Source organism: Streptomyces sp. NPDC058646, from assembly GCF_042716875.1.
Taxonomy (GTDB): domain Bacteria; phylum Actinomycetota; class Actinomycetes; order Streptomycetales; family Streptomycetaceae; genus Streptomyces.
Genome location: NZ_JBHXRK010000007.1, coordinates 1 through 225605, shown reverse-complemented (window position 1 = coordinate 225605; position 225605 = coordinate 1). Strand labels below are relative to the sequence as shown.

The window sequence follows — 225605 nt, the reverse complement described above, 5'->3', positions numbered from 1 at the left end:
GTCGTTGGGGTGCGGCTCGGGCACGTTCGGGATGCGGGCGGTGGCGTTCGGCGGGGCATCGTTGAGGGTGACCGTCAGCCCCTTGCCGGACAGCTCCTCGGTGCCCGCGGCGGCGCGCAGGGCCGCCATCTCGGCGTCCTCGGCCCTGGTCCGTCCGTCGTCGCGCTCGGCGAGGGCGTCCACCCGGCTGCGGACCGCTCCGGTGGTCTCCTCCAGCTCGGCGTTGCTGTGGCTGCGCTCCTCGATGAGGTCGGACAGCCGGAGGAGTGACGCGTCCGTGCGGATGTTCGTACCCTTGGAGGTGTTGAAACTGGTGACGAAGATGAGCCCGGCCAGGGCGAAGACGGCGGCCGTCAGCAGCCGGACCGGTCTGGCACGGCGACGGGGACCCGCGGAGGAGTCGTCGGAATCGCTCAACGTACCCTTCTCCTTCAACGCCACAGGTCCACTACGCTAACGGACGCCCGGGGCAGGCAAGGTCCCCAGCGCATCGACAGGAGAGCCCCTCGTGCCGAAGTCACGTATCCGCAAGAAGGACGACTACACGCCGCCGCCGGCGAGGCAGGCGCAGGCCATCAGGCTGACGAACCGCAGCTGGGTCGCCCCGGTCATGCTGGCGTTCTTCCTGATCGGACTCGCCTGGATCGTCGTCTTCTACGTGACCGATACCCAGCTGCCCGTCGAGGCGCTGGGCAATTGGAACATCGTGGTCGGTTTCGGCTTCATCGCGGCGGGATTCGGCGTGTCCACGCAGTGGAAGTAGCACCAACCGGTCTCTGACGGAAGCTCTCCCCATGAGTTATCCACAGCGTCATCCACACCTGAGGAAAAGACAGAAGATCTGTGGATAACTCTGTGGAGAGTTGACGCCGGTGTGATCAGGTGAGCGCCGTGAGTTCGGCCGTGCGGGCCAGGATCACCGCGCCCACCAGCAGGAACACCGCCACACAGGTCCCCCACTGGATGAGCGCGCGGTTCCTGCCGGTGGCGGGCCGGAGCATGCCCAGCCCGACCAGGGCGCCGGTGACCAGACCGCCGACATGGGCCTGCCAGGAGACGTTCAGCGACCCGCCGAGGGGCACGAAGGTCAGCACCAGCATCAGGCCGACCATGATGATGACCGGGCGCATCTCGTACCGCAGGCGGCGGACCAGGACGACGGTGGCGCCGAGCAGCCCGAAGACGGCGCCCGACGCTCCGAGCGTCGGGGTGTTCGGCGCCGTCAGCAGATAGACGAGGGCGCTTCCGCCCAGGCCCGACAGCAGGTAGACGGCGAGGTAGCGGGCCCGGCCCAGCGCTGCCTCCAGCGGGCCGCCGATGACCCACAGGCCGATCATGTTGCCGATGATGTGCCACCACTCGACGTGCAGGAACACCGAGCTCAGCAGCCGGTGGTACTCGCCGGTGGAGATCCCTTCGACGGGACCGCCGAGGAACTCGCGGTAGCGGCCGAGCAGCTCCAGCCGGATCACCACGGCCGGGGCGACCAGCCCCACGAAGAACACCGCGGCATTGATCCCGATCAGCACCTTGGTGACGAGCTGGGGATCCGCGGCCACCGTCCCGCCCGCGAGGGTGCGCGGCGCGCCGGCGGCGGGCCGGTGCCCCGTACCCGAGCCCTCGCGGACGCACTCGGGGCACTGGAAGCCGACCGAGGCGCTGATCATGCAGTCGGTGCAGATCGGGCGCTCGCAGCGGGTGCAGCTGATGCCCGTGTCGCGGTCCGGGTGGCGGTAGCAGCCCGGCAGACGGTCGGTGTCCATCGGTCCCCTCGGTCAGCTGCGGGGCAGGGGGTGCCCCCCGCCGGTCCGGTATGTATCGAGGACGGACGGGCCGGGCGGAAGGTTCCCGGCCTGATCCGGACCGGTCAGCGCTTCTCGACGACGACGGACTGGATGATCACGTCGTCCAGGGGACGCTCGGTGCGCGGGTTGGTGGGGGCGCCGGCGATGGCGTCCACGACCGCCCGGCCGGCCTTGTCGGTGACCTCGCCGAAGATGGTGTGCTTGCGCGTGAGCCAGGCGGTGGGGGCGACGGTGATGAAGAACTGCGAGCCGTTGGTGCCCGGGCCCGCGTTCGCCATGGCCAGCAGGTAGGGCTTGGTGAAGGCCAGGTCGGGGTGGAACTCGTCGGCGAACTGGTAGCCCGGGCCGCCGGTCCCGTTGCCGAGCGGGTCGCCGCCCTGGATCATGAAGCCGCTGATGACGCGGTGGAAGACGGTGCCGTCGTAGAGCGGGTCCGTGGTCTTCTGGCCGTCGGTGGGGCGGGTCCACTCGCGGGCACCCGTGGCCAGCTCCACGAAGTTCCGGACGGTCTTGGGAGCGAAGTTCGGGAACAGCTCGATCTCGATGTCGCCGCGGTTCGTCTTCAGGGTGGCGTAGAGCTTCTCGGCCACGGATCTGCCTTCCCTCGTCATCACTGTCGGTCAGATCCTCGCACGGAGCGCAGCGGAGCACAGAAAATCGCCCACTCGCATGCCCTGTCACGCATGCCCGGGGGCAACAGGGCAGGCATGATCCGACAAAGGGTGGAAAGGTGAATCTGTGTCCGCCACCGAGGAGGAGGATCCCGTGACCGGCAAGGACAGCGTGCGCCTGGCAGCCGAGAGCGCCAAGGAGAGTGTGAGGCACGCGGCGGAAGTGGTGGCGCCCTACGCAGAGTCCGCCAAGGATGCCGCGGTGCATTACGCGCATGAGGCGAATGAGCGGCTGGCGCCCAAGATGTCGTACGCGGCCGGCGAGGCCGCACGGCAGGCCCGAACGACCTACGAGTGCCACCTGCATCCACGGATCAAGGCGGCGCGCGCCCACGTGCCGCCCCACGTGGACCGGGCGGCGACCAAGGCGGTGCGGCAGACCCGCATCGCGGCCCGGCAGGCGGCCGACTACACCCAGCCGCGGATCGAGAGTGCGATCGCGGCGGCCCAGCCGGTGGCCGAGGAGGCCGCTTCCCGGTCGACGGCTGCGGTGCTGGCGCTGCGCGGCCAGGTGTCGCCCAAGGAGATCCAGCGGCTGGTGCGCCGCCACGAGCGGCGGGCCCGTACGGGGCGCCTGCTCAAGGGCGTGGCGCTGGTCGGCCTGCTCGCGGGCGGCGCCTTCGCGGCGTGGAAGTGGTGGGACCAGCAGTCGAACCCCGACTGGCTCGTCGAGCCCCCGGCAGCCACCGAGCTGTCGGGGCGCGACGCCGAGCCGGCGAGCTTCGACGACGAGCTGGCGGCGAAGGAGCGCGAGGTGGGCTCCGGTACCGCGGAGGACAAGCAGCTCTGAGGACGGGCAGCCCCCGCGCTCGTGGCCGAAGGGGCCCGGATCCGGCAAAAGGATCCGGGCCCCTTCGGCCTGCCGCCCCCGAGACGCGCGAGGCCCCGCTACGGGAGGGTGAGCACCATGCCGGGGCGGATGAGGTCCGGGTCGGGGCCGACGACGCCCTTGTTCATGGCGTAGAGCTCGCGCCAGCGGGCCTCGTTGCCCAGCTCGCGGCGGGCGATCGCGGAGAGCGAGTCACCGGGCCTGACGGTGTACGTGCGCTTCTCGGCGGCGGGCGCCGGCTTGACCGGGCTGGCGGGCACGGCCTTGTGCGCCGCCGAGGCGGGCGTCGGCGTGTGCGGGGCCCCTGGCCGGGTGGCGGCCGCGGCGGGCTTCGGCGGCATCCCGGCCCGCCCGGGCGTGGCGGGCACGGCCTTGTGCGCGGCGGACGAAGGGGTCGGCATGGCCGGCGCGGCCTTCGGCGCGGGCTTGGGCGGTGCGGCGGCCGCCATCCGCTCGGCGGCGGCCCGGGTGGCCGAGGCCGCGTCGGCCGCCGGGCTCGCGGGCCTCGCCGCCGCGGACGCCTGCTGCTGCACCTGCTCCTGCGTCTTCTCGGCGGCCTCGTGCTGCTTCTTCTTGTCGGACTTCAGGAAGTCGAAGAGTCCCATGTCTGTACGCCTCCGGCGTGGTTCGCCCCCTCGGCGCGATGCCTTCCCCCACTCTCGGCCACCGGGCCCCGCCCGGCCCAGTGACTGGGCCGTCCGGGGGACGGACCCGGTCGGCCCCGGAGGACAAAAAGACCCCCTGACTGCGTTTCCGCAGGTCAGAGGGTCTTTGATTGTGGAGCCTAGGAGATTCGAACTCCTGACATCTGCCTTGCAAAGGCAGCGCTCTACCAACTGAGCTAAGGCCCCGTGAAACGGGCGTGACCGTGCCCCGGACGGGGAGCGGCCGTTCCGCAGAACAGAGTACCGGGTGTACCCCCTCATCCCGCAAAATGATAGGGACTCCCGCCCCGCGACCACTCTCCGTAAGATGCTCGCGAGGTTCGCACCAGCGAAGGGGAGTAGGACGCGTGGACGCAGTTCAGCAAGAGGCTACGGCCAGAGCCAGAGAGCTTCAGCGCAGTTGGTACGGGGAGCCCCTCGGAGCCCTCTTCCGCCGGCTCATAGATGATCTCGGTCTGAACCAGGCCCGCCTCGCTGCCGTCCTCGGACTGTCGGCGCCCATGCTGTCCCAGCTGATGAGCGGCCAGCGCGCCAAGATCGGCAATCCTGCCGTCGTCCAGCGCGTCCAGGCCCTCCAGGACCTCGCAGGCCAGGTGGCCGACGGGAGCGTCAGCGCGGCGGAGGCCACCGACCGGATGGACGAGATCAAGAAGACCCAGGGGGGCTCCGTCCTCAGCAGCAGCGGGCAGACCGCCACCGGCTCGGGCGCCCCCACCGTCAAGCGCGTCGTACGGGAGATCCAGTCGCTTCTGCGCTCGGTCTCCGCGGCCGGCGACATCATCGACGCGGCGGACTCCCTCGCCCCCAGCCATCCGGAACTGGCAGAGTTCCTCCGGGTGTACGGGGCGGGCCGCACCGCCGACGCGGTCGCCCACTACGAGGCCCACCAGAACTGACACGCACGGCAGCGGACGACGGGTGACGGGGGACGGGCACAGCGATGGGTGAGGTCTTCGCCGGTCGGTACGAGCTGATCGATCCGATCGGGCGCGGTGGCGCGGGCGCCGTCTGGCGCGCCTGGGACCACCGGCGCCGCCGTTACGTGGCCGCCAAGGTCCTCCTGCAGAGCGACGCCCACACGCTCCTGCGCTTCGTGCGGGAGCAGGCCCTGCGCATCGACCACCCGCACGTGCTGGCCCCGGCCAGCTGGGCGGCGGACGACGACAAGGTCCTCTTCACCATGGACCTGGTCGGCGGAGGTTCCCTGGGCCACGTGATCGGGGACTACGGGCCGCTGCCGCCCCGTTTCGTGTGCGCGCTGCTCGACCAGCTCCTGTCGGGGCTGGCGGCGGTCCACGCGGAGGGCGTGGTCCACCGCGACATCAAACCGGCCAACATCCTGATGGAGGCCACCGGAACCGCACGGCCGCACCTGCGGCTGTCCGACTTCGGCATCTCGATGCGCAAGGGCGAACCGCGCCTGACCGAGACCGACTACGTCGTCGGTACGCCGGGTTATTTCGCCCCGGAACAACTCATGGGCGCCGAACCGGACTTCCCCGCGGACCTCTTCGCCGTCGGACTGGTCGCCCTGTACCTCCTGCAGGGCCGCAAGCCCGATTCCCGGGCCCTGGTGGAGCACTTCCTCGCGCACGGCACCCCCGGCCCGCCGGAGCGCGTCCCCGCGCCCCTGTGGGACGTCCTCGCCGGTCTCCTGCAGCCGGACCCGCAGAGCCGCTTCCGTACGGCCACGGGGGCCCGCAAGGCCCTCGCCGGGGCCGTGGAGCTGCTGCCGCCGCCCGGACCGGACGAGGACCCGGTGGAGGTGTTCGACCAACTCGGCCCGCTCCCCGCCGGATTCGGCCCCCAGGGGCCCCGGAGCACGGCCGCGGTGACCCCGGGGGCCCCCACGGCCGCCGGCGCGGCGCCGGGCACCCACACGGCCGCCGGTGCCGTGCCCGGCGCCCCCACGGCCTCGCCCCTGTCGGCGGAGGCCACCCGTACCGATCCCCGCGGTACCGCCCCGGCGGCGGCCGGCGCCTTCGGTGCCGCCGTGCACCCGGCGGCACCGGCCCCGTTCCCCGCCCCCGCGCCCTCCTACGGGCCCTCGGAGACCGGCAGTTTCCACCTGCCGCCGCCGGTGGCGCCCGCCCCGCTTGCGGAGCCCGTCACCGCGGTGAGCCCGGCGGCCCGCGCGGGCGTCGCACCGCCGCCGGCGAAGGTGACCGCCGGGATCCTCGCGCTGGCGCTGCTCTGCTTCGCCGTGGGCACCTGGGCCCTCACCCGGCTGTAGCGCCGCGGCCGCGCCGCGCGAGCAGCGTCCAGCCGCCCAGGGCGAGCAGCAGCAGCGTCCCGGCGGAGAACCCCGCCGCGGCCACGGCCCGCATCACGGACTGCTCGTCGGCGGCCTCGGCCGCCTCCGGCGCCGTCAGGCCCCGCTTCGCGGCGTCCCGGTCCCCGGCCGCGACGCCGAACCCCCCGGCGGCCGGACTCTCCTTGTACGCGGGCGCCCCGGCGGGGGTGCCGGCGACGTCCAGCCGCAGGGTCAGCGGCACGGGGACCGCGTCCTCGGTGAAGTCGGCGACCTTCCCGCCCATCGTCACCGCGACGTAGTACCAGCCCGCGATCCCCGCACGCTGGACGTCCGTGTCCCTGGAGAAACGGTTCTCGTAGGCGACGGGCGCGGTCTCCTCCAGGGTGACCGCGGCCTGCTTGCCGTCGTAGGAGACGTCCTTGTACGAGACCAGCCCGCGGTAGGGGCTGTACAGGGACACGGTGAGCCCGTTGGAGGCGGAGCCGTACTGCTTGGTCAGCTTGGCGGCGGCCAGTTCGGCGCTCAGGCCCAGCTGCTGGCCCCAGTCGAGCGGGACCCGGTAGAAGCGGGTCTGCCCGGGCCGCATCTCGTCGCGCCACACCCCGGAGCCCAGCGCGCGGGCGTCGTTGAAGCCCGTGCCGCCGGTACGGGGCACCGCCTCGGTCCCGGGCAGGTCCGGCGCCCCCGAGGGCCAGGTGCTGGGCGCGGCGGTCGGGGCGCCCGCGCCGCGGCCGGGCTCCCGCTGGACCTTGAGCTCCAGCGGCCAGGGGCTCTGGTCGGAGCCCTTCGCCGCGGTACGGGTCACCTTCGCGTAGTAGACGCCGGCGGGCGCGCAGTCGTCGTCCTCCGAGCCCCGGCGGACGCCCACGGCGCTGACGGGCACCGGGTCGTAGCCGAAGTTCGCGCGGCCGGTGCTCTCCGGGCAGGAGCGGCCGGCGGTGGTCATGACCTCCACCTCGATGCCGTCGCTGCCGGTCACCTTCGCGCCCGCAGCGGGCCGGACCACGGCGGACACGTAGACGTTGGACTCGTCCTTCGCCAGCACGAGCCGGTACACGCGCTCCCCGGGGGCGAGCGTGTCCGCGTAGACGCCACCGGACTTGATCTCCGGGGCGTCCGCCGTGGAGGGCTTGCCCTCGACCGGCTCGGCGCCGTCCGCGGCCCGGTACGCCGGGGCCGGCTGCGGGGCCGCCCCGTCCGCGTGCGCCGCCCCCTGCGGACCGCCTGCCACACCCAGGGCCGCCGCCCCCACCACGGCTCCGGCCCGCAGCCGCGTCCGTACCCGACCCATCACGCCCACCCCGACTTTGCTAACGCAAGCCAAATCTTTGCATAACGTAATTTTTCGTCACAGAACAGCACAAAGCCCCGGCCGCAGCGGCAGCCGGGGCTTCATGGGATCAGCCTTCGGTCTCACACACCGGAACCAGAGGGCACGGAGTCAGTTGCCTCCGTCCACAGGTCCTGCTCGGCGCGGTCCGCCTGGATCTGGCGGTACACGAGGAGCCCGCCGATGGCGGCCAGTGCGACCAGGAGCAGCTTCTTCACCGCGCGACCTCGTCTTTCGTTGACGTAGGGGACTTCTGGCGCCCAACAATACACACCGGCCGATACCGATCGGTTACCTGGTGAGCCCTCAACTGGCCCGACGACAAAGACCCCCAGGCCTGGGGCCTGGGGGTCTTCGACACTGTGGGGCTAACAGGATTTGAACCTGTGGCCTCATCCTTATCAGGGATGCGCTCTAACCAACTGAGCTATAGCCCCATCCGCGCTGCGCGCTGACTCCTGAAGGTTAGCGCACACACCCGGCAGGGCCAAAATCCGTTCCGCGGGGACGTCCCCGCAGGTCAGTCAGCGGGTCATTCGTCCTCGGCCAGCGTGAGCTCCACGCCGCCCACGAAGCCTGCCGACAGGTTGTAGATGAACGCGCCCAGCGTCGCCAGCGCCGTCGCCAGCACCACGTCGATCACCGCGATCACCGAGGTGAAGATCAGTACGCGGGGCAGCGACAGGAACGACTGGAGGTCGAACCCGTTGCTCTCGTTCGATCCGGTCGCCTCGCTGATCGTGCCGCCGACGGTCGAGAAGACGCTCATCGCGTCCATGACCATCCACAGCACCGCGGCCGCCACGACGGTGCAGATGCCCAGCGCGATCGACAGCAGGAAGCTGACCTTCATCACCGACCACGGGTCGGCCTTGGCCACCCGCAGCCGCGCCTTGCGCGTCCTGGGCGCCGTACGGGCCCCCGTGCGCGGCTTGCGCTGCGCGGCGGCCGCGGAGCCGCCGCGCGGCGCCCCCGGGCCGGAGGGGGCCGCGTAGGCCTGCGGCGGCTGGTACGGCTGCGCCGGCCCGTCCTGGCCGGCTCCGGCGGCCGCCTGCGACTTCGGCCCTCGGGTGTCCGTCACGGTTCCCCCCTGGGAGTCCGCGGCGGGGCCACGGGCACCATTCGCTCCAGTCTTGGCCGGTCCGGCGCCCGTGGCTCCACTCACGACTTACTCCTCGTGCTCCCCAGCCGAAGGCTGCGTGCCCTCGGCGGCCTCGGCGGCCGGTGCATCGGCCGCTTCGGTCCCGGTCTCTGTCTCGATCTCATCGACCTCGTCAGCTTCCTGACCGGCCTCTGCATTGCGAGCGATGCCCACCACGGCATCGCGCTTGCCCAGGTTGATCAGCTGGACGCCCATGGTGTCACGGCCGGTCTCCCTCACTTCGTTGACGCGCGTACGAATCACACCACCGCTGAGCGTGATGGCAAGGATTTCGTCCGTTTCGTCCACCACGAGTGCCCCGACGAGGGACCCGCGGTCCTCCACGATCTTGGCAGCCTTGATGCCCAGACCGCCACGGCCCTGGACGCGGTACTCGTCGACCGGCGTCCGCTTGGCGTAGCCGCCGTCGGTCGCGGTGAAGACGAACGTACCGGGCCGGACCACGCTCATGGAGAGCAGTTCGTCACCCCCGCGGAAACTCATGCCCTTCACGCCCGAGGTCGCCCGGCCCATCGGGCGCAGCGCGTCGTCGGTCGCCGTGAAGCGGATCGACTGCGCCTTCCTGCTGATCAGCAGGAGGTCGTCCTCGGCGGACACCAGCTCGGCACCGATCAGCTCGTCGTCGCTGCCGTCCTCGGTCTCCCGGAGGTTGATCGCGATGACACCGCCCGAACGGGGCGAGTCGTAGTCCTTGAGCGCCGTCTTCTTCACCAGGCCGCCCTTGGTGGCCAGGATCAGGTAGGGCGCGGCCTCGTAGTCGCGGACGGCGAGGATCTGCGCGATCTTCTCGTCCGGCTGGAAGGCCAGCAGGTTCGCCACGTGCTGCCCGCGGGCGTCGCGGCCGGCGTCCGGCAGCTCGTACGCCTTCGAACGGTAGACCCGGCCCTTGTTCGTGAAGAACAGCAGCCAGTGGTGCGTGGTGGACACGAAGAAGTGGTCGACCAGGTCGTCCTGCTTCAGCTTCGTGCCGCGCACGCCCTTGCCGCCGCGCTTCTGCGAGCGGTAGTCCTCGGTCTTGGTCCGCTTGACGTAGCCGCCGTGCGTGATGGTGACGACGATGTCCTCTTCGGCGATCAGGTCCTCCATGGACATGTCGCCGTCGAAGGGCACCAGCTTGGAACGCCGGTCGTCGCCGAACTTCTCGACGATCGCGGCCAGTTCCTCGCTGACGATCGAGCGCTGGCGCTCCTCGGAGGCCAGGATCGCGTTGTACTCGTTGATCTTGGCCTGGAGCTCGTCGTGCTCGGCGACGATCTTCTGCCGCTCCAGGGCGGCGAGGCGCCGCAGCTGCATCTCGAGGATGGCGTTCGCCTGGATCTCGTCGATCTCCAGGAGGCCCATCAGGCCCTCGCGCGCGATCTCGACCGTGTTGCTGCGCCGGATGAGCGCGATGACCTCGTCGATCGCGTCCAGAGCCTTGAGCAGGCCGCGCAGGATGTGGGCCCGCTCCTCCGCCTTGCGCAGGCGGAAGCGCGTACGCCGGACGATGACCTCGATCTGGTGCGTCACCCAGTGGCGGATGAAGGCGTCGATCGACAGCGTGCGCGGCACCCCGTCGACGAGCGCCAGCATGTTCGCGCCGAAGTTCGTCTGCAGGTCGGTGTGCTTGTAGAGGTTGTTCAGCACGACCTTGGCGACCGCGTCGCGCTTCAGGACGATCACCAGGCGCTGGCCGGTCCGCGAGGAGGTCTCGTCGCGGACGTCGGCGATGCCGCCGACCTTCCCGTCCTTGACCAGGTCCGCGATCTTCTGCGCGAGGTTGTCGGGGTTGGTCTGGTACGGGAGTTCCGTGACCACCAGGCACTGGCGGTTCTGGATCTCCTCGACCTCCACCACCGCGCGCATCGTGATGGAGCCGCGTCCCGTCCGGTACGCCTCCTCGATGCCCTTGCGGCCGACGACCAGGGCGCCCGACGGGAAGTCAGGGCCCTTGATCCGCTCCAGGAGCGCGTCGAGCAGCTCCTCGTGCGTGGCCTCCGGGTGCTCCAGCGCCCACTGCGCGCCCGCCGCGACCTCGCGGAGGTTGTGCGGCGGGATGTTGGTGGCCATCCCGACCGCGATGCCGGCGCTGCCGTTGACCAGCAGGTTCGGGAAGCGGGCCGGCAGGACCGTGGGCTCCTGGTTGCGGCCGTCGTAGTTGTCCGTGAAGTCGACGGTCTCCTCGTCGATGTCCCGGAGCATCTCCATGGCCAGCGGCATCAGCTTGCACTCGGTGTAGCGCATCGCGGCCGCCGGGTCGTTGCCCGGAGAGCCGAAGTTGCCGTTGCTGTCCACCAGCGGCATCCGCATCGACCACGGCTGGGCCAGGCGGACCAGGGCGTCGTAGATCGAGGAGTCGCCGTGCGGGTGGTAGGTGCCCATGACGTCACCGACGACGCGGGCGCACTTGTAGAAGCCCTTCTCGGGCCGGTAGCCGCCGTCGTACATCGCGTACAGCACGCGCCGGTGGACCGGCTTGAGGCCGTCCCGTACGTCCGGCAGGGCGCGGGACACGATGACGGACATCGCGTAGTCGAGGTAGGAGCGCTGCATCTCCGTCTCGAGCCCGACGGGCTCGATGCGCAGCACGGGCTGCTCCTCCTCAGGGTTCTCTGCGTTCTTGGCGGGCTGGGTGGTTTCGTCGGCCATCGCTGGTCAGAAGTCCTTTCAGGCGGTCAGCAGGGACCGACTCAGATGTCGAGGAAGCGAACGTCCTTGGCGTTGCGCTGGATGAAGGAGCGCCGTGCTTCGACGTCCTCACCCATCAGCACCGAGAACAGGTCGTCGGCCTGCGCCGCGTCGTCCAGGGTGACCTGTCCGAGGACGCGGTGGTCCACGTCCATCGTGGTGACGCGCAGTTCCTCGGCGTTCATCTCGCCCAGACCCTTGAAGCGCTGGATCGAGTCTTCCCTGATCCGCTTGCCGTTCTGCTTGCCGAGCTCCACCAGGGCGTCGCGCTCGCGGTCGGAGTACGCGTACTCGAAGTCGTCCCGGCCCCACTTGATCTTGTAGAGCGGGGGACGCGACAGGTACACGTGCCCGGCCTCGACCAGCGGCCGCATGAAGCGGAACAGGAAGGTCAGCAGCAGGGTGTTGATGTGCTGGCCGTCGACGTCGGCGTCCGCCATCAGGATGATCTTGTGGTAGCGGAGCTTGGCGATGTCGAAGTCCTCGTGCACACCCGTGCCGAAGGCGCTGATCAGCGCCTGGACCTCGGTGTTCTGGAGGATCTTGTCGATGCGCGCCTTCTCGACGTTCAGGATCTTGCCGCGGATCGGCAGGATGGCCTGGTACATCGGGTTGCGGCCGGACTTGGCGGAACCGCCGGCCGAGTCGCCCTCGACGATGAAGATCTCGCACTTCGTCGGGTCGTTCGACTGGCAGTCGCTCAGCTTGCCCGGCAGCGAGGCGCTCTCCAGCAGACCCTTGCGACGGGTCAGGTCACGGGCCTTGCGGGCCGCGACGCGGGCGGTGGCCGCCTGGATCGACTTGCGGACGATGTCCGCGGCCTCGTTCGGGTTCCGGTCGAACCAGTCGTTGAGGTGCTCGTGGACGACCTTCTGCACGAAGGTCTTCGCCTCCGTGTTGCCCAGCTTGGTCTTCGTCTGGCCCTCGAACTGCGGCTCGCCCAGCTTCACCGAGATGATCGCCGTCAGACCCTCGCGGATGTCCTCACCCGCGAGGTTGTCGTCCTTCTCGCGCAGCAGCTTCTTCTCGCGCGCGTAGCGGTTGACCAGACCGGTCAGCGCCGCGCGGAAGCCCTCTTCGTGCGTACCGCCCTCGTGCGTGTGGATCGTGTTCGCGAAGGAGTAGACACCCTCCGTGTACTGCGAGTTCCACTGCATCGCGATCTCGACCGAGAGCATCCGCTCCTTGTCCTCGGACTCGACGTCGATGACCGTCGGGTGGATCAGCTCGCCCTTGCGGGAGTTGAGGTACTTCACGAAGTCGACGATGCCGCCCTCGTAGTAGTACTTCACCGTCCGCGCCGTGGGCTCCGCCGTGTCCGCGTCCGGGTCGTCCGCGCCGACCGTCGCCTTCGCCGAATCGCGCTCGTCGGTCAGCGACAGGGTCAGGCCCTTGTTCAGGAAGGCCATCTCCTGGAAGCGCCGCGAGAGCGTCTCGAAGGAGTACTCGGTCGTCTCGAAGATGTCGCCGTCGGCCCAGAACGTGACCGTGGTGCCGGTGGCGTCGGTCTCCTCGTTCTTCGCCAGCGCCGCCGTGGGGGCGCCGAGCTTGTAGTCCTGGGTCCAGCGGTAGCCGTCACGCCGGACCTCGACCGCGACCTTCGTCGACAGGGCGTTCACGACGGAGACACCCACACCGTGCAGACCGCCGGAGACCGCGTAGCCGCCGCCGCCGAACTTGCCGCCCGCGTGCAGGACCGTCAGCACGACCTCGACGGCCGGCTTGCCCTCGGACGGCACGATGTCGACGGGGATGCCGCGGCCGTTGTCGACCACGCGCACCCCGCCGTCGGCGAGGATCGTCACGTCGATGGTGTCCGCGTGCCCGGCCAGCGCCTCGTCGACCGAGTTGTCGACCACCTCGTAGACGAGGTGGTGCAGACCGCGCTCACCCGTCGACCCGATGTACATGCCTGGCCGCTTGCGGACCGCGTCCAGGCCCTCCAGGACCTGGATGTTGCTGCCGGTGTACGAGGACTGGTTCGCCCCCCCGGCCTCGCCGTCGACTGTGGACTCGTTCTTCTCGTTGGGGTTGCCGGAATCGGCCACGAAGCGCCCTTTCTGGCACAGCACAGGCCGAACTCCGGGCCAGCAGGCATGCAAGCAGGAGCGGCTGCGTCGATCTGCGTTGTCAGCTTTTGTCAGCGGTACTGAAACTGGGATCCCGCAAGCGGGCGGGATTCGCTTCAGTCTACCGGTACCGCCGACATGAATGGGGGTTTGCCGGTACCTGAGTCCGCATGTGCCGCCCTGAACCTCCTCTCTCCGACTCCCCATATCCGGGAAGGGGCTCAAAGAGGCTCACACGGGCACCCAGCGCTTCGGGCTGTCAACCTCCCGCTACCGTGAGGGACGCCACCCGTGCTCGCTGTTCCGAGGGCTCCGGCAGCAGGTCCGCGCGGGCGGCCGCTCAGCCGTACGTGTCCCCCGGGCCCGTGCTGCCCGGCGCCCGCAAGGGCCCGTACCGCTTGGGCTTGCCGCCCGGTCCCTGCACCTTGATCAGCCGCACCGTCCCCTGGCCGAGATCCGCGTTCAGCCGGGCGACCAGCTGCGGAGCCAGCAGCTTCAGCTGGGCGGCCCACGCCGAGGAATCGCACCGGACGACCAGTTCACGGTCCTCGTAGCGCTCCGGTTCACAGTGCGCCGCGATCTCCGGCCCGACGATCTCCGGCCAGCGCTCCATCACGCCCGCCACCGCCATCGGCATCTCCCAGCCGCGCTCCGTGCGCAGCCGGTCCAGGGCGGCCATGAGCGGCATGGGGTCGCGGCCGTCCGCACGCGCTCCCGAGCGCAGCCCCGGCTGCTGCCGCTTCCGGCCGGCCGCCGCGTTGCCGCGGGCCCGCGCCTGCTCGCGCGCCGCCGCGAGGGCCTGGCGCGCGAGGTCCACGCCGGAGGCCTCCGGGGCCTTGCGGGGCTCACGGGCGTCCTGCGGACCTTGCGGCCCCTGCGGCCCCTGGGAGCCGGGGGCATCCTTGCGCCGATCGTTCACAGCCGGGTCACCTCACCACCGGACACCCCGAACCGCGCCCCCGCCAGCACCCCGGGGACGTCGTCGTCCACCGCCGCCGTCACCAGCACCTGCTCGCCCGGCGCCACCAGCTCCGCCAGCCGCTCCCGGCGCCGCGCGTCCAGTTCCGCGAACACGTCGTCCAGGATCAGCACCGGCTCGCTGCCCTCCGAGCGCAGCAGCTCGTACGAGGCCAGCCGCAGGGCCAGCGCGTACGACCAGGATTCGCCGTGGCTCGCGTACCCCTTGGCCGGCAGCTCGCCCAGCCGCAGCAGCACGTCGTCGCGGTGCGGGCCGACCAGGGTCACGCCCCGCTCGATCTCCTGCTTGCGCACCTCCGACAGGGCCCCCAGCACCACCCCGTACAGCGCCTCGCGGGTCCGTGCCTCCCCGCTGTCCACCGGCTCTCCCGCGGAGGAGCGGTACGCGAGGCCCAGGGGGCCGCCGCCGGGCGCGAGCTGCTCGTACGCCTTGTCCGCCAGCGGCAGCAGGGTCGCGATCAGGTCGAGGCGCTGCGCCAGCAGCTCCGCGCCCGCGCGCGCGAGGTGCTGGTCCCACACGTCCAGGGTGGAGAGGTCCATGGAGCGGCCGCCGTGCCGGCGGGCCATCGCCGCGGACTTCAGCAGGGTGTTGCGCTGCTTGAGCACCCGCTCGTAGTCGGAGCGGACCGCCGCCATCCGGGGCGAGCGCGCCGTGACCAGTTCGTCCAGGAACCGGCGCCGTTCCCCCGGGTCGCCCTTGACCAGGGCCAGGTCCTCCGGTGCGAACAGGACCGTGCGGACGATGCCCAGCACGTCCCGCGGCCGGACCTGCGAGGAACGGTTGATCCGGGCCCGGTTCGCCCGCCCCGGATTGAGCTCCAGCTCCACCAGCTGCTGGCGCTCGCCCTGGGTCACGGCGGCGCGGACGATCGCCCGGTCCGCGCCCATCCGTACGAGCGGGGCGTCCGAGGAGACCCGGTGGCTGCCCAGCGTCGCCAGGTAGCCGATCGCCTCGACGAGATTGGTCTTGCCCTGCCCGTTGGGGCCCACGAAAGCCGTGACGCCCGGGTCGAGGGGAACCTCGGCCCGGGCGTACGAGCGGAAGTCGGCCAGCGAGAGATGCGAAACGTGCATGCGGCGCCGACCTCCCCCGGCTTCCTTCTCACTTCTGTACTGCTGTCGGTGGTGCTGCGGCTGCTGCCGTGTGCCTTCCGGCTGCAGCCGGTGCCCCGCTAGGCCTTTTCGACCGCGTGGCCGCCGAACTGGTTGCGCAGCGCGGCGATCATCTTCATCTGCGGGGAGTCGTCCTGGCGCGACGCGAACCGCGCGAACAGCGAGGCGGTGATCGCGGGCAGCGGCACGGCGTTGTCGATCGCCGCCTCCACCGTCCAGCGGCCCTCGCCGGAGTCCTGCGCGAAGCCGCGCAGCTGCTCCAGGTGCTCGTCCTCGTCGAGGGCGTTCACGGCCAGGTCCAGCAGCCAGGAACGGATGACCGTCCCCTCCTGCCAGGACCGGAAGACCTCGCGGACGTCGGTGACCGAGTCCACCTTCTCCAAGAGCTCCCAGCCCTCGGCGTAGGCCTGCATCATGGCGTACTCGATGCCGTTGTGGACCATCTTGGCGAAGTGGCCCGCCCCGACCTTGCCGGCGTGTACGGCGCCGAACGCGCCCTCGGGCTTGAGGGCGTCGAAGACCGGCTGGACGCGCGCCACGTCCTGCGTGCTGCCGCCGTACATGAGGGCGTAGCCGTTCTCCAGGCCCCAGACACCGCCGGAGACACCGCAGTCGACGAAGCCGATGCCCTTGGCCGCCAGTTCCCCGGCGTGCTTCTCGTCGTCGGTCCAGCGCGAGTTGCCGCCGTCGACGACGATGTCGCCGGGCGAGAGCAGCTCGGCGAGCTCGTCGACGGTGGACTGGGTCGCCGCCCCGGCGGGGACCATCACCCACACGACGCGGGGGGCCTCCAGGCTGTCCACAAGTTCCTGCAGGCTGTGGACATCGGCGAGGTCCGGGTTGCGGTCGTATCCGATGACGGTGTGGCCTGCGCGGCGGATGCGCTCGCGCATGTTGCCGCCCATCTTGCCGAGACCGACGAGACCAAGCTCCATCAGGTGGTTCCTTAAGCGTTGTGGCCGTCTTTGCCGGGGATCCCGAGCTTCCCGGGGACACCCCAGGCCCCGAGCCTACGCCCGGCCGCGCGGCACGGCCTTACGGGGCACGGAATGCCGAGCCCTCTTTTGCCCGCACGTGGTCAGGCCCGGTCCCGCAGCTGCGAAACCGGGCCTGACCTGCGAAGTATCAACCGGAGAGGCGTACCGGCATGATCAGGTACTTGTACGCCTCGTCCGCTTCCGCGTCCACCGCCGGGCGGCCGCTGAGCAGCGCCGGCTTGGTGGAGGTGGTGAAGCTGAGCTGTGCGGCGGGCGAGTCGATCGCGCTGAGGCCGTCCAGCAGGAAGGTCGGGTTGAAGGCGATCGAGATGTCGTCGCCCTCCAGCTGCGCGTCCACACGCTCCACAGCCTGTGCATCGTCGCTGGAACCGGCTTCCAGGATCAGCACGCCCTGCTCGAAGCTCAGCCGGACCGGGGTGTTCCGTTCGGCGACGAGGGCCACGCGCTTGACGGCCTCGACGAACGGGGCGGTCTCGATCACGGCGACGGAGTTGAACTCGGTCGGGAAGAGCGTGCGGTACTTCGGCAGGTCGCCCTCGAGCAGGCGGGTGGTGGTACGGCGGCCCGCGCCCTCGAAACCGATGAGGCCCTCGCCCTGGCCGGAGCCGGAGAGCGCCAGGGTGACGGTGTCACCGCTGGTCAGGGACTTCGCGGTGTCCAGCAGGGTCTTCGCGGGCACCAGGGCCACTGCGGAGGCCTCCGGGTCCTCCGGCTTCCACAGGAACTCGCGGACCGCGAAGCGGTAGCGGTCGGTGGAGGCCAGGGTGACGCGGTCGCCCTCGATCTCGATGCGGACACCGGTCAGCACGGGCAGCGTGTCGTCGCGTCCGGCGGCGATGGCGACCTGGGCGGCGGCGGAGGCGAAGACCTCACCGGGCACGGTGCCGGTCGCGGTCGGCATCTGCGGCAGCGCCGGGTACTCCTCCACAGGCAGGGTGTGGAGTGTGAACCGCGAGGAGCCGCAGACGACGGTCGCCCGTACACCGTCTGTGGAAATCTCCACCGGACGGTTGGGGAGCGCGCGGCAGATGTCGGCGAGCAGCCGACCGGAGACGAGGACCGTGCCGTCCTCCTCCACGTCGGCCTCGACGGAGACCCGGGCCGAGACCTCGTAGTCGAAGCCGGAGAGGCTCAGCTTGCCCTCTTCGGCCTTGAGCAGCAGGCCCGCGAGAACGGGCACCGGCGGCCGGGCCGGGAGGCTACGGGCAGCCCAGGCCACCGCCTCCGCGAGTACGTCGCGCTCCACCCGGATCTTCACCGGAACCGCCTCCTGCTGTTGCTCGCTCGTCTGCCGGCCTTCGTCGTCGGCTCGTCGGTGCCTCGACCGGTGCCGGGGACCAGTCTGACGTACGGCGCCGACAGTCGGTGCGGCTGGCGGTCAAGTCGGGAGCGAGGCGTTGCCGAGGGCGCCCACCGAGTTGTGCACAGGACCCGCTTGAAAACCGAATCCGGCCTAACTCTCTATGGGGGTAGTAGTAGGGCCTGTGGATACAGTGGAAAACTTTGTTTGCGCAGGTCAACCCGCGTTTTTTATCCACCGGCCCTGTGGGTGGCACCGGTGGACAACCCGGTGTCCCTGTGGAGAAAGAAAAGTTCTGCACAGGCTGTCCCCAGGTGACCCCTGGTACTCCACAGGTGCGTCCCCAGCTTTTCCCCCGTACTCCACAGCCCAAACGTCTACATCCGTGTGACCGCTTTCACTCGGGGCGGTGAGAGGGGGCTTCCGGTTGCCGAACAGTGGACAACGGTGTGGAGAACCCGTCGGATCCTGTGCACAGGATGCGGCAACCTGTGGGTCGGCGGTGGATAAAGAGGCGGAGGGGGCTGTGGACGAAATAGTTGTCCACAGCCTGTGGACAGAGGTTGCGCACAATTCCACAGGGGTCTGACCTGGTCTGATGGATCCTCACCCGCCATGCCTGTGGACAGATTGTGGGTGACGGATCCCGTCCCCAGGGTGTGGACGGAAGAAAGTCCCCGAATCTGTGGATGAGTTGCTCCCGAGGGGGCGTATTCGAACAGGTCAGGGGCGCGCACACGAAGAAGGGCGCCCCCGTTGTGGTCCGGGAGCGCCCTCTGGAAGTGGTGTGCGGAGGCCCTTGTGCGCCGCTGGAGCGGCTCCACGGGAGCCACCAGCGTCCGGCTCAGGCGTTCTTGATGCGGTTGGTGAGCTCCGTGACCTGGTTGTAGATGGAGCGGCGCTCGGCCATCAGGGCGCGGATCTTGCGGTCCGCGTGCATCACGGTGGTGTGGTCACGGCCGCCGAACTGGGCGCCGATCTTGGGCAGGGAGAGGTCGGTGAGCTCCCGGCACAGGTACATGGCGATCTGCCGGGCGGTGACCAGCACCCGGCTGCGGGAGGAGCCGCACAGGTCGTCCACGGTGAGCCCGAAGTAGTCCGCGGTGGCCGCCATGATGTCGGAGGCGGTGATCTCGGGTGCGCTGTCCTCGCCGCCCGGGATCAGGTTCTTGAGGACGTCCTCGGTGAGCCCCAGGTCCACCGGCTGCCGGTTCAGGCTCGCGAAGGCGGTGACGCGGATCAGCGCCCCCTCCAGCTCCCGGATGTTGCGCGAGATCCGGGAGGCGATGAACTCCAGTACCTCCGGCGGGGCGTTGAGTTGCTCCTGCACCGCCTTCTTGCGCAGGATCGCGATACGGGTCTCCAGCTCGGGCGGCTGGACGTCGGTGATCAGGCCCCACTCGAAGCGGTTGCGGAGCCGGTCCTCGAGGGTGACCAGCTGCTTGGGCGGCCGGTCGGACGAGAGCACGATCTGCTTGTTGGCGTTGTGGAGCGTGTTGAAGGTGTGGAAGAACTCCTCCTGCGTCGACTCCTTGCTCGCGAGGAACTGGATGTCGTCGACGAGCAGGATGTCCATCTCGCGGTAGCGCTTGCGGAACGCGTCGCCCTTGCCGTCGCGGATGGAGTTGATGAACTCGTTGGTGAACTCCTCGGAGCTCACGTACCGCACGCGGGTGCCCGGGTAGAGGCTCCGTGCGTAGTGCCCGATGGCGTGCAGCAGGTGCGTCTTGCCGAGGCCCGACTCCCCGTAGATGAACAGGGGGTTGTACGCCTTCGCGGGCGCTTCGGCGACGGCCACCGCGGCCGCGTGCGCGAAGCGGTTGGAGGCACCGATGACGAAGGTGTCGAAGAGGTACTTGGGGTTCAGCCGCGCGGTCGGCTCCAGCGGGCCCGACGTGGAGCCGCCGGACGGGGCGGGGGCCGGGGAGGGCCGGCCGGGAGCCGGCCGGGACGCGGGCTGCTCGTACTGGTGGGACTGCTGCTCGTACGGGGACTGCTCGTACTTCTGCTGCTCGTACTTCTGCTGTTCGTAGGAGTTCTGCTCGTAGCCGGAGGGCTCGGACTGCTGGAGGTAGCCCGGCTGCGGGGAGGCGTACGGGTCGCGCTCGGGGAATCCGCCGAGGCGGGGCTGCTGCCAGCCGTAGTCGTCCTGCTGCCCGCCGCGGGGCCAGGCGCCGGGCTCGGGGCGCGGCTGCTGGTAGTCCGGGTAGGCGGGGCGGGCGTTGGGGAGCTGGTCGTCCGAGGGGCCGCCGGGGCGCTGGCCGCCGTAGGGCTCGTACCCGCCGCCCGGCTGCTGGGCGGACGGCGCCGGGGGCGCGGGCTCGCCGGCCGAGTCGTCCACCGTGATGGCGATCCGGATCGGGCGGCCGCACTCGCGGCTGAGGGCGTCGCTGATCAGCGGGGCCAGGCGGCCCTCGAGGACGCGCTTGCCCCATTCGTTGGGGACGGCGAGCAGCGCGGTGTCCGCGACGAGGGCCAGGGGCTGACAGCGTTCGACCCACTGCTTGTCCTTGGGCTCGATGCCCGGCTGTCCCTCCCCGAGGAGCTTCTCGAGCACCCTTGGCCACACTGCGGCAAGATCGGCAGGTACGTCAGCCACAGAGCACGCTCTCTCACAGGGGGTCCCACGAATGTGTGGTTCTTTGGGACGGTCGGGACAAAAAATCCAGGGTCGGACAACGGTAGTCAGCGCGACGGGTACGGTTCAAGTCGTTGTCCACAGCCTGTGCACAGTGTGGGGCCCCGCCTGCTCGGTTTGACCGGATGGCTCAACCGCGCGTACCGTAACGAGGTCGAGTTGTCGATGGCTGCTGCCGCCTGCCTACCGATGGGCGAAGATCACTGGTTGTGATCATTTAGCGGTGCCACTCGGGCGAACACGCGAGTTTCCTCGTGGGCGCACGGTGACAGCCAGGCGATGTCCCGCCACAACGATTCATTCTCTGGAGCCCCCGAGTGAGCAAGCGCACCTTCCAGCCGAACAACCGCCGTCGTGCCAAGACCCACGGCTTCCGTCTCCGGATGCGTACCCGTGCCGGTCGCGCGATCCTCGCGAACCGTCGTGGCAAGGGCCGCGCCGCCCTTTCCGCGTAACCACACGCAGGTCGTGACGTCGTGCTGTCTCCCGAAAATCGGCTGAGGCGGCGCGAGGACTTCGCGAGCGCGGTACGCCGAGGTCGTCGGGCTGGTCGCCCGCTCCTCGTCGTCCACCTACGTACCAGCGGTGCAACGGACCCGCACGAGTCGGGGGAGACAGTTCCCTCGACGCGTGCGGGTTTCGTCGTCAGCAAAGCTGTCGGCGTCGCCGTCGTTCGTAACCGGGTGAAGCGCCGTCTGCGCCATCTGGTCCGGGATCGGCTGGCCACGCTGCCCCCCGGTAGCCTGGTGGTGGTACGTGCGTTGCCCGGAGCGGGTGATGCCGGCCCCGACGAACTGGCCCGGGACCTGGATGCCGCGCTGGTGCGGCTCCTGGGAGGCGTGGCTCGATGAAGTACCCGCTGCTCGCATTGATCAAGCTGTACCAGTGGACGATCAGTCCGCTGCTCGGGCCGGTGTGCCGTTACTACCCCTCGTGCTCGCACTACGGGTACACGGCCATCGACCGGCATGGTGCGGTGAAGGGGACGTTCCTGACCGCCTGGCGGATCCTGCGGTGCAATCCGTGGTCCCCGGGTGGCGTGGACCACGTCCCACCCCGTAAACGCCCGCGTTGGCACGAGCAGCTGCGCAGTGCGTTGCGTCGATCTCGCAATGCTCAAGGAGCCTGATTAGTGGACACGATTGCCAGTCTGTTCAGCTTTATCACCACACCCGTTTCGTGGATCATCGTCCAGTTCCACAAGCTGTACGGAGCGGTCTTCGGTGCGGACAGTGGGTGGGCCTGGGGCCTGTCCATCGTGTCCCTGGTGGTCTTGATCCGTATCTGCCTGATCCCGCTCTTCGTGAAGCAGATCAAGGCGACGCGTGGCATGCAGGCGCTCCAGCCGAAGATGAAGGCGATCCAGGAGCGCTACAAGAACGACAAGCAGCGCCAGTCCGAAGAGATGATGAAGCTGTACAAGGAGACGGGTACCAACCCGCTCTCCTCGTGCCTTCCGATCCTGGCGCAGTCCCCGTTCTTCTTCGCGCTCTACCACGTGCTGTCGAGCATCGCCGACGGCAAGGAGATCGGCGCGCTCACCCCGCAGCTGGTCGACAGTGCCCGTGAGGCCCACATCTTCGGTGCGCCGATCGCCGCCAAGTTCATGGACGACCCGGCCAAGGTCGAGGCGCTGGGCGCCTCGCTGATGGACGTCCGCATCGTGACGGCGATCATGATCGTCCTGATGTCGCTGTCGCAGTTCTACACCCAGCGTCAGCTGATGCAGAAGAACGTCGACCTCTCGGTCAAGACGCCGTTCATGCAGCAGCAGAAGATGCTGATGTACATCTTCCCCGTGATCTTCGCGGTCATGGGCATCAACTTCCCCGTCGGTGTCCTCGTCTACTGGCTGACCACGAACGTGTGGACCATGGGCCAGCAGATGTACGTGATCAGCCAGAACCCGACGCCGGGCAGCCTGGCCCAGGACCAGTACCTCACCCGTCTGCTGAAGTCGATCAGCTCGCACGGCGACGTCAGGGGCCGGGCCAGGAAGAGGGTCGTCGCGGCGATCGTGGCCAAGGGCCCGGACCGCAACGACAACGAGCGCAAGTTCATCACGGCACTGACGAAGCAGGGCCTGGCCGCGCAGGCGGACGGCTCCGTGACCAAGAGTTCCGAGGCGACGGCCGATGCTGATGCGGCGAGCGGCGGTGCCGCGAAGCGGCAGCAGCCCAAGCGGCAGCCGAAGTCGAAGCGCCAGACGCCCAGCAAGCCCTCTCCCAAGAAGTAAGAAGGAGCCCCTCCCGTGACGGAAGGCACCACCACCGCCGCCGCTGAGGGTGGCGACACCCTGACCCGCCTCGAGCAGGAGGGCGAGATCGCGGCCGACTACCTCGAGGGTCTGCTGGACATCGCCGACCTGGACGGCGACATCGACATGGACGTCGAGGCCGACCGGGCCGCGGTCTCCATCGTCAGCGACTCCGTCGGCCGCGACCTGCAGAAGCTCGTGGGCCGCGACGGAGAGGTCCTGGAGGCCCTGCAGGAGCTGACCCGCCTCGCGGTGCACCGGGAAACCGGGGACCGCAGCCGGCTGATGCTGGACATCGCCGGGTTCCGGGCGAAGAAGCGTGAGGAACTGGCGGCGCTGGGCGCCCAGGCCGCGGCGGACGTGAAGGCGTCCGGCGAGGCGCTGAAGCTGGCCCCGATGACCCCGTTCGAGCGGAAGGTCGTCCACGACGCCGTCGCGGCCGCCGGCCTGCGGAGCGAGTCCGAAGGCGAGGAGCCGCAACGCTTCGTCGTTGTGCTCCCGGCCTGACCGGTAGCGAGCGTGTCCGGCCCCGTCTGTGTCGCAGGCGGGGCCGATGTTTGTCAGCCTGGCCAGTGAACAAAGTGGCATTTCAACGACGGTTTTACACAACCTTGCGTACGGAAGGACGGTCCCCGTGACGGAGGCAGCGGAGCTTCCCCCGGCGCCTGAAGAGGCGCGCGCGGTGTTCGGTGAGTTTTTCCCGGAAGCTGTGCGGTATGCGGAGCTGCTGGCGGATGCGGGGGTCAAGCGGGGCCTGATCGGGCCGCGTGAGGTGCCGCGCCTGTGGGAGCGGCACCTGCTGAACTGTGCGGTCCTGTCGGAGGTGGTGCCGCAGGGCGTCACCGTCTGCGACGTGGGCTCGGGCGCCGGCCTGCCCGGCATCCCGCTCGCCCTGGTGCGGCGCGACCTCAAGATCACCCTGCTCGAGCCGCTGCTGAGGCGGACCACCTTCCTCCAGGAGGCGGTGGAGCTGCTCGGACTGGACCATGTCACGGTCGTGCGCGGGCGGGCCGAAGAAGTCCTCGGCAAGGTGCAGCCCGTCCATGTGGTGACGGCGCGCGCGGTCGCTCCGCTGGACCGGCTGGCCGGCTGGGGCGTTCCCCTGCTGCGTCCCTACGGCGAGATGCTGGCGCTGAAGGGCGACACTGCCGAGGAAGAGCTGGTGGCGGCGAAGGTCGCGCTGGCCAAGCTCGGTGTGGTGAAGACCTCGGTGCTTCATGTGGGCGAGGGCGTGGTGGACCCGATGTCGACCGTGGTGCGGGTGGAGGTCGGGGAGAGCCCCGGCGGAGTGAGGTTCGCGGCCAAGCGAGCCAAGGCGGCCCGGGTGAGCCGGACGCGTCGGCGCCGCTGACCGTCCGTTCCAGGGGGCGCGGCCGATATTTCGCGTGCGTTGGGCCCTATAGGTATGGATTTCGGAGTGTCGTAGTGGCCCGAAGACTCCGTCCGGGCATCGTGTTTCACGTGAAACGTCGCTCTCTGCTGCACGGAATCATCAGTCGCGGTCGTGCGGCTACGTCCTCCCGTCATCGTAAGGACGCCGGGGGGACAGAGTTGTCCACATCGGTGGATTCATCCACAGGAGTACGGGCCCCGCTGGTTCGCGACCCCGGTGACATGGGAGGCTCTGTTCATCGCGAGCCTGATGTCGAGGAGAGTGACACCGTGCGGTCTGACGCCAACCTCGCGGGGCCGATGGCCGACCCGGTCCCCGGTCCCCGCTCTGAATCGGCGGGTGAGGATGTTTCACGTGAAACATCGCCTCCGCCCCTTGTGGACAACGACACGCCCATCGGCCGAGCTGCCCAGCAGGCCGTGGAGGCGATGGGGCGGTCCGGTGAGGCTCTGCCGAGGCCGGCGCAGACCCGGATCATCGTGGTCGCCAACCAGAAGGGCGGCGTGGGCAAGACCACGACGACCGTGAACCTGGCGGCTTCGCTGGCCCTGCACGGTGCACGGGTCCTCGTGGTCGACCTCGACCCCCAGGGCAACGCGTCCACGGCACTGGGCATCGACCACCATGCGGACGTTCCGTCGATCTACGACGTCCTCGTGGACAGCCGTCCGCTGCTGGAGGTCGTCCAGCCGGTGGTGGACGTGGAAGGTCTCTTCTGTGCCCCGGCCACCATCGACCTGGCGGGCGCGGAGATCGAGCTGGTGTCCCTGGTGGCCCGGGAGAGCCGGCTCCAGCGGGCGATCCAGGCGTACGAGCAGCCGCTCGACTACATCCTGATCGACTGCCCGCCCTCGCTGGGCCTGCTGACGGTGAACGCGCTGGTGGCCGGCGCGGAGGTGCTCATCCCGATCCAGTGCGAGTACTACGCGCTGGAGGGACTGGGGCAGCTGCTGCGCAACGTCGATCTGGTGCGGGCCCACCTGAACCCGACGTTGCATGTGTCGACGATCCTGCTGACGATGTACGACGGCAGGACCCGGCTGGCCTCGCAGGTGGCGGAGGAGGTGCGCAGCCACTTCGGCAAGGAGGTGCTGCGTACGAGCATCCCCAGGTCGGTGCGCATTTCCGAGGCGCCGAGCTACGGACAGACGGTGCTCACATACGACCCGGGTTCCAGCGGTTCCCTCTCCTACCTGGAGGCGGCGCGCGAGATGGCGTACCGCGGGGTCGGCATCCAGTACGACGCCCAGCACGCCCATCTGGGCGCGGGCATGAACAGCACGCAGAGTGTGGCGGAGGGGAACCAGTGAGCGAGCGACGCAGAGGTCTGGGGCGGGGGCTCGCTGCGCTGATCCCCGCGGCTCCGCAGGAGAAGACACCCCCGGTGCTGTCCGGCGGGTCCACGTCCCCGTCGGCGGTGCCGGTGCTGACTTCGGAGCGCGGGGTCGCGGCGGCGAAGCTCGCGGCCCTGGCGCAGGCCGATGTTTCACGTGAAACATCGGCCGGGACCGGAGCGGTGACGGTGCCGGCGCCGACAGCCGATCCTGAGGCCCAGGGCGTGGCGGGGGCCACGTTCGCGGAGCTGCCGATGGACGTGATCACGCCGAACCCGCGCCAGCCGCGCGAGGTGTTCGACGAGGACGCGCTGGCGGAGCTGGTGACCTCCATCCAGGAGGTGGGTCTCCTCCAGCCGGTGGTCGTCCGGCAGGCGGCTCCCGGCCGCTATGAGCTGATCATGGGTGAACGGCGGTGGCGTGCGTGCCGGGAGGCCGGACTGGAGCGCATTCCGGCGATCATCCGGGCGACGGACGACGAGAAGTTGTTGCTGGACGCCCTGCTGGAGAACCTGCACCGGGCCCAGCTGAACCCGCTGGAGGAGGCTGCGGCCTACGACCAGCTGCTCCAGGACTTCAATTGCACGCACGATCAGCTGGCGGACCGGATCGGACGTTCGCGACCGCAGGTCTCGAACACGCTGCGTCTGCTGAAGCTGTCGCCGTCGGTGCAGCGCAGGGTGGCCGCGGGGGTGCTGTCCGCAGGGCATGCGCGTGCGCTGCTGTCCGTGGAGGACTCCGAGGAGCAGGACCGGCTCGCGCACCGCATCGTGGCTGAGGGGCTGTCGGTGCGCGCGGTCGAGGAGATCGTGACGCTGATGGCCTCGGAGCCTTCCAGCACGGTCAAGCCGAAGGGGCCGCGGGCGGGCGCCCGGGTGGCTCCGGCGCTCAGTGAGCTGGCGACGCGGTTGTCGGACCGGTTCGAGACGCGGGTGAAGGTCGACCTGGGCCAGAAGAAGGGCAAGATCACCGTCGAGTTCGCCTCGATGGAGGATCTGGAGCGGATCCTGGGCACACTGGCGCCGGGTGAGGGCCGGGTGCTGGAGCAGGGGCTCTCCGAGGAGTGATGCGGGGCCGCTGAGGTCTCGGGCGGATCGTACCGGTGTGAACCGGGGCGGTCCGCCCTTTGCTTTGTCGGGGTTTCGGGGGATCTGCTGTTGTGGAGCTGTTCCGTCGAAGAAAGACGGGTCTGTGGATACGATGCGTTCATGGGTCGTCGGCTGGTACCGCTCACGCTGGACAACCTCCAGGACCTGCCCCGGCGTTGCCGGTCCTGTGTGTTCTGGGAGCTGGATCCCGTCAGTGGCGAGGCCGCTGTGAAGGCGGACAACGCGGACCGGGAGAAGGAAGCGTGGATCTCCGCGGTCCTGCTGGAGTGGGGGTCCTGCGGCCGCGTCGTCTATGTGGACGAGGTCGCGGTGGGCTTCGTGCTGTACGCGCCCCCGGCCTATGTGCCGCGGTCCACGGCGTTCCCGACCAGTCCCGTCTCCCCTGATGCGGTGCAGTTGATCACCGCCTGGATCGCGCCGGGCTACCAGGGACAGGGCCTGGGACGGGTCGTGGTCCAGACGGTGGCCAAGGACCTGCTGCGGCGGGGCTTCCGTGCGATCGAGGCGTTCGGGGACGCCCGGTGGGAAGGGCCGGCCTGCCTCCTGCCGGCCGACCACCTGCTGGCGGTGGGATTCAAGACGGTGCGGCCGCACCCGCTGCACCCGCGGCTGAGGCTGGAGTTGCGGTCGACGCTGTCGTGGAAGGAAGACGTGGAGATGGCACTGGACCGGCTGCTGGGCGCGGCGCGGAAGGAGCCGGCGCTGCGTCCTCTCTGAGCCGGACACGCGAGACGGGGCCGTCCCTGGGGAGGGGCGGCCCCGTCTCACACGGGCTGCGCTGTGGGGGAAGCGCGGAGCGTCAGGCGGTCTTGACCTCGACGAAGTCCGAGAGGTCGCGGAGGATGGCGGCCTTCGGCTTGGCTCCGACGATGGTCTTGGCGACCTCGCCGCCCTGGTAGACGTTCAGCGTCGGGATGGACATGACGCCGTACTTGGCAGCTGTGGCCGGGTTCTCGTCGATGTTGAGCTTGACGATCTCGATCTGGTCGCCGTACTCGGCGGCGATCGCCTCGAGGGACGGAGCGATCTGGCGGCACGGTCCGCACCAGGCGGCCCAGAAGTCCACCAGTACGGGCTTGTCGCTCTTGAGGACCTCGGCGTCGAAGTCTGCGTCGGTCACGTTCTTGAGGGTGCCGGCCACAGCGGCCTCCTTCTTTTCCTGCAGGGGTGTGGGGTGGGGGGTGGAGTGGGGTCAGACGGTCGCGTGGGCGTGCGCGGAGTCCGCGAGGGCGGCCAGGAAGCGCTCGGCGTCGAGAGCGGCCGAGCAGCCCGTGCCCGCAGCGGTGATCGCCTGACGGTACGTGTGGTCCACGACGTCGCCCGCGCCGAACACGCCGGTGAGGTTGGTCCGGGTGGAGGGGGCGTCGACCTTGAGGTAGCCCTCGTCGTCGAGTTCCAGCTGGTCCTTGAACAGCTCGGTGCGCGGGTCGTGGCCGACGGCGATGAAGAGGCCGGTCACGGGCAGCGCGGACGTCTCACCGGTCTTGGTGTCGCGCAGGGTGAGGCCCGAGAGCTTCTGCTCCCCGTGGATCTCGGCGACCTCGCTGTCCCAGGAGAACTTGATCTTGGGGTCGGCGAAGGCGCGGTCCTGCATGGCCTTCGAGGCGCGGAGGCTGTCGCGGCGGTGGACGATGGTGACCGTCTTGGCGAACCGGGAGAGGAAGGTGGCCTCTTCGATCGCGGTGTCGCCGCCACCGACGACTGCGATGTCCTGGTCCTTGAAGAAGAACCCGTCGCAGGTGGCGCACCAGGAGACGCCGCGACCGGACAGCGCGTCCTCGTTGGGGAGGCCGAGCTTGCGGTGCTGGGAGCCCGTGGTGACGATGACGGCCTTGGCGCGGTGCACGGTGCCGGCGGTGTCGGTGACGGTCTTGATGTCACCGGTGAGGTCGACGGACACGATGTCGTCCGGGACCAGCTCGGCGCCGAAACGCTCGGCCTGGGCGCGCATGTTGTCCATGAGGTCCGGACCCATGATGCCGTCCCGGAAACCGGGGAAGTTCTCGACCTCGGTGGTGTTCATCAGCGCGCCACCAGCGGTGACGGCACCTTCGAAGACCAGAGGCTGGAGCGAAGCGCGTGCGGTGTACAGGGCGGCGGTGTAACCGGCCGGCCCGGAGCCGATGATGATCACGTTTCGGACGTCGCTCACGGGTTTCTTCCTCGTCTCTGCGGACTGCCTGTTTGCCTACCGGGGGGCCGGTGCGGACTCTCACCCCACCCAACGGATCCTAAGCCGCTCGCATTCCCAGTCCGTCCGAGTACGGACCGCAACGTGTCAGCTTCGGGGGTAAGTGCTCTTCAGCAACAGCCGTCCGGGGGTGGCCGGGGCGCCGCCTTCGCAGCTGGAGTCGACGAGGTAGGCGTCCACCCGGGCGGGGTCCCCGGGGTGCGGCAGGACCAGCAGAAGGACGCTCCGGCCCTCGTAGGTGCCGCGTCCGGTGGCGATCGGGGCTTCGGCCCGTCCGGTGCCGTCCAGGACACAGGCCGGGACGGTGGACGCGCCGCGGTCGCCGGGGGCCAGGTCGGTGCCCGGCGGGGTGTTCTCCACGCCGTAGGTGTTGTTCTGCTCACCGGGGACGGTCTTGGAGCCCTGCCCGGCGGCCAGGAGCTGCCGGACGCTGTTCTGGAGACCCTGCGGGGTGTAGGAGCCGTCGGCGGCGTGGGGCTGGGCCGCCGAGGTTTCGTTGCGGGCGGCGCTCTGGTGGGCGGGCTGACCGGCGAAGTCGCCGAACAGGAAGATGCCCAGGGCGCAGGCCGCGGCCCCGGTCAGTCCCGCGAGCACGGCGATGCGGCGGCGGGCGCGGCGCCGCCCGGGGCCGGATCGGCCGGACGGGTGACCGGCGGGCCCGCGTGCTCCGGGCCGGGTGGGGGCCCCGGGAGATGTTTCACGTGAAACGGCGGGGTCGGTGGCGCCGGGCAGGGACTCCGGTGCCGGTGGCCGGCCCTGCTGGGGGGAGACCCGGGGGGTGGTGGCGTCGAGGAGCGCCTCGGCGGCGAGAGCCGCATCGATGCGACCCGCGACGTCGGCCGGCATCCGGGACGGCCCGGGCAGGGTGCCCAGCAGGCCGCGGATCTCTTCCAGGGAGGCGCGGACATCGGCGCAGAGGGCACAGTCGCCGAGGTGGCGGCGGACTTCGGCCGCCCGGGACGGGGAGAGCAGTCCTTCGGTCAGGTCGGAGATCTCGGAGACGTCCGGGTGCCGGATCGTGCCGGCCGTGCCGGGCACGCCGTTCGGGGGAGTCACGATCGTCCACCTCCGCCCTTCACAGCGTCTGGGTCTGGATGTCTGGGTTCTGCCGCTGGTGGGACGGCTGTCCCCGGCGTCCGGTTCCCTCCCCGCTCCACGGCGGTGTTATCCGCGGCATTCGAGCGCAGATGAGTGAGCAGCGGGACGAGTTTTGCCCTGCCCCGGGCGCACCGGCTCTTCACGGTGCCCGCGGGCACCTCGAGCATGCGGGCGGCCTCGGCGACGGGGTACCCCTGCATGTCGACGAGGACCAAGGCGGCCCTCTGCTCGGGCGGGAGCGTGCTGAGTGCGGCCAGGAGCTGGCGGTGGAGGTCCTGGCGCTCCGCGGGGGCCTCCGCGGACTCGTGGGGCTCGAGGAGGCGCTCCAGGCGCTCCATGTCGTCGAGGGGGGACGTCCGGCGGGAGGCGGCCTTGCGGGCGCGGTCGAGGCAGGCGTTGACGGTGATGCGGTGCAGCCAGGTCGTCACGGCGGACTCGCCGCGGAAGGTGTGCGCGGCCCGGTAGGCGGAGACCAGTGCGTCCTGGACCGCGTCGGCGGCCTCCTCACGGTCCCCGAGGGTACGCAGGGCCACCGCCCACAGCCGGTCGCGGTGACGGCGTACGAGCTCGCCGAAGGCGTCGGGGTCACCGGCGGCATGCAGGGACAGCAGGTCCGCGTCGCTGGCGTCGCCGGTCGCTGCGTCGTGCATCACACCTTCCCTCCCGCAGGGAGATTACGGCTTGAGCGGGGGAAACACGAGGGCCCGCCGTGCCGGTGGCGCAGCGGACCCCGGGGCCGGACGGTCAGGAGTTCTGACCGAGGACCTTGATGCCGTTGATGCCGCCGCGGTACTTCCCGTCGTCGGCGACGGGAAGCTCGGTGATGTGGACGAGGACGTACCGGGTGCGGACGGGGGCTTCCAGCGTGGCCTGCAGCTTCTTCTTCGCGATGTCCAGCTTGACGAGCTGCTGGGAGAAGTCGCGGAGCGAGTCCGGGGCGGAGGCCTCCGGCGCGGCGGCGAGGACCTGGAGCTTCTGACCGGCGGCGTACAGGTCCAGTTCGACCCCCGTCACGTCCTGGACGCTGCCGAGGTCGACGACGATGCCGCTGCCGTCCTTGCGGCCGTCGAGGTTCCCGAAGTTCGGGTACCCCTTGTAGTGAGGGGTGACCCAGCCCGTGTCGGCACTTCCGTCGATGGCCTTGTCCGCGTCCTCGGGCTTGATCTGGTCTCCGCCTATGGCCAGGACCGTGGCGTCCTTCAGAGGCAGCACCTTGCCCGGCTCCTTCTTCGCGGGGGCGTCGTCCGCCGGGGGCTGCTCCGGGCCGGTGTCGCTGTTGCTGCCGTGCTTCACACGGTCCAGGAGACTGTCGGCCAGCTGCCAGCTGCCCAGTCCCAGGGCGGCGATCAGCAGGGCGGCGACCCCCCACTTGAGGGCCCTGCCGGTACGGCTCTGCAGCGGGGCCGGCGGGGCGACCGCGAGGTTCTGGGTCTGCACGCCGGGGACCGCGGGACGGCCGTAGCTGCCCTGCTGGTAGGTGGTGTGCTGGTATTCCGGCGGGGCGGTGAACGCGGGCTCCGGCGGCCGGATGCGTGGCATCGCGGCGACGGCCTTGGCCAGCTCCTCCGTGGTCGTGCAGGCGGGCTCCTGCCGGGAGGCGGTGGCCCCGTCGTTGGCGAGGGCGCGCATGGCGAGTTCGCCGAGCCCTCGGTGGACACCCGCGCGGACCTGGTCAGGGGCGATCAGGCCCACGCCCTTGGGCAGTCCGGTCAGACCGTAGGCGTCGTTCTCGTACGGCCAGCGCTGGGTGAGGGCGGCGTAGAGGAGGGCGCCGATGGCTTCGGTGTCGGCGCGCTGCGGGGTTTCGCTGGTGATGCCGCGCAGGGCGGCGTTCACGGCCAGACCGCGAATGCGGTACTGGCCCGAGGAGGTGCGCAGTATCGCGCTGGGGGTCAGGCGCAGGTGGGCGAGACCTTCGCGGTGGGCGGCGGCCATGGCCTGGGAGATCTGGCTGACGAGCTGGTAGGCCTCGTGGGCCTCCAGCGGGCCCGCGGCGAGGAGCGCGGTGAGTTCGGTGGCGTCGGGCAGCCATTCGTGGACGACGTAGACGAGGTCGTTCTCCTCCACGGCGTCGAGGACCTGGACGAACCGGGGGTCGCCGAGAAGAGCGGAGGAGCGGGCAGCGGCCAGGACGGACCGGGCCCGCGGGTGGTCGGCGGGGAGCAGGTGGACACCGACGGCCCGGCGCAGCTTCTCGTCCATCGCGCGCCAGCTGCTGAATCCGTCCACGCGGGTGACGCACTCTTCCAGCCGGTAGCGTCTGGCGAGCTTGTGGCCGCTGTGGAGTTCGGGGGCGGCCGTGGGGGCCGTCGTCGTGCGTTCGCCGTCCTTCTCGGGCATGGGTCCGTCCGAGGCTTGTCCGTTCTGGGTGTCCACCCCGTCGGCCGTGGCCTTGGCCGTCTGTGCGGCCAGCGGCTCGTCGCCGCTGTTGTCGGCCACGTCGACGGCAGCCGTGCTACGTTCCGCCACCGTCGTTCCTGCCTCCCCATCCGTTACGCGCTGTCGGCCAGTCTGCGAAGCCAAGCCAATTGTGCCCACAGTCCGGCCCTGTGCACGACACACGATGGGGGTCCGGGCGGTGACCGGTCGTGCGCATCAGCGCCCCAGACGTCCGCGGACCATGCCGACCATCGCGTTGAGTTCTTCGATGCGCATCCGCTTGGCTGCGACGAGGAAGACGGCCGCCAGGGCGATGCCACCGGCCACGAGCGCCGTGGCGGAACCGAGGACTCCGCTGCCGAGCCACTGGGTGACCGCGTACGCGGCGGCGCCGGCCACGGCCGCGGCGGGAACGCAGGCGCCGGTGAGGCGGGCGTACGTGCGCATCACGTGGGCGCCGTCGAGGTCGCCCAGGCGGGTCTTGAGGCGGCGCCAGGCCACACCGACGCCGACGGCGTAGCCGAGACCGTAGGCGGCGGCCATGCCGACCACGGCCCAGCGCGCCGGGAGGACGAAGAAGGAGGCCACGGAGACCGCGGCGTTGACGGCGGCCACGATGACGGTGTTGTAGAAGGGGGTCCGGGTGTCCTCGTACGCGTAGAAGCCGCGCAGGACGACGTACTGGACGGAGTACGGGATCAGCCCGAGCCCGAAGGCCATCAGGATGTAGCCGATGTTCTGCGCGCCCGACCCCGAACCGGCGTAGAGCAGCGTGGCCATGGGGACACCGAGGGCGAGGAACGCGAAGGCGCAGGGCACGATCGCGACGGCCGAGGTGCGCAGCCCGTAGGAGATGTCGTCGCGTACGGCGGCGGCGTCCCCGTCGTGGGCGGAGCGCGAGATGCGGGGCAGGACGGCCGTCATGACGGACACGGTGATGATGGCCTGGGGCATCTGCCACAGCAGCAGCGCGTAGTTGTAGGCAGTGATACCGGTGCCGGAGTGGCCCTGCTTCTCCGCGACGGAACCGGCCCAGGTGGCGAGCTGGGTGACGACGACGAGGCCGATCTGGTTGGCGAGGACGAAGAAGAACGTCCACTTCGCCAGGCGGGCAGCCTTGCCCAGCCCGTGGCCCTTCCAGTCGAAGCGCAGACGCGGACGGAACCCGGCGTCGCGCAGGTACGGCAGCATCGCGAGGGCCTGGACGGTGAGACCCAGCAGCGTGCCCAGGCCCAGCAGCCGGACGCCGTCGGAGGTGACGGTGGCGGCGTTGACGCCGGAGGTGGTGAAGCCGCCGAAGGCCCAGATGAAGGCGCCGAAGGTGGCGATGACGACGATGTTGTTGAGGACCGGGGTCCACATCATCGCGCCGAAGCGGCCACGGGCGTTGAGGATCTGACCGAGTACCACGTGGACGCCCATGAAGAACATGGTCGGCAGGCAGTAGCGGGCGAAGGCGACCGCGACGTCCATCTGCTGGGGGTCGGAGGCGATCTTCGGCGACATCATCGTGATGAACACGGGTGCGGCGAGGACGCAGATGGTGGTGATCGCGGCCAGCAGGACCACGACGAGGGTCAGCAGCCGGTTGGCGTAGGCCTCTCCCCCGTCGCTGTCGTTCTTCATCGCCCGGACCAGCTGCGGGATGAAGACGGCGTTGAGGGCGCCGCCACCGACCAGCACGTAAATCATCGTGGGCAGGGTGTTGGCGATCTGGTACGTGTCGTTGAAGGTGCCGACGCCGATGGCACCGGCGATGACCAGGGTCCGCAGGAAACCGGTGATGCGGGAGACGATCGTGCCGGCCGCCATGAGGGCGCTGGACTTCAGGAGGCTGGCGGCGCGTCCGGCGGGCTTGCTCGGGGCCGGAGCGGCGACCGGGACCTCCTCGGCGGCAGTGCGCGGTGCCGCCTGCTGGTCCCGGTAGAGGTGGGCGAAGGCGTCCGGCTGGGGCGGCTCGTCCGCCGCCCTGGTGACGAGGGAGTCCACGCCGACGAACTCGGTGGTCGCCGCGTGGTCGCCGTAGGGGAGGTGGCGCGAGGGGCCGTCCGGTTCGGGCGGCGGGGTCTGGGCCCAGACCCGGGGGTCGGGCGAGTACGAGGGCGCCGTCGGCGCTGCGTAGAGCGGGCCGGGCTCCATGTAGGTGCCCGGCGGCGGCGGCGGGTGCGCGGCGCGGTCGTAGAGGACCTCGGCGACGGGGTCCTGGGCGGACAGGTCCTGCGACCGGTACGGATCGTAGTCGTAGGCATCCTGGACATACGGGTCACGTTCCGGCGCGGGCGCGGGAACCTGCCCGGGCACCGGGGCGCCCGGGGCAGTTCCCTGGGAGGGCGCGGGCCCGCCAGTGCCCTGCGCCCGGTCACCGTCGTACGGCGCGTTCATCGAAACCCCACCTCATCGTCCCCAGGCCGACCGGCCACGGCGTCGCTCAACGGTCCACTGTCTCACCCGTGCCGGACCCGTCGGCGCTTTGCGGTCCGGTGTCCGCGGACTCGTCACTCTGCTGCGTGCTCTCCTCGGCGGCGGCGCGAGCTGCGACGCGCTTGCGGCTTGCGTACATCTTGACGCCTGCCAGGACGAGGAGCAGCACACCGCCGGCGATCACGAGCATGACGGTGGGGGTGACCTCGGTGGCCTCGACGGTGAACGTGCGCTCCTTGCCGTAGGCGACGCCGTCCTTGGTGAAGAGCTGCGCGGTGACCTGGACGGGGCCGCTCGCGGTGGCGTTGGCGGTGAACTTGATGGTCTGGCTGTGCCCGCCCTGGACGGTGACCTCCTGCTCGGCCTCGCCGCTCTTGCCGAACATCAGGCGGGTGGGGTTGGCGGACTTCACCCGCAGCACCAGGTTGTGGACGTCCTGGACGAGGCTGTTCTGGACACTGACCGGGATGGTCGCGCTGTGTCCGGACAGGGTGGCGTCGGACTTGGGGATGACCTTGACCTTCTCGGTGAGTCCGATCAGGTAGTCCTGCACCTCGTCCCGGTAGAGCCCGGCTTCGTCGGGACGCCCGCGCCAGGAGGTGGACATCTCCCGGTTGGTGCTGTTGCCGAACGGGATCTCGACCCGGTCGGGGGCGGCCAGGATCACCTTGAAGTGGTCGAGGGTGTTCTGGGTGGTGCGGATCTTCTCGAAGGCCGACACCGGCAGCTCCTGCTTGCGCAGGGCCTCGGGGTACTGCCCGGCGCCCGGCACCTGGGTGGCCGCGCCGGGGTCGGGCTTCGCGGCCGCGGCGGCCTCGAGGTCTCCGGGCTGCGTCCAGCGGCCCGGCTGCAGGGCCCGTATGGCGGCGGCCATGCTGTGGGCCTGGCTGAGGGAGGGCGTCCGCTGCGGCGCCACGACGAAGCTGCGCTGCTCGTCGGTCTTCTGCAGGTTGAGCGCCAGGCTGTGGGCGAGGAACCGCTGTACGGCGAGGACCGCGTTCCCGGCGTTGAGCATGTCCCCTTCGAAGGCGGTGGAGAGCTCGGCGTCCGCGACGACGGCGGTGGTGCCCGCGCCGATCGGGCGGGCGGCCGACGGGGTGTAACCGAGCGCCCCGGTCTCCGTGAGGCTGTCACTGCGGGTGAGGACGTTGTGGGCGCCGGCCGAGGTGGCGACGTTCACGATCGACGGATCGATGGCACCGTCCACGGGCCAGGAGAAGTCGGTGGACGCCGGTACGTGCAGGACCGTCTCGACGGCCTGCTTGGCCTTGTCGGTGGCGGGCCGCAGCTGGCCCAGGGTGCCCGAGACGTCCTTGCCGTGGTGGGCGAGCGAGGCGAGGTCGGGGTCGGCGAAGGGCAGCGCGACGACCTTCTTGCCCTGGACCGCCCCCTCGAGTGAGCTCAGCCACTGTTCGGCGAGGGCCTTGTTCTTGCCCTGGACCGTCTTCCCGTCGGGTGTGCGGACCCGGTACCCCTTCGTCATGGCGTCGACGGTGAAGAGCAGGTCGGGGTCGATGACCCAAGTGATAGGCAGCTCCTTGCCGAGCGCGACCATCTGGCCCAGACGGCCCTCCGGCCTCAGCTCCTCGGCGAGGGAGTCGTCGAGGAAGACCGGGGTCTGCAGCTCGTCGGAGCCGGTCTCCGCGGTCACACGGGTGCGGGAGATCAGCGGCCACACGTAGGTGAGCTGGGACTTCTTGGCTGCGGCGTCCGGCTGCCAGGGCAGGAAGGTCCTCTTGATCCCGAGGACCTGCTCCGACGGGCGGCTGTCGGTCACCCCGGACACGGAGACGCCGAGCTGATAGACGCCGTCCTTGTCCAGCTCCAGCTTGTTCACCGGGACGGTGAGCGTGAAGTCCTGGCTCACCTTCGAAGGCAGCGAGGCGATCTTCACGGCATGGGCCGAGTCGATCTCGCTCGGGTCGGTGCCGGCACGGAAACCGTTGCGTTCCGCCGCCTCGTCGATGGAGGCGCGGTCCGCCAGAGCGGGCCCCACCCGCAGGCCCACGTGGGCGTCGGTGATCGTCTCCCGGCTGTTGTTGACCACCGTGCCGGAGATGGTGAGGGTGTCGCCCTTCACCGGCGCCGCGGGGGCCATGGAGTCCAGCTGGACGTCCACGGCGCCGGCCGCCTCGGCGGCCTGGGCCCTGGGGGCCGGTGAGTAGACCAGGGCGGCGAGCACCGGCGTCCCGGCGAGCAGGACCACCGCCCGCCGCAGCCATCGGCGTCGGACAGGGACGGGCGCCGCCCCCTGGTTCTCTGCCGCCTCGGCCACGCGCTAGCCCGTCCCTCGAAGTGTCGGTGGTCTCCGTCTGTGCGTCCACGCATGGTAACGAGACCCGCCGGGCGCGAGTGCCGCGCCTTGCTCCACATGATCGGCTGCTCACCGGCTCCGGGGTCTGCCGGGGTCGCCGGAAACAGGGGCGCCCCCGCCGGGCCGGGCACGTACCCTTTTCAGTTGTGCCGAACGCCAACGAAGACCACCCCAGTGCCCTGAGTCAGGTGCAGCGCCGCGCAGTGAGTGAACTGCTGACGGTCGCGCCTGTCGCCGACGAGCTCGGCCGCCGATTCCAGGAGGCGGGCTTCCGCCTCGCCCTGGTCGGCGGGTCCGTCCGCGACGCGCTGCTCGGGCGCCTCGGCAACGACCTCGACTTCACGACCGATGCCCGCCCCGAGGACGTCCTGAAGATCGTCCGGCCGTGGGCCGACTCGGTGTGGGACGTCGGCATCGCCTTCGGCACCGTCGGCGCGCAGAAGAGCGCCCGTGTCGCGGGCGCCCACCGCAGCTTCCAGATCGAGGTGACCACGTACCGGTCGGAGGCGTACGACCGCACCTCGCGCAAGCCGGAGGTCTCCTACGGCGACTCGATCGAGGAAGACCTCGTCCGCCGTGACTTCACGGTCAACGCCATGGCGCTGGCCCTGCCGGAGCAGGAGTTCATCGACCCGCACGGCGGTCTGGACGACCTTGCCGCGGGCGTGCTGCGTACCCCGGGGACCCCGGAGGACTCGTTCTCCGACGATCCGCTGCGCATGCTGCGGGCGGCGCGGTTCGCGGCGCAGCTGGACTTCGAGGTCTCCCCCGAGGTCGTGGCCGCCATGAAGGCGATGTCCGACCGGATCGAGATCGTCTCGGCGGAGCGGGTGCAGGGTGAGCTGAACAAGCTGCTCCTCTCGCCCGGCCCGCGCAAGGGCCTCGGCCTGCTCGTCGACAGCGGACTGGCCGACCGGGTGCTGCCCGAGCTGCCCGCCCTGCGGCTGGAGAGTGACGAGCACCACCGGCACAAGGACGTCTACGACCACTCGCTGATCGTCCTGGAGCAGGCGATCGCGCTGGAGGAGGACGGCCCGGACCTGGTGCTGCGGCTCGCCGCCCTGCTGCACGACATCGGCAAGCCCCGCACCCGCCGGTTCGAGAGCGACGGACGGGTCTCCTTCCACCACCACGAAGTGGTGGGCGCGAAGATGACCAAGAAACGCATGACCGCGCTGAAGTACTCCAACGACATGGTCAAGGACGTGTCCCGGCTCGTGGAGCTGCACCTGCGCTTCCACGGCTACGGAGACGGGGAGTGGACCGATTCCGCGGTGCGGCGCTATGTCCGCGACGCCGGCCCGCTGCTGGAGCGCCTGCACAAGCTGACCCGCTCGGACTGCACCACGCGCAACAAGCGCAAGGCCAACGCCCTCTCCAGGACCTACGACGGGCTGGAGGAACGGATTGCGCAGCTGCAGGAGCAGGAGGAGCTGGACTCGATCCGGCCGGACCTGGACGGAAACGAGATCATGCGGGTCCTGGACGTCGGTCCCGGCCCGGTGATCGGCAAGGCGTACGCCTTCCTCCTGGACCTGCGGCTGGAGAACGGCCCGATGGACCACGATGCGGCGGTCGTCGCCCTCAAGGAGTGGTGGGCCGCACAGGCCTGACGCGCAGCGGTCCGCGTCGATGTTTCACGTGAAACATCGACGCGGTGGCGTCGGCCCGGCGATGTTTCACGTGAAACGTTGCCCGTGCCGGCTCAGCAGCGCAGCCGTCGCGGCATAGAGGGTGGCCACGCACAGGACGAGGGTCACGGATTGACCGTCGGCGGGGAGCATGAGCGAGGCCACCGCGGCCGCGCCGACGAACGCCACGTTGAAGAGCACGTCGTAGACGGAGAAGACCCGGCCGCGGAAATCGTCGTCCACCCGCGACTGCACGACGGTGTCGGTGGAGATCTTGGCGCCCTGGGTGGCCAGACCGAGGACGAATGTGGCGGCCAGCATGGGCCCGGGCGCGAAGAACAGCCCGAGTGCCGGCACCAGGACGGCGGCGCCGGCCGCGCAGAGAGTGATGGCGCCGAGGGTGCCGAGCCGGCCCACCAGCCAGGGTGTGATGACTGCGGCCGCGAAGAATCCCGCCCCTGAGACGCCGACCGCGAGGCCCAGCAGGCCCAGCCCGTCGGCCTCGTTGTCCGACCAGGCGTAGCGGCAGAGCATGAGAAGCATGACGAACAGGGCCCCGTAGCAGAACCTCATCATGGTCATGGCGGTGAGCGCCCGGGCGGCCTCGCGCCGTTCGGCCAGGTGCCGCAAGCCCTCGGCCATGCCCCGGACGGTGAGCATGATGCCCTCGGCCACCGAGGGGTGGACCCGGCCCACCGGGTGGTCCGGCCCGAGGAGGTCGATGGCCAGGCGCAGGGAGGCGAGAGCCCCGCACAGGTAGAGCCCGGCGCCCAGCAGGATCACGACGGCATCGGAGTCGGAAGCCAGCAGCCGGACGAGGAAGGCCAGCCCCCCGCCGGCGACGGCGGCCAGGGTGCCGGCGGTGGGGGACAGCGCGTTGGCGGTGACCAGCTGTCCGGGGCGGACGACATGGGGCAGCGAGGCGGCGAGCCCGGCGAGGACGAAGCGGTTGACGGCGGTCACCGACAGGGCGGAGGCGTAGAACAGCCAGTCCGGGACGTCCGCGACGATCAGCATGCCGGTGACGCAGGCGAGGAGGGCACGGAGCAGATTGCCGTAGAGGAAGACCTGGCGGCGGCGCCAGCGGTCGAGCAGCACCCCGGCGAAGGGGCCGACCGCAGAGTAGGGCAGCAGCAGTACGGCCATGGCCGAGGCGATGGCCGCGGGTGAGGTCTGTTTCTCGGGGGAGAACACGACGTAGGTGGCGAGCGCGACCTGGTAGACCCCGTCCGCGGCCTGGGAGAGCAGCCGTACGGCGAGCAGGTTGCGGAAGTCCCTGAGGCGCAGGAGTACGCGCAGATCACGTACGACAGGCATGAGGGCAAGGGTCACATACGCGGAGGGTCCCCGGGCAATATGCCCGGGGACCCTCCGCGGAAGAACAGCCGAAGTCCAGGGGGCGTTACGGCCCCCGGGATCCGACCAGCGTTCGACTAGCGCTCGACCTCGCCCTTGATGAACTTCTCGACGTTAACCAGGGCCTCGTCGTCGAAGTACTGCACCGGCGGGGACTTCATGAAGTAGCTGGACGCCGACAGGATCGGGCCGCCGATCCCGCGGTCCTTGGCGATCTTCGCAGCGCGCAGGGCGTCGATGATGACACCGGCGGAGTTCGGGGAGTCCCACACCTCGAGCTTGTACTCGAGGTTCAGCGGGACGTCGCCGAAGGCACGGCCCTCAAGGCGGACGTAGGCCCACTTGCGGTCGTCGAGCCACGCGACGTAGTCGGACGGGCCGATGTGGACGTTCTTCTCGCCGAGCTCGCGGTCGGGGATCTGCGAGGTGACGGCCTGCGTCTTGGAGATCTTCTTCGACTCGAGGCGGTCACGCTCGAGCATGTTCTTGAAGTCCATGTTGCCGCCGACGTTGAGCTGCATGGTGCGCTCAAGACGGACACCGCGGTCTTCGAACAGCTTCGCCATCACGCGGTGCGTGATGGTGGCGCCGACCTGCGACTTGATGTCGTCGCCGACGATCGGGACACCGGCCTCGGTGAACTTGTCGGCCCACTCCTTGGTGCCGGCGATGAAGACCGGGAGGGCGTTGACGAAGGCGACCTTGGCGTCGATGGCGCACTGGGCGTAGAACTTCGCCGCGTCCTCGGAGCCGACGGGCAGGTAGCAGATCAGGACGTCGACCTGACGGTCCTTGAGGACCTGCACCACGTCGACGGGAGCCTCGGCGGACTCCTCGATCGTCAGACGGTAGTACTTGCCCAGGCCGTCCAGGGTGTGGCCGCGCTGGACGGTCACGCCGGTGTTCGGGACGTCGCAGATCTTGATGGTGTTGTTCTCGCTGGCGCCGATGGCGTCCGAAAGGTCGAGGCCGACCTTCTTCGCGTCGACGTCGAACGCGGCGACGAACTCGATGTCACGCACGTGGTAGTCGCCGAACTGGACGTGCATCAGACCGGGGACCTTGGCCGCCGGGTCGGCGTCCTTGTAGTACTCGACGCCCTGCACCAGCGAGGCGGCGCAGTTGCCCACGCCTACGATGGCTACGCGAACCGAACCCATTCCGGTTGCTCCCTGTTTGTTCTCGGACGAGGCATGCAAGATGCAGGCCTCACTTTGCAGTTTCGTCGGGCGGACCGGATCGTCTCCGATCCCGTCCCGCCCGCTCACTCTCGATGAGCTCGTTCAGCCAGCGCACTTCGCGCTCTACGGACTCCATGCCGTGCCGCTGCAGCTCGAGCGTGTAGTCGTCGAGGCGCTCCCGCGTACGGGCGAGTGAGGCGCGCATCTTCTCCAGACGCTCCTCGAGCCGGCTACGGCGGCCCTCCAGAACCCGCATGCGCACGTCTCTTTCGGTCTGGCCGAAGAAGGCGAAGCGGGCGGCGAAGGACTCGTCCTCCCAGGTGTCGGGGCCCGTGTGGGAGAGGAGCTCTTCGAAGTGCTCCTTACCCGCGGCCGTCAACCGGTAGACGATCTTTGCGCGCCGCCCTGCGAGTGAAGCGGCGAGGGCGTCTTCCGGAGCGCTGCCCGGTTCCTCGATCAGCCAGCCGTTGGCGACCAGCGTCTTGAGGCAGGGATAGAGCGTTCCGTAGCTGAAGGCCCTGAACACCCCCAGCGAGGTGTTGAGCCGCTTGCGCAGCTCATAGCCGTGCATGGGGGATTCGCGGAGCAGGCCGAGGACGGCGAATTCGAGGATGCCTGAGCGCCTGCTCACCCGCCTGCCTCCTCCGAGCCTGAGTCTTTATACCGAGCTGATGTATCGACTCGATACATCCAGACGATAGAACGGGCTGCCTTCAACAACAAGGGGCGGGGTGGTGACCGGCGTCACATCACCAATTCGCACGAGGCAAGTTGCCTGATTTGGGGTGAACTTCGGCACTGTTCGGGTTTTGAGCGTGCGTAGTCTGTGTCGCCAGGACACCGGGGGAACCGGAACTCACCTGCCGCTTCCAGGCCACTCGCCTGCCCGAGGAGTAGTCGTTCGATGAGCGAGCACCGCCGCAAACCGCCGCAGCCCCAAGGTGGCGGACGTGCTTCGGCCCGCCGGGCCGCCCAGCAGCGCCCCGGCAGGGGCGCCGGCCCCGGACGTGACGTCCCCACGGCGTCACCCGCCGGGCCCTACGCAGACCAGCCTGCCCCGGGCAGTCGCGCGGACGCCCGGCGAGCCGCACAGCGAGGTTCCGCAGGCCGCGGACGCGGCGCGGCCGGGAAGGGCCGTGGCACCGGCCCGGGCGGTCGCCCGGACAGCCGGTTCATCAACTACCCGCGGTCCGACAGGGACGGCTGGAAGCGCTTCGTCCCGTCCTGGAAGTTCGTCTCGGGCACGGCCCTGGGCTTCTTCGCGGTCGTCATCGCGGGTGCGGGCATCGGCATCGCCATGGTCAACAAACCCAACCCGAACCTGGCGGCGCAGGCCCAGAACAACGTCTTCTACTGGGAGGACGGCAGCCAGATGGTCGCGACGGGCGGTTCGATGAACCGCCAGATCGTGCCCATCGACAAGATCCCCCGGTCGATGAGGGACGCGGTGATCGCCGCGGAGAACGAGTCCTTCGAGACGGACAAGGGCGTCGACCCCATGGGCATCGCCCGGGCCGTGTGGAACATGGCCAAGGGCGGCTCCACCCAGGGCGGCTCGACGATCACGCAGCAATACGTGAAGAACAATTACCTCGGCTCCGAGCAGACGCTCAAGCGCAAGGTCACCGAGCTCTTCATCTCGATCAACCTGGGCATCTCCGAGGAGAAGGACACGGTCCTCGCGGGCTACCTCAACACCGCGTACTTCGGCCGGGACGCCTACGGGATCCAGGCGGCGGCCCGCGCCTACTTCGGCAAGGACTGCCAGGACCTCAACCCGTCCGAGAGCGCCTTCCTCGCCGCGGTCCTCAAGGGCCCCAACCTCTACAACCCGGACGGCGGCATCGGTGCCGCGGCCACCCCCGCCGCCAACGAGGACCGGGCCAGGAAGCGCTGGGCCTGGGTCCTGGACCGCGAGGTCGAGGTCGGCCGGATGGACAAGGCCGAGCGGGCCACGTACACGGAGTTCCCCGCGCGCGTCGAGTCCGAGCAGGCCCGTGCCATGTCCGGCCAGATCGGCTACATGGTCGAGACGGCCAAGCAGTACGTGATGAAGACCAAGAACATCACCGTCGAGCAGATGGCCCTGGGCGGCTACCGGATCAAGACCACCTTCCAGAAGCCGAAGGTGGACGCCCTGGTCAAGGCCGTCGAAGACACCCGCAACAACTTCCTCGACGAGAAGAAGCGCCCCGACCTCGACACCTTCGTGCAATTCGGCGCCGCCTCCGTCGACGTGAAGACCGGTGCGATCGTCGCCCTGTACGGCGGTCCCGGCATGGACAAGAAGTACTTCAGCAACAACGCCAACACCAGCGGTGTCCCGGTCGGCTCGACCTGGAAGCCGTACGTGCTGGCGGCGGCGATGCAGTACGGGACCCAGAACACGAACGGTGAGGGTCTCGCGGTCGACAGCAAGTACATGGCCGACGACCTCACCGTGATCAAGAACCGCGCGGGCAAGCCGCTGCTGGACAATTCGGGCAAGCCGTTCAAGCAGAAGAACGAGAGCTCCACCCCCTTCGGCTACGTGACCCTCAACGAGGCGATGGAGAAGTCCATCAACGTGCCGTTCGCCCAGCTCGTCTTCGACGTCGGCCACAGCAAGGTCCGCGACGTGGCCAAATCCACCGGCATCCTCAAGGAGTCGATGGGCGTGGGCGACGACGCCTCGTTCGCCCTGGGCACCTCGACCCCCAGCGCCATCCGGATGGCCGACTCGTACGCCACCTTCGCCGCCTCCGGCACGCACCGCGAGCCGTACTCCGTGATCAGCGTCGAGAAGGACGGCGAGCTGCTGTCCGGCTTCGAGCCCCCGAAGGACCAGCGGGCCATGGACAGCGCCGTGGCGGACAACGTGACCAAGGTCCTGGAGAACGTCATCCAGAACGGCACGGGCAAGAAGGCCAAGGCGTTGGGCCGGCCCGCCGCGGGCAAGACCGGCACCACCGACGAGAACAAGTCGGCGTGGTTCGTCGGCTACACCCCGGAACTGTCGACCTCCGTCGCGCTCTTCCGGACCGACCCCAACTCGGCGGACAAGAAGCTGATGTCCATGAACGGCGTGGGCGGTACCGACTCCATCCACGGTGGTGACATCCCTGCCGTGATCTGGACCGAGTACATGCGCGAGGCGCTCAAGGGCACCCCGGTCAAGCCCTTCCCGGAGGCCGAGCCCCTGGGCGTCATCGCGGACTCCGTGGGCGCGCCCTCGCCGACCCCGTCGGCGGTCCCGTCCCCGTCCGCCTCCCCGTCGCCGTCCCCGTCGAGCTCCCCGCCGACCGTCTCCCCCAGCCCCTCCAAGGGCGGGAAGCCCTCCTGCAAGCCGTGGCAGCTGTACTGCGACCCGGAGACCACGTCCGGCACCACGTCCGGGAACACGTCCGGGAACACCGGCGGTACCAACAACGGGGGGTCCGACAACGGCGGGGTCGCGGCCGGTACCGACGGCGGACCCAGCGGATCGCCCTCCCCGTCCAGCTCGGGCAGACCGGGCCGCCCGGGGGGCAGCACCGGATGGCCCACCGGGATCCCGGACGACTGACCGGCCCGTCCAGCGAGCTGAGGAAGCCCGTCGCACCTCGTGCGACGGGCTTCCCCCGTGCCGGGGCCGGTACGGCAGGATGAGCGCATGACCAAGGTGCACGAGGACCGCCCCGTACTGCCCACCCAGCAGGACGAGGTCGCCGCAGCGGGCAGTGAACTCATCGGCGGCCCCCTGGGCCGCTACGCCCGGCTCGGCAGCCACTGGCTGGGCCCGGTCCGCGTCGTGGTCCTCGTCGCCCTCGGCATGTTCGTACTCGGCATGGTGCAGAAGCTGCCCTGTTACGACTGGGCGTGGTTCCGGGGTGCGGGCTCGCAGTACACCCACGCCTGCTACTCCGACATCCCGCACCTGTACGCCGTACGCGGCTTCGCCGACAATCTGACGCCCTACTTCGACCGGCTCCCCGGTGACATGGAGTACCTGGAGTATCCGGTGCTCACCGGCCTGTTCATGGAGGTCGCTTCCTGGGTGACCCCGAGCACCGGGTCCATCCAGCACCGCGAGCAGATGTACTGGATGGTCAACGCGGGCATGCTGATGATCTGCGCCGCGGTCATCGCCGTGTGCGTCGCCCGCACCCACCGCCGCCGGCCCTGGGACGCCCTGCTCTTCGCCCTCGCGCCGGCCTTCGCACTCACCGCGACGATCAACTGGGACCTGCTGGCCATCGCCCTGACCGCGGCCGGGATGCTCATGTGGTCCCGCGGCAGGCCGCTGCTGTTCGGTGTCCTCATCGGCCTGGCCACCGCGGCCAAGCTCTATCCCGTCCTGCTGCTCGGCGCCCTGTTCGTGCTGTGCTGGCGGGCCGGGAAGTGGCGCGCCTTCGGGGCCGCGACCCTCGGCACGGCCGGTGCCTGGCTCCTGGTGAACCTGCCCGTCATGATCGGCGCCTGGGAGGGCTGGACGAAGTTCTACACCTTCAGCCAGGAGCGGCCCATCGACTTCGGGTCGGTGTGGCTGCTGATCTCCCAGCGCTCCGGCAACCCCCTCGACGGTGCCAACACCTACGCCACCGGGCTGACGCTCCTGCTGTGCGGAGCCATCGGGCTGCTGGCGCTGACCGCGCCCCGCAGGCCCCGGTTCGCGCAGCTGGCCTTCCTGGTCGTCGCCGTGTTCATCCTGGCGAACAAGGTCTACTCGCCGCAGTACGTGCTGTGGCTCATCCCGCTCGCCGCGCTGGCCCGCCCGCGCTGGCGCGACTTCCTGATCTGGCAGGCGGGCGAGGTCGTGTACTTTCTCGGGATCTGGTTCTACCTCGCCTACACGACCAGCGGGGACAAGCACCAGGGGCTGCCGGTGGAGGGCTACCAGCTGGCGATCGCCGCCCACCTGCTGTGCACGCTCTACCTGTGCGCGGTCATCGTCCGGGACGTCCTGCTGCCCGAACGGGACGTCGTACGCCGGGACGGCTCGGACGACCCCTCCGGCGGGGTCCTGGACGGGGCCGAGGACGTGTTCGTGCTGTCGGACGCGGCGAGGGCGCCGCGTACCGCGGCGCCCTCGGAGGGACAGCTGGTCGACTGGGGCACGGGATCCAGGGACTGACCGTGCCACGCCCGGGCGGCCGGGCCGTGCGGCCCGGTCCGGCTCAGGCGTCGAGCACCCGGTCGAACTGCGTGGTCGTGTGGCGCAGGTGCGCCACCAGCTCGTCGCCCACCTTCGGCTCGGTCGCGTCCGAAGGGACGAACAGGATCGACACCTGCATGTGCGGCGGCTCGGCGAACCAGCGCTGCTTGCCCGCCCAGACGAAGGGCGACAGGTTCCGGTTGACCGTGGCCAGGCCCGCGCGGGCGACACCCTTGGCCCGCGGCATCACACCGTGGAGGGCCTTGGGAGCCTCCAGGCCCACCCCGTGGGAGGTGCCGCCGGCCACCACGACCAGCCAGCCGTCGGAGGCGGCCTTCTGCTGGCGGTAGCCGAACCGGTCGCCCTTGGCGACGCGCGTGACGTCCAGGACCGCACCGCGGTACTGGGTCGCCTCGTGGTCGCCGAGCCACAGGCGGGTACCGATGCGGGCCCGGAACCGGGTCTGCGGGAACTGCTGCTGAAGCCGCGCCAGCTCCTCGGCCCGCAGGTGGCTGACGAACATGGTGTGCAGCGGCAGCCGGGCTGCGCGCAGCCGGTCCATCCAGCCGATGACCTCCTCGACGGCGTCCGAGCCGTCCGGGCGGTCCAGGGGCAGGTGCAGGGCGAAGCCCTCCAGCCGGACGTCCTCGATCGCCGTGTGCAGCTGGCCGAGGTCCTGCTCGGAGATGCCGTGGCGGCGCATCGAGCTCATGCACTCGATGACAACCCGGGCGCCGACCAGGCCGCGCACCCCGTCCAGCGACGCCACCGAGCGGATGACCCGGTCGGGGAGCGGAACCGGCTCCTCGCCCCGCCGGAACGGGGTGAGGACGAGCAGGTCGCCGCCGAACCAGTCCTTGATGCTGGCGGCCTCGTAGGTCGTTCCCACGGCCAGGATGTCGGCGCCCATACGGGTCACCTCCTCGCACAGCCGCTCGTGGCCGAAGCCGTAGCCGTTGCCCTTGCAGACCGGGATCAGCCCGGGGAACTGGTCCTGGATCTGCTTCTGGTGCGCACGCCAGCGCGCGGTGTCGACGTAGAGCGTGAGCGCCATGCCCGTCCGGAACCTCTCCTGAAGAGCTGCGTGGTGCAGCGGTGTGTGGGTGGGTGGGTGAGGGGTGGGGTCAGCGCCGGGACATGTAGATGTCGAGCGCCTTGTGCAGCACCTTGTTCAGTGGGAAGTCCCACTCGCCGACGTACTCCACGGCCTCGCCGCCCGTGCCGACCTTGAACTGGATCAGGCCGAACAGGTGATCGTTCTCGTCCAGGGTGTCAGAGATGCCGCGCAGGTCGTAGACGCTGGCCCCGAGGGCGTAGGAGTCGCGCAGCATGCGCCACTGCATCGCGTTGGAGGGCCGCACCTCGCGCTTGTGGTTGGCGGAGGCCCCGTACGAGTACCAGACGTGCTGGCCGACGGTGAGCATCGTGGCGGCGGCCAGCGGCTCCCCCTCGTGCTTCGCGATGTAGAGGCGCATCCGGTTGGGGTCCTCGGAGTTGAGGGCCGTCCACTGGCGCTGGAAGTAGCTGAGCGGGCGCGGGCGGAACTTGTCGCGCTCGGCCGTGATCTCGTAGAGGTGCTGCCAGGTGGGCAGGTCCTCGTAGCCGCCCTGGACGACCTCGACGCCGGCCTTCTCGGCCTTCTTGATGTTGCGGCGCCACAGCTGGTTGAAGCCCTTGAGGACGTCGTCCAGCGAGCGGTTGGCCAGCGGCACCTGGAAGACGTAACGGGGCTGGACGTCACCGAAGCCGGCTCCGCCGTCCTCGGCCTGCTGCCAGCCCATGCGGCGCAGCTTGTCGGAGACCTCGAACGCGCGGGGCTCGATGACCGAGGCCTCCACGTCGCGCAGCCGCTTGACGTCCGGGTCCTGGATCCCGGCCTTGATGGCGGTGGAGTTCCAGCGGCGGATGACGACGGGCGGGCCCATCTTCACCGTGAAGGCGCCCTGCTGCTTGAGGTGCGCCAGCATCGGCTGGAGCCATTCCTCCAGATTCGGGGCGTACCAGTTGATGACCGGGCCCTCGGGAAGGTAGGCGAGGTACCGCTTGACCTTGGGCAGTTGCCGGTACAACACGAGGGCGGCGCCGACGAGTTCGCCGGAGCCGTCGAACCAACCGAGGTTCTCCGACCGCCACTCGTTCTTGACGTCGGCCCACGCCGGGACCTGGCAGTGGCTCGCCGAGGGCAGGCTCTGGAGGTATCCCAGATGCTGCTCTCGGCTGATGGTCCTCAGGGACAGGCTCATGCGGGGCGTCTCCTCCGGCGGCTTCGCTGGCTATGGCGCGAAGCCTACTGCGACAGGGGCGCCACCCATCTGGGGGACAGGCCGGAGGCCGGGCCGACGTGCGGCCGGCGCCCCGTCGCGGAGGTGCCCGGTCAGCCCAGCCAGCCGCCGAAGAGGCCGCCGTGCGCCATGCCCAGCAAGAAACCGAAGGCAGAGGCGCCAAGGCCGATGATCAGCGCGAAGCGCTCGCGTGTCGTGACGGATATGAACTGTCCGTAGGCCCCGGTCAGGATCCCGATCAGCCCGGCCCACGAGCTCAGCAGGTGCAGGTGGTGCCAGAACGCCGTGATGAACGCCACGGCACCGAGGACGACGGTGATCGCCAGCAGCGTGTCCTGCAGGGGGTGGGACTTGCCGTCCGTCGCGAAGAGGGAGATGGAGGACTGCGGTCGCATTGCCTGTGCCATCGGAAGGCACCTCCTGGCTGAAGCAGAGCGGTGCAGCGGGGCCGCCTCCGGAGGGGCCGGGGGCATAGCACCGAGCACACCCGATGGATACAGATTGTGGCCTCCTCCCGTCGGATTTCAACCGGAAGGAGTCGGCGGGGTAGTCTGTACGGTCTGCGCGGTGTCTGTTCTCAGACGCCGTGCGTACGCATCACGACCCTCCTGCCACGGAACGACCGTGGCCGCTGAGTCCAAAGGAGGTGGGTTCCACATGCGTCACTACGAAGTGATGGTCATCCTCGACCCCGATCTCGAGGAGCGCGCTGTCTCCCCGCTGATCGAGAACTTCCTCTCCGTCGTCCGTGAGGGCAACGGAAAGGTCGAGAAGGTCGACACCTGGGGCCGTCGTCGTCTCGCTTACGAGATCAAGAAGAAGCCCGAGGGCATCTACTCGGTCATCGACCTCCAGGCCGAGCCTGCGGTCGTCAAGGAGCTTGACCGACAGATGAACCTGAACGAGTCGGTTCTCCGGACCAAGGTCCTTCGCCCCGAGACCCACTGAACTTCGGTTCAGCGGTAATCGGGACCGAGTAGCACAGCAGCCCAGCAGCAATCCCCGCCGAGAGGTTCATCCATGGCAGGCGAGACCGTCATCACGGTCGTCGGCAATCTCGTCGACGACCCCGAGCTGCGCTTCACCCCCTCGGGTGCGGCGGTCGCGAAGTTCCGTGTCGCGTCCACTCCCCGCATCTTCGACAAGCAGACCAATGAGTGGAAGGACGGCGAAGGCCTGTTCCTGACCTGCTCGGTCTGGCGTCAGGCGGCGGAGAACGTCGCCGAGTCCCTTCAGCGGGGCATGCGCGTCATCGTGCAGGGCCGGCTGAAGCAGCGGTCGTACGAGGACCGTGAGGGTGTCAAGCGCACGGTCTACGAGCTGGACGTCGAGGAAGTCGGCCCCAGCCTGAAGAGCGCCACGGCCAAGGTCACCAAGACCAGCGGTCGCGGTGGCCAGGGTGGATACGGCGGCGGCGGTCAGCAGCAGGGCGGCGGCGGCAACTGGGGCGGAGCCCCCAGCGGCGGTGCCCCTCAGGGCGGCGGAGCTCCCTCCGACGACCCGTGGGCGTCCAGCGCGCCGGCCGGTGGCCAGCAGCAGGGCGGCAACGGGGGCGGCTGGGGCGGAAGCTCCGGCGGCTCCGGTGGTGGCTACTCGGACGAGCCGCCCTTCTAGGGCAGCTCGCATCCCCACTTCTTGATCACACAGGAGAGACACAATGGCGAAGCCGCCTGTGCGCAAGCCTAAGAAGAAGGTCTGCGCGTTCTGCAAGGACAAGACCGCGTACGTGGACTACAAGGACACGAACATGCTGCGGAAGTTCATTTCCGACCGCGGCAAGATCCGTGCCCGCCGCGTTACCGGCAACTGCACGCAGCACCAGCGTGACGTCGCCACGGCCGTCAAGAACAGCCGTGAGATGGCGCTGCTGCCCTACACGTCCACCGCGCGATAAGGAAAGGGTGACCGACTAATGAAGATCATCCTGACCCACGAGGTTTCTGGCCTCGGTGCCGCCGGCGAGGTCGTCGACGTCAAGGACGGTTACGCTCGCAACTACCTGGTCCCGCGTGGTTTCGCGATCCGCTGGACCAAGGGTGGCGAGAAGGACGTGGCGCAGATCCGCCGCGCCCGCAAGATCCACGAGATCGCGACCATCGAGCAGGCCAACGAGGTCAAGGCCAAGCTCGAGGGCGTGAAGGTTCGTCTGGCCACCCGCGCGGGTGACGCCGGTCGTCTCTTCGGTTCCGTGACCCCGGCCGACATCGCCACGGCGATCGAGTCCTCGGGCGGCCCGAAGGTCGACAAGCGCCGCGTCGAGCTCGGCTCCCCGATCAAGACCCTCGGTTCGTACCAGGTCTCCGTGCGTCTGCACGCCGACGTGGCCGCGAACGTGGGCATCGAGGTCGTCGCCGCCTAAGGGCTGCCTTCGAAGGGCCGCACCCCGCTGGGGTGCGGCCCTTCGTCGTTGCCGGACGCGGCCGGTGTTTCACGTGAAACACCGGCCGCGCCCCTGCATGTTTCACGTGAAACATCCAGGGAGCGCAGGGCGTCAGCGCGTCGCTCCGGCGACCAGCCACCGGCCCGAGCGGGCCCGCAGCTGGAGGGTGACCATACGGACCAGCATCATCAGCGTCATGGCCCACCAGAGGGTCGTCAGGCCGCCTCCCAGAGCCGGTACGAGCAGCGCGGCCGGGACGAAGACGGCGAGCGTCAGCAGCATGGCCCAGGCCAGGTACCGGCCGTCGCCCGCCCCCATCAGGACCCCGTCGAGCACGAAGACGATGCCGGAGACGGGCTGGGAGAGGGCCACCACGAGCAAGGCGGGCAAGAGGGCGTCCTCCACCGCCGGATCGCTGGTGAACAGGGGGATGAACACGGGACGGGCCAGTACGACCAGCAGGCCGAGCACGATGCCCGAGATGATGCCCCACTGCACCATGCGGCGGCAGACGGCCTTCGCCCCGTCGGTGTCACCCGCACCCAGATAGCGGCCGATGATCGCCTGACCGGCGATCGCGATCGCGTCCAGGGCGAAGGCGAGCAGGCTCCACAGGGAGAGCAGGATCTGGTGCGCGGCGATGTCCGCGTCGCCGAGCCTGGCGGCCACGGCGGTGGCGATCATCAGGACGGCGCGGAGGGAGAGCGTGCGGACCAGCAGCGGTGCGCCGGCCTGGGCGCAGGCCCGGATCCCCGCCGCATCGGGGCGCAGGGAGGCGCCGTGCCGCCTGGCACCCCGTACGACGACGACGAGGTAGGCCAAGGCCATGGCGTACTGGGCGATGACCGTGCCCCAGGCGGAACCCGCGATGCCGAGATCCGCTCCGTAGACCAGGGCGGCGTTGAGGGCCGCATTGAGGGCGAAGCCGCCGACGGCGACGTACAGCGGGGTGCGGGTGTCCTGGAGACCCCTGATGACGCCGGTGGCGGCCAGGACCATCAGCATCGCCGGGATGCCGAAGGAGGAGATCCGCAGGTAGGTGATCGCGTAGGGGGCGACGGTGTCGGAGGCGCCGAAGAGGGAGACCAGCCAGGGAGCCGCGGGCAGGACCACGGCGATGACGGCTGTACCGAGCAGCAGGGCGAGCCATATGCCGTCCATGCCCTGCCTGATCGCCGCCTGGAGGTCGCCGGCTCCGACCCGTCGTGAGACGGCCGCAGTGGTCGCGTAGGCGAGGAAGACGAAGACGCTCACAGCGGTGGTGAGCAGAGCGGCGGCGATGCCCAGGCCGGCCAGCTGAGGTGTGCCGAGGTGCCCCACGATGGCGCTGTCGGCCATCACGAAGAGGGGTTCGGCGACGAGAGCGCCGAAGGCGGGAACGGCGAGTGCGAAGATCTCCCGGTCGTGCCGTCTCGGCGCAGCCTTCGGTGCTGGGGGGGCCTGTGTCATGTGCTCAATCTAATCTTCCACAGGTAATAGACACAAGGGCCTTTGGATCCTTACCAAGGCGCTGACTTGGACGTTCTTTCCCACCCGTTGGGGGCGATCTTGAGACAGTGGCCAAGATTTTTCTCCCTCACTGGCGACGGGCGTTGAAACCGCAGCTCAGGAGGGGTGTGAGGGGCGGCCGGGTGATTTTGTCCACAGCGCCGTCCCCCGGTCCGTACACAGCTTCCGGCGAGTTACCCACAGCATTGGCGCCGTCGTCCACATCTCATCCACACAGCCTGTGGATAACAAGATTGGCTGACGCCGCTCGCGGCCCTACCGTGGTGCGTTGCCCGACTCGTCGACAGCCGATTCGGGTGCCCCAAATGTCAGAGCCGTGTCGTACGAAGAGTCGCACGGCGAGGTCCGCGCAGCGGACGGGAGGAGGCGGCCCGGTGAGCATGCCCGAGCCCATGGACGACCCCTGGGCCGACAGCGGTCCAGGTGACCGTCTGCCCGCCCGTACGCGCCGCAACAGCGAAGGCCGCGGCCGCGGGGACGAACAGCACGACCGCGGCCGCGAGGGCGGCTCCTGGGACGGTGGTGGCGGCGGCTTCGAGCGCGTGCCCCCACAGGACCTCGATGCCGAGCAGTCGGTGCTCGGCGGCATGCTGCTCTCGAAGGACGCTATCGCCGACGTGGTCGAGGTCCTCAAGGGGCACGACTTCTACCGGCCGTCGCACGAGACGATCTACCAGGCCATCCTCGACCTGTACGCCAAGGGCGAGCCGGCCGACCCCATCACCGTCGGCGCCGAACTGACCCGGCGCGGTGAGATCAGCAAGGTCGGCGGGGCCTCGTACCTGCACACGCTCGTGCAGTCCGTCCCGACGGCCGCGAACGCCGAGTACTACGCGGAGATCGTCCACGAGAGGGCCGTCCTGCGCCGCCTGGTCGCCGCGGGCACGAAGATCACGCAGATGGGCTACGCGGCGGACGGCGACGTCGATGAGATCGTCAACAGCGCCCAGGCCGAGATCTACGCCGTCACCGAGCAGCGGACCTCCGAGGACTACCTGCCGCTCGGCGACATCATGGAGGGCGCCCTCGACGAGATCGAGGCGATCGGCTCGCGCAGCGGCCAGATGTCCGGTGTCCCCACCGGCTTCACGGACCTCGACTCGTTGACCAACGGCCTGCATCCGGGCCAGATGATCGTCATCGCCGCCCGTCCCGCCATGGGCAAGTCCACGCTCGCGCTGGACTTCGCCCGGGCCTGTTCCATCAAGAGCAACCTGCCGAGCGTGATCTTCTCCCTCGAAATGGGACGCAATGAGATCGCGATGCGCCTGCTCTCGGCGGAGGCCCGGGTGGCGCTGCACCACATGCGGTCCGGCACGATGACGGACGACGACTGGACCCGGCTCGCCCGCCGGATGCCCGACGTGTCGGCCGCCCCGCTCTACATCGACGACTCCCCGAACCTGTCGATGATGGAGATCCGCGCCAAGTGCCGCCGGCTCAAGCAGCGCAACGACCTCTCGCTCGTCGTCATCGACTACCTCCAGCTCATGCAGTCGGGTGGCTCACGCCGTCCCGAGAGCCGGCAGCAGGAGGTTTCGGACATGTCCCGAAACCTCAAGCTGCTCGCCAAGGAGCTCGAGGTCCCCGTGATCGCGCTCTCCCAGCTGAACCGTGGTCCCGAGCAGCGCACCGACAAGAAGCCGATGGTCTCCGACCTGCGTGAATCGGGCTCGATCGAGCAGGACGCCGACATGGTGATCCTGCTGCACCGCGAGGACGCCTACGAGAAGGAGTCCCCCCGCGCTGGCGAGGCGGACCTGATCGTGGCCAAGCACCGAAACGGCCCGACGGCCACGATCACCGTGGCCTTCCAGGGCCACTACTCGCGGTTCGTGGACATGGCCAACACGTAGCATCCGATCATGGATGCGCTCTCTGAAGACCTGGAACTGCTCCCCGCCACCCGACGTGCGCTGAGGCACCGGATCGCGGTCGCCCAGAGCGAAGGTCGTGCGCCGTCGGTGGTGGCGGCCGTCGTGCGGGGCGGGGAGCTGGTCTGGGAAGGCTCCCGGACCTCCGTCGCCGGGCACGGTCCGGACGGGGACGTGCAGTACCGCATCGGCTCGATCAGCAAGACCTTCACCGCCGTTCTGGTGATGCGGCTGCGTGACGAGGGGCTGATCGAGCTCGCGGATCCGCTGGAGAAGCACCTGCCCGGGACCTCCGCCGGCCGGGTGACGATCGCCCAGCTGCTGTCCCACACCGGCGGCCTGGCGGCCGAGACCCCTGGCGCCTGGTGGGAGCGGACCCCCGGCGAACTGCGGCCCGGCCTCGCTGACGTCCTGGGTGAGCAGCCCTTCCGGCACGCCCCGGGAAGCAGGCACCACTACTCCAACCCGGGGTACACACTGCTGGGTTCGCTCGTCGAGCAGGTACGCGGCAAGCCGTGGGAAGAGGTGCTGCGTTCCGAGGTGCTGGAGCCCCTGGGCCTGGACCGGACGAGCGGACAGCCGCAGGCGCCGCACGCGGGCGGCTGGGCGGTGCACCCCTGGGCGGACGTGATGATGCCCGAGCCCCTGGAGGACCTCGGGCTGATGGCTCCCGCCGGCCAGCTGTGGTCCACGGCCCGCGACCTGGGGCGCTTCGCGGACTTCCTGCTGCGCGGCGACGAGCGGGTGCTGAGCGCGCGGACCGTACGGGAGATGCGTACGTCGTCCTCACCGCCGGAACCGGGTCTCGCCGAACTGGGCTACGGGCTGGGCATGCAGCTGATGGCCCACGGCGGCCGCAGGCTCGCCGGGCACAGCGGTTCACTGCCGGGCTTCGTCGCAGGGCTGTGGGTGAGCGAGTCCGACGACGTGGCGGCCGTGGTGCTGGCCAACTGCACCTCCGGCCTGCCGCCCACGGGGGTGGCTGCGGACCTGGTGGCCCTCGTGGCGGATGCGGAGCCGAGGTTCCCGGAGCCGTGGCGGCCGTTCCGCGAGGCGGACCCGGTGGCGCTGGAGCTGTGCGGCCCTTGGTACTGGGGTACATCGGCCCATGTGGTGCGGCTGAGCGCGGACGGGACGCTGGAGCTGGGGCCGGTGGGCGGCGCCGGACGTACCGCACGCTTCCGGGTGGAGGCGGACGGCAGTTGGACCGGCCTGTCGGGCTACTACGCGGGGGAGACCCTGCGCGCGGTACGCCGCTCGGACGGCACCGTGAGCCACCTGGATCTGGCCTCGTTCGTCTTCACTCGGGAGCCGTACGATGCCCAGGCCCCGGTGCCCGGCGGGGTCGACCCGCAGGGCTGGCGCGGCATCGGCTGAACCCCGTTGCCGCACGCTCAGGCGACGAGTTCGCGCTCCAGCGGGGTGCGGAAACGCGGGGTGACGCGGGCGTTGCCCACCCAGTCGGCCAGCCGGGCGGCCTCGGCGGAGACGGCCTGCTCGGCGGCGCGTCCGGGGCTTCCCAGCAGTCGCCAGACGATCTCTCCGTCGGGACGCTGGGCCCAGCCGCCGACGATCTCCCCGTTCCACCACACGGTGGGGCCGATGTTGCCGGCGTAGTCGAACAGGGCGGGCCGATGGGCGGGATCGAGGTGGAAGCCGCGGTCGGACCAGCCCATGCCGCTGGGGTCAAGGCCGGGCAGCAGCGCGGCCCAGGGTTCCGGAGCCGGTTCGGACCCGGTGTCGCCGGGGCTGACCAGGGCGGTGCTGCCGTCCTCGAGGCGGACCTCGTCGGGACCCACAGCGGCAAGGGCCTTGCGGGCGTCGGTGAGGCTCCAGCCGGTCCACCACTTCAGGTCCGTCTCGGTGGCCGGCCCGTAGGCCTGGAGCCAGCGCCGGGCGATCTCCGCGCGGGCTTCGGCGGCGGGAAGGACGGGCCAGGATGTGGTGTGGACCCAGTGGAACTGGCTGGACGTCCATGATCCGCGTGGACGGTCCCGGCGGATGCGCCCGTCGGCCGCGAGGAGGCGGATGACGCGAGTGGCGACACCGGTCTCCGTCTCGTACTTCTTGCCCCGGCCGATGGTGATCTTCTGGCGCAGGGCGGGCACGGCTGACGACAACTGGCTGCCGGTGCACGGGCCGTGTGCGTCCAGGGCGTCGAGAGCGGCGACCTCGGCCCCGGCCAGCCAGTCGGCGTCGAGACCCTGGCCGTCCTCGTCGAGGTGCTTGAGCAGGGTGCGGCGTTCCTTGGCTGCGATGCCCCGTGCGGTGGAGGAGTCGACGTAGGGGGCGAGTTCGGCGGAGACCGCGAAGAGCGTGTTGCGCATGCTGAGCAGCCGGACGAGGCTGACGTCCTCGTAGAGCGCCTGCTCGATCGCGGCCGGCCCGCCCCCGGAGAGCCGGGCGCGGGCGGAGAGGAAGACGGTCGCGGCGTCGGTGGCGTGCAGGGCGACGACGGACTCGGCTGCCTCACCGACCGTGGCGGCGCGGGCCGAGGCAGCCAGGCGGTGCCGCCTGCCGAGCCGGTTGCGGCGCTCGGCGGTGGTGATCAGGGGAAGGCTGGGGCTCATTTTCCGATCGTAGGCCGGGCCACCCCTACCGTGGCCCGGCCCGCACACACGGTGGATCAGAGGTGCAGCTTGAAACCGACGTGGGAGGCGGTGAAGCCGAGCCGCTCGTAGAAGCGGTGGGCGTCGGTCCGGGTCCCGTCCGAGGTGAGCTGGACGAGCTGGCAGTTCTCCAGCCGGGACTGTTCGATCGCCCATTCGATGAACCGGGTGCCGAGTCCGTTGCCGCGCTCGTCGGCGTGGACGCGCACCCCTTCGATGATGGAACGTGTGGAGCCCTTGCGGGAGAGCCCCGGGACGATCGTGAGCTGGAGGGTGCCCACGACCCGATCCGCCCGTACGGCGACGACCAGGTGCTGGTTCGGGTCGTCGGCCAGGCGCTTGAAGGCGGCGCGGTACGGGGTCAGGTCGTCGGGAGACTCCCGGGCAGCACCCAGCGGATCGTCGGCCAGCATGGCGACGACGGCGGGCAGATCCTCGGCGGTGGCGGGCCGGATGGCCACTTCAGCGGTGTCGTTCACGGAGGGGGGTTCGCCTTTCTCAGCCCGCGGCCACGGTGAGCGGGGCCCACCGCCGGGTCCAGTCTCCGGGCAGGTCCGGGATGTCGCGGGTCATGACGGAATTGAAGGCCACGGAGCCGAGGCCCCGGTCCTTGAGCCAGGTGATGAGCTCTTCGTGGCGGACGTCGACATCGGTGCGCAGCGGCCGGTCGGTGCCGACGGCGAGGGCGGTGACGAGTGCCTGGGCACCGGCGGTGTCGCGGGCGATCAGCGGGCCGACGACATGGGTCTCCATGTTCGGCCAGAGGGCGGCATAGCCGGTGAGATCGCCCTCGGCGTCCTCGGTGACGAGCAGCCGGTCCGAGAAGGCAGGGAGTCGCGTGAGCATGTGGGTCCGATCGGTACCGAACACCTCGGTGTCGAGGCGGACGATCCGCGGGAGGTCCTCGGCGGTGGCCGGCCGGACGGTGCCGGAGACGGTGCCGGAGGCAGCGGGACCGGGGCGGAAGTTTCCCTTGAGCATCTCGGCGCCACCGGCGGTGGTGAAACCGAGCTGCTCGTAGAGGGGGCGCCCGTAAGGGGTGGCGTGCAGGGTGAGCGGAATGCCCTTGAGGACGTGGTCGCAGATGTGGGTCATCAGGTGGCGGCCCAGGCCCTGACGGGCGTAGCGCCCGGCCACGAGGACCATCCCGATGGCGGCGAGTTCCGGTCCGGCGGGCGTCAGGCCGTACTGGGTGACGACACAGGCTGCGGCGAGTCCCTGTCCGTCAGGGGCATCGACGCCGTAGCCGCTCCCCCCGGACAGGAGCAGGCCCCATTTGTGTTCCTCGCGGTGCCAACCGCGGTCCTCCGCGAGGTCGGCGCACCGGCGGAGGTCTTCCGTGGTCAGTCGACGGATGGGCAGCGCAGTGAGATGTGGTGGTGTCACCGGATCAGACTGGATCACGAACTGGAGGGCGTCCAGGGGATTTGGGGGGTGGATGTTTCACGTGAAACCAACCGCGGCGGGACCGAGGCGGGCAGCTGTTTCACGTGAAACCGGCGGATGTTTCACGTGAAACATGCCGTGCTTCGGCAGACTGACGGACTAGCCTCGACGCTTATGACCCGCCTGCACCTCTTCGACCTCGACGGGACGCTGATGTACGGCTCAGCGGCGCCGGTCGAGATCTCCCGCCAGCTCGGCCTGAGCGCGGAGATCGCCGAACTGGAACGAGCCTTCAGTGCTCGGGAGATCGGACCGCACCAGTTCTCGGTGGCCGCGCACGCGCTGTGGGCGGAGCTGACACCGGCACACGTCAGGGCGGCGTTCGACGGATCCCCGTGGCTGACGGGAATCCGCGAGGTCTGGCAGGAGATCAGGGAGCGCGGGGAGTACTGCGCGGTGATCTCGTTGTCGCCGTCGTTCTTCGTGGAGCTGCTGCTCGAGTGGGGCGCCCACGCCGCGCACGGCTCGGTCTTCCCCGCAGTCCCGTTCACCCGCCCCGTGGAGGAGGCGGGGATCCTCACCCCCGCGGCCAAGGTCACGGTGGCCGATCGGCTGTGCGCGCGGTACGGGGTGAGCCGCAGCGACTGCGTCGCCTACGGGGATTCGGCGACGGACGTGGTGCTCTTCGAAGCGGTCCCGGTCTCTGTGGCGGTCAACGCCCGGCCCGTTCTGACGGAGCGCGCCACGCATGTCTACCAGGGTCGGGATCTGCGCGAGGCCTACCAGCTCGCGGGGGTGGCACGCCCGAGAATTGGGGCATCTTAAGAGGAAAGTGGGCTCGAAACGCCGATTTCCCGCGTTTCGCCACAGAGCCCTGGACCGGCTGGCACGCTGTGAAGCCCGGAACCACGGATTCTGAGGCCGTGGCGCGTGCAGACCGACCGAGATGCTCGAAGCGAGGCACCGCATGGACGCTCCCCCCAACAGATCGGCCAGACGGGGAACGGCCCGGATACCCGCCGAGGGCGGTGTGGCCGAGCCCTCCCCGGACGCCGTGCTCATCCGCCGGACCCTCGCGGAGATCGCACCCGTCGCCGACAAGGTGACCTCGTACTTCTACGCCCTGGTGTTCATGCGACACCCGGAGCTGCGGGGCTTGTTCCCCGCCGCGATGGACGCGCAGCGCGACCGGCTGCTGAAGGCGCTTCTGACCGCGGCCGACCACATCGACGATCCGGCCGTACTCACCCCCTACCTGCGCCGGCTGGGCACCGGTCACCGGAAGTACGGCACCCAGCCGGGTCATTATCCGGCGGTGGGCGAGGCCCTGATCGGCGCGCTGGCGCGATACGCGGAGGGCACCTGGGGTCCGGAGGCGGAGGCCGCCTGGGTACGGGCGTACACCGCGATCTCACAGATCATGATCGACGCCGCGGCCGAGGACGAGGTGAAGGCCCCGGCGTGGTGGCACGCGGAGGTGGTCTCCCACGATCTGCGCACGCCCGACATCGCCGTTCTGACGGTCCGTCCCGACCAGCCCTACGCCTTCCTGGCGGGTCAGTACACGACCCTGGAGACGCCGTGGTGGCCCCGGGTGTGGCGGCACTACTCCTTCGCATCGGCGCCCCGAGCCGACGGTCTGCTGTCCTTCCACGTCAAGGCCGTCCCCGCAGGATGGGTCTCCAATGCGCTGGTGCGCCACGCCCGGCCGGGGGACGTGCTGCGCCTCGGACCGCCGGCCGGCTCGATGGTGGTGGACCACACCACGGACAACGGGATGCTGTGCCTGGGGGGCGGCACCGGCATCGCCCCGATCAAGGCACTGATCGAGGACGTGGCGGAGCACGGGGAGCGGCGGCCGGTGGAGGTGTTCTTCGGGGCACGCCGGGACGACGACCTCTACGACAAGGACACGCTGCTGGGGCTCCAGCGCTCGCACCCGTGGCTGTCGGTGCGTCCGGTGGTCGGTGACTGGCTGTCCGGGCAGCTGCCCCAGGCCGTCGGGGAGCACGGCCCGTGGAGTACGTACGACGCCTTCATCTCGGGCCCGGCTGCGATGATCCGCAGCGGAGTGGACGAACTCAAGCGGATCGGGATCCCCGGTGACCGCATCCGGTACGACGCCGTGGAAGAGCTGGCGGGCGTCGCGGGCTGAGACCGCCGGTCCCCCGCCGGTCCCAGTCGCGTCTGGTCGTCGCAGGTACGCGGCGCTCGGGCGGTCAGCCCAGATCGGAGGCGTGCATGGCGCGCACGCCCTCGATGTTGCCGTCGAGGTAGTGCCGCAGGGACAGCGGGACGAGGTGCACGGCGGCGATTCCGACCCGGCTGAAGGGCACGCGGACGATCTCGTACTCGCCCTCGGGGTGGTCGATCTCGGGGCCGTGCCGTTGGCTGGGGTCCATCGATTCGAGGTGACAGACGAAGAAGTGCTGCACCTTCACGCCGGTCACTCCCCCGTCGGCGATGTGCTCGACGGTGTCGACGAAGCAGGGCACCACATCGGTGATCTTCGCGCCGAGTTCTTCGTGGACCTCCCGGTGGAGGGCGTCGACGACGGTGGCGTCCGAGGACTCCACTCCGCCTCCGGGGGTGAGCCAGTAGGGATCGACGCCGGGCTTGGTGCGTTTGATGAGGATCAGGTCGTCACCGTCGAGCAGGATCGCGCGGGCGGTGCGTTTGACCACGGGACGTTCGGTCATGGGAGAAGAGTGGCCCACGGCTCCCCTTCTGAAACGCGCCACGGCCTGGAAAGAGTGGGGCTCACCAGTGCGCGGCGGCTCGCAGCAGCCGGTCGTGGGCCCGGGCGAGGTGCGCGAGAGCGAGGCTGCCGGTCCGGACCACGAGGAACCACGTGCGCAACGGGGGGACCGGGGGCTCCAGTAGGGCGACGATCCGGCCGCTGTCGAGGGCGGACCTGCACAGGTAGCGGGGCAGCACGGCGATTCCGGCGCCGGCCCGGACGCATTCCAGTACGGCCCTCAGGTCGGGTACGACCACGGTGGCGGCGGCGGGCCTGGTGTCGGGCCGGGTGTCGAACACCGCGGCCCAGTACCGGATGACGAGCGGCAGGGTCTCGTGGACCTCGACGAGCGGGATGCCGTCGAGGGCGGACGGCCCCTTGTCCCGCAGTCGGTCCGGGTCGACGAGGGCGGCCCAGTACGGGGCGGCGACCAGCACGTGCTCCTCGTCGCAGAGGGTGGCGGCGGTGAAGAGCCCGCCGCGGGGGCGGGCGGTGGTGACCACGAGGTCGTAGTGGCCCGAGGCCAGCCCGTCGAGGGCCTCCTCGGCGCCGGCCTGCAGGGAGGTCCGCAGGGTGTGCCCCTCCCCGACGAGGGGCGCGAGCGCGGGGAGGACGCGCAGGCAGAGGAACTCGGGGGGCCCGGCGACGCGCAGGGTGCGTAACGCACCGGCGTTCTCCCGTTCGGCTTCGGTGATCCGCAGCAGCGCGTCCAGGTGCGGGGCGGCCTTGTGGGCGAGCTCGTCGCCGACTGCGGTGGGCGTGACGCCGCGGGCCCGGCGGTGGAAGAGGGGGCGTCCCAGCTGACGTTCGAGGGTGCGGATCTGGGACGTGACGGCGGGCTGGGAGAGCCCGAGGAGCGTGGCCGCCCGGGTGAACGAGCCGGCCCGGTGCACGGCGACGAAGGTGCGCAGCAGAGCCAGGTCCATAGCGGCACCTCTCGGTGGGGGCCTTCAACTATAAATATGCCGATAGGCCCCTGTCTTTACCGTGATTGGACTCTGACACAGGGTCAACTAGCCTTGTGGACGTGGTTCTTCGCGCGCGGAACCCGGGGCGGTCCGAGCCATGAGGGGGGAGGTTCGGACCGCCCTTCCGTGGTCCCGTCAGCCCTTGCCACCTGCGGAGTCGAGGGCCCTCAGGACGTCGGAGACGAGGTCCTCGGTGTCCTCGGCACCTGCGGAGAACCGGATGAATCCCTCCGCCACGGCGTCGCCGCCCCATCGTCCGCGCCGCTCCGCGGTGGACCGGACGCCACCGAAACTCGTGGCGTCCTCGACGAGGCGGAGGGCGGCCATGAACCGTTCCGCGTGCGCACGGTCGGCGAGGGTGAAGGAGACCACCGATCCGAAGCCCCGCATCTGACGGGCCGCCGTCTTGTGGGACGGGTCCGCCGGCAGGCCGGGGTAGCGCAGGCCGGTCACGTCCGTGCGGTCGGCGAGGGCTTCTGCGACGGCCAGGGCGTTGGTCCACTGGCGCTGGGCACGGAGCTGGATGGTCGCCAGCGAACGGTGGGCGAGCCAAACCTCCATCGGGCCGGGGATCGCCCCGACGACCTTGCGCCACTGCCGGACCCTGGCGGCGAGCTCTGGGCTACGGCAGACGACGTATCCCAGCAGCAGGTCGCCGTGGCCCGTCAGGCCCTTGGTGCCGCTGGCGACGGAGAAGTCCGCGCCGAGTTCCAGGGGCCGCTGCCCGAGCGGGGTGGCGAGGGTGTTGTCCACGGCGACCAGCGTCCCGCCCGCGCGTGCGGCCTCCACGAGGCGGCGTACGTCGCACACGTCGAGCCCCGGGTTGGAGGGCGTTTCGATCCACAGCAGCCGGGCGCCTCCGAGGACCGCGAGCTGGGCGTCGTCGCCGGTCGGAGCGGTGCGCACCCGGATCCCGTAGGCCTCCAGCTGCTCGCGCACCAGCGGCAGTGCCTGGTACCCGTCGTCGGGCAGGACGACGGTGTCACCGGTGCGCGCCTGGGAGAGGAGGACGGCAGAGACGGCGGCCATGCCGGAGGCGAAGACGATCGTCTGCACCTCCTGGCCGGGGGCCTCCAGTTCGCCGATGGCCCGCTCCAGCAGGGTCCAGGTGGGGTTGGTGTCGCGGCCGTAGGTGTACGGGCCTTCGACGTCGCCGGGGAGGTGGAAGTGGGCGGCGAAGACCGGCCCGGGCAGGGGCGGCTCGTTCTTGACGGGTTCGGGCAGCCCGGCGCGTACGGCCCGGGTGCCGTCGCCGAGCGGCTCCGCCTCGGCCGCCGGGCCGGTGGCTGCGTTGTCCAAGTCGTTCACGCGGTGTGCTCCTTCATGGCCTCGCGTACGGCGTCCAGCAGGCCGGGACTTGCGGCCTCGACCAGTTCCAGGCACTCCTCGAACCCGTCGAGCGACCCGTAGTAGGGATCCGGTACGTCGGCCGACGCGTGGTCGGCGGCAGGGTCGTAGGACCGCAGCAGGCGGACCTTGGCGGCGTCTTCAGGGGTGGGTGCGAGCGCCCGCAGGTCCCGCAGGTGCCCGGCGTCGAGTGCTATGACGAGGTCGAGGCGGGCGAACCAGGAGGGCCGGAACTGCCGGGCCCGGTGGTCCTGGGCGTAGCCGGCGCCCTCCAGTACGGAGACGGTGCGCGGGTCGGCTCCGTCCCCCTCGTGCCAGCCACCGGTGCCGGCGCTGTCCACCTCGACCTGGCCGTCCAGCCCGGCTTCGGAGACGTGGGCGCGGAAGACGGACTCGGCCATCGGCGAGCGGCATATGTTGCCGGTGCAGACGAAGCACACGCGGTACATGGGCGACCCGTTCAGTTCTTGTCGGGCAGGGCCAGGTTCACGGCCCAGGAGACGAGAGAGATGATCAAACCGCCGAGGACCGCGGTCCAGAAGCCGTCGACGTGGAAGCTGAGGTCGAACTGCTCGGCCAGCCAGGAAGTCAGGAGCAGCATCAGGGCGTTCACGACGAGGGTGAACAGGCCGAGCGTGAGGACGAAGAGCGGCAGCGAGAGCAGCTTCACCACGGGCTTGACGAGGAAGTTGACCAGGCCGAAGACCAGTGCGACCAGAATCAGGGTGAGCGTACGGCTGCCGAGGCTGCTGCCGTCGTCGAGGGTGATGCCGGAGAGCAGCCAGATGGCAACGGCGAGGGCCGCGGCGTTGGCGAACGTCTTGACTACGAAATTCGTCATGTGTCTGATCGTGGCAGAGAAGATCCCGGTGGGACATCAGCAGATCAGCGGATGCCGCACCACGACCGAGCACAAGGGGCACAACGACGATGAAGGCCTTCCGGCTGGACGAACTCGAAGCGGAGCGGGTCGCCAACGACGGCGCGTATCTGCAGTTCGTCCGCGAGCGGAACATGTCAGTCGGGCTGTACGCGCTCGACGCCGGACAGACCGATCCGCAGCAGCCGCACCGTCAGGACGAGGTCTACTTCGTCGTGAGCGGGCGGGCTGCGATCACGGTCGGGGAGGAGACCACGACGGTGGCACGCGGCAGCGTGGTCTACGTCCCGGCCGGGGTTCCGCACAAGTTCCACCACATCGCCGAGGACTTGAGGGTCATGGTGGTCTTCTCCCCGCCGGAGGGGTGAGGGGCGCCGCCTGCTGAGGGTCTTTCCCCTGATCCCCCTAAGGGTCGGATCAGGGGACTCCGGGGGCTCGCGGCGCCCCGTTCGATGCGGTGGGCTCCTAGCATCGGGAGCAGGAAGTCACTGACGAGGAAGAGGTTGAGGACATGGACGGCATCCGACAGGTTTTCGCGGGCATGCCCTGGTGGGTCAAGTGGGTCGCCGTCCCGCTGCTGGCGCTGTTCGTCTTCGGCGGTGTGATCACCAGCATCCTCGGCGCCCTCGTCTCGCTCGTGTTCAAGCTGCTCCTCTTCGTCGGCCTCGTCGGTGGTCTGATCTTCGTCGTCAAGAAGTTCAGCGGCAGCTCCTCGAAGGCCTCGTCCCGCGAGTGGTAGGACGCCCGCACCCCGGAGCCGGCGGCGATTGAGCCAGGTGAGGGAACGTGGCACCCGAAACGGCCTATACCCCGGGAACCGGCAGATAGAGTGGCAATCTGTGCCGGTCCCCTGGGCACCGGATGTCGGTGAGACCGCACTGACCTGCGGTCATGTAAGAGCAACAGCCGAGCACGACCCCCAGGAGCCGCGGCATACGCGGGGGCGGCCCCCGCAGGGCGGGCCACTCCGAGGCCTGCCGCCACGCCTGGGGGTGAGCTTTGTCTCCGGTTCACAACGCCGGTGTGCCGACACTGATCGGTTCGGTGCAGCGGGCGCTGAGGCTGCTCGAAGCGGTCGGCTCCCACAGCGAGGGAGCCCCGGCGAAACAACTGGCGCGCGAAGCCGGGCTCCCGCTCCCCACCGCCTACCACCTGCTGCGCACGCTGACGCACGAGGGATATCTGCGCCGGGAGAGCGGTGTCTTCGTACTGGGCGACGCGGCCGGGCGCCTCGCCGGTGCGGGACTCCAGCAGAAACGTCGCAGCATGATCCTCGACTCCCTCGCGCACTTCCGCGACGCGGTCGGGGCCCCCGTCTACTTCGCGGTCTACCGCGAGGGTGAGATCGAGGTCGTGGGCGTCTCGGACACCCCCGGCAGCCCGGCCTGCCAGGAGTGGGCCGACTTCCGTCAGACCGGCCATGCGCACGCCATCGGACAGTGCCTGCTCGGCCAGCTCGACGAGGAGACCCGGAAGGACCACTACGACCGCTACCCCGTCCAGGCAGTCACCCCGTACACCGTTGCGGACCTGCGGTCCCTGGAGGAGCGGATCGGCTCCCTCGGCCGGATGCAGCCGGTTACGGAGCGTCAGGAGTACTCCTTGGGGACGGTCTGCGCCGCCATCCCGATCACCGCCGGCGATACCGCCGCAACTATGGCGATTTCTCTCCCCTTGCACCAAGAGAACAGATTGCACTCCGTAGTGGAGCGACTGCGGAGTGAAGTAGGCGCGCTGTTGAGTACCCTTTCGTTCTCTATCAGTATCTGAAAACTCACTCCTTGTGATCTCCGAGCGCTTCCACCACTCTTGTCAAGAAGGCTTCGGGGACCATTCCTGGCCACTTCCACTACAGCGGGGTAGGCAATGCGCGAGTCGGTACAGGCAGAGGTCATGATGAGCTTCCTCGTTTCCGAGGAGCTCTCGTTCCGGATTCCGGTGGAACTCCGGTACGACGCCCGTGATCCCTACGCGGTGCGCCTGACCTTCCACCTCCCCGGAGATGCCCCCGTGACGTGGGCGTTCGGGCGGGAACTCCTCCTCGACGGCATCAACAAGCCGTGCGGGGACGGGGACGTGCACATCGCCCCCACGCACCCGGAGGAGCTGTCCGACATCCACATCCGGCTCCAGGTCGGTGGTGACCGGGCCTTGTTCCGGGCGGGTGCGGCTCCGCTCGTCGCGTTCCTCGACCGCACCGACCGAATCGTTCCGCTCGGACAGGAGCGCACCCTGGGTGACTTCGAGGAGAACCTCGACGAGGCGCTCGGCAAGATCCTCGCGGAGTCCCGTCAGAACGAGCAGAACGCCGGCTGAGCGGTACCGGTCGAAGGGGACCCGTCCCCGACCCGCACCGCCTCCTTCAGCGCTTGCGCCGCCGGCCCCGGCCCCGGCTGCCCCGCCCCGCCCCCGACGCCGGGGCGGCGCCCGGCGCGCCGGGCCGGTCGGCGGAGACCACCAGCGCGGCGAGCGCCGTGGTCACGGGGACCGATGCGACGAGTCCGATCGAGCCCACGAGCGTCCGTACGATCTCCTCCGCGACCAGCTCGCTGTTGGCGACCGAACCCATGCTGCTGTTCGCGATCGAGAACAGCAGGAGGAGGGGCAGGGCGGCTCCCGCGTAGGCGAGGACCAGGGTGTTGACCACCGATGCGATGTGGTCCCGGCCGATGCGGATGGCAGCGCGGTACAGGGCTCGTGGACCCATCGACGGGTCGGCGTGGTGAAGTTCCCAGACCGCCGAGGTCTGGGTCACCGTCACGTCGTCGAGTACGCCCAGCGATCCGATGATCACACCTGCGAGCAGCAAACCACTCATGTCGATGTTCGGGTAGAGACCGTGGATCAATCCCGTGTTGTCGTCGGTGTTGCCGCTGAGGAACGCCCAGTCGATGAACAGCGAACCGAGCAGGCCGATCAGCAGCAGTGAGACGAGCGTGCCGAGAACGGCCACCGAGGTTCTGGCGGTCAGTCCGTGGCACATGTACAGCGCGATCAGCATGATCGCGCTGGCCCCCACGACCGCCACGACCAGCGGGTTCGACCCCTGCAGGATGGCAGGGAGGATGAAGAGGGTCAGCACTCCGAAACTGATGACGAGCGCGATGAGCGCGAACAGCCCGCGCAGCCGCCCGACGAGGACGACGGAGACGGCGAAGATGGCCGCCAGCAAGGTCATCGGGAGTTTGCGGTTCACGTCGATCACGGAGTACTGGAGATCGCGGGGTGCATCCGGCGCGAAGGCGACCACCACCTCCTGGCCGTCCTCCAACTGCCGTGGTGCGCCCGGCTGGACGATTTCGACGAAGGTGCGGCCCTTGTCCGGACCCGAGCCGACCTCGACGGTGGCCTTCTTGCACTCGGTCGTCTGCGCGGCCTGGGCCTCCCGGCCCGGGGAGGCGGACGTGTCTCCGGCGGGGGGTGCCTGCGCGGCGTTCACCGACTTGCAGTCGACCTCCTCGAGCGAGACGACCTTTCCCTGCTGGGTCTGGCGGTCGAAGCCGACGCCGGAGCGCTCGTGGGCGGGGGCGCCGCCCGGCCAGAGCACCACCATGCCGATGAAGACGGCGGTGGCGAAGGGGATCAGTACGGCCGCGATGACCTTGCGCAGGTGCTTCGAGACGGGCGCCGCCGGGCCGTGGCTGTGGCCGTGCGAAGGGCCGCCAGCGTGTCCGTGACCGGAGTGCGCGTGGTTCGTGTAGCCAGTGGGTTCGTTGGGCTCGGTGGGGGGCTGCGGCGAGGACGTCACTGGCAGATCATCGCAAGAGATGAGGGGGCCCACTGTTCAGCACGCCACAGATGACGCTAGCGTGGGGGCACCTTTGCACAACGCGGGAGCTCGGAGCACCGGGCTGAGAGGGCGCTGATCACCGTACGCGATCACAGATGCGTACGGGAAGAGGCTGCGTCGACCGCCGAACCTGTTACCGGGTAATGCCGGCGTAGGGAGATCAGGTCTCATGACCATTCAGGACGCACGCACGCCTGCCGTCAGCCAGGACACCGACGGTCGGACCGAGCGCCAGCCGGGCTGGCACAAGGGATACCTGGCGGGCTCCCGCCCCGACCTCCGGGTGCCGGTCCGTCAGGTCCACCTCACCAACGGCAAGGACGTGACGCTCTACGACACGTCCGGGCCGTACACCGACCCGCAGATCGAGACGGACGTGCGCCGGGGCCTCGCTCCGCTGCGCGAAAACTGGATCATCGCCCGGGGCGACACCGAGGAGTACGCGGGCCGCCCCGGGCGCCCCGAGGACGACGGCATCAAGCACACCTCGCCGCGCGGGGGGCTCAAGAACCTCGACGCTGTCTTCCCGGGCCGCCCCCGGCAGCCCCGCCGGGGCCGTGGAGGCACCGCTGTCACGCAGCTCGCGTACGCCCGCCGGGGCGAGATCACCCCGGAGATGGAGTACGTCGCGATCCGCGAGAACGTCTCCCCCGAGATCGTCCGCGAGGAGATCGCCGCAGGCCGGGCGGTACTTCCGGCGAACGTGAACCACCCGGAGATCGAGCCGATGATCATCGGTAAGCGTTTCCTGGTGAAGGTCAACGCCAACATCGGGAACTCCGCGGTCACCTCCTCCATCGAGGAGGAGGTCGACAAGATGACCTGGGCCACCAAGTGGGGCGCCGACACGGTCATGGACCTCTCGACGGGCCGCAACATCCACACCACCCGCGAGTGGGTGCTGCGCAACTCTCCCGTCCCGATCGGCACCGTGCCGCTTTACCAGGCGCTGGAGAAGGTCGACGGCCGTGCCGAGGACCTGACCTGGGAGATCTACAAGGACACGGTCATCGAGCAGGCCGAGCAGGGCGTCGACTACATGACGGTCCACGCCGGCGTGCTGCTGCCCTACGTGCCCCTGACCGCCCGCCGCAAGACCGGCATCGTCTCGCGCGGTGGTTCGATCATGGCCGCGTGGTGCCTGGCGCACCACAAGGAGAACTTCCTCTACACGAACTTCGAGGAGCTCTGCGACATCCTCGCGACGTACGACGTCACGTACTCGCTGGGCGACGGCCTGCGCCCCGGCTCCATCGCGGACGCCAACGACGCGGCACAGTTCGCGGAGCTGAAGACGCTGGGCGAGCTGAACACCATCGCCAAGCGGCACAACGTCCAGACGATGATCGAGGGCCCGGGTCACGTCCCGATGCACAAGATCAAGGAGAACATCGACCTTCAGCAGGAGATCTGCGAGGAGGCGCCGTTCTACACCCTGGGCCCGCTGACCACGGACGTCGCGCCCGCGTACGACCACATCACCTCGGGCATCGGCGCTGCGATGATCGCCTGGTGGGGCACCGCGATGCTCTGCTACGTGACGCCCAAGGAGCACCTGGGCCTGCCCAACCGCGATGATGTGAAGACCGGCGTCATCACGTACAAGATCGCCGCGCACGCCGCCGACCTGGCCAAGGGGCACCCCGGAGCCCAGGAATGGGACGACGCCCTGTCGGACGCCCGGTTCGAGTTCCGCTGGGAGGACCAGTTCAACCTGGCTCTCGACCCGGACACGGCCCGTGAGTTCCACGACGAGACGCTGCCCGCGGAGCCGGCCAAGACCGCGCACTTCTGCTCCATGTGCGGTCCGAAGTTCTGCTCGATGAAGATCTCGCAGGACATCCGCCGCGAGCACGGCGGTGACCTCAAGGCCGAGGAGATCCAGGCGGGCATGGCGGAGAAGTCCGCCGAGTTCGCGGCCTCCGGTAGCCGGGTCTACCTGCCGCTGGCCGACTGACACCGGCCACGGATGCTGTCCTGGGGGCTGGAGGGGGCTCCCAGGCCAGCGTTCCGGGCTGTGCGCGTGCCTGCGCCGGTCCGTCGCCGGCCCTGGGGCCGGCCCCCGTCAGGGGCCGGGAGCGGCCGCTGACGGGCCATGTACTGGAGTGAACTCCAAGATCTACAGCCGGCCCCATCATCATGCGATACCGCATACTCGGCGGGACCGGCATCGAGGTGAGTGCGCACTGCCTCGGGACGATGATGTTCGGAGCCATGGGCAACCCGGACCACGAGGAGTGCGCGCGGATCATCCACGCCGCTCTCGATCAGGGCATCAACTTCGTGGACACCGCCGACATCTACTCCCGTGGGGAGTCCGAGGAGATCGTCGGGAAGGCCCTCAAGGGGCGGCGGGACGGGGTCGTCCTCGCCACCAAGGTGCACTTCCACATGGGCGAGGGGGAGCCGGGCCAGGGCCGCAACCGCAGCGGGAACTCGCGGCGGTGGATCACCCGGGCCGTCGAAGAGAGCCTGCGGAGGCTCGGCACCGAATGGATCGACCTCTACCAGGTGCACCGGCCGGACCACGCCACGGACATCGAGGAGACGCTCTCCGCCCTCGGTGATCTGGTGCGGTCGGGCAAGATCCGGGTCTTCGGCTGTTCGACCTTCCCTGCCGAAGAGATCGTCGAGGCGCACCACGTGTCCGAGCGGCGGGCGCTGCCCCGCTTCCGCACCGAACAGCCCCCGTACTCGATCCTCGCGCGAGGGATCGAGACCGACGTGCTGCCCGTGGCCCAGTGGTACGGCATGGGGGTGATGACCTGGAGCCCCCTCGCGTCCGGGTTCCTCAGCGGCACGTACCGCCTCGGCGGGCCCGTGGACATGACCCGGGGCCGGGCGGCGCTGACGCCTGCCCGCTTCGACCCCTCGATCCCGGGCAACGTGGCGAAGCTCGAAGCCGTGGAGCAGCTCGTCGAGCTGGCCGACTCCCTCGGCTGCACCCTGCCGGAGCTGGCCGTCGCCTTTCCGGTGGCGCACCCCGCCGTCACCTCGGTGATCATCGGGCCGCGGACCATGCACCAGCTGGAATCGCTGATCAAGGGTGCCGGACTGGTCCTGGACGACGCGACCCTCGACCGGATCGACCAGATCGTCGCGCCGGGACGCAATCTCTACCATCCGGACGGGGTCTGGCAGCCGCCCGCTCTCGCCGATGCTGCACGGCGGCGGCGGCCGCTGGCGGACCGTGCGGCCCGCTAGAGGCGGGTCGGCGGCCTGGGAGCCGGTGTTTCACGTGAAACCGCGGAGCGTGTTTCACGTGAAACAACCTCGGCTGCGCGCTGCGTGGTAGCGGGGAAGGCCGGCTCCCGGGACACGGCCCTCACTCGGGTTCGCGATCAGGACCGCCGAAGTCCGGGCTCGTGAAGTCCGGCGGGGAGTAGCCGGGCCGGTGCCCCTGCGAAGAGGTCCCCGGACTGGTGAAGTCGGGTCGTGAGTACCCCAGGTCGGGGATGCGCCCGGCCCCCGGCGTACGCGGTGTCGGATACCCCGGGCCGGCGCTCGGGTCGGCCAGGGCCTCCCTCAGGAACGGCATGATGCCCCGTTCGAGCAGGGCGTGCCGCCAGGCCTCCCGGGCACGGGCGACCTCGTCGGGTACCGCCTCCGTCTCGTCGGCCGCCACCTCGGTCGAGCTGTTGCGTATGGCCGTCACCAGCAGCCCGATCGCTGCGAAGAGCAGGGAGGCCGCGGTGAGTGCACCGAACAGCCAACCGGTCGTCAGCATGGTCTCGGCGAAAGCGGGTTCGGGCTCCACCATCTTCAGGAGGTAGCCCACCAGCAGGAAGATCAGCATGGCGGTCCCCGCCAGGACCGGCGCGAGGACCGCGACGACGGCGCTGACACCCGCTCCGCCGTCCTGCTCGCCGTCCTCGTGTCCCGCCGTCCCCGGCGTGGACAGGATCTCGTCGCGCCGCTCTTCGCGGATCTTCACGTAGTGGTCGTACTCGGCGGCGGCCGCGGCCGTCACCAGCGCACTGGCCCCCAGGGCCATCGTGCGCAGTTGTTCGGCGTTCAGCCGTTCGCCGAGGGTGGCGAGCTCGGGCCGTTCGGGTGCGGTGCGCAGCGCCTCGTCGAGGAGCCGATCGAACTCGGGCCGGTCTTCGGTCAGCAGGTGCGGAGCGCTGGTCATGTGCATCCCCCGATGCTCCGTACAAGCCGGTATGCCCGCGTAGACCCGGGCGCCGGCACAAACGGAGGAGAGCCTGCTACGGATAGAGCGATGGTAGAGCGCACACGCCGCAGGGTGACAGGGGCTTTCAGGAAATAGCCCCGCGTGAGAACGGTGAGTAATCCTCAGTCGTTCAGCGGAAGTTGCACCACCAGTAGTTTGCCCGCCATCGTCACACCGCCGTCCATGGCGATGGCGAGCCCCTCCGCGTACACGTGGGGGCCGTCCACCACCTCCGGGCCGCGGGTCTCCTCGCCGTCCTCGGCACCCACTTCGCCGAGCAGGTAGGGGATGGGGCTGTGCCCGTGGACGACGCGGCTGCCGCCGTAGGTGCCGAGCAGTTCGCGCACGGCCTGCGGGCCGGTGCCCTCGTCGCGGAAGGCGAACCGCTTCGTGAACTTGCGGAAGAGGTCCCAGGTGATGTCGGCGTCGTTGCGGTTGAGCAGCTCGTGGATGGTGTCGTTGACGTCCTCGATGGAATCGCCGTAATCGAGGTACGCCGTCGTGTCGGAGTGCAGCAGCAGGTGGTCCTCTTCCAGGACGGCCGCGTCCAGGCGGGACATCCACTGGAGGTGTACGTCCTGGAGGCGCTCCATGTCGGTGCGCTGCCCGCCGTTGAGGAGCCATGCGGCCTGGAAGGTCGCGGTACCGGCGCCGGAGGCCACCGGGGTGTCGCCGAACCGTTTGGCGCCGATCAGCAGCAGCTCGTGGTTGCCCATGAGGGCCTTGCAGTAGCCGCCGGCGGCGGCGGCTTCGGCGGACAGCCGCATGACGAGGTCGATGACGCCGATCCCGTCGGGGCCGCGGTCGGTGAAGTCGCCGAGGAACCAGAGCCGGGCATTGCCGGCGGACCAGCGCCGGTCGGCGTCGATCAGGCCCTGCGCGTGCAGTTCGGCGACCAGCTCGTCGAGGTAGCCGTGGACGTCGCCGACGACGTAGAGCGGGCCGGGGCCGCCCGTCTCCGCCTCCTGGGGGACGTAGTGGACCTGGACGGTGTCCCCGGGGCCGCCGAGTGCGCCGCGGCCGATGACGGGCAGGTCGCGCTGGGTCGGGGTGTAGCCCTCGGGGTCGCTGTCCTCGGGGTCCTGGCTCGCCGCACGCACCGGTTCCGTGACGGGCTGCTGCGCCGGGGGCGCGGTCGCCTCCGGCGCGTAGCGGGGCTGCGGGGGTACGGGTCGCGCGCCCTCGTCGTAGTACGCCGGGTACTCGCCGTACACGGGCGCCTCGCCGGGAAGCCCGGTGGATACGGCGTACGGGGCGGGTCCGCTGACCGGAACCCGGAAGTCCCGCAGCGTCTCCGTCCGCATCGCGGGTCCCTGACCGGCCCCCTGAGTCATCGACCCCTCCACCACCGTCGCGCTGCCGTACACCTGCGGACCCTCCTGACCTCCGAAGCGGAGGGTCCGTGATGTCGTGCGCCCATCATAGGAATGCGGTTCGCGCTCTGTGACGCACCAGGGGTGGTGAATCCTTTGCGGAGCCGATCCTTCCTGCTGTTTTCTCCCGATATCGGTGTTGCAGAAATCTTGAGTGGGACCTTTGGTCGGGCTGGTGGGCGGTGTGGTGGTCAGTCCTTGGCCGGCGAGCGGGGCGGGCTGACGGTCGTACGGGGCTGCCTGCGCTGTGAGGAGGTGCGGATGATCAGCTCGGTCGGGACGACCTGTTCGACGGGGCGGCCGGTGTCCACTCCCTCGATGGCATCGATCAGCAGCTGGACGACGGCGGTGCCGATGCGGCGGGGCTTGAGCGAAAGGGTGGTGATGGGCGGTTCGGTGTTGGCGTAGACGGTGGACTCGCTGCAGCAGACGAGCAGCAGGTCCTCGGGGACGCGCAGGCCATAGCGTCGCGCGGCGGCGAGCAGGTCGGTGCCGTTGGGGTCGAAGAGGCCGTAGACGGCGTCCGGACGGTCGGGGCGGGCGAGCAGCCGGTCGGCCGCGACGGCGCCCGCGCACGGGTCGTGGGCGGGGTAGGACTCGTAGACGGGGTCCTGGCCGACCCGCTCGCACCAGTTCAGGTACGCGGTGGTGGAGAGGCGGGTGTAGGTGTCGGTGGTGGTGCCGGTCAGCAGCCCGATCCTGCGGGCGCCGGCGGCGGCGAGGTGGTCGAGCAGGCCCAGTACGGCGGCTTCGTGGTCGTTGTCCACCCAGGCGGTGACCGGCAGGGAGCCTGCCGGGCGGCCGTCCGAGACCACGGGCAGGCCCTGACGGACCAGTTCCGTGACGACGGGATCGTGGTCGGAGGGGTCGATGACGACGGTGCCGTCGAGGGCGACGTTGGACCACACGTCGTGTCGGGAGGTGGCGGGGAGGATGACGAGGGCGTAGCCGCGGGCGAGGGCGGCGGAGGTGGCGGCCCTGGCCATCTCGGCGAAGTAGGCGAATTCGGTGAAGGTGAAAGGTTCATCCCCGTACGTCGTCACGGTCAGGCCGATGAGACCCGACTTGCCGGTACGGAGGGTGCGGGCCGCGGCGGACGGGCGGTAGCCCAGCCGGTCGGCGACCTCGCGGACGTGGCGGCGGGTGGCGTCAGGCAGCCGCCCCTTGCCATTGAGCGCGTCGGAGACGGTTGTGATGGAGACGCCTGCCGCGGCGGCGACGTCCCTGATGCCTGCCCGGCCCTGTCGGCCGGCTGCCCGCCGGGTGGTGTCGGTCCGGCTCACCTGATGTTTCCCTGCTGCTGTCATGGCGAGCCGATAGTAGGGCTCGGTGGGGTGGGTGGTCCGGGTGCATATGCACGCGTTGACAGGCAGGTTTCTGCATGGTTCGCCACCCCCAATGACCTTGGAAATGAAGGTATTTGATCTCCCGAGGTGATGGTGGCCCTTGTCGGCGGGTACGAGCATGCCAAAACGGTGAGGTCTCGGAGTGGTCTCAACTCACCTGCACGAGGGATGCGCGCCACGGCGCAGGCCACCGGCGCGCGCATATATGCGCGCGCTCCCCCGCATTCCAGGCGCCCCCATTCTCGGGAGGCCGGAATCCTCATAAGGTGAGCAGTATTGAGTCGACGGCGACGTCGTACGGGACGGTCGAGGAGGACCTGCGGTGAGCGAGAAGAGCCCGAAGCTGCGCGCCGAGCTGGACGGCATTCCGACATACAAGCCCGGCAAGCCCGCTGCCGCGGGCGGACCCGTTGCCTACAAGCTGTCCTCGAACGAGAACCCGTACCCGCCGCTGACCGGGGTGCTGGAGACGGCAGTCGCGGCGGCCGGCAACTTCAACCGGTACCCGGACATGGCCTGCACCGGCCTGGTGAACGAGCTGGCCGAGCGGTTCGGGGTGCCCGTCGAGCACATCGCCACCGGCACCGGCTCGGTGGGCGTGGCCCAGTCGCTGATCCAGTCGACGGCCGGCCCGGGCGACGAGGTCATCTACGCCTGGCGCTCCTTCGAGGCGTACCCGATCATCACGCAGATCTCGGGTGCGACCGCCGTGCAGGTCCCGCTGACGGAGGGGGACGTGCACGACCTGGACGCGATGGCCGAGGCCATCACCGAGCGGACCCGGCTGATCTTCGTCTGCAACCCCAACAACCCCACGGGCACCGCCGTCCGCCGCGCCGAGCTGGAGCGGTTCCTGGACCGGGTGCCGTCCGACATCCTGGTGGTGCTGGACGAGGCGTACCGCGAGTTCGTGCGTGACGCGGACGTGCCGGACGGCATCGAGCTGTACCGCGGCCGGCCGAACGTGGCCGTGCTGCGCACGTTCTCCAAGGCGTACGGGCTGGCCGGCCTGCGGGTCGGCTTCGCGGTGGCGCACGAGCCGGTGGCCGCGGCGCTGCGCAAGACAGCGGTGCCGTTCGGCGTCAGTCAGCTCGCCCAGGACGCGGCGGTCGCCTCGCTGCGCGCCGAGGACGAGCTGATGGGGCGGGTCGGTGCGCTGGTGTGCGAGCGCAACCGTGTCCACGAGACGCTGCTCGCGCAGGGGTGGACGGTCCCGGACACGCAGGCGAACTTCGTGTGGATGCGGCTGGGGGAGCGGACGGCCGACTTCGCGGCGGCCTGCGAGAAGGCCGGTGTGGTGGTCCGGCCCTTCGCGGGTGAGGGCCTGCGGGTCACGATCGGTGAGTCCGAGGCGAACGACTTGTTCCTGCACACGGCCGAGGCGTTCTTCAAGGAGCTGTAGGGCGGTCTGCCAGGTCCGTGGGCTCAGGCCAGTTCCACGCGGATCGGGTCGCCGTCGCGGACGGTGGACAGCAGGCGGGGGTCGCCGTCGAACGAGCCGAGCACGTTGCACGGGCTCGCCAGGCGGCTCTCGCCCCCACGCGAGAGGGGCGTCGGGCCGTACGGGAGTGCGAGGGCGTCGCCCTCGGTCCAGAAGACGACCGTGCCGGGCTCGACGACCTGCCGGGCGTCGTGTTCGAGGGCCACGGAGACGCCGGTGTCGAAGTAGACCTCGTCACCCCAGGTGTTGGCCGAGGCGGAGATCGGCAGGGCCTCGGCCAGCGCCTTGCTGGTCGGGGTCTCGCCGAGGGTCGCGGTGAGCTGACCCGCAGGCCAGGAGATTCGTATCTGCATGGGTCACATTCAACAATTTGTTGAATGTGTTGGCTAGGGGGACCCCGCCTGAGAGGGCTGGAAGCTGATACGACATAATGCTTGTGAATGTGAACGCGTTCACAAGCGTGTCCTGCTTGCCCCGTTATGAGCGGGACACACCAGACATGCTGCCGCTGTCACCACGGCGACCCGAAGGAGACGAGGACGTGGACCTAGCTTTGGCGCCGGAGACGCTGGCGCGATGGCAGTTCGGTATAACCACCGTCTATCACTTCCTGTTCGTCCCGCTGACGATCTCCCTCGCCGCTCTCACGGCCGGGCTGCAGACCGCATGGGTGCGTACCGAGAAGGAGAAGTACCTCAGGGCCACGAAGTTCTGGGGAAAGCTTTTCTTGATCAATATCGCGATGGGTGTCGTCACGGGCATCGTCCAGGAGTTCCAGTTCGGCATGAACTGGTCCGACTACTCGCGATTCGTCGGGGACGTCTTCGGGGCCCCTCTGGCCTTCGAGGCGCTGATCGCCTTCTTCTTCGAGTCGACCTTCATCGGCCTCTGGATCTTCGGCTGGGACAAGCTGCCCAAGAAGATCCACCTGGCCTGCATCTGGATGGTGTCCGTCGGCACCGTCCTGTCGGCCTACTTCATCCTCGCGGCCAACTCCTGGATGCAGCACCCGGTCGGCTACCGCATCAACGAGGAGCGCGGCCGGGCCGAGCTCACCGACTTCTGGCTCGTGCTGACCCAGAACACGGCGCTCACCCAGTTCTTCCACACGATCACGGCGGCCTTCCTCGTCGGAGGCGCCTTCATGGTCGGCATCGCCGCCTTCCACCTGGCGCGCAAAAAGCACGTCCCGGTCATGAGGACCTCGCTCCGGCTCGGTCTGATCGTCATGGTCATCGCCGGTCTGGGTACGGCCGTCAGCGGTGACCTGCTCGGCAAGGTGATGTACAAGCAGCAGCCCATGAAGATGGCCGCGGCCGAGGCGCTGTGGGACGGCGAGGCGCCGGCTCCCTTCTCGGTCTTCGCGTACGGCGATGTCGACAAGGGCCACAACAAGGTCGCGATCGAGATCCCCGGTCTGCTGTCCTTCCTGGCCAACGACGACTTCACCTCCTTCGTGCCGGGCATCAACGACGTCAACGCGGCCCAGCAGGAGAAGTACGGTCCCGGCGACTACCGGCCCAACATCGCCGTCGCCTACTGGGGCTTCCGCTGGATGATCGGCTTCGGTATGGCCTCACTGGGCGTCGGAGCGGTGGGGCTGTGGCTGACCCGCAGGAAGTTCCTGCTGCCGCCCGGTCTGCGGACCGGGGAGGACGAGGTCCCGCACCTGGTCCTCTTCCGGAGCGAGCTCGGCCCCAAGCTCACCAAGTGGTACTGGATGCTCGCGCTCTGGACCATGGGCTTCCCGCTGATCGCCAGCTCCTGGGGCTGGATCTTCACCGAGATGGGACGTCAGCCGTGGGTGGTCTACGGCGTCCTGCGGACCCGTGACGCCGTCTCGCCCCACGTCTCCCAGGGTGAGGTCCTCACGTCGATGATCGGCTTCACGCTGCTCTACGCCGTACTGGCGGTCATCGAGGTCAAGCTGCTCGTGAAGTACGTCAAGGGCGGCCCGCCCGAGCTCACCGAGGCCGACCTCAACCCGCCCACCAAGATCGGCGGGGACGACAAGAACTCCGACCGGCCGATGGCCTTCTCGTACTGAGGCTGGGGGACCACACCATGCAACTCCACGACGTCTGGTTCGTGCTCATCGCCGTCCTGTGGATCGGCTACTTCTTCCTGGAGGGCTTCGACTTCGGAGTCGGCGTACTGACCAAGCTGCTCGCCCGCGACCGCAAGGAGAAGCGGGTCCTGATCAACACGATCGGGCCCGTGTGGGACGGCAACGAGGTCTGGCTGCTTTCGGCCGGCGGCGCCACCTTCGCCGCTTTCCCCGACTGGTACGCCACCCTCTTCTCCGGCTTCTACCTTCCCCTGCTGCTCATCCTGATCTGCCTGATCATCCGAGGCGTGGCCTTCGAATACCGGCACAAGCGTCCCGAGGACCGCTGGCAGACCAACTGGGAACACGCGATCTTCTGGACCTCGCTGATCCCCGCCTTCCTGTGGGGTGTGGCCTTCGCCAACATCGTGCGCGGCGTGAAGATCGATCAGGACATGGAGTACGTCGGCAACCTGCTCGACCTGCTCAACGTCTACTCGATCCTCGGGGGCCTGGTCACCCTCACCCTGTTCACCTTCCACGGTGCGGTCTTCGCCTCGCTCAAGACCGTCGGGGACATCCGGGACCGGGCGCGCACCCTGGCCACCCGGCTGGGTGCGGTCGCCGCCGTGCTCGCACTCGCCTTCCTGATCTGGACCCAGGTCTCGCGCGGCGACGGCAAGAGCCTGATGGCGATGGCCGTCGCCGCGGTGGCCCTGGTCGCCGCCCTCGGCTTCAATCTGGCGGGCCGTGAGGGCTGGTCCTTCGCACTGTCCGGGGTCACCATCGCGGCGGCCGTCGCGATGCTCTTCCTGACGCTCTTCCCGAACGTCATGCCCTCCTCGCTCGACGAGGCCTGGAACCTCACGGTCACCAACGCCTCGTCCAGCCCGTACACCCTGAAGATCATGACCTGGTGCGCAGGGGTGGCCACGCCGCTCGTCCTGCTCTACCAGGGGTGGACGTACTGGGTGTTCCGCAAGCGGATCGGTACGCAGCACATCGTCGACGTGCACTGAGTTCGTCCGATCACTGACCTGCCGGCCCGGCCCCGCCCTTTCCCTGGGGGATGTTTCACGTGAAACCGATCGATCCGCGTCTGCTCCGGTACGCCCGCTCCACCCGCCTCTTCCTGGGGGCGGTGGTGGCCCTGGGTCTGGCCGGGGCCGGCCTGGTCGTCGGTCAGGCGATGCTGATCGCCGAGATCGTGGTCGGCGCCTTCGAGGAAGGCCTGGACGGCGGAGCGCTCCGGGCGCCGCTGCTGCTGCTCGCGGCGGTGGCGCTGGGGCGCGGGCTGATCGCCTGGCTGACGGAGCTCGCCGCCCACCGGGCGGGTGCGGCCGTCAAGTCGGAGCTACGGGGCAGGCTGCTGGAGCGGGCGGCGGACCTGGGGCCGGGCTGGCTGACCGGACAGCGGACCGGCTCCCTCGTGGCGCTGGCCACCCGGGGCGTCGACGCCCTCGACGACTACTTCTCCCGTTATCTGCCCCAGCTGGGTCTCGCGGTGGTCGTTCCGGTGGCGGTACTCGCCCGGATCGTCACCGAGGACTGGGTGTCGGCGGCCATCATCGTGGTGACGCTGCCGCTGATCCCGCTGTTCATGGTCCTCATCGGGATGGCCACCCAGTCCCGGATGGACCGTCAGTGGCGGCTGCTGTCCCGCCTGTCGGGACACTTCCTGGACGTGGTGGCCGGGCTTCCCACGCTGAAGGTGTTCGGGCGGGCCACGGCGCAAGCCGAAGCGATCCGCAAGATCACCGATGATTACCGGCGCGCGACGATGCGCACCCTGCGCATCGCCTTCCTCTCGTCCTTCGCGCTGGAACTGCTGGCGACCCTGTCGGTGGCGCTGGTGGCCGTGACCATCGGCATGCGGCTGGTCCACGGGGAGCTGGACCTCTACACCGGCCTGGTCATCCTGATCCTGGCGCCGGAGGCCTACCTGCCGCTGCGACAGGTAGGGGCGCAGTACCACGCGGCCGCGGAGGGGCTGTCGGCCGCGGAGGAGATCTTCGCGGTCCTGGAGACCCCGGTCGCCGGTGCAGCCGGTGGGAAGGTGCTGCCGGACGGCACCCCGCTGCGGATCGAGGTCGACGGGGTCGCCGTCCGCTACGAGGGGCGGGGCGAGGACTCCCCCGGGCCTGTCTCCCTGACGGTGGAGCCCGGGGAATGCGTGGCCCTCACCGGCCCGAGCGGGGCGGGCAAGTCCACCCTGCTCCAGGTGCTGCTGGGATTCGTGACCCCCACCGCGGGGCACGTCCGGGTCGGTGGCGTGGACCTGTCCGATCTGGCACCGGCGCAGTGGCACGAACGGATCGCGTGGGTGCCGCAGCGGCCGCACCTGTTCGCGGGGACGATCGCCGAGAACGTACGGCTGGCCAGGGCGACGGCCTCCGACGCCGATCTGGAGGCGGCCCTGAAGGATGCCGGGGCCTGGGAGTTCGTGACCGCCCTGCCATGCGGAGCGCAGACCCCGCTGGGCGAAGGAGGCGTGGGACTGTCCGCCGGACAGCGGCAGCGGCTGGCCCTGGCGCGCGCCTTCCTGGCGGACCGGCCGGTGCTCCTGCTGGACGAACCGACGGCGGCGCTGGACGGGGAGACCGAGGCGGGGATCGTGGACGCGGTCCGGCGGCTGGCCGTGGGGCGGACCGTGGTGCTCGTGGTGCACCGGCCGGCGCTCCTCGCCGTCGCGGACCGCGTGGTGACCATGACGGCGGGCGGCTGTGCAGGACCGGCCCCCGATGCGGCTCGTGGGGCCGGGTCCGCAAGCACGGCAGGAACCGGCGTCGGGACGGCCGAGCCGTCCGGGGGCGAGGCTGCCAAGGATCCCGGCGAGTGGATCCTCGGAGCCGCGCCCGAGCGGACCCGGGCCGCCCGGGCAACGGAGGCGGGCGGGGCCGATCCGCTGCGCCGGGTGCGGGCCGTGGCCAAGGCATGGCAGGGGCGCTTCCGGCTCGGACTGTTCCTCGGGGCGCTGGCCGTCGGGTGCGGCGTCGGGCTGATGGCCGTGTCCGGCTGGCTCATCTCACGGGCCTCCGAACAGCCGCCCGTGCTGTACCTGATGGTGGCCGTCACCGCGACCCGCGCTTTCGGGATGGGCCGGGCGGTCTTCCGCTACGCCGAGCGGCTGGTCTCGCACGACGCGGTGCTGAGGATGCTCGCGGACCTGCGGGTATCGGTCTACCGGCGGCTGGAGCGCATCGCGCCCGCCGGGCTGCGGGAGCACCGCCGTGGGGACCTGCTGGCCCGGCTGGTGGCCGATGCCGACGCCCTGCAGGACTACTGGCTGCGCTGGCTGCTGCCGCTCGGCACGGCCGTGCTCGTCGGGACCGGATCCGTCGCCTTCACCACGTGGCTGCTGCCCGAGGCGGGAGCCGTCCTTGCCGTCGGGCTGCTGGCCGCCGGAATCGGGGTGCCGCTCGTCAGCGGGGCGTGTGCCCGCCGTGCGGAGCGCAGGCTCGCGCCCGCGCGGGGCGAGTTGGCCACCCGGGTGGCCGATCTGCTCACGGGTACCCCGGAGCTGACCGTCGCCGGTGCCCTGGACGACAGGAAGAACCGGGCGCGCCGGAGCGACGCCGTGCTGACGGCCGTCGCCGCGCGGGGCGCGGCGGCCAACGGGCTGGGAAGCGGGCTCTCCGCTCTGGTCTGCGGGCTCACCGTCGTGGCCGCCGCGGCCGTCGCCGCGAGCGCCGTCCACGAGGGGCGGCTGGCCGGGGTGGCGATGGCTGTCGCGGTGCTGACCCCTCTCGCGGCCTTCGAGGCGGTCAACGGGCTGCCGCTCGCCGTGCAGTACCGACAGCGGGTGCGGCGCAGTGCCGAGCGGGTCTACGAGGTCGTCGACGCGCCGGTCCCGGTCGCCGAACCCGAGCAGGCGAACCGGCTGCCCGCCGAGGCCTTCCCACTGACGCTGACGGGGCTCACGGCCCGGCATCCGGGTCAGGAGCGGGACGCGCTGCACGGCCTGGACCTCACCCTGGAGACCGGCCGCCGCATCGCCGTCGTCGGCCCCTCCGGCTCGGGCAAGACCACGCTGGCCCAGGTCCTGCTGCGCTTCCTGGACCCGCGCGAAGGCTCGTACACCCTGGACGGGACGGATGCACGCCTGCTGGACGGTGACGACGTACGGACCGTCGTCGGCCTCTGTGCCCAGGACGCGCACCTCTTCGACAGCTCGGTCCGGGAGAACCTGCGGCTGGCCCGGACCGGGGCGAGCGAGGAGGAACTGCGGGGCGCCCTGGCAGCGGCCCGGCTGCTGGAGTGGGCCGACGGGCTGCCGGACGGGCTGGACACCTTGGTCGGTGAGCACGGTGAGCGGATCTCCGGCGGCCAGCGCCAGCGCCTGGCCCTGGCCCGGGCGCTGCTCGCCGACTTCCCGGTACTGGTCCTGGACGAGCCGGCCGAGCACCTGGACCTGGCCACGGCCGACGCCCTGACGGCGGATCTGCTGGCGGCCACCGAGGGGCGTACCACCGTGCTGATCACGCACCGGCTGGCAGGCCTGGAGGCCGTCGACGAGGTACTCGTACTGGACCGTGGGGCGGTCGTGCAGCGAGGGGCGTACGCCGACCTGGCGGCGGCGGACGGGCCGCTGCGGCGGCTGCTGGAACGGGAGAGGGCCGTGGACCGGAGCATGGCCGGGACTCGTCAGGCCGACTTTCCTCGCTAAAGGGGACTAACTAGGCTCAAGGGCATGTCAGAGCAGGAGTCGCCGCAACCGTCGGATCCATCACCCGGAACGCCGGACCCCCTGGAGGCCGCCACGGAGGCCACTCGGAGTCTTCAGGGCCTGTCCACCGAACTCACGGCCCGGGTGCCGCAACTGCTGGAGGCCATGAGGTCGGTCGGTACCGGCCTGGAACTGCACTCCACGCTGGACCGCATCTGCGAGACCGCGGCCGAGCTCGCGGACGCCCGCTACGCGGCGATCGGTGTCGTGGACACCGAGGGCCGCGGGCTCTCGGACTTCGTCACCCACGGGATCAGTTCGGAACTCGCCCGGAGGATCGGCCACCGCCCGGACGGGAAGCGGGGGCTGCTGGGCGCTCTGATCTCGCATTCCGACACGGTGCGGCTCGCCGATCTGACGAAGGACCCGCGGTCGGCCGGCTTTCCGGAGCACCACCCGCCGATGCGGACCTTCCTCGGCGTTCCGATCAGGGTTCAGGGGGAGATCTTCGGCAACCTCTACCTCGCCGAGAAGAACGGCGGCGCGGAATTCAACGACTACGACGTCCACATGGTCAGGGTGCTGGCCACCGAAGCGGGCATCGCCATCGGCAACGCCCGGCTCTACGAGGCCGCCACCCAGCGCGAACGCTGGATCGACGGCTCCGTGGCCGTCACCACCGCCCTGCTGTCGGGCGGGGACGCGGACGACGCCCTCGTCGTGGTCGCCGAGCAGGCCCGGCGCCTGGCGGACTCCTCCGCGGGGATCGTGCTGCTGCCGGCCGAGGAGGGCGGGATGGAGATCGTCGCCGTCTCCGCCGCGAATCCGGCCACCTCCCTGGGTGTGGTGATCCCGGCCGAGAGCCCGGTGGTGGACAGCCTGCTGCGGGGCGAGCCGGTCTTCGCGGACGACGTCGCGTCCGATCCACGCTTGGTCACGGAACTCACCAGCCAGTACGGGCCCTGCATGATGCTGCCGCTGCACAGTGGCGGGCGGGTTCTGGGCGCCCTGGTGACCCCCCGGGCCCGGGGCGAGCGCCCCTTCAGCGAGGCCGAACGGACCCTGGCCACGCAGTTCGCCTCCCAGGCGGCGCTCGCGCTGATGATGGCCGAGGCCCAGCGCGACCGTGAGCGGCTGGCTGTGTTCGAGGACCGCGACCGGATCGCCCGCGACCTCCACGACCTGGTCATCCAGCGGCTGTTCGCCACCGGGATGATGCTGGAGGGAGCCCAGCGCCGGTCCGTCGTCCCCGAGGTCCGGGACGGCGTCGGCAAGGCCGTGGACGAGCTGGACGTGACCATCCAGGAGATCCGCACCGCGATCTTCGCCCTCCAGCAGGGCCCCGCGGAAGCCCCCTCGGGGCTCCGGACCCGGGTGTTGCGTGAGATCAACATGGCCGCCGTACCGCTCGGCTTCAAGCCCGCTCACCGCTTCCTGGGCCCGATCGACGCGGTCGTGGGGGAGCTGGTCGGCAAGAACCTGATCGCGGCGCTCCGTGAGGCCCTGTCGAATGCCTTCCGGCACGCGGAGGCCTCACGGATCGAGGTCGTGCTGGACTCCACCATCACGCTGGCCGACGGACGGCCGGGTGTGCGGCTCGCAGTGGCCGACGACGGTGTGGGCATCCCCGAGGGCGGACGGCGCAGCGGGCTGCGGAACCTACGGCGACGGGCCGAGTCCCTGGGCGGTGCCAGCTCGTACGGACCGGGCATCGGCGAGAACGGCGGCGGCACCACCGTGGTGTGGGAGGCCCCCCTCTAGGCCGTCCTCGTGAGGCCCCCCTTGGCGGGTTATGCCTGCTGCTGTTCGTGCCGCTGGGCGAGGCGCTCCGCGAGGATGCGCTCGATGACCGCGGCGACGCCGTCCTCGTTGTTGGCGGTCGTCCGGCCGGAGGCCGCGGCGATCACGTCCGGGTGGGCATTGCCCATGGCGTAGGAGGTGCCCGCCCAGCGGAGCATTTCCACGTCGTTGGGCATGTCCCCGAAGGCCACCACCTCGTCAGGGGAGATCCCGCGCTCCGCGCAGCACAGCGCCAGGGTGCTCGCCTTGGACACGCCCAGACCACTGACCTCCAGGAGAGAGGTCGGGCTGGACCGGGTGATCGAGGCGTACGTGCCGGCGGCGGAGCGGGCAAGCGCCAGGAACTCGTCGGGGGCGAGCTCGGCGTGGTGCGCGAGCAGCTTGAGCACGGGCGCGGCTGTGCCGTCCGCGTCCTCGCCCAGGAGCTTCTCGGCACTGGCGATGTTCGCCCCCGAGTCCTTGAAGAAGGGCGGGTAGGCGGGCTCGTAGTTGATTCCGGTGGTCAGCTCGACGGCGAAGGAGGTGCCGGGGGCGGCCGCGCGCAGCGCATCCACCACGGACAGCGCGGCGGCTCGGGGAAGATCCCTGACCTGCACGAACTCCCGTCCGGCATGGAGGTCGACCACTGCCGCGCCGTTGGCGCAGATCGCCAGGCCGTGGCCGTGGACGTGGTCACTGACCACGTCCATCCAGCGGGCCGGGCGTCCGGTGACGAAGAAGACCTCGATCCCGGCCTCCTCGGCGGCAGCGAGGGCGGCCACGGTGCGGAGCGAGACGGACTTGTCGTCGCGCAGCAAGGTGCCGTCGAGATCGGTGGCGATGAGCCGGGGTGCGGGGGTGGGCCCGTCCGGGCGCTGGGGAGCCGAGGTCACGCTCCATCTTCACTCATCGACCCGGGCGGCCGGACCATGATCGGAAAGACCTGGCCGGGCGTCTGATGTTTCACGTGAAACATCAGCTGTGAGGGGAGGCGCTGTTTCACGTGAAACAGCGCCTCACCGCCCTCCGGGGGGAGCGTTCCTTCGTGGGCCGTGTCGTCCGTGGAGCTGATGAGCAGCGCCGGGCGGCGGGCGGTGAGGGACCGTGGCTGCGTGACGTGCAGAGAAAGCGTGGGGCGTCGTAGGCTCGAGTGCATGAGTTTGCGCCTGAGCACGGTGATCATTCCTGTACGTCCGTGGCACGAGGGAGGCCGGGACCAGTGGGTGCGGGCCGAGAGCCTCGGCTTCCACGCCGCCTACACCTACGACCATCTGTCCTGGCGGACCTTCCGTGACGGCCCGTGGTTCGGTGCGGTCCCCACCTTGACCGCGGCTGCCGCCACCACCGAGCGGCTGCGTCTGGGCACCCTCGTCACCTCGCCCAATTTCCGCCACCCCGTCACCCTGGCCAAGGAGCTGATCAGCCTGGACGACATCTCGGGCGGGCGCGTCACCCTCGGCATCGGCGCGGGCGGCAACGGCTTCGACGCCACCGCGCTGGGCCAGGAGCCCTGGACTCCGCGCGAGCGCGCGGACCGCTTCGCCGAGTTCGTGCCGCTGCTGGACCGGCTGCTGACGGAGGGCGCGGTGAGCCAGGCCGGCACTTTCTACTTCGCCGAGGAGGCCCGCAACATTCCCGGTTGCGTGCAGCGGCCGCGACTGCCGTTTGCGGTCGCAGCGACGGGGCCGCGTGGCCTGAAGCTCGCCGCGCGGCACGGCCAGGCCTGGGTGACCACGGGGGATCCGAAACTCTTCGAGGACGGCACCCCCGAGGAGTCGCTGGAGGCGATGCGCGGGCAGCTCGGACGCCTGGAGAAGGCCTGCGTGGAGATCGGTAGGGATGTCGCGACGATGGAGAAGGTCCTGCTGACCGGTTTCACGCCGGAGCGCAGCACGCTGATGGAGTCCGTGGACGCGTTCGTCGACTTCGCAGGCCGCCACCGCGAGCTGGGCTTCACCGAGCTGGTGGTCCACGCCCCGGTTCCGGACTCCGATTTCGCCGCCGACGAGGCCGTCTTCGAGAAGATCGCCACCGAGGCGCTCGCACAGCTGGGCTGAGCCCTCTCTTCCCGGGCTGCGGCCGCTCCCTCACCTTCTCCGCCGCGAGGGGAGGGAGCTCCCCTGGTGGCTCGCCCTACTGGAAGCGCAGGAACTGCGGCGGTACGGCGTCCACCAGCCACACCCCGTTGGCGCTGACCCGGAAGACGTGCCCGGCTGCGTGCATCGCTGCCGCATCCACGCTGAGCACGACCGGCCGGCCCCGCCGCGCGCCGACCCGGGTCGCGGTCTCCCGGTCGGGGGACAGGTGCACGTGGTGCCGGGCCATCGGGCGCAGCCCCTCGGTGCGGATCGGCTCCAGGGCGGCGGCGACGGTGCCGTGGTACAGGTAGGCGGGCGGTTCGGCCTCCGGAAGGTCGAGGTCCACGGACACCGTGTGCCCCTGGTTGGCCCGGATCCGGGTGCCGTCGACGGCGAACCGCTGCTTGTCGTTGGCGGCGACGACGTGGTCGAGCTCGGCGCGGCTGACGGCAAAGCCGTGGGCGGCTGCCGCGCGCAGCAGGTCGTCGATCTCCACCCACCCGTTCGGGTCGAGCACCAGTCCGATGCGTTCCGGCTGGTGCCGCAGGTGTTTCGAGACGTATTTGGACACCTTCACGGTGCGTCTGTCGTCCATGTCCCCAGCGTGCCCGGTCGGGCGGCCTTCCGGCAGGGATTTTCGGCGGTGCCGACCGGGGTGGACACCCACTATCGCGATTCCGAGATACGGAATACATTTTCCGCTGCCACGTCTGCCCACGGGGAGAAATCATGACAGCAACCGCTTCCCTTCCACGCCGCGCCGCCGCCGAGTTCATAGGTACCGCCGGCCTGCTCGTGGTGGTGACCGGCTCCGGAATCCAGGCCGCCGCGCTCACCCGCGACACCGGTGTCGCCCTCGTCGCCAACAGCTTCGCCTCGGCCATCGGTCTCGGACTGATCATCACCCTCTTCGGTCCGCTCTCCGGGGCGCACCTCAACCCGGTGGTCACCCTCACCTCCTGGTGGGCCCGGCGTACGGGCCGCCCCGGAGGACTCGGCGGCCGGGAAGCCCTCCTCTACACCGTTGCCCAGACCGCCGGGGCCGTCGGCGGGGCCGTTCTCGCCGACGCCATGTTCGGCCGCACCCCGGGAACCTTCGCCACTCAGGTGCGCGACGGGGGTCACCTGCTCATCGGTGAGGTCGTCGCCACCGCCGGGCTGGTACTGGTGATCCAGGGGCTCGAGCGGATCGGGCGGCCCCGGCTCATCCCGGCCGCGGTCGCCGCGTACATCGCCGCAGCGATCTGGTTCACCTCGTCCGGATCCTTCGCCAACCCGGCGGGCACCGTCGGGCGCAGCTTCAGCGACTCCTTCACCGGCATCGCCCCCCAGTCGCTGCCGGGCTTCGTCGCGGCCCAACTGGTCGGCGGGGTCCTCGGTCTGCTCCTGGCCTCCCTCCTCTACGGGAGCGCACGGACGCAGCGGAAGGAGCGCAAGGAAACGGTGGGACAGGCCGCGCGGACCACGGGGCCGGTGGAGGTGGAGACCGTCGCCGAGGTCGTGACGGGTGCCGTGCCGGGCTCCGGGCCGGTGGACGGAGCGGAGCCGGCGAAATCGGCGTACGAGACCATCGGCTGACACGGCCGGACACAACCGAGGACGCAGCCGCCCACCGTGAGCGGCGGCTGCGGCCACCGGGTGACTCGTCACCCCTGTTGTCCACAGCGATGCGCCAGTTGTCCACAGCTGTTTGGGGTGGTTTCTGCTGCAAACGCGTGATCCGCCCTGTGGACTACCGGCCGAGCGTCAGCGCTCGCCCCGGCGCGCCAGATCGTTCATCGTCCGGGCCTGGAGCTCCCGTTCCGTCGCGGCCCGGACGAACTCCGCCACGTGCTCGGCGCCCACCAGTTCCTGCACCGCCCGTACCGTCCCGGCGGGGAGTCCCACCGGAGCGGGTCCCGAGGGCTGCGGTGCCCCGGCCGCGCCCAGATGCCGCTGCAGGTGCCGCGTGGCGAACAGCCGCATCGCCCGCGCCAGCTCCGCGTCCACCGTCTGCTGGGCCAGCGGACGCAGCCTCCGGACCAGCGTGGCCGCCTCCGCCGCGTCCGCGTCGGTCGGCGGCACCTGGCCCAGATAGCGGGCGAAGACGTGCTCGGTGGTGAACTCCAGGAACCGCGAGGCGATGTGCTCCACCTGACCGCGCAGCTCCCGCAGGTGGCCCGTGATCGCCGACAGCGGCACCCCGGCCGCGTACAGCTCGGCGGCCACCGCGAGCTCCTGCGGGGAAGGGACCAGGAACTCCTCGGGGCGTCCCGGGATCCGTTCCAGGACCCCCAGCTCGCAGGCCTCGCCCACGGCGGTGTCGTCGGGCCTGCCGCCGAACCGTTCGTTCAGCTCCTCCCGGCTGATCCGGGCCGCCTCCTCGTCCGTCCACGGCCCGTGCACCTCGGCGACCAGCCCCAGGACGCCGCCCAGCCCGCGCCCCGCGTCCCACGCCTCCAACAGCTCCTTGATGGAGGCCAGGGTGTAGCCGCGGTCCAGCAGGTCCGCGATCTGGCGCAGCCGCGCCAGATGCGTGTCCCGGTAGACGTTGGAGCGACCCCGGCGCTCCGGTTTCGGCAGCAGACCGCGGTCCTGGTACGCCCGGATCGTGCGTACTGTCGCGCCGCTGTGGTGTGCCAGATCCTCGATCCGGTACTCGGCTACTGCCTGATCGGACAATCCCGGCTCCCTACGACATCGCGGCCCGGCCGACCGCGCCGGCTGCGGCCCGGGCGGCGGGTGAGGCCGCGAGGTACTCGACCGCCCTGCGCAGCGAGCCCTCTTGCGAGGGATGGTACGACCGCCGGAAGTAGCGGGGTATGGCCGTGCCGAGCTCTCTCCACGTGGGCAGCAGCCCCTTGGCCACCGCCCGGTTGTGCCCGCGGGGCGAACAGCGCTGCCGGCCGCCGAGTTCGGGGTCGTTGCGCATGAGGTACGAGACACCCCACACCCATAGCCAGGCCCCTCCTTGAAGACCCTGCGAACCACCGCTCCCCGGCGGGCAGCAGCAGGTGCAGCACGTTGATCACGTGGGTGGCGGTGGGCTCGTCGGGTATCCGGTGCAGCGGGGTGGCCTCCCAGCCGAAGGCCACCTTGCGCGGCGTGATCGGGTGCGCCCCGGCCCGGCCGGGCGCCGGGCCGCCGACCGGGTTCACAACGGGGGGTCCAGCTTCGCGATCGCCCGCAGGGTGCGCGGGGCGAAACGGGACATCCACAGGGCGCCCTTGGACTCGGGGGTCACCGGTACCACGGCCTCGTTGCGCACGACGGCCCGCAGGATCGCCTCGGCGACCTTCTCCGGGGGGAAGTTGCGCAGCCCGTACAGCCGTGAGGAGCGTTCCTGGCGGCGCTTCTCTTCGGCCGCATCGACCCCGGCGAAACGCGAGGTGGCGGTGATGTTGGTGTTGACGATCCCGGGGCAGATCGCGGAGACGCCGATCGACTTCGACGCCAGCTCCGCACGCAGGCACTCCGACAGCATCAGCACCGCGGCCTTCGAGGTGCTGTAGGCGGGCAGCGTCTTGGAGGGCAGGTAGGCGGCGGCGGAGGCGGTGTTGACGATGTGTCCGCCCTGGCCGCGCTCGGCCATCTGCTTCCCGAAGATCCGGCAGCCGTGGATGACACCCCACAGGTTCACGTCGAGGACCTTCTTCCAGTCCTCGGAAGAGGTCTCCAGGAAGGGCCCCGACAGACCGATCCCCGCGTTGTTGACCAGTACGTCCACGATGCCGTACTCGGAGGCGACCTTCGCCGCGAGCTTCTCCATCGCCTGCTCGTCGCTGACGTCGACGCACTCGCCCCAGGCTTCGGGGGCGCCGACGAGGCGCGCCATGTCGGCCGTGCGCGCCGCCCCCTCGGCGTCCCGGTCCACGGCCACCACGCGGGCACCGGCCTCGGCGAACGCGAAGGCCGTGGCGCGGCCGATCCCGCTGGCCGCGCCGGTGACCAGGACCAGCTGCCCGCCGAAGCGGTCGTCGTACTTCCCCGGTGCCTTCTGCTCCGGCGCTCGCGCGGCGGGTTCCTCCGTGGTGGTGACGAACTCGGTGATCCAGGCGGCCAGCTGGTCGGGCCTGGTCCGCGGTACCCAGTGCTTGGCGGGCAGCGTCCGGCGCACCAGATCGGGGGCCCACCGCTCCAGGTCGTCGTAGAGCCGCTCGGACAGGAAGGCGTCACCGGTCGGGGTGATCAGCTGGACGGGTACGTGCGCGTACGCGTCGGGCCGCGGCCTGCGCAGGCGGGGCCGTACGTTGTCGCGGTAGAGCCAGGCTCCGTGCGCCGCGTCCGAAGGCAGCGAGGCGGTCGGGTAGGAGCCGGCCGGGACCTTCTCGACGCGCTGGAGTATCCCGGGCCACCGTTTGCCGAGCGGGCCGCGCCAGGCCAGCTCCGGCAGGACGGGCGTGTGCAGCATGTACACGTACCAGGACTTGACGCCCTGACCGATGAGTTGCGCCGCCCGGCGGGGGGTGGGCCGCGACATCCGCTTCTTGATCCAGTGGCCGAAGTGGTCGAGGGACGGCCCCGACATCGAGGTGAAGGAGGCGATCCGACCCTCGGTCCGGGCGACGGTCGCGAACTCCCAGCCCTGGACGGAACCCCAGTCGTGGCCGACCAGGTGCACCGGCCGGTCCGGGCTGACCGCCTCCGCCACCGCCAGGAAGTCGTCGGTCAGTTTCTCCAGGGTGAAACCCCCGCGCAGCGGCTGCGGCGCCGTGGAACGGCCGTGGCCGCGTACGTCGTACAGCACCACGTGGAAGCGCGCCGCGAGCCGCTCGGCCACCTCCGACCAGACCTCTTTGCTGTCGGGGTAGCCGTGCACCAGCACCACGGTCGGCCGGTCCGTCTCGCCCAGCTCGACGACGCACAGCTCGATGCCGCCGGTGCTCACCCGGCGCTCGCGCGCGCCCGCCCGTGCTGACCAGGGTCCTGCCGCCTGTGCTCCGCTCATGCCGTTCATGCTGCCTTCTCCTCGGCCCAGCGCCGCACGTGCGGCAGATCGTCGTCCAGCCAGTAGGCGCTCTCCTCGGGGTCCCCGGAGTCGGTGACGACCAGGATCTCCTCGAACTTCGCGCCGGTTCCCCGGAACCCCAGATGCGGCTCCACCGCCCACAGTCCGGGCTGTGGCGGGTGGTCGGAGAAGCGGTACGGGCTCCACAGCGGGGACCAGCCCTCGCGGTGTCCGTGCAGGACGTCGGCGGCCAGCCCCTTGAGGGACTGGGTGCCGAACCCGAAGGCGGTCGGCGCCCAGCGGCGCTCCCTGACCCGGTCGATCTTGTGCGCGATCACGCCGAAGGGGTAGGCGCGGTGCCGGTTGGCGTACCCCTGCCGGTTCATCAGCCGTTCGACGTTCTCGTAGATCTCGCGCAGGGAGCGGCGTTCCCGCACCTGCTCGAGGATCAGCTCGCGGTGCGCCCGCAGGTCGGACATGAGCCGGTCCTGCACCGGGTTGAGCCCGAGGCTGCCCGAATAGCCGATGTCGGCGGCGTAGCCCTTGTAGACCGGCGCCATGTCGAGGATGAACGGCATCCCGGGCTCCAGCTGACGCTTGGTCGGGAAGAACTGCAGCGGGACCTTGAAGTCCGCGAAGGCGGTGCGGTCCCCGAACCAGGCGAAGGGGAGGTGGAACCAGTCGCGCACCCCGCGTTCGCGCAGCCACTCGCGCTGCATCCGCGCCGCCTCGCGTTCGGTTACCCCGGGCCGCAGCTGCGCGGCGACGGCTTCTGCACACGCATAGGAGAGGCGCTGCACTTCCCGGAAGCCGCTCAGGTCGGCGGTGCGTTGCGCGGTGCGTTGCTTGGTGTCCCCAGCCATGCCAGCCGTCCGTCCTGTAGCCGTACGCGCCCGTAAGTTGACACTGATGAATGTGACCATGACCGGAGGTCACGTCAAGGCCCGTGCACAGTACCTGTGGACAAACTTGTCGGGGCCACATCAGCCTCCAGTACGGGTCCGTACGCCGGAAGGCGGAGACGGGATCCAGCTCCAGGTCTGACGTTTCCGGCTGCCTGCGCCGTTAACGTCGAGCTCGTGACTGTCATCGCGACCGAAAGCCTGAGCAAGCGGTACCCCCGAGTGACCGCCCTCGACCGGCTCTCCCTGGACATCGGGCCTGGTGTGACCGGCCTCGTGGGTGCCAACGGAGCCGGCAAGTCCACGCTGATCAAGATCCTGCTGGGACTGTCCCCCGCCACCGAGGGCAGCGCCGCCGTGCTCGGCCTCGACGTCGCCACGCATGGCAACGCCATCCGTGAACGCGTCGGCTACATGCCCGAGCACGACTGCCTGCCACCCGACGTCTCGGCCACCGAGTTCGTCGTCCACATGGCACGCATGTCCGGCCTCCCGCCGACCGCCGCCCGCGAACGCACCGCCGACACCCTGCGCCACGTGGGGCTGTACGAGGAGCGCTACCGGCCCATCGGCGGCTACTCCACCGGCATGAAGCAGCGCGTCAAGCTCGCCCAGGCACTCGTCCACGACCCCCAGCTGGTCCTCCTCGACGAGCCCACCAACGGGCTCGACCCGGTCGGCCGGGACGAGATGCTCGGGCTGATCCGCCGCGTCTACACCGACTTCGGCATCTCGGTCCTGGTGACCTCGCACCTCCTCGGCGAGCTGGAGCGGACCTGCGACCACGTCGTGGTCGTCGACGGCGGCAAGCTGCTGCGCTCAAGCTCCACCAGCGACTTCATGCAGACCACCACGACCCTCGCGGTCGAGGTCACCGACTCGGACCTCCACCCGGACGGCACCGCCGCCCTGGGCAAGGCCCTCACCGCGGTCGGCGTCACCCTCGTCACGAGCGGGGAGCAGGGTCTGCCCGGCGCCGGCCACATCCTCCTCGTCGAGGCCACCGGCGAGGAGACGTACGACACCGTGCGTGACACCGTCGCCGACCTGGGCCTCGGGCTGGTCCGCATGGAGCAGCGCCGTCACCACATCGCGGAGGTCTTCCGCGACAACGACCAGACCGTCCAGCAGAAGGGAGCCGGTTCCGATGGCGCCTGACACCTCGACCCAGATCCACAACATCGGTTACCGGTCCTACGACGGGGACCGGCTCGGCCGCGCGTACGCCCGCAAGTCGCTCTTCTCGCAGTCCCTGCGGGGTGCGTACGGACTCGGCCGCTCCGCGAAGTCCAAGGTGCTGCCGATGCTCCTCTTCGCGGTGATGTGCGTACCCGCGCTGATCATCGTCGCCGTCGCCATCGCGGTCCCCGGCTCCACCGAGCTGCCGATCAAGTACACGACGTACGCCCTGACCACGCAGGTGATCATCGGCCTCTACCTCGCTTCCCAGGCGCCGCAGTCGGTCTCCCGCGACCTGCGCTTCAAGACCGTGCCGCTCTACTTCTCGCGGCCCGTCGAGCGCGTCGACTACGTCGTGGCCAAGTACGCGGCCATGGCCTCGGCCCTGTTCATCCTCACCGCCACCCCGCTGCTGATCATGTGGATCGGAGCGCTGCTGGCGAAGTTCGACTTCGGTGACCAGACCAAGGGATTCGGGCAGGGACTGGTGTCCGTACTGCTGCTGTCACTGCTCTTCGCCGGCCTCGGGCTGGTCATGGCCGCGCTCACCCCGCGCCGCGGCTTCGGCGTCGCCGCCATCATCGCCGTGCTCCTGATCCCCTACGGCGCGGTGACCGCAGTCCAGGGGATCGCCTACAGCACCGGGAACGCAGGGGCCATCGACTGGATGGGCCTGTTCTCCCCGATCACCCTGATCGACGGCTTCCAGACGGCCTTCCTCGGAGCGACCACCGCCTTCCCGGGCGGCGAGGGTCCCTCGGCCGGCACCGGCTTCGTCTACCTGCTCGTCGCCCTCGGCCTCATCGTCGGCTCGTACGCCGCCCTGATGGCCCGCTACCGGAAGGCCGGGCTGTGACCACCATCGACATCGACCACACCTCCCGCTGGTTCGGGAACGTCGTCGCCGTCAACGACGTGACCATGCGCATCGGTCCCGGCGTCACCGGACTGCTGGGGCCCAACGGCGCGGGCAAGTCCACGCTCATCAACATGATGGGTGGCTTCCTCGCCCCCTCCACCGGCACCGTCACCCTCGACGGCGCACCGATCTGGCGCAACGAGGCGATCTACAAGCAGGTCGGCGTCGTCCCCGAGCGCGAAGCCATGTACGACTTCCTCACGGGCCGGGAGTTCGTCGTCGCCAACGCGGAACTCCACGGCCTCGACGACGCGGCCGCCCGCCGGGCCCTCGCCACCGTCGAGATGGAGTACGCCCAGGACCGCAAGATCTCCACGTACTCCAAGGGCATGCGCCAGCGCGTGAAAATGGCGTCCGCGCTCGTCCACGACCCGTCCGTGCTGCTCCTGGACGAGCCGTTCAACGGCATGGACCCGCGCCAGCGCATGCAGCTGATGGACCTGCTGCGGCGCATGGGCGACGCGGGACGCACCGTCCTGTTCTCCTCCCACATCCTGGAGGAGGTCGAGCAGCTCGCCTCGCACATCGAGGTGGTGGTCGCAGGCCGGCACGCCGCCTCCGGCGACTTCCGCAAGATCCGCCGCCTGATGACGGACCGACCGCACCGCTACCTCGTCCGCTCCTCCGACGACCGGGCCCTCGCCGCGGCCCTGATCGCCGACCCGTCCACGGCCGGTATCGAGGTCGACCTGAAGGAAGGCGCCCTGCGCATCCAGGCCGTCGACTTCGGGCGTTTCACCGAGCTGCTCCCGCGGGTCGCCCGCGCGCACGGCATCCGGCTGCTGACGGTCTCGCCTTCCGACGAGTCCCTCGAGTCGGTCTTCTCCTACCTCGTCGCGGCCTGAAGGAGCTGGCACCCATGTACAACCCCACCGTTGCCCGGCTCACCTACCGGGCCCTGCTCGGCCGCCGCCGGGCGCTGATCCTCTTCCTGCTGCCGGCCCTGCTGATCCTCATCTCGATCGCCGTCCGCGCCCTCACCGGTGTGGACGACAAGGTCGCCGCCGACCTGCTCGGAGGCTTCGCCCTCGCCACCATGGTCCCGCTGATCGGTGTCATCGCCGGCACCGGAGCCATCGGCCCGGAGATCGACGACGGCTCGATCGTCTACCTGCTCGCCAAGCCGGTGAAGCGGCCGACGATCATCATGACGAAACTGATCGTGGCCATCGCCGTCACCATGGCCTTCTCCGCGATCCCCACCCTGATCGCCGGCTTCATCCTCAACGGCAACGGCCAGCAGATCGCCGTCGCCTACACGGTCGCCGCCCTCGTCGCCTCGACCGCCTACAGCGCGCTGTTCCTGCTGCTGGGCACCGTCAGCCGGCACGCGGTCGTCTTCGGCCTGGTCTACGCCCTGATCTGGGAGTCGCTCTTCGGCAGCCTGGTCTCCGGTGCCAAGACCCTCAGCGTCCAGCAGTGGGCGCTGTCCCTGGCCGAGAAGATCGCCGGTGACGGGTACGTGGACGCCACCGTCGCCCTGCCCACCGCCGTGGTCCTGCTCGCGGTGGTCACCGCGGGCGCCACCGTCTACGCGGGCCAGCGGCTGCGCCGCCTCACCGTGGCGGGCGAGGAGTAGGCCCGCCGCCGGCCCCGGCTCACCCCCGCGAGGAACGTGCCCCGCCCGGCCCACCGGCCAGGCGGGGCACAGCTTTGCGCGGGATCATCGGGGCATGATCGAGCACATCGAGCCGGAGCCGTCCAGGCCCCTGAGGTCCTGGATACGTTCCTCGCCCGGTACGCACATCTGGCTTCTGATCATCACCGTCACCAGCGTCATCGTGGTGATCGCCCTCGACCGGGTGGAGCACGTCCTGCTCCACCGCAACAGCAGCAACATCCACGAGTTGGTCGACCACCCCGTGCGGGCGCTCGTGAGCAGTGCCTTCTGGATCGAGAACCCCGCCTCGCTCGCCCTCTACGCCCTGCTGTTCGAGATCTTCCACGCCCCCGTGGAACGCTGGCTCGGCACCCTGCGCTGGCTCGTGATCGTCACCACCGCCCATGTCGTCGCCACACTCGTCAGCCAGAAGGTCCTCCTGATGGCCATCGAGGACCACCGGGCGCCGCGCAGCATGACCCACGTGGTCGACATCGGCGTCAGCTACGGACTCGCGGCCGCCGCCGGAGTGCTGACCTACCGGATCCCCGGTCCCTGGCGATGGTTCTACCTTGCGGGGCTGCTCGTCTTCTTCGGGATCCCGCTCGTCACCGGCGGCACCTTCACCGACCTCGGCCACGCCATCGCGCTCAGCGTGGGCATGCTGGCCTGGCCCCTCACCCGCAACGTTGTTTCACGTGAAACACCACCCCGTTTCACGTGAAACATGACTAGTCGCCCTCCGCCCGGGCCACACCGTGCTCCCATGCCCACGCCGCGATCCCCACGCGGTTCCGGGCTCCCAGCTTCGCCTGGACGTTCGCGATGTGGGTCTTCGCCGTCCCCGCGGTGATGAAGAGTTCGGCGCCGATCTCGGCGTTGGTGAGCCCCCGCGCGACCAGTCGCACGATGTCCACCTCACGCCCCGTCAGCGGATGCCCCTGCGGCTCCTGCGGCGCGGCCCGCCTGGGGGACGCCCCGTCGGGCCCGTCCTGCCCGGCCGCCGTGAGCCGGCTGAGCAGCCGTACGGTGATCTGCGGGCTGATCAGCGTGTCCCCGGCCATCGCCGCCCGCACCCCCTCGATCAGCAGCGTGGGCCCCGACCGCTTCAGCAGGAAGCCGCAGGCACCGTTGCGCAGCGCGGTGTGGACGTACTCGTCCAGATCGAAGGTGGTCACCACCACCACTCGCGTCACAGGAGCCAGCAGCCGGGTCACCTCCAGCCCGTCCAGCTTCGGCATGCGGATGTCCGCGAGCACCACGTCCGGCCGCAGTTCCCGGGCCAGGGCCACCGCGCTCTCCCCGTCCGGGGCCTCCCCCACCACGGTCATGTCCGGCTGCGAGTCGAGAATCAGCCGGAAACCGCTGCGGATGTCCTCTTGGTCGTCGGCTATCAGGATGCGTGTGGTCACGCCGACATGATCACCCCCGAGGGTGTTCACGCGCCGGGAAGACCGCGGAAACCCGCCACCCGCCGTCGGTGGCCGCTCCGGCCCGCAGTGTCCCGCCCGCGGCCTCGACCCGCCCGCGCAGACCCGCCAGGCCCGTCCCGCCCCGTCGTCTGCGGGGCAGCAGCCCGGCCGCTGCGCGGCCCGCGGAGTTGGCCACGCTGACCTCCGTGCCCGACCCGGTCCGGCGTACGGCGACCCGCACCACGGCGGCCCCCGGGGCGTGCCTCCGTACGTTCGTCAGGGCTTCGACCGCCACGCGGTAGGCGGTGCTGCCCTCCTCCCGCGACAGCTCCCGCAGTGCCTGCGGGTCGGCCTCCAGCACCCCGCCCTCGAACCGCTCGACCAGTTCGGGCAGTTGTGCCAGCCCCGGCACCGGAGCGGTCGGGCCGCCCCCTGCCTCCTGCAGTGCGTGCACGGTGCGGTCCATGGACTCCAGTGCGCTCAGCCCTGCCGCCTCGATCCGCTCAAGCGCGCGGACCGCCTGCCCCGGATCCTGCGCGGCGACGAAACGCGCCGCCTGCGCCTGCACCACGATCGCACTTACGTCATGTGCCACGAAGTCGTGCAGATCCCGGGCCAGTTCCAGCTGCTGGTCGCGGCGTGCCTCCCGTACGGCCCGGCGCACCCGGCCCGCCTGGCGGCGCAGGTAGCCGCCCGCGGCCATGGCGCCGAAAGCCGGTGCCGCCCAGAAGGCCGCGGCCCCGAGGACCTCCAGCCACGACCCGTCCGCCCATACCAGCGGGACCGGCCACAGCGTCACCGCTGCCACGCCCACCGCGCCCGAAAGGCCTGCGGACCGTACGGGGGACCAGCGGACCACCAGGGCCAGCAGCGGCAGCAGTACCGCCATCCCCGCCAGCGTCCAGGTGTGGGGTGCGCCGAGGGCCGACCCGGTCAGGGACAGTACGCCCGCAACGGCCAGGGCAGGGGAGTACAGGGTGTGCGGATGCAAGGTCACGTCCCGACCCTAGGAGCCCCGCCCGCTTCCGCACATCTGCCGTTCGGCAGATCCCTGCCCCGCCGTCCGCCATCCGGGCCTGCTGATCGGCGGATGGTTCCGCAGCCTCCGCCGGACCAGGCTTGGGACATCACCGACCGTCTCCGGCAAAGGACTTCGACGATGACCACGCTCACCGCTCCGCCCGTCCGCGCCGTTCGGGCCGCTCCCGCCGGCCCCGTCGTCAGCCGCCCGATCAGGTGGGCCGCCCACGCGGCGGCGCTGACCCTCCTCCCCAGCGGCCTGTGGAGGATCGCCATCGCGGTGGGGATACCGGTCGGCTGGGGAGCCGGCAGCGGACTGGAGGCCGAACTCTTCCCCGGCAAGTGGTCCTTCTACCTGCTGGCCCTCAGCCTCTTCGCCGAGGGCCTCGGTCTGCTCACCCTGGGCCTCGTGCAGCGCTGGGGCGAGGTGGTGCCGAACTGGATCCCCGGGCTGCGCGGCCGCAGGATCCCTCCCCTCGCGGCGGCTGTGCCCGCCGCTCTGGGGGCCGTCGCCGTCACCCTGGTCACGATTCCGGGCGCCTTCCACTGGAGCACCTCCATGGCGGCGCCCGGGGCACCCACGGGGGCCGGCTGGTGGCTCATGACCCTCTGCTACGCGCCGCTGGTGCTGTGGGGCCCGCTCCTCGGCGTGGTCACCGTCGCCTACTGGCGGCGCCGCCGGAACGAGGGCTGAGGCAGGGAAATTCGCTGGTAAGGGGACTGCGCGAGGGGCAGAGTGAGTCGTGCGGGGAGCAACAAAAGGTCCGGGGCAGCCACTTCGAGCGCGCCGTCTGGCGCGGGCTGTCCCGGACCTCTCGTACGTCCTGTCCCTACGCCGCGCCCAGCAGTCGCTCCAGCACCACCGCGATGCCGTCCTCCTCGTTGGAGGTCGTCACCTCGTCGGCCACCGCCTTGAGCTCGGCATGGGCGTTGGCCATCGCCACGCCGTGCGCTGCCCAGCCGAACATCGGGATGTCGTTGGGCATGTCACCGAAGGCGATGGTCTCCGCGGCCTTCACACCCAGCCGGCGCGCGGCCAGCGACAGGCCGGTGGCCTTGGTCAGTCCGAGCGGCAGGATCTCCACGATCCCGGGGCCCGCCATCACGATGTCGACCAGGCTGCCCACGGTCTGCCGGGCCGCCTTGACCAGCGTGTCGTCGTCCAGCTCCGGGTGCTGGATGTACAGCTTGTTCAGCGGGGCCGCCCACACCGTCGCGGGATCGTCCAGATACACGGCGGGCAGGCCCTCCTGCATCCGGTAGCCGGGCCCTATCAGCACCTCGCCGTCCACGCCGTCCCGGCTGGCGGCCAGCGCCAGCGGCCCGATCTCGGCCTCCATCTTCGACAGCGCCAGACCGGCGAGCTGCCGGTCCAGGGTCACGGAGGTCAGCAGCCGGTGCGTGCCGGCGTCGTAGACCTGTGCGCCCTGCCCGCACACGGCGATCCCCTGGTAGCCGAGGTCGTCGAGCACGTGGCGGGTCCAGGGAACGGCCCGTCCGGTGACGATGATGTGCGCGGCGCCCGCCGCGGTGGCCGCGACGAGCGCTGCACGGGTGCGTTCCGAGATGGTGTCGTCGCCACGCAGGAGCGTGCCGTCGAGGTCGGTCGCGACGAGCTTGTACGGGAACGGGGCCGGGCTCACTTGGCGATCGGCTCCAGGAACTCACGGCCGCCGAGGTACGGACGGAGCACCGGGGGCACGCGTACCGAACCGTCGGCCTGCTGGTGGTTCTCCAGGATCGCCACGATCGTGCGCGGCACGGCGCACAGGGTGCCGTTCAGCGTGGACAGCGGCTGGGTCTTCTTGCCGTCGCGGTAGCGGATCGACAGCCGGCGGGCCTGGAAGCTGTCGCAGTTCGAGGCGGAGGTCAGCTCGCGGTACTTGCCCTGGGTGGGGATCCACGCCTCGCAGTCGAACTTGCGCGAGGCGGAGGCGCCGAGGTCACCGGTGGCCACGTCGATCACCTGGTACGGCAGTTCCAGGCTGGTCAGCCACTGCTTCTCCCAGTCCAGCAGCCGCTTGTGCTCGGCCTCGGCCTCCTCCGGCGCGACGTACGAGAACATCTCGACCTTGTCGAACTGGTGGACGCGGAAGATGCCGCGGGTGTCCTTGCCGTACGTGCCGGCCTCACGGCGGAAGCACGGCGAGAAGCCCGCGTACCGCAGGGGCAGCTTGCCGGCGTCGATGATCTCGTCCATGTGGTACGCCGCGAGCGGGACCTCGGAGGTGCCGACCAGGTAGTAGTCGTCCTTCTCCAGGTGGTACACGTTCTCCGCGGCCTGGCCGAGGAAGCCGGTGCCCTCCATGGCGCGCGGGCGGACCAGCGCCGGGGTCAGCATCGGGATGAAGCCGGCCTCGGTGGCCTGCGCGATCGCCGCGTTGACCAGCGCGAGCTCCAGCAGCGCGCCCACACCGGTCAGGTAGTAGAAGCGCGAGCCCGACACCTTGGCGCCGCGCTCGACGTCGATGGCGCCGAGGGACTCGCCGAGCTCCAGGTGGTCCTTGGGCTCGAAGCCCTCGGCCGCGAAGTCGCGGATGGTGCCGTGCGTCTCCAGGACGGTGAAGTCCTCCTCGCCGCCGACCGGGACGTCCTCGTGGACGATGTTCCCGAGCTGGAGGAGGAGCTGCTTGGCGGCCTCGTCGGCCTCGTTCTGCTCGGCTTCGGCGGCCTTGACGCTCTGCTTGAGCTGGTCGGCCTTCTTCAGCAGCTCGGCCCGCTCCTCCGGGGAGGCCTTCGGGATGAGCTTGCCGAGCGACCTCTGCTCGTTGCGGAGTTCGTCGAAACGCATGCCGGAAGACCTGCGGCGCTCGTCGGCGGAGAGCAGCGCGTCGACGAGGTCGACGTCCTCTCCACGGGCGCGCTGCGAGGCGCGGACACGGTCAGGGTCTTCACGGAGCAGCCGGAGGTCAATCACGCCCTCCAGGCTACCGGCCTGGGGTTCCCGGGCTCACATCGATATCACACAGCGTGTCACTATGCCCTAATTGCGGCTATTGGATATCTCTTGGCGACTGACCGGAAGTGATCGCTCTCGGATGGTCGATAAAAGTGGCGCCATTCGCCGAAATGGGGCATGAGGGCGCGGGTCGGGCGGGTCCTGAGCAGGGTCGGGAGGGTTGATTGTCCACAGGAATTCCCGCCACCCCCAGCTTATCCACAGGCTGTGTGCTGGCGCTGTGGACACGGAAGCAGACCATGACCGACCGGCGGGCGTCCGAGGGGATTCAGGGTTCAAACCACCCTCACACGCTCATTCGGGTGGGAATGACTCGCTCCAAAGAGTTGAACGGCGATACATGGGTGACGTCGTTCACCTCCACCTCCCCAGCGCGAAACCTGGGACCACCGACCGATTTGTCGACCTTGTCGCACCGTAGTGTCGACTTGTCCCCAGGTCTCCATCTCGGCCTGTGGATAACTCTGTGGACAGTGGACGAGGCCTAGGCCCGGCCGTCGAGGCAGCGGGCCAGCCAGTCGGAGGCTGCCGTGAAATCGCTGTCGGACGTTCCCGGCCGGGCGGCGCCCACCTCACCCTGAGCGACCCCGGCCCGCGGATAGGAGCCGAGGAAACGGACCTGCGGGCAGGTCCGCTTGAGACCCATGAGCGCCTCGCTGACCCGGCGGTCGGACACGTGGCCCTCGGCGTCGACGGCGAAGCAGTAGTTGCCGATGCCCTCGCCCGTGGGCCGGGACTGGATCAGCATCAGGTTGACCCCGCGGACGGCGAACTCCTGGAGGAGTTCCAGCAGCGCACCCGGGTGGTCGTCACCGAGCCACAGGACCACGGAGGTCTTGTCGGCGCCGGTCGGGGCGGAGGGCCGGGCCGGACGGCCGACCAGGACGAACCGGGTCTCGGCGTTCTGCGCGTCGTGGATCTCGGTCACCAGCGGGACCAGCCCGTAGGTGGCGGCGGCGAACTCGCCGGCGAAGGCCGCGTCGAACCGGCCTTCCTGGACCAGCCGGGCCCCGTCGGCGTTCGAGGCGGCCGACTCCCACACCGCGTCGGGCAGGTTCGCGCGCAGCCAGTTGCGCACCTGGGGCTGGGCCACCGGGTGACCGGTGACGGTCTTCACGTCCGACAGGGCGGTCCCGGGCCGCACCAGCAGCGCGAAGGCGATGGGCAGCAGCACCTCGCGGTAGATCATCAGCGGCTCGCCGGAGGCCAGCTCGTCGAGTGTGGCGGTGACACCGCCTTCCACCGAGTTCTCGATCGGGACCAGGGCGGCAGCCGCCTCGCCGTTGCGGACGGCGTCCAGTGCCGCCGGGACCGACACCATCGGGACGAGTTCCCGGGTCGCGGCTTCCGGCAGCGTACGGAGGGCGGCTTCGGTGAAAGTGCCCTCGGGGCCGAGGTAGGTGAAACGCGTGGCCGACATGTGATCAGCCTAATGCCGGGACCCCCGCCGCAGGGCGGCCGTTCACCCTTCGAGCAGCCGCTGCCCGACGTACTCCCCGGCGCGGGGGCCGGGCGGGACCGCGTACAGCCCGCTGGACTCGTGCCGGATGAATTCCGACAGCGCGTCTCCGCGGTCGAGCTTGCGCTGGACGGGGACGAACCCGCGCAGGGGATCCGCCTGCCAGCAGATGAAGAGCAACCCGGCATCGGGGGTGCCGTCGGGGTCGACGCCGTCGTGGAAGGAGAAGGGGCGCCGCAGCATGGCGGCCCCACCGTTCTGTTCGGGGGCGGAGATCCGGGCGTGGGCGTTGGCCGGGATGACGGGCTTGCCGTCGGCGCCGAGCTTGGCGAGCGCCATCTCGGTGGTCTCCTTGCCGCCGGTCAGCGGGGCACCGGTGGCCTTGGTGCGGCCGATGACCTGCTCCTGCTGGGCGAGGGACTGCTTGTCCCAGTCGTCGAGGAGCATCCGGATGCGCCGGACCACCGCGTACGAGCCCCCGGCCATCCAGGCGTGCTCGGCGGGGCCGGGACCGGCACCGGGGACGAAGATCCGCTGGTCGAAGTCCGGCTCCGAGGGCTTCGGGTTGCCGGTGCCGTCGACCTGGCCCATGAGGTTGCGGGCGGTCATCGGCGAGGAGGTGGCGCCGGGGGTCCGGTTGAAGCCGTTCATCTGCCAGCGGACGCGGGCGGCGTCCCCGGCGTCCTTCTGCAGGGCGCGCAAGGCGTGGAAGGCGACGAGCCCGTCGTCCGCACCGACCTGGACCCACAGGTCTCCGTTGCTGCGGCGGTCGTCGATGCGGTCGGCCGAGAAGACCGGAAGCGGGTCGAGGGCGGCGGGGCGGCGGGCGGCGAGTCCGGTGCGGTCGAAGAAGGAGTGGCCGAAGCCGAAAGTGACGGTGAGGGAGGACGGGCCGGCGTCGAGCGCGATGCCCGTGTCCTCGGCCGGGGAGGTCTCCCCCGCCATCAGGCGGCGCGCGGTCTCGGACCAGCGCCGCATCAGGGCGGCGGCCTCCGTACGGCCGGCCCCGGCTGCGAGGTCGAAGGCGACGAGGTGGCCCTTGGCCTGCAGGGGGGTCGTGATGCCGGCCTGGTGGTCGCCGTGGAAGGCGACCTGGGTGGCGCCGAGGGCGGAAGGGCTGCCGGCGGAGCCTGCGGGGCCGTCTCCGGAGCCGGCGAGTGCGGCGTGCGCGAGTGCGCCTCCGGTGGCGCCGAGCGCGAGCCCCGCGGCGCCGGCGGCGCCGACGGTGCCCAGCAGCCGGCGCCGGGAGATCTCGATGTCGTTGTTGCTCTCGGTCACGCTGGTCAGCCGATCTTCACGGTCTTCTGGACGGTCGTCTGGTCGATGTCGGAGGTGCGGACGGTCACGTCGATCCGCCATTCGCCCGCGAGCGGCAACTGGACGCCCGAGGAGCTCCAGTGCCCGGCGGCGGCGCGGTCCGGGACGAGGGGAAGGGGCCCGATGTCCTTGGCGGGGAGGGTGAAGGCGACCTTGACCTCGGGGAGGTCGAAGGGCTGGCCGTCCGGCGTGTCGGCCCAGAGGTGGAGGGTGTTGGCGCCGACCCGGCCCGGGTCGAGTTCGAGCCGGATCTCCCCCTTGCCGTTCTGGCCGCCGGTGTCGAAGGGCAGGGTGATCTTGATGGCGCGGTCGGGTACGGCGGTGGCGGCGGAACCGCGGCCCGCTTCCTGTTCCACGGCGCGGCCGGGCTCGGTGCTGGTGAGGATCGTGGTGACGGCGAGCAGGACCACGGCGATGCCCGCCTCGACCAGGACCGAGCGGCGCAGTCCGGCGCGCTCCGGATCCGCGTCGCGCTCCCGCTTCTGGTGGGCGTTGGCGAGGACGGCACGCTGCCGCGCGAGCTGTGCGGCGCGCTTGGGGTCGGCAGGGACGGTGACGGCCTCTGTTTCACGTGAAACATCGCGCGGTGCGACCACCTTCACCGCCTGCTGCACGGTGGCGCCGTCGGCGAGCCGTGCGGTCCACTGCCGCGACAGGTAGGCGACGGCGAGCAGGACGGCGATCAGGCCGATCTTGAGCAGCAGGACCCGGCCGTAGCCGGTGCCCGTGAGGGCGGACCAGCTGCCGAGCTGGCGCCATGCCTGGTAGACGCCGGTGACGGCGAGGACCACGACGCTGATGAAGGCGACGTCCGAGAAGCGCCGGACGGCCGCGCGCTCGATCCCCGGGACCTTGTGCAGCGCGATCAGCAGCACGGCCAGACCCCCGAGCCACGCGGCAACGGCCAGCAGGTGCAGGATGTCGAGGGGCATGGCGACGGCGGTCTGGATGCCCGTGGAGGCGTGTTCGGACAGGGCCCAGGTGGCGGCGATGCCCGCGGACACGACGGTGCCGCCGATGGCGAGGCCGAAGGTGAGGTCGCTGGTGTCCTTGTCCCGCTCCGCGTCCCCGCCCGCCGGCCCCTCCGCGTCCCCGCCCGCCGTACCGGGGGCCGCCAGACGCCGTGCGTAGGCACCGAAGAGGACCGCAATGAAGAGGGCGGCGGCGCCCAGCAGGAGCAGGCGGGAGACCAGGGAGGCGCCGGTCTTGGTTTCCAGGACCGCCCTCAGCCCCTGGAGGTCGAGCGCATCGGCAAACTTCCCGGACCCCGTGTACGGGGTGCGCAGCACCAGCATCGCGAGCGTGGCGGCGGTGAGGGTGACCCAGGCGCGCAGGACCAGTTTCTGGAGCGGCCGTTCGGTGGCGCCCCGGCGCCAGCACAGCAGGATGAAGGCGGAGGCACCCACGAGGAGGATGAACCCTGCATAGGCGGCGTAGCGGGCGATCCCGTACGCGATGCCGACGGGGCCGCCGCCCGCCTGCTGGGCGGGGAGGGTGACGCTGGTGGCCGAGGGCGCGCCGATGGAGAAGGTGAAGGCTCCCGAGATCGGGTGGCTGTCCGCCGAGACGGCCTGCCAGGCCACGGTGTAGGTGCCGTTCGGCAGACCCGGGTGCAGGGCGGTGCCGTAGCGGATGACGTTTCCGCTGCACATGTCGCGCAGCTCGCCGGTGTCGACGCGGCGGCCCTGCGGGTCCAGGACACGGATGGAGTCGTCGCCCATGGCGACCTGCTCCGAGAAGGAGAGGGTGACCTGGGAGGGGGCCGTGGCGACCACCACCCCGTCCTTGGGGTCGCTCGCGGTGAGTGCGGCGTGTGCCGTGGCCGGGGAGGCCGCGGCGAACAGGGTTGCCAGCAGGGCTGCGAGGACCAGCGCGAGCCGCGGCAGGAGTGCCGTGGCGCGGACGCGGGCCGCGGAGGGGGCGGGGGCGGTGGCCGTCATGGCGTGTCAGTCCCTCGGTCCGTCAGTGGGCGTTGGAGTTCTGAGCGGTGTAGGTGCGTTCCTTCACGTCCAGCTCGACCTTGACGGGGCCGGCCTTCTCGAAGCGCAGCTCGACGGTGACCTTCTCGCCGACCTTCGGGGTGCTCTTGAGCCCCATGAACATGACGTGGTCGCCGCCGCGCTCCAGCTTCAGCTCACCGTTCGCGGGCACGTCCATGGAGGGGACCTGCTGCATCTTCTGGTCCTTGGTCTCGTGGATCTGCAGATCGTCCGAGAGCGGGGACGTGGCACCGGTGAGCTTGTCGGCGGTCTTGGAACCGTTCTTGATGACCATGAAGGCGCCGGCCATCTTGTCGTTGACGGGCTCGGGCATGAAGGCGCCGCTCACCGTCAGCTTCGGCTCCGCCGCCCCGTCCTGCGACCCGGAGGAGGAACAGCCGGATATGACGAGTGCCGCCGTCAGGGAGAGGGTGGCGGCCAGGGTGCGGGTGCTGCGGGTACGGGTGGTGCGGCCGGTCACGGGTTCTCTCCCTTGATGAGCTTCGGCAGGTCCTTGGTGTAGTCGTCGACGGTGGTGCCCTCGCCGTAGAGGACGTAGCCCTCGTCGGTCTTGGGCGAGAACGCGATGACCTGGGCACCGTGCATGGACACGACGTTTCCGTTGGCATCCTTCGTGGCGGCCTCGATGCCGATGCCGAGTGCGCGGGCGGCTGCCTGGATGGTGGCGAAGTCCCCGGTCAGTCCGGTGAAGGACGGGTCCTGGCCCTTCAGCCACGTGCTGAGGGACTCGGGGGTGTCCCGTTCGGGGTCGGTGGTGACGAAGACGACCCGGAGGTTGTCCTGGTCGGCCTGCGGAAGGGCCTTCTTGGCGACGGCGATGTTGCTCATCGTCAGCGGGCAGACGTCGGGGCAACTGGTGTAGCCGAAGTAGATGAGCGTCGGCTTGCCCTTGGTCTGCTCACGCAGGTTCCACGGCTTGCCGGTGGTGTCCGTGAGGACGACGTCCGGCTTGCTGAAGGGGCGGTCCAGGACGGTCGCGGCCTTGGCGCCGCTCTGGCCGCCCGAGATCTGTGTGACCGAACCGGTCTTGGCGGGTTCTCCGCCGCAGGCGGAGAGGGTGAGTGCGGCCGCCGCGACGAGCGCGGCGACCGTCACACGCGTGGTGCGCATGGAGATGTCCCTGGGATCGGGGATGTATCGGGGGATGTTCCGGCGGGCGGGGCCGTCGCGGAAGGACGGCGCCCAAGGGGGCCGGAGGTCAGGCGGAGCGGCGGCGGGCGGCGACTCCGAAGGCGACACCGCCCAGTCCGACGACGATGCCCGCGACGCCGAGGACGCGCGCGGTCGTGTCGGACCCGTGCTCGGAGGCGGCCTCGTCGTGGCCGCCCTTCGCGTCCTTGCCGTCCTTGTCGCCGGCGTTCTTGGCATCGGCCTTCGCGTCGCCGCCGTGGTGGTCGTCGCCCTTGGGAGCGGTGAGCTTCAGCACGGGAGCCGGGTTCTGCGGCTCGGCGGCCCCGTCCTTGACCTCTTCGATCCAGCGGACGACCTCGCCGTTGTCGTAGGTCTGGAGGGACTTGAAGACCATCTGGTCGGCGTTCTCCGGCAGCTTCCCCACGGACAGGGGGAACTGCTGGAACTTGCCGGGCTCGATCTTCCCGCCGGACCAGGTCACCTTCGTGACGGCCTCGTTGACCTGCTTGCCGTGCACGGTGAGCGGCTTCTCGAGCTTGCTCTTCTCGACCGTCACGGTCCAGCCGGGGACGTCCTGCGGCATGACGGACGTGAGCGGCTGGTCGATCGGGAAGTTGACCTCCAGCTGGGTGGTCGACGCGTTGTCACGCTCGTTGGGGACCTTGAAGTTGATGGTCGCGTACCCGCCCTTGGTGGCCTCGCCGGGCTGCACGCTGACGTGGGCGAAGGCCGGGCCGGAGAAGAGGAGGACGGTGCCGGCGGCGAGGGCGGCGGCGAAGGAGACGCGAGAGGTCTTCATGGCGGAAACACTCCACAGAAGCAGGTGGCGGTGGCTCCGCGCACGGGCGCGCGCGGAGTTCGCGGCACCGGCCTCCCGGTGGATGTGATTCCCGGGGCAGGAGGTGCCGCGTCAGGCTGCTAGAGCGAGCGTCACGGGCGGCCCGCGCCTGATGACCGCGTGCTGGAGTGCCTCCCGGCCTGTGGCCGCGGCGGGGTCCGCCGCGGTCCGCGGCGCCCACGGGCCGCGGGCGGGCGCGTCGGGGAGCCCGGCGCCGAGGACGCGTACGAAGGCCAGTGCGGTGCGCAGGGCGCGTACCGGGGTGGCTTCGGTGGACAGCCGGGACAGCTCGATGAGCCGGGAGAGGGCGGCGTCGCCACGTCCGAGCAGCCAGCCCGCGGCGAGCGCGGCCAGCAGGTGGCCGATCAGCATGGCCGGGCTGAACAGGCCGGTCGAGGGCGCCGGGGCGGCCGCGTGCGCCAGGTGGGCGTGCACGGCGTGGCCCTGTTCCAGAGACTGCGCGGCCAGGGCGGCGGGATCGAGGCCGGCGGCCTCCAGGATTTTCCGGGCGTCGGCCGGATCGAGCGGTACGGAGTTGCCCCCGCACACCAGTTGCGCGGCGAGCGCCGCGAGCGAGGTGTCGGCGGCGTCGGCCGGTGCCGGGGCCTGCGCGGCCGTGCTGCCGTGCTGGCCCAGTCCGAACAGTGCGTGCAGAACCACCTGTCCGGCAGCGAGCCCGCCGGCGATGCGCGGCAGCGTACGGGGCCGTCCCGCGAGGGGGGCCGCGGCCGCGAAGACGGCGAGGAAGCCGACGCCGAGGGACCACCAGGGCACGGTGGCGCAGGATGCCAGGGCGTGCCCGACCGCGGCCAGCACGACGCAGACCGCGGTGAAAACCGCGGTCCGTGCGAGCCGGGGGCCGGCTCCGGCGTGCTTGGCGTGGGGGGCAGTCATGGCCGGGCCATCATCGCACTGCACCTAGACCCTGCATACGGCAGGTCGTGCAAGGCGCCCTGCGTTCCGCTCCGCGGGAGCCCGCATACACCGCCGCCCGGGAGTGCCACATCGGCCGAACGAGGGCATTGGGGACGTCGACGGCCTTCAGGGCGCTTACGGTCCCCCACGGGCGGCAATAGGTAACCGTATGAGCATCTGGTGGTCTCTCCACTTGAGGCGCGAAGCCGCGAGCGTGCCGCTCGCCAGGCGACTGCTGCTGGGGACGATGGAGACCGCGGGGGTGGACCCGGACATCTCCTTCGATCTTTCGGTGGCGCTGAGCGAGGCGTGCGCCAACGCGGTGGAGCACGGCGGCGGTGCCCTGGAGGAGACCGAGGCGTACCACGTCACGGCCTATCTCGACGGGGACCGGTGCCGCATCGAGGTGACCGATTCGGGCCCGGGGTTCCCGCCCGCGACGGTGGCCCGCCGCAGACCGTCCCTGGCCGAGAACGGCCGCGGCCTGCACCTGATCGCCGAACTCGCCGACCACGTCCGCCTGCGCAACCGGCCCGGCCGGGGCGCGTCGGTGACCTTCGACAAGATGCTGAAGTGGCGTGACGACGCGCTGCTCAAGGTCTCGTAGATGCCGCGGAGGGCGGGATCCCGGACCGGGATCCCGCCCTCCGCGGGACGCTTGCGTCAACGAGCACTGCCTCGTGGCGAGCGCGCTGAGCAGGCGAGGGCGACGGCCACCCGGGCCGCAGCGCCGGTTCGTCAGCCCTTGAGCCGTGCCATCCAGGCTTCGACGTCGACCGAGGTGCGGGGCAGCCCGGCCGACAGGTTCCGGTTGCCGTCCTCCGTGACGAGGATGTCGTCCTCGATCCGGACGCCGATGCCGCGGTACTCCTCGGGCACCGTCAGGTCGTCGGCCTGGAAGTACAGACCGGGCTCGACGGTGAGGCACATGCCCGGCTCCAGCGTCCCGTCCACGTACGCCTCGGTGCGCGCGGCGGCGCAGTCGTGGACGTCCATGCCGAGCATGTGGCCGGTGCCGTGCAGGGTCCAGCGGCGCTGCAGGCCGAGCTCCAGGACGCGCTCGACCGGACCCTCCAGGAGACCCCACTCGACGAGCTTCTCGGCCAGCACGTGCTGGGCGGCGTCGTGGAAGTCGCGGAACTTCGCGCCCGGCTTGACGGCGGCGATGCCGGCTTCCTGGGACTCGTAGACCGCGTCGTAGATCTTGCGCTGGATGTCCGTGTACGTGCCGTTGATCGGCAGCGTGCGCGTGACGTCGGCGGTGTAGAGGGAGTGGGTCTCCACGCCGGCGTCGAGCAGCAGCAGGTCCCCGGAGCGGACGTCACCGTCGTTGCGGACCCAGTGCAGGGTGCAGGCGTGCGGGCCGGCGGCGCAGATGGAGCCGTAGCCGATGTCGTTGCCCTCGACGCGGGCGCGCAGGAAGAAGGTGCCCTCGATGTAGCGCTCGGACGTGGCCTCGGCCTTGTCCAGGACCTTCACGACGTCCTCGAAGCCGCGGACGGTGGAGTCGACGGCCTTCTGCAGCTCACCGATCTCGAACTCGTCCTTCACCGCGCGGGCCTCGGAGAGGTAGACGTGCAGCTCCTCGTCGCGCTCCTTCGTCACCTTGTCGGTGAGGGCGGACTCGATGACGGAGTCGTACCCGCGCACCACCCGGACCGGCCCCTCGGCCGCGGTGAGGGCCTCGGCGAGCTCGCGGACGTCCTTGGCGGGGATGCCCAGCAGCTGCTCGGCCTCGGCGAGGGAGTGACGGCGGCCGACCCACAGCTCGCCCTGGGCGGACAGCCAGAACTCGCCGTTCTCCCGGTCGGAGCGCGGCAGCAGGTAGAGGGTGGCCGCGTGGCCGGTCTCCCCGGTGGGCTCCAGGACCAGCACGCCGTTCTCGGTCTGGTCGCCGGTCAGGTACGCGTACGCGGTCGAGGCGCGGAAGGGGTACTCGGTGTCGTTCGAGCGGATCTTCAGACGGCCCGCGGGGACGACGAGACGCTCGCCGGGGAAGCGCGCGGACAGCGAGGCGCGGCGGGCGGCGGTGTGCGCGGCCTGGGCGATGGGCTCAAGTCCGTGCAGCTCGGTGTCGGCCCAGCCGGTGCGCATGCTCTCGGCGAGCTCCTCGCTGACGACCGGATACAGCCCGTTCTTGCGCTGCTTGTGCGTCTTCTTGGGCTGCTCTTCTTCCGGGGTCTCCGGGGTGAGCTCGTCAGCCACGTCTTCTCCTCAGCTACGACAGACACGGGCCTGGGTGTGGACCCCGTCCATCGTATGTGTGAGCGGAAGAAGTGCGGAGGGCCTTGTGTGCTATCGCACAAATTCTCCCAAAGGTGACATCTCACTCGAATCGGGCGGCTAGCAGGACGATGTCTTCGGGAGCGTCGGCCGGCTCCCCCTCGGGCAGTACGGTCCGCAGGACGTGGTCGCAGACGGCCGCCGGGTCGTCCCGGGCGCTGCGCGGCACTCCGGCGGCCGCGGCGTGCAGCCGGGCATAGGCTCGGTCCATGGGGTCTCCGGTGCGCTGCAGCAGGCCGTCGGTGTACAGCAGCACCGTTTCTCCCGGGGCGGGCTCGATCTCCACGCTCGGCGCCTCCCAGCAGGCGAGCATCCCCAGCGGCGCCGAGAGCGAGGTCTCCACGTACGCGGTGCGGCGCTCGCCGATGAGCAGCGGCGGTGTGTGTCCCGCTCCCGCCAGGATGATCTTGCGCTGGGCCGGTTCGCAGTAGGCGAAGAGCGCGGTGGCCGACCGGGCGGGTTCGGTCAGGCGCAGCAGCAGCTCCAGGTCCGACAGGACGGCGACGGGGTCCTCGCCCTCCATGACGGCGTACGCGCGCAGCGAGGCCCGCAGCCGGCCCATCGCGGCGACGGCGCTCGGCCCCGACCCGGTCACCGACCCCACGGCCAGGCCCAGGGCCCCCTCGGGCAGCGGCAGGGCGTCGTACCAGTCGCCCCCGCCGCGCGGTCCGGTGTGGTGCCGGGCGGCGAGCTGGACCCCCGGGATCCGGGGCAGCCGGCTGGGCAGCAGCTCCTCGGAGACGGCGGCCAGGCGCGAACGGGAGCGCTCCACCTCCAGCATCCGTGCCAGGTGCTCGGCGGCGTGCCGGACGTAGAGGCCGGCAAGGTCGCGCTGGCGGTCGCCCGGCTCGGCCTGTTCGTCGTAGAGCCAGACGGCCGCGCCGAGCCGCCCGGTGGCCTCGGCGGTCAGCGGCAGCGCGTAGCTGGCGGCGTACCCGAGGCGGGCGGCGACCTCGCGGTGGCGCGGGTCGACGGGGGCGGCGAAGCCTCCGGCACCGGCGGGCGCACCCGGTTCGGGGAGCACTTCGGAGCCGCCGTGGGCGTCGGGGAGTCCGTCGAGGATGCGGCCGTAGGAGGTGGCGCTGCGCGGCACGGTCTCGATGTGACCGAGGTCGGCCCGGCCCAGGCCGAGGCCGATCGTGGTGGTGGGCCCGAGGCCGTCGGAGGGTTCGAGGACGAGGAGCCCGCGGCGGGCGCCGACGAGGGCGGCTCCTGCCCGAAGGAACTCGTGGAGGGAGGAGTCGAGGTCGTCGGCGCGGGCCAGGCGCTCGGTGAGCTCGTGGAGGGTGGTGAGGTCCGAGACCATCCCCGCGAGCCGGTCCTGGATCAGGCTGCCGGGGCCGGGCGGAGGGGCGGGCTGGGGGGTGCTCCGTACGGGTACGGGTGCGGGTGCCGCAGTGTGCGGTGACGCGGTAACTGCTGGATCGATTCCAGCCACTTTCGGCAGATGCGGAGCGCTCATGGCATCCGCCTTTCCACCTGGTGCGATTCGCCATATAGCATCGCAAACCCCCAGATCGTGCTGCGCCGCCATCAAGGAATCCACATCTACACGCACTGGTGGATCCATGTCCAGCATTGCCCAGGTGGGAATCCTGGTGTCCGTGGGACGGCAACTCACTGTCCAGCCAAGGCTAGAACTTGGCCGGAAAAAGCTGGAAGCGGACGGTTTTTGCGGTCGACTGGGCGGGCGTTCCAGGGGGCCCGGGTACGTAATGGGCAGTATCCGGGGTCAGTTGGCGCCGCCCGGCACCTGCCGGGAACCGCCCGGCGCGGGCCGTCGTCCTTAGCGGCGGCAGCCGCTCCCGGCACCGGTGCGGGTCGCGCTCCGCCCCCGCCGGACGTTTGATGGACCCGATGAGAAAACTGCACGAACCGTGTGAACCTGCTCCAGGCGCACACTGATGCGAAACGTGTACGTGTAGTGACACACCTGTTACATGGTGTGATGTGGCCCTCGGCGTTCAACGGAAAGGAACGAGCGCTCATGCGCGAGATCCTCGGAAGGCGTCTCCAGCGGCTCCGCTACCGCCTGGAAGTCCGGTCCCGATCCCGGTCCGGACGCACCACCTCCGGCCAGAGCCGCCCGTCCGCACCCCTTGACGCGGCGCTCACCTGCGCCACCGCGTGGCAGTGGCCCGTGCTGCCCGGTGTCGGACGGTCCGGCGCGGACAGCTCGCGCTGTGCCTGCCCCGACCCCGACTGCGCCGTCCCCGGCGCGCACCCCTTCGACCCGGGGCTGCTCGCGGCCACCACCGATCCCCGGATGGTGACCTGGTGGTGGACCAACCGGCCCACCGCCCCCGTCCTGATGGCCACCGGCGGGAGCGCTCCGTGCGCGGTGAGCCTGCCGGCCACGGCCGCGGCGCAGGCCCTCGTACGGCTGGACGCGCAGGGGCTGCGGCTCGGTCCGGTCTTGGCCACGCCCACCCGGTGGTCGCTGCTGGTGGCCCCGTACTCGCTGGAACGGCTCGGCGAACTGCTCTACGCCAAGGACCACGTGCCCTCGTCGCTGCGCTTCCACGGCGAGGGCGGCTACGTACTGCTGCCGCCCTCCGCGGCGTCCAGCGGCGGGCAGGTGCACTGGGAGCGGGAGCCGCGCGCGGAGGTGAAGGCGCGTCCGGGCAGGCGGGCTGCGGCCGCGGCGGGGATCTGGCTGCCCGAGGTCGAAGCGGTCGTGGACGCCCTGGTCGAGGCGAGCAGCGGAGCGCCCGGCGGCGGCAGCAGGCTGGCGTACTGACCTGCGGGGCGGGACGGCATCGGCGGATCACTCGTACGGGTGCCAGCTGGACCGGTTTCCAAGGGAATTGGGCGCGGGCATCTCCGTGCCCCATTCCCGCGTCGCTATGTTCGGCGAATGAATCTCCGCCTGGTCGGTATCGGTGCCGGTGTGCTGATCCTCTTGTCGCTCCCGCTCGCCGGGGCGGTCGCGGGGCCGGATTTCGCCGGTCAGGACGACGACAAGGGCGGCGGCCTGCTCTCGACGCTCGGTCTTCAGGACCCTTCGCGCCCCTCGCCGGCGCCGCCCGCGCCTGCTGCCGCGTCTCCTCAACTCCCGCCCCAGGAGCCCGGACCGTCCCAGCAGCCTCGTACGGATTCCCAGTGCGGTCCTGAACTGTCCTCGCCCCACGGCCTGGAGGCGCAGACGTGCGTCCTGGTGGGCGAGGGCCGGACGTGGGGCCGCAGCTACTACCGGAACACCAGTGGGAGCCCGCTGGATGCCGTACTGACCGTGATGGGGCCGGCCGGGCGGACGGTGCAGATCCGGTGCGAGGTCGGGGCGGGGGACGAGCCGGGTCTGTGTGAGACGCCGCGGGAGGCCTCGGCGGGGGACCCGGCCAGTTACTCGGCCGTTGCGGAATTCGCAGTTCCGGATGATGAAGGAGCACTGCTACTGCGGTCCGGGAGCAACTCACCGGCCCCGGGTGACGGTTGAGAACCGCCCTAAATGAAGGGCCCGGTCGCTGGCGACGGGGGATGCACCAGCGACCGGGCTACAAGAACCGTAACAAGAGATCGCCTGTTCGCAAATTCGATCTCTGATATTCAGACACCGATTTGCAGACGATTAGCGGGAGTTGTGACTCGGATCACCGGCCCCCGCATGTGCGCAGGTCAGCTGAGGGTCACCTGGCGGTTGGTGAGTCCGCCGCGCGCCCGGCGCTCTTCCGTGGTCAGCGGTGCGTCCGAGGCCAGGGCCGTGGCCAGCCGCTCCGCGAGCTCGGCGGCGGGCTTCTCGACATCGTCGGCCGTGACGCCGGTGGGCAGGTCCCAGACGGGGACCATGAGGCCGTGCGCGCGGAAGGAGCCGACCAGTCGGGTGCCTTCGCCCAGCGAGGACGTGCCCGCCGCGTGCAGCCGCGCGAGGGCGTCGAGCAGCTTCTCCTCGGGGTGCGGCATGACCCAGCGCAGGTGGTTCTTCTCCGGGGTCTCGCACCAGTAGGCCGCGTCCACGCCCGAGAGCTTGACGGTGGGAATGGCCGCCGCGTTGGCACGCTCGAGCGCGGCGGCGATCTCCGGGGAGGCGCTCTGCGCGCTCTCCGATTCCGGAATCCAGAATTCGAAGCCGCTGTGCACAACCGGCTCGAAAACGCCGTCGGAGTCCAGGAGATCCTGAAGTCGCGGTCCCTCTGCCGGAACGCGGCGGGCCGGAATAGGAGTCCCCGGTTCCGCAACGAGGGCGCGCTCCAGGGTGTCGGCCATATCGCGGCCGAGATCGCCGGTGGAGGACTCGTTCTGCAGGCCGAGCAGGACGGACCCGTCCTCACGGCGCAGCGCCGGCCAGGCCATGGGGAGCACGGTCACGAGCGTGACCGAGGGGACGCCTTCGGGCAGACCGCCCTTGAGGGACAGCGGGACGGTGGCGGCGGGCACCAGCTCGCGCAGGGCGACCCAGTCGCACTCGCCGGGCAGTCCTTCGAACGGGCGCTGCACGTGTGCGGTGACGGCGTGCGCGGCGGCGGCGCCGTGACAGGCCTTGTAACGGCGCCCGGATCCGCAGGGGCAGGGCTCGCGGGCGCCCACCACCGGGATCTCACCGTTGTTGAGCTGCGGCTTTGCGGTCTTCGCGGCGGGGCGCTTCTTGGCCATCGTGGGTGTCTCCCGGTTGCGGCGGTACGGCGTCGTGTCTGGGCGCGAGCCTAGCCGTTCGTACCGCCGGAACCGGTGGGGTGCGGCCGGGAGCACGGTCGGCGTGCGCTCCCGGACGGCCGCCTGTGCGGATGACCGGTACTGCTGTCGGGGATCCCGTCCGGTGCTCAGGGATCCAGGTCGTCGAAAGCGGCGCAGAAGTCGATCGCCGGGGGCGCAACGCGCGTAGCGAAATCCTCGTGCCGGGGCCCGCAGGCAACGACCACCCACACGGTGACCTCACCCGCCGCTCCGTCCCGGACACCCCAGTCCTGGGCCAGTGCGCTGATGATGTTCAGCCCCCGGCCGCCCCGTGCGGTGACCGAGGGCGTGGCCGGAACCGGGCGGGTGGGCCCGCCGCCGTCCGTGACCTCGACCGTCAGTCGTCCCGCTTGGTCCACGCGCCATGCGGCGCGTATCTCCCCGTCCCCGACTTCTCCGGCGCCCAGCGGTCTGCCGTGTCGGCAGGCATTGCTGAGCAGTTCGGAAAGGATCAGTACGGCATCGTCCACGACCGATTCGGGCACTCCGCTGATGCGCAGTTGCTCACGCATGCGATGTCTTGCCTCACCCACGCCCGCAGGACCATGGCGTACGTCCATGCACGACGACGTGGGCACTTCCTGTGCCACCACCAACGCCACCCCCGGAACCTCCTTAGCCCCACGCATGGTCTGAATGCCCCAATGGCCTGGACCGGAAACCGCCGGGCCGGAGCACTCTGACGCATTCATGACGAACGACTGCGGAGCGGATGCGCCGGGGCACACCCCGTGATAAACGAGTCCGGCGTGACGGGTGGGCAAATAGGGATGTCAACGCCCTAGTTGTGACAGAACCTGGCGGGGCCTGTTCGTGATGATCGCTTCTACACCCAGATCAGCGCAGAGCTGAACGTCTTCTGGCTCATTCACGGTCCATACGTGCACGGGATGCCCCGCACCCTGGAGCTTGCGGATGAAGCCGGGATGGTTGCGCACGATGCGCATTCCCGGACCGGCGATCCGTACTCCTGCGGGCAGGCGTCCGTCCCGCATCCGGGGCGAGATGAACTGCATCAGGTACACGGTCGGGATCGTCGGAGCAGCCGCGCGCACCCGGTGCAGGGAGCGTGCGGAGAAGCTCATGACCCGGACCGGATGCGGACCGTCGGCGGGCGGGGCGTCCAGGCCGAAGCGCTTGAGGAGGAAGAGGAGGCGCTCCTCCACCTGTCCGGCCCATCGGGTCGGGTGCTTGGTCTCGATGGCGAGCTGTACGGGGCGGCCGGCGTCGGAGATCAGCTCCAGCAGCCGCTCCAGCGTGAGGACGGAGGTGCGCGCCGGGTCCGCGACCCAGTCGGGGGACTCCTCGCGGTCCTTCCAGGATCCGAAGTCCAGGGCGGCGAGGTCGGCCAGCTCCAGGGCGGAGACGGCGCCCCGGCCGTTCGAGGTGCGGTTCACCCGGCGGTCGTGCACCAGGACCAGATGGCCGTCAGCGGTGAGCCGCACATCGCATTCGAGCGCGTCGGCGCCGTCCTCGATGGCCTTGCGGTAGGCGGCCAGGGTGTGCTCGGGGGCATCCTCCGAGGCGCCGCGGTGGGCGACGACCTGGATGGTGCGCGGCATTGCGTGGGTCACCGGGTCATGGTGCCATCGCGAGGGCCCCGGACGTCGAGACCCGGTACTACAGATGTGTCCAAAATGTCGGTTATAAAGGATGCCAGGAGATACACAGGTGCGGCTTACAGTGCTCTGACGGGCCATGGGAAAGGCTTTGCTCAGGAACTTGTGCGGCACGTCGAACGTTCAGTCGGACCGATATCGCCAGAGATTTCTGAAGCCGTGTGTGACGAGGAGAGAGCGCTGTGAGCACCGAGAACGAGGGCACCGCGGCCCCGAGGCCCCCCGCGGCCCCGTCAGCACACCCTGCTCCGACCTCCGAGACGCAGGTTCCGGCGGCTGCTCCGCAGCCGGCCGACGCACCGCCCGCCCCCGCTGCTGCTGCTCCCGCCAGCCCGGCCCCGGCCGCCCCCGCCGTTGCGCCCGGGCCGGCCGCCGAGCCGGTCACGCAGCAGCTGCCGCCGGCCCCCGTGCCCGGCACCGAGCAGACCCGGCAGATCCCGCCCACCCCGCCGATGCCCGCTCCCCAGATGCCTCCGGCCTACGGGCACGCCCCGGCCCCGCACGCCCCTGCCCCGGCGGCGTACGGAGCCGAGGGCTGGCCGCCCCCGCCGCCCACGGTCCCGGCATACGGTGCCGGCGGCGGCCACGGCGGCGGTGCCTGGGGCGTCCCCCCGACCGCCGAGGGGACCCCGCCCGGCAAGCGGAAGGGCAAGGGCGGGCTGATCGCGGGCGTGCTCGTGGCGGCCCTCCTCGCCGGAGGCATCGGCGGTGGCGTCGGCTACTGGGCCGCCGACCGCAGCGACAACGGCACGGGCTCGACCACGATCAGCGCGGCGACCCCGAAGGAGCTCAAGCGCGACGCGGGCTCCATCGCGGGCCTGGCCGCGGGCGCCCTGCCCAGCGTCGTCACCATCGAGGCCTCGGCGGGCGACGGCGACGGCGACGGCGGCACGGGCACCGGCTTCGTCTACGACCAGCAGGGCCACATCCTCACCAACAACCACGTGGTCGCCTCCGCGGCCAACGGCGGCAAGCTCACGGCGACCTTCTCCGACGGCAAGAAGTACGAGGCCGAGGTCGTCGGCCGGGCCCAGGGCTACGACGTTGCGGTCCTCAAGCTGAAGACCCCGCCGGCCGGCCTCAAGCCGCTGCCGCTCGGTGACTCCGAGAAGGTCGCCGTCGGCGACTCCACGATCGCGATCGGCGCACCGTTCGGCCTGTCCAACACGGTCACCACCGGCATCGTCAGCGCCAAGAACCGCCCGGTGGCCTCCGGAGACGGCTCCGGCGGCAAGAACTCGTACATGAGCGCACTCCAGACCGACGCCTCGATCAACCCGGGCAACTCCGGCGGCCCGCTGCTCGACGGACGCGGCGCTGTCATCGGCATCAACTCCGCGATCCAGTCGGCCGGCAACGGCGGATTCGGCGGCGGCCAGGCAGGTTCGATCGGCCTGGGCTTCGCCATCCCGATCAACCAGGCCAAGAACGTCGCCGAGTCGCTGATCAAGACGGGCAAGCCGGTCTACCCGGTGATCTCCGTCTCCGTGGACCTTCAGGCCAAGTCCGATGGCGCCAAGATCTCCGAGCAGGGCGCGGCCGCGAACGAGCTGGTCGACCCCAACGGTCCGGCCGGCAAGGCGGGCCTCAAGCCCGGCGACGTCATCACCGAGTTCGGCGGCAAGCCGGTCGACAGCGGCCCGACCCTGATCAGCATGATCTGGACGTACAAGCCGGGCGACACGGTGAAGCTGACCTACCTGCGCGACGGCAAGCCGACGACCGTGGACATCACGCTCGGCTCCCGGGTAGGCGACAAGTAGGCCGACGCACCCCCCCGGCGCGGCGATCCGCAGCGGCCCGTCGATCCGCAGCGGCTCGGCGGCCGGCACCGACTCGGCGACGGACACGGGACGGCGGGGCGCACTGGCTCGATGGGGAGGGGCCGTAGGCGGGATTCAGCCTACGGCCCCTCCCAACGTCCGCTTATGCTTCTTGCGTGTTCGATTCCCGGCACATACGGACGTTCCACGCTGTGGTGGCCTCCGGGTCCTACTCGGCGGCGGCGAGGATTCTCGGGTACACCCAGCCCGCGATCACGCAGCAGATGAAGGCACTCGAACGTGCCGCCGGGACCCCGCTGTTCACCCGCCTCGGCCGCAAGATGCAGCTCACGGAGGCCGGCGAATCCCTCTCCCGGCACGCCGAGACCATCCTCGGCAGCCTGTCCGCAGCAGAGGCCCAGTTGAAGGCGTATGCGCGGCTGCGGACCGGCCGGGTCCGGCTGTGCGGTTTCCCCAGCGCCAACGTCACGCTCGTACCGGAGGCGCTGAGCAGTCTGGCCGACGAGCATCCGGGGATACAGGTGGAGCTGCTGGAGGGGGAGCCGCCCGAATCGCTGCGCCGGCTGGAGCGGGGGGAGTGCGACATCACCCTGGCCTTCACCTATCCCGGCCTGCACGAGGAGATTCCCGACGAGGTCTCCGAGGTCAGGCTGCTGGAGGACCAGCTGACGGTGCTCCTGCCCACCGGACATCCGCTGGCCCGGCGGCGGGCGGTGCACCTGGCGGACCTGGCCGGGGAACGCTGGATCGCGGGGTGCCCCCGCTGCCGGGCCAACCTGCTGCACGAGTGCGCGGAGCTCGGCTTCGTCCCCGACATACGCTTCGCCACCGATGACAACCTGGTGGTGCAGAGCCTGGTCGCACAGGGGCTGGGCGTGGCGATGATGCCCGCGCTGGTGCTGCCCTCCCTCTCGCTCAGCCGGGTCTGCGGGCGCCCGCTCCAGCCTGCCGCCCGCCGTCACATCGCCGCCTACGTCTACCGGGACCATCTGCGGATCCCGGCGACCTCCGTGGTCCTCGACGCACTGAAGCAGGTGGCAGCGAACCGGATCGGATGCTGACCGATCCAGCCGATCCATAAGCGCTGCTTGGGATTTCAGGTCAAAACTGTCGTTGGACGGGCGGGAACGACGGCAGGACGCTGCCGGTATGACCACCACGACACCGGCTCGCACCACCACGAGGATGGCCGGCCTCGTCCGGGAGATCCGCACGGTCGTCGACCGGGGGCTGGCCCCCGATCTGACGGCGTACCTCGTCGGTGAGCGGGTGGCCCCGTATCTGGGGGTGCCGGATCTGCTCACTCCCGAGCAGTGTGAGGGGTCCGCGGACCGCTACCGGCAGCACATCCTGCACACGGAGCCGGACGGCAGCTTCTCGGTGGTCGCGCTGGTGTGGCTGCCGGGGCAGGAGACCGCCATCCACGACCACGTCTCGTGGTGCGTGGCCGGGGTGCACGAGGGCGAGGAGAGCGAGCTCCGCTACCGGCTGGCTCCCGCCACCGGGGCCTCCGGTGCCCGTCTGGTGCCGACCGAGGAAGTGGTCAACGGTCCCGGGGACGTCTGCGGGTTCGCTCCGCCCGGGGACATCCACAAGGTCCGCAATTCCTGTCGTACCAAGGCGATATCCCTCCACGTCTACGGTGCCGACGTCGCCCGCCTGGGCAGCAGCGTGCGCCGGGTCTACACCCTCCCGGCCGGCTGATGGCCCTGTTGAACCGCCCTGTGCCCCGGACGGTGCGGGCGGATCGTGTTTCACGTGAAACATTCACGCCCTGGCCCGGGTTGGGACTGGCCGCCGGAGGTGCTCTGGTGGCCTGGGGCGTGCACCGGCTGCTGCCCGCAGTGCCCCTTCTGACCGCCGCGGTGGTCCTGGGCATCGCGATGGCGCACATCCCTGGCCTACGGACCCTCATTCGCGGCGCCGCCCGCCCCGGCCTGTCCCTCGCCGGGCGGCGGCTGATGCGGATCGGCATCGTCCTGCTGGGTCTCGGCCTGGGCCTGGACCAGGTCCTGCGGCTGGGATGGGCCACGGTGGCGATGGTGGCCGGGGTGGTCGCGGCCACCTTCTACGGGACGCTCTGGCTGGGCCGGCGGCTCGGACTGCCGGGGGACCAACCGCTGCTGATCGCCACGGGGTACTCGATCTGCGGGGCCTCGGCAATCGGAGCAGTGAGCGAGGTCTCCGGCAGCGACGAGGAGGACGTCGCGGCCTCCGTGGCGCTCGTGACCCTGTGCGGGACGCTGGCCATCGCCGTACTCCCGCTGCTGCAGAGCCCGTTGGGACTCTCCGACCCGGACTTCGGGCGCTGGGTGGGGGCGAGCGTCCACGATGTCGGCCAGGTGGTGGCGACCGCGCAGACCGCCGGGCCGGGCGCGCTCGGCGAGGCCGTGCTGGTCAAGCTGATGCGGGTCGCCCTGCTGGCGCCGCTGGTGGCGGCCGTGGCCTTCGCGGTCCGGGCCCGGCGGCGCGGGCTGCGTACCGCCTCGGGGCGCCGGCCCGCACCGGTGCCGCTCTTCGTGGCCGGGTTCCTGGCCGCGGCCGTGGTACGAGCCACCGGGGTGCTGCCCGACGCCGCGCTGGAGTGGGCGCACACGGCGCAGGAAGCCTTGCTGGCAGCCGCCCTGTTCGGCCTCGGGACCGCGGTGCACCTGCCGACGCTGGCCCGCACCGGGGGGAGGGCCGCGGTGCTCGGGCTCGGGGCGTGGCTGGTCGTGGCCGGGGTCTCCTACGCGGGTGTGATGCTCGTCGTATGACGACGCGGGGGAGGGGAGTTGGCCAATTCTGGCCGGAACCGACCGAACGTTCCGACTGCTACCTGACATCGACGGGCAACCGTGCCACTCTGCCCCCCGCGAGTCGAACAGCCGCACAGCACTTCAACCGCACAGCAGCACAACCGCACAGCAGCACAACCGATCCGCACCGACAGTTCTTCACCCCCACCCTGCCCGGATCCGACCGAAGGACCGGGCACGGCAGAAGGAGTCATGCGTGAATCGTCATCGCAGGGCCTTGTCCGTCCTCGTGAGCACCGGCGCCCTGATCGCGGGCGCACTGTCGGCCGCCGCTCCCTCGGCGGCCGCCGATGCCCCCTCCTCGTTCCGGCAGCAGCACGCCCAGGGCTTCTGGACCGCCGAGCGGATGCGCGCGGCCACCCCCCTCGACATCACAGCGGTCCCGGGAGCCCGTACCCCGGTCGCCACCTCGGCGGCGCCCACCAGCATCCCGCCCACGGCCGCCGCCTCCCCCACCGCGTTCCCGCAGGCGGGCGGCGCGTGGACAGGTGCCGGAGCCGTGGTGAAGACCTCCGGCCGGGTCTTCTTCACCATGGGCGACCGGACCGCCTCCTGCTCGGGCGACTCGGTCACCAGTGCCAACGGCAGCACGGTCATGACGGCCGGGCACTGCGTGAAGTACCAGGGCGCCTGGCACACCAACTGGGTCTTCGTCCCCGGGTACAACAACGGCAACGCTCCGTACGGCCAGTGGCCGGCCACGAAGACCTTCGCCACCGACCAGTGGGCCGCGAGCGAGGACATGAACATGGACGTCGGGCTGGCCGTCGTGGCCCCGCTCAACGGCCAGACGCTCACCCAGGCCGTCGGAGCCCAGGGCCTCCTCTTCAACGGCGGATACAACAAGAAGATGTACGCCTTCGGCTTCCCCGCGGCCGCGCCCTACGACGGCAGCAAGCTGGTGTACTGCAGCGGCAACAGCGGCAAGGACTTCCTGCTGACCAAGGACCACAGCCTGTCCTGCAACATGACCGGCGGCTCCAGCGGCGGCCCCTGGTTCCAGGACTTCAACGAGGCCACGGGTCTGGGCACCCAGGTATCGGTGAACAGCTTCGGCTACACGTTCCTGCCGAACCGGATGTACGGCCCGTACTTCGGCAACGAGGCGAAGGCTGCCTACGACAAGGCCCAGACCTCCTGACCCCACGCCCGCCCAAGGCCTCCCACAGCCCGGTACTCTGTACCGGCCAGGTGGGTTGCCCGAGCGGCCTAAGGGAACGGTCTTGAAAACCGTCGTGGCGCGAGTCACCGTGGGTTCAAATCCCACACCCACCGCAGATGAACGGCCCCTGACCGGATGAACGGTCGGGGGCCGCTTCCATGGATGCACACGCATGCGGGGGATGAACGTGAGCAGGAGCAGGGGCGCAGCCGTGTGGGCAGCTGGCGCAGGGGTCGCGGTGCTCGCGGGCACCCTCGTCGTCGGCGGAGTCGTCCTGGTTCCGGCGGACGAGGACAGTGGGCGCGGCTGGGTGCGGGAGCCGGCCGGCACGAAGGTCCCGGCCCGTGCCGGGGGTGACCCCTCCCGCGGCACGGTCGGGGCGGAACTCGCCGCCGCGGCCACCGCTGCCGGGCTCACGCCGGGCGCCGCGTCCCCCGCCGAGGAAGGGGAGCTCGCCGACTGCATTGCGGACTGGACGGGCGACGGCCCCGCTGACGACGGTCGGCTGGCTGCCCTCGAAAGCGCCTTGGAGGAACGTGGCTGGCAGGTCACGGCCCGCCACGGCGAGCCCGCCCCGGCGGTGGCGCTGACCAGCGGCTCCTGGCGTCTGGAGTTCACCAACGGCGGCCTCGTCGACAACCTCTCGCTGGTGGCCACCCGCTCCGGCCGCACCTGCGAGGAGGCCTTCCGCCGCGCCGAAGCCACCCGGGGGCCGCGAGGCTAGGACGAAGGAGGGGCACGCGGCGGGCGCGTGCTGCGGCGGTGCGTGTCCTCCGTGGGGTGAGGCGGGCGACGCGATTGCGGACTTGCCGGTCCACGCCGCGCATGCTCGGCCGGCCGCTCCGGCCGCGGGGCCCTGCGATCCGGGGCACTTCAGGTCTCCGCCGCAGGTCAGCGGAGGGGGAGTGGAGTCAGCGGGATCCTTCGGCGCACTGCGCGCGAGGGGCTCCGGCCCGTCGGGACGGGCATGGTCCGTGCGCTCTTTGGTTCATCCGAGTGGTGTTTGTCGGAAGATCGGCGCGCGTTGCGGTCGCTGTGAGGTTGCGACCACATCATGACGAATGTATGCAGATCCGCCCTTCGGAACATCGCGAAACGAGGCATCCCGTCATGGCGCACCGCACCACCTTCACCTCCGTCTGGACCGCCGTCCTCGCCGCTCTCGTGGCCCTCTTCGCTTCCCTCGGCTTCGGTGGCAAGACGGCTCCGGCCGCTCCCTCCGTCTCCGCTCCTGCCGTTCCGGCTGCCGCAGTCGGTGCGCGCCGTACGGCGGTGGCGGCCCGGCGGACCTGGCGGGAGATGATGCGAGGCGGTTCGCTCCCGCCGACCATCAAGCAGCGGATCCGCGCCGAAGCGCACGGCAAGACCCCGTCCGTTCGCCGCTCGACCACCGCTGCGGCCATGGGTGCCGGATCCGGATCGGCTGACCTGGACCTCACCGCGGCTGCCGCCGGAGCCCCTGCAGGAGCCGCGCGGGAAGTGCTCGCACTCGCCGCGTAGCCCGGTACGGCTCAGCCCGCAGTAACCACGAGAACGCCGTAACCGCAGTAGCCGAAGTGCAGGCTCAATCGGCAGGACGAGCAGCACGCGAAGCAGGATCAGCAGAGGAGACGCAGGCGCTGGAGCCCGGTCGGTCATGACCGCGGATCGCGCCGCGTGGTGCCCCGGAGCGGGGCACGGATGGTTTCCCCCGGCGGGCGCCGGGGGCGCGCAGCTTGGGAGCGCAGGGCCGCAGTACCGGGAGACGGTGGGGTTCCCGGACGACGCGGCCCTCTTTGGCATGTCCGGACGAGGCGGGATGGCGGATCGCTGCAGCCTGTGTGGGGCCCGGGTTTCCAGCGGTTCCGGCTCGCGACGTCGTCACCACAACGACCGAGGCGGTCGGCCAACTGCTGTGGAGCAAGCCCCACTTCGCTTTTCTGGAGGATTCAGACATGGCGAGCATCCGTACCGCCCGCGTCATCGCCGCCGTCGCCGCTCTCCCCCTCGCCGCCGCCCTCTTCGGGGGAGTGGCATCAGCCGACAACGGCTCCTTCGCGAACGACGGATCGAATGCGAGCGTCGCCAGCGTCATCGGCAGCGGCGTGGGCGGTAACAACCACGGGAACTCCTCCACCTCGCAGTAGGTCGCCACGGGCTCCGGGGCGTCCAACCGGAACAACACCGCGCAGGTCAACGGCTCGGCCCTCACGGCCATCGACCAGTCCAACTCGACGGTGGCCGTGAACTTCTACCCCTGGTGGTAGAAGCGGGCGGATAGCGCACCACATCTTGAGGGCGCCTGTGTGACCGGCCTGGCTGGGGTCCGGTAGCGCAGGCGCCCTCGCGTGCGTCCCGCCCGTTCCCGCCCCCTCCTGCTCCTCCGGCGCTCCTCGGCCGCTTCCCGACCTTGACACCACGGGTAAATCTGACGGACAGTCAGGTTTACTCGATGATGTGACGCCGGGAGGCCAGCGCCGTGCACCTCGCCCCGACCGAAGGCCAGTTGCGGCTGCGAGCCGAACTGCGGGAGTACTTCCGAGACGTGATGCCGGACGGAGTGCCGGAGAGCGCCTCCGACCAGCGCGAACTGCTGCGCCGCATCGGCGCGGACGGGCTGCTCGGGCTCGGCTGGCCCGTGGAGTACGGCGGTCAAGGGCGCGGTCCGGACGAGCAGTTCGTCTTCTTCGACGAGGCCTACCGGGCCGGGGCCCCCGTCTCGATGGTCACGCTCAACACCGTCGGCCCCACCCTGATGAAGTACGGGACCCAGGAGCAGAAGAACTACTTCCTGCCCCGGATCCTCCGCGGCGACCTCGTCTTCGCCATCGGCTACTCGGAGCCCGAGGCCGGCACCGACCTTGCCTCGCTGCGTACCCGCGCCGTGCGCGACGGCGGGGATTGGGTCATCGACGGGCAGAAGATCTTCACGTCCAACGCCCAGAACGCGGACTGGATCTGGCTCGCCTGCCGCACCGACCCCGACGCCCCCAAGCACAAGGGCATCTCGATCGTCCTGGTGCCCACCGACGCCGCGGGCTTCGCGTGGACCCCGATCGAGACCGTCGGCGGGCTGACGACCACGGCGACGTACTACGACTCCCTCCGCGTGCCCGCGGGCCATCTCGTGGGGCCCGAGCACGGCGGCTGGGGCCTGATCACCAACCAGCTCAACCACGAGCGCGTGGCCCTTGCCGCCATCGGCATGCAGGCCGAGGACTTCTACGGGACCGCGCTCGCCCACGCCCGCACCCCCGACCCGGACACCGGCGAGCGCCCCGCCGACCGGCCCTGGGTGCAGTCGCGCCTCGCCGAGGCGTACGCACGACTGGCCGCCGTACGCCTCCTCAACTGGCGCCTCGTCCAGGACGTGTGCGGCGGAACCCTGGCGCCCGGTGACGCGAGCGGAGTGAAGTTCCTCGGCACCGAGTCCACCGTCGAGGTGTACCGGATGTGCCAGGAGGTGGTGGGCGAGGCAGCCCTGCTCCGGGGGCCCGGACCCGACTCCTTCGCAGGGGGCGAGCTGGAGCGGATGAACAGGGCGGCGCAGATCAACACCTTCGGCGGCGGGGTCAGCGAGGTCCAGCGGGAGATCGTCGCCATGATGCGGCTCGGCATGAAGGGGAGGCAGCGATGACGGCGGACGCGGCGGACGCGGCGGGCCGGGAGCCGGACGGGGCCGAGGAGGCAGCCCGGTTCCACACACTGCTCACGTCCTTCGAAGGGCGGCCGGCGGCTTCCGCGGGCCGTGGCAAGGACCCGGTCAACGAGCCGATGATCCGCCACTGGTGCGAGGCCATGGGCGATGCCAACCCGGCCTACAAAGGGGCGGATGCCATCGCTCCGCCCACCATGCTCCAGGCCTGGACGATGGGCGGGCTCTCCGGTCACACCGACCGCTCCTCCGCCTACGACGAGCTCTTCTCGCTGCTCGACGGAGCGGGCTTCACCTCCGTGGTGGCAACCGACTGCGAACAGGAGTACCTGCGCCCACTGCGCCCGGGCGACGCGATCACCTTCGACGCCGTCATCGAGTCCGTGTCCCCCCGCAAGACGACCAAGCTGGGCACGGGACACTTCGTGACGACCCGCACGGACGTGCACGCGGACGGGGACCTCGCCGGCACCCACCGCTTCAGGATCCTCAAGTACACCCCCGCCGCCCCGCCCACGGCCCGGGCCGGAAAGCCCGCTCAGCCCAAGGCCCGGCGCCCCCGCCCGGTGGTCAACCGCGACAACCGTGCTTTCTGGGAGGGCGTCGGGGACCACAGGCTGCTGATCCAGCGCTGCACCGCGTGCGCCACCCTGCGCTTCCCGTGGCTGCCCGGCTGCAACGCCTGCGCCTCCCCCGACTGGGACACCGTGGAGGCCTGCGGTGAGGCCACCGTGTTCAGCTACGTCGTCATGCACCACCCGCCCTTCCCGGCCTTCGACCCGCCCTACGCGGTCGCTCTCGTCGAGCTCGCCGAAGGCGTCCGGATGGTCACGAACATCACCGGCGTCCCCTACGACAAGGTGCGCATCGGCATGCCCGTCCGGCTGGAGTTCCTGCGCATGGACGACGACCTCGTACTCCCCGTCTTCCGAGGGAGCGAGGGCTGATGGACTTCCACCCCACCGAGGAGCAGGCCGCCGCAGCCGGTCTCGCCGCCCGGATCTTCGCCGACCTCGCCACCCACGAACGTCTCGCCGCCGCCGGCACCGGCAGCGACGCCGAGCTGTGGAAGGCCCTCACCTCCTCCGGTCTCGTCTCCGCCGTCGAGGAGACCGGCCTGCTCGGTCTGGTCCTGCTGCTGGAGGAACAGGGCCGTACCACCGCGCAGGTCCCCTACGCCGCCACCTGCGCGTACGGAGTCCTCCCCGTGACCGCCCACGGCAGTGCCGAGCAGCGCGCACGCCTGCTGCCCGCCCTGGGCAGCGGCGAGGCCGTGGCCACCGGGGCCTTTCCGGACCGCGGCAGGTTCAGGGCCGAGGGCACCCGGCTGACGGGGACGGCTCCCGCCGTTCCCTGGCTGCGCGACGCCACGCACGTCCTGGTCCCGGACGCTGACCGGGTGCTCTGGCTCGTACGGCTGGACGCGCCCGGGGTGCGGACCTCCCCCGTGGAGACCACCGCCCCCTGGTCGGCAGCCCGTCTGACCCTGACCGGCGCCGAGGCCGAACGCATCGGCGCCGCGGACTCGGCCGGGAGCGATGGCGCGAGCCCGTACGCGCACACGCTGGCCACCGCCCGCACCGCCTTCGCCGGACTCCAGGCGGGCGTCTGCGCGGGCTCCCTGGCCCGCGCCGTCGCGTACACCTGCACGCGCGAGCAGTTCGGCCGGCCGCTCTCCACCAACCAGGGCGTCATGCTCCGGGCCGCAGACGCGTACATGGACACGGAAGCGATCCGGGTCACCGCCTACGAGGCCGCCTGGCGCCTCGACCAGGGCCTCCCGGCGGAGGAGCACGCGCTGACGGCGGCCTGGTGGGCCTCCGAGGCCGGCAAGCGGGTCGTGCACGCGGGCCAGCACCTGCACGGCGGGATGGGCGCCGACCTGGACCACCCCGTCCACCGGCACTTCCTGTGGGGGCGCCAGCTGGACGCCTACCTGGGCTGCGGCAGCGAGTTGCTGGCCGAACTGGGCGCCGTGCTGGCGAAGGAGGGCTGAGTCATGGAGTCCGGCGTGACGGGGACGGATGCGAAGGGAGCCGGTGTGGAGAAGGTCCGAGGGGTGAGGGTCGGCGAGGAGCTGCCCGCACTGGAGATACCGGTCACCCGCACCCTGATCGTCGCGGGCGCCATCGCCTCCCGCGACTACCAGGACGTGCACCACGACGCGTCACTGGCCCGGGAGAAGGGCTCCCCGGACGTCTTCATGAACATCCTGACCACGAACGGCCTGGTCGGCCGGTACATCACCGACCGCCTGGGCCCGCGGTCCGTCCTGCGCAAGGTGGCCATCCGTCTCGGCGCACCCAACTATCCGGGCGACACCATGACCCTCACCGGCACCGTGACGGCCCTCGACGGGGACACCGCCGAGATCCGCATCGTCGGCACCAACGGCATCGGCCACCACGTGACCGGCACCGTCACCGTCACCCTGGGGAGCGCCGGATGAGCGTCCGCACCCGTGACGGACTCGGCGGCCGGGCCGCCATCGCCGGTATCGGGGCGACCGAGTTCTCCAAGAACTCGGGCCGCAGCGAGCTGAAGCTCGCCGTCGAGGCCGTGCACGCCGCCCTCGACGATGCGGGACTCGGCCCCGCCGACGTCGACGGCATGGTCACCTTCACGATGGACACCAGCCCCGAGATCACCGTCGCCCAGGCGGCGGGCATGGGCGACCTGTCCTTCTTCTCCCGCATCCACTACGGCGGCGGCGCCGCCTGCGCCACCGTCCAGCAGGCCGCCCTGGCCGTCGCCACCGGGGTGGCGGAGGTCGTGGTCTGCTACCGCGCCTTCAACGAGCGCTCCGGGCGCCGCTTCGGCTCCGGTGTGCAGCAGCGCGAGCCGTCGGCGGAGGGGGCCGCCCTCGGCTGGTCCCTGCCCTGGGGGCTGCTGACTCCGGCCTCCTGGGTGGCCATGGCGGCCCAGCGCTACCTGCACACCTACAACCTCACCCCGGAAGCCTTCGGGCACGTCGCGGTCACCGACCGCCGCTACGCCGCGAACAACCCCGCCGCCTACTTCTACGGCAAGCCCATCACCCTCGCCGACCATGCCGCTTCGCGCTGGATCGTCGAGCCGCTGCGGCTGCTGGACTGCTGCCAGGAGACGGACGGCGGCCAGGCCCTCGTCGTCACCAGCACCGAACGGGCCCGGGACCTGCGCCAGACACCGGCGGTGATCACCGCGGCCGCGCAGGGTGCGGGGCGCCGACAGGAGGGCATGACCTCCTTCTATCGCGACGGGCTCACCGGACTGCCGGAGATGAACGTGGTCGCCCGCCAGCTGTGGCGGACCAGCGGGCTGCGGCCCTCGGACATCGACGTCGGCATCCTCTACGACCACTTCACCCCCTTCGTGCTCATGCAACTGGAGGAGTTCGGCTTCTGCGCCCCCGGCGAGGCGGCCGATTTCGTGGCCGCCGGCGCGCTGCCCTTCAACACCCACGGCGGTCAGCTCGGTGAGGCGTACCTGCACGGCATGAACGGCATCGCCGAAGCCGTCCGCCAGCTGCGCGGGACCTCCGTCAACCAGGTCGACGGCGCCGCGCACGCCCTGGTCACAGCCGGTACCGGGGTACCGACCTCGGGCCTGGTCCTCGGCGCCTTCGGCTGAGGTCAGTGCCGTCCAGCGGTCTGTCCCCGGTTCTGCGCGGCCCCTGCCTCCTCCACCTGGAGGAGGTAGGGAGGGCGTCCGTCCTACAACCTGAGACGGATCCGCCTTCGGCACCTGCGGGCGATTCCCGGCAGGGTGTCCGCTCCTAGCGTGGAGACATGACCCCGCCTCTGTGCACGCTCGCCCCGAACCCGACGCCGTACCCGTCGTTCTCGGCGTACGTCCGGACCCGCGGCTCGGTCCTGATGCGCACCGCGCGCTCGCTCACCGCCGATCCGTGCGACGCGGAGGACCTCCTCCAGACCGCCCTCACCAAGACCTACGTCGCCTGGGACCGGATCGAGGACCATCGCGCCCTGGACGGGTACGTCCGGCGGACCCTGGTCAACACGCGGACGTCCCAGTGGCGCAAGCGCAAGGTCGACGAGTTCTCCTGCGACGAGATCCCGGAGGTGGAGGCATCCCCGGCCTCCGACCCGGCGGAGGCGCAGGCCCTGCGCGACGCGATGTGGCGCGCGGTGACCCGGCTGCCCGACCGGCAGCGGGCCATGGTCGTCCTGCGCTACTACGAGGACCTGAGCGAGGTGCAGACCGCCGAGCTGCTCGGGGTCTCCGTCGGCACGGTCAAGAGCGCCGTCTCCCGCGCGCTCGGCAAGCTCCGCGAGGACCCGGAGCTCACGCCGGTCCGCTGAACCGCTGCGGCACACCCGTTGTTTCACGTGAAACACCGCCGGTCCAACACGAGAGACCGTCCCGACCGGCGCCCGCGGGGGCCGAGAGGGATGTTTCACGTGAAACAGGGATGGTTTCTACTCCTGGGTAGTGACATGCCGACCGGTACGTGCGCAGAATCGGCAGCATCCGTAGCCGCCGCAGCGCCGCAGCGCTCACCGGGAGGACGCTTTGCTGAGCACCATGCAGGACGTACCACTCCTCGTCACCCGCATACTCCAGCACGGGATGACGATCCACGGGAAGTCCCAGGTCACGACCTGGACCGGGGAGGCTGAGCCGCATCGTCGAAGCTTCGCCGAGATCGGTACCCGCGCCACCCGACTCGCGAACGCCTTGCGCGACGAGCTCGGCGTCCAGCAGGGCGAGCGTGTCGGAACCCTCATGTGGAACAACGCCGAGCACGTCGAGGCGTACTTCGCGATCCCCTCCATGGGCGCGGTCCTGCACACGCTCAACCTGCGTCTGCCCCCCGAGCAGCTGATCTTCATCGTCAACCATGCCGCCGACCGGGTCGTGCTGGTCAACGGCACGCTGCTGCCCCTGCTCGCGCCGCTGCTGCCGCACCTGCCGACCGTCGAGCACGTCGTCGTCGCCGGCATCGGCGACCGTTCGGCGCTCCAAGGCCTCGACGTCCACGTCCACGAGTACGAGGAACTCCTCGCGGGCCGTCCCGACCGCTACGACTGGCCCGATCTGGACGAGCGCTCGGCCGCGGCGATGTGCTACACCTCCGGCACCACCGGGGACCCCAAGGGTGTCGTCTACTCCCACCGTTCGATCTACCTGCACTCCATGCAGGTCAACATGGCCGAGTCGATGGGGCTGACCGACGCGGACACCACCCTCGTCGTGGTCCCGCAGTTCCACGTGAACGCCTGGGGTCTGCCGCACGCCACCTTCATGACCGGCATCAGCATGCTGATGCCGGACCGGTTCCTGCAGCCGGCCCCGCTCGCCGAGATGATCGAGCGGGAGCGGCCCTCACACGCCGCGGCCGTCCCGACCATCTGGCAGGGGCTGCTGGCCGAGGTCACCGCCCATCCGCGCGACCTCACCTCGATGAAGCAGGTCACCATCGGCGGCGCGGCCTGTCCGCCGTCCCTGATGGAGGCCTACGACAAGCTGGGCGTCCGCCTCTGCCACGCCTGGGGCATGACCGAGACGTCCCCGCTGGGCACCATGGCGCACCCCCCGGCCGGTCTGAGCGACGAGGAGCAGTGGCCGTACCGGATCACCCAGGGCCGCTTCCCGGCGGGCGTCGAAGCCCGTCTGGTCGGCCCCGGCGGCGACATCCTGCCTTGGGACGGCGAGTCGGCGGGCGAGCTGGAGGTGCGCGGCACCTGGATCGCGGGCGCCTACTACGGCGGCGCGTCCGGCGAACCCGAGCGCCCCGAGGACAAGTTCAGCGAGGACGGCTGGCTCAAGACCGGCGACGTCGGGATCATCAGCCCCGACGGTTTCCTCACCCTGACCGACCGGGCGAAGGACGTCATCAAGTCCGGCGGCGAGTGGATCTCCAGCCAGGAGCTGGAGAACGCGCTGATGGCGCACCCCGAGGTCGCCGAGGCGGCTGTCGTCGCCGTCCCCGACGAGAAGTGGGGCGAGCGCCCGCTGGCCACCGTCGTCCTCAAGGAGGGCGCCACCGTGGACTACCAGGGGCTGCGCGCGTTCCTCGCCCAGTCGATCGCGAAGTGGCAGCTGCCGGAGCGCTGGACGGTCATCGAGGCGGTGCCGAAGACGAGCGTCGGCAAGTTCGACAAGAAGGTGATCCGCAAGCAGTACGCGGACGGCGCCCTGGACGTGACGAAGCTGGACTGACCCGGTCTCAGCCCTTGGTGAGCCATGGCCGCAGCAGCTTGCTGACGGCGGGCATGGCCACGTAGGTCATCAGGGAGCTGAAGACGACCGCAAAGGCGGCCGTCCGCAGTACGAAGTGCAGATCCACCAGGTACGGCCCGAGCACCGCGTTGCCGGCGAGCGAGATCGGGAAGATGGCCAGCCCCGAGCTGATCGCCATCTTCCACCGCGGCGGCGCGGGCCGGGTCGTACCCGGCTTGGCGAACCAGGTCTCCATGCCGTGCAGCTCACGGCGGGCTATCTCCGTGTGGTGGTGGCCGAGGCAGTTGGAGAACCACTGCGCCCGCTCCGGGGAGTCCTGCCAGCGCTGGAAGGCCTCCTGACTGCGGAACCGGTGGACCAGGAACCACGGCTCGCCCTCCGACGCCGGGCGGAAGAGCCCGTACCCGAGGTGATCCGGGAAGCCCGCCGCCGTCTCCAGGATGCCGTGGGCCCAGGCCTCGAAGTTCTCCTCGTGCCCCGGCTCCACCTGCCGGGCGATCAGCAGGTTCACCTCCCCGTTGTCGGCGGGGACCGTCTGCTCGCTCGTGCTGATGATGGCCATCGGCCCAGGATTACTAGTTGGTGCCGATCTTGGCCAGCAGGTCCACGATGCGGCCCTGGACGTCCGCGGTGGTGGCCCGCTCGGCGAGGAAGAGCACGCTCTCGCCGGAGGCCAGCCTCGGCAGTTCCGCCGGGTCGATGCCGGCCGTCGTGTAGACGACCAGCGGCGTGCGGTTCAGGTGCCCGTTGGCACGCAGCCAGTCCACGATCCCGGCCCGCCGGCGGCGTACCTGCATCAGGTCCATGACCACCAGATTGGGCCGGATCCGGGTCGCCAGTTCCACGGCGTCGGTATCGGCTCCGGCCCGCGCGACCTGGAGGCCCCGCCGCTCCAGGGCGGCGGTCAGCGCGGTGGCGATCTCGTCGTGCTCCTCGATCAGCAGTACCCGGGAAGGGTGCTGCTCGCTGTCGCGCGGCGCGAGCGCCTTGAGGAGCACGGCCGGATCGGCCCCGTACGCGGCCTCGCGCGTGGCGTGCCCCAGCCCGGCTGTGACCAGTACGGGGACCTCCGCGGCCACCGCGGCCTGACGCAGGGACTGCAGGGCGGTCCGGGTGATCGGCCCGGTCAGCGGGTCGACGAACAGCGCGGCGGGGAACGCGGCGATCTGGGCGTCCACCTCCTCGCGGGAGTGCACGATCACCGGGCGGTAGCCACGGTCGCTGAGCGCCTGCTGCGTCTGCACGTCGGGCGCGGGCCACACCAGGAGACGCCGCGGGTTGTCCAGGGGCTCGGGCGGGAGTTCGTCGTCGACGGGGCGCGGCACGGGCCGGTTGACCACCTCGACGGCGCCACCGGGACCGTCCAGCGGCTCCGGGCCCTCGTCGGAACCCGCCTCGGGCGCTCCTATGGCGAAGGCCCTGCCCTGGGGGGCGGGCTCGGCGAGCCGGCGCCGGCGGCCGGAACCCGAACCGTTCGGGTCCACGACGATGCCCTGGCCGAGGGTGTTGAGGGCGCGCACGTTGATCGGCTGCCCCGGCTGCTCCTCCGCCGGGACGTCCTTCGGCTGCCGGGCCCCGGGGACCGCGGGCCGGCCGGCGGCCTCGTCGTCCTCGGTGGCCGTCCGGGCCGCAGGGACCGGCCACACGGGAGTGGCGGGCAGCGCACGGCGCCGGCCGGTCGGCTGTGCCGCCTCCGTGGCGTCCGATGCGCCCGCGACGGGCTGCGCGGCGCCGGCCTCGGGTTCGGCCCCGGGCGCGCCCAGCACCCGGCGCCCCCGGCGGCCGCCGGGGCCGTCCGGGTCGCCCTCGGCCTCGGCGGGGGCGGGAGCCGCTCCGGCCATGGCGTGGGCCTGAGCGGCCGGCGGAGCGGGGGTCGGTCCCGGGGGCAGGGCGAAGCCGCCCTCGGGGGCGATGGGCCGTGCGGGAGCCGGGGCGGGAGTCGGCCCGAGCCCGGTCGCCGGTACGGGACCGCCCGGCTGCTGCGCCGGACCGGCCGGACCCAGCGCCCGGCGGCGCCCGGCGGGATGTTCGGTCATGGGAACCGGAGGTACGGCCACGGGAGCCGGGGGTACGGGCGGCAGCGCCGGCATGGCGGTGCCCTGCGGGGGAACGGGCCGTCCGGCCCCGCCCTGACCGCCCTCGCCGCTGCCGTCACCGTCGCGGCCCCGGCGTCGGCCGGTGCCGAGCCCCGCCGGGTTCACCGGGGACTGGGCCAGCCCGGACCCAGCCCCGGCGCCGTCCGGATCGGGGCCGGACTCGCCCGCCCGGCGCCGCCCGGACGGCAGCGCCAGCGCGCCGGCGCCGCCGTCGGCGGCCTTCGCGGCTCCGGACCCCTGCGGTCCGTCGTCGTCCAGGAACGCATCCACTCCGCGCCGTGCTCGCCGTCCGCCGGACACCTTCCCCGCGGGAGCCTCGTCGGCCGCGGCCGGTGCGGGCTCCTCCGCCGGCTCCGGCAGGGTCACCGTTCCGGCTCCGGCGCCCAGCGGCAGCTCCAGTACGTACGCCCCGCCGGGCGCGCCGGGAACCTCCACGGTCTGCAGTACGCCGCCGTGCGCGGAGACGATGCCCCGCACGATCGGCTCGTGCACCGGGTTCCCGCCCTCGTACGGGCCGCGCACCTCGATCCGTACGACGTCACCGCGCTGTGCGGCCGCCACCACGATCGTCGAGTCGCTGTAGCCGCTGCCCTGACGGGTCTTGCCCGTCGCGTCCACCCCCGCGACGTCCGCGACCAGATGCGCGAGCGCGGTCGCGATGCGGTCCGCGTCGACCTCGGCCTCGATCGTCGGGGCATGGACGGCGAACTGCGCGCGCCCCGGCCCGATCAACTCGACCGCACCGTCGACACCGGCGGCGACGACGCCGTTGATCAGGACCTTCTTCTTCTTGAGCCGGTCGCTGCCGGCGTCCAGGCGCTGGTAGCCGAGCACGTTGTCCACGAGTGTCGTCATCCGCGAGTACCCGGCGGCCAGGTGGTGCAGCAGCTGGTTGGCCTCGGGCCACAGCTGTCCCGCGTCATCGGCGGCGAGCGTGGCCAGCTCCCCGCGCAGCTCGTCCAGCGGCCCGCGCAGCGAGTCGCCGAGGACGGCCAGCAGCTGGGCGTGGCGCGCGGCGAGGGCGTCGTAGGGCCGCCGGTCGGTGAAGGTCATGACGGCGCCGACGAGCTGCTCGCCGTCCCGCACGGGAGAGGTGGTCAGGTCGACGGCCACCGGCTGGCCGGCCTTGTTCCACAGCACCTGCCCGCGCACGCGGTGCTTGCGTCCGCTGCGCAGGGTGTCGGCGAGAGGTGACTCCTCGAAGGGGAACGGGGAGCCGTCGGCGCGCGAGTGCTGGACCAGCCCGTGCAGTTCGCGGTTGCCGAGGTCGGTGGCGCGGTAGCCGAGGATCTGCGCGGCGGCGGGATTGACCAGCACCACCCGTCCGTCGGTGTCGGTGCCGACGACGCCCTCGGCGGCGGCCCGCAGGATCATTTCGGTCTGCCGCTGGGAGCGGGCCAGCTCGGCCTCGGTGTCCACGGTCTGCGAGAGGTCCCGTACGACGAGCATCAGCAGCTCGTCGCCGGTGTAGGCGGGCTGCGGCTCGCGGTAGGCGTCGCGACCGTCGAGATGGGCGCTGGTGACCTCGACCGGGAACTCGCTGCCGTCGGTCCGGCGGGCGATCATCCGGGCGGGCTTGGCCCGGCCCCCGTCGTCCTCGCCGGGCCGGCGCATCGAACCGGGGATCAGCTTGGAGTCGAACTCGGGCAGGAGGTCGAGCACGCCCCGGCCGACGAGGCCCGTGCCCGGGCTCTCCATCACCTCGAGGGCGATCGAATTCGCGTTGACGACAGTGCCGTTGGCGTTGACGAGCAACAGCGCGTCCGGAAGAGCGTCGAGTATTGCTGCGAGGCGAGCAGCGCCTCGGGATGGCCTGCTGCTCACGACGAGCTTCCTCCCTGACCACAACTACCGGCAAGTCACGGGAGGAGTCTAAGGCCACAGCCCCGCGGCGGGAGGGCGGATGCGTGGTGGATACCGCCCGAGCGGCGCATCCTCGCAGGTCAGGAACGCCCAGGCGGAAGCAGAGGTTCCAACTCGTCCCAGCGGGTGATCTCGCATCCGTTGGTCCGCCGGAAGGTGGTGTCCACCTTCTGTCCGCGCCAGGTTCCGGTGATCCGGGCGGTGGCCGGGCCCCCGTGCTGCATGGTGCAGAGCTGCCGCTTGGAGACGGGCGCGAACGGGTCCTTCCCCTCCCCGGCGAGCTGGGCCAGCCGCGCGCAGGACTCCTCCTTCCACGGGTGATCACCGCCCACGGGGTCGCATTCGAGCCGGTACTCCCGGTCCAGCCGGGCGTTCCCGGTCTCGGCCATGGAGATGGCGAGGCGGTCGGGCCCGGCCAGCAGCCGTCCCAGGGGGAGCGGGGGCAGCGGCCCGGCCGCCGCGGCGGCCAGGGCTGAGGTGACGGCGAAGGCGGCGAGACGCAGCATGAGGCACTCCAGGTCGTCCGTACGTCGTACGCCTGACCAACGACGGGGGCCCGCCTACGTTGCGTCCGGGACGGTATTAAGGCTTTGCCCTCCGCCCTCTGGTCCTAGTACCGTGGGAGCGGATTGGTGACCGGCCCCGCGCCTGTGTCATCATCTGCACGCACCTTCGTACGCGAGGGTGTGCTGGAGGCGTCGCCTAGTCCGGTCTATGGCGCCGCACTGCTAATGCGGTTTGGGGCTTACCCCCCATCGAGGGTTCAAATCCCTCCGCCTCCGCACTTCACGAAGCCCCGGTCCATGCGGACCGGGGCTTCGGTGCGTTCCGGCCCGCTTGCGGCGTACGTGTGGCCGAGGGGCATCCGCCCGGACCCAACTGGACGATCTTCTTCCAAGCCGTTTCCGCAGGTCGGAGGCGGTTTGGCTAATGGATTTCGCGTCCCGGCGAGGTCCATGTATTGTTGTTCTCGCAAGGCCAACGGGGCGCAAAACCCCAGCAAGCCAAGCACTCGTAGCTTAACGGATAGAGCATCTGACTACGGATCAGAAGGTTGCAGGTTCGAATCCTGCCGAGTGCACGTCGACCAGAAGCCCCCCGGGATCATCCCGGGGGGCTTCTGGCGTAGTGAGGAGCAGTGCATGGCCGTCCACACCGTGGCCCCCCTCAGCCGTGAACTGCCCGTGCCCGAGCGCGTCTGGTACGCGTCCTACGGCTCCAACATGCACATGGGGCGGCTGAGCTCCTACATCGCGGGCGGTGCCCCTCCCGGTGCGGCGCGGAGGTACCCGGGCTGCCGGGACCGCAGTGCGCCGGAACGGTCGATCGCCGTCGAGCTCGAAGGTTCGCTCTACTTCGCCACGTGGTCCCCCGTGTGGATGGGGGGCAGGGGCTTCTACGACCCGACGGCGCCCGGCCGGCTGAGGGGGCGGGCGCACCTGGTGACCGTGGGGCAGGTGTCGGACATCGCCGCGCAGGAGATGTACGAGGAGCCGGGAGCGGACGTGGACCTGACCAGGGTGTTGCGCGAGGGTCGCGACGAGTTGGGCGCCGGGCGGTACGAGACGCTCATCTGCCCGGGCACCATCGAGGGGATCCCCGTGCTGACCTTCACCGCCCCGTGGACGCTCCGGGACGTCGAGCTGGTCATGCCGTCCGCCGGGTACCTGCGGTATGTGGCGGGCGGCCTGCTGGAGTCGGGGCAGTGGGAGGAGGCGGGCATCGCCGACTACCTGGCCTCGCGTCCGGGTGCGGCCGGGAACTGGACGCCGGAGCAGGTGCTGGAGCTGCTCGCGGCAGGGGCGAGCGGCTGAGGGCGCCTGGGGGGCGGCACTGCCGTGGGGCCTGCGGCCGGCGCCGGATGTGGTGTCGGGTGTGGCCTGGTCTCCTCCTTGATGAGGAGGCGGTCCCCCGGGAGTAGTCAGGGAAGATCTGGCTCTGCCGGGGGACGTGGACGGGAGGCGGCCACGGATAGTGTTCCGGGAGATCGACCGAACCTGAGGAAGAGGGGGCTCCCATGGGACTGTTCGGGAATGCGCACACCGTCGACCACGTGTCGGCGCAGCGGGACTACGCGCGGCTGCTGGGGCAGGGCGAGCAGGTGCACGCGGCGTACGTGCTGATCCGGGACACCATCCTGTTCACCGACCGGCGACTGGTGTTCGTCGACAAGCAGGGGCTCACGGGGAAGAAGGTGGAGTACCACTCCGTCCCCTATCGGAGCATCACGCACTTCGCCGTGGAGACGGCCGGTCATTTCGATCTCGATGCCGAGCTCAAGATCTGGATATCCGGTAGCGCGGCACCGATCGAGAAGACCTTCACCAAAGGCGTCGACATCTACGAGGTCCAGGCGATCCTGACGCAGTTCGTCGCCCGCTAGAGGACCCGGGGGAGGCCGGTCACCGACATCACCAGGGAGTAGAGGGACGTGGTGGCGGTGATGAAGAGGCGGTTGTTCTTGGGGCCGCCGAAGGCGATGTTCGAGACCGGTTCGGGGACGCGGACGCGGCCGATGAGGGTGCCGTCCGGGGCGTAGCAGTGGACGCCCGCCTCCATCGCCGCCGCCCACAGCCTGCCTGCGTCGTCGAAGCGGATGTTGTCGACCGAGGGGCATGGGGTGAAGACCCGGTCGCCGGTCAGCGAACCGTCGGCGGTGACCTTGAACGCGCGGATGTGTCCGGCCCGGGTGTCCGCCGCGAAGAGCTCGCTCTCGTCGGGGGAGAAGACGAGGCCGTTCGGGCCGAGGAAGCCGTCCGCCACCAGGCGGACCGTGCCGGTGGCGGGGTCGGCCCGGTAGAGGTTGCAGGCGCCGATCTCACCGGGCGCCCGCCGGCCTTCGTAGTCGCTGGTGATGCCGAAGTCCGGGTCCGAGAACCAGACGGAGCCGTCCGAGCGGACCACGGCGTCGTTCGGGCTGTTGAGCCGCTTGCCTTCGAAGCGGTCGGCGATGACGGTGAGGGTGCCGTCCGGCTCCGTACGGGTGACGCGCCGGTTGCCCTGCTCGCAGGTGATCAGGCGGCCTTCGCGGTCCAGGGTGTTGCCGTTGGGGTGGCCGGCCGGGGAGCGGAAGACGGATACCGAGCCGCTCGCCTCGTCCCAGCGCAGCATCCGGTCATTGGGGATGTCGCTCCACACGAGCTGGCGCCAGGCGGGCAGGTAGAGCGGACCTTCCGCCCAGCGGCAGTCGTCGTGGAGCCGTTCCAGCCGGGCGTCCCCGTTGGTGCAGCGGCCGGTGCGGAACCGTTCGTCCAGGACCTCGTACAGGGCAGGGCCGGCAATGGTGGACATCATTCCCCCTGAGATTGAAATGCCGAATGATGTTCGGCGTGATGGTGAGATTGCCGGATCGGGTACCGTCCTCGCAAGACCAACGGGCTCATGAGAGGAAGATCGCGTGGACGACATCGACCGGGCGCTGGTCCTGCGCCTGCAGCAGGACGCGGGTCAGTCGTACGCCGCCCTGGGCGCCGCCGTCGGGCTGTCGGCCGGAGCCACCCACGAGCGTGTGCGCAAGCTGCGCGAGCGCGGGGTCATCCGGCGGACGACCGTGGACGTCGATCCGGCCGCGGTCGGCAGCGGGGTCCTCGCCTACGTGATGGTCGACTCCAACGCCTGGATGGGAGAGTCCGGCGCGGCTTTCGCCGAGATCCCCGAGATCCAGGAGGCGCACATCATCGCGGGCAGCGCTTCGGTGCTGGTCAAGGTGCGGACGGCCTCCACCGGCCAGTTGCAGGACGTCCTGCGCCGCCTCTACGCCATCGACGGCGTCAGCGGCACGCACGCCACGGTCGTCCTGGAGACCTTCTTCGAGCGGCCGCTCCCGCTGTGAGCTGGTGGTGCACCGGGATCCGGTGGAAGGGGGAGCGTCCCGCCATCGGCTGGCTCGGGGAGGGGCGCGGGGAGCGGTCGAGCGTGCTCGCCTACGGGCAGCAGCTGGCCTTCGTCGCGCGCGGCGAGCGGCACTGCCTCGGCGTACGGCGGGCCGGGAAGCGGACCGCCTGTCCCACGGGGGCCACGGTGCCCGCCCGGACCGGAAACGCGCAGTGCCCCGAATGCGCCCGCCTCGACCGGTCGTTCTCCGTGGCCGCGGACACGAACGCGGCCGATCCGCGGACGTACCGCGTCTACTTGGCGTGGTTCGGACCAGGCTTGGTCAAGGTCGGCATCACCGCCGAGGAGCGGGGGCCTGCCCGGCTGCTGGAGCAGGGGGCGGTGACGTGGACCTGGCTGGGGCGCGGCCCGCTGATGGCCACCCGGCGCACCGAGGAGCTGCTGCGGGCGGCCCTCGGGGTGCCCGACCGGATCGCGTACGCCCGCAAGCGCGCCGTCCGTGCGCAGCTGCCGCCCGCGTCCGAACGGGCCCGGGAGGCGGCTGAGTTGCACGCCCGGGCGGCCGCGCTGCCGGGGTGGCCGGAGTCGCTGGAGCGGCTTCCCTGTGACATCGCGGACCACGCCGGTCCGTTCGGGCTGGACGGACTGCCTCCGTCCGTCCGGGTGATCACGCACATGGTCCCCGGCGGGATCGTGGCGGGACGGCTGGCCGGGGCGGCCGGACCCGATCTGCACCTCGCCGACGGGCTCGTGGTGGACACCAGGCTGTTGGCTGGCTGGGAACTCCGGGCCCCCGAGGGCGAGCCGGTGACGGCCGTGCCGGTGGTCGAGGTCCCGGACATCACCCCGGCGACCGGCCAGGACGGGCTCTTCTGAGGAGCGCTGTCCGCTGGTACGCCGGGGAGTCACCGCCCGCGGGGCCGGGCAAGGTCAAATCTTGGATCCCTTCGGGCCCGTGGACCGGATTCCGGTGGACAGGGCGGGGCGGGCCGCCGAGGGTGGTGGCCATGAGCATCCAGCCCGTACAGGCCTTCGAACCGCCGTACCTGATGGCGGTCTTCAGCAGCGTGCGCACCCCCGAGGACGACGGCTACGCGGAGACCCTCGCCCGGATGGGCGAGATCGTCCGCGCGATTCCGGGCTTCCTCGGGTACGAGTCCGCGCGCACCCCCGGGGGTCTCGGCATCACCGTCGCCTACTTCCGCGACCACGAGTCCCTCACCGCGTGGCGGGAGGACCTGGAGCACCAGGCGGCCATGAAGCAGGGCCGCGCCGACTGGTACGAGAGCTACACCCTGCACGTCGCGACGGTCGAGCGGAGCCACGGCTTTGTCCGGAACGGCTGAGGCGGTCCGCGCCTTCCGGGAGCGGCTCGGGCTGCCCGGACTGGTGGACGTCCACACCCACTTCATGCCCGAGCGGGTCATGGACAAGGTCTGGGACCATTTCGACGCGGTCGGCCCGCTGACCGGAGTCGAGTGGCCCATCACCTACCGGCACGAGGAGGAGCAGCGGGTCGCGCTCCTGCGGGAGTTCGGGGTCCGGGCCTTCACGGCCATGCTCTACCCCCACAAGCCGGCGATGGCCGCCTGGCTCAACGCCTGGTCCGCCGATTTCGCCGCACGGACCCCCGACTGCCTGCACACCGCGACCTTCTTCCCCGAGGAGGGCGTGCGCGCGTACGTCGGTCGGGCACTGGACGCCGGGGCCCGGATCTTCAAGGCCCACCTCCAGGTCGGCGGGTACGACCCCAACGACGAGCGCCTCGACCCCGTGTGGGGGCTGCTCGCCGAAGCAGGGGTCCCGACCGTGATCCACTGCGGTTCGGGCCCCGTCCCCGGCAAGCACACCGGACCGGAGCCGGTCGCCCGGCTGCTGGCCCGGCACCCGCGGCTGCCACTGATCGTCGCCCACATGGGCATGCCCGAGTACACGGACTTCCTCGGCCTCGCCGACCGGTACGACCGGGTGCGCCTCGACACCACCATGGCCTTCACCGACTTCTCCGAGCAGTTCAGCGGCTTCCCGGCGGGCGAACTCGGCCGCCTCGCGGACCTCGGCGACCGCATCCTCCTGGGCACGGACTTCCCGAACATCCCCTACCCCTATGAGCACCAGCTCGCCGCTCTCGAACGGCTCGGTCTCGGTGACGACTGGCTGCGGGCGGTCTGTCACGACAACGGCGCCCGCCTGTTCCGGCTCGACGCCTGAGCGGCGTTTCTCAGGAGAATCACAGGAAGGGACAAGAACGCTCTCAGAGGTGACGGTCAGCGTGGTCGCATGACTGCGACGACCACCTCCCCCGCGTCCACGTCCACCAGCAACCCCGCGGCCCTGGTGCGGCCCGACGGAGGACCCTGCCGGGTGCTCGTCGTCGACGACGAGGCCTCGCTCTCCGAGCTGCTGTCCATGGCCCTGCGCTACGAGGGCTGCGAAGTCCGCAGTGCGGGGGACGGGGCGGCCGCGGTGCGGGCGGCGCGGGAGTTCCGGCCGGACGTCGTTGTCCTCGACATCATGCTCCCGGACATGGACGGGCTGGCCGTCCTCGGCCGGCTCCGCCGCGAGATCCCCCAGGTCCCGGTGTTGTTCCTGACTGCCAGGGACTCCGTCGAGGACCGCATCGCGGGCCTGACGGCAGGCGGCGACGACTACGTCACCAAGCCGTTCAGCCTGGAGGAGGTCGTGGCCCGGCTACGCGGTCTGGTCCGGCGCTCGGGCGCGGCGCAGGCGGCGCGCGGCGGCTCGGTGCTGGCCGTCGGCGACCTGCGGCTCGACGAGGACAGCCACGAGGTGACCCGGGCCGGCCGGGAGATCCACCTGACCGCCACCGAGTTCGAGCTGCTGCGCTACCTGATGCGCAATCCCCGGCGCGTGCTGAGCAAGGCGCAGATCCTGGACCGCGTCTGGTCCTACGACTTCGGCGGCCAGGCCAACGTGGTCGAGCTGTACATCTCCTACCTGCGGCGGAAGCTGGAGAGCGGTCCCGGACTGCCGCCCGTGATCCACACCCGGCGCGGGGCCGGTTATCTGATCAAGCCGGTCGACTAGTGCCGAACAGCATCACCGGTGGCACCGGTGGCACCGGTGCCACCGGCAGAAGCGGCGCCGGCGGCAGACCCGGCAGACCCGTCAGGCCCGGCACATCCGTCAGGCTCCTCCCGGACCGCCTGCGCCGTCTTCACCGCCTGCGGGTGCCGTGGCGGCGGCCCTGGTCGCTGCGGGCCCGGCTCGTCGTCGCGGCGGTCGCACTGATCGCGGTGGTGGGCGCGGCCATCGGGACGGTCACGACCCTCGCCCTGCGCTCGTACCTGGTGGGCCAGCTGGACGAGGAGCTGCGGACGGCGGTGAGCATGGCCTCCCGGGGGCCCGGAGCCAAGGCGACCCGTGACGGCAGCCTCGCCTTCGTCCTGGCCCCCGGCACTCCGCTGGGCACCGCCGGGATCCGCCGCGAGGCGGGGGGCCAGATCACCGGGGCCCGCAGCGTTCCCGCCGAGGGGCCCGACCGCGACCACCGGGTGCTGCTCACCCCCGCCCAGACCGCCGCCCTCGTGCAGGCCGCCGCGACGCCGCGCGCGGGCGCGGCCGACCTCGACCTGCCCGGCCTCGGCGCGTACCGGGTGGTCGCCGCCCCGGACGGCAGCCTGGCCCTTGCCTTCCCGCTGGCCGGGGTCGACCGCACTGTGGGAACCCTGATCGCGGTGGAGGCCTGCGTCACCCTGGCCGGGCTGATCGCGGCTTCCCTCGCCGGCCAGGCGCTGGTCGGGGTCGCCCTCCGCCCGCTGCACCGGGTTGCGGCCACCGCCACCCGGGTCTCCGAACTCCCGCTGCACAGGGGCGAGCCCGCGCTCCACGACCGGGTCCCGGACGCCGAGGCGGATCCCCGTACCGAGGTGGGCCAGGTCGGCGCCGCGCTCAACCGCATGCTGGGCCACGTCTCCTCCGCGCTCACGGCCCGTCAGCAGAGCGAGACCCGCGTACGGCAGTTCGTCGCCGACGCCAGCCACGAGCTGCGCACCCCGCTCGCCTCCATCCGCGGTTACGCGGAGCTGACCCGGCGCGGGCGGGAGGAGACCGGCCCCGAAACCCGGCACGCCCTCGGCCGGATCGAGTCCGAGGCGACCCGGATGACCGGTCTGGTCGAGGACCTGCTGCTGCTCGCCCGGCTGGACGCCGGCCGGCCGCTGTCCCGCACCGACACCGACCTCGCGCCGCTCGTCGTCGACGCCCTCAGCGACGCCCGGGCCGCCGGACCCGGGCACCACTGGCGCCTGAGCCTTCCCGACGAGCCCGCGCCGGTGCGTGCCGACCCGGCCCGGATCCAGCAGGTCCTGGTCAACCTCCTCGCCAACGCCCGTACGCACACCCCGCCCGGCACCACGGTCACCGCCCGTGTTTCACGTGAAACATCTGCCGTCCGGCTCCGGATCGAGGACGACGGCCCCGGAATCCCGCCCGCCCTGCTTCCCCACGTCTTCGAGCGCTTCGCCCGGGGCGACGCGTCCCGGTCCCGGGCGGCCGGCTCCACCGGCCTCGGTCTCGCCATCGTCCAGGCCGTGGTGGGCGCGCACGGAGGCCGGGTCGACGTACGGAGCGAGCCGGGCCGGACCTGCTTCGAGGTACTGCTCCCGCTCGCCGTGCGGCCCGTGGTCGGCGCGACGCCGGACCCACAGTCGGGCCACAGGCTCACCACACAGCGGTGACAGGGCGCCCCGCGAGGGTCGACGCATGTCAACCGACGCCTCTCCCGGTGCCCTTCCGGCACGGGCGCCCCTCGCTCCCGTGCCCGGTGAGCCCGTCCTCGACGTGGTGATCCCGGTCTTCAACGAGGAGAAGGACCTCGGACCCTGTGTGCGCCGCCTGCACGGGCACCTCAGCCGGACCTTCCCCTATCCCTTCCGGATCACCGTCGCCGACAACGCCAGTACCGACCGCACCCCCGAGATCGCGGCCGGCCTCGCCGCCACGCTGGACGGCGTACGCAGCACCAGGCTGGAGGAGAAGGGCCGCGGCCGGGCACTGCGCACGGTCTGGTCCGGGTCCGACGCGCCCGTCCTCGCGTACATGGACGTGGACCTCTCCACCGACCTCAACGCCGTTCTGCCGCTGGTCGCTCCGCTGATCTCCGGCCACTCCGACCTCGCCATCGGCACCCGCCTCGCCCGTTCCTCGCGGGTGGTGCGCGGAGCGAAGCGGGAGTTCGTCTCACGCGCCTACAACCTGCTCCTGCGCTCCTCCCTCGCCGCCCGGTTCAGCGACGCCCAGTGCGGGTTCAAGGCCATCCGACGCGAGGTCGCCGAGCGGCTCCTGCCGCTGGTGGAGGATTCCGGGTGGTTCTTCGACACGGAGTTGCTGGTGCTCGCCGAACGGGCCGGGCTGCGGATCCACGAGGTCCCGGTGGACTGGGTGGACGATCCCGACTCCACCGTCCACATCCTGCGGACGGCCACCGATGACCTCAAGGGCGTCTGGCGGGTCGGACGCGCGCTCGCCGTCGGAGCGCTGCCCCTCGACCGGCTCGCCCGCCCCTTCGGTGACGACCCGCGCGACCGCACCGCCCTTCCCGGCGTGGACCGGGGGCTGCCGCGCCAGCTCCTCGGCTTCTGCGCCGTCGGAGCCCTGTCCACCTTGTTCTACCTGCTGCTCTACTCCGCCTTCCGTACCGGAACCGGCCCCCAGGCGGCCAACGGAGCCGCCCTGCTGCTCTCCGCCGTCACCAACACCGCGGCCAACCGCCGACTGACCTTCGGTGTCCGGGGCCGGCACCGCGCCGTACGCCACCAGGCGCAGGGGCTGCTGGTGTTCGCCATCGGCCTGGCCCTGACCAGCGGTTCCCTCGCCGCCCTCGGTACCGCCACGGCGGAACCCGGGCACGGCACCGAACTGGCCGTCCTCATCACCGCCAACCTCGCCGCCACCGTGCTGCGCTTCCTGCTCTTCCGTGCCTGGGTCTTCCCCGAGCGGCGTGCCGCCCGGCCGAAGACCCCCGACTCCTCCAAGGAGGGCCGATGACCACGGCCGTACCCACCGCCACCGTCCCACCCGCATCCGGCCGGGCCGCTGCCACCGCGTCCGCAGGCCGGCCCGCCTGGGAACGGCCCGCCCTCGCCGCGCTCCTGTTCTCCACCGCCGTGCTGCTGCTCTGGAACCTGGGCTCCTCCGGCTACGCCAACTCCTTCTACTCCGCTGCGGTGCAGGCGGGCAGCGAGAGCTGGAAGGCGTTCTTCTTCGGCTCCTCCGACGCCGGCAACTCCATCACCGTCGACAAGCCCCCGGCCTCCCTGTGGCCGATGATGCTGTCCGTCCGGCTCTTCGGACTGGGCTCCTGGCAGATCCTCGTCCCCCAGGCCCTGATGGGCGTCGCCACCACCGGTGTGCTCTACGCGGCCGTCCGCCGCCAGTTCGGCCCGGCCGCGGGGTTGTTGAGCGGGGCTGCCTTCGCGCTGACCCCCGTGGCCGCGCTGATGTTCCGCTTCAACAATCCCGACGCGCTGCTGACCCTGCTGCTGACCGTCACCGTGCACTGCCTGCTGCGGGCCCTCGACGGGGCCCGCACCCGGTGGCTGGTGTGGGCCGGCGTCGCCGTCGGCTTCGCCTTCCTCACCAAGACCCTCCAGGCCTTCGTGATCCTGCCGCCGCTCGCCCTGCTGTACGCCGTCTGCGCACCCACCCGGCTGCGCAGGCGCCTGGGCCAGCTGCTGCTCGCCGGTCTCGCGACGGTGGCCGCCGGCGGCTGGTGGGTGGCCGTGGTCGAGCTCTGGCCTGCCGCGTCCCGCCCGTACATCGGCGGCTCGCAGAGCAATTCCTTCCTGGAACTGACTCTCGGTTACAACGGCCTCGGCCGGATCAACGGCAACGAGACCGGCAGCGTCGGGGGCGGCGGCCGCTCCGGTGGCGGGGGCGGAGGCTGGGGCGAGACCGGCGTCGACCGGCTGTTCTCGGCCGACATCGGCGGTCAGATCTCCTGGCTGCTGCCCGCGGCCCTGATCCTGTTCGTGGCCGGACTGGTGGTCACCTGGCGGTCCGGCCGGGCCACCGACTCGCTGGAGGGCATGGCCCGAGCCGCCTTCCTGGCCTGGGGCGGCTCGCTGCTGATCACCGCGCTGGTCTTCAGTTACATGCAGGGCATCTTCCACGAGTACTACACGGTGGCGCTGGCACCCTTCGTCGCGGCGCTGATCGGGATGGGCGTCGCCGTGCTGTGGGAGGAGCGCGGCAGCCTGCCCGCCGCCCTCACCCTGTCCGGGGTGCTCGCGCTGACGGCCGTCTGGTCGTACGTACTCCTCGGCCGGGCCGCCGACTACCTGCCGTGGCTGCGCGGGACCGTCCTGGCGGCCGGGCTGATCGCGGCGGCCGGACTGCTGCTCGGTGTCCGGGCGGGCGTCGGCCGGCTGCTGCCGGCGGTGGCCGTGCTGGGTCTGGGGGCCGCGCTGGCGGGCCCGTTCGCGTACTGCCTGACCACCGTGAGCACGGGCCATGCGGGTTCCATCGTGACCGCCGGCCCGGCGGTGGCGGGAGGCCGCGGCGGACCGGGCGCGATGCGCTTCGCCGGAGGCGAGCAGCCGCCGGGCGGGCCGGGAGGCCAGGGCGGCGCACCCCAGGGCAGCCCCGGCCAGGCGATGCCGAACGCCGCGGGCGGCCCCGGTACCCAGGGCGGCCCCGGTGGCCGGGGCGGTCAGGACGCCGCCACCGGGCAGGACGGGCGCGGGCCCGAGCGGGCCGGCGGGGGCCAGGGCGGACCCGGCGGGCTGCTGGGCGGCACCCGGGTCGGAGCCGAGGCCGTGGCGGCCCTGCGCGCCGACGCGGACCGGTACACCTGGGCCGCGGCCGCCACCGGGTCGCAGAACGCGGCGAGTTACCAGCTGGTCTCCGGCGAACCCGTGATGCCGGTCGGCGGATTCAACGGGAGCGACCCGTCGCCGACACTGGAGCAGTTCAAGGAGTACGTGGCCACCGGGCGGATCCACTACTTCATCGGCCGGGGTGGATCGGACGGCGAGAGCGGCCGGGCCGGCGGGAGCGCTGCCGTGATGCGCCAGGGCGGCGGTCCGGGCGGCGGCACCAGCAGTGCCATCGAGACCTGGGTGAAGGAGAACTGCACGGCGCGCACGGTCGGAGGAGCCACCTTCTACGACCTCACCGCTCCGAAGGCCTGATCCGGCCCGACCGGCAGGACACCCTCTAGGATCAACGGGGCGCACCGGGCATACCGGGCTCAACCCTGGGCGTCTGAGGAGGGCTTCCCATGGTGACCGCGGCCGATCCCGGTGAGACCCGGACCAGCGTGTGGCTGGCGGCCCGGCCCGCCGCACCCGCCAGACGCCGCAGCGAGGCCCCGTCCGGCCTCGACCGGGAGCGGATCACCGCGGCCGCCGTGCGGCTGCTCGACACCGACGGTCTGACCCGCTTCTCGATGCGGCGGCTCGCCTCCGGGCTCGGGGTCACCGCGATGTCCCTGTACTGGTACGTGGACACCCGGCACGACCTGCTCGAACTCGCCCTGGACCGGGCGCTGGGCGAACTGGTCCTGCCGGAGCCGGAGGACGCGGGCTGGTCAGGCGGGTTGCGGACGCTGGCCCGGGACCACCGGCGGCTGCTGGCGGAGCACCCCTGGGTGGCCCCGCTCACCGCGGCCTACCCGAACATCGGCCCCCATGCCCGGGCCTTCGACGCCGCCCTCCAGCGGCTGCTCGACGCCACCGGCCTGGCGGACGCCGCCCGGGCCGGTGCCCGTCTGGCCGTCTCGCAGTTCCTGCACGGCTGCGGCGGGACGGCTCGGCGGGCCCCCGAGGAGGATTTCCGCGCAGCGATCGAGATCCTGATCGCGGGCATCGAGGCGAAGGCCACCGCCTGAGCCCGCGATCGCGGGGCCGGGCGGTGGCCTCGGGGTGGTGCGGCGCTGCGGGATCAGCCCCGGGCCCCGTCCGCCGACGCCGACGCCGTCACGGCGGGCGCGGCCACCGCGGACTGCGCGTCCCCGCTCGTCGCGGTGGGACCCGAGCCGGCCGCCGGGGCGTGCGCCGAGGGCTTCGACTTCAGGGCGACCTCCTTGATGAACAGCACCAGCACCAGGCCGAGCAGCGCGAACGGGGCGGCGTACAGGAAGACGTCGCCGACGCCGTGCCCGTACGCGGACTCGACGACCTCGCGGACCGGTGCGGGCAGCTTCCCCAGGTCGGGGATCCCGCCGTCGGCGGTGCCGCCGTGGCCCATGGCCGCGGCCTTCGGGCCCAGTGCCGCCAGCCCGTCCTGGACGTAGTGCGTGACCCGGTTGGCCATGACGGCGCCGAGCGCGGAGACGCCCATGGCGCCGCCGAGAGAGCGGAAGAAGGTGACGACGGAGCTGGCCGCGCCCAGGTCCTCGGGAGCCACCTGGTTCTGGGTGGCGAGGACCAGGTTCTGCATCATCATGCCGAGGCCGAGGCCGGTGAGCGCCATGTAGACCGCGATGTGCCAGTACGGGGTGTCGTGGCGCAGGGTGCCCAGCAGACCGAGTCCGGCCGTGAGGAGGACCCCGCCGGAGACGAGCCAGGCCTTCCACTTACCGGTCTTGGTGATCACCTGACCGGAAAGGGTGGAGGAGACGAAGAGCCCGGCGATCATCGGAATCGTGAGGATTCCGGACATCGTGGGGGACTCGCCCCGGGCCAGCTGGAAGAACTGGCTGAAAAACACGGTCGTCGAGAACATCGCGATGCCGACGAACAGCGAGGCCGCCGAGGCGAGGGTGATGGTCGTGTTCCGGAACAGCCGCAGCGGGATGATCGGGTCGCTCGCGCGGGACTCGACGAGGACGAACAGCAGGCCGAGCAGCAGCGAGCCGCCGGTCATCACCCAGGTCTGCCAGGAGATCCACGCATAGGAGTCGCCGGCCTGCGTGACCCAGATCAGCAGCAGCGAGACGGCCCCGCTGATCAGGAAGGCGCCCAGCCAGTCGACCTTGACGTCGCGGCGGACCACCGGCAGCCGCAGGGTCTTCTGGAGCACGATGAGCGCGATGACCGCGAAGGGCACGCCGACGTAGAAGCACCAGCGCCAGCCGAGCCACTCGGTGTCGGTGATGACACCGCCCAGCAGGGGACCGCCGACCGTGGCGACGGCGAAGACGGCACCGAGGTAGCCGCTGTACCGGCCGCGTTCGCGCGGGGAGATCATCGCGGCCATCACGATCTGGGCCAGGGCGGACAGGCCGCCGACCCCGATGCCCTGGACGACGCGGCAGGCGATGAGCATCCCGGTGTTCTGGGACAGGCCCGCGACCACCGAGCCGAGGACGTAGATCACCAGGGATATCTGGACCAGCAGCTTCTTGCTGAAGAGGTCCGAGAGCTTGCCCCACAGCGGGGTCGCCGCCGTCATCGACAGCAGGGCCGCGGTGACCACCCAGGTGTACGAGGACTGGGTGCCGCCGAGGTCGCTGATGATCTGGGGCAGGGCGTTGGAGACGATCGTGGAGGACAGGATCGCCACGAACATGCCGAGCATCAGCCCGGACAGGGCCTTCATGATCTGCGGGTGCGTCATGGACGTGCTGTCGGACGTCGTCTCCGACCGGTCGCCGCCTCCCCGCACACCGGTGGGTGTGGTCGTAGCCATGTGGTTCCTCAGTTCTAGAAGCTCGATCGGAGTCGGGCCAGCAGGGTGTTCAGTACGTCGACGTCCTGGGGCGACCAGTCGCCCAGCGCTCTTTCCAGCGCCTCCGTGTAGCGGGCGCCGAGCTCGGCGAGGAGCGCGTCCCCGGCCGGTGTGAGCCGCAGGATCCGGCAGCGGCCGTCGCCCGGGTCGGCCCGGCGCTCGATCCAGCCGCGGTCGGCCACGTGGGCCACGTGCCGGCTGGTCACGGAGATGTCGACGCCCATGAACGCGGCGAGGCGGCTGAGCCGCATCTCGCCGTGCCGGTCGAGCACCGTCAGGACGGCGGCGGCGCCGGGCGGGCACTCCGGGGGGAGGATGCGGGCGAGGTCACGTTTGACCGCGCCGATCCCGGTGAGCTGACGGGCCAGCTCCTCGTACCGGCCGGCGGTGGTCGGAGCGGTGGAAGTGGTCACCGGGCAGCCCCCCATCTCGTTGCTTAGAGCAACCATAGAAGCAGATGGTTGCTACAGGCAAATGAATCAGGGGGGTGGGGCGGTAAAGGAATCGGAAAACCCGCTAGGGTCCTGCCCCATGGCTGCGAACCACAACTCACAGGGCCCTGAAGGCAACTACGACCCCGCGGGCAGCACCCAGATGTTCCGGGCCTTCGTGGAGGAGGCCGCGCCGGTCCGGCAGGCCGGACCGGGGGCGCGCCGGCAGCGGCGCGCCGAGCAGCAGGCGGGCTCGAAGAAGGGGGTGTGGCTGGGCCTGGCCCTCGGGCTGGCGCTCGTGTGCGGCGCCACCCTGTGGCTCGTCCTGCGCTGACCCGTGCCGCCGCCCCTCAGTTCCAGGCGGCGGTGACCTTCCGGGTTTCCACGTGCATGCCCAGCGGGACGCGCCAGGCGTCCACGCACACGGTGTAGGTCTGCGTCCTGGCTCCCCCGCCCGGTACGGGCCCCGGGAGCGGCTGGGTCGTGGTGATCGTGGCCCAGTCGACGCCGAGGGCGCCGATGATGTGGGTCGCGAAGCTGACCGTGCCGGAACGGGCCGTGGTGGTACCGGTGTTGGTGAAGGTGACGGTGACCCGCTCGCACCAGCGGTCGCCCGCGGCCGCCCTGACCGGGGTGGACAGCGTCAGCTGCGCCGGAGTCACCGGGGGCGGTGGGGGCTTCGTGCCCGGCCCGGAGGGCGGAGGCGACGGCGTGCCGGGCCTGCCGGGCGTACTCGGCGTACCCGTGCCCGGCATACCCGTACCCGCGCCCGGTGTGCCGGGGGTCCCCGGCGCTCCGGAGCCGCCCGGACTGCCGCCGGGGCCGGTGGCGGCCCCGCCGCCCGGAGCGGACCCGCCCGCGGGCCGGGACCCGGGCGGGCCGGCCGGCGGACCGGGGGGCGTACCGGCCGGCGGACCCGACGGCGTGCCGGCGGGCGGACCCGCCCCGGCGCCGGCCGGGGGTCCGGGCGGCGCCTCGGCCGAGGCGGTGGGACCGCCCGCGGCGGACGCTCCGCCGAGCTGCTGGAATTCGATCCCGCCCTGCGGTGCCACGTTCTCCCCCGCCCCCCGTTCGGGGCCTGGGGCCGCGGCGCCCACGGCGACGTAGCCGTCCCGGGCGGGGCCGCCGCAGCCGGTGAGGCCGGCGGCGGCCGTGCAGCACAGGGCGAGAAGGGCGGCCGTACGGGATCCCGTTCGCATCGCGCCAGTTTTCCTGACGCTTCGTCAATTGGGAACCCGTCCGGGCGGACGGTTCAGATCACTCGCCGATGAGGCCCACGCGCAGCTGCGCGAGGGTCCGGGTCAGCAGCCGGGAGACGTGCATCTGGGAGATGCCGACCTCCTCGCCGATCTGCGACTGCGTCATGTTCGCGAAGAATCGCAGCATGATGATCTGGCGTTCCCGGGGCGGGAGTTTGGCCAGCAGCGGCTTGAGGGACTCGCGGTACTCGACACCCTCGAGCGCGGTGTCCTCGTAGCCGAGGCGGTCCGCGAGCGAGCCCTCGCCGCCCTCGTCCTCCGGGGAGGGCGAGTCGAGCGAGGAGGCGGTGTAGGCGTTGCCGACGGCGAGCCCGTCGACCACGTCCTCCTCCGAGACCCCGAGCACGGCGGCGAGCTCCGGCACGGTCGGCGAGCGGTCCAGTTTCTGGGCGAGCTCGTCGCTGGCCTTGGTCAGCGCGAGGCGCAGTTCCTGGAGCCTGCGCGGGACGCGGACGGACCAGGAGGTGTCCCTAAAGAATCGTTTGATCTCGCCCACGACGGTCGGCATGGCGAACGTCGGGAACTCCACGCCGCGTTCGCAGTCGAACCGGTCGATCGCCTTGATCAGGCCGATCGTGCCGACCTGGACGATGTCTTCCATCGGCTCGTTGCGGCTGCGGAACCGGGCGGCGGCGTACCGCACCAGCGGCAGGTTCAGCTCGATCAGCGTGTCGCGCACGTACGCCCGTTCGGGGCTGTCCGTGTCCAGGGCGGCAAGTCGCTGGAAGAGGGAGCGGGAGAGGGTTCGGGTGTCGATGGCTTCCGAGCGGTCAGACGCCGGCGGTGCTACCGGTGCCGGGCTCTTGACGAGCGTGAGCACCTTGGAGCTGCCCTGGTCTACGGACATGCCACCCCCTTGAGGTCGCGGACGGTCGCGTACGGCGCGCCCGTCGGAGGAACGCAGCCTCCACCTGAATACCGGAGGCGGGGCTGCGGCAAACGCGGTTCCAGCAGAATGTCACATGTCGGCAACACGCTGTAGCGCCAAGTCGACATATATCTCCAGCGACAGAAGTGGTCAAAGGGGGATCAGCCCGTTCTGTCAGGAAACGCGTAGATGATCTCTACTCGTTCCGGCTACGCCTCGATCCTGTTTGCGGATCTCAGTCGGGCGAAGCTCCGGGCGAGCAACCGGGAGACGTGCATCTGGGAGACGCCCAGCTCCGCGCTGATCTGCGACTGCGTCAGGTTGTTGTAGTACCGCAGGAGCAGGATCCGCTGTTCGCGCTCGGGCAGCTGTACGAGGAGGTGGCGGACGAGGTCGCGGTGCTCGACCCCGGCCAGCTCGGGGTCCTCGTAGCCCAGGCGGTCCAGCAGCCCGGGCAGCCCGTCGCCCTCCTGGGCGGCCTCCAGTGAGGTCGCGTGGTACGAGCGCCCGGCCTCGATGCAGGACAGCACCTCGTCCTCGGCGATCCGCAGCCGCTCCGCGATCTCGGGGGTGGTGGGGGTGCGCCCGTGGAGGGTGGTGAGGTCCTCGGTGGCCGCATTGACCTGGACCCAGAGTTCGTGGAGGCGGCGCGGTACGTGGACGGTGCGGACGTTGTCCCGGAAGTAGCGCTTGATCTCGCCCACGACGGTCGGCATCGCGAAGGTCGGGAACTGCACCCCCCGGTCCGGGTCGAACCGGTCGATGGCGTTGATGAGCCCGATCGTGCCGACCTGGACCACGTCCTCCATCGGCTCGTTGCGGCTGCGGAAGCGGGCGGCCGCGTACCGGACGAGCGGGAGGTTGGCCTCGATCAGGGCCCCGCGCACCCGGCTGTGCTCACTGGTGCCCGGCTCCAGGCCCTTCAGCTGACCGAAGAGGACCTGGGTGAGGGCCCGGGTGTCCGCACCCCGGCTGGGCGGTCTCGGCGCGGTCGGGGGATCCTCGGGCGGCTCCTGGCGGGGCTCCTGCTGGGAGGGCACTTGGGGATCCTGCTGAGGGGGCACCTGAGGCGCAGTACTGGCCGGCACGGTCACGCCACCCCTTCAGTCAACTCATCCGTCAAAAGCGGTCATAGCATCACAAGAGATGTGCACTGTGTGCAAGCACCGTATATAGCCGTGTTGAGGGTAAGTTGGGCATAAGGGGGCATTATGCCCATTCGTGGGGCGTGAAAAGCCCCCCACCCGTCGGAGTGGGGGGCTGGCGCATCAGGAAAACCGCCTCAGCGTACGGGTTCAGCGCACCAGTTCGGTCATGAACTCGCCGATTCCGGATGCGGCATCCGATATGCCTTGGAAACCTATTCCCACCATCTCGGCCGCCCGTTTGGGCTGAGTGATGATCACGAAGAGGACGAACACGGTGAGGACGCCCGTGATGAGCTTCTTGGTGTCCATGAGCGGTGTCGGCCTCCCCAACCGGTACTGCAAAGTCGGGTGAGTCTAACCGGTCGGGTTCGGACACTGACCCGGTCTTTAAGGACCAAGGGCCCGGTACGACGGGCCCTTTGCCGCTGCGTGGAGGGGTGCGTCGGGCGCAGGATTGATGTGAGCCCGCCGGTTCTGGCAGGAAACCGGTGGGTGAGGGACAGGACCTCACTGCGGGGTCCGAGCGGCGGGCTTCCCCCTGACTGCGGCTCGGACTGGCAGGTTCCGTCCGCGTCGGGGGAAGTGGCTTGTCCCCCCGATGCCACTTCCCCCGTCCCACACGACGAAGGTCCCGACTCCGGTCGGGACCTTCTTCGCGTGTCCGGGGGACGGGGAACCGCCCGCCTGCCGCCTCGGGCTGCCCGTTGGGCCTACTCGATGCCGCCGGCCAGGTCGGTGAGCGGCTGGACGGGGGCGATCACGGGCGCGAGGTGGTTCGGCAGCTCCATCAGCTGGTTGAGCTGGTTGGCGCCCTCGCTGAGCTTCGCGCCGATCTCCTGGACGGAAGCGGGCTGGGCGCCCGCCGGCATGCCCGGGGCGGCCGACGGCAGGTCCGGGAGGGCGAGCGGGGCGATCGGGGCGGCCGAGGCGGCGGGAGCGGCGAGGCCCGCGGCGGCCCCCGCGAGGGCGAGGGCGGCGAGCATGCGCTGGGTCTTGGTCATGCCGTGACAACGGCTGCACGACCGCGCGGTCACGCCGCTGTCCTCCGGACGGGAGGCGGGAGGCGGGTACGGAAGGGCGGGGGCGGAAGGAGGGGACAGCCGGCTGGTCGGCGGGCAAAGGCCTCGCCCGGTGCGGCGCGTGCCGCCGTACGGCCCTCGCCGCGCGAACGCCGAGAGCCCCGACCCTTGCGGGGCGGGGCTCTCGGTCTCAGAGCGGTAGCGGTGGGATTTGAACCCACGGATAGCTTGCACCATCACACGCTTTCGAGGCGTGCTCCTTCGGCCGCTCGGACACGCTACCGAGAGAGAGCTTAGCCCAAGGTGCCCCGTGTGCCGAAATCCGTATCCGGCGACCCGGTCAGAGCCCTCGGAAGAAGTCCGTCAGCTGCCGCGCGCACTCCTCCGCGAGGACGCCGCGGACCACCTCCGGCCGGTGGTTGAGCCTGCGGTCCCGTACGAGGTCCCAGAGCGACCCGGCCGCGCCCGCCTTCTCGTCGTCCGCGCCGTAGACGACGCGGGCGACCCGCGACTGCACGAGCGCCCCCGCGCACATCACGCACGGCTCCAGGGTCACCACGAGGGTGCACCCCGGAAGCCGCCATTCCCCGAGCCTGGCGGCCGCCCGGCGCAGCGCCAGGACCTCCGCGTGCGCCGTCGGGTCGCCGGACGCCTCGCGCTCGTTGTGGCCGGTGGCGAGGAGCTCGCCGTCCGGGCCGAGCACGACGGCGCCGACCGGCACGTCGCCGGCCGGCACCGCCCGGGTGGCCTCCTGGAGCGCCAGGCGCATGGAGTCCCGCCACGGGTCCCGTACGGGATCGGGGCCGTGCGTGTCGTACCTGTGGGTCACCTGCGGGTCGGTCACTAGCGGACGGCCTCCAGGACCTCGGTGGCGCCGAGCGATTCGGCGATCTCCGAGAGGGCGTCCCCGTCCAGGGCCATCAGCTGCTTGTGGGTCACCCCGAGGTCGTCCAGCAGCCGGGGGTCGCCGAGTGGACCGGCCGGTACCGGCTCCGCGCCGGCCCCGCCCGCCTCCTCGTCGTCCTCGTCCTCGTCCGTGAGCGCGGTGACGGGTTCCTCCTCGCCGTCCTCGGTGCCGTCCAGGTCCAGTTCGTCGAGTACGTCGTCCTCCTCGTCGCTGCCCAGCAGCTCTTTGGTAAGCATCGAGCCGTAGGAGCTGCGGGCGGCGAGGGATGCGTTCGATACGAAGTACCGCGGGTCCTCCTCCCCGTCCACGCGGACGACGCCGAACCAGGCGTCCTCCTGCTCGATGAGGGCGACCACCGTGTCGTCGTCGACAGCGGCGGAACGGGCGAGATCGATCAGATCACTGAGGCACTCGACGTCGTCGAGTTCCATGTCGCTCGCTTCCCACCCGTCTTCGGTGCGCGCGAGCAGTGCGGCGAAATACACCGTGACTCTCCCACTGGTCTTAGGCGTGCCGGTTGGAGGTCCCCCCGGCCGGAGGTTGGGGAACAGCGGCCGTGTGCTCGCCGTCCGTGCCCCGCCCAATCGGCATCGTGGCAGAAACAGCGGCTTTGCGAGAGGTCTTCCGCGCTTGCGTCGTGCCGTGCCGTGCGCCGGGCGGCGCGTCCGGAGGGCGCGGGACGGTGGCGCCGGGCCTCCCGTCGGAGGCCGCGAGGGCCCCGCTGCGGGGGACGGGGTGCGCTCGCGCCGCGGTCCGGGGCGGTGGCGGGGCGGGCGTGCGGGGAAGCGACCGGATTCGGTACGGGGGCTGGCGTGTCCCGTTCACCTGGTCGGGCCCTTCCGGGGCGCTCCCCCGGCTCCCGGCGGGTCACCAACGGAACGTCCGCATCCGCATCTGCTGGCGCATCCGGGCGGCGCGGGCGCGGCGGGGCTGGACGCGGTCGCGCAGTTCGCGCGCCTCGTTCAGGTCGCGCAGGAACTGCGCGCGCCGCGCCCGGCGCTGCGCCGCGGTCTCCGGCGTCTCGTACTCTTCGGTCTCGCTCGGCTGCGTCTCGGGCATCGGCCACCACCCCGGCATGGTCCGGTCGTCCTCCTCCGCCGGCGCGAAGCAGACCCCCTGCACCCACCTTCCCCCGGACGGTCCGATTGATGCCAGCCCGGCGCAGGTCAGAGAGGTGAGGCCCGCCCGGACGGCTCAGGCGTCGTCGTGCAGGGTCGGTACGACGGCCACCGGGCCGTGGGCGTGCTGCAGGACGGCGTGCGCCACCGAGCCGATGAGCAGCGACCTGGCCCTGTGGCGCGGGTGGTGGCGGCCCACCACCACCAGGGCGGCCGACCGGGAGGCGGTGACCAGCCGGCCGGCCGGGTCCCCGGGGACGGCGGCCTGTTCGACGGGCACCTCGGGGTGGCGCACGCGGAAGGGTGCCAGCCGTTCGGTCTGGGACCGCAGCATCTCCCGCTCGGCCGGTACGGCGTCCCCGCCGTCCGCGAGGCCCTCCGGCGGCACCACCGCGAAGGGGCTGTCGATCAGTACGGTCGGCGAGGGCGGGATCGCGTACGCCGAGAGCACCTGGAGGGCGGCCCCCCGGGCGGCCGCCTCCGCGAAGGCGAAGTCCAGCACGTCGTCGGGGGTCTCCGCGGCGTGCAGCCCGAGCACCACCCGCCCGGCGGACGACTCGCCGGCCGCGTCGGCGGGGTCGGCGCGCCGCTCCGCGTGCGGGACCACCACCACCGGGCAGGGCGCGGTGGTGGCCACGGCGCGGCTGCTCGAACCGAGGAGCAGGCTGGCGAAGCCGCCGCGGCCCCGGGAACCCATGACCAGCATCCGCGCCTCCGCCCCGATCACCCGCAGCGCCTCGGGGACGGAGCCCTCCAGGGCCTCGTACCGCACCCCCTCGGGGAAGCCGGGCCCGCCGCCGAGGAGGGTCAGGAGCCGGTCCCGTACCGGGTTGGCGAACTCCTGCGGCTGGGAGGCGTCGTGGAGGGAGGCCCGGCGTCCCGCGTACAACTGGGCGTGGTCGGGCAGCACGTGGGCGATCAGCAGGTCCCTGTCGTGCCGCAGGGCCGCGGCCCTCGCCCATTCCAGGGCGGCCAGGCTGTGCTCGGATCCGTCGACGGCTGCGATGACCGGTGGGCTGTTCACCAGTCCAGGGTGCTGGGCTGCCGCGCGGGCCGCATCCGCACGCCCCGGCGGGCGCGGGCGCCGCTTCGGACGCGAAGGGGTCGCGTCAGCGCGTAGCCTTTTGGGTGCGGGTCGCGTCGGGCGACCGTTTTTGCTGGTCGCAGGCTGAGTTCTGGAGGATGTTGTGCGTTTGCAGGTCGTGGATCACCCCTTGGTGGCGCACAAACTCACCACACTGCGCGACAAGCGCACCGACTCCCCCACCTTCCGGCGGCTCGCCGACGAGCTGGTGACCCTGCTCGCGTACGAGGCCACCCGGGACGTGCGCACCGAGCAGGCCGACATCGAGACCCCGGTCGGCCCTACCACCGGCGTGAAGCTCTCGCACCCCCGCCCGCTGGTCGTGCCGATCCTGCGGGCCGGTCTCGGCATGCTCGACGGCATGGTGCGGCTGCTGCCGACCGCCGAGGTGGGCTTCCTGGGCATGGTCCGCAACGAGGAGACCCTGGAGGCCTCCACGTACGCGACGCGCATGCCGGAGGACCTCTCCGGACGGCAGGTCTACGTGGTCGACCCGATGCTCGCCACCGGCGGCACGCTGGTCGCGGCGATCCGCGAGCTGATCAAGCGCGGTGCCGACGACGTGACCGCCGTGGTGCTGCTGGCCGCGCCCGAGGGCGTCGAGATCATGGAGCGCGAGCTGGCGGGCACGCCGGTGACCGTGGTGACGGCCGCGGTGGACGAGCGGCTCAACGAGCACGGCTACATCGTGCCGGGGCTGGGCGACGCGGGCGACCGGATGTACGGCTCGGCCGAGTAGTTCCCGGCCGGCCGTCCTCAGCAGTTCTTGGCGGGCGCGGGCACGGGGTTGGCCAGCAGGGCCAGCGCCTTGTCCGCGTCCTCCTTGGTGCTGAGCTCCTTGAAGGCGTCACCGAGGATCAGGTCGACGTCCGCGCCTTCGCGGGTGTCGGTCTGCTGGGTGGTGCCGGGCAGCTGGGTGCCCAGGACCGAGAAGACCGCCTTGTCGGTGGCGGCGGAGCCCAGCAGTATCGCGGTGCCCGGGACCTTCTTGTCGAAGTCGGCGGGGGCGTTGCCCACGTTGCCGACGACGAAGCCGCGTTTGCGGAGTTCGTCGCCGACGGCCTTGGCGAGGCCGGCGCGCGGCGTCGCGTTGTAGACGTTGACCGTGATGTCTCCCGGCAGGGGAAGCGTGACCGCCGGGGCGGCCGAAGCGGAAGCCGCGGCGGGCCCGCCCTTGGCGGCCGGTTGGGCCGCCCCGGTCGGACAGTCCTTGGTGCCCGAAGCCGTGTTCCGTTTGGCGTTGTCGCCCTGGAACACGTCGATGAGCTGCAGTGCCCCGTAGCCGAGCAGGGCGAGCGCAAGGACCGAGCCGAGCACGGCGAAGACGATGCGACGGCGGCTCCGCTTACGGCTCAGGCGAGGGTAGGCGGCTCCCGTGACGCGGTACTTTCCGCCCATGCCGGGGGGAGTGAGCATGCTCATGGGCGCAGCGTAGTGCGGCCCGGTGGCGATGCCTACTAAATGATCTGCTGATAGGTCAATGGTGACCCGAAAGGCGCAATCTGCGCGAAGCGGAAGCCGCCCTCGCGGCCCCTGTCAGTCCATTTCCAGGACACGGGCGTGCAGCACCTGGCGCTGCTGCAGGGCAGCGCGCACGGCGCGGTGCAGCCCGTCCTCCAGGTAGAGGTCGCCCCGCCACTTGACGACGTGGGCGAAGAGGTCGCCGTAGAAAGTGGAGTCCTCGGCGAGCAGCGTTTCGAGGTCCAGCTGTCCCTTGGTCGTCACCAGCTGGTCGAGCCGGACCGGGCGCGGCGCGACGTCCGCCCACTGACGGGTGCTTTCCCGGCCGTGGTCGGGGTACGGCCTCCCGTTTCCGATGCGCTTGAAGATCACACGGAAAGCCTACCGGGCCGGTGCCTGCGGGCGCAGCCTCGCGGCTGCGGTGCAAAAGTGGCAAGGGGCACCAATTCGGGAGTGATGCATGAGCGAGAGCACCGACCCGGCGGTTCCGGCGGTTCCCGCGGACGCGGATGTCCCGGGCGCGCCGGACACGTCCGGACCCGCCGGAGAGATCGCCGCCGGGTACGCCTTCACCGGCCCCGCCCTCGACCTCGGAGCCCTCCTCTGGGACGGCCGGGTGCTGCCGGAGCACCCGATCCGCATCCCCCTGTCGATGCTCAACCGCCACGGGCTCGTCGCGGGCGCCACGGGCACCGGCAAGACCAAGACCCTCCAGCTCATCGCCGAACAGCTGTCGGCGGGCGGCGTCCCCGTCTTCCTCGCGGACATCAAGGGCGACGTCTCGGGGATCTCGGCGCCGGGCACCGCGAACGCCACGGTGGAGCAGCGGGCGAAGGACGTGGGGCAGGCCTGGGAGGCCACCGGCTGCCCGAGCGAGTTCTACTCGCTCGGCGGGATCGGCACCGGCATCCCCGTGCGCTCGACCGTCACCGCCTTCGGACCGGTGCTGCTCTCCAAGGTGCTCCAGCTCAATCAGACCCAGGAGCAGTCCCTCGGCCTGATCTTCCACTACGCCGACTCCAAGGGCCTGGAGCTGATCGACCTCAAGGACCTGCGGGCGGTCGTCGCCTTCCTCGTCTCCGACCAGGGCAAGCCCGAGCTCAAGGGCATCGGCGGGCTGTCCACGGTGACCGCCGGGGTGATCCTGCGGGCGCTGACCGCCTTCGAGCAGCAGGGGGCGGCCGAGTTCTTCGGCGAGCCGGAGTTCGACACCAGCGAGTTCCTCCGTACGGGTGCCGACGGGCGCGGCATGGTCTCCGTACTGGAACTCCCGGCGGTCCAGGACAAGCCGCAGCTCTTCTCCACCTTCCTGATGTGGCTGCTCGCCGACCTCTACACCGACCTTCCGGAGGTCGGTGACCTGGAGAAGCCCAAGCTGGTCTTCTTCTTCGACGAGGCGCACCTGCTCTTCAACGGGGCCTCGAAGGCCTTCCTCGACTCCGTCACCCAGACGGTGCGCCTCATCCGCTCCAAGGGCGTCGGCGTCTTCTTCGTCACGCAGACCCCCAAGGACGTACCGGCGGACGTACTGGCCCAGCTGGGCAACCGGGTGCAGCACGCGCTGCGCGCCTTCACCCCCGACGACGCCAAGGCCCTGAAGGCGACGGTGAAGACCTTCCCGCACTCCGCCTACGACCTGGAGGAACTGCTCACCCAGCTGGGGACCGGCGAGGCGGTGATCACCGTGTTGAGCGAGAGGGGGGCGCCGACGCCGGTCGCGGCGACCCGGCTGCGCGCCCCGCAGTCGCTGATGGGCCCCGTCGGGGCGACCGCGCTGGAGCGGGCGGTGAAGGCCTCGCCGCTCTGGTCGCGGTACGCGGAGCCCGTCGACCGCGCATCGGCGTACGAGAAGATCAGCGCCGAGCAGGCCGCCGCCGAGGCACAGGCGGAGGCGGCCGCGGCCGCCGCGGAGGCCGAGAAGCAGGCCAAGGCGGCCGAGAAGGCGGCGCGCAGCGCCCCGAAGCCGGATCCGTCGCTGGCCCAGCAGGTGGCGGGCAGCGGCCTGTTCCGCTCGCTGGCCCGGTCGATCGGGACGCAGCTGGGCCGGGAGATCTCCCGGTCGATCTTCGGTACGGCGCGGCGGCGAAGGTGACGGAGGTGACGTGTCCCGGCTCCGTGCGGGCCGTTCCAGGGGGATTCGAGCGAACCGGGTGCCGGGACCGGGCCGGGCGCTGACAGACTCGTGGCATGCGGACCGAACTCACCGACACCACGTCCAGCAAGGTCAACCGGGCACTGCTCGCAGCCCGCAGGGCCATCGGCAGCCCCGCCATGGGGCTGGTGCTGACCCTCGTCATCGTCACCGACGAGGAGAACGCGTACGACGCCGTGCGCGCGGCCTCCGAGGCGTCGCGCGAGCACCCCTGCCGGATCATCGCGGTGATCAAGCGGACCTCGCGGGGCCCGCACCAGCGCCGGGCGACCCGTCTGGACGCCGAGCTGAGGGTCGGTTCGGACGCCGGGACCGGCGAGATCATCCTGCTGCGCCTGCACGGGGAGCTGACGGACCAGGCCGGCTCGGTCGTGCTGCCGCTCCTGGTGCCGGACGCGCCCGTCGTGGGGTGGTGGCCGGCCGATGCCCCGGCCGACCTGGCGGGGGATCCGCTGGGTGCGCTCGCGCAGCGCCGGATCACCGACGCGGCCGCGGCCGCGGATCCGGTGGGCGTGCTCGACGTCCGGGCGGGCGGCTACCAGCCCGGCGACACGGACCTGGCGTGGACGCGGCTGACGCCGTGGCGGGCCCTGCTGGCGGCCGCACTCGACCAGAAACCGCTGCCGGTGACCGGTGCGACGGTGGAGAGCGAGCCCGACAACGCGAGCGCGGAGCTGCTGGCGCGCTGGCTGGAGGACCGGCTGGGGGTTCCGGTGGACCGGGTGGCGACCGACGGGCCGGTGATCACCGGGGTGGGTCTGCGGACCACGGGCGGCGAGATACGCGTGGACCGTCCCGCGGGGGCGCTGGCCACCCTGATCCTGCCCGGGAGCCCCGACCGCAAGGTGGCCCTGAAGGTCCGCAGCGGCGCCGAGCTGATCGCGGAGGAGCTGCGCAGGCTCGACGCGGACGTGGTCTACGGGTCCGCGCTGCGGCGGCGGCCGGTCCAGGCGGGGCTGTCCGCGTAGTGGTTGTCGTAGGTCGCCGAACTGTCCTTGATGTCCTGGACGGTGGCCTCGCCCGCGTAGACCCGGCCGAGGAGGCGGTAGTAGTCGAAGCGGTCCATGCCGGGCGTGAAGCCGACGAAGACACTGGCGGTGTGACCGGGGGCGGGGGCGAAGGCGTGCTTGACGCCGGGCGGGATCGCGATGAAGTCGCCGGCTTCCAGGGTGCGGACCTCCTCGTCGACGAGGAGGTCGAGCCGGCCCTCGGTGACGTGGAAGAACTCGGTGGCCCTGGTGTGGAAGTGCGGGGGAGCGCCGACCGCGCCCTGGTCGAAGGTGGCGGTGTTGCAGGTGAGTTCGGCGGTGTCCGTGAGGAGCGTGATGATGCTGCCCACGGCGTCCTGGACGGCTTCGGCGGTGGCGGCGCGGGTTACGGTCGCGATCTCTGTCATGTCGCCAATCTACGGAGCAGGTCTGACATTTCCGTGTCCGGCCCGTCCGGCAGGGTCGCTTTTCGGCCGTAATGCGGCCCAGGGCCCGTGACGCCGCTCGGACGTCGTGCCGGGCGGTTGTGCGTGCCGGCGCTCCGGACCGCCCTACGACCCGCCGGAGGCCTTGGCGGCCCTGGCCGCGGCCTTCATCTCCTGCTTGTGCGCCCGCACCTTGGCCAGGGACTCGGGGCCGGTGATGTCGGCCGCCGAGCGGTAGACGCCGGCCGGGCCGTAGCCGCCGGCGGCCTCCCGCCAGCCCCTGGGGCGCACGCCGAACCGCTTGCCCAGCAGGGCCAGGAAGATCTGGGCCTTCTGCTCCCCGAAACCCGGCAGTTCCTTGAGCCGCTGCAGCAGTTCCTCCCCCGTCGCGGCGTCGGCCCACACGGCCGCGGCGTCCCCGTCGTAGTGCTCGACCAGGTACGCGCACAGCTGCTGGATCCGCTTCGCCATGGACCCCGGGTACCGGTGGACGGCGGGCTTCTCCGAGAGCAGGGCGGCGAAGGCCTCCGGGTCGTACGCGGCGACGTCGTGCGCGTCGAGGTCGTCCGAGCCGAGCCGCCGGGCGATCGTCCAGGGTCCGGAGAAGGCCCACTCCATCGGGACCTGCTGGTCGAGCAGCATGCCGACGAGCGCGGCGAGCGGGCTGCGGCCGAGGAGCGCGTCGGCCTCCGGCTGCTGGGCCAGCCGGATGGTGATGTCCTTGTCCATGGCTCCAGCGTCCCTCCCGCGGACGGTCGCCGCGCGGTCGCCGCGCCGCGCGCCTAGCGTGAGTACGAGCAGGCCGTCCAGGCATGCCACACGACACGGGAGCCGATCGATCATGGCCGAGTTCACGGAAGGCGCGCCTTGCTGGGTGGACGCGATGTTCACCGACGTGGAGGGTGCGAAGACCTTCTACGCGGAGGTCCTCGGCTGGACCTTCGGTGAGGCCGCCACCGAGTTCGGGAACTACACGCAGGCCTACTCCGACGGCAAGGCCGTCGCGGCCGTCGTCCCGCCGATGCCGGGGGCCGACGCCCCTTCGCAGTGGTGCCTGTACTTCGCCTCGCGCGATGCGGCCGCCACTGCCGAGAAGGTCAAGGAGGCCGGTGGCGCCCTCCTGATGGAGCCGATGCAGGTTGCCAGCCACGGCTCGATGGCGATCGCGAAGGAGCCGAGCGGCGCGGTCTTCGGGATCTGGCAGCCGGGCGACCACAAGGGCTTCGAGAAGATGGCCGAAGCGGGCTCGTACGCGTGGGCGGAGGTCTTCACGCGCGAGCCGGACAAGGCCGACGCCTTCCTGTCGCGGGTCTTCCCGTACGAGGCCCAGCAGATGGAGCCCGGGGACGACCCCGAGGAGGCCGGCATGGACTTCATGGTCTTCAGCCTGGGAGGCAAGGAGAACCCCGTCCTGGGCCGGATGAAGATGGGCGACGAGTTCCCGCCGGAGGTCCCCTCGTACATCCAGATCTACTTCGCCGTCCCCGACTGCGACGACGCGATCGCCAAGGCGCGCAAGCTCGGCGGAACGGTCCACTTCGGACCCATGGACAGCCCCTTCGGCCGGTTCGCCGCACTCATGGACCAGCAGGGCGCCGCCTTCGCGGTGATCGACCTGTCCACGACGGTCGGCGAGATGCCGCAGATGTCGGACGCGTGACCGCGCATCCTCGTACGCAAGGGTCGGACCCCTCATGAGCCTGAGCATCCGCAACCAGTTCGCCGGAACCGTCACCGCCGTCACCTCCGGTACGGCCATGACGACGGTCGTGGTCCGTCTGGACGGCGGCCAGGAGATCACCGCCGCCGTCACCACGGACGCCGTCCGGGACCTCGGCATCGCCGTGGGTTCCGCGGTCAACACACTGGTCAAGGCCACCGAAGTGGCCTTGGCCACGGGCCCGGTCGAGGGCCTGTCCATCCGCAACCGGATCCCCGGCACGGTCGCGGAGGTCGCCGCCGGCGCGGCGATGGCCTCCGTGAAGGTGGACGTGCGGGGCGGCGGCCTGACCGCGGCCGTCACCCGGGACGCCGTCGAGGCGCTCGGCCTGACCGCCGGGTCCTCCGTCACCGCGCTGATCAAGTCGACGGAGGTCATGCTCCGGGCGGTCTGACCGGCTCCGCGGCCGGGCCGCGGTCCGGCTCGGCAGCCCGTCCCCGGCGCGAAGAGAGCGCCGCACCACCCGGGGGCGACCCCGGAGGAGCCGATCATGAGCACCGGACCGTCTGAGGGGTAGGCCATCGAGGCCGGGATGTGGGGTCATCCGGCTGTGTCGCACACAACTGAGACCAGGGAACGCAGAAGGCCCCGGCCGGTTTCCCGGTCGGGGCCTTCAAGTGCCCGGTGAGGCACTGGCGGAGGATACGAGATTCGAACTCGTGAGGGGTTGCCCCCAACACGCTTTCCAAGCGTGCGCCCTAGGCCACTAGGCGAATCCTCCGCCGCAAACAATACAAGACGTTGAGGGGTGCTCGCGAACGTGATCGTCCACCGGGGTCCGGCTCGGGTCCGGCTCGGGGTCCGGCTCGATTCCGGGGCCTTCCATCCGCTAGGGTGGGGCCAGCCCCTCACGTGGCGCTATCTCACCCAACTCCCCCAGGGCCGGAAGGCAGCAAGGGTAAGTGGGCTCTGGCGGGTGCGTGGGGGGCGCTTTGCGTTCCAGGGGCCCCGTGGAGGGCGCCGGCGGGCCACTCTTGTCGGTGGGCCCGGATAACCTCGTATACGTGTCGTCCCTTGCGCTGTACCGCCGCTATCGCCCCGAGTCGTTCGCCGAGGTCATCGGGCAGGAGCATGTCACTGCACCGCTGATGCAGGCCCTGCGGAACAACCGGGTCAATCACGCGTACCTGTTCAGCGGACCCCGCGGCTGCGGCAAGACGACCAGCGCGCGCATCCTCGCCCGCTGCCTCAACTGTGAGCAGGGTCCCACTCCGACCCCCTGCGGGGAGTGCCAGTCCTGCCGCGACCTGGCCCGGAACGGGCCCGGGTCCATCGACGTCATCGAGATCGACGCCGCTTCGCACGGTGGTGTGGACGACGCCCGTGACCTGCGCGAGAAGGCCTTCTTCGGGCCGGCGTCCAGCCGCTACAAGATCTACATCATCGACGAGGCCCACATGGTCACCTCGGCGGGCTTCAACGCCCTGCTGAAGGTGGTCGAGGAGCCGCCGGAGCACCTCAAGTTCATCTTCGCCACGACCGAGCCGGAGAAGGTGATCGGGACCATCCGGTCCCGCACGCACCACTACCCCTTCCGCCTCGTGCCCCCCGGCACCCTGCGGGACTACCTGGGCGAGGTCTGCGGGCGCGAGGGGGCGGTGGTCGAGGACGGCGTGCTGCCCCTCGTGGTGCGGGCCGGCGCCGGGTCGGTGCGTGACTCGATGTCCGTGATGGACCAGCTGCTGGCCGGCGCCGCCGACGACGGTGTGACGTACGCCATGGCGACGTCGCTGCTGGGCTACACCGAGGGTTCCCTGCTGGACTCCGTCATCGACGCCTTCGCCGCCGGGGACGGGGCCGCCGCCTTCGAGGTCGTCGACCGCGTCGTCGAGGGCGGGAACGACCCGCGGCGGTTCGTCGCCGACCTGCTGGAGCGCCTGCGGGACCTGGTGATCCTGGCCGCGGTGCCCGAGGCCGCCGAGAAGGGGCTGATCGACGCCCCCGCCGATGTGGTGGAGCGGATGCAGGCCCAGGCCTCCGTCTTCGGCGCCGCCGAGCTGTCGAGGGCGGCCGACCTGGTCAACACCGGGCTCACGGAGATGCGCGGGGCGACCTCGCCGCGGCTCCAGCTCGAACTGATCTGTGCCCGCGTGCTGCTGCCCGCCGCCTTCGACGACGAGCGGTCCTTCCAGGCCCGGCTCGACCGGCTGGAGCGGGGCGGGGCCGCCGCCTTCGCGGCCGCCGCCGCGGCGGGCGGGCCCGTGGCGCCGCCCGTGATGGGGTACGTGCCCGCACCCGAGGCCCACGCCATGGCTCCTGCCGGGCCCGGCGGAGGCGTCGCCGCCGCGCGTGCCGCCGTACGGGCCGCCGAGCCCGAGCCCGAGCCGATGGCCCCGGCGCCGCCCGTGGCCCCACCCGTCCAGCCCGCCCCGCCGGTCCAGCAGGCCCCGGCGGCCCCACCTGTCGCACCGCCCGCCCAGGCCCCCGCCGCCGCCCAGGCCCCCGCCCCCGGTGCCTGGCCCGGAGCGGCGCAGCCCGGTGGCGGTGCCCCCGGCGCCTGGCCGGGAGCGGCCGCCCCCGCCGCCCAGGCGGCCCCCGCGGCGCCTGCCGCCCCCGCGGCCGGAGCCTGGCCGAGCGCGGCCGCACCCGGCCAGGGAGCCCCGGCGCCCGCCGCCCCGTCGCCGGCCGCCGCCCCCGAGGCGGCTCCCGCGCCCTCCCCCGGCATGGCCGCCGGCGCCGGGCAGATCCAGGCCATGTGGCCGGGCGTCCTGGAGGCCGTCAAGAACCGCCGCCGCTTCACCTGGATCCTGCTCAGCCAGAACGCCCAGGTCACCGGCTTCGACGGAAGCACCCTCCAGCTCGGCTTCCCCAATGCCGGAGCCCGCGACAACTTCGCGAGCAGCGGCAGCGAGGACGTCCTGAAGGCGGTCCTGGCCGAGCAGTTCCAGGTGAACTGGAAGATCGAGGCGGTGGTGGGCGGAGGGGCCCCGGCCCCGCTCCAGACCTCCTCGTACGGAGCCCCGCCGGCCCCCGCCCCGGCCTACAGCCCGCCGCCCCAGGCCCCGGCCCAGCCCTCGTCACCGGCCCAGCAGCCGCATCAGCCGCAGCAGCCGCACCATCCGTCGCCCCAGCAGCAGGCCTCCGCCCCGCAGCCCCCCGTACGGCAGGCGCCGCCGGTCGCCCCCGAGGACGACGTTCCGGAGGAGGACGATCCCGACCTCGTCGAGAGCGCGCTGACCGGACACGACCTCATCGTGCGCGAGCTCGGGGCGACGGTTGTGGAGGAATACACGAATGAGTAGCCCTCTGTAGTTGGGGTGGCCGCACGAAACCGGCCGCCCCGGCCGGGCTAGGCTGAGCGGCGTGAAGGTCCTCGTCATCGGCGGCGGCGCCCGCGAACATGCCCTGTGCCGCTCTCTGTCCCTCGACCCCGACGTCTCCGCGCTCTACTGCGCTCCCGGCAACGCCGGCATCGCCGAGGTGGCGGAGCTGCGCCCGGTCGACGCCCTCAACGGCACCGCGGTGGCCCGGCTGGCCGCCGAACTCGGCGCCGACCTGGTCGTGGTCGGCCCCGAGGCGCCCCTGGTCGCCGGGGTCGCCGACAGCGTCCGCGCGGCCGGCATCCCCTGCTTCGGCCCCACGGCCGCGGCCGCCCAGCTGGAGGGCTCCAAGGCCTTCGCCAAGGACGTGATGGCCGCGGCCGGGGTCCCGACCGCGCGCAGCTACGTCTGCACCACCCCGGAAGAGGTGGACGTGGCCCTCGACGCCTTCGGCGCCCCGTACGTCGTCAAGGACGACGGCCTCGCGGCCGGCAAGGGGGTCGTGGTCACCGAGGACCTGGCCGCCGCCCGGGCGCACGCCCTCGCCTGCGACCGCGTGGTCATCGAGGAGTACCTCGACGGCCCCGAGGTCTCCCTCTTCGCCATCACCGACGGCGTCAGCGTGCTCCCCCTCCAGCCCGCACAGGACTTCAAGCGGGCCCTCGACGGCGACGCGGGCCCGAACACCGGCGGCATGGGCGCGTACTCCCCGCTCCCCTGGGCCGACCCGAAGCTGGTCGACGAGGTCATGGAGCTGGTCCTCCAGCCCACCGTCGACGAGCTGCGCCGCCGCGGCACCCCCTTCTCCGGCCTGCTCTACGCCGGTCTCGCGATCACCGGGCGCGGTACCCGGGTCATCGAGTTCAACGCCCGCTTCGGCGACCCGGAGACCCAGGTGGTCCTGGCCCGGCTCCAGACCCCGCTCGCGAGCGTGCTGCTGCACGCCGCCAGGGGGACCCTGGACGCCCAGCCGCCGCTGCGCTGGCACGAGGACGCGGCCGTCACCGTGGTCATCGCCTCCCACAACTACCCGGAGACCCCGCGCACCGGGGACCCGATCGAGGGCCTGGCCGAGGTGGCCGCCGAGGACGGACCCGACGCGTACGTGCTGCACGCCGGGACCCGGCGCGAGGGCGACGCGGTCGTGAGCGCGGGCGGCCGAGTGCTGTCCGTGACGGCGACCGGTTCGGATCTGGCGCAGGCCCGGGAGAAGGCGTATAAGGCCGTCGCGCGCATCCGGCTGGACGGTTCGCAGCACCGTACGGACATCGCGGCCGAGGCGGCCGGACGCCGCTGAGCTGCGGCTCCACGAACCCGCGGGCCCGGTGCGCAGAACGTGCGCACCGGGCCCGCGGGCGTGTACGCGTGCGACTGCATCCAGCCGCGTTCGAACGCACCCACCTTTACCCAAAGCCATTCCATCGGGTGATCGTCACCCCGTCCGCCTGACGGCCGGTCGTGCCCCAACTAGGGTGCGGCGCAAGCATTCCGGCACTTGGCCCACCGGCATTGCGATGTCGGTGGCGGGTGTCACAGTGGGGGAGTGAGCAATGCCGCCGCAGGGCAGAGGGGGTGAGGTCCGGCCGTGTCCGGAACCGGTTCGATCGTCGAAACGGGCGTGCCGTCCGCACGTTCCCGTGCCTTGGCCGTGCTGCGTGTGCGCAGCAGGGCCCTGGCGGCCGGGCTGCTGCCCGCCGCCCTCGCCGTGGTGCTCGTCGCCGCCAGGATGACCGGCCGGCTGGCCGGGGACCCCTGGCCGGCGGTGACCCTGGCCGTGTGCGCGGTCGCCGCGCTCGTCCTGCTGGTCGGCGGAGTCTTCGCCGCGGTGGTGCTGCGTGCGGGCCCCGCCGTGACGCCGACGGTGGCGCTGTCGGAGGCCGCCGCCCCCGATCTCTACCGGCTGGTGCGGGACCTGGCCGAGCGGATGGACGTGCCGTCGCCCTCCGCGATAGCGCTGACGCCCGACTGCGACAGCTGGCTGGAGGACCGCACCCATGCGGCCCACCGCCGCGGCGCCCTGCCCGCGGGCCCGGAGTCCGAACCGGGCGCGGCTCCCGTGCTCGTGATCGGCTCGCCCTTCCTGTGGTGGATGCGGGTCGCCGAGCTGCGGGCCGTCCTCGCCCCGGTCGTCGCCGGTACGGGCCCTTCCGCCCACCCGGACATAGCCGACGCCCGTGGTTTTGTACGCGGTCTGGACGCCGCGGTGGACGTGGGCAGCCGTCGGGGCCTGGGCTGGATCGCCCCGCCCGCGCGGTTCCTGCTGCGGCTGTGCCGGGTCGACGCCACCGAGATGGAGCGCGGGGTGGCCGCGGCCGCCTCGGACCGTGCACAGGGTGTGGACTACGGGCTGCGGATCGCCGCCCAGGAGCAGGTCGGCCTCGCGTACGCGGGCTGGGACCGGCTGCTGACCCGGGTCGCGCTGCCCGCCTGGCGGATGGGCCGCTGGCCGGTGCACCTGGACGCGGGGGTGGTCTCCGCGCTGACCGAGCTGTCCCGGCGGGACCGGCTCGCCGACGGGTTCACCTCACGGCTGGGCGAGCGCCCGGCCTGCGATCTGCTGGAGCAGCCCGGGGCGGTCGACGAGGCGGCTTCGCTGCTGGCCGCGCGGTTGTTCCACGGCGGACCGGCCGAGCCCGGCCCGGACTGGTCCCCGGTGGACTGGGCGGCCTATCCGGAAGAGGTCGTGGACCGCACATGGCGTGCGGAGGCGGCCCGCCTGCACGCGGCGCTGGACGCCGTGGCCACCGCCCCGGCGCCCCTTTCCCCTCCGGCCGACGGCTTCGCCGGCCCCACGCTGGAGCGGGTGCTCGGGCACCTCTCGGACCCCGCCGGCGACGGCCTCGCCGGAGAGGCGCTGGCCGGGCGGCTCAGCGGGGACCTCGCCCGCGAGGAGCGGGCCGCGGGTGCGGGCGCCGGTGCGGGCAAGGCGCGCGGCGCCGACGCCGTACCGCTGTTCCCCCTGCAGCCGCCGCGCAGCGCGCGGGACCTGCTGGCCGACCACGTGACGGCGATGGTGTGCTGCGCGGCCGTGGACTCGGCCGGGGCCGCGCCCGGGCTGGACTGGCTGGACGGGCCGGTCCTGCTGATCGGCGGGGAGCGCCGTGCGGATCTGGCGCCGCGGGTGCTGTGCCTGGTCGAGGACGGGGACCCGGAGCCGCTCCGGGAGTGGCTCTCGGAGGTCGGCGTCCGTCCGGAGAAGCCGGTCCGGCTGGTCTGACGGGCCGCCCGCCCGGCCGGTATGCCCCACGGCCGCCGAGCCCGCCCCTCCGGCCCCGCCGCCCCGCTCCCGCTCCGGCACCACCCCCAGGGACCACAGCTCGCACGAACAAGCGGAACCGTATCTTCTACTCACGTCAATTCGCGACGAACGGTGACGGACCGCGTGCGTTATGTGATGTGCTGGGACCGGTCGCGGCTGGATGTCCTGAACCGGCGTGTCCTGAAAGCGTCGTTCGGGGGAGCGAGGGAGGGGAGCGGTATGGGTGCGGACCAGATCCGGCGTTGGGAGTCAGGTGCGCTGGCGCACGCGGTGAACGACCCCTTCGGGCAGGGCCCCCTGCCGTGGTTCCGGGGCAGCGAGCTCTACTTCGGCGACACCGGCCAGGTCGTCCCCTGGTACGTGGACCCGGCCGCCGCGGCCGCCGGCACCGGCCGGTCCCCCCGCGGCAACGGCGGACCGCGCAGCGCCGACGACGTGCACCGCCAGATCAAGGGCTTCGCGTCCACCGGAGCCGTCACCCCCGGCGAGGCCATCGACTTCCACATCACCGTCGACCCGCCCCAGCAGTTCTCCGTCGACGTCTACCGGATCGGCCACTACGGCGGCGACGGCGCATCGAAGATCACCACCAGCCCCCGCTTGTCCGGCATCGTCCAGCCGGCCCCCCTGGCCGCCGACCGCACCGTCTCCTGCCACCACTGGTGGCTGTCCTGGCGCCTGCAGGTCCCCTCCTACTGGAGCGTCGGCGCGTACGTCGCCGTCCTGACCACCGCGGACGGCTACCGCTCCCACATCCCCTTCACCGTCCGCGACGACCACCCCGCGGACCTGCTGCTCCTGCTCCCGGACATCACGTGGCAGGCGTACAACCTCTATCCGGAGGACGGCCGATCCGGCGCCAGCCTCTACCACGCCTGGGACGAGGAGGGCCGGCTGCTCGGCGAGCAGGACGCGGCCGTGACCGTCTCCTTCGACCGCCCCTACGCCGGCGCGGGCCTGCCGCTGCACGTCGGCCACGCCTACGACTTCATCCGCTGGGCCGAGCGCTACGGCTACGGCCTCGCCTACGCCGACACCCGGGACCTGCACGCGGGCCGCGTGGACCCGACCCGCTACCGCGGCCTGGTCTTCCCCGGCCACGACGAGTACTGGTCGGCGCCGATGCGCCGCACCGCCGAGCGCGCCCGCGACCACGGCACCTCGCTCGTCTTCCTGTCCGCCAACACCATGTACTGGCAGGTCGAGCTCGCCCCGTCCCCGTCCGGGATCGAGGACCGGCTCCTGACCTGCCGAAAACGCCGCGGCCCCGGCCGCCCCAGCCTGTGGCGCGAGGTCGACCGTCCCGAGCAGCAACTGCTCGGCATCCAGTACGCGGGACGGGTCCCGGAGCCCGCGCCCCTGATCGTGCGCAATGCCACGCACTGGCTGTGGGACTCCACCGGCGCCGGCGAGAACGACGAACTCCCCGGCCTGGTCGCGGGCGAGGCCGACCGGTACTTCCCGCGCACCCAGCTCCCCGAGCACCGGGACCGGATCCTGCTCGCCCACTCCCCCTACCTCGACACCGAGGGCCACCGCCGCCACCAGGAGACCTCGCTCTACCGGGCCCCCAGCGGGGCCCTGGTCTTCGCCTCGGGCACCTTCGCCTGGTCCCCGGCCCTCGACCGCCCCGGCCACGTCGACGAGCGGGTGCAGCGCGCCACGGCCAACCTCCTCGACCGGATCTGCAAGCACGACTGAGACCCCTCCGGGCGGGTCAGGGGCCGACGTGCGGGAGAATGGGGGTGCGCTCGTACAGACCCACAGGGAGAACCCGTGTCCGGATTCGTCGAAAAGCCCGAGCCGGTCGAGGTTCCCGGCCTCGTCCACCTCCACACCGGCAAGGTCCGCGACCTCTACCGGGACGAGGACGGCCGCCTCGTCATGGTCGCCAGTGACCGGATGTCCGCCTTCGACTGGGTGCTGCCCACCGAGATCCCGGACAAGGGCCGCGTCCTGACCCAGCTCTCCCTGTGGTGGTTCGACCAGCTCGCCGACCTCGTTCCCCACCACGTCCTCTCCACCGACCTGCCCGCCGGAGCCCCCGCCGACTGGGCCGGCCGTACGCTGGTCTGCCGCAACCTCGACATGGTCGCCGTCGAATGCGTGGCCCGCGGCTACCTCACCGGATCCGGCCTCGCCGAGTACCGGCAGACCCGTACCGTTTGCGGACTGGCCCTGCCCGAAGGCCTCGTGGACGGCTCCGAGCTGCCCGCCCCGATCTTCACCCCGGCCGCCAAGGCCGCGGTCGGCGAGCACGACGAGAACGTCTCCTACGAAGAGGTCGCGCGCACCACCGGCGCCGAGACGGCCGCGCTGCTGCGCCGGACCACCCTCGACGTGTACGGCCGCGCCCGGGACATCGCCCGCGCGCGCGGGATCATCCTGGCGGACACCAAGTTCGAGTTCGGCTTCGACCCGAAGGACGGCGCGCTCGTCGTCGCCGACGAGGTGCTCACCCCGGACTCCTCCCGCTTCTGGCCGGCGGACCTGTGGGAGCCGGGCCGCGCGCAGCCCTCCTTCGACAAGCAGTACGTCCGCGACTGGCTGGCCTCCCCGGCCTCCGGCTGGGACCCGAAGGGCGAACTGCCGCCGCCCGCCCTCCCGCAGGAGGTCGTCGAGCGGACCCGCGCCAAGTACGTCGAGGCCTACGAGCGGCTCACCGGCCTGCCCTGGCAGAGCGGGACCTGAGACACGAAGAAGCCCCCGGTCCGAGGACCGGGGGCTTCTTCGTTCTGAGCGGACAACGCGACTCGAACGCGCGACATCCACCTTGGCAAGGTGGTGCTCTACCAACTGAGCTATGTCCGCACTGCGCCGTAACGCGAGACCTACTATACCCAACCGCGCTCGCGCGCGAGACGCACTGCCGTGTGCCGGTTCTCGGCCCCGAGTTTCGACGCCGCCGAGGACAGGTAGTTCCGTACGGTCCCCTGCGACAGCGAGGCCCGCTCCGCGATCTCCGCGACCGGCGCCCCGTCGGCCGCGAGTTCGAGCACCTCGGCCTCGCGCGCGGTCAGCGGCGAGTCCCCGGCGCTGATCGCATCGGCCGCCAACTCCGGGTCCACATAACGCCCTCCGGCATGCACCGTCCGGATCAGCTCGGCCAGCCGCTGTGCCGAGACCGTCTTCGGCGCGAAGGCCCGCACCCCCGCCGCCAGCGCCCGCTTGAGGTGCCCCGGGCGGCCGTGGCTGGTCACGATCATCGTCTTGCAGTCGGGGAGTTCGGCCCGCAGCGATGTGGCCACACTCACACCGTCCGCGCCCGGCATCTGCAGGTCCAGCACCACCACGTCCGGCCGGTGCGCCCGGGCCATCGCCAGGGCCTCCGGCCCGGAAGCCGCCTCGGCTATCACCAGCAGATCGTCCTCCAGCCCCAGCAGCGCGGCCAGCGCACCGCGGATCAGGTGTTCGTCGTCGGCGAGCAGTACGCGTACGGGGCTCACGCCCGCACCTCCAGTCGTTGCGCTTGTCGGCCCGGGATGTCGGCCCGCAGCCGGAACCGGCCGCCGTCCACCGGCCCCGCCTGCAGGGTTCCGTCCAGTGCTGCGAGCCGTTCGCGCAGTCCGGCCAGACCCGAACCCGGCGGCCCAGCGGGCGCATCGGGCGCCCCGTCGTTCTCCACCACCAGCGTCACGGCTCCCGCCCGGGGCGCCGTCAGCCGGATCACACAGTTCTGCGCGTCCCCGTGCCGCAGGACGTTCGTCGTCGCCTCGCGCACCACCCAGCCGAGCGCGGACTGGACCTCCGACGGCAGGTCCCGCCCGCCCTGGAGGTCGACCCGGCAGTCCATGCCGGCCGCGCTCAGCACCCCGCGGGCACCTTCCAGCTCCACGGCGAGGTCCGCCTCCCGGTAACCTCGGACCACGTCCCGCACCTCGCGCTGCGACTCCCGCGCGATCCGCTGCACCTCGATCATCTGGTCCACCGCCTCCGGCCGTTCGCGCCGTGCGAGCTGGACGGCGAGCTCGCTCTTCAGGGCGATCACCGCCAGGTTGCGGCCCATCACGTCGTGCAGGTCACGGCCGAACCGCAGCCGCTCCTCCGCCACCGCCAGCTGGGCCAGGGCCTCGCGCGAGCGGTCCAGTTCGTGGACCGTGTCCAGCAGCCAGGCCGAAAACCCGCAGGTGGCGCCGAAGAACACACTGCCCAGCAGCACGCCCAGGGCGTACCCGAGGGCCTCCGCGGGCCGGAGTCCCAGGGCGAGTGCGGCCAGGCCGGTGGCGACGGCGGCGACCGGAGGGACGTACCGGATGCGCCGGACCGTCCGCAGACACAGCACCAGCGACCCGGTGGTGAAGCAGGTCAGCCCCGAGACCAGCGTCGGGGCGACGGCCGGGTCGATCTTCCCGGTGGCGCGCAGCGCGAGCACGGCCAGGGTCGCGGCGGCCGTCCCGAGAACCGTGATCGTCGCCAGCCGGTCCGGGCGCTCGCGCCTGCCCACCACCCAGCCCAGCGCCCTGGAGGAGAGCAGCCCGCACAGCAGAGCGTGGGTGCACATCATCAGCAGGAGCAGGGCGGGCACCAGCGCCGAGGGCCGGCCCCGCGCACTGACCACCGGGCCCACGCCGAACCCCAGGATCTCCATGCCCACGAAGAAGTGGAACGACCAGCGGGTGTAGACCTCGACCTTCCCCGCGGTGCTGCGGTTCTTCCACCACCCCGTCAGCTTCGACACGGTTCTCGTCCCCCTGGGTCTTCCTGCGTTCCGGCCGCGCGGACTCCGTGCGCGACCACCGCTGGACAGCAAACACGCTGATCATGTTGCAGGCCAGGCCGGTGCTCCGACTCTCCCCGACGCCGGGCCGGACCGGCAGTGCGTGCCGTCACGACCCGGGATGACATTTGTCAGAAGGCGCCGGGAAGGCCTGCGCCCGACGCCGGCCACGTCGGCTTCTCGGGAAACACGAAGAAGGCCCCGGTCGTCATGACCGGGGCCTTCTCACACTGAGCGGACGACGAGACTCGAACTCGCGACATCCACCTTGGCAAGGTGGTGCTCTACCAACTGAGCTACGTCCGCATGCACTGCGCTCGGCAATGCGTGCATCACTCTACCTGATCCACGGTGGTGGTCGGTAAAGCGATGCAGAGCGGGTGACAGGGATCGCACACTGCGCCTTCCCCCTGGAAGGAGGATGTTCTGCTACTGAACTACACCCGCACGACCTTCGGGGCTCCGGCCTGCGGCCTCGCCCCTCGGCGTGATCCACACATTAGCCGACGCAGGGGGGTGGATGGCAAATCGGCCCTCAGTGGGCTGCGTTGTAGGCCTCGTAGATCTTCTTCGGGATGCGGCCGCGGGGCGGCACCTCGTACTGGTTGGACCGGGCCCAGGCCCGGACGGCCGCCGGGTCCGGCGCGACGGAGGTGTGCTTGAAGGCCTTGCCGGAGCGGGACTGCCGGCGGCCGGCGGCCACGAAGGGGGCCAGGCCCTTCCGCAGTTTCTTTGCGTTGGCCGCATTGAGGTCGATCTCGTACGACTTACCGTCCAGAGCGAACACGACCGTTTCCGCCGCTTCTCCGCCATCGATGTCGTCGGAGAGCGTGACTACTACGCGCTGCGCCACGGATATCGGTCCCTTCGTGCGACGTCGTCACCCGTTGACGTGCGGTGATGTCGCCTGTGTGGATGTTTCGGAGCAATGCGTCTTTCTGCCCCCGTCGCGGAGCGAAAAATGCCAACGCCTCGGGTGATTCCTTTGTACCCCGATTCGCATTGCATTGCGAAGCCCAGTTAATTGTCTCCGCGTGTCCTGCCGCAATGCCGGGTACGCGGTTTTCCGGCGGATTTTGCGAAGCGTTGGTGAAGGTGAAACCGGGCGGCGATCAAGGCCAGCCGATATCTACCCGCGTAGAAATTTCGGCCGGGTACGCTGAGGGAACCGCCTTCGCACCAACCACCACACGGGAGTGCCAGTGGCACGCGTCGTAGTCGACGTCATGCTCAAGCCGGAGATCCTCGACCCCCAGGGCCAGGCGGTGCAGCGTGCACTGCCGCGTCTGGGCTTCGAGGGGATCGCCGACGTCCGCCAGGGGAAGCGCTTCGAACTGGAGGTGGAGGGCCCGGTCGACCAGGCCGCCCTCGACCGCATCCACAAGATGGCCGAAACGTTCCTCGCCAACACCGTCATCGAAGATTTCACCGTGAAGGTCGAGGCCTGACGGTGACCACTCGCATCGGAGTCGTCACGTTCCCAGGAACGCTCGACGACCGTGACTCGCTGCGCGCCGTCCGCCTCGCGGGGGCCGAGCCGGTCTCGCTCTGGCACCGCGACAAGGACCTGCACCAGGTCGACGCGGTCGTCCTCGCGGGCGGCTTCTCCTACGGGGACTACCTGCGCGCCGGAGCCATCTCCCGCTTCTCGCCGGTGATGGAGACCGTCATCGACCAGGCCAGGGCGGGCATGCCCGTCCTCGGCATCTGCAACGGCTTCCAGGTCCTCACCGAGGCCCACCTGCTGCCGGGGGCGATGCTCCGCAACAACCACCTCCACTTCATCTGCCGCGACCAGAAGCTGCGCGTGGAGAGCACGGGGACCGCCTGGACCGGGGACTACACCGCCGGCCAGGAGATCTCCGTCCCGCTGAAGAACGTGGACGGCCGCTACACCGCCGACGAGCGCACGCTCGACGAACTGGAGGCCGAAGGCCGCGTGGCCTTCCGCTACCTGGACGGCAACCCCAACGGATCGCTGCGCGACATCGCCGGCATCACCAACGCCGCAGGCAACGTCGTCGGTCTCATGCCGCACCCCGAGCACGCGGTCGAGCCGCTGATCGGGACGGGCCGCACCGACGGTCTCCCGTTCTTCACCTCGGTCCTGAAGAAGCTGGTCAGCGCATGAGCCTCGACACCGTCAAGAACGCCAGCGAGACCCCGGACGCCTCGCAGCCCTGGAAGGAGCTCGGCCTCAAGGAGGACGAGTACGCCCGCATCCGGGAGATCCTCGGCCGCCGCCCGACCGGCGCCGAACTCGCCATGTACTCGGTCATGTGGTCCGAGCACTGCTCGTACAAGAGCAGCAAGGTCCACCTGAAGCAGTTCGGCGAGAAGGTCCCGCAGAACGACGCCATGCTCGTCGGCATCGGCGAGAACGCCGGTGTCGTCGACGTCGGTCAGGGCTACGCGGTCACCTTCAAGGTCGAGTCGCACAACCACCCCTCGTACATCGAGCCCTACCAGGGTGCGGCCACCGGCATCGGCGGCATCGTCCGCGACATCCTGGCCATGGGCGCCCGCCCGGTCGCGGTCGTGGACCCGCTGCGCTTCGGCGCGGCCGACCACCCCGACACCCGGCGCGTCCTGCCGGGCGTGGTCGCGGGCATCGGCGGCTACGGCAACTGCCTGGGCCTGGCCAACATCGGCGGCGAGGTCGTCTTCGACGCCTGCTACCAGGGCAACCCGCTCGTGAACGCCGGCTGCATCGGCGTGATGAAGCACGAGGACATCCACCTCGCCAAGGCCTCCGGCCCCGGCAACAAGGTCATCCTCTACGGCGCCCGCACCGGTGGCGACGGCATCGGCGGCGTCTCGGTCCTCGCGTCCGAGACCTTCGACGACACCAAGCCCACCAAGCGGCCCGCCGTCCAGGTCGGCGACCCCTTCCAGGAGAAGCTCCTCATCGAGTGCACCCTGGAGATCTTCAAGGAGAAGCTGGTCGCGGGCATCCAGGACCTCGGCGGCGCCGGGCTCTCCTGCGCCACGAGCGAGCTGGCCTCCGCCGGATCCGGCGGCATGCGCGTCGAACTGGACACCGTGCCGCTGCGCGACGCGACGCTCTCGCCCGAGGAGATCCTCATGAGCGAGTCGCAGGAGCGCATGTGCGCCATCGTCGAGCCGCAGTACGTCGACCGCTTCATGGAGATCTGCGAGAAGTGGGACGTCATCGCCACCGTCATCGGTGAGGTGACCGACGGCGAGCGCCTGGAGATCTTCTGGCACGGCGAGCAGATCGTGGACGTGCCCCCGGGCACCGTCGCCCACGAGGGCCCCGTCTACCACCGTCCGTACGCGCGCCCCTCCTGGCAGGACGCGCTGCAGGCCGACGACGCAGGCCGGCTGCCCCGCCCGCAGACCTCCGAGGAGCTGCGCGCGCAGGTCCTGGCGCTGGTTTCCTCCCCGAACCAGGCCTCCAAGTCGTGGGTCACCGACCAGTACGACCGCTTCGTGCAGGGCAACACCGTGCTGGCGCAGCCCGAGGACGCGGGCATGGTCCGCATCGACGAGGAGTCCAACCTCGGCGTGGCCATGTCCACCGACGGCAACGGCCGCTTCGCCAAGCTCGACCCCTACGCGGGTGCCCAGCTGGCGCTCGCGGAGTCGTACCGCAACGTCGCGGCGACCGGTGCGAAGCCCCTGGCGATCTCGAACTGCCTGAACTTCGGCTCCCCCGAGGACCCGGACGTGATGTGGCAGTTCGCCGAGGCCACCCGCGGTCTCGCGGACGGCTGTCTGGAGCTGGGCACCCCGGTGACCGGCGGCAACGTCTCCCTCTACAACCAGACGGGCGACACCGCGATCCACCCGACTCCGGTCGTGGCGGTCCTCGGTGTGATCGACGACGTCAACCGCCGTACCCCGATGGCGTTCTCGGAGGCCGGCCAGCTGCTCTACCTGCTGGGCGACACGGCCGAGGAGTTCGGCGGTTCGGCCTGGTCCCAGGTCGTCCACGACCACCTCGGCGGCCTGCCGCCCAAGGTGGACCTGGGCCGCGAGAAGCTGCTGGGCGAGATCCTCATCTCCGCGTCGCGCGACGGCATGATCGACGCCGCGCACGACCTGTCGGACGGCGGCGTCATCCAGGCGCTCACCGAGTCCTGCCTGCGCGGCGGCAACGGTGCCCGGATCGTGGTGCCCGAGGGCCTGGACGCCTTCACCTTCCTGTTCTCCGAGTCCGCGGGCCGGGCCGTCGTGGCCGTCCCGCGCAGCGAGGAGCTCCGCTTCACCGACATGTGCGGTGCGCGGGGCCTGCCGGCCACCCGCATCGGCGTGGTGGACGGCGACGAGATCGAGATCCAGGGCGAGTTCACCCTCCCGCTGGCCGAACTCCGCGAGGCCCACGAGGCGACGATCCCGGCCCTGCTGGCCTGATCCCCGCCCGTCGTACGCCGACGAGCCCCCGCCCGGATCCCCTCCGGACGGGGGCTCGCGCACGTGCCGGGGCGGCCGGGGCGTGGCGGCTCCGCCCCCCAATCCGTTCGGAGCCCGGCGGGCAGCTCCGCATACTGGCGCCGTGAGCATCGTCAAGAACCTGCCCGGAGCGGCGATACCCGGCGACGGCGCCCCCGTCTGGAGGCCCGAGGACGCCCGGCGCTGGGGCGGGGCCCGCGTGCCGTGGCCCTTCGCGCCGACCGTCGTGTGCTGGGCCCTCGTACCGCTGGTCCTCCTCGCGATCGCCCTCCTCGCCCGGTACGGATCCGACGCGGACGGAGCCGGGACCTCGTGGACCGGCTATCCCGGCGCCGTCCTGCTCCTCGCCCTGGCCCCCTGGTACCGCTTCCTGCCCGGCGCGGCCCTCGCCTGCGCCTGCCTCACGGCCCTGGACACCGCCGCCCGCCTCGTCCTCCCCGACCGCTCCGACGGCCCCGGCGCCTGGCTGGTGCTGGCCCTGTGCGCCTGGGCGTCCACCGGGGTGGCGCTGCGGCTGAAGTCCCGGAGCCGGCAGCGGGAGCTGTTCCTCGCGGCGGCCGGGGGCGCCCGCCACCCGGTGCCGCAGCCCCTCACCCGGGGGCACCGGCAGCGCGGCCGACGGCTCATCGCACCCGGCGCCGCGCTCTGCCTGGCCGCCGCCGGGCTCCTGGCCTGGGGTCTGGCCGAGGACCTGCGGGCGGCCGGGACGGGCAGCCCGTACGACGCCGTCGGGCAGCAGGTCGTCGCCCTCCTGCTGCTGACCCCCGGCACGACCCTGTTCGGCCGCGGCCTCCAGGCGCGGCGCGCCGCCCAAAGGCTGCTCGCGGGGCCGCAGCCGGTGCTGCGCGTCGGCGTGCGCAAGCCGGTCGCCGGGCCCTGCCGGCTGGTGGCGGACGCCGTGACGACCTCGGCCGAGCCCCTGATCGCCTTCCGCGACCGGTACCGCGACAGCCGGGGGACGGGACCTGGCCGGCTGCTGGCCGCGGGCGAGGAGAGCCGGCTGCGCGCCGAGCACCACGACATCGACGCGCGGCGCGAGCCCTTCGAGGCGCTCCTGTACGGGGTGGCGGCCGAGGGCGCCGAAGTCGCCCTCGTCCACGCCCTCTACGAGAGCGACACCCGGATCGTCACCGCCGTCACGACCGCCCCGCTGCTGCCGCTGCGCCGCCACGCCCTGCGGCCGTGGCGGCCGGCCGGGACCTCGTACACGCTCAGGAAGCGCGAGGAGGACGAGCGCCGGCGCGTGGAGCGGGCCGCCCGGGCGGCGCGGGGCGGGTACGGGGGCGTCGATTTCGCCTGGGGCACCTCCTCGTCGTGCGGCAGCGGTGACGGCGGGAGCAGTGGTGACGGCGGGAGCAGTGGTGGCGGAGGCTGCGGCGGTGGCGGCGACTGATCGGGCAGACTCGCCGCATGGCACCCAAGACCCGTACCTACGACCCCGCCAGGATCCGCAAGGCCGTCCTGGCCCAGTTCGGCCACGTGGCCGAGGCGGTGCGCGGGCTGGACGAGGAGCGCCTGGCGCGCCCCGCGCAGCTCGGCGACTGGACCGTACGGGACCTGGCGGAGCACCTGGCCTGGGCGGTCGGCTCGCTCGCCGGGGCCGCCGCCCGGCCGCCCGCCGTACGCGCGGAAGTCACCGTGCAGACCTGGCCGTTCGCGACCGGGCCGATCGCCGGGAAGATCGCCGGTGCGCACCGTGCGGCGGACGCGGAGCCCGGCCGGACCCCGGAACCGCTGGACGCGCTGTACGGGCGGACCGGTGCCCGGTTCGCCGAGCTGCTGGAGGTCCTGCCCGGCGGGCACCTGCTGCCGCTGTGGATCGGCGGGATGACCGTCGCCGACTTCCTGGTCACCCGGACCGTCGAGCTGGTCGTCCACACCGACGACCTGAACCGGGCCGCGGAGCTGGACATCCCCCTCGACCGGCAGGCGCTGGCCGCCTGCACCCGGGTCCTCGCGGACGCCCTGGCGGTGAAGGCCCCGGGGGCCTCGGTGGAGGTACGGGTGCCCCCGTTCGCGGTGGTCCAGTGCGTCGAGGGGCCCCGGCACACCCGCGGCACCCCGCCCAACGTGGTGGAGACCGACCCGCTGACCTGGATCCGGCTGGCCACGGGCCGCGGCGGCTGGGCGGAGTCCGTCGCGCAGGCGCGGGTGCGGGCCAGCGGTGAGCGGGCCGACCTGTCGGCGCTGCTCCCGCTGATGGGCTGAGCGCGGCGGGGCCGGGGGAACGGGGGAACCGTCCTGGCCGCCGCTCCGTCCCAGGGGCATGCGTACCTACCGGCACGTCCGCGTCCTGGGCGCACCCCTCGGGGTCGCCCTCGTCCTCACCCTCGGCCTCTCCGGCTGCGGCCGGGTCACGGAGAGCGGGAGCGCCCCGCGTCTCGACGGGCCCCTCGGTTCCTGGGGCGTCGAGTCCCTGACCACCGGCGGCCGCACCCTGCACGCGCCCGACGTGGCCCGCGTCGACATCGGGCAGGAACGGGCCACGGGCAACTACGGCTGCAACGGCTTCACAGCACAGGTCACGCTGCACGGTGACGCGGCGCTGAGCGTCACCCGGGGCGTCAACACGGACATGGCCTGCGAGCACACGGACTTCGAGAACGCCTTCGCCAAGCTGTTCCAGGGCCGTCTCGCAGTCGACCGGGGCCCGGACCGGCTCACCCTGAAGACCACCGACGGGAGCACCATCGCCATGAGCTCCAAGCCCCCGGTCCCGGACGCCCCGCTCACCGCCACCGAGTGGACCGTCGACTCCCTGCTGAGCGGCGGGACCGCAGCCTCCGTACCGGCCGAGGCGGCCGGCAGGGCCCGCTTCACCCTTGCCGCCGACGGCACGGCGAGCGGCGCCCTCGGCTGCAACCGGTTCAGCGCCCCGGCCACCGTCGACGGTTCCTCGGTCACCTTCGGGCCCCTCACCGCCACCCGGATGGCCTGCGAGGGCCCGGCCGGCGAGGTGGAGCGGACGCTCACCGGGCTCTTCGGCAGCGGCCCGCTCACCTGGCGGGTCCAGGGCCGGCAGCTGACCCTCACCGCACCCGACGGCACGGGCCTGACGGCCGGCGCGGCCTCCGCCGCCGAGTGAGCCCGGCGGCGCCGCGGACGGCCACTGATCAGCCCGGGTGAGGCGCGTCGGGACGGCTCGTTCTCGTACGAAGACACAGGTGGTCCAGGCCAGGGTCCACCCGCTGCCCCCGGGCGGGCGCGGGACCGCGCGCGGGCACGGCGGGGCGGACGGAAAGGGGGACGGGAAAGAAGGAGTTGCGGCTACGCGGACCAGCGGATGACGGCGCTCGCGACACGGACCAGGTCTACCCGGCGGCGCTCCGCGAGGGTGACGGTGCGGTCACCGAGGGGCTGCAGGGAGCGAGAGCCCGACGAATGCATTCGTACGTCTCCACAAGGTGATCCGAAGCCCGGGACGGAAGCGTCCGGTCACCCTCTGTGCTGTGACATTTCCCGGCCGTACCCAATTCGGACCAGTGGTCGATCTCGCCTACACTCGGAGTTGTGCCTCGTGGTGATGGACGACTCAACCACGACCTGCTCCCCGGAGAGAAAGGCCCCCAGGACGCTTGCGGCGTCTTCGGTGTCTGGGCTCCGGGTGAAGAGGTCGCCAAGCTCACCTACTTCGGACTGTATGCACTGCAGCACCGCGGACAAGAGTCCGCGGGAATCGCTGTGAGCAACGGTTCCCAGATCCTCGTCTTCAAGGACATGGGCCTCGTGTCCCAGGTCTTCGACGAAACCTCTCTCGGCTCGCTCCAAGGTCATATCGCGGTCGGTCACGCCCGCTATTCGACCACCGGAGCCTCCGTCTGGGAGAACGCGCAGCCCACCTTCCGCGCGACCGCCCACGGCTCGATCGCCCTGGGTCACAACGGCAACCTGGTGAACACCGCCGAGCTCGCCGAGATGGTCGCCGACCTCCCCCGTCAGGACGGCCGCGCCACCCAGGTGGCGGCCACCAACGACACCGACCTCGTCACGGCCCTGCTGGCCGGGCAGACGGACGACGACGGCAAGCCCCTGACCGTCGAGGAGTCGGCCGCCAAGGTCCTCCCGCAGGTCAAGGGAGCCTTCTCGCTCGTCTTCATGGACGAGGGGACCCTCTACACCGCCCGTGACCCGCAGGGCATCCGCCCGCTGGTCCTCGGCCGCCTGGAGCGCGGCTGGGTGGTGGCGAGCGAGACCGCCGCCCTCGACATCTGCGGCGCCAGCTTCGTCCGCGAGGTCGAGCCGGGCGAGCTCATCGCGATCGACGAGAACGGCCTGCGCACCTCGCGCTTCGCGGAAGCAAAGCCCAAGGGCTGTGTCTTCGAGTACGTCTACCTGGCGCGCCCGGACACCGACATCGCCGGCCGGAACGTCTATCTCTCGCGTGTCGAGATGGGCCGGCGCCTCGCCAAGGAAGCCCCGGTCGACGCCGATCTGGTGATAGCGACGCCGGAGTCCGGCACGCCCGCCGCCGTCGGTTACGCCGAGGCCAGCGGGATCCCGTACGGATCCGGTCTGGTGAAGAACGCCTATGTGGGCCGGACGTTCATCCAGCCCTCGCAGACGATCCGCCAGCTCGGCATCCGCCTGAAGCTCAACCCCCTCAAGGAAGTCATCCGGGGCAAGCGCCTGGTGGTCGTCGACGACTCGATCGTCCGCGGCAACACCCAGCGCGCCCTGGTCAAGATGCTCCGCGAGGCGGGCGCGGCGGAGGTCCACATCCGGATCTCCTCGCCCCCGGTGAAGTGGCCGTGCTTCTTCGGCATCGACTTCGCCACCCGGGCCGAGCTGATCGCCAACGGCATGACGGTCGACGAGATCGCCACGTCGCTGGGCGCGGACTCGCTCTCGTACATCTCGCTCGACGCGATGGTCGAGGCGACCACCATCCAGAAGCCCAACCTCTGCCGTGCCTGCTTCGACGGCGAGTACCCGATGGAGCTGCCCGACCCGCAGCTCCTGGGCAAGCAGCTGCTGGAGTCCGAGATCGCGGGCGGCAAGGACGCCGCCGACGCCCTCCGCCGCCCGTAGCCCCGCGCTCCGGTCCGCAGGCACCCCCAGGCTCAACCTGCGCCGGGCCCTGTCTTTCAGGCTTTTCCCAGGGCCCGGCACCACCCGCAGTAACGACACGAAAGCTCTCTCCTGTCATGACAGAGAAGACCACCGGTGCCAGCTACGCAGCCGCGGGCGTCGACATCGAAGCCGGAGACCGCGCCGTCGAGCTGATGAAGGAGTGGGTGAAGAAGACCCAGCGCCCCGAGGTCCTCGGCGGCCTCGGCGGTTTCGCCGGCCTCTTCGACGCCTCCGCCCTCAAGCGCTACGAGCGTCCGCTCCTCGCCTCCGCCACCGACGGGGTGGGCACCAAGGTGGACATCGCCCGCCAGCTCGGCGTGTACGACACCATCGGCCACGACCTGGTCGCGATGGTCATGGACGACATCGTCGTCTGCGGCGCCGAGCCGCTCTTCATGACCGACTACATCTGCGTCGGCAAGGTGCATCCCGAGCGTGTCGCGGCCATCGTCAAGGGCATCGCCGAGGGCTGTGTCCTCGCCGGCTGCGCCCTGGTGGGCGGCGAGACCGCCGAACACCCGGGTCTGCTGGGCCCGGACGACTTCGACGTGGCGGGCGCCGGCACCGGTGTCGTGGAGTACGACCGGCTGCTCGGCGCGGATCGCATCCGTACGGGGGACGCCGTCATCGCGATGGCTTCGTCCGGCCTTCACTCGAACGGGTACTCGCTGGTCCGGCACGTCCTCTTCGACCGGGCCGGAATGTCCCTGGAGCAGGAGATCGCGGAGCTCGGCCGCACCCTCGGTGAGGAACTGCTGGAGCCCACCAAGATCTACTCGCTCGACTGCCTCGCCCTCACCCGTACGGCCGAGGTGCACGCCTTCTCGCACATCACCGGCGGCGGCCTGGCGGCCAACCTGGCGCGGGTGGTCCCGGACCACCTGCACGCCACGGTCGACCGTTCGACCTGGGCCCCCGGGGCGATCTTCGACCTGGTCGGTACGGCGGGTCAGGTCGAGCAGCTGGAACTGGAGAAGACGCTGAACATGGGCGTCGGCATGATGGCCGTCGTGCCCGCCGAGTCGGTGGACGCGGCCCTGACCGCGCTGGGCGACCGGGGCGTCGACGCCTGGGTCGCGGGCGAGATCCTCGACCGCGGCGACCACGCCGAGGGCGCCACCCTCACCGGTTCGTACGCGAGCTGAGCAGCACGGAAACCCGGCCCGGGGCGATGCCCTGGGCCGGGTTTCCGTGCTTGAGACCTGCTGTGCAGACGTGTCGGAGCGTCAAGCGCCGCGACGCTGTGCCGACGGACCGGACTCTTCGTCCTCGTCGTCGTCATCGCTGTTGTACAGCTCCGCGTACTTGGCGTACGGGTCGTCGTCGTCATCCAGATCGTCATCGACCTCGACCGGCTCGCTGACAGGCAGCGGTTCCGTCGGCGATGCGCCCAGCTCGTTGGCCAGACGCGAGAGGTCAGTCCCGCCGCTGTTGTACTTCAGCTGGCGGGCGACCTTTGTCTGCTTGGCCTTGGCCCGGCCGCGCCCCATGGCTCGACCCCCTCGGTGACGGGGCTCGACGGCCCCAGAGTCTGACACGCGTTCATGGTTCGGAGCGGGCTCTCGGTGGAGAGACCGTCCGTAGGGGTTTAACGGTACCTGCTTCCGCGGCCATACGGTACGCCGCCCGCATGACGTGCCCCGGTGCAGAACCAGCGGGGCGCCCCGTCCTCGCTGGTCAGCTGCGATTTTAACCCTTTCCTGGCGGGCGACCCGCCGAAGCGCAGTGAGTTCCGTCTCGCCGCACCCCGGCGGGCGCACCCGGAGGGCCCCGGAGGGTCCTGGCCCGGGGCTAGACCGCGCGGGCGGCGCGGGCGTCCGCCATGCGCTGCTCGGCGATGCGGTCGGCCGCCGCGGCGGGCGGGATCCCGTCCGCCTTCGCACGAGCGAATATGGCCAGGGTGGTGTCGAAGATCTTCGCGGCCTTGGCCTTGCAGCGGTCGAAGTCGAAGCCGTGCAGCTCGTCGGCGACCTGGATGACGCCGCCCGCGTTCACCACGTAGTCCGGGGCGTAGAGGATCCCGCGGTCGGCGAGGTCCTTCTCGATGCCCGGGTGGGCGAGCTGGTTGTTCGCCGCACCGCACACGACCTTGGCCGTGAGGGCCGCGACCGTCTCGTCGTCCAGGGCGCCGCCGAGCGCGCAGGGGGCGTAGATGTCCAGCCCCTCCACGCGGATCAGCGCGTCCGTGTCGGCGACCGCGGTGACCTTGCCCGGGTGCTTGTCGAGGATCCGCTGGACGGACTCCTGGCGCGGGTCGGTGATGACGACCTCGGCACCGTCCTCCAGCAGGTGCTCGACCAGGTAGTGCCCGACCTTGCCGACGCCCGCGACGGCGACCTTGCGACCGCGGAGGGTCGGGTCGCCCCAGACGTGCTGCGCGCTCGCGCGCATGCCCTGGAAGACGCCGAAGGCGGTGAGCACGGAGGAGTCGCCGGCACCGCCGTTCTCGGGGGAGCGGCCGGTCGCCCAGCGGGTCTCGCGGGCCACGACGTCCATGTCCGCCACGTAGGTGCCGACGTCGCAGGCCGTCACGTAGCGGCCCCCGAGGGACTCCACGAACCGGCCGTAGGCCAGCAGGAGTTCCTCGCTCTTGAGGACGTCGGGGTCACCGATGATCACTGCCTTGCCGCCGCCGAGGTCGAGACCGGCGAGGGCGTTCTTGTACGACATGCCGCGCGAGAGGTTCAGCGCGTCGAGGACGGCTTCCTCGTCCGAGGCGTAGGCGTGGAAGCGGGTACCGCCGAGGGCGGGGCCCAGGGCGGTGGAGTGGATCGCGATGACGGCCTTCAGTCCGGTGGCGCGGTCCTGGCACAGCACGACTTGCTCGTGGCCGCCCTGCTCCGTGCGGAACAGGGTGTGCAGGACGCCGTCGGTCATTTCGGTCACGGTGGTGACTCCCATGGGTGAGATGCGGCGGAATGGCGCCCCCCTGCGGGTGGGGAGGGCGTGCTGGGAGCAGCGTAAGACCTGCGGGGCGCACGCGGTCGCCCTGTCCGTGGATCGGAACCCGGCAGGAGTACCGGACCCGGTTCCCGTCGGCGCCAAGCCGGGCGCGGGAGGTGAACCGGGCCCTTCGAAGGGGCAGTACGAGAGCGTGAGCGAATCAACCGATCCCCTGCTGCCCGCCGCGCGTTCGGCGCCGACCGTCCCGTACGCCTCCTATCTGCGCGTCTACGAGCCGCTGGCGGCCTTCCCGGAGTCGGAGCGCACGCACTGGGCCGCCTACGCCCGGCGCGGGGTGACCCCGACGGCCCAGGACGAACTGCGCCGGTCGCTGGAGGATCTGGTCCGGGTGCCCGTGGTCGGGGTGCCGGAGCACGAGAGCGCCGACGCCTTCACGGCGGAGGTGGGCGGGGTGCTGCTGGTCTGCCCGTGGCGGACGAGGCTGCGCGGCTGGCTCGCGCTCCAGGAGCTCGTGGAGTGGTTCCCGGCTCCGGTGCTGGACGCCGCGCTCCCGCCGGTGGTGCGCCGGCAGGCGGCCGAGGAGTACGAGCGCTGGCGGGAGCGGAACCCCGACGCGCGCCCGTGGATCCGTACGGGGGTGTGGCAGGTGCCGTTGCGCTGGTTCGTGCTGTTCGGGGACGAGGAACGGGAGCACCGCCCGGGCGAGCTGCTGCGCTACCGGACGCCCATGGTGCAGGCGAGGCGGAGGCTGGCCCGGTCCCTGCGGACCCTGCGCGAGGCGGAGGGCTACGGGCTGCTGGCCGAGGGCCTGGTGGAGGTCGGGAGCTGGCTGGAGGAGTTCCACCCGCGTTCGATGGTCGAGCTGGACTACGGCGGGCTGCTGTACGCGCTGCCGGCGGACCGGCTGGCGGCCGACCGCTCGGCGAAGGACCTGGCGGCGGGTATCGCCGCCTTGCGGGCCGGTGACGCGGCGGGGGCGGCCGAGACGTACGAGGGGCTGGCGGAGCGGTGGCGGGCGGTCCGGGAGAGGCTCTTCGCGAACTAGCGGCGGTTCCGGCGGGTGCGCCGAGGCCGGCCGGGTGTTCTTCGCTTCCTCGCGTGGAACGCCCGGAACGGCTCCGTCTCCCGGGAACGTACCGTTGCCTATCGGTCGATCGGTCACAACTGGCTGATCAGCGCCTTGATCACTACATTTGGGTCCTAGTACCAGGACCTACGTCCCGATACGGGCCATTGGCCCAAGGGTGACGGACCGCACTAACTACACCCTTGCGCCCTTCCCCTACCCTCGTGCCAAAATAGGACAAGGAGTCCGGGGAGGGTTCCTTCCGTCCAACTTCGGGCGGAATGCTCGGCATTGCGCTCTACGGGGGGTCTGACGACTCCTGATCGCTCTGTGACTGATCGTCACAGTGGGGTGACCGTCCGTTATAGGTCGGTCCATCGGCTTCCGCCGCTGATGAACACCTCGGAGGGCAATTCCATCGGTTTGGCCGTCGAGGCTGGACGGATGGTGTAGTTGTAGTGCCGAGGACAAGCCGTTCGTCCTATAACCGACTCGGCCCGCGTATGTCCATTTCGGGCACCGCGGGCCAAGGTGCAGAATTTAGAGGAAAGAACCGAGATGGTTCGGTTCTCCCGAGGAGGCCGCTCATGACCGCTCGCACCCCTGATGCCGAGCCGCTGCTGACCCCGGCTGAGGTTGCCACGATGTTCCGCGTGGACCCGAAGACGGTCACCCGCTGGGCCAAGGCTGGCAAGCTCACGTCCATCCGCACCCTGGGTGGACACCGCCGTTACCGCGAGGCCGAGGTCCGCGCACTGCTCGCGGGAATTCCGCAGCAGCGCAGCGAGGCCTGAGGTCTCGTAACACCCCGCTTTAACGGGTTTATATCGGGTCCCCCAATCCGATGAAACCTACATAGCTTCATACGACCGGGCCTGCCCCAACAGGCCCTTCAGTCGTTCGGTCGCGCTGGACTCCGCCGGGTCCAGCGCGATCTTTTTTATGCCCAGGTCAGGGCTGGGGCGGGGCCGGCGCGGGGCGCGCCAGGGGCAGGTGCAATTGCACATATTAAATCGAGGCGGCGTATGAGTGCGATAAAAGTACAAGTCCCAAAAACTCATGCGGTGACTCCCGTCACAGATGATCACTCTTGTGTTTGCGGCAATGCACCCCGTAAGGGGACAGGCGTCGCAGAGCGCATCACGCGAACGGGGGATTCTCGGCGCCCCAGCGCCCACGACGCCCGGAGGGGCGGTGCCGGCGGCCCGAGGGCCCTGCAAGCCCCCGGGGGCCGGACGGGCCGCCGGGGGAGCACGAGAGCGCGAGGGGCGGCGCTGCGTGCGCGGCCGGGGCTTGGCGCCGGGAGGGCGGCGTACGGACCCGTCAACGCGTCAGGGCCCGCATCCCCTGGGGGATGCGGGCCCTGACGTTTCTGCGAACCTGACGGGACTTGAACCCGCGACCTCCACCTTGACAGGGTGGCGAGCTAACCAACTGCTCCACAGGTCCTTGCTGTGCGGCCGATTGCTTGGCTGCGAATCAGACTGTACAGCAGCTCAGGGGGTGCGGTCGAACCCGATCACGGGGCGGCCGCATCCACGGCCTTCACGATCCGCTTGTCGGAGATCGGGTAGGCCGTGCCGAGCGCGTGGGCGAAGTAACTGACCCGCAGTTCCTCGATCATCCAGCGGATGTCGGTGACCGTGGACGGGACCGGACGCCCCTTCGGCAGCTGCTCCAGGAGCCAGGCGTACTCGTCCTGCATCTCGTGGACCTTCTCCATGCGCGTGGTGTCGCGCTGGACGCCCGTGGGCATCTGCTGGAGCCGCCGGTCCGCCGCCACCAGGTAGCGCATCAGGTCCGGCAGCCTGCGCAGGCCGGTCAGGGTCACGAAGCCGGCCGGCACGAGGGCCGCGAGCTGGGTCTTCACGTCCTGCAGGTTCGCGACCAGGGCGAGGCTGCTGGTGGCCTTCAGGCGGCGTTCGCAGGACTGCCAGGCGGCCAGTACCTGCTGGACCTGCCCGACCGTCTTGACGGTGGTGTCCACCAGGTCGGCCCGTACGGCCTCGTAGAGCCTGCGGAAGCCCGCCTCGTCCCACGCGGGGCCGCCGTGGTCGGCGATCAGCTGGTCGGCCGCCGCGGTCGCGCAGTCGTCGAACAGCGCCTGGATGGAGCCGTGCGGGTTCCTGGACAGGGCCAGCTTCTGCTGGTTGGTCAGGTGGTCCGAGGCGAACTTCGCCGGGTTCACCGGGATGTTCAGCAGGATCAGCTTCCGGGTGCCCAGCCACATCGCCTGCTGCTGCTCGGCCTCGGTGTCGAAGAGCCGTACGGAGACCGTGCCCGCTGCCGCTCCGTCGTCCACCAGCGCGGGGTACGCCTTCACCGGCTGGCCCGCCCGCCGGGTCTCGAAGACCGGGGTCAGCGTGCCGATCGTCCAGTCGGTCAGCCCGGTCCGCTCCACCGACTCGCCGCCCGCCCGCTCGGCGGTGGCCGCGGCGGCCTTGGACAGGGCCTGGCGGGCCTTGGGCTTCAGCCGCAGCCGCAGGGCCTCCAGGTCCTTGTCCTCGGCGAGGTTCTTGCGGCGCTCGTCGACGATCCGGAAGGTGATCTTCAGGTGGTCCGGGATCCTGCTCAGGTCGAAGTCCTCGGCCGACACCGGGACTCCGACCATCCGCTGGAGCTCGCGCGCGAGGGTCACCGGCAGCGGCTCCTGGAGGGGCACCGCCGTGTCCAGGAAACGGGACGCGAAGTTCGGCGCGGGCACGTAGTGCCGGCGGATCGGCTTGGGCAGCGAGCGGATCAGCTCGGTGACGACCTCTTCCCGCAGTCCGGGGATCTGCCAGTCGAAGCCCTCGCCGGTGACCTGGTTGAGCACCTGGAGCGGGATGTGGACGGTCACGCCGTCCGCGTCCGCGCCCGGCTCGAACTGGTAGGTCACCCGGAACTTCAGCTGCCCCTGGCGCCAGGAGTCCGGGTAGTCGGCCTTCGTGACCCCGGCCGCCTTCTCGGTCAGCAGCATCGCGCGCTCGAAGTCGAGGAGTTCGGGCTCCTCGCGCTTCTTGTGCTTCCACCAGGAGTCGAAGTGGGCCCCGGAGACCACGTGTTCGGGGATCTTCTGGTCGTAGAAGTCGAAGAGGGTCTCGTCGTCCACCACGATGTCGCGGCGCCGGGCCCGGTTCTCCAGCTCCTCCACCTCGGTGAGGAGCTTGCGGTTGTCGGCGTAGAACTTGTGGTGGGTCCGCCAGTCGCCCTCGACCAGCGCGTTGCGGATGAACAGCTCGCGCGAGACCTCGGGGTCGATCCGCCCGTAGTTGATCTTCCGCTGGGCCACGATCGGTACGCCGTACAGCGTGACCTTCTCGTACGCCATCACCGCCGCCTGGTCCTTCTCCCAGTGCGGCTCGCTGTACGTGCGCTTGATCAGGTGCTGGGCGAGCGGCTCCACCCACTCGGGCTCCACCTTGGCGTTCACCCGGGCCCACAGCCGCGAGGTCTCGACCAGCTCCGCCGACATGACGAACTTCGGCTGCTTCTTGAAGAGCGCCGAGCCCGGGAAGACCGCGAACTTGGCCGAGCGGGCACCCAGGTACTCGTTCTTGTCGGTGTCCTTCAGGCCGATGTGCGAGAGCAGCCCGGCCAGCAGCGACACGTGGACGCTGTGCTCGGGGGCGTCGGCCTCGTTGACGTGGATGCCCATCGTCTTGGCGACCGTGCGCAGCTGCGAGTAGATGTCCTGCCACTCCCGGATCCGCAGGAAGTTCAGGTACTCCTGCTTGCACATCCGGCGGAAGGAGGAGGAGCCCCGCTCCTTCTGCTGCTCCCGGACGTAGCGCCACATGTTCAGGAAGGCCAGGAAGTCGCTGGTCTCGTCCTTGAAGCGGGCGTGGTACTGGTCGGCCTGGGTCTGCTTGTCCGAGGGGCGCTCGCGCGGGTCCTGGATGGACAGGGCCGCCGCGATGACCATGACCTCGCGGACGCAGTTGTTCCTGTCGGCCTCCACGACCATGCGGGCCAGGCGCGGGTCCACGGGCAGCTGCGAGAGCTGGCGGCCCATCGGGGTCAGCCTCTTGCGGGCGTCCTTCTCCGAGGGGTCCAGGGCGCCGAGCTCCTGGAGGAGCTGCACGCCGTCGCGGATGTTGCGGTGGTCCGGCGGGTCGATGAAGGGGAACTTCTCGATCTCGCCGAGTCCCGCCGCGGTCATCTGGAGGATGACGGAAGCCAGGTTGGTGCGCAGGATCTCGGCGTCCGTGAACTCCGGACGCGCGTCGAAGTCGTCCTCGGAGTAGAGACGGATGCAGATGCCGTCGCTGGTGCGGCCGCAGCGGCCCTTGCGCTGGTTGGCGCTGGCCTGGGAGATCCGCTCGATGGGCAGCCGCTGCACCTTCGTGCGGTGGCTGTAGCGGGAGATGCGGGCCGTACCCGGGTCGATCACGTACTTGATGCCCGGGACGGTCAGGGAGGTCTCGGCGACGTTCGTCGCGAGGACGATCCGGCGGCCGGTGTGCTGCTGGAAGACGCGGTGCTGCTCGGCGTGCGAGAGGCGCGCGTAGAGGGGGAGGACCTCGGTGGAGCGGAGGTTCCGCTTGTTCAGGGCGTCCGCCGTGTCACGGATCTCCCGCTCCCCGGAGAGGAAGACCAGGATGTCGCCCGGCCCCTCGGACTGGAGCTCGTCCACGGCCTCGCAGATCGCGGTGATCTGGTCCCGGTCGCTGTCGTCGCCCTCTTCTTCGAGCAGGGGCCGGTAGCGCACCTCCACCGGGTACGTCCGCCCGCTGACCTCGACGATCGGCGCGTCCCCGAAGTGCCGGGAGAACCGCTCCGGGTCGATCGTCGCCGAGGTGATCACGACCTTGAGGTCGGGGCGCTTCGGCAGCAGCGTCGCGAGGTAGCCCAGCAGGAAGTCGATGTTCAGGGACCGCTCGTGGGCCTCGTCGATGATGATCGTGTCGTAGGCGCGCAGCTCGCGGTCCGTCTGGATCTCGGCGAGCAGGATGCCGTCCGTCATCAGCTTCACGAAGGTCGCGTCCTGGTCCACCTGGTCGGTGAACCGGACCTTCCAGCCGACCGTCCGGCCGATCTCGGACTTCAGCTCCTCGGCGATCCGCTCCGCGACCGTGCGGGCCGCGATCCGGCGGGGCTGGGTGTGCCCGATCATGCCCCGGACGCCCCGGCCGAGCTCCATGCAGATCTTGGGGATCTGCGTGGTCTTGCCGGATCCGGTCTCGCCCGCGACGATCACGACCTGGTGGTCGCGTATCGCCTCGGCGATATCGTCCTTCTTCTGGCTGACGGGCAGGTTCTCGGGATACGTGACCTCCGGCATCCGGGAGGCACGGCCGGCCAGCCGCGCGGCGGCCTTCGCGGCCTCCGCGGCGATCTCGTCGAGCACGGCCTGCTGGGCCTCGGGCTTGCGGATGCGGCGGGCGCCTTCGAGGCGGCGGCCGAGGCGGTGCGCGTCACGGAGGGAGATCTCACCGAGAAGCGTCTGCAGGGCGGCGAAGGAAGTAGACATACCTGATCGAGGATCTCACCTGGGCCCTCCGGGTGGCGAACGCATTTGTGGGGTGGACCCGTACCATTTCGGGACGAGTTCCCCATCCGCCTTCGTGAGAGGCCCCACGTATGCCCACCAGCAGGCCCCGCGGCGCGCGGCACAGGACGGCCGCAGGGCCGGCCGCCGCCGTCGTGCAGGCCGTGCTGGCCGTGCTCGCGGTGCTCCTGGCGGCGCCGGCCCAGCCGGCGCCGGGCCCGGCCGCTGCCTGCCGGCCCCGGCGGCTTCCGTGCCGGCTCAGGCTTCGTCGGAGCGGTCTCCGGCGGTTTCCGTGCCGGGCGGGGCGGCGTCCGTGGTGCCGGCGGTTGCCGCGGCTTCGGCGGCGGGAGTGTCGGCCCGGGTTCCGGTTTCCGCTCCGGTCGCGGTCCCGGCCGCCGTGTTCGGCGGCGACGGCGGGCCATCGTGCGCCCCCGCGGGCCCGGGCCGCGGCGGCCTCCCCGCCGCACCGCCGCGCGCCGGGGGCGAGCAGGCGCAGCTCCCGCCCGCCCGGCCGGTGCCCGCAGCGGACCGGCCGGGTGCCACCCTGTCCGTACGGGTGCTCGTCCGGGGGCCGGACCGCCCGGCCCCCGGGCCGGTGGAGCTCTCCGTGATGCGGGTCTAGGAGGTCCTGGCGAACCGGTTCACCGCCGGTCGGCCCAGCCCGTCGCATCCGCATACGCATACGCATCCACTGGAGAACGCACCCGCATGTCCCCTTCCCCGTCTTCCTCTTCCCGTTCCTCCTCCCTCAAGCCGCTGCTCGTCTCCGCCGGGGTCGCCGTCGCCGCCGTCACCCTCGGCATCGTCTCCTGGCAGGCCACGGCCCCCGCCGCGAAGGGCGCCGGCGGCTCCGCCCCGGCCGCGCCCTCCTCCTCGGCCGCGCCCCGCAACGATCCCGCCGCCGCGCTCAAGGCGCTGGCCCGCCGGGAGGACGGTGACAAGCTCGCCCTGGGCCGCGCCGACGCGCCCGTCGTCCTGATCGAGTACTCGGACTTCAAGTGCGGCTACTGCGCCAAGTTCGCCCGTGACACCGAGCCCGAACTGGTGAAGAAGTACGTCGACCAGGGCACCCTGCGGATCGAGTGGCGCAACTTCCCGATCTTCGGCGCCGAGTCCGAGGCCGCCGCCAGGGCCGCCTGGGCGGCGGGGCAGCAGGACCGCTTCGCGCAGTTCCACGCGGCCGCGTACGCCGACGGGGCGAAGGAGAAGGGCTTCGGCGAGGCCCGCCTGGTCGAACTCGCGCGCGAGGCCGGGGTCCCCGATCTGGAGCGCTTCAAGGCCGACATGGCCGGGGAGCAGGCCGCTGCGGCCCTGAAGAAGGACCAGGAGGAGGGCTACCGCATCGGCGTCACCTCCACCCCGTCCTTCCTGGTCAACGGCAAGCCGATCGCCGGCGCCCAGCCGATCGGCGCCTTCACGGCCGCCGTCGCCGAGGCCGAGGCCGCGGCGAAGCAGTGAACGGGATCGGATACCTGGCCGCCCTGCTGGGCGGCCTCCTCGCGCTGTTCAGCCCGTGCAGCGCCCTGCTCCTGCCCGCCTTCTTCGCGTACTCGATCGACTCGGCGTCACGGCTGCTGGCGCGGACCGGGATCTTCTACGCCGGCCTCGCGAGCACCCTCGTACCGCTGGGCGCGGCCGGTTCGTACGCCGGGCGCTTCTTCCACGGCAACCGCGACGCGCTGGTGCTGGCGGGCGGCTGGCTGATCATCGTCCTCGGCTGCGCGCAGATCCTGGGGCTGGGCTTCGCCTCGCGGCGGATCGCGGAGCTGTCGGGGCGGATCCGGCCGACGACCGCCCTGTCGGTGTACGCGCTCGGCGCGGTCTACGGGCTGGCGGGCTTCTGCGCGGGCCCGATCCTCGGCAGCGTCCTGACGGTCGCGGCGGTCAGCGGCAGCCCGGTCTACGGCGGCCTGCTGCTGGCCGTCTACGCGCTGGGGATGGCCGTACCGCTGTTCGTGCTGGCCCTGCTCTGGGAGCGGTTCGGGCTGGGCCGGCGGCGCTGGCTGCGCGGCCGGGCCTTCACGGTGGGCCGTCTCGAACTGCACACCACCTCGCTGCTGTCCGGGCTGTTCTTCATCACCCTGGGCGCACTGTTCCTGGTCTACGACGGGGCGAGCGCGCTGCCGGGACTGCTGGACGTGGACGACTCGTTCGCCGTGGAGCAGTGGGTGACGTCCTTCGCGGACGCCGTTCCGGACTGGGCGCTGCTCGGGCTGGTCGCCGCGGGGGCCTCGGCCGCCGGCCTGGTGCAGTGGCGCCGCAGGGCCGGGGCGGCGGAGCCCGCCGGGCCCGCCGCGGAGGGGGAGTAACCACGGAAGGCCCCGTCCTGAGGACGGGGCCTTCTTGATGGTGGCTGGGGCCGGGGTCGAACCGGCGACCTATCGCTTTTCAGGCGATCGCTCGTACCAACTGAGCTACCCAGCCACGAAACCGTTTCCGGCTTCAGCGATCCTGACGGGACTTGAACCCGCGACCTCCACCTTGACAGGGTGGCGAGCTAACCAACTGCTCCACAGGACCTTGCAGTGTGCGAGACCAAGTCTTGCACACGGTAATGCGTACCCCCAACGGGATTCGAACCCGTGCTACCGCCTTGAAAGGGCGGCGTCCTGGGCCACTAGACGATGAGGGCTAAAGGCCCGCCGGGCACTTCTCAGCGCGTCGGGGACGTGAGAAGCATATGGGATCCGGGGAGCTATCGCCAAAACGGTTTCCGTCGGAGCGACAATGGCGGGGTGCTGGAGATGACGCGCGAGGAGTTCGAAGAGCTCGTCGCAGAGGCCCTGGACCGCATCCCGCCGGAGCTGACGCGGCTGATGGACAACGTGGCGGTGTTCGTCGAGGACGAGCCGCCCGCCGACGACCCCGAGCTCCTCGGCCTGTACGAGGGGACCCCGCTGACGGACCGCGGTGAGTGGTACGCCGGGGTGCTGCCCGACCGGATCACCATCTACCGCAACCCCACGTTGCGGATGTGCGAGGACCGGGAGAGCGTGGTCGCGGAGACGGAGGTCACCGTGGTCCACGAGATCGCCCACCACTTCGGGATCGACGACGACCGGCTGCACGCGCTGGGCTACGGATGACCCCTCCGGGGCCCGGCCCGGACGGGGGCGCCGGGGCGGTCGACCCGGACGTCGACCTGCACGTGCCCGCCCACCGGGCCGAGCCGCAGGGCCGGGTGCTCGCCGCGGTGGCGGCGGGCGGCGCGGTCGGCGCATCGGCGCGGTACGGGATCTCCCTGCTGTGGCCGGCCGGTCCCGGGGCCTTCCCGTGGGCGACCTTCTGGATCAACGTGGCCGGCAGTGCGCTGATCGGCGTCCTGATGGTGCTGATCGGCGAGGGCGGCCGGAGTGCCCATCCGCTGGTGCGGCCCTTCGCCGGGGTCGGGGTGCTCGGCGGCTTCACCACCTTCTCGACCTATGCCCTGGACGTCTCGCGGCTCCTGGACGAGGGGCGCGCCGGGGCCGCGGCGGCCTGTGCCGGGCTCACCGCCGCCGCCGCGCTCGGCGCGGTGTGGGCGGCGGCCTCGCTGACCCGCCGCGCGGTCCGGGGGCGCCCGTGAACTGGCTGCTCGTGGTGGCGGGCGCGGCCGTCGGGGCGCCGCTGCGCTACCTGACGGACCGTGCGGTGCAGGCGCGGCGGGACAGTCCGGATGCGGTGTTCCCGTGGGGCACCTTCGCGGTCAACGCGGCCGCCTGCCTGGTGCTGGGGACGCTGGCCGGCGCGCTGTCGGCCGGGGCCGCCTCCGCCCGGCTGGAACTGCTGCTGGGGACCGGGCTGTGCGGGGCGCTGAGCACGTACTCGACGTTCTCGTACGAGACGCTCCGGCTGGCCGAACGGGGCCGGACCTTCCTCGCGGCGGCGAACGTGGCGGCTTCGGTGCTGGTCGGGCTGGGCGCCGTGCACCTCGGCGCGCAGATGGCGCGCCGGCTGTGGGGCTGAGGGGGCGGCTGCGTACGGAGAGCCGGTGACGGCGGGGGCGTGTCCCTTACGGGTCACGGGGAGTTGGGCACATTGACCCGCTCATGCGGAGTGCTCGTCCCCCAGGTCTCCAGGTTCCGGAGGTGCCGTCCGTGCGCCAGTTGTCCGCTTCCCTCCGACTCGCCGTCACCGCGCTCGCGGTTGCGGCGACGGCGGGCTGCATGAGTGTCGGCGAGGACGCCGCGAAGCCCGGGCCCGCTTCGTCGGCGGACCAGAAGGCGACGGCCGGCGCGGGCGGGGGTTCCGCTTCCGGGCGGGGCTCCGGGGTCCGCGGCAACGGGCACGGAGCGAAGGACGGTACGGGGAGCCAGGACGGCCGGCCCAAGGAGGACGGCAAGGCCTCCGGCGCGACCGGGGCCACACCGAGCCCCGGCGGGCCGAGCGCCAAGCCGGGGGTGCCTTCGCCGTCGGCGGGGCCGGGCGGTTCAGCGGGCGGCCAGGGGCCCCAGCAGCCGCCCCCGGGCGGTCCGGGCGATCCGGGGGGCTCGGGCGGCTCCGGCACCCCGGGCGGCTCCGGCGGGGGCCAGCAGCCGTCCAGTCCGGCTCCGAAGCCCTCCGAGCCGGAGCCTCCTGTGACGGAACCCACTCCGGAACCGCCCACTCCGGGGCCGCAGCCGAGCACCGACCCGCAGGTCCCCCAGCCCTAGGTCCGGGCGGTCCGACTGCGGTCGCAGGGGGCGCCGCGGACTCTCGGCCCCGTAGGTCTTCGCAGGTCAGAGGGGTAATGCCCGGACTGATTTGCCAGACCCGGGGGAGGGTGCGTATGGTTATAGATCGTTTGATCCCATTGCCCGGCGCCGAATCCGAAGAGCGCCGCGTGGCGCGTACTCTCCCTAGCCGTGGCTGACCGCATTGAGGCGGTCGATTTGCGATTCACGGAGTTTGGGCGCGTGCCGAGACTCCGGAAGGTTTCGCATTTCGCATGTCCATTTCCAGTTCTGACCGTTCCGTCATGCCCGAGAACGACTCCCACGAGATCGTCGACGCCGTCGAGACCCTTGCGGTCGACTCGGCGATCGAGGCCATCGAGACGGACGAGGTCATCGAGTCCCTCGAGGACTCCCTCGACACCGACTTCGACGCCGAAGCCGACGCCGACGCCGAGCCCACGCTCACCTTCGGCGACCTCGGTCTGCCGGACGGCATCGTGCGCAAGCTCGCGCAGAACGGTGTCACCGCCCCCTTCCCGATCCAGGCCGCGACCATCCCGGACGCCCTGGCCGGCAAGGACATCCTCGGCCGCGGCCGCACCGGCTCCGGCAAGACCCTCTCCTTCGGTCTGCCGACCCTGGCCTCGCTGGCCGGCGGCCACACCGAGAAGAAGAAGCCCCGCGCCATCATCCTCACGCCGACGCGTGAGCTCGCGATGCAGGTCGCGGACGCCCTCCAGCCCTACGGCGACGTCCTCGGCCTGAAGATGAAGGTCGTCTGCGGCGGCACCTCCATGAGCAACCAGATCTTCGCCCTGGAGCGCGGTGTCGACGTCCTCGTCGCCACCCCGGGCCGTCTGCGCGACATCATCAACCGCGGCGCCTGCTCCCTGGCGAACGTCCAGGTCGCGGTCCTCGACGAGGCCGACCAGATGGCGGACCTGGGCTTCCTGCCCGAGGTCACCGAGCTGCTCGACCAGATCCCCGGCGGCGGCCAGCGCATGCTCTTCTCCGCCACCATGGAGAACGAGATCGGCACCCTGGTCAAGCGCTACCTGACCGACCCCGTCACGCACGAGGTCGACAGCGCCCAGGGCAACGTCACGACCATGACGCACCACGTGCTCGTCGTGAAGCCGAAGGACAAGGCGCCGGTCACGGCCGCCATCGCCGCCCGCAAGGGCCGCACCATCATCTTCGTCCGCACCCAGCTGGGCGCCGACCGCATCGCCGAGCAGCTCGTCGAGTCCGGTGTGAAGGCCGACGCGCTGCACGGCGGCATGACGCAGGGCGCCCGTACCCGCGTCCTCGCCGACTTCAAGGACGGCTACGTCAACGCGCTCGTCGCCACCGACGTCGCCGCCCGCGGCATCCACGTCGACGGCATCGACCTGGTCCTGAACGTGGACCCGGCCGGTGACCACAAGGACTACCTGCACCGCTCGGGCCGTACCGCCCGCGCCGGCAAGTCCGGTGTCGTCGTGTCGCTGGCGCTCCCGCACCAGCGCCGCCAGATCTTCCGCCTGATGGAGGACGCGGGCGTCGACGCCACGCGCCACATCGTCCAGGGCGTCGGCGCCTTCGACCCGGAGGTCGCCGAGATCACCGGTGCCCGTTCGCTGACCGAGGTCCAGGCCGACTCCGCGAACAACGCGGCCAAGCAGGCCGAGCGCGAGGTCGCCGAGCTGACCAAGCAGCTGGAGCGTCTGACGCGCCGCGCCGCCGAACTGCGCGAGGAGGCCGACCGCCTGGTCGCCCGCTCCGCGCGTGAGCGTGGTGAGGACCCGGAGGCCGCTGTCGCCGAGGTGGCCGAGGCCGCCGAGGCCGAGGTCGCGGCTGCTGCCGCCGCCGCTGCCGCCGAGCTGGCCGCGCAGGAGCGCCGCGAGGAGCAGCGCGCCCAGCGCGACGACCGGGGCAACTTCGAGCGCCGCGACAACCGCGGTGACCGTGGTGACCGCGGTGGCGACCGTGGCGGCTTCCGCCGTGACGACCGGGGTGACCGCGGCGGTGACCGTGGCGGCTTCCGCCGTGACGACCGGGGCGACCGCGGTGGCCGTCCTTCCGGTGGCTTCAACCGTGACGACCGTGGTGACCGCGGTGGCGACCGTGGCGGCTTCCGCCGTGACGACCGCCCCTCCGGTGGCTTCCGTTCCGGTGGCGACCGTCCGTCCGGCGGTTTCCGTCGCGACGACCGTCCCTCGGGCGGCTTCAACCGTGACGACCGTGGCGGTGACCGCGGTGGCTTCCGTTCCGGTGGCGACCGTCCGTCCGGCGGTTTCCGTCGCGACGACCGTCCCTCGGGCGGCTTCAACCGTGACGACCGCGGTGGCGACCGCCCCTCCGGTGGCTTCCGCTCCGGCGGCGACCGTCCGTCCGGCGGCTTCCGTCGCGACGACCGTCCCTCCGGTGGTGGCTTCAACCGTGACGACCGTCCGTCCGGCGGCTTCCGTTCCGGTGGCGGCGACCGCCCGTTCAACCGCGACCGTCGTGACGACCGTCCCTCCGGTGGCTTCCGCTCCGGCGGCGCCGGCGACCGTCCGTACGGCCGCCGCGACGACCACCGTCCGTCCGGCTCCGGCTCCGGTTCCGGTTCCACCGGCTCCTTCGGCGGCCGCCGCGACGACAAGCCGCGCTGGAAGCGCAACGGCTGACGGTCCGTTCCGGCCGACCGGCTGACTGACTGACTGCAAGGGCCCGTACGACACCCCGTGTCGTACGGGCCCTTCGCCGTGCCGCCGCGCCGGCCGGGATCCGCCGGCGTGCCCGAACTCACCACGACAGGCCGGTCACTCGATACCCGATCGGCTGACGGGCGCTCTCCGGCTATGCTCTGGGGTGAGCACGTGGAGGGCCATTAGCTCAATTGGCAGAGCAGCGGACTTTTAATCCGTTGGTTGTCGGTTCGAGTCCGACATGGCCTACCGCTCACAGGCCGGGGCGATGCCCCGCCTGGCCCCAGCGCCCCGTCCGGTTTCGGCCAGACGGGGCGCTCGGTCGTTCCGGGCCGGTCCACGGGTAGGGACGGCCCCAACGGCCCGTCAGGCGGCTCAGGCCAGCCTCCCGGCACCGCGCCAGGGCCGCAGACCCCCAGGACCGTCCCGAGCGCCCGGGTGCGGGCGGTGCCGTCGTACCTCCGTGGCTGCGAAAGATACCGACGGCCTCGCCCCCGGTGCGGGGCGCAGCGCCGGAGCCGACGACTCCGGCGGTCCGGACGCAGCGGCCTCCGAATCGGGTTTTACCGCCTCTGACCTGCGGTGATGTCAGTTCTGGAGAGGCCGGGGAGGTTAATTGGCGGAGGGCTCCCCCGGGATGACGTAGAGTTGGGTTTACCGACGCGGGGTGGAGCAGCTCGGTAGCTCGCTGGGCTCATAACCCAGAGGTCGTAGGTTCAAATCCTGCCCCCGCTACTCCGTACGAAGGCCCGGTTCTCCTGTGGGAGAACCGGGCCTTCGTCGTTCGTCCCCCTCCCTCACTCCTCACCCGGTCGGCGTCCGCCGGCTCGCCGTACGTCCACGCCGCCGCCAGCCTGGTGGGGCGAGGCGGCGGAGGCCCGCACCCATGCGCGGGACCGGGCGGCAGGAGAGCGGCGTGGTGGGGTCGGGCGGGCGGGACAACGGCGGAAGCGCCGGCAGCGACGGCCGGGCTGCCGGCAGCGGTGCTGCCCGGCAGGTGGTCCGGGTCCTGCCCGGCGTACTGATCGTGCTGGGGCTCGTCTTCGACCTGCTGACACCGCCGAGCTTCACCGGATCGCCCTTCTTCTCGGCGGCCCCGTTGATCGCCGCACCCTTGTCCACCCTGCGGGCCACGGCCCTGACCGGTCTGCTCGCCTCGCTCGCCGTGGTCCTGCTGCACGCCCTGAACGGCACCACCTGGGAGGTCGAGGCGCTGACCGAGCTGGTCACCGTCATGACGGTCTCCGGGCTGGCGCTGCTGATCAACCGGGTGGTCCGGCGCAGCGGCGAGCGGCTGGCCTCCGCGCGCGGCATCGCCGAGGCCGCGCAGCGGGCGGTGCTGCCGACGCCCGCCGAGCGGATCGCGGGTCTGCACGTCTCCGCCTGGTACGAGGCCGCGCAGGCCGACGCCTTCATCGGCGGGGACCTGTACGCCGTCCAGGACACCCCGTACGGCGTGCGGCTCGCGGTGGGGGACGTACGGGGCAAGGGGCTGGGGGCGGTCGAGGCCGTCGCCGTGGTCCTGGGGGCCTTCCGGGAGGCGGCGGAGACCGAGCCGACGCTGGAGTGCGTCGCGCGGCGGCTGGAGCGCGCCCTGGCCCGGGAAGGCGTACGCCGCGACAGCCTGGACGCGGTGGAGGGGTTCATCACGTGCGTGCTCGGGGAGATCCCGTCCGGGACGGGGGTGGGGGTGCTGCGGCTGCTGAACCGGGGCCACCCCGAGCCGCTGCTGCTGCACGGGGACGGGCGGCTGGCGGTCCTCGCCCCGGGGGAGCCCGCGCTGCCGCTCGGCATGGGCGAGCTGGGGGTCTGGCCGGACCGGGCCGAGGAGTGGGGCTTCCCGGCCGGAGCCACCCTGCTGCTGTACACCGACGGCCTGACCGAGGCCCGGGACCGGGCCGGGGTCTTCTACCAGCCGGCGGACCGGCTGCGCGGGCGGGTCTTCCCGGGGCCGCAGGAACTGCTCAGCGCGCTCAGCAGCGATGTGCGCCGGCATACGGGCGGCGGGGCGACGGACGACATGGCGCTCCTCGCGGTCGGCAGGCCGGGGGAGGGGCAGCCGGAGCGGCGGCGCACGGTCCCGGTCGTGGGCCGGGCGCCGGGGAGTGACGGTGCGTGAGTGAGAGGCAGCGTTCCGCAAGGACCGTGACAGGTCGTCATTTTCCAGGTGTGGCTGAAGGGGTGGGGGTGAAGCTTGAGTTTTGCCCGCCTTGACCCCTGTTCCGCATGAAAAGGCCAGGCCAAAGCCAGTCAGACAGTGGCCGATTGGTGGGAACGATCAAGCGCAACAGCTTGGAATCATTCCCCCGTGTCTATTACCTTTCGATAACGCAGTGCGGTCGTCCCAGCCGTCGTCAGAGACGGCGCCGTGCGCGTGCATGTCCATGAGGAGTGTGCCCCGGTGGCCTCCAACTTGCCTGCCCGTGAAGGCACCGAGATCCAGGAGCCGCCCACGGCCGGCGCCTGGGGCGAGTGGAACCCCACCGAGGACTCGGTCCGCCCGGTCCGCGGCAAGCACCGCGTGGCCAAGCCCCGCGGTGGACTCGCCCGCAGCTCCACGGTCCTCGGCGTGGGCGTCATCGCGGCGGTGGGAGCGGGCGGCATCGCCACCGCCCAGGACCGGCCCCAGGTCGCGATATCCATGCCCTCCCTGTCGGACATGCCCGCGCTGCTCGGCGGCGACGCCCCGGACGACAACGTGCAGCACGCGGACGGCGCCGGAGCGGCCGCCGCCCGGACCGGCATCATCCCGCGCCAGGCCGACGGAGCGGCGGACGCCGGAGAGGTGCTGCGCAACCGCATCCTCCAGCAGGCCGAGTCCCAGCAGGACGCCGCCGAGGCCACGGCCCGGGCGGAAGCCGAGCGGGCCGCCCATGAGGCCGCGGCCCAGGAGGCCAAGGACAAGCTGGAGGCGGCGCGCAAGGCGGCCGAGGACGCCGCGGCGAAGGCCGAGGAGAAGGCCGCCCAGGAGGCCAAGGCCGCGCAGGAAGCCGCCGAGGCCAAGGCCGAGAAGGAGCGCCTCGCCAAGCAGGCCGGCTCCTGGTACCTGCCGACCTCCGCCTACACCCTCACCTCGCACTACGGCGCCTCCGGCTCCATGTGGTCCTCGGGCCACCACACCGGCCTCGACTTCGCCGCCCCCACCGGAACCCCCGTCAAGGCCGTGGGCGCAGGAAAGATCACCTCGGCGGGCTGGTCCGGGGCGTACGGCTACCGCATCGTGCTGGAGCTGGAGGACGGTACGGAGATCTGGTACTGCCACCTCTCCTCCATGGCGGTGACCTCCGGCCCGGTCGCCGCGGGCGAGACCATCGGCCGCGTCGGGGCCACGGGCAACGTCACCGGCGCACATCTCCACCTGGAAGTGCGCAAGGGCGGTTCGACGATGGACCCGCTGGCGTGGCTGAACTCCAAGGGCCTGAACGTCTAGCCTCCGCAAGCCCCGGCTCCGCGAACCCCGGCTCCGCCTGCCTGGGCTCCGGCACGCCGGCCGGTGCACCCCCGCCGCCCCGGCCCGGGCCCGTGCCCGGCACCCGCTCCAAGGGGTCGAACCACGGCGGCAGCAGCTCCTCCAGCACCGCCGCCCGGGCCAGCGCCGGGGCCGCGGTGGCCCTGCGCGGCCAGAGCCGGTGCAGCAACTCCCGCTCCTGCCCGGCGAAGTCGGGCTCCTGCCCCGGCCCGCCCCGGCGCGCCCGGTGGCGCAGCAGGGCCAGCGCGGCCGCGTCCGCCGCGTACAGGCCGACCGTCCGGCCCGCCGCCCGGCCCCCGCTGCGCCGCGCCAGTGCGCGGGCCAGTGACAGGGCCGGCATCGACGCCAGGGCGGGCACCTCGGCCCGGCTGAACCAGCCCGCGGCCGCGTACACCGCCAGCTCCGCCGCGACGGCCCGCAGCCGCCCGCGCCGTATCCGCACGGCCGCGTACACCAGCAGCCCGAACACCGGGACCATGACGCAGCCGTAGACCACGTAGAAGCCGTACTCCCCCAGCCGCGAGGAGCCGTTCCACAGCGCGTGCAGGCCCATGGCCAGCGCCAGTCCCAGCAGCGGCAGGCCGATCCTGCCCGACCGGCGCGCGCTGAGCGCGGCGGCGCCGAGGCCCAGTCCGGTGAGGACCGTGAACAGCGGGTGGGCGAAGGGCGACACCACGACCCGTACGAAGAAGGTCGCCGCCGTCACCGAGTCCAGGACGCCGGTGCCCTCGGCCAGGTCCTCGCCGAAGGCGTTGCCGAGGTAGAGGATGTTCTCGGTGAAGGCGAAGCCGGTCGCGGTGAAACCGGCCAGCACGAAACCGTCGGCGGGGCCGGTGAACTGGCGTCTTCGGAACGCGAACACCAGCAGCAGGGCGGCCGCCTTGGCGCTCTCCTCGACCACCGGGGCGATCGCCACCGAGCCGAGCTGGTCGGCGTCCGAGGGATCGGCGGTGGCCGCGGCTATCCACTCGGTGGCGAAGCTGTTGGCCAGTATGGCGATCAGCGCCGCGGTGCAGGCCCCCCAGCCGAAGCAGAACAGCAGCTGCGGCCAGGGCGAGGGCACGGCCCTGCCCAGCCACCGGAAGGCCGCCATGAGCGGCGGCACCGGCAGCAGGGCCAGGCCGAGTCCGACGAAGAAGCCGGGGGTGCCGGTCTGTTCCCGCACGAGTTCGAGGATCCACAGACCCGATACGGCCAGCACGGCGAGCAGGACGACGAGCACGCGCGTGGGGACCGGGCCCGACGGACGTGCGAGCACACCTGGGAGCGCTCGGAACACCCCATGACCCTACCGAGCGGCTCCGATACGCGCGGTGACGTTGTCAGTTCTCCACGCGACGGAAGAGCAAGTCGTGTACGACGTGGCCCTTGTCGAGCCCCTGGCCCTCGAAGCGGGTCAGCGGCCGGAAGTCGGGACGCGGGGAGTACCCGCCGCCGGGCTGGGTGTTCTCGAAGTCCGGGTGGGCGGTGAGCACTTCGAGCATCTGCTCGGCGTACGGCTCCCAGTCGGTCGCGCAGTGCAGCACGGCGCCGGGCGCCAGCCGGGTCGCGGCCAGGGTGAGGAACTCGGGCTGGATCAGCCGCCGCTTGTGGTGGCGGGCCTTCGGCCACGGGTCCGGGAAGTACACCCGCATCCCGGCCAGCGAGTCCGGCGGCAGCATCTCGCGGAGCAGGATGATCGCGTCGCCGTTGGCCACGCGGACGTTGGTCATCCCGCCCCGCTCGGCGAGGGCGAGGAGGTTCCCCTGGCCGGGGGTGTGCACGTCCGCGGCGAGGATGCCGGTGCCCGGGTCGGCGGCGGCCATCTGCGCGGTGGCCTCGCCCATGCCGAAGCCGATCTCCAGCACCACGGGGAGGCCGTCGAAGAGCGCCTTCAGGTCGATGACCTCGTGGCCGTCGATGTCCAGGCCCCACGTGCCCCACAGACGCTTCAGGGCCTCGCCCTGGCCGGTGGTGACCCGGCTCCGCCTGGGCTGGAAGCTCCGGATCCGCCGCTCGTGGTGCGACCCGGCCGGATCGGGCGCGGGCCCGTCGGGGAACCGGGGCTCGGTCCGCCACTTGGGCGGCACGTACGCAGATGCCTCCGGCGCGGCGTCCGGGAGGCTGGGCGGCTGGGGATTCAGGGACTCAGACACAATGCGCTGATTCTACGACGGGGGGTCGGGGCGCCGTCGCGCGCGCGGTGCCGGGCAGCGCGGCCCGCGCCCCCGGGGAGCGGCCCCGGACCCGCGGCCGGTGCCCGGGTCCACGCGGCGTTGCCCGGCTCCGCGCGGCGGTGCGTCCGCAGCCGCCGGGCCCGGTACCGCTCAGGACGAGCCGAGGGTCCGCAGGGCCCGGGAGGCGATCTCGCGGCCGATCGGGAGCGAGGCGGTCGCCGCCGGGGAAGGGGCGTTGAGCACGTGGACCGTCCGCGGGGCGTCCTTGATCAGGAAGTCGTCCACCAGGGTGCCGTCGCGCAGCACGGCCTGCGCCCGGACCCCGGCCGCGGCGGGACGCAGGTCCGCCGGGGTGACGGCGGGCAGCAGGCGGCGTACGGCCCGGGTGAAGGCCTGCTTCGACAGGGAGCGGTGGATCTCGCCCGCCCCGTACCGCCAGTGCCGCGCGGCCATCCGCCAGGACCCGGGCCAGGCCAGCTCCGAGGCGATGTCACGGGGGCGCACCGTGCCCCAGCCGTAGCCCTCCCGGGCCAGCGCCGGGACCGCGTTCGGCCCGACGTGGACGCCGCCGCCGATGCCCCGGGTCAGGTGCACCCCGAGGAAGGGGAACGCGGGGTCGGGCACCGGGTACACCAGTCCCCGCACCAGCTCGGGCCGGTCCAGGTCGTAGTACTCACCCCGGAAGGGGATGATCCGCATGCCCGGGTCGTCACCGGCCAGGCGGGCGATCCGGTCGCACTGCAGGCCCGCGCAGTTCACCAGCACCCGGGCCTTCACGACCAGGCCGGACGTGGTGCGGACCGCCACCGCCGAGGGGCGCCGCGAGATCAGGTCCACCGCGCCGCCGTAGACGATCTCCGCGCCCGAGGACTCCGCCAGCTGGGCGCTCACCCGGCCGTAGTCCACGATTCCCGTGGTGCCGACGTGGATCGCGGCGAGGCCCCGCACCTCCGGCTCGAACTCGGCGATCTGGGCCGGCCCCAGCTCGCGCACCGGAATGCCGTTCTCCCGGCCGCGCTGGACCAGGGCGTGCAGCCGCGGCAGCTCCGCCCGCTCGGTGGCGACGATCAGCTTGCCCGTCACCTCGTGCGGGATCCCGTGCTCCGCGCAGAACTTGATCATCTCGGCGGCGCCGCGCACCGCGAAGCGCGCCTTGAGCGATCCGGGGCGGTAGTAGATGCCGCTGTGGATCACCCCGCTGTTGCGGCCCGTCTGGTGGCGGGCCGGGCCGGCCTCCTTCTCCAGGACGACCACCCGGGTGCCCGGGGCGAGGCGCGACAGGGCGTGCGCCGTCGACAGGCCGACGATCCCGCCGCCGACCACCAGCACATCGCAGTCCACGCCGCCCGCGCCGATCACACCGCCCCCGCCGATCTTCGCGCCCGCGCCGCGCATGCCGTCCACACGTCCCACGCCGCCCAGCCTGTTTCTACCGCCACCTTCCACCCCTGCATACTGCACCCCGCCACCGACAGGGCGGCCACGCGGGGCCGACCGGCCTGCGGGGGCGCCCTGCCGGTCCGGCCGGGCCCGGGCCCGTGCTCGGCCTGACCCAGGCCTCCTACGCGGGCGTCACCAGCAGCGGCCGGGCCCGCTCGCGGAGCTCCGCGACGCGCGGCTCGTCCCCGTACGGTTCCAGCCGGTGCAGCAGGTCCCGTACGTACTCGTTCGTCCGCGCCGAGGAGATCCGGCCCGCCACCTCCACCGCCCGGGTGCCCGCCGCGCACGCCGCGTCGAGGTTCCCCGACTCCAGCTCCGCGACCGCGCTCACCACCAGGCGCAGCCCGTGCGAGCGCACGTACTCCTCGGTCGGGCGGGAAAGGGCCTGCTCGGTGAAGCGGCGCACCTGCCGGGGGAGGTTGAGGTCCCGGTAGCATTCCGCCGCATCCGCCGCGAAACGGTCGTACGAGTAGAAACCCAGCCAGGTCGGATCCGGATCGCCCTCCCGTGCCCGCTCCAGCCAGCCCTCCGCCGCCCGCAGCGCCGCCCCGGCGGCCACCGGGTCGCCGGCCTTCGCGTGCGCCCGCGCCTCGACGAGCCGGAAGAAGCTCATGGTGCGGGCGGTGGCCAGGCCGCGGTTGCGCTCGACGGCCGCCTGCGCGAGGTCCACGCCCTCGTCGGGGAAGTCCCGGTAGGTGGCCTGGAGCGACATCGAGGCGAGTACGTACCCGCCGAGCGGGACGTCCGCGGCCGCGCGGGCCAGGCGCAGCGCCTGGATGTAGTAGCGCTGGGCCGCTTCCTGCTGGCCCGTGTCGAAGGCCATCCACCCGGCCAGCCGCGTCAGTTCGGCCGTCGCGCCGAACAGTGCGCGGCCCACCTCGTCCGTGTAGGAGCCCAGCAGCAGCGGTGCGGCGTCCACCCGCAGGCACTCGGGCACCATCGAGGAACGCCAGTCACCGCCGCCGTACTTGGAGTCCCAGCGGCGGGCGTCCTCGGCCGCCTCGCGTAACTTCGCCACATCACTGTGGCCCACGCGCTGGCCGTGGTCGCGCGGCGTGTCCGTGGCAGGCTGCGCGACCACGACGGGGGACGGCGGAGCCGTCAGACCGCCCGCCGATCCGGTCGCCGGCCCTGCCGTACGGCCCTGCGGGGCGGCCGGAGGCCCCTGGGCGGCGGCCGGCGCCTCGCGCGCGGGCACGTCCGGCGCCGGCGGGGCGGGGAGCGGCACGGCGGCGGCGGCGCCCGGGGCCGCGCCGGTGCCGGTCCCGCCGGCCGGGCGGTGAGCCGTGCCGGTGCCGTGCGCCGGGCCCGCCGGTTCGCGCGCCACCGAGCCGTCGGCGGGAGATATCAGCCAGCGCGAAGCGGGCGTGGCATAGGCCGATACGGAGAAGGAGCCGGCGAGCGACTGCCAGATCCCGCCACCCCCGCGCCGGCCGACGAGGTCCAGCCGGTAGAGATCGGTGGCCGAGCGCACCGCCGCGGCCACGTCCCGCGGGAAGGCCAGGCCGACCTCCGGCGCGGGATCCGCGTCCGCCAGTCCGATCTCGTGCAGCGGCACCGGCCGCCCCAGCTTCGCCCCGATGGCGGCGGCGATCAGGTGCGGGGCGGCGCCCTGCGGCACCATCCCCTTCGACACCCACCGGGCGACCGAGGTCTTGTCGTAACGAAGCGTCAGACCGCGCTGCGCACCGAGGTCGTTGACCCGGCGGGCCAGTCCGGCGTTGCTGATGCCCGCGAGGGCGAGGACGGCGCCGAGCTTCTCATTGGGCTCGCGGAGCTCCCTGGACATGCGCCACCCCTCGTCACACGCGGAACGCAGACGCCGCCGGGGCATAGGCGCCCGGCATTTCGTAAACCCAGCGTAGTTCCCTGCCTCCCAAGCGTTAAGGCCCCGACTTCCGTATGGCGGGATTGTTGTCCGTTTGCACAGTCCGGGCGGAGCCCGCCCCCGGGGCGCACGTGTCATCGCGTGCTCCGCCCGTGTGGCCGTGCGCCCGCCCGTGCGCTCTGGCCGGGCCCCGGGCCCGGCGATTCGATGTGCGGTGCGTGGGTCGGCCCACTGCACGGATCGGGTGGGCCGGGGGATGCCGCTGCCTCAATCCCCGCGGGTGGCGGAACGGTCCGGGGGGCGGGTTCCGCCTCCCGGACCGCGCCCGCCCGCGGTCGGCCGAGGGTATGCATCGCCGCTCAGCACGGTCGAAGAATGGCCGAAAGCGACCTATGGGACGGTGGGAACGGAACGTCAAAAACCGTGTGGCCGCAGCGTGTTCCTCTGCACGTGCGCCCCCTTTAACGCCTCTCGTACGCCTGTCCCGTGGCAGCATGGTCCCGAGCCACCCGGGGTCCCGCCGGCCGCGCCCGAAGCGCCGACCGTGCTGCCCGTGCCCCGGTCACGTGCCCACAGGCTGGGGAGGCGGCGGTGCGCTGGTTGGTGGGTTGGAGCAGTATCGCCGCGAGCTTCGGCACGGCCGGCCGCGTCTCCGGCCAGGCACCGGGCCCGGCCACCGGCCCCGGCGGGTACGCGGACCCCGGCGCACCCCTGCGCGGAGGCATCGCCGACGCCGCCCATCCCGACGACCCCGGCGCGGACGCCGAGCGCACCGTCCACCCCGTCGGCGCCCAGCTGCTCTGGGGCGACCCGGACCCGCTCTGGGCCGTCGGCGACTGGCGCCCCGACGAGATCCGCACCCTCACCGCCGACCCGGCCGACCCCTTCACCCGGCTCGCCGTCCTCGGCTGCTGCGGCGCCACCGACGCCGAACTGCGCCGCGCCCTCTACGCCGCCCGCGGCGGGGCCCTGCGCCACCTCACCCAGTGGTCCGGCAGCTACACCGCCGTCGTCCAGGCCGGCCGCAGGATCACCGTCGTCGGCGACCTGGCGGGCGCCCGGCCCGTCTTCTACACCCCCTGGGCGAGCGGCACCGCGTACGCCACCGCCGCCCTCCCGCTCGCCGACCTCATCGAGGCGCAGCTCGACATCGGGCACCTCGCCGCCCTGCTGGCCTGCCCCGACAGCCCCGAGGCACTGGGCGACGGCACACCGTACGCCGGGGTCCGCAGGATCCCGCCCGGGCACGCGCTCATCCTCCGCGAGGGCTCCCGCGAGATCACCGGCTACGAACAGGTGGCCTCGCTCGCGGTGGCCGCTCCCGAGGCGGATCCCGAGCGCGCGGTGGAGGGCGTGCGCGAAGCACTCGTCGACGCCGTGCGCGCCCGGCTCACGGCGCCCCGGCATGCTCCCGGCGCGGCAGCTCCGTACGATCCCGGCCCCGTGCCCGGAATGGGTCCCGCCGACCGGCGCGCGGCCCGCGGCGCCCCGGCCCCCGGGGTGGGCGCCGACCTCTCCGGCGGCAGCGCCTCCGCGACCCTGGCGCTGCTCGCGGCCGGTCTGCCCGGGGCCCCGGGCACCCTCCTGAGCCCCGCCGGCGCCCGGCTGCTGGCCGTCACCTTCAACGACCTCGCCACCCCGCAGGGCCGCGAGGCCGAACTGGAACGCGCCCACGCCATCGCGGCCGACCCGCGCCTGCACCACGTCGTGGTGGCCGCCGCCGAGGAAGCCCTCCCGTACGCGGAGCTCGACGGCCCCCTCACCGACGAACCCGGCCCCTCCCTGGTCTTCGCCGCCCGCGAGCGGCGCCGGCTGGCCGCCGGATCGGCCGACCACTTCACCGGCCACGGCGCCCGCCAGGTCCTCGACGCGCACCCGGCCCGCATGGCCGACCTCCTGATGGACCGCCGCAGACGCCACCTGCTGCGCCCGGTGGCCGCCCTGGCCCGTTCGGCCTCGGCCTCCGGGGAGTCCCTGCTGGTGCCGCTGACCGTGTACTCCGCCGCCCGCCGCCTCGCCCGTACGCCGTACCGCGCGGGCATGGAAGCGGCCGCCGCCCGGCTGCGCGAGGGCGGCGTCGCCCAAGGGGCGACCGGTCCGGTGGACGCCTCGCTGGCCGCCCTGACCTGGTCCCGCCCGGGCCCGGCGGCGGGCTGGCTGACCGGGGAGGCCCTGGCGGAAGTATCGATCCGCCTCACCGCCGCCGCCGGGCGCCCGCCGCTGTCGCTGCGGCCGGGCGAGGCCCGCGCCCGCTCGGTCCTCGCCCGGCACGCCGCCGACCACCGGGTCTTCGAGCAGGCCGTGGAGGTCCGCAGCCAGCGGCTGCACGCCCCGTTCCTGGACAACCAGGTCGTACGGGCCGCCCGCGCCCTCCCCGAATCCCTGCGCGTCCAGCCCGGGGCCCGGGCGGCGATCCTGCGCAGCGTCCTGTCCTCGGCCGGGGTACGGGAACTCCCGCCGGGCTGGGGCGCCACCGCCCACACCCCGAACGAGACCGCGACCCGGCTGGGGCTGCGGTCCGCCCTGACCGAGCTGCTGTCCCTCTTCGCCTCCCCGCTGCTCGCGGACGCGGGCCTGATCGAGGCCCGCGTCGTCCAGCAGGCCCTGCTCGACGCGGCGGACGGGCGCCCGGTCCCGCTCGACGGGCTCGCGGAGCTCGTCTCGATGGAACTGTGGCTGCGCCGCCTCCTCGCCCGCCGCGGCACCTGCTGGACGGGCACCAGCACCGCCCGCCGCCGCGCCGTCCCCACGGGCGTCCCCACCCCGCGCCCCGCCCTCTCCTGACCCCGGCCGGACACACACCCCGGGGCCCGGCAGGCACCCCGGGTCCGGCTTGCCTCCGTAGCGGGGGCCGGACCGGCCGCGCCGGGCGCCCGTCACCCCGGCGGTACGAGCCGGGCCCGGAACCGCCGCGCGGTAGCTACGGGCGTCCCACCCGCGCGCCCCGGCCCGAGTTCGCGTCCCCGGGTCCGGCTTGTCTCAGGGGCGGGGCCGGACCGACCGCGCCGGGCGCCCGTCACCCCGGCGGTACGAGCCGGGCTCTGAGCCGCCGCGCGGTCGCTACGGGCGGGCCCCGCCGACGCCACGCGATCCGCAGAGGCCGTACATGAGGTGCCTTGCCGGTCAGGCGGGGCCCAGCCCGTCCGGTGCCGTGCCCAGGGCGTTCTCGTCGGTCGGCGACGCTCCGCGCCGCCCGACCGCGGGCTCGGCCTCGCGGATCACGGCGCCGGACGATCCCGGCTGATCCGGCCCGACCGGCGAGCCACATGCCGGGCCCGGGCCCGGACGGCCGCGGAGGAGGGACGCCGCAGTCGGCGGCCTCGCCGACGGGCCCGCGGAGGAGAGCCGCACCCGGCGGGGCGGGGCCCGGCCGCTGAGGTCAGCTGCAGCGGATCACGGCATCGGCCCAGCTCGCCAGCGTCGGCAGACTGCCCTGCGCGGCCTGCTCCACCACCAGCCGCAGATTCGCACGCCCGGCCAGCGGGACCTGCACGGCCACGGCCGGATCCCCGAGCCCGAGGGCCCGGGACCGCCACAGCCGCTGCCCGTCGGCATACACGGAGAACCGCACGGTGCCGTCGGTGAACAGCGACAGGCCGTCCACTCCGGCCCGCGCCGAGAAGGCGGTGCACTGCCGGTTCAGCCTGATCTCCACCGAGGAACGGGAGTTCACGGTGATGCCCTGCGCGAACCGCCCGTCGCCGACCTCCAGCCCCCAGCGCTGCCACACCCAGCTGCTGCGCCAGGTCTGCAGCTCGGGCCCGCTGTGGTCCCCGTAGGCCGAGTGACCGAGCCGGGCCAGCTGGAAGCCCTGCGCAGGCGCGGGCGGACTCGGCTTCGGCGAGGGCCTGGCCGCAGTCGGCTTCGGCGCGCGCTTCTCCCGGCTCGGCGACGGAGCCGGGGACGCGGGCGCCGAGGAGGAGGGCGGGGGCGCAAGAGCGGCCGGCTCCGAGGGCGACGGGGACGTCTTCCGCACCGGCGGTACGGAGCCCCGCGCGGCCGGCGGCTCCTGCACGGGCACCGGCCGGGGCGCGGGCGGGACGGGAAGCTCCGGCACCGCAGGCACGGCCGCGCTCGGCGCGGGCTTCGCCCGGGCCTGCGGCTCGGGATCGTCCCCGGCCAGGGCGAACACCACCCCGGCGGCCGCGGCGACGGCGATCCCCGCGGCGACGGCGGCCTTGGCGGGCAGCCCGAGGCCCTCGGAGACCACGGCTCCGCCCGCCCCCGACCCGGCCCCACCGGCCCCGCCCGCAGCCCCGCCCGCCGCACCTGCACCCGCAGTCCCGGCGGTACCGGCCCCCGCACCGGCCCCGGCCCCGGCGGTCGACCCTCCGGCGGCAGCCGCGGCCGCCCCGGCGCCACCCGCGGCGACGGCACCCCCTGCCACCACCCCGGCCGCCTTGGCCGCGTAACCGGCGGCGAACCACCCGATGACCGCGACCGGAAGCAGCGCCGGAATCCCCGCGTTGACGTCCTTGAGCTCCCCGGCGGCCAGCCGGCACTTCGCGCACTCCTCCAGGTGCTTGCGCAGCCCCCGCTCCGCCCGCATCCGCAGCCCGCCCCGCGCATACGCGCCGAGCCGGTCCGCGAACCGCGCACAGTCCCCGCCCTCGCTCAGGGCGGAGCTCACATGGGCCTGCAGGTACGCCTGCTTGAGTCCCTCCCGCGCCCTACGGGCGAGGACGGCGGTCGCGTTGGCGCTCAGCCCGAACAGCGGGGCGATGGCGCTGGGGGAGGCCTCCTCGACGGTGGTGTGCCACAGCACGGCCTGCCACCGCTCGGGCAGGCTCCGGAAGGCCTGCATGGCCAGCGACTGCTCGGCCTCCCGCATGGCCCGGACATCCGCGCCCAGTTCCAGGGTGTCGTCCCCGGCCAGGCCGGAGATCCCCGCGCCGCTCTCCGTACCGATGGCCGCCTGCTCGGCGAACACCGCGAAGTCCTCGACGAGATGCTCCCGCTTAGCCGTCTTCGCCCATGCCGCCGCGACCCTCCGTACGGTGGTCAGCAGGTAGGCCCGCACCGACTGGTCCGGCCCCGCCCCGCCCCGTACCGCCTGCAGGGTCCGCGCGAACACCTCGGCGGTCAGGTCGTCGGCGGTGTGCCCGTCCCTGCAGCAGGTCCGCGCGTAGCGCCGTACGGCTTCGGCGTGACGGCGGAACAGCTGTTCGTACGCACCGTCGTCACCGCCGCGCATCCAGGCGATCAGGTCCGCGTCGCAGGGCGGCACCTCGCTTCCGGGACCGGCGAGGGCCCCCGTACCGGCACGGGTTCCCGAGGGCCGGGCGTGCCGTCCTCCCGGTTCCCGCTGTGCCGGGACCTGCCGGGCGGGCGGGCTGCCCGCCCCGACCTCGCCGCCGGCGCCACCGGAAGGCTCGTCCCGTCCGTCAACGCCCATCGAGGCAGCCCCCGCACGACACACTCAACCGGTACACCGATCAAGCGTGTCACAAGGCGGGCGCACGCCGGGGCCGTCTCCACCGCTTCCACCCGTCCGGGCACAGTTCGGCAGCGCGACGTCAACACCGCGCAGTGCCTCACCCGTTGGAGAGGCCCGCCGGCCTTTCGAGGAAGAACTCGCCTCGAAAGGCCGGACAGCCGGAGAACCGGCCGCTCTCGCGATCAGACCTCACGCGTTGCAGGACCTCACACGTTCCAGGACCTCACGCGGTCCTGGAACGCAGCCCTTCGAGCAGGATGTCGAGCAGCCGGGTCGACGCCGCCGCCTGGTGCGCGGGGTCCGGAAGCGCCGGCGCCGCCGTCGCTATCACCAGCAGCACATCGGCCACGGTGACATCGGCGCGCAGTGCGCCGGCCTCCCGGGCACGGTCCACGAGCCGGCCCACGACCTCGAGCAGCGCACCCGCGCCCGAGTCCGCCGAGGGCTCGTCCTCGGCCGGAGCCCGCGTACCGACGACCCGCAGGTCGGGAGCCGCCCCGGCCTGCCGCTGCTGCGGAACCCTCGCCGTCTCCGCCTCCTCGACGCCGTCCTCGCTCGCCGAGCCGACCCGCAGCACCTGCGGCGGCAGCAGTCGCCCGGCGCCCGAGGCCACGGAGGTGCGCAGGAAGCGCGAGAGCGCCTGCCACGGTTCGTCCTCCTGGCCGAGCGCGGTCCTGGCCTGCTCGGTCAGCCGAGCGGTCTCCTCCTCGGCTATCCGCCGGACCAGGACGTCCTTGCTCGGGAAGCGCCGGTACACCGTGCCGACGCCGACGCGCGCGCGCCGAGCCACGTCCTCCATGGGAGCCCCGTAGCCCAGCTCGCCGAAGACCTCACGGGCCGCGCGCAGTACGTGTTCGAGGTTGCGCTGTGCGTCTACCCGCAGCGGCGTGGAGCGGCCCACGCCGTGCGTGGTGCTGCCGCCCGCGACGATGCGGCCGTTGCTCTCGACCGAGAGTGCGGTCGCAGAACCATGGAAATCGGAAATGTTCATATGTTTCCCCCGGTAATCATTTGTCTCCCCCCGGAGACACTCCCCGCCTTCGTGTCGAGGGGGGCCATGGTCATGAGGGCCCTGGTCCTACTCCTCGACGAGATACGAACATAGTTGAGCCAGAGTCAATTCAGAAGAGGCAGCCCCGGACGGAGCACCGCCCGATCGGAGCATTCACCCCCATTTTTCCGCCCAATGTCCTCAGAATCACCCCCTCCACGCCCCCTGACCTGCGGATTTCAAGCGACTCTCAAGGCTCGGGACAGCCCTGTCCCGGCACTCTCTCCGGTCACACAATTTGTCGGGCCTGTGGACAAACTCCCAGCCACGTTGCGTCATGGGGTGGTGAAGGCTGCTAACTCCCGGGGCACGGCCCCCGGCACCCCGCCCCGGACGCGCATCCTCATCGTCGGCGGCGGCTACGTCGGCATGTACACGGCCCTCCGGCTCCAGCGGAAGCTCAGAGCGGAGGAAGCCGAGGTCACGGTGCTCACTCCCGAGCCGTACATGACGTACCAGCCGTTCCTCCCCGAAGCCGCCGCGGGCTCGATCTCCCCCCGCCACGTCGTGGTCCCGCTGCGCCGCGTCCTCAAGACCTGCCGCATCGTCATCGGCCAGGCGCAGCGCATCGACCACGCCAAGCGGACCGTGACCGTCACCACCCTCGCCACCGAGGACGAGGGCGCGGGGCCGGTGGAGATCGCGTACGACGAGCTCGTCCTCGCGCCGGGCTCCGTCTCCCGCACCCTCCCCGTCCCGGGACTCGCCGACTACGCCATCGGGTTCAAGACCGTGGAGGAGGCCATCGGCCTGCGCAACCACGTCATCGAACAGATGGACATCGCCTCCTCCACCCGCGACCCCGCCCTCCGCGACGCGGCCCTCACCTTCGTCTTCGTCGGAGGCGGGTACGCGGGCGTGGAAGCCCTCGCCGAACTGGAGGACATGGCCCGCTACGCGGCGCGGTACTACCACAACATCAAGCCCGAGGACATGAAGTGGGTGCTGGTCGAGGCCAGCGACCGGATCCTCCCCGAGGTCGGCGTCGAGATGGGTGTGTACACGGTCCGCGAACTCCGCCGCCGCAACATCGACCTCCGCCTGGAGACCCGCCTGGAGTCCTGCGAGAACAGGGTGGCCGTCCTCAGCGACGGCGCCCGCTTCCCCACCCGGACCGTCGTGTGGACCGCCGGCGTCAAACCGCACCCGGTGCTGGCCGCCTCCGACCTGCCCACGAACGAACGCGGCCGCCTCGCCTGCACCGCCTTCCTCACCGTCGAAGGCGTCGAGCACGCCTTCGCGGCCGGCGACGCGGCAGCCGTCCCCGACATCACCGCCGCGGAGAGCGCCACGGGTCCCGGCCGCGAATGCGCCCCCAACGCCCAGCACGCCGTCCGCCAGGCCAAGGTCCTCGCCGACAACCTCATCGCCTCCCTCCGCGGCGAGGTCCTCACCGAGTACGCCCACAAGTACGTCGGCTCCGTCGCCTCCCTCGGCCTGCACAGGGGCGTCGCGCACATCTACGGCCGCAAGATCAAGGGCTACCCCGCCTGGTTCATGCACCGCGCCTACCACCTCAGCCGGGTCCCCACCTTCAACCGCAAGATGCGCGTTCTCGCCGAATGGACCCTCTCCGGGCTGTTCAAGCGTGAGATCGTCTCCCTGGGCTCGCTCGAACACCCCAGGGCAGAGTTCGAACTGGCCGCAGGCGGCGGTCCCAAGACCCCGCCACCCCACCCCGCCCCCAACCCTCCGCAGGACAGCCAGGGCTGACGTTGTCAGTGCGGTCGGCCACACTGGACGTGTGACCATAGGTGGGCTCACGCCTGCACAGAGTGACATCGTCCAGCAACCGACCACGAGCGACACAGCGACCACTTGCGACACCACGAGGCTTGAACGCAGTGAACTTCACGCGCTGGAGCGCCCGGTTTCCCGGAACGCAGCGCCGCGCAGCTGCCCGGACCGAACACGCCGCAGCCCAGGCCAAGCGGGGCGAAGGCTCCGTCCCGGCGGCCCGCGGCGGCCGCGGCGACCCCGGAACCGACCGGCCCGCGGACGCGCGCCCGGCCGACCCCACGGTCTCGGGGACCGGCACCGGCACGGGAACCGCCGCCCGAGCGGACTCGGGAACCACCACCGGCACCACCACCGGAACCGGGAGCACCGAGGCCGTGCGGCCGGACGTCCACACCACCCTGCCCTCCCTCGACGAGCTCTCCGTACGCGAGGTGCTCGGCCGGCTCCCGGCCCTCGTCGCCCTCGTCCACGGCCCCGAGCACCGCGTCGCCTACGTGAACGACGCCTACACCGCCGGCTTCGGCCCCCGCACCACCGGTGCCCCCGCCCACGAAGCCCTCCCCGAACTCGGCGAGCTCGGCCTCCTGCCGCTCCTCGACCAGGTCCAGCGCAGCGGCAGGCCCCGTACCGCCAAGAACCGCACCGCCCCGGGCGGCACCAGCTCCTACACCGTCACCTGCACCCCCGTGGAGTTCCCCAAGACCGACACCGGGAACGACCCCGACCCCCACCGCACCGGAGTCCTGGTCCACCTCGCCGACGTCACCGACCACGCCGAGGCCGCCGAGCGGCTCCGTGCCAGCGAGCGCCGCCAGCGCGAGGCCGCCGTCACCCTCCAGCGCTCCCTCCTCCCGCAGGAGCTGGAACAGCCCGACGACCTCCGCGTCGCCGCCACCTACCAGCCCGGCGGCACCGAGGCCGCCGTCGGCGGCGACTGGTACGACGTGATCACCCTCGGGGCCGGCCGTACCGCGCTCGTCATCGGCGACGTCATGGGCCGGGGCGTCCGCGCCGCCGCCGTCATGGGCCAGCTGCGCACCGCCGTCCGCGCCTACGCCCGTCTCGACCTGCCGCCGCACGAGGTGCTCCAGCTCCTCGACGGCCTCGCCGCCGAGATCGACGCCAGCCAGATCGCCACCTGCGTGTACGCGGTCCACGACCCCAACGAGGGCCTCCTCGCGTACGCCTCCGCCGGCCACCTCCCGATCCTGGTCCGGGACGAGGACGGCACCGTACGCCGCGCAGCCGACCCGACCGGCCCGCCGCTCGGCACCGGCGGCTGGCTGCACACCTCCGGCACCATCGCCCTCGGCCCCGGCTCCACCGCCGTCCTCTACACCGACGGCCTGGTCGAACGCCGCGGCGAGGACATCGACGAGGGCGTCGCCGCCCTGGAACGCGCCCTGTCCGGCGCCCAGGGCACCCCGGCGGTCATCTGCGACCGGCTGATGCGTGCCCTCGGCGTCGACGCCGACCACGACGACGACGTCGCCGTCATGGTCCTCCAGCAGCCCGCCCGCACCGGAGCGGACGCCGAGCTCTTCCACAATGCCGCCCTCGAACTCCTCGGCGGCATCGAAGCGGCCCCCCGCGCCCGCGCCTTCGCCCAGGGCGTCCTCGCCTCCTGGCGGTTCCCCGTCGAACTGTGCGACCTCGGCGTGCTGGCCGCGAGCGAGCTCGTCGCGAACTCCCTCCAGCACGGCACCCCGCCCATGCGCCTGCGGCTGCGCCGCACCGACCGCCGCCTGATCATCGAGGTCACCGACGGCGACGACCACCTGCCCCGCCGGCGCCGCGCCGAACCGGCCGACGAGACCGGCCGCGGCATCTCGATCGTCGCCACCATCGCCTCGTCCTGGGGCTCCCGCCGTACTCCGGGCGGCGGCAAAGCCGTCTGGTGCGAGTTCGCCCTGCCGGACAAGCAGCCGGAGAAGTAGCGGAGAAGCAGCGGAGAAGCAGCCGGACAGGCGAAAGGCCCCGATCCACAAGGACCGGGGCCTTCTCCCTCCATCCGTACGCCCGTACGTGCCTACAGCCCTACGCGTGGGCGGGTTCGGCGACCGTCGTCTCCTGGGCACCCGTGCCCTTGGCCGTCAGGGCCGGGCCGCCCTGCGCCACGATCCGGGACAGCGAGGGATTGTCCTGCACCGGCGTCAGCTGCTTGCCGAGGCGCAGCGCCAGCCAGGCGATCCCCAGCGACACCACGACGAAGATCCCGATGTAGAGCATCGGAACGCCCGCCCCCAGCGGCACACCGAGCGGTCCCAGCGCCAGCGCCATCTGCTTGACCAGCGCGAAAGCCGAGTTGTACTGGCCCACCGAGCCCTCCGGCGCCAGATCGGCGACCAGCGGCGCCAGGGTCGGCGACAGCATGGCCTCGCCGATGCCGAAGAGCGCGTACGTGGTGACGAACGCGGCGGCGGCCATCATCGCGCTGCCGTGCCCCAGCCCGGAGAACCCGGCGATGACCCAGGCCACCGTCCAGATGAGGCCGACCAGAGCGATCACGCGGGACCGGCGGCGCTTCTCGACCAGCCGCAGCACCACGAACTGCGCGAGCACGATCGCGCCGGTGTTGGCGGCGAGTGCGAAGCCCAGCGTGGAGGGGGAGATCCCGGCGGCCTCGGTACCGAAGGCGGCGAGACCCGACTCGAACTGCCCGTAACAGGCGAAGAAGATCACGAAGCCCAGAACCAGCAGCTTGACCATGGCCTGGTGCTGCAGCAGCCGCTTCCAGCCGCTGCCGCCCGCCTGGGCCGGGTCCTTCGGAGTGGCGTCCTTGATGGTCGGCGCGTGCGGCATCTTCACGGTGAGGATGACGCCGGCCAGCACCAGGAACATCACGGCCTCGATGCCGAACAGCAGGGTGAAGCTCGCGGGACGGTTCTCGTCGACGATCTGGCCGCCGATGAGACCGCCGATGCCCAGGCCCAGGTTCTGCATGAAGAACTGGAGGGCGAAGGCACGGGTCCGGGTGGACGGCGTGGAGCACCACACGATCATCGTGGCGAGCGCCGGCTGCATCACGGCCTGGCCGGCGCCCAGGGTCAGGGCGGACAGCAGGATGGGCACGACGCCCGTGGAGAGCCCGAGCGCGAGCGCGCCCGCCGAGGCGGCGACGGCGGCGCCGATGACCACGGGGACCGGACCACGTCGGTCGATCACCCGCCCGGTGAGGGGCAGCGCGACAAGGGCGCCCAGGGCGAAGGCCACGAACGCACTCGTGGCGGCCATGGACCCCAGACCTCGCACCTGCGCCACGTAGATGTAGAGGAACGGAACCGTGAAACCGATGCCGAACGCGGTCAGCGCGTTCCCGGCCTGGATCCGCCGCATCGCAGCGCCCATCACCTTGGTCACTTCTCACCCGCCTTTGAGAGCTGAAGACTGAAGACTTCATACCTAAACTTCGATGCTTAACTCTACACATCGAAGGAGTTAGACGCCAATGGGCTCGTGCCATACTTCGACGCATGGGTGACACCCCCGACGGCACTGCGCCCGTCCACGAGCCGAGCCTCGACGAGCAGATCGCCGTCTACCAGCGCGAGTTCCAGGACCTCGACCCGCAGGTGGAGAAGGTGGTCTCGGCCTTGAGCCGCCTGAACCGCCGCATGAACGTCGCGTACGGACGCCAGACCGCGGCCCTGGGTATCAGCAATGCCGAGTGGGAGGTCCTCAAGGCCCTCGTCCTCTCCGGCGCCCCTTACCGGATGGGCCCGAGCGAACTCGCGAAGCAGCTGGGTCTGACGCCGGCGGCGATGACCCACCGGATCGACCGCATGACGGCGGAAGGCCTCGTCACCCGCGAGCGGGACGAGAACAACCGCGTACGCGTGATCGTGGAGCTCACCGATGAGGGCCGCAGCAAGTGGCTCGACGCGATGCGCGCCGCCACGGTCTTCGAGGAGGACCTCCTCCAGGACCTGTCCACCGCGGAGCGGGGGGTGCTGGGCGACATGCTCGCCCGCCTCCTGGAGCGCGTCGAAGACCTGCAGTCGCCGAGCTGACCCGCAGGGTTGACACGGCCGCCATGGATCCGTAAGGTTCTTCGAGTTGTCCCAGAGCCGGAGGGTTCTGACGACGGCACATCCCGCCGCCTGGTTGCGGCACCCAACTCAGCACGATCTCCCACCGGGAACGAATTCGGCATGCCCGAATTTCTTTTCGAAGGCCGATTATCGGTCGCCGCGGAAATCCGCTAGAGTTCGGGAGTCGGAAGGGCCCAACAGCCCGGAAGACAAACCCCGCTGACTGGGGGTCAGGCCCGAAAGGGTCTGATAGAGTCGGAAACGAAGAACGAAGCCCGGAGGAAAGCCCGAGAGGGTGAGTACAAAGGAAGCGTCCGTTCCTTGAGAACTCAACAGCGT

199 protein-coding genes, 16 tRNA genes, 1 other RNA gene, 4 pseudogenes and 1 riboswitch (1 of these 221 running past the window's edge) are annotated in these 225605 nt (G+C 71.4%); of the genes and pseudogenes, 113 read left to right on the top strand and 107 right to left on the bottom strand.

Annotated features, from left to right (window positions below):
• On the bottom strand, nt 1-417 hold the 5' portion of the coding sequence (locus ACFWUZ_RS11560; protein WP_384370772.1) for a DUF881 domain-containing protein. 357 nt of this gene lie to the left of the window's left edge; only the first 417 of its 774 coding nucleotides appear in the window; its start codon is at nt 415-417; its stop codon lies off the left edge, out of view.
• A gap of 91 nt (nt 418-508) precedes the next feature.
• Between ACFWUZ_RS11560 and crgA the strand changes: the two genes are divergently transcribed.
• Entirely contained in the window at nt 509-763 is a 255-nt protein-coding gene (crgA, locus tag ACFWUZ_RS11555; protein WP_384370770.1) for a cell division protein CrgA, read from the top strand.
• 115 nt (nt 764-878) lie between these two features.
• Here crgA and ACFWUZ_RS11550 read toward each other — a convergent pair whose 3' ends face one another.
• Nucleotides 879-1763, bottom strand: coding sequence for a rhomboid family intramembrane serine protease (locus tag ACFWUZ_RS11550; RefSeq protein WP_384370768.1), 885 nt, complete (start codon nt 1761-1763; stop codon nt 879-881).
• Nucleotides 1764-1867: 104 nt separating this feature from the next.
• Nucleotides 1868-2395 carry a peptidylprolyl isomerase gene (locus ACFWUZ_RS11545; protein ID WP_384370766.1) on the bottom strand — a complete coding sequence of 176 codons (528 nt, stop codon included), beginning with the start codon at nt 2393-2395 and terminating at the stop codon, nt 1868-1870.
• 175 nt (nt 2396-2570) lie between these two features.
• Here ACFWUZ_RS11545 and ACFWUZ_RS11540 point away from each other — a divergent pair, with 175 nt between their 5' ends.
• On the top strand, nt 2571-3266 hold the full coding sequence (locus tag ACFWUZ_RS11540; protein ID WP_384370862.1) for a DUF5324 family protein: 696 nt from the start codon (nt 2571-2573) through the stop codon (nt 3264-3266).
• A 98-nt stretch (nt 3267-3364) separates the two neighbouring features.
• Here ACFWUZ_RS11540 and ACFWUZ_RS11535 read toward each other — a convergent pair whose 3' ends face one another.
• A complete protein-coding gene (locus tag ACFWUZ_RS11535) occupies nt 3365-3910 on the bottom strand; it encodes a LysM peptidoglycan-binding domain-containing protein (RefSeq protein ID WP_384370764.1) in 546 nt (181 codons plus the stop codon).
• 173 nt (nt 3911-4083) lie between these two features.
• Nucleotides 4084-4156 (bottom strand) — tRNA-Ala (locus tag ACFWUZ_RS11530).
• A 161-nt stretch (nt 4157-4317) separates the two neighbouring features.
• Between ACFWUZ_RS11530 and ACFWUZ_RS11525 the strand changes: the two genes are divergently transcribed.
• Together ACFWUZ_RS11525 and ACFWUZ_RS11520 are read left to right on the top strand one after the other, a co-directional pair.
• A complete protein-coding gene (locus ACFWUZ_RS11525) occupies nt 4318-4866 on the top strand; it encodes a helix-turn-helix domain-containing protein (RefSeq protein ID WP_384370762.1) in 549 nt (182 codons plus the stop codon).
• Nucleotides 4867-4910: 44 nt separating this feature from the next.
• Nucleotides 4911-6203 (top strand): serine/threonine-protein kinase, encoded by a 1293-nt coding sequence (locus tag ACFWUZ_RS11520; RefSeq protein WP_384370760.1) that lies wholly within the window; start codon nt 4911-4913, stop codon nt 6201-6203.
• On the opposite strand, the gene ACFWUZ_RS11515 is transcribed toward ACFWUZ_RS11520, so the two are convergent.
• The 12 genes and pseudogenes from ACFWUZ_RS11515 to dnaA (ACFWUZ_RS11460) form a co-directional block, all read right to left on the bottom strand.
• A complete protein-coding gene (locus tag ACFWUZ_RS11515) occupies nt 6190-7515 on the bottom strand; it encodes a hypothetical protein (protein WP_384370758.1) in 1326 nt (441 codons plus the stop codon). The genes ACFWUZ_RS11520 and ACFWUZ_RS11515 overlap by 14 nt on opposite strands.
• Nucleotides 7516-7637: 122 nt before the next feature.
• The gene (locus tag ACFWUZ_RS11510; RefSeq protein WP_208809277.1) at nt 7638-7772 is read right to left on the bottom strand and encodes a DLW-39 family protein; all 135 of its coding nucleotides are present in this window, start codon (nt 7770-7772) and stop codon (nt 7638-7640) included.
• A 145-nt stretch (nt 7773-7917) separates the two neighbouring features.
• Nucleotides 7918-7991, bottom strand: a tRNA-Ile gene (locus ACFWUZ_RS11505).
• A gap of 95 nt (nt 7992-8086) precedes the next feature.
• Nucleotides 8087-8719, bottom strand: coding sequence for a DUF3566 domain-containing protein (locus tag ACFWUZ_RS11500; protein WP_384370756.1), 633 nt, complete (start codon nt 8717-8719; stop codon nt 8087-8089).
• Between the two features lie 3 nt (nt 8720-8722).
• Complete coding sequence (gene gyrA, locus ACFWUZ_RS11495; RefSeq protein ID WP_384370754.1) at nt 8723-11344, bottom strand: DNA gyrase subunit A; 2622 nt, start codon at nt 11342-11344, stop codon at nt 8723-8725.
• A 41-nt stretch (nt 11345-11385) separates the two neighbouring features.
• Entirely contained in the window at nt 11386-13455 is a 2070-nt protein-coding gene (gene gyrB, locus ACFWUZ_RS11490; RefSeq protein ID WP_384370752.1) for a DNA topoisomerase (ATP-hydrolyzing) subunit B, read from the bottom strand.
• A gap of 337 nt (nt 13456-13792) precedes the next feature.
• Nucleotides 13793-14269: a DUF721 domain-containing protein gene (locus ACFWUZ_RS11485; protein WP_384370860.1), complete on the bottom strand. Its 477-nt coding sequence runs from the start codon at nt 14267-14269 to the stop codon at nt 13793-13795.
• A gap of 98 nt (nt 14270-14367) precedes the next feature.
• Nucleotides 14368-15504, bottom strand: coding sequence for a DNA replication/repair protein RecF (recF, locus tag ACFWUZ_RS11480; RefSeq protein WP_384370749.1), 1137 nt, complete (start codon nt 15502-15504; stop codon nt 14368-14370).
• Nucleotides 15505-15602: 98 nt separating this feature from the next.
• A complete protein-coding gene (gene gnd / locus ACFWUZ_RS11475; RefSeq protein WP_384370747.1) occupies nt 15603-16478 on the bottom strand; it encodes a phosphogluconate dehydrogenase (NAD(+)-dependent, decarboxylating) in 876 nt (291 codons plus the stop codon).
• A gap of 190 nt (nt 16479-16668) precedes the next feature.
• Complete coding sequence (dnaN, locus tag ACFWUZ_RS11470; RefSeq protein ID WP_384370746.1) at nt 16669-17799, bottom strand: DNA polymerase III subunit beta; 1131 nt, start codon at nt 17797-17799, stop codon at nt 16669-16671.
• An 886-nt stretch (nt 17800-18685) separates the two neighbouring features.
• Nucleotides 18686-19840: pseudogene (gene dnaA, locus ACFWUZ_RS11465) on the bottom strand (chromosomal replication initiator protein DnaA); the annotation flags it as partial.
• Nucleotides 19841-19918: 78 nt separating this feature from the next.
• Nucleotides 19919-20440 (bottom strand): annotated as a pseudogene (gene dnaA / locus ACFWUZ_RS11460) (chromosomal replication initiator protein DnaA); the annotation flags it as partial.
• A 356-nt stretch (nt 20441-20796) separates the two neighbouring features.
• Between dnaA (ACFWUZ_RS11460) and rpmH the strand changes: the two are divergent.
• The 9 genes from rpmH to ACFWUZ_RS11415 all read left to right on the top strand — a co-directional run bounded on the left by rpmH (nt 20797) and on the right by ACFWUZ_RS11415 (nt 27289).
• Nucleotides 20797-20934: a 50S ribosomal protein L34 gene (gene rpmH, locus ACFWUZ_RS11455; RefSeq protein WP_008741645.1), complete on the top strand. Its 138-nt coding sequence runs from the start codon at nt 20797-20799 to the stop codon at nt 20932-20934.
• Between the two features lie 21 nt (nt 20935-20955).
• Nucleotides 20956-21330, top strand: a complete 375-nt coding sequence (gene rnpA, locus ACFWUZ_RS11450; RefSeq protein WP_384370744.1) for a ribonuclease P protein component — start codon at nt 20956-20958, stop codon at nt 21328-21330.
• The gene (gene yidD / locus ACFWUZ_RS11445; RefSeq protein WP_384370742.1) at nt 21327-21608 is read left to right on the top strand and encodes a membrane protein insertion efficiency factor YidD; all 282 of its coding nucleotides are present in this window, start codon (nt 21327-21329) and stop codon (nt 21606-21608) included. The genes rnpA and yidD overlap by 4 nt, the downstream gene beginning before the upstream one ends.
• Nucleotides 21609-21611: 3 nt before the next feature.
• The gene (yidC, locus tag ACFWUZ_RS11440) at nt 21612-22715 is read left to right on the top strand and encodes a membrane protein insertase YidC (protein WP_384370740.1); all 1104 of its coding nucleotides are present in this window, start codon (nt 21612-21614) and stop codon (nt 22713-22715) included.
• A gap of 15 nt (nt 22716-22730) precedes the next feature.
• On the top strand, nt 22731-23243 hold the full coding sequence (locus ACFWUZ_RS11435; RefSeq protein WP_384370738.1) for a protein jag: 513 nt from the start codon (nt 22731-22733) through the stop codon (nt 23241-23243).
• 127 nt (nt 23244-23370) lie between these two features.
• Nucleotides 23371-24087: a 16S rRNA (guanine(527)-N(7))-methyltransferase RsmG gene (gene rsmG / locus ACFWUZ_RS11430; protein ID WP_384370736.1), complete on the top strand. Its 717-nt coding sequence runs from the start codon at nt 23371-23373 to the stop codon at nt 24085-24087.
• Between the two features lie 263 nt (nt 24088-24350).
• The gene (locus ACFWUZ_RS11425) at nt 24351-25439 is read left to right on the top strand and encodes a ParA family protein (protein ID WP_384370734.1); all 1089 of its coding nucleotides are present in this window, start codon (nt 24351-24353) and stop codon (nt 25437-25439) included.
• A complete protein-coding gene (locus ACFWUZ_RS11420) occupies nt 25436-26530 on the top strand; it encodes a ParB/RepB/Spo0J family partition protein (RefSeq protein ID WP_384370732.1) in 1095 nt (364 codons plus the stop codon). The genes ACFWUZ_RS11425 and ACFWUZ_RS11420 overlap by 4 nt, the downstream gene beginning before the upstream one ends.
• 141 nt (nt 26531-26671) lie before the next feature.
• On the top strand, nt 26672-27289 hold the full coding sequence (locus ACFWUZ_RS11415) for a GNAT family N-acetyltransferase (protein ID WP_384370730.1): 618 nt from the start codon (nt 26672-26674) through the stop codon (nt 27287-27289).
• An 82-nt stretch (nt 27290-27371) separates the two neighbouring features.
• On the opposite strand, the gene trxA is transcribed toward ACFWUZ_RS11415, so the two are convergent.
• The 7 genes from trxA to ACFWUZ_RS11380 form a co-directional block, all read right to left on the bottom strand.
• Nucleotides 27372-27713 (bottom strand): thioredoxin, encoded by a 342-nt coding sequence (gene trxA, locus ACFWUZ_RS11410; RefSeq protein WP_365164370.1) that lies wholly within the window; start codon nt 27711-27713, stop codon nt 27372-27374.
• 51 nt (nt 27714-27764) lie between these two features.
• Nucleotides 27765-28724, bottom strand: a complete 960-nt coding sequence (gene trxB / locus ACFWUZ_RS11405; RefSeq protein ID WP_384370728.1) for a thioredoxin-disulfide reductase — start codon at nt 28722-28724, stop codon at nt 27765-27767.
• A gap of 126 nt (nt 28725-28850) precedes the next feature.
• Entirely contained in the window at nt 28851-29819 is a 969-nt protein-coding gene (locus ACFWUZ_RS11400; RefSeq protein WP_384370726.1) for an anti-sigma factor family protein, read from the bottom strand.
• Nucleotides 29816-30511 (bottom strand): RNA polymerase sigma factor SigM, encoded by a 696-nt coding sequence (gene sigM / locus ACFWUZ_RS11395; RefSeq protein WP_384370724.1) that lies wholly within the window; start codon nt 30509-30511, stop codon nt 29816-29818. Before sigM ends, ACFWUZ_RS11400 begins: the two co-directional genes overlap by 4 nt.
• A 94-nt stretch (nt 30512-30605) precedes the next feature.
• The gene (locus ACFWUZ_RS11390; RefSeq protein WP_384370722.1) at nt 30606-32330 is read right to left on the bottom strand and encodes a protein kinase family protein; all 1725 of its coding nucleotides are present in this window, start codon (nt 32328-32330) and stop codon (nt 30606-30608) included.
• 126 nt (nt 32331-32456) lie between these two features.
• The gene (murJ, locus tag ACFWUZ_RS11385; protein WP_384370720.1) at nt 32457-34622 is read right to left on the bottom strand and encodes a murein biosynthesis integral membrane protein MurJ; all 2166 of its coding nucleotides are present in this window, start codon (nt 34620-34622) and stop codon (nt 32457-32459) included.
• Between the two features lie 46 nt (nt 34623-34668).
• Entirely contained in the window at nt 34669-36936 is a 2268-nt protein-coding gene (locus tag ACFWUZ_RS11380; RefSeq protein WP_384370718.1) for a DUF6049 family protein, read from the bottom strand.
• Nucleotides 36937-37121: 185 nt separating this feature from the next.
• Between ACFWUZ_RS11380 and ACFWUZ_RS11375 the strand changes: the two genes are divergently transcribed.
• Nucleotides 37122-38588 (top strand): CCA tRNA nucleotidyltransferase, encoded by a 1467-nt coding sequence (locus ACFWUZ_RS11375; protein WP_384370716.1) that lies wholly within the window; start codon nt 37122-37124, stop codon nt 38586-38588.
• A 66-nt stretch (nt 38589-38654) separates the two neighbouring features.
• Here ACFWUZ_RS11375 and ACFWUZ_RS11370 read toward each other — a convergent pair whose 3' ends face one another.
• From ACFWUZ_RS11370 to ACFWUZ_RS11360, 3 genes are all read right to left on the bottom strand, one after another.
• Nucleotides 38655-39923: an MFS transporter gene (locus tag ACFWUZ_RS11370; RefSeq protein WP_384370714.1), complete on the bottom strand. Its 1269-nt coding sequence runs from the start codon at nt 39921-39923 to the stop codon at nt 38655-38657.
• Nucleotides 39924-40039: 116 nt separating this feature from the next.
• Nucleotides 40040-41122, bottom strand: a complete 1083-nt coding sequence (locus ACFWUZ_RS11365) for an inositol-3-phosphate synthase (RefSeq protein ID WP_384370712.1) — start codon at nt 41120-41122, stop codon at nt 40040-40042.
• 49 nt (nt 41123-41171) lie between these two features.
• Nucleotides 41172-41774 carry a helix-turn-helix transcriptional regulator gene (locus tag ACFWUZ_RS11360; protein ID WP_384370710.1) on the bottom strand — a complete coding sequence of 201 codons (603 nt, stop codon included), beginning with the start codon at nt 41772-41774 and terminating at the stop codon, nt 41172-41174.
• A 273-nt stretch (nt 41775-42047) separates the two neighbouring features.
• On the opposite strand from ACFWUZ_RS11360, the gene ACFWUZ_RS11355 reads away from it, so the two are divergent.
• The gene (locus ACFWUZ_RS11355; RefSeq protein WP_384370708.1) at nt 42048-44687 is read left to right on the top strand and encodes a transglycosylase domain-containing protein; all 2640 of its coding nucleotides are present in this window, start codon (nt 42048-42050) and stop codon (nt 44685-44687) included.
• An 87-nt stretch (nt 44688-44774) separates the two neighbouring features.
• The gene (locus tag ACFWUZ_RS11350) at nt 44775-46235 is read left to right on the top strand and encodes a glycosyltransferase family 87 protein (RefSeq protein WP_384370706.1); all 1461 of its coding nucleotides are present in this window, start codon (nt 44775-44777) and stop codon (nt 46233-46235) included.
• Between the two features lie 43 nt (nt 46236-46278).
• On the opposite strand, the gene ACFWUZ_RS11345 is transcribed toward ACFWUZ_RS11350, so the two are convergent.
• From ACFWUZ_RS11345 to ACFWUZ_RS11335, 3 genes are all read right to left on the bottom strand, one after another.
• Complete coding sequence (locus tag ACFWUZ_RS11345; protein ID WP_384370704.1) at nt 46279-47310, bottom strand: alanine racemase; 1032 nt, start codon at nt 47308-47310, stop codon at nt 46279-46281.
• 70 nt (nt 47311-47380) lie between these two features.
• Nucleotides 47381-48499: a lipid II:glycine glycyltransferase FemX gene (locus ACFWUZ_RS11340; RefSeq protein WP_384370702.1), complete on the bottom strand. Its 1119-nt coding sequence runs from the start codon at nt 48497-48499 to the stop codon at nt 47381-47383.
• 131 nt (nt 48500-48630) lie between these two features.
• Entirely contained in the window at nt 48631-48945 is a 315-nt protein-coding gene (locus ACFWUZ_RS11335; protein ID WP_384370700.1) for a hypothetical protein, read from the bottom strand.
• Nucleotides 48946-49195: 250 nt separating this feature from the next.
• On the opposite strand from ACFWUZ_RS11335, the gene rpsF reads away from it, so the two are divergent.
• From rpsF to rplI, 4 genes are all read left to right on the top strand, one after another.
• The gene (rpsF, locus tag ACFWUZ_RS11330; RefSeq protein WP_004950685.1) at nt 49196-49486 is read left to right on the top strand and encodes a 30S ribosomal protein S6; all 291 of its coding nucleotides are present in this window, start codon (nt 49196-49198) and stop codon (nt 49484-49486) included.
• A gap of 72 nt (nt 49487-49558) precedes the next feature.
• A complete protein-coding gene (locus ACFWUZ_RS11325) occupies nt 49559-50152 on the top strand; it encodes a single-stranded DNA-binding protein (RefSeq protein ID WP_384370698.1) in 594 nt (197 codons plus the stop codon).
• Between the two features lie 43 nt (nt 50153-50195).
• On the top strand, nt 50196-50432 hold the full coding sequence (rpsR, locus tag ACFWUZ_RS11320; protein WP_005315025.1) for a 30S ribosomal protein S18: 237 nt from the start codon (nt 50196-50198) through the stop codon (nt 50430-50432).
• Nucleotides 50433-50450: 18 nt separating this feature from the next.
• A complete protein-coding gene (gene rplI / locus ACFWUZ_RS11315; protein ID WP_384370696.1) occupies nt 50451-50897 on the top strand; it encodes a 50S ribosomal protein L9 in 447 nt (148 codons plus the stop codon).
• A gap of 132 nt (nt 50898-51029) precedes the next feature.
• Here the strand turns inward: rplI and ACFWUZ_RS11310 are convergent, their stop codons facing one another.
• Nucleotides 51030-52367, bottom strand: a complete 1338-nt coding sequence (locus tag ACFWUZ_RS11310; RefSeq protein WP_384370694.1) for an MATE family efflux transporter — start codon at nt 52365-52367, stop codon at nt 51030-51032.
• Nucleotides 52368-52819: 452 nt separating this feature from the next.
• Between ACFWUZ_RS11310 and dnaB the strand changes: the two genes are divergently transcribed.
• Together dnaB and ACFWUZ_RS11300 are read left to right on the top strand one after the other, a co-directional pair.
• Nucleotides 52820-54283 carry a replicative DNA helicase gene (gene dnaB, locus ACFWUZ_RS11305; protein WP_031141325.1) on the top strand — a complete coding sequence of 488 codons (1464 nt, stop codon included), beginning with the start codon at nt 52820-52822 and terminating at the stop codon, nt 54281-54283.
• 9 nt (nt 54284-54292) lie between these two features.
• Nucleotides 54293-55678 (top strand): serine hydrolase domain-containing protein, encoded by a 1386-nt coding sequence (locus tag ACFWUZ_RS11300; RefSeq protein WP_384370692.1) that lies wholly within the window; start codon nt 54293-54295, stop codon nt 55676-55678.
• A gap of 17 nt (nt 55679-55695) precedes the next feature.
• On the opposite strand, the gene ACFWUZ_RS11295 is transcribed toward ACFWUZ_RS11300, so the two are convergent.
• From ACFWUZ_RS11295 to ACFWUZ_RS11285, 3 genes are read right to left on the bottom strand one after another with little or no spacing between them, the layout of a single operon-like run.
• Nucleotides 55696-56871, bottom strand: coding sequence for a winged helix DNA-binding domain-containing protein (locus tag ACFWUZ_RS11295; protein WP_384370691.1), 1176 nt, complete (start codon nt 56869-56871; stop codon nt 55696-55698).
• A gap of 56 nt (nt 56872-56927) precedes the next feature.
• Nucleotides 56928-57389 (bottom strand): GNAT family N-acetyltransferase, encoded by a 462-nt coding sequence (locus ACFWUZ_RS11290; protein ID WP_384370689.1) that lies wholly within the window; start codon nt 57387-57389, stop codon nt 56928-56930.
• A gap of 19 nt (nt 57390-57408) precedes the next feature.
• Nucleotides 57409-58296: a GNAT family N-acetyltransferase gene (locus ACFWUZ_RS11285; RefSeq protein ID WP_384370687.1), complete on the bottom strand. Its 888-nt coding sequence runs from the start codon at nt 58294-58296 to the stop codon at nt 57409-57411.
• Between the two features lie 174 nt (nt 58297-58470).
• Here ACFWUZ_RS11285 and ACFWUZ_RS11280 point away from each other — a divergent pair, with 174 nt between their 5' ends.
• Both ACFWUZ_RS11280 and ACFWUZ_RS11275 read left to right on the top strand, forming a co-directional pair.
• Nucleotides 58471-59121 carry an HAD family hydrolase gene (locus ACFWUZ_RS11280; RefSeq protein ID WP_384370685.1) on the top strand — a complete coding sequence of 217 codons (651 nt, stop codon included), beginning with the start codon at nt 58471-58473 and terminating at the stop codon, nt 59119-59121.
• A gap of 121 nt (nt 59122-59242) precedes the next feature.
• On the top strand, nt 59243-60451 hold the full coding sequence (locus tag ACFWUZ_RS11275; protein ID WP_384370683.1) for a globin domain-containing protein: 1209 nt from the start codon (nt 59243-59245) through the stop codon (nt 60449-60451).
• A 64-nt stretch (nt 60452-60515) separates the two neighbouring features.
• On the opposite strand, the gene ACFWUZ_RS11270 is transcribed toward ACFWUZ_RS11275, so the two are convergent.
• The 5 genes from ACFWUZ_RS11270 to ACFWUZ_RS11250 form a co-directional block, all read right to left on the bottom strand.
• The gene (locus ACFWUZ_RS11270) at nt 60516-60995 is read right to left on the bottom strand and encodes an NUDIX domain-containing protein (protein ID WP_384370681.1); all 480 of its coding nucleotides are present in this window, start codon (nt 60993-60995) and stop codon (nt 60516-60518) included.
• A gap of 61 nt (nt 60996-61056) precedes the next feature.
• Nucleotides 61057-61962, bottom strand: coding sequence for a LysR family transcriptional regulator (locus tag ACFWUZ_RS11265; RefSeq protein ID WP_384370679.1), 906 nt, complete (start codon nt 61960-61962; stop codon nt 61057-61059).
• Between the two features lie 177 nt (nt 61963-62139).
• A complete protein-coding gene (locus ACFWUZ_RS11260; RefSeq protein WP_384370677.1) occupies nt 62140-63312 on the bottom strand; it encodes a cystathionine gamma-lyase in 1173 nt (390 codons plus the stop codon).
• Nucleotides 63309-63800, bottom strand: a complete 492-nt coding sequence (locus ACFWUZ_RS11255) for a low molecular weight protein-tyrosine-phosphatase (RefSeq protein WP_384370675.1) — start codon at nt 63798-63800, stop codon at nt 63309-63311. Before ACFWUZ_RS11255 ends, ACFWUZ_RS11260 begins: the two co-directional genes overlap by 4 nt.
• Before the next feature lie 11 nt (nt 63801-63811).
• On the bottom strand, nt 63812-64192 hold the full coding sequence (locus tag ACFWUZ_RS11250; RefSeq protein ID WP_384370673.1) for a phage holin family protein: 381 nt from the start codon (nt 64190-64192) through the stop codon (nt 63812-63814).
• A gap of 89 nt (nt 64193-64281) precedes the next feature.
• Here ACFWUZ_RS11250 and ACFWUZ_RS11245 point away from each other — a divergent pair, with 89 nt between their 5' ends.
• The 4 genes from ACFWUZ_RS11245 (at nt 64282) to ACFWUZ_RS11230 (ending at nt 66547) form a co-directional block, all read left to right on the top strand.
• Nucleotides 64282-64599, top strand: coding sequence for a cupin domain-containing protein (locus ACFWUZ_RS11245; protein ID WP_384370672.1), 318 nt, complete (start codon nt 64282-64284; stop codon nt 64597-64599).
• A gap of 143 nt (nt 64600-64742) precedes the next feature.
• The gene (locus ACFWUZ_RS11240) at nt 64743-64970 is read left to right on the top strand and encodes a DUF5326 family protein (RefSeq protein WP_384370670.1); all 228 of its coding nucleotides are present in this window, start codon (nt 64743-64745) and stop codon (nt 64968-64970) included.
• Between the two features lie 293 nt (nt 64971-65263).
• Nucleotides 65264-66001: an IclR family transcriptional regulator gene (locus tag ACFWUZ_RS11235; protein ID WP_384370858.1), complete on the top strand. Its 738-nt coding sequence runs from the start codon at nt 65264-65266 to the stop codon at nt 65999-66001.
• Nucleotides 66002-66097: 96 nt separating this feature from the next.
• On the top strand, nt 66098-66547 hold the full coding sequence (locus ACFWUZ_RS11230) for an SsgA family sporulation/cell division regulator (protein WP_384370668.1): 450 nt from the start codon (nt 66098-66100) through the stop codon (nt 66545-66547).
• A gap of 46 nt (nt 66548-66593) precedes the next feature.
• On the opposite strand, the gene ACFWUZ_RS11225 is transcribed toward ACFWUZ_RS11230, so the two are convergent.
• Nucleotides 66594-68012, bottom strand: coding sequence for a YibE/F family protein (locus tag ACFWUZ_RS11225; RefSeq protein WP_384370666.1), 1419 nt, complete (start codon nt 68010-68012; stop codon nt 66594-66596).
• A 39-nt stretch (nt 68013-68051) separates the two neighbouring features.
• A riboswitch (TPP riboswitch) is annotated at nt 68052-68196 on the top strand.
• Here ACFWUZ_RS11225 and thiC point away from each other — a divergent pair.
• Together thiC and ACFWUZ_RS11215 are read left to right on the top strand one after the other, a co-directional pair.
• Nucleotides 68191-69978: a phosphomethylpyrimidine synthase ThiC gene (thiC, locus tag ACFWUZ_RS11220; RefSeq protein ID WP_384370664.1), complete on the top strand. Its 1788-nt coding sequence runs from the start codon at nt 68191-68193 to the stop codon at nt 69976-69978. (Overlaps the previous riboswitch by 6 nt.)
• A 182-nt stretch (nt 69979-70160) precedes the next feature.
• Nucleotides 70161-71225, top strand: a complete 1065-nt coding sequence (locus ACFWUZ_RS11215; protein WP_384370662.1) for an aldo/keto reductase — start codon at nt 70161-70163, stop codon at nt 71223-71225.
• Nucleotides 71226-71346: 121 nt separating this feature from the next.
• Here the strand turns inward: ACFWUZ_RS11215 and ACFWUZ_RS11210 are convergent, their stop codons facing one another.
• From ACFWUZ_RS11210 to ACFWUZ_RS11200, 3 genes are all read right to left on the bottom strand, one after another.
• The gene (locus ACFWUZ_RS11210) at nt 71347-72159 is read right to left on the bottom strand and encodes a hypothetical protein (protein ID WP_384370660.1); all 813 of its coding nucleotides are present in this window, start codon (nt 72157-72159) and stop codon (nt 71347-71349) included.
• 158 nt (nt 72160-72317) lie between these two features.
• A complete protein-coding gene (locus ACFWUZ_RS11205) occupies nt 72318-73529 on the bottom strand; it encodes a metallophosphoesterase (RefSeq protein ID WP_384370658.1) in 1212 nt (403 codons plus the stop codon).
• A 230-nt stretch (nt 73530-73759) separates the two neighbouring features.
• Entirely contained in the window at nt 73760-74875 is a 1116-nt protein-coding gene (locus tag ACFWUZ_RS11200) for a LacI family DNA-binding transcriptional regulator (protein WP_384370656.1), read from the bottom strand.
• A 361-nt stretch (nt 74876-75236) separates the two neighbouring features.
• Between ACFWUZ_RS11200 and hisC the strand changes: the two genes are divergently transcribed.
• Nucleotides 75237-76316 (top strand): histidinol-phosphate transaminase, encoded by a 1080-nt coding sequence (gene hisC / locus ACFWUZ_RS11195; protein WP_384370654.1) that lies wholly within the window; start codon nt 75237-75239, stop codon nt 76314-76316.
• Nucleotides 76317-76339: 23 nt separating this feature from the next.
• Here the strand turns inward: hisC and ACFWUZ_RS11190 are convergent, their stop codons facing one another.
• Nucleotides 76340-76708, bottom strand: coding sequence for a cyclophilin-like fold protein (locus ACFWUZ_RS11190; protein ID WP_384370652.1), 369 nt, complete (start codon nt 76706-76708; stop codon nt 76340-76342).
• A gap of 188 nt (nt 76709-76896) precedes the next feature.
• Between ACFWUZ_RS11190 and ACFWUZ_RS11185 the strand changes: the two genes are divergently transcribed.
• Genes ACFWUZ_RS11185 through ACFWUZ_RS11170 form a run of 4 tightly spaced genes read left to right on the top strand, consistent with a single transcriptional unit; the run spans nt 76897 to nt 84829 of the window.
• On the top strand, nt 76897-78402 hold the full coding sequence (locus ACFWUZ_RS11185; RefSeq protein WP_384370650.1) for a cytochrome ubiquinol oxidase subunit I: 1506 nt from the start codon (nt 76897-76899) through the stop codon (nt 78400-78402).
• A 17-nt stretch (nt 78403-78419) separates the two neighbouring features.
• Nucleotides 78420-79421 carry a cytochrome d ubiquinol oxidase subunit II gene (gene cydB, locus ACFWUZ_RS11180; RefSeq protein ID WP_384370648.1) on the top strand — a complete coding sequence of 334 codons (1002 nt, stop codon included), beginning with the start codon at nt 78420-78422 and terminating at the stop codon, nt 79419-79421.
• 59 nt (nt 79422-79480) lie between these two features.
• Entirely contained in the window at nt 79481-83068 is a 3588-nt protein-coding gene (gene cydD, locus ACFWUZ_RS11175) for a thiol reductant ABC exporter subunit CydD (RefSeq protein WP_384370646.1), read from the top strand.
• Nucleotides 83069-83092: 24 nt separating this feature from the next.
• The gene (locus tag ACFWUZ_RS11170; RefSeq protein ID WP_384370644.1) at nt 83093-84829 is read left to right on the top strand and encodes a GAF domain-containing sensor histidine kinase; all 1737 of its coding nucleotides are present in this window, start codon (nt 83093-83095) and stop codon (nt 84827-84829) included.
• A gap of 29 nt (nt 84830-84858) precedes the next feature.
• Here ACFWUZ_RS11170 and ACFWUZ_RS11165 read toward each other — a convergent pair whose 3' ends face one another.
• Nucleotides 84859-85740, bottom strand: a complete 882-nt coding sequence (locus ACFWUZ_RS11165) for a Cof-type HAD-IIB family hydrolase (RefSeq protein ID WP_384370642.1) — start codon at nt 85738-85740, stop codon at nt 84859-84861.
• A gap of 261 nt (nt 85741-86001) precedes the next feature.
• On the opposite strand from ACFWUZ_RS11165, the gene ACFWUZ_RS11160 reads away from it, so the two are divergent.
• Nucleotides 86002-86904 (top strand): LLM class flavin-dependent oxidoreductase, encoded by a 903-nt coding sequence (locus ACFWUZ_RS11160; protein ID WP_384370640.1) that lies wholly within the window; start codon nt 86002-86004, stop codon nt 86902-86904.
• A gap of 76 nt (nt 86905-86980) precedes the next feature.
• Here the strand turns inward: ACFWUZ_RS11160 and ACFWUZ_RS11155 are convergent, their stop codons facing one another.
• Nucleotides 86981-87520 (bottom strand): RNA 2'-phosphotransferase, encoded by a 540-nt coding sequence (locus ACFWUZ_RS11155; RefSeq protein ID WP_384370638.1) that lies wholly within the window; start codon nt 87518-87520, stop codon nt 86981-86983.
• Nucleotides 87521-87654: 134 nt separating this feature from the next.
• Here ACFWUZ_RS11155 and ACFWUZ_RS11150 point away from each other — a divergent pair, with 134 nt between their 5' ends.
• Nucleotides 87655-88503 carry an aquaporin gene (locus tag ACFWUZ_RS11150; protein ID WP_384370636.1) on the top strand — a complete coding sequence of 283 codons (849 nt, stop codon included), beginning with the start codon at nt 87655-87657 and terminating at the stop codon, nt 88501-88503.
• Nucleotides 88504-88671: 168 nt separating this feature from the next.
• On the opposite strand, the gene ACFWUZ_RS11145 is transcribed toward ACFWUZ_RS11150, so the two are convergent.
• The 4 genes and pseudogenes from ACFWUZ_RS11145 to ACFWUZ_RS11130 all read right to left on the bottom strand — a co-directional run bounded on the left by ACFWUZ_RS11145 (nt 88672) and on the right by ACFWUZ_RS11130 (nt 92715).
• On the bottom strand, nt 88672-89586 hold the full coding sequence (locus tag ACFWUZ_RS11145) for a MerR family transcriptional regulator (protein WP_384370634.1): 915 nt from the start codon (nt 89584-89586) through the stop codon (nt 88672-88674).
• A gap of 10 nt (nt 89587-89596) precedes the next feature.
• A pseudogene (locus tag ACFWUZ_RS11140) lies at nt 89597-90062 on the bottom strand (metal-dependent hydrolase).
• Entirely contained in the window at nt 90059-91852 is a 1794-nt protein-coding gene (locus ACFWUZ_RS11135) for an SDR family oxidoreductase (RefSeq protein WP_384370632.1), read from the bottom strand. The pseudogene ACFWUZ_RS11140 and the gene ACFWUZ_RS11135 overlap by 4 nt, the downstream one beginning before the upstream one ends.
• Nucleotides 91853-91857: 5 nt before the next feature.
• The gene (locus tag ACFWUZ_RS11130) at nt 91858-92715 is read right to left on the bottom strand and encodes a M24 family metallopeptidase (RefSeq protein WP_384370630.1); all 858 of its coding nucleotides are present in this window, start codon (nt 92713-92715) and stop codon (nt 91858-91860) included.
• A gap of 216 nt (nt 92716-92931) precedes the next feature.
• On the opposite strand from ACFWUZ_RS11130, the gene ACFWUZ_RS11125 reads away from it, so the two are divergent.
• The 5 genes from ACFWUZ_RS11125 to ACFWUZ_RS11105 all read left to right on the top strand — a co-directional run bounded on the left by ACFWUZ_RS11125 (nt 92932) and on the right by ACFWUZ_RS11105 (nt 97176).
• A complete protein-coding gene (locus tag ACFWUZ_RS11125; RefSeq protein ID WP_384370628.1) occupies nt 92932-93912 on the top strand; it encodes an ABC transporter ATP-binding protein in 981 nt (326 codons plus the stop codon).
• On the top strand, nt 93902-94789 hold the full coding sequence (locus ACFWUZ_RS11120) for an ABC transporter permease (RefSeq protein WP_384370626.1): 888 nt from the start codon (nt 93902-93904) through the stop codon (nt 94787-94789). Before ACFWUZ_RS11125 ends, ACFWUZ_RS11120 begins: the two co-directional genes overlap by 11 nt.
• The gene (locus ACFWUZ_RS11115; RefSeq protein ID WP_384370624.1) at nt 94786-95697 is read left to right on the top strand and encodes an ABC transporter ATP-binding protein; all 912 of its coding nucleotides are present in this window, start codon (nt 94786-94788) and stop codon (nt 95695-95697) included. The genes ACFWUZ_RS11120 and ACFWUZ_RS11115 overlap by 4 nt, the downstream gene beginning before the upstream one ends.
• A gap of 14 nt (nt 95698-95711) precedes the next feature.
• Nucleotides 95712-96431: an ABC transporter permease subunit gene (locus tag ACFWUZ_RS11110; RefSeq protein WP_384370622.1), complete on the top strand. Its 720-nt coding sequence runs from the start codon at nt 95712-95714 to the stop codon at nt 96429-96431.
• Nucleotides 96432-96525: 94 nt separating this feature from the next.
• Nucleotides 96526-97176: a rhomboid-like protein gene (locus ACFWUZ_RS11105; protein ID WP_384370620.1), complete on the top strand. Its 651-nt coding sequence runs from the start codon at nt 96526-96528 to the stop codon at nt 97174-97176.
• Between the two features lie 7 nt (nt 97177-97183).
• Here ACFWUZ_RS11105 and ACFWUZ_RS11100 read toward each other — a convergent pair whose 3' ends face one another.
• On the bottom strand, nt 97184-97864 hold the full coding sequence (locus ACFWUZ_RS11100) for a response regulator (RefSeq protein WP_384370618.1): 681 nt from the start codon (nt 97862-97864) through the stop codon (nt 97184-97186).
• A gap of 10 nt (nt 97865-97874) precedes the next feature.
• The gene (locus tag ACFWUZ_RS11095) at nt 97875-98861 is read right to left on the bottom strand and encodes a sensor histidine kinase (protein ID WP_384370616.1); all 987 of its coding nucleotides are present in this window, start codon (nt 98859-98861) and stop codon (nt 97875-97877) included.
• 162 nt (nt 98862-99023) lie between these two features.
• Here ACFWUZ_RS11095 and ACFWUZ_RS11090 point away from each other — a divergent pair, with 162 nt between their 5' ends.
• Complete coding sequence (locus tag ACFWUZ_RS11090) at nt 99024-99578, top strand: hypothetical protein (protein ID WP_384370614.1); 555 nt, start codon at nt 99024-99026, stop codon at nt 99576-99578.
• Nucleotides 99579-99714: 136 nt separating this feature from the next.
• On the opposite strand, the gene ACFWUZ_RS11085 is transcribed toward ACFWUZ_RS11090, so the two are convergent.
• The 9 genes from ACFWUZ_RS11085 to ACFWUZ_RS11045 form a co-directional block, all read right to left on the bottom strand.
• Nucleotides 99715-100527, bottom strand: coding sequence for an HAD family hydrolase (locus ACFWUZ_RS11085; protein WP_384370612.1), 813 nt, complete (start codon nt 100525-100527; stop codon nt 99715-99717).
• Nucleotides 100524-101801 carry a serine--tRNA ligase gene (gene serS / locus ACFWUZ_RS11080; RefSeq protein WP_384370610.1) on the bottom strand — a complete coding sequence of 426 codons (1278 nt, stop codon included), beginning with the start codon at nt 101799-101801 and terminating at the stop codon, nt 100524-100526. The genes ACFWUZ_RS11085 and serS overlap by 4 nt, the downstream gene beginning before the upstream one ends.
• A gap of 526 nt (nt 101802-102327) precedes the next feature.
• Nucleotides 102328-103263: a prephenate dehydratase gene (gene pheA, locus ACFWUZ_RS11075; protein WP_384370608.1), complete on the bottom strand. Its 936-nt coding sequence runs from the start codon at nt 103261-103263 to the stop codon at nt 102328-102330.
• Nucleotides 103264-103305: 42 nt separating this feature from the next.
• Nucleotides 103306-104580 (bottom strand): iron uptake transporter deferrochelatase/peroxidase subunit, encoded by a 1275-nt coding sequence (gene efeB, locus ACFWUZ_RS11070; RefSeq protein WP_384370606.1) that lies wholly within the window; start codon nt 104578-104580, stop codon nt 103306-103308.
• Nucleotides 104581-104585: 5 nt separating this feature from the next.
• Nucleotides 104586-106559, bottom strand: coding sequence for a copper resistance protein CopC (locus tag ACFWUZ_RS11065; RefSeq protein ID WP_384370604.1), 1974 nt, complete (start codon nt 106557-106559; stop codon nt 104586-104588).
• Nucleotides 106560-106581: 22 nt separating this feature from the next.
• Nucleotides 106582-107079, bottom strand: coding sequence for a copper chaperone PCu(A)C (locus ACFWUZ_RS11060; protein WP_384370602.1), 498 nt, complete (start codon nt 107077-107079; stop codon nt 106582-106584).
• A complete protein-coding gene (locus ACFWUZ_RS11055) occupies nt 107076-107729 on the bottom strand; it encodes an SCO family protein (RefSeq protein WP_384370600.1) in 654 nt (217 codons plus the stop codon). The genes ACFWUZ_RS11060 and ACFWUZ_RS11055 overlap by 4 nt, the downstream gene beginning before the upstream one ends.
• Before the next feature lie 88 nt (nt 107730-107817).
• Complete coding sequence (locus ACFWUZ_RS11050) at nt 107818-108549, bottom strand: YcnI family protein (RefSeq protein ID WP_384370599.1); 732 nt, start codon at nt 108547-108549, stop codon at nt 107818-107820.
• Nucleotides 108550-108660: 111 nt separating this feature from the next.
• Nucleotides 108661-109482: a hypothetical protein gene (locus ACFWUZ_RS11045; RefSeq protein WP_384370597.1), complete on the bottom strand. Its 822-nt coding sequence runs from the start codon at nt 109480-109482 to the stop codon at nt 108661-108663.
• Nucleotides 109483-109672: 190 nt separating this feature from the next.
• Between ACFWUZ_RS11045 and ACFWUZ_RS11040 the strand changes: the two genes are divergently transcribed.
• On the top strand, nt 109673-110110 hold the full coding sequence (locus ACFWUZ_RS11040) for an ATP-binding protein (protein WP_384370595.1): 438 nt from the start codon (nt 109673-109675) through the stop codon (nt 110108-110110).
• A gap of 131 nt (nt 110111-110241) precedes the next feature.
• Here ACFWUZ_RS11040 and ACFWUZ_RS11035 read toward each other — a convergent pair whose 3' ends face one another.
• Both ACFWUZ_RS11035 and ACFWUZ_RS11030 read right to left on the bottom strand, forming a co-directional pair.
• Nucleotides 110242-111708, bottom strand: coding sequence for an aminopeptidase P family protein (locus ACFWUZ_RS11035; protein WP_384370592.1), 1467 nt, complete (start codon nt 111706-111708; stop codon nt 110242-110244).
• Nucleotides 111709-111829: 121 nt separating this feature from the next.
• Nucleotides 111830-113365 (bottom strand): PP2C family protein-serine/threonine phosphatase, encoded by a 1536-nt coding sequence (locus tag ACFWUZ_RS11030; RefSeq protein ID WP_384370589.1) that lies wholly within the window; start codon nt 113363-113365, stop codon nt 111830-111832.
• Nucleotides 113366-113773: 408 nt separating this feature from the next.
• Between ACFWUZ_RS11030 and ACFWUZ_RS11025 the strand changes: the two genes are divergently transcribed.
• Nucleotides 113774-114526, top strand: coding sequence for a bifunctional DNA primase/polymerase (locus tag ACFWUZ_RS11025; protein WP_384370586.1), 753 nt, complete (start codon nt 113774-113776; stop codon nt 114524-114526).
• Nucleotides 114527-114643: 117 nt separating this feature from the next.
• Nucleotides 114644-115222 (top strand): hypothetical protein, encoded by a 579-nt coding sequence (locus ACFWUZ_RS11020; protein ID WP_384370583.1) that lies wholly within the window; start codon nt 114644-114646, stop codon nt 115220-115222.
• 179 nt (nt 115223-115401) lie between these two features.
• On the opposite strand, the gene ACFWUZ_RS11015 is transcribed toward ACFWUZ_RS11020, so the two are convergent.
• The 3 genes from ACFWUZ_RS11015 to ACFWUZ_RS11005 all read right to left on the bottom strand — a co-directional run bounded on the left by ACFWUZ_RS11015 (nt 115402) and on the right by ACFWUZ_RS11005 (nt 118019).
• Nucleotides 115402-116376, bottom strand: coding sequence for a DUF5926 family protein (locus tag ACFWUZ_RS11015; RefSeq protein ID WP_384370580.1), 975 nt, complete (start codon nt 116374-116376; stop codon nt 115402-115404).
• A gap of 167 nt (nt 116377-116543) precedes the next feature.
• A complete protein-coding gene (locus ACFWUZ_RS11010) occupies nt 116544-116969 on the bottom strand; it encodes an ATP-binding protein (protein WP_384370577.1) in 426 nt (141 codons plus the stop codon).
• A gap of 261 nt (nt 116970-117230) precedes the next feature.
• Nucleotides 117231-118019: a glycerophosphodiester phosphodiesterase gene (locus ACFWUZ_RS11005; RefSeq protein ID WP_384370856.1), complete on the bottom strand. Its 789-nt coding sequence runs from the start codon at nt 118017-118019 to the stop codon at nt 117231-117233.
• Between the two features lie 239 nt (nt 118020-118258).
• Between ACFWUZ_RS11005 and ACFWUZ_RS11000 the strand changes: the two genes are divergently transcribed.
• The 16 genes and pseudogenes from ACFWUZ_RS11000 (at nt 118259) to ACFWUZ_RS10925 (ending at nt 133619) form a co-directional block, all read left to right on the top strand.
• Complete coding sequence (locus ACFWUZ_RS11000) at nt 118259-119839, top strand: S1C family serine protease (RefSeq protein ID WP_384370574.1); 1581 nt, start codon at nt 118259-118261, stop codon at nt 119837-119839.
• A gap of 176 nt (nt 119840-120015) precedes the next feature.
• The gene (locus ACFWUZ_RS10995) at nt 120016-120921 is read left to right on the top strand and encodes a LysR substrate-binding domain-containing protein (RefSeq protein ID WP_384370571.1); all 906 of its coding nucleotides are present in this window, start codon (nt 120016-120018) and stop codon (nt 120919-120921) included.
• A gap of 88 nt (nt 120922-121009) precedes the next feature.
• Nucleotides 121010-121564, top strand: coding sequence for a cysteine dioxygenase (locus ACFWUZ_RS10990; RefSeq protein ID WP_384370568.1), 555 nt, complete (start codon nt 121010-121012; stop codon nt 121562-121564).
• On the top strand, nt 121564-122616 hold the full coding sequence (locus ACFWUZ_RS10985) for a YeiH family protein (RefSeq protein WP_384370565.1): 1053 nt from the start codon (nt 121564-121566) through the stop codon (nt 122614-122616). The genes ACFWUZ_RS10990 and ACFWUZ_RS10985 overlap by 1 nt, the downstream gene beginning before the upstream one ends.
• Before the next feature lie 238 nt (nt 122617-122854).
• On the top strand, nt 122855-123799 hold the full coding sequence (locus ACFWUZ_RS10980; RefSeq protein ID WP_384370562.1) for a trypsin-like serine peptidase: 945 nt from the start codon (nt 122855-122857) through the stop codon (nt 123797-123799).
• Between the two features lie 49 nt (nt 123800-123848).
• A tRNA-Ser gene (locus tag ACFWUZ_RS10975) sits at nt 123849-123933 on the top strand.
• Between the two features lie 74 nt (nt 123934-124007).
• The gene (locus ACFWUZ_RS10970) at nt 124008-124544 is read left to right on the top strand and encodes a hypothetical protein (protein ID WP_384370559.1); all 537 of its coding nucleotides are present in this window, start codon (nt 124008-124010) and stop codon (nt 124542-124544) included.
• Nucleotides 124545-124930: 386 nt separating this feature from the next.
• Nucleotides 124931-125320 carry a DUF6344 domain-containing protein gene (locus ACFWUZ_RS10965; protein ID WP_384370556.1) on the top strand — a complete coding sequence of 130 codons (390 nt, stop codon included), beginning with the start codon at nt 124931-124933 and terminating at the stop codon, nt 125318-125320.
• A gap of 434 nt (nt 125321-125754) precedes the next feature.
• A pseudogene (locus tag ACFWUZ_RS10960) lies at nt 125755-126066 on the top strand (hypothetical protein).
• Between the two features lie 212 nt (nt 126067-126278).
• Nucleotides 126279-127436: an acyl-CoA dehydrogenase family protein gene (locus tag ACFWUZ_RS10955; RefSeq protein ID WP_384370553.1), complete on the top strand. Its 1158-nt coding sequence runs from the start codon at nt 126279-126281 to the stop codon at nt 127434-127436.
• Nucleotides 127433-128401 (top strand): bifunctional MaoC family dehydratase N-terminal/OB-fold nucleic acid binding domain-containing protein, encoded by a 969-nt coding sequence (locus tag ACFWUZ_RS10950; RefSeq protein ID WP_384370550.1) that lies wholly within the window; start codon nt 127433-127435, stop codon nt 128399-128401. Before ACFWUZ_RS10955 ends, ACFWUZ_RS10950 begins: the two co-directional genes overlap by 4 nt.
• Complete coding sequence (locus ACFWUZ_RS10945) at nt 128401-129450, top strand: acyl-CoA dehydrogenase family protein (RefSeq protein WP_384370547.1); 1050 nt, start codon at nt 128401-128403, stop codon at nt 129448-129450. The genes ACFWUZ_RS10950 and ACFWUZ_RS10945 overlap by 1 nt, the downstream gene beginning before the upstream one ends.
• Before the next feature lie 63 nt (nt 129451-129513).
• Entirely contained in the window at nt 129514-129903 is a 390-nt protein-coding gene (locus ACFWUZ_RS10940) for a MaoC family dehydratase (protein ID WP_384370854.1), read from the top strand.
• A complete protein-coding gene (locus tag ACFWUZ_RS10935; RefSeq protein ID WP_384370544.1) occupies nt 129900-131066 on the top strand; it encodes a lipid-transfer protein in 1167 nt (388 codons plus the stop codon). The genes ACFWUZ_RS10940 and ACFWUZ_RS10935 overlap by 4 nt, the downstream gene beginning before the upstream one ends.
• Before the next feature lie 158 nt (nt 131067-131224).
• On the top strand, nt 131225-131758 hold the full coding sequence (locus ACFWUZ_RS10930) for a SigE family RNA polymerase sigma factor (RefSeq protein ID WP_384370541.1): 534 nt from the start codon (nt 131225-131227) through the stop codon (nt 131756-131758).
• Between the two features lie 211 nt (nt 131759-131969).
• Complete coding sequence (locus ACFWUZ_RS10925; protein ID WP_384370538.1) at nt 131970-133619, top strand: long-chain fatty acid--CoA ligase; 1650 nt, start codon at nt 131970-131972, stop codon at nt 133617-133619.
• A gap of 7 nt (nt 133620-133626) precedes the next feature.
• On the opposite strand, the gene ACFWUZ_RS10920 is transcribed toward ACFWUZ_RS10925, so the two are convergent.
• The 3 genes from ACFWUZ_RS10920 to ACFWUZ_RS10910 form a co-directional block, all read right to left on the bottom strand.
• A complete protein-coding gene (locus ACFWUZ_RS10920) occupies nt 133627-134202 on the bottom strand; it encodes an antibiotic biosynthesis monooxygenase (RefSeq protein ID WP_384370535.1) in 576 nt (191 codons plus the stop codon).
• Between the two features lie 13 nt (nt 134203-134215).
• Complete coding sequence (locus ACFWUZ_RS10915) at nt 134216-137560, bottom strand: PAS domain-containing protein (protein ID WP_384370532.1); 3345 nt, start codon at nt 137558-137560, stop codon at nt 134216-134218.
• A gap of 119 nt (nt 137561-137679) precedes the next feature.
• Nucleotides 137680-138105, bottom strand: coding sequence for an SSI family serine proteinase inhibitor (locus ACFWUZ_RS10910; protein ID WP_384370528.1), 426 nt, complete (start codon nt 138103-138105; stop codon nt 137680-137682).
• A gap of 185 nt (nt 138106-138290) precedes the next feature.
• On the opposite strand from ACFWUZ_RS10910, the gene ACFWUZ_RS10905 reads away from it, so the two are divergent.
• The 4 genes from ACFWUZ_RS10905 to ACFWUZ_RS10890 all read left to right on the top strand — a co-directional run bounded on the left by ACFWUZ_RS10905 (nt 138291) and on the right by ACFWUZ_RS10890 (nt 139982).
• Nucleotides 138291-138381 (top strand) — tRNA-Ser (locus tag ACFWUZ_RS10905).
• A gap of 226 nt (nt 138382-138607) precedes the next feature.
• A tRNA-Arg gene (locus ACFWUZ_RS10900) sits at nt 138608-138680 on the top strand.
• 61 nt (nt 138681-138741) lie between these two features.
• Complete coding sequence (locus ACFWUZ_RS10895) at nt 138742-139413, top strand: histone deacetylase (protein WP_384370525.1); 672 nt, start codon at nt 138742-138744, stop codon at nt 139411-139413.
• 203 nt (nt 139414-139616) lie between these two features.
• Entirely contained in the window at nt 139617-139982 is a 366-nt protein-coding gene (locus tag ACFWUZ_RS10890; protein WP_384370522.1) for a PH domain-containing protein, read from the top strand.
• Here the strand turns inward: ACFWUZ_RS10890 and ACFWUZ_RS10885 are convergent.
• Nucleotides 139979-140890, bottom strand: coding sequence for an SMP-30/gluconolactonase/LRE family protein (locus tag ACFWUZ_RS10885; RefSeq protein WP_384370519.1), 912 nt, complete (start codon nt 140888-140890; stop codon nt 139979-139981). The genes ACFWUZ_RS10890 and ACFWUZ_RS10885 overlap by 4 nt on opposite strands.
• Before the next feature lie 106 nt (nt 140891-140996).
• Between ACFWUZ_RS10885 and ACFWUZ_RS10880 the strand changes: the two genes are divergently transcribed.
• The 9 genes from ACFWUZ_RS10880 (at nt 140997) to ACFWUZ_RS10840 (ending at nt 150284) form a co-directional block, all read left to right on the top strand.
• Nucleotides 140997-141431, top strand: coding sequence for an Lrp/AsnC family transcriptional regulator (locus ACFWUZ_RS10880; protein WP_384370516.1), 435 nt, complete (start codon nt 140997-140999; stop codon nt 141429-141431).
• Nucleotides 141428-142309: a DUF2797 domain-containing protein gene (locus ACFWUZ_RS10875; protein ID WP_384370513.1), complete on the top strand. Its 882-nt coding sequence runs from the start codon at nt 141428-141430 to the stop codon at nt 142307-142309. Before ACFWUZ_RS10880 ends, ACFWUZ_RS10875 begins: the two co-directional genes overlap by 4 nt.
• A gap of 131 nt (nt 142310-142440) precedes the next feature.
• The gene (locus ACFWUZ_RS10870) at nt 142441-142779 is read left to right on the top strand and encodes an antibiotic biosynthesis monooxygenase family protein (protein ID WP_384370510.1); all 339 of its coding nucleotides are present in this window, start codon (nt 142441-142443) and stop codon (nt 142777-142779) included.
• A complete protein-coding gene (locus tag ACFWUZ_RS10865; RefSeq protein WP_384370507.1) occupies nt 142763-143644 on the top strand; it encodes an amidohydrolase family protein in 882 nt (293 codons plus the stop codon). The genes ACFWUZ_RS10870 and ACFWUZ_RS10865 overlap by 17 nt, the downstream gene beginning before the upstream one ends.
• Before the next feature lie 69 nt (nt 143645-143713).
• The gene (locus ACFWUZ_RS10860) at nt 143714-144481 is read left to right on the top strand and encodes a response regulator transcription factor (RefSeq protein ID WP_384370504.1); all 768 of its coding nucleotides are present in this window, start codon (nt 143714-143716) and stop codon (nt 144479-144481) included.
• Nucleotides 144482-144618: 137 nt separating this feature from the next.
• Nucleotides 144619-146133: a sensor histidine kinase gene (locus ACFWUZ_RS10855; protein ID WP_384370852.1), complete on the top strand. Its 1515-nt coding sequence runs from the start codon at nt 144619-144621 to the stop codon at nt 146131-146133.
• Between the two features lie 25 nt (nt 146134-146158).
• Complete coding sequence (locus ACFWUZ_RS10850; protein WP_384370501.1) at nt 146159-147442, top strand: glycosyltransferase; 1284 nt, start codon at nt 146159-146161, stop codon at nt 147440-147442.
• On the top strand, nt 147439-149586 hold the full coding sequence (locus tag ACFWUZ_RS10845) for an ArnT family glycosyltransferase (protein ID WP_384370498.1): 2148 nt from the start codon (nt 147439-147441) through the stop codon (nt 149584-149586). Before ACFWUZ_RS10850 ends, ACFWUZ_RS10845 begins: the two co-directional genes overlap by 4 nt.
• Nucleotides 149587-149675: 89 nt before the next feature.
• Complete coding sequence (locus ACFWUZ_RS10840) at nt 149676-150284, top strand: TetR/AcrR family transcriptional regulator (RefSeq protein ID WP_384370495.1); 609 nt, start codon at nt 149676-149678, stop codon at nt 150282-150284.
• A gap of 53 nt (nt 150285-150337) precedes the next feature.
• Here the strand turns inward: ACFWUZ_RS10840 and ACFWUZ_RS10835 are convergent, their stop codons facing one another.
• Both ACFWUZ_RS10835 and ACFWUZ_RS10830 read right to left on the bottom strand, forming a co-directional pair.
• Nucleotides 150338-152026, bottom strand: coding sequence for an MDR family MFS transporter (locus ACFWUZ_RS10835; protein WP_384370493.1), 1689 nt, complete (start codon nt 152024-152026; stop codon nt 150338-150340).
• A gap of 14 nt (nt 152027-152040) precedes the next feature.
• Complete coding sequence (locus tag ACFWUZ_RS10830; protein WP_384370850.1) at nt 152041-152493, bottom strand: MarR family winged helix-turn-helix transcriptional regulator; 453 nt, start codon at nt 152491-152493, stop codon at nt 152041-152043.
• A gap of 103 nt (nt 152494-152596) precedes the next feature.
• Here ACFWUZ_RS10830 and ACFWUZ_RS10825 point away from each other — a divergent pair, with 103 nt between their 5' ends.
• On the top strand, nt 152597-152830 hold the full coding sequence (locus ACFWUZ_RS10825; RefSeq protein WP_384370490.1) for a hypothetical protein: 234 nt from the start codon (nt 152597-152599) through the stop codon (nt 152828-152830).
• 16 nt (nt 152831-152846) lie between these two features.
• Here ACFWUZ_RS10825 and ACFWUZ_RS10820 read toward each other — a convergent pair whose 3' ends face one another.
• From ACFWUZ_RS10820 to ACFWUZ_RS10775, 10 genes are all read right to left on the bottom strand, one after another.
• Nucleotides 152847-153695 (bottom strand): hypothetical protein, encoded by an 849-nt coding sequence (locus ACFWUZ_RS10820; RefSeq protein ID WP_384370487.1) that lies wholly within the window; start codon nt 153693-153695, stop codon nt 152847-152849.
• A 58-nt stretch (nt 153696-153753) separates the two neighbouring features.
• Nucleotides 153754-154602, bottom strand: a complete 849-nt coding sequence (locus ACFWUZ_RS10815) for an RNA polymerase sigma factor SigF (RefSeq protein WP_384370484.1) — start codon at nt 154600-154602, stop codon at nt 153754-153756.
• Nucleotides 154603-154832: 230 nt separating this feature from the next.
• Entirely contained in the window at nt 154833-155717 is an 885-nt protein-coding gene (locus ACFWUZ_RS10810; protein WP_384370481.1) for an RNA polymerase sigma factor SigF, read from the bottom strand.
• 201 nt (nt 155718-155918) lie between these two features.
• Complete coding sequence (locus ACFWUZ_RS10805; protein ID WP_167347253.1) at nt 155919-156080, bottom strand: hypothetical protein; 162 nt, start codon at nt 156078-156080, stop codon at nt 155919-155921.
• Between the two features lie 401 nt (nt 156081-156481).
• A complete protein-coding gene (locus ACFWUZ_RS10800; RefSeq protein WP_384370478.1) occupies nt 156482-156772 on the bottom strand; it encodes a hypothetical protein in 291 nt (96 codons plus the stop codon).
• Between the two features lie 214 nt (nt 156773-156986).
• A tRNA-Ser gene (locus ACFWUZ_RS10795) sits at nt 156987-157073 on the bottom strand.
• Nucleotides 157074-157130: 57 nt separating this feature from the next.
• Complete coding sequence (tadA, locus tag ACFWUZ_RS10790; protein WP_384370848.1) at nt 157131-157559, bottom strand: tRNA adenosine(34) deaminase TadA; 429 nt, start codon at nt 157557-157559, stop codon at nt 157131-157133.
• Between the two features lie 74 nt (nt 157560-157633).
• Nucleotides 157634-158182, bottom strand: a complete 549-nt coding sequence (locus tag ACFWUZ_RS10785) for a hypothetical protein (RefSeq protein WP_384370475.1) — start codon at nt 158180-158182, stop codon at nt 157634-157636.
• 382 nt (nt 158183-158564) lie between these two features.
• Nucleotides 158565-158756: a hypothetical protein gene (locus tag ACFWUZ_RS10780; protein ID WP_384370472.1), complete on the bottom strand. Its 192-nt coding sequence runs from the start codon at nt 158754-158756 to the stop codon at nt 158565-158567.
• Between the two features lie 135 nt (nt 158757-158891).
• A complete protein-coding gene (locus ACFWUZ_RS10775) occupies nt 158892-159839 on the bottom strand; it encodes a universal stress protein (protein WP_384370469.1) in 948 nt (315 codons plus the stop codon).
• 163 nt (nt 159840-160002) lie between these two features.
• Here ACFWUZ_RS10775 and upp point away from each other — a divergent pair, with 163 nt between their 5' ends.
• A complete protein-coding gene (upp, locus tag ACFWUZ_RS10770; protein ID WP_031141526.1) occupies nt 160003-160638 on the top strand; it encodes a uracil phosphoribosyltransferase in 636 nt (211 codons plus the stop codon).
• 17 nt (nt 160639-160655) lie between these two features.
• Here the strand turns inward: upp and ACFWUZ_RS10765 are convergent, their stop codons facing one another.
• Entirely contained in the window at nt 160656-161321 is a 666-nt protein-coding gene (locus ACFWUZ_RS10765; protein WP_384370466.1) for a LytR C-terminal domain-containing protein, read from the bottom strand.
• Between the two features lie 114 nt (nt 161322-161435).
• Complete coding sequence (locus ACFWUZ_RS10760) at nt 161436-161732, bottom strand: type II toxin-antitoxin system VapB family antitoxin (RefSeq protein WP_009067182.1); 297 nt, start codon at nt 161730-161732, stop codon at nt 161436-161438.
• An 88-nt stretch (nt 161733-161820) separates the two neighbouring features.
• On the opposite strand from ACFWUZ_RS10760, the gene ACFWUZ_RS10755 reads away from it, so the two are divergent.
• Nucleotides 161821-163452, top strand: a complete 1632-nt coding sequence (locus ACFWUZ_RS10755; protein WP_384370462.1) for a helicase HerA-like domain-containing protein — start codon at nt 161821-161823, stop codon at nt 163450-163452.
• 95 nt (nt 163453-163547) lie between these two features.
• On the top strand, nt 163548-164480 hold the full coding sequence (gene opcA / locus ACFWUZ_RS10750; RefSeq protein ID WP_384370458.1) for a glucose-6-phosphate dehydrogenase assembly protein OpcA: 933 nt from the start codon (nt 163548-163550) through the stop codon (nt 164478-164480).
• Here the strand turns inward: opcA and ACFWUZ_RS10745 are convergent.
• Entirely contained in the window at nt 164429-164908 is a 480-nt protein-coding gene (locus tag ACFWUZ_RS10745; protein WP_384370455.1) for a cupin domain-containing protein, read from the bottom strand. The genes opcA and ACFWUZ_RS10745 overlap by 52 nt on opposite strands.
• Before the next feature lie 144 nt (nt 164909-165052).
• Nucleotides 165053-165655, bottom strand: a complete 603-nt coding sequence (locus ACFWUZ_RS10740; protein ID WP_384370452.1) for an HhH-GPD-type base excision DNA repair protein — start codon at nt 165653-165655, stop codon at nt 165053-165055.
• A gap of 112 nt (nt 165656-165767) precedes the next feature.
• On the opposite strand from ACFWUZ_RS10740, the gene ACFWUZ_RS10735 reads away from it, so the two are divergent.
• A complete protein-coding gene (locus ACFWUZ_RS10735) occupies nt 165768-166586 on the top strand; it encodes a VOC family protein (protein WP_384370449.1) in 819 nt (272 codons plus the stop codon).
• Nucleotides 166587-166620: 34 nt separating this feature from the next.
• Complete coding sequence (locus ACFWUZ_RS10730; RefSeq protein ID WP_384370446.1) at nt 166621-167040, top strand: molybdopterin-binding protein; 420 nt, start codon at nt 166621-166623, stop codon at nt 167038-167040.
• A 239-nt stretch (nt 167041-167279) separates the two neighbouring features.
• Here the strand turns inward: ACFWUZ_RS10730 and ACFWUZ_RS10725 are convergent.
• A tRNA-Ser gene (locus ACFWUZ_RS10725) sits at nt 167280-167367 on the bottom strand.
• 118 nt (nt 167368-167485) lie between these two features.
• Here ACFWUZ_RS10725 and ffs point away from each other — a divergent pair.
• From ffs to ACFWUZ_RS10695, 6 genes are all read left to right on the top strand, one after another.
• Nucleotides 167486-167584, top strand: an RNA gene (gene ffs, locus ACFWUZ_RS10720) — signal recognition particle sRNA small type.
• A gap of 66 nt (nt 167585-167650) precedes the next feature.
• Nucleotides 167651-169888: a DNA polymerase III subunit gamma and tau gene (locus ACFWUZ_RS10715; protein ID WP_384370443.1), complete on the top strand. Its 2238-nt coding sequence runs from the start codon at nt 167651-167653 to the stop codon at nt 169886-169888.
• A gap of 61 nt (nt 169889-169949) precedes the next feature.
• Complete coding sequence (gene purD, locus ACFWUZ_RS10710) at nt 169950-171203, top strand: phosphoribosylamine--glycine ligase (protein ID WP_384370439.1); 1254 nt, start codon at nt 169950-169952, stop codon at nt 171201-171203.
• A 288-nt stretch (nt 171204-171491) separates the two neighbouring features.
• Nucleotides 171492-173123, top strand: coding sequence for a hypothetical protein (locus ACFWUZ_RS10705; RefSeq protein ID WP_384370436.1), 1632 nt, complete (start codon nt 171492-171494; stop codon nt 173121-173123).
• Between the two features lie 261 nt (nt 173124-173384).
• A complete protein-coding gene (locus ACFWUZ_RS10700) occupies nt 173385-174866 on the top strand; it encodes a N,N-dimethylformamidase beta subunit family domain-containing protein (RefSeq protein WP_384370432.1) in 1482 nt (493 codons plus the stop codon).
• A gap of 75 nt (nt 174867-174941) precedes the next feature.
• A complete protein-coding gene (locus tag ACFWUZ_RS10695; RefSeq protein ID WP_384370429.1) occupies nt 174942-175856 on the top strand; it encodes a phosphoribosylaminoimidazolesuccinocarboxamide synthase in 915 nt (304 codons plus the stop codon).
• Between the two features lie 47 nt (nt 175857-175903).
• Here ACFWUZ_RS10695 and ACFWUZ_RS10690 read toward each other — a convergent pair.
• From ACFWUZ_RS10690 to ACFWUZ_RS10665, 6 genes are all read right to left on the bottom strand, one after another.
• A tRNA-Gly gene (locus ACFWUZ_RS10690) sits at nt 175904-175976 on the bottom strand.
• A gap of 23 nt (nt 175977-175999) precedes the next feature.
• Nucleotides 176000-176611 (bottom strand): response regulator, encoded by a 612-nt coding sequence (locus tag ACFWUZ_RS10685; protein WP_384370426.1) that lies wholly within the window; start codon nt 176609-176611, stop codon nt 176000-176002.
• Nucleotides 176608-177843, bottom strand: coding sequence for a sensor histidine kinase (locus ACFWUZ_RS10680; protein ID WP_384370423.1), 1236 nt, complete (start codon nt 177841-177843; stop codon nt 176608-176610). The genes ACFWUZ_RS10685 and ACFWUZ_RS10680 overlap by 4 nt, the downstream gene beginning before the upstream one ends.
• Nucleotides 177844-178115: 272 nt before the next feature.
• A tRNA-Gly gene (locus ACFWUZ_RS10675) sits at nt 178116-178188 on the bottom strand.
• 69 nt (nt 178189-178257) lie between these two features.
• A tRNA-Gly gene (locus ACFWUZ_RS10670) sits at nt 178258-178329 on the bottom strand.
• Between the two features lie 88 nt (nt 178330-178417).
• On the bottom strand, nt 178418-178735 hold the full coding sequence (locus ACFWUZ_RS10665) for an Lsr2 family protein (RefSeq protein ID WP_384370420.1): 318 nt from the start codon (nt 178733-178735) through the stop codon (nt 178418-178420).
• 343 nt (nt 178736-179078) lie between these two features.
• Here ACFWUZ_RS10665 and purS point away from each other — a divergent pair, with 343 nt between their 5' ends.
• The 8 genes from purS to purM all read left to right on the top strand — a co-directional run bounded on the left by purS (nt 179079) and on the right by purM (nt 188513).
• Nucleotides 179079-179330: a phosphoribosylformylglycinamidine synthase subunit PurS gene (gene purS / locus ACFWUZ_RS10660; protein ID WP_008740952.1), complete on the top strand. Its 252-nt coding sequence runs from the start codon at nt 179079-179081 to the stop codon at nt 179328-179330.
• Between the two features lie 2 nt (nt 179331-179332).
• Entirely contained in the window at nt 179333-180013 is a 681-nt protein-coding gene (gene purQ, locus ACFWUZ_RS10655; protein ID WP_384370417.1) for a phosphoribosylformylglycinamidine synthase subunit PurQ, read from the top strand.
• Nucleotides 180010-182259, top strand: a complete 2250-nt coding sequence (purL, locus tag ACFWUZ_RS10650; RefSeq protein WP_384370414.1) for a phosphoribosylformylglycinamidine synthase subunit PurL — start codon at nt 180010-180012, stop codon at nt 182257-182259. Before purQ ends, purL begins: the two co-directional genes overlap by 4 nt.
• A 142-nt stretch (nt 182260-182401) precedes the next feature.
• The gene (locus ACFWUZ_RS10645; RefSeq protein ID WP_384370411.1) at nt 182402-183691 is read left to right on the top strand and encodes a hypothetical protein; all 1290 of its coding nucleotides are present in this window, start codon (nt 182402-182404) and stop codon (nt 183689-183691) included.
• A gap of 17 nt (nt 183692-183708) precedes the next feature.
• On the top strand, nt 183709-184506 hold the full coding sequence (locus tag ACFWUZ_RS10640) for a sterol carrier family protein (protein WP_384370408.1): 798 nt from the start codon (nt 183709-183711) through the stop codon (nt 184504-184506).
• Between the two features lie 58 nt (nt 184507-184564).
• A complete protein-coding gene (locus tag ACFWUZ_RS10635) occupies nt 184565-185383 on the top strand; it encodes an META domain-containing protein (protein ID WP_384370405.1) in 819 nt (272 codons plus the stop codon).
• Between the two features lie 425 nt (nt 185384-185808).
• The gene (purF, locus tag ACFWUZ_RS10630; protein WP_384370403.1) at nt 185809-187326 is read left to right on the top strand and encodes an amidophosphoribosyltransferase; all 1518 of its coding nucleotides are present in this window, start codon (nt 185809-185811) and stop codon (nt 187324-187326) included.
• 116 nt (nt 187327-187442) lie between these two features.
• Nucleotides 187443-188513, top strand: coding sequence for a phosphoribosylformylglycinamidine cyclo-ligase (purM, locus tag ACFWUZ_RS10625; RefSeq protein WP_384370400.1), 1071 nt, complete (start codon nt 187443-187445; stop codon nt 188511-188513).
• 81 nt (nt 188514-188594) lie between these two features.
• Here the strand turns inward: purM and ACFWUZ_RS10620 are convergent, their stop codons facing one another.
• Both ACFWUZ_RS10620 and ACFWUZ_RS10615 read right to left on the bottom strand, forming a co-directional pair.
• Nucleotides 188595-188858, bottom strand: a complete 264-nt coding sequence (locus ACFWUZ_RS10620) for a DUF3073 domain-containing protein (protein ID WP_384370397.1) — start codon at nt 188856-188858, stop codon at nt 188595-188597.
• Nucleotides 188859-189159: 301 nt separating this feature from the next.
• Nucleotides 189160-190269, bottom strand: coding sequence for a Leu/Phe/Val dehydrogenase (locus ACFWUZ_RS10615; protein ID WP_384370394.1), 1110 nt, complete (start codon nt 190267-190269; stop codon nt 189160-189162).
• 193 nt (nt 190270-190462) lie between these two features.
• Between ACFWUZ_RS10615 and ACFWUZ_RS10610 the strand changes: the two genes are divergently transcribed.
• Both ACFWUZ_RS10610 and bldC read left to right on the top strand, forming a co-directional pair.
• Nucleotides 190463-191317 (top strand): hypothetical protein, encoded by an 855-nt coding sequence (locus ACFWUZ_RS10610; RefSeq protein WP_384370391.1) that lies wholly within the window; start codon nt 190463-190465, stop codon nt 191315-191317.
• A 608-nt stretch (nt 191318-191925) separates the two neighbouring features.
• Nucleotides 191926-192132, top strand: coding sequence for a developmental transcriptional regulator BldC (gene bldC / locus ACFWUZ_RS10605; RefSeq protein ID WP_003949541.1), 207 nt, complete (start codon nt 191926-191928; stop codon nt 192130-192132).
• A 581-nt stretch (nt 192133-192713) separates the two neighbouring features.
• Here the strand turns inward: bldC and ACFWUZ_RS10600 are convergent.
• Nucleotides 192714-192787 (bottom strand) — tRNA-Asp (locus ACFWUZ_RS10600).
• Between the two features lie 70 nt (nt 192788-192857).
• A complete protein-coding gene (gene hrpA, locus ACFWUZ_RS10595) occupies nt 192858-196790 on the bottom strand; it encodes an ATP-dependent RNA helicase HrpA (RefSeq protein WP_384370388.1) in 3933 nt (1310 codons plus the stop codon).
• Between the two features lie 331 nt (nt 196791-197121).
• Here hrpA and ACFWUZ_RS10590 point away from each other — a divergent pair, with 331 nt between their 5' ends.
• From ACFWUZ_RS10590 to ACFWUZ_RS10580, 3 genes are all read left to right on the top strand, one after another.
• Entirely contained in the window at nt 197122-197430 is a 309-nt protein-coding gene (locus ACFWUZ_RS10590) for a hypothetical protein (protein ID WP_384370385.1), read from the top strand.
• An 86-nt stretch (nt 197431-197516) separates the two neighbouring features.
• On the top strand, nt 197517-198266 hold the full coding sequence (locus ACFWUZ_RS10585; RefSeq protein WP_384370382.1) for a DsbA family protein: 750 nt from the start codon (nt 197517-197519) through the stop codon (nt 198264-198266).
• On the top strand, nt 198263-199117 hold the full coding sequence (locus ACFWUZ_RS10580; RefSeq protein WP_384370379.1) for a cytochrome c biogenesis CcdA family protein: 855 nt from the start codon (nt 198263-198265) through the stop codon (nt 199115-199117). The genes ACFWUZ_RS10585 and ACFWUZ_RS10580 overlap by 4 nt, the downstream gene beginning before the upstream one ends.
• 38 nt (nt 199118-199155) lie before the next feature.
• On the opposite strand, the gene ACFWUZ_RS10575 is transcribed toward ACFWUZ_RS10580, so the two are convergent.
• The 3 genes from ACFWUZ_RS10575 to ACFWUZ_RS10565 form a co-directional block, all read right to left on the bottom strand.
• A tRNA-Phe gene (locus ACFWUZ_RS10575) sits at nt 199156-199232 on the bottom strand.
• Between the two features lie 22 nt (nt 199233-199254).
• A tRNA-Asp gene (locus ACFWUZ_RS10570) sits at nt 199255-199328 on the bottom strand.
• A gap of 39 nt (nt 199329-199367) precedes the next feature.
• Nucleotides 199368-199440, bottom strand: a tRNA-Glu gene (locus ACFWUZ_RS10565).
• 103 nt (nt 199441-199543) lie between these two features.
• Between ACFWUZ_RS10565 and ACFWUZ_RS10560 the strand changes: the two genes are divergently transcribed.
• The 9 genes from ACFWUZ_RS10560 to ACFWUZ_RS10520 all read left to right on the top strand — a co-directional run bounded on the left by ACFWUZ_RS10560 (nt 199544) and on the right by ACFWUZ_RS10520 (nt 207544).
• A complete protein-coding gene (locus ACFWUZ_RS10560) occupies nt 199544-199894 on the top strand; it encodes a metallopeptidase family protein (RefSeq protein WP_030726307.1) in 351 nt (116 codons plus the stop codon).
• Nucleotides 199891-200373, top strand: a complete 483-nt coding sequence (locus ACFWUZ_RS10555; RefSeq protein WP_384370376.1) for a CrcB family protein — start codon at nt 199891-199893, stop codon at nt 200371-200373. The genes ACFWUZ_RS10560 and ACFWUZ_RS10555 overlap by 4 nt, the downstream gene beginning before the upstream one ends.
• Nucleotides 200370-200753 carry a fluoride efflux transporter CrcB gene (gene crcB, locus ACFWUZ_RS10550; RefSeq protein ID WP_384370373.1) on the top strand — a complete coding sequence of 128 codons (384 nt, stop codon included), beginning with the start codon at nt 200370-200372 and terminating at the stop codon, nt 200751-200753. Before ACFWUZ_RS10555 ends, crcB begins: the two co-directional genes overlap by 4 nt.
• Before the next feature lie 131 nt (nt 200754-200884).
• Complete coding sequence (locus tag ACFWUZ_RS10545; RefSeq protein ID WP_384370370.1) at nt 200885-201439, top strand: hypothetical protein; 555 nt, start codon at nt 200885-200887, stop codon at nt 201437-201439.
• Nucleotides 201440-201744: 305 nt separating this feature from the next.
• Complete coding sequence (locus ACFWUZ_RS10540) at nt 201745-204093, top strand: DEAD/DEAH box helicase (protein WP_384370367.1); 2349 nt, start codon at nt 201745-201747, stop codon at nt 204091-204093.
• 197 nt (nt 204094-204290) lie between these two features.
• A tRNA-Lys gene (locus ACFWUZ_RS10535) sits at nt 204291-204363 on the top strand.
• 412 nt (nt 204364-204775) lie between these two features.
• A tRNA-Met gene (locus ACFWUZ_RS10530) sits at nt 204776-204849 on the top strand.
• A gap of 151 nt (nt 204850-205000) precedes the next feature.
• Nucleotides 205001-206233: a PP2C family protein-serine/threonine phosphatase gene (locus ACFWUZ_RS10525; RefSeq protein ID WP_384370364.1), complete on the top strand. Its 1233-nt coding sequence runs from the start codon at nt 205001-205003 to the stop codon at nt 206231-206233.
• Between the two features lie 282 nt (nt 206234-206515).
• A complete protein-coding gene (locus ACFWUZ_RS10520) occupies nt 206516-207544 on the top strand; it encodes a M23 family metallopeptidase (RefSeq protein WP_384370361.1) in 1029 nt (342 codons plus the stop codon).
• Here ACFWUZ_RS10520 and ACFWUZ_RS10515 read toward each other — a convergent pair.
• The 4 genes from ACFWUZ_RS10515 to ACFWUZ_RS10500 form a co-directional block, all read right to left on the bottom strand.
• Entirely contained in the window at nt 207453-208841 is a 1389-nt protein-coding gene (locus ACFWUZ_RS10515; protein ID WP_384370846.1) for a PrsW family intramembrane metalloprotease, read from the bottom strand. The two genes, ACFWUZ_RS10520 and ACFWUZ_RS10515, sit on opposite strands and share 92 nt — an antisense overlap.
• Nucleotides 208842-208905: 64 nt before the next feature.
• Entirely contained in the window at nt 208906-209718 is an 813-nt protein-coding gene (gene trmB, locus ACFWUZ_RS10510; RefSeq protein ID WP_384370358.1) for a tRNA (guanosine(46)-N7)-methyltransferase TrmB, read from the bottom strand.
• Between the two features lie 171 nt (nt 209719-209889).
• Nucleotides 209890-211134 (bottom strand): L-2-hydroxyglutarate oxidase, encoded by a 1245-nt coding sequence (gene lhgO / locus ACFWUZ_RS10505; protein WP_384370844.1) that lies wholly within the window; start codon nt 211132-211134, stop codon nt 209890-209892.
• A 166-nt stretch (nt 211135-211300) separates the two neighbouring features.
• Complete coding sequence (locus ACFWUZ_RS10500) at nt 211301-212968, bottom strand: sporulation protein (protein WP_384370354.1); 1668 nt, start codon at nt 212966-212968, stop codon at nt 211301-211303.
• Between the two features lie 630 nt (nt 212969-213598).
• On the opposite strand from ACFWUZ_RS10500, the gene ACFWUZ_RS10495 reads away from it, so the two are divergent.
• Nucleotides 213599-215791 (top strand): asparagine synthase-related protein, encoded by a 2193-nt coding sequence (locus ACFWUZ_RS10495; protein WP_384370351.1) that lies wholly within the window; start codon nt 213599-213601, stop codon nt 215789-215791.
• A gap of 595 nt (nt 215792-216386) precedes the next feature.
• On the opposite strand, the gene ACFWUZ_RS10490 is transcribed toward ACFWUZ_RS10495, so the two are convergent.
• Both ACFWUZ_RS10490 and ACFWUZ_RS10485 read right to left on the bottom strand, forming a co-directional pair.
• Nucleotides 216387-218402 (bottom strand): sigma-70 family RNA polymerase sigma factor, encoded by a 2016-nt coding sequence (locus ACFWUZ_RS10490; protein WP_384370348.1) that lies wholly within the window; start codon nt 218400-218402, stop codon nt 216387-216389.
• Nucleotides 218403-218667: 265 nt separating this feature from the next.
• A complete protein-coding gene (locus ACFWUZ_RS10485) occupies nt 218668-219435 on the bottom strand; it encodes a TetR/AcrR family transcriptional regulator (RefSeq protein ID WP_384370345.1) in 768 nt (255 codons plus the stop codon).
• A 342-nt stretch (nt 219436-219777) separates the two neighbouring features.
• Here ACFWUZ_RS10485 and ACFWUZ_RS10480 point away from each other — a divergent pair, with 342 nt between their 5' ends.
• Nucleotides 219778-221208, top strand: coding sequence for an NAD(P)/FAD-dependent oxidoreductase (locus ACFWUZ_RS10480; RefSeq protein WP_384370342.1), 1431 nt, complete (start codon nt 219778-219780; stop codon nt 221206-221208).
• Between the two features lie 131 nt (nt 221209-221339).
• Nucleotides 221340-223172: a SpoIIE family protein phosphatase gene (locus ACFWUZ_RS10475; protein ID WP_384370842.1), complete on the top strand. Its 1833-nt coding sequence runs from the start codon at nt 221340-221342 to the stop codon at nt 223170-223172.
• Between the two features lie 100 nt (nt 223173-223272).
• Here the strand turns inward: ACFWUZ_RS10475 and ACFWUZ_RS10470 are convergent, their stop codons facing one another.
• A complete protein-coding gene (locus ACFWUZ_RS10470) occupies nt 223273-224583 on the bottom strand; it encodes an MFS transporter (RefSeq protein ID WP_384370840.1) in 1311 nt (436 codons plus the stop codon).
• 125 nt (nt 224584-224708) lie between these two features.
• On the opposite strand from ACFWUZ_RS10470, the gene ACFWUZ_RS10465 reads away from it, so the two are divergent.
• Nucleotides 224709-225245: a MarR family winged helix-turn-helix transcriptional regulator gene (locus ACFWUZ_RS10465; protein WP_384370339.1), complete on the top strand. Its 537-nt coding sequence runs from the start codon at nt 224709-224711 to the stop codon at nt 225243-225245.
• Nucleotides 225246-225605: the final 360 nt, after the last annotated feature.

What these genes read in the sequence shown, in the direction of transcription:
- ACFWUZ_RS11550 (WP_384370768.1), bottom strand. Translation starts at nt 1,763, where the DNA reads ATGGACACCGACCGTCTGCCGGGCTGCTACCGCCACCCGGACCGCGAC.
- ACFWUZ_RS11535 (WP_384370764.1), bottom strand. Translation starts at nt 3,910, where the DNA reads ATGGGACTCTTCGACTTCCTGAAGTCCGACAAGAAGAAGCAGCACGAG.
- ACFWUZ_RS11520 (WP_384370760.1), top strand. Translation starts at nt 4,911, where the DNA reads ATGGGTGAGGTCTTCGCCGGTCGGTACGAGCTGATCGATCCGATCGGG.
- ACFWUZ_RS11515 (WP_384370758.1), bottom strand. Translation starts at nt 7,515, where the DNA reads ATGGGTCGGGTACGGACGCGGCTGCGGGCCGGAGCCGTGGTGGGGGCG.
- gyrA (WP_384370754.1), bottom strand. Translation starts at nt 11,344, where the DNA reads ATGGCCGACGAAACCACCCAGCCCGCCAAGAACGCAGAGAACCCTGAG.
- recF (WP_384370749.1), bottom strand. Translation starts at nt 15,504, where the DNA reads ATGCACGTTTCGCATCTCTCGCTGGCCGACTTCCGCTCGTACGCCCGG.
- gnd (WP_384370747.1), bottom strand. Translation starts at nt 16,478, where the DNA reads ATGGAGCTTGGTCTCGTCGGTCTCGGCAAGATGGGCGGCAACATGCGC.
- yidD (WP_384370742.1), top strand. Translation starts at nt 21,327, where the DNA reads ATGAAGTACCCGCTGCTCGCATTGATCAAGCTGTACCAGTGGACGATC.
- ACFWUZ_RS11425 (WP_384370734.1), top strand. Translation starts at nt 24,351, where the DNA reads ATGGGAGGCTCTGTTCATCGCGAGCCTGATGTCGAGGAGAGTGACACC.
- ACFWUZ_RS11415 (WP_384370730.1), top strand. Translation starts at nt 26,672, where the DNA reads ATGGGTCGTCGGCTGGTACCGCTCACGCTGGACAACCTCCAGGACCTG.
- sigM (WP_384370724.1), bottom strand. Translation starts at nt 30,511, where the DNA reads ATGCACGACGCAGCGACCGGCGACGCCAGCGACGCGGACCTGCTGTCC.
- murJ (WP_384370720.1), bottom strand. Translation starts at nt 34,622, where the DNA reads ATGAACGCGCCGTACGACGGTGACCGGGCGCAGGGCACTGGCGGGCCC.
- ACFWUZ_RS11370 (WP_384370714.1), bottom strand. Translation starts at nt 39,923, where the DNA reads ATGCCTGTCGTACGTGATCTGCGCGTACTCCTGCGCCTCAGGGACTTC.
- ACFWUZ_RS11365 (WP_384370712.1), bottom strand. Translation starts at nt 41,122, where the DNA reads ATGGGTTCGGTTCGCGTAGCCATCGTAGGCGTGGGCAACTGCGCCGCC.
- ACFWUZ_RS11355 (WP_384370708.1), top strand. Translation starts at nt 42,048, where the DNA reads ATGAGCGAGCACCGCCGCAAACCGCCGCAGCCCCAAGGTGGCGGACGT.
- ACFWUZ_RS11350 (WP_384370706.1), top strand. Translation starts at nt 44,775, where the DNA reads ATGACCAAGGTGCACGAGGACCGCCCCGTACTGCCCACCCAGCAGGAC.
- ACFWUZ_RS11345 (WP_384370704.1), bottom strand. Translation starts at nt 47,310, where the DNA reads ATGGCGCTCACGCTCTACGTCGACACCGCGCGCTGGCGTGCGCACCAG.
- ACFWUZ_RS11340 (WP_384370702.1), bottom strand. Translation starts at nt 48,499, where the DNA reads ATGAGCCTGTCCCTGAGGACCATCAGCCGAGAGCAGCATCTGGGATAC.
- ACFWUZ_RS11335 (WP_384370700.1), bottom strand. Translation starts at nt 48,945, where the DNA reads ATGGCACAGGCAATGCGACCGCAGTCCTCCATCTCCCTCTTCGCGACG.
- rpsF (WP_004950685.1), top strand. Translation starts at nt 49,196, where the DNA reads ATGCGTCACTACGAAGTGATGGTCATCCTCGACCCCGATCTCGAGGAG.
- ACFWUZ_RS11325 (WP_384370698.1), top strand. Translation starts at nt 49,559, where the DNA reads ATGGCAGGCGAGACCGTCATCACGGTCGTCGGCAATCTCGTCGACGAC.
- rpsR (WP_005315025.1), top strand. Translation starts at nt 50,196, where the DNA reads ATGGCGAAGCCGCCTGTGCGCAAGCCTAAGAAGAAGGTCTGCGCGTTC.
- rplI (WP_384370696.1), top strand. Translation starts at nt 50,451, where the DNA reads ATGAAGATCATCCTGACCCACGAGGTTTCTGGCCTCGGTGCCGCCGGC.
- ACFWUZ_RS11310 (WP_384370694.1), bottom strand. Translation starts at nt 52,367, where the DNA reads ATGACACAGGCCCCCCCAGCACCGAAGGCTGCGCCGAGACGGCACGAC.
- dnaB (WP_031141325.1), top strand. Translation starts at nt 52,820, where the DNA reads ATGGACGACCCCTGGGCCGACAGCGGTCCAGGTGACCGTCTGCCCGCC.
- ACFWUZ_RS11300 (WP_384370692.1), top strand. Translation starts at nt 54,293, where the DNA reads ATGGATGCGCTCTCTGAAGACCTGGAACTGCTCCCCGCCACCCGACGT.
- ACFWUZ_RS11295 (WP_384370691.1), bottom strand. Translation starts at nt 56,871, where the DNA reads ATGAGCCCCAGCCTTCCCCTGATCACCACCGCCGAGCGCCGCAACCGG.
- ACFWUZ_RS11280 (WP_384370685.1), top strand. Translation starts at nt 58,471, where the DNA reads ATGACCCGCCTGCACCTCTTCGACCTCGACGGGACGCTGATGTACGGC.
- ACFWUZ_RS11275 (WP_384370683.1), top strand. Translation starts at nt 59,243, where the DNA reads ATGCTCGAAGCGAGGCACCGCATGGACGCTCCCCCCAACAGATCGGCC.
- ACFWUZ_RS11270 (WP_384370681.1), bottom strand. Translation starts at nt 60,995, where the DNA reads ATGACCGAACGTCCCGTGGTCAAACGCACCGCCCGCGCGATCCTGCTC.
- ACFWUZ_RS11265 (WP_384370679.1), bottom strand. Translation starts at nt 61,962, where the DNA reads ATGGACCTGGCTCTGCTGCGCACCTTCGTCGCCGTGCACCGGGCCGGC.
- ACFWUZ_RS11255 (WP_384370675.1), bottom strand. Translation starts at nt 63,800, where the DNA reads ATGTACCGCGTGTGCTTCGTCTGCACCGGCAACATATGCCGCTCGCCG.
- ACFWUZ_RS11250 (WP_384370673.1), bottom strand. Translation starts at nt 64,192, where the DNA reads ATGACGAATTTCGTAGTCAAGACGTTCGCCAACGCCGCGGCCCTCGCC.
- ACFWUZ_RS11245 (WP_384370672.1), top strand. Translation starts at nt 64,282, where the DNA reads ATGAAGGCCTTCCGGCTGGACGAACTCGAAGCGGAGCGGGTCGCCAAC.
- ACFWUZ_RS11240 (WP_384370670.1), top strand. Translation starts at nt 64,743, where the DNA reads ATGGACGGCATCCGACAGGTTTTCGCGGGCATGCCCTGGTGGGTCAAG.
- ACFWUZ_RS11230 (WP_384370668.1), top strand. Translation starts at nt 66,098, where the DNA reads ATGCGCGAGTCGGTACAGGCAGAGGTCATGATGAGCTTCCTCGTTTCC.
- thiC (WP_384370664.1), top strand. Translation starts at nt 68,191, where the DNA reads ATGACCATTCAGGACGCACGCACGCCTGCCGTCAGCCAGGACACCGAC.
- ACFWUZ_RS11215 (WP_384370662.1), top strand. Translation starts at nt 70,161, where the DNA reads ATGCGATACCGCATACTCGGCGGGACCGGCATCGAGGTGAGTGCGCAC.
- ACFWUZ_RS11210 (WP_384370660.1), bottom strand. Translation starts at nt 72,159, where the DNA reads ATGCACATGACCAGCGCTCCGCACCTGCTGACCGAAGACCGGCCCGAG.
- ACFWUZ_RS11205 (WP_384370658.1), bottom strand. Translation starts at nt 73,529, where the DNA reads ATGACTCAGGGGGCCGGTCAGGGACCCGCGATGCGGACGGAGACGCTG.
- ACFWUZ_RS11200 (WP_384370656.1), bottom strand. Translation starts at nt 74,875, where the DNA reads ATGACAGCAGCAGGGAAACATCAGGTGAGCCGGACCGACACCACCCGG.
- ACFWUZ_RS11190 (WP_384370652.1), bottom strand. Translation starts at nt 76,708, where the DNA reads ATGCAGATACGAATCTCCTGGCCTGCGGGTCAGCTCACCGCGACCCTC.
- cydB (WP_384370648.1), top strand. Translation starts at nt 78,420, where the DNA reads ATGCAACTCCACGACGTCTGGTTCGTGCTCATCGCCGTCCTGTGGATC.
- ACFWUZ_RS11170 (WP_384370644.1), top strand. Translation starts at nt 83,093, where the DNA reads ATGTCAGAGCAGGAGTCGCCGCAACCGTCGGATCCATCACCCGGAACG.
- ACFWUZ_RS11160 (WP_384370640.1), top strand. Translation starts at nt 86,002, where the DNA reads ATGAGTTTGCGCCTGAGCACGGTGATCATTCCTGTACGTCCGTGGCAC.
- ACFWUZ_RS11155 (WP_384370638.1), bottom strand. Translation starts at nt 87,520, where the DNA reads ATGGACGACAGACGCACCGTGAAGGTGTCCAAATACGTCTCGAAACAC.
- ACFWUZ_RS11150 (WP_384370636.1), top strand. Translation starts at nt 87,655, where the DNA reads ATGACAGCAACCGCTTCCCTTCCACGCCGCGCCGCCGCCGAGTTCATA.
- ACFWUZ_RS11135 (WP_384370632.1), bottom strand. Translation starts at nt 91,852, where the DNA reads ATGAGCGGAGCACAGGCGGCAGGACCCTGGTCAGCACGGGCGGGCGCG.
- ACFWUZ_RS11130 (WP_384370630.1), bottom strand. Translation starts at nt 92,715, where the DNA reads ATGGCTGGGGACACCAAGCAACGCACCGCGCAACGCACCGCCGACCTG.
- ACFWUZ_RS11120 (WP_384370626.1), top strand. Translation starts at nt 93,902, where the DNA reads ATGGCGCCTGACACCTCGACCCAGATCCACAACATCGGTTACCGGTCC.
- ACFWUZ_RS11110 (WP_384370622.1), top strand. Translation starts at nt 95,712, where the DNA reads ATGTACAACCCCACCGTTGCCCGGCTCACCTACCGGGCCCTGCTCGGC.
- ACFWUZ_RS11105 (WP_384370620.1), top strand. Translation starts at nt 96,526, where the DNA reads ATGATCGAGCACATCGAGCCGGAGCCGTCCAGGCCCCTGAGGTCCTGG.
- ACFWUZ_RS11090 (WP_384370614.1), top strand. Translation starts at nt 99,024, where the DNA reads ATGACCACGCTCACCGCTCCGCCCGTCCGCGCCGTTCGGGCCGCTCCC.
- pheA (WP_384370608.1), bottom strand. Translation starts at nt 103,263, where the DNA reads ATGTCGGCCACGCGTTTCACCTACCTCGGCCCCGAGGGCACTTTCACC.
- ACFWUZ_RS11065 (WP_384370604.1), bottom strand. Translation starts at nt 106,559, where the DNA reads ATGACGGCCACCGCCCCCGCCCCCTCCGCGGCCCGCGTCCGCGCCACG.
- ACFWUZ_RS11055 (WP_384370600.1), bottom strand. Translation starts at nt 107,729, where the DNA reads ATGCGCACCACGCGTGTGACGGTCGCCGCGCTCGTCGCGGCGGCCGCA.
- ACFWUZ_RS11050 (WP_384370599.1), bottom strand. Translation starts at nt 108,549, where the DNA reads ATGAAGACCTCTCGCGTCTCCTTCGCCGCCGCCCTCGCCGCCGGCACC.
- ACFWUZ_RS11045 (WP_384370597.1), bottom strand. Translation starts at nt 109,482, where the DNA reads ATGACTGCCCCCCACGCCAAGCACGCCGGAGCCGGCCCCCGGCTCGCA.
- ACFWUZ_RS11040 (WP_384370595.1), top strand. Translation starts at nt 109,673, where the DNA reads ATGAGCATCTGGTGGTCTCTCCACTTGAGGCGCGAAGCCGCGAGCGTG.
- ACFWUZ_RS11030 (WP_384370589.1), bottom strand. Translation starts at nt 113,365, where the DNA reads ATGCTGGACATGGATCCACCAGTGCGTGTAGATGTGGATTCCTTGATG.
- ACFWUZ_RS11025 (WP_384370586.1), top strand. Translation starts at nt 113,774, where the DNA reads ATGCGCGAGATCCTCGGAAGGCGTCTCCAGCGGCTCCGCTACCGCCTG.
- ACFWUZ_RS11020 (WP_384370583.1), top strand. Translation starts at nt 114,644, where the DNA reads ATGAATCTCCGCCTGGTCGGTATCGGTGCCGGTGTGCTGATCCTCTTG.
- ACFWUZ_RS11015 (WP_384370580.1), bottom strand. Translation starts at nt 116,376, where the DNA reads ATGGCCAAGAAGCGCCCCGCCGCGAAGACCGCAAAGCCGCAGCTCAAC.
- ACFWUZ_RS11010 (WP_384370577.1), bottom strand. Translation starts at nt 116,969, where the DNA reads ATGCGTGAGCAACTGCGCATCAGCGGAGTGCCCGAATCGGTCGTGGAC.
- ACFWUZ_RS11005 (WP_384370856.1), bottom strand. Translation starts at nt 118,019, where the DNA reads ATGCCGCGCACCATCCAGGTCGTCGCCCACCGCGGCGCCTCGGAGGAT.
- ACFWUZ_RS10990 (WP_384370568.1), top strand. Translation starts at nt 121,010, where the DNA reads ATGACCACCACGACACCGGCTCGCACCACCACGAGGATGGCCGGCCTC.
- ACFWUZ_RS10985 (WP_384370565.1), top strand. Translation starts at nt 121,564, where the DNA reads ATGGCCCTGTTGAACCGCCCTGTGCCCCGGACGGTGCGGGCGGATCGT.
- ACFWUZ_RS10965 (WP_384370556.1), top strand. Translation starts at nt 124,931, where the DNA reads ATGGCGCACCGCACCACCTTCACCTCCGTCTGGACCGCCGTCCTCGCC.
- ACFWUZ_RS10950 (WP_384370550.1), top strand. Translation starts at nt 127,433, where the DNA reads ATGACGGCGGACGCGGCGGACGCGGCGGGCCGGGAGCCGGACGGGGCC.
- ACFWUZ_RS10945 (WP_384370547.1), top strand. Translation starts at nt 128,401, where the DNA reads ATGGACTTCCACCCCACCGAGGAGCAGGCCGCCGCAGCCGGTCTCGCC.
- ACFWUZ_RS10935 (WP_384370544.1), top strand. Translation starts at nt 129,900, where the DNA reads ATGAGCGTCCGCACCCGTGACGGACTCGGCGGCCGGGCCGCCATCGCC.
- ACFWUZ_RS10930 (WP_384370541.1), top strand. Translation starts at nt 131,225, where the DNA reads ATGACCCCGCCTCTGTGCACGCTCGCCCCGAACCCGACGCCGTACCCG.
- ACFWUZ_RS10920 (WP_384370535.1), bottom strand. Translation starts at nt 134,202, where the DNA reads ATGGCCATCATCAGCACGAGCGAGCAGACGGTCCCCGCCGACAACGGG.
- ACFWUZ_RS10910 (WP_384370528.1), bottom strand. Translation starts at nt 138,105, where the DNA reads ATGCTGCGTCTCGCCGCCTTCGCCGTCACCTCAGCCCTGGCCGCCGCG.
- ACFWUZ_RS10895 (WP_384370525.1), top strand. Translation starts at nt 138,742, where the DNA reads ATGGCCGTCCACACCGTGGCCCCCCTCAGCCGTGAACTGCCCGTGCCC.
- ACFWUZ_RS10890 (WP_384370522.1), top strand. Translation starts at nt 139,617, where the DNA reads ATGGGACTGTTCGGGAATGCGCACACCGTCGACCACGTGTCGGCGCAG.
- ACFWUZ_RS10885 (WP_384370519.1), bottom strand. Translation starts at nt 140,890, where the DNA reads ATGTCCACCATTGCCGGCCCTGCCCTGTACGAGGTCCTGGACGAACGG.
- ACFWUZ_RS10870 (WP_384370510.1), top strand. Translation starts at nt 142,441, where the DNA reads ATGAGCATCCAGCCCGTACAGGCCTTCGAACCGCCGTACCTGATGGCG.
- ACFWUZ_RS10860 (WP_384370504.1), top strand. Translation starts at nt 143,714, where the DNA reads ATGACTGCGACGACCACCTCCCCCGCGTCCACGTCCACCAGCAACCCC.
- ACFWUZ_RS10850 (WP_384370501.1), top strand. Translation starts at nt 146,159, where the DNA reads ATGTCAACCGACGCCTCTCCCGGTGCCCTTCCGGCACGGGCGCCCCTC.
- ACFWUZ_RS10845 (WP_384370498.1), top strand. Translation starts at nt 147,439, where the DNA reads ATGACCACGGCCGTACCCACCGCCACCGTCCCACCCGCATCCGGCCGG.
- ACFWUZ_RS10840 (WP_384370495.1), top strand. Translation starts at nt 149,676, where the DNA reads ATGGTGACCGCGGCCGATCCCGGTGAGACCCGGACCAGCGTGTGGCTG.
- ACFWUZ_RS10835 (WP_384370493.1), bottom strand. Translation starts at nt 152,026, where the DNA reads ATGGCTACGACCACACCCACCGGTGTGCGGGGAGGCGGCGACCGGTCG.
- ACFWUZ_RS10830 (WP_384370850.1), bottom strand. Translation starts at nt 152,493, where the DNA reads ATGGGGGGCTGCCCGGTGACCACTTCCACCGCTCCGACCACCGCCGGC.
- ACFWUZ_RS10825 (WP_384370490.1), top strand. Translation starts at nt 152,597, where the DNA reads ATGGCTGCGAACCACAACTCACAGGGCCCTGAAGGCAACTACGACCCC.
- ACFWUZ_RS10820 (WP_384370487.1), bottom strand. Translation starts at nt 153,695, where the DNA reads ATGCGAACGGGATCCCGTACGGCCGCCCTTCTCGCCCTGTGCTGCACG.
- ACFWUZ_RS10815 (WP_384370484.1), bottom strand. Translation starts at nt 154,602, where the DNA reads ATGTCCGTAGACCAGGGCAGCTCCAAGGTGCTCACGCTCGTCAAGAGC.
- ACFWUZ_RS10805 (WP_167347253.1), bottom strand. Translation starts at nt 156,080, where the DNA reads ATGGACACCAAGAAGCTCATCACGGGCGTCCTCACCGTGTTCGTCCTC.
- ACFWUZ_RS10800 (WP_384370478.1), bottom strand. Translation starts at nt 156,772, where the DNA reads ATGACCAAGACCCAGCGCATGCTCGCCGCCCTCGCCCTCGCGGGGGCC.
- tadA (WP_384370848.1), bottom strand. Translation starts at nt 157,559, where the DNA reads ATGCGCCTGGCGCTCCAGGAGGCCACCCGGGCGGTGCCGGCCGGCGAC.
- ACFWUZ_RS10780 (WP_384370472.1), bottom strand. Translation starts at nt 158,756, where the DNA reads ATGCCCGAGACGCAGCCGAGCGAGACCGAAGAGTACGAGACGCCGGAG.
- ACFWUZ_RS10765 (WP_384370466.1), bottom strand. Translation starts at nt 161,321, where the DNA reads ATGAGCATGCTCACTCCCCCCGGCATGGGCGGAAAGTACCGCGTCACG.
- ACFWUZ_RS10755 (WP_384370462.1), top strand. Translation starts at nt 161,821, where the DNA reads ATGAGCGAGAGCACCGACCCGGCGGTTCCGGCGGTTCCCGCGGACGCG.
- opcA (WP_384370458.1), top strand. Translation starts at nt 163,548, where the DNA reads ATGCGGACCGAACTCACCGACACCACGTCCAGCAAGGTCAACCGGGCA.
- ACFWUZ_RS10745 (WP_384370455.1), bottom strand. Translation starts at nt 164,908, where the DNA reads ATGACAGAGATCGCGACCGTAACCCGCGCCGCCACCGCCGAAGCCGTC.
- ACFWUZ_RS10740 (WP_384370452.1), bottom strand. Translation starts at nt 165,655, where the DNA reads ATGGACAAGGACATCACCATCCGGCTGGCCCAGCAGCCGGAGGCCGAC.
- ACFWUZ_RS10735 (WP_384370449.1), top strand. Translation starts at nt 165,768, where the DNA reads ATGGCCGAGTTCACGGAAGGCGCGCCTTGCTGGGTGGACGCGATGTTC.
- ACFWUZ_RS10730 (WP_384370446.1), top strand. Translation starts at nt 166,621, where the DNA reads ATGAGCCTGAGCATCCGCAACCAGTTCGCCGGAACCGTCACCGCCGTC.
- ACFWUZ_RS10700 (WP_384370432.1), top strand. Translation starts at nt 173,385, where the DNA reads ATGGGTGCGGACCAGATCCGGCGTTGGGAGTCAGGTGCGCTGGCGCAC.
- purL (WP_384370414.1), top strand. Translation starts at nt 180,010, where the DNA reads ATGAGCCTCGACACCGTCAAGAACGCCAGCGAGACCCCGGACGCCTCG.
- ACFWUZ_RS10640 (WP_384370408.1), top strand. Translation starts at nt 183,709, where the DNA reads ATGGCACCCAAGACCCGTACCTACGACCCCGCCAGGATCCGCAAGGCC.
- ACFWUZ_RS10635 (WP_384370405.1), top strand. Translation starts at nt 184,565, where the DNA reads ATGCGTACCTACCGGCACGTCCGCGTCCTGGGCGCACCCCTCGGGGTC.
- purM (WP_384370400.1), top strand. Translation starts at nt 187,443, where the DNA reads ATGACAGAGAAGACCACCGGTGCCAGCTACGCAGCCGCGGGCGTCGAC.
- ACFWUZ_RS10620 (WP_384370397.1), bottom strand. Translation starts at nt 188,858, where the DNA reads ATGGGGCGCGGCCGGGCCAAGGCCAAGCAGACAAAGGTCGCCCGCCAG.
- ACFWUZ_RS10615 (WP_384370394.1), bottom strand. Translation starts at nt 190,269, where the DNA reads ATGGGAGTCACCACCGTGACCGAAATGACCGACGGCGTCCTGCACACC.
- bldC (WP_003949541.1), top strand. Translation starts at nt 191,926, where the DNA reads ATGACCGCTCGCACCCCTGATGCCGAGCCGCTGCTGACCCCGGCTGAG.
- hrpA (WP_384370388.1), bottom strand. Translation starts at nt 196,790, where the DNA reads ATGTCTACTTCCTTCGCCGCCCTGCAGACGCTTCTCGGTGAGATCTCC.
- ACFWUZ_RS10585 (WP_384370382.1), top strand. Translation starts at nt 197,517, where the DNA reads ATGTCCCCTTCCCCGTCTTCCTCTTCCCGTTCCTCCTCCCTCAAGCCG.
- ACFWUZ_RS10555 (WP_384370376.1), top strand. Translation starts at nt 199,891, where the DNA reads ATGACCCCTCCGGGGCCCGGCCCGGACGGGGGCGCCGGGGCGGTCGAC.
- ACFWUZ_RS10540 (WP_384370367.1), top strand. Translation starts at nt 201,745, where the DNA reads ATGCCCGAGAACGACTCCCACGAGATCGTCGACGCCGTCGAGACCCTT.
- ACFWUZ_RS10525 (WP_384370364.1), top strand. Translation starts at nt 205,001, where the DNA reads ATGCGCGGGACCGGGCGGCAGGAGAGCGGCGTGGTGGGGTCGGGCGGG.
- lhgO (WP_384370844.1), bottom strand. Translation starts at nt 211,134, where the DNA reads ATGCGCGGCGCGGGCGCGAAGATCGGCGGGGGCGGTGTGATCGGCGCG.
- ACFWUZ_RS10500 (WP_384370354.1), bottom strand. Translation starts at nt 212,968, where the DNA reads ATGTCCAGGGAGCTCCGCGAGCCCAATGAGAAGCTCGGCGCCGTCCTC.
- ACFWUZ_RS10490 (WP_384370348.1), bottom strand. Translation starts at nt 218,402, where the DNA reads ATGGGCGTTGACGGACGGGACGAGCCTTCCGGTGGCGCCGGCGGCGAG.
- ACFWUZ_RS10485 (WP_384370345.1), bottom strand. Translation starts at nt 219,435, where the DNA reads ATGAACATTTCCGATTTCCATGGTTCTGCGACCGCACTCTCGGTCGAG.
- ACFWUZ_RS10470 (WP_384370840.1), bottom strand. Translation starts at nt 224,583, where the DNA reads ATGGGCGCTGCGATGCGGCGGATCCAGGCCGGGAACGCGCTGACCGCG.
- ACFWUZ_RS10465 (WP_384370339.1), top strand. Translation starts at nt 224,709, where the DNA reads ATGGGTGACACCCCCGACGGCACTGCGCCCGTCCACGAGCCGAGCCTC.